Origin of the sequence: Sandarakinorhabdus limnophila DSM 17366 (genome assembly GCF_000420765.1) — a bacterium.
Lineage (GTDB): Bacteria > Pseudomonadota > Alphaproteobacteria > Sphingomonadales > Sphingomonadaceae > Sandarakinorhabdus > Sandarakinorhabdus limnophila.
This window is the reverse complement of sequence record NZ_ATVO01000005.1, coordinates 164143-387130: the sequence shown is the minus strand read 5'-3', so window position 1 is coordinate 387130 and position 222988 is coordinate 164143. Positions and strand designations below refer to the sequence as shown.

242 protein-coding genes, 2 tRNA genes and 1 pseudogene (2 of these 245 running past the window's edge) are annotated in these 222988 nt (G+C 65.2%); 144 read left to right on the top strand and 101 right to left on the bottom strand.

Going from position 1 to position 222988, the window contains the following annotated elements:
- Both fsa and G566_RS0107435 read left to right on the top strand, forming a co-directional pair.
- On the top strand, nt 1-85 hold the final stretch of the coding sequence (fsa, locus tag G566_RS0107440) for a fructose-6-phosphate aldolase (protein WP_022680047.1). It extends 569 nt beyond the left edge of the window; the window shows 85 of its 654 coding nt (coding positions 570-654); the start codon falls outside the window, past its left edge; its stop codon occupies nt 83-85.
- Between the two features lie 17 nt (nt 86-102).
- Nucleotides 103-1005, top strand: coding sequence for a tyrosine recombinase XerC (locus G566_RS0107435; protein WP_051135991.1), 903 nt, complete (start codon nt 103-105; stop codon nt 1003-1005).
- Between the two features lie 35 nt (nt 1006-1040).
- Here G566_RS0107435 and G566_RS0107430 read toward each other — a convergent pair whose 3' ends face one another.
- Entirely contained in the window at nt 1041-1271 is a 231-nt protein-coding gene (locus tag G566_RS0107430; protein WP_022680045.1) for a hypothetical protein, read from the bottom strand.
- Nucleotides 1272-1334: 63 nt separating this feature from the next.
- Nucleotides 1335-2711: a M20/M25/M40 family metallo-hydrolase gene (locus G566_RS0107425; RefSeq protein ID WP_022680044.1), complete on the bottom strand. Its 1377-nt coding sequence runs from the start codon at nt 2709-2711 to the stop codon at nt 1335-1337.
- 94 nt (nt 2712-2805) lie between these two features.
- Here G566_RS0107425 and G566_RS0107420 point away from each other — a divergent pair, with 94 nt between their 5' ends.
- On the top strand, nt 2806-4056 hold the full coding sequence (locus G566_RS0107420) for a dicarboxylate/amino acid:cation symporter (RefSeq protein ID WP_022680043.1): 1251 nt from the start codon (nt 2806-2808) through the stop codon (nt 4054-4056).
- Between the two features lie 30 nt (nt 4057-4086).
- On the opposite strand, the gene G566_RS0107415 is transcribed toward G566_RS0107420, so the two are convergent.
- Nucleotides 4087-5571 (bottom strand): YifB family Mg chelatase-like AAA ATPase, encoded by a 1485-nt coding sequence (locus G566_RS0107415; RefSeq protein WP_029131386.1) that lies wholly within the window; start codon nt 5569-5571, stop codon nt 4087-4089.
- 120 nt (nt 5572-5691) lie between these two features.
- On the opposite strand from G566_RS0107415, the gene G566_RS13845 reads away from it, so the two are divergent.
- Together G566_RS13845 and secA are read left to right on the top strand one after the other, a co-directional pair.
- On the top strand, nt 5692-6039 hold the full coding sequence (locus tag G566_RS13845; RefSeq protein ID WP_156874451.1) for a hypothetical protein: 348 nt from the start codon (nt 5692-5694) through the stop codon (nt 6037-6039).
- 53 nt (nt 6040-6092) lie between these two features.
- The gene (gene secA / locus G566_RS0107405; protein WP_022680041.1) at nt 6093-8843 is read left to right on the top strand and encodes a preprotein translocase subunit SecA; all 2751 of its coding nucleotides are present in this window, start codon (nt 6093-6095) and stop codon (nt 8841-8843) included.
- Between the two features lie 31 nt (nt 8844-8874).
- Here the strand turns inward: secA and G566_RS0107400 are convergent, their stop codons facing one another.
- Entirely contained in the window at nt 8875-9708 is an 834-nt protein-coding gene (locus G566_RS0107400) for an enoyl-CoA hydratase/isomerase family protein (protein ID WP_022680040.1), read from the bottom strand.
- 195 nt (nt 9709-9903) lie between these two features.
- Between G566_RS0107400 and G566_RS0107395 the strand changes: the two genes are divergently transcribed.
- From G566_RS0107395 to G566_RS0107215, 37 genes are all read left to right on the top strand, one after another.
- Entirely contained in the window at nt 9904-11403 is a 1500-nt protein-coding gene (locus tag G566_RS0107395) for an N-acyl-D-amino-acid deacylase family protein (protein ID WP_207789910.1), read from the top strand.
- Nucleotides 11403-12686 carry an alanine racemase gene (gene alr, locus G566_RS0107390; RefSeq protein ID WP_022680038.1) on the top strand — a complete coding sequence of 428 codons (1284 nt, stop codon included), beginning with the start codon at nt 11403-11405 and terminating at the stop codon, nt 12684-12686. Before G566_RS0107395 ends, alr begins: the two co-directional genes overlap by 1 nt.
- Nucleotides 12687-12921: 235 nt before the next feature.
- A complete protein-coding gene (rpsL, locus tag G566_RS0107385) occupies nt 12922-13293 on the top strand; it encodes a 30S ribosomal protein S12 (RefSeq protein ID WP_017666954.1) in 372 nt (123 codons plus the stop codon).
- A gap of 14 nt (nt 13294-13307) precedes the next feature.
- Nucleotides 13308-13778: a 30S ribosomal protein S7 gene (gene rpsG / locus G566_RS0107380; protein ID WP_022680037.1), complete on the top strand. Its 471-nt coding sequence runs from the start codon at nt 13308-13310 to the stop codon at nt 13776-13778.
- A gap of 71 nt (nt 13779-13849) precedes the next feature.
- The gene (fusA, locus tag G566_RS0107375) at nt 13850-15943 is read left to right on the top strand and encodes an elongation factor G (protein WP_022680036.1); all 2094 of its coding nucleotides are present in this window, start codon (nt 13850-13852) and stop codon (nt 15941-15943) included.
- A 149-nt stretch (nt 15944-16092) separates the two neighbouring features.
- Nucleotides 16093-17283, top strand: coding sequence for an elongation factor Tu (gene tuf / locus G566_RS0107370; protein WP_022680035.1), 1191 nt, complete (start codon nt 16093-16095; stop codon nt 17281-17283).
- Between the two features lie 213 nt (nt 17284-17496).
- On the top strand, nt 17497-17811 hold the full coding sequence (rpsJ, locus tag G566_RS0107365; RefSeq protein WP_017666958.1) for a 30S ribosomal protein S10: 315 nt from the start codon (nt 17497-17499) through the stop codon (nt 17809-17811).
- 91 nt (nt 17812-17902) lie between these two features.
- Nucleotides 17903-18652 carry a 50S ribosomal protein L3 gene (rplC, locus tag G566_RS0107360; protein ID WP_022680034.1) on the top strand — a complete coding sequence of 250 codons (750 nt, stop codon included), beginning with the start codon at nt 17903-17905 and terminating at the stop codon, nt 18650-18652.
- A gap of 2 nt (nt 18653-18654) precedes the next feature.
- Entirely contained in the window at nt 18655-19278 is a 624-nt protein-coding gene (rplD, locus tag G566_RS0107355; protein WP_017666960.1) for a 50S ribosomal protein L4, read from the top strand.
- Nucleotides 19271-19570, top strand: coding sequence for a 50S ribosomal protein L23 (locus G566_RS0107350; protein ID WP_022680033.1), 300 nt, complete (start codon nt 19271-19273; stop codon nt 19568-19570). The genes rplD and G566_RS0107350 overlap by 8 nt, the downstream gene beginning before the upstream one ends.
- Before the next feature lie 11 nt (nt 19571-19581).
- Nucleotides 19582-20424, top strand: coding sequence for a 50S ribosomal protein L2 (rplB, locus tag G566_RS0107345; protein WP_022680032.1), 843 nt, complete (start codon nt 19582-19584; stop codon nt 20422-20424).
- 6 nt (nt 20425-20430) lie between these two features.
- Nucleotides 20431-20706, top strand: coding sequence for a 30S ribosomal protein S19 (gene rpsS / locus G566_RS0107340; RefSeq protein WP_022680031.1), 276 nt, complete (start codon nt 20431-20433; stop codon nt 20704-20706).
- Entirely contained in the window at nt 20706-21092 is a 387-nt protein-coding gene (gene rplV, locus G566_RS0107335; protein WP_022680030.1) for a 50S ribosomal protein L22, read from the top strand. Before rpsS ends, rplV begins: the two co-directional genes overlap by 1 nt.
- Nucleotides 21092-21787, top strand: a complete 696-nt coding sequence (gene rpsC, locus G566_RS0107330) for a 30S ribosomal protein S3 (protein ID WP_022680029.1) — start codon at nt 21092-21094, stop codon at nt 21785-21787. Before rplV ends, rpsC begins: the two co-directional genes overlap by 1 nt.
- Nucleotides 21788-21800: 13 nt before the next feature.
- Nucleotides 21801-22229 (top strand): 50S ribosomal protein L16, encoded by a 429-nt coding sequence (gene rplP / locus G566_RS0107325; RefSeq protein ID WP_022680028.1) that lies wholly within the window; start codon nt 21801-21803, stop codon nt 22227-22229.
- Nucleotides 22230-22234: 5 nt separating this feature from the next.
- Nucleotides 22235-22450, top strand: coding sequence for a 50S ribosomal protein L29 (gene rpmC / locus G566_RS0107320; protein ID WP_022680027.1), 216 nt, complete (start codon nt 22235-22237; stop codon nt 22448-22450).
- Between the two features lie 3 nt (nt 22451-22453).
- Nucleotides 22454-22690 carry a 30S ribosomal protein S17 gene (rpsQ, locus tag G566_RS0107315; protein ID WP_017666968.1) on the top strand — a complete coding sequence of 79 codons (237 nt, stop codon included), beginning with the start codon at nt 22454-22456 and terminating at the stop codon, nt 22688-22690.
- Between the two features lie 72 nt (nt 22691-22762).
- Entirely contained in the window at nt 22763-23131 is a 369-nt protein-coding gene (gene rplN / locus G566_RS0107310; RefSeq protein WP_017666969.1) for a 50S ribosomal protein L14, read from the top strand.
- The gene (rplX, locus tag G566_RS0107305) at nt 23131-23451 is read left to right on the top strand and encodes a 50S ribosomal protein L24 (RefSeq protein ID WP_022680026.1); all 321 of its coding nucleotides are present in this window, start codon (nt 23131-23133) and stop codon (nt 23449-23451) included. Before rplN ends, rplX begins: the two co-directional genes overlap by 1 nt.
- Nucleotides 23444-24022, top strand: coding sequence for a 50S ribosomal protein L5 (gene rplE, locus G566_RS0107300; RefSeq protein ID WP_022680025.1), 579 nt, complete (start codon nt 23444-23446; stop codon nt 24020-24022). Before rplX ends, rplE begins: the two co-directional genes overlap by 8 nt.
- A 3-nt stretch (nt 24023-24025) precedes the next feature.
- A complete protein-coding gene (gene rpsN, locus G566_RS0107295; RefSeq protein ID WP_022680024.1) occupies nt 24026-24331 on the top strand; it encodes a 30S ribosomal protein S14 in 306 nt (101 codons plus the stop codon).
- A gap of 10 nt (nt 24332-24341) precedes the next feature.
- Nucleotides 24342-24737 carry a 30S ribosomal protein S8 gene (rpsH, locus tag G566_RS0107290; protein WP_029131384.1) on the top strand — a complete coding sequence of 132 codons (396 nt, stop codon included), beginning with the start codon at nt 24342-24344 and terminating at the stop codon, nt 24735-24737.
- Nucleotides 24738-24739: 2 nt separating this feature from the next.
- Nucleotides 24740-25273, top strand: coding sequence for a 50S ribosomal protein L6 (gene rplF / locus G566_RS0107285; RefSeq protein WP_022680022.1), 534 nt, complete (start codon nt 24740-24742; stop codon nt 25271-25273).
- The gene (gene rplR / locus G566_RS0107280; RefSeq protein WP_029131383.1) at nt 25270-25623 is read left to right on the top strand and encodes a 50S ribosomal protein L18; all 354 of its coding nucleotides are present in this window, start codon (nt 25270-25272) and stop codon (nt 25621-25623) included. Before rplF ends, rplR begins: the two co-directional genes overlap by 4 nt.
- A gap of 1 nt (nt 25624) precedes the next feature.
- Entirely contained in the window at nt 25625-26338 is a 714-nt protein-coding gene (gene rpsE, locus G566_RS0107275; protein ID WP_022680020.1) for a 30S ribosomal protein S5, read from the top strand.
- 11 nt (nt 26339-26349) lie between these two features.
- The gene (gene rpmD / locus G566_RS0107270) at nt 26350-26532 is read left to right on the top strand and encodes a 50S ribosomal protein L30 (RefSeq protein ID WP_026090625.1); all 183 of its coding nucleotides are present in this window, start codon (nt 26350-26352) and stop codon (nt 26530-26532) included.
- Between the two features lie 119 nt (nt 26533-26651).
- On the top strand, nt 26652-27203 hold the full coding sequence (gene rplO / locus G566_RS0107265) for a 50S ribosomal protein L15 (RefSeq protein WP_029131382.1): 552 nt from the start codon (nt 26652-26654) through the stop codon (nt 27201-27203).
- A 110-nt stretch (nt 27204-27313) separates the two neighbouring features.
- Nucleotides 27314-28666, top strand: a complete 1353-nt coding sequence (secY, locus tag G566_RS0107260; protein WP_022680018.1) for a preprotein translocase subunit SecY — start codon at nt 27314-27316, stop codon at nt 28664-28666.
- Nucleotides 28663-29310, top strand: a complete 648-nt coding sequence (locus G566_RS0107255; protein WP_022680017.1) for an adenylate kinase — start codon at nt 28663-28665, stop codon at nt 29308-29310. The genes secY and G566_RS0107255 overlap by 4 nt, the downstream gene beginning before the upstream one ends.
- Before the next feature lie 165 nt (nt 29311-29475).
- A complete protein-coding gene (gene rpsM, locus G566_RS0107250; RefSeq protein ID WP_029131381.1) occupies nt 29476-29844 on the top strand; it encodes a 30S ribosomal protein S13 in 369 nt (122 codons plus the stop codon).
- A 51-nt stretch (nt 29845-29895) separates the two neighbouring features.
- Nucleotides 29896-30285: a 30S ribosomal protein S11 gene (gene rpsK, locus G566_RS0107245; RefSeq protein ID WP_022680015.1), complete on the top strand. Its 390-nt coding sequence runs from the start codon at nt 29896-29898 to the stop codon at nt 30283-30285.
- A 122-nt stretch (nt 30286-30407) separates the two neighbouring features.
- A complete protein-coding gene (locus tag G566_RS0107240) occupies nt 30408-31457 on the top strand; it encodes a DNA-directed RNA polymerase subunit alpha (protein ID WP_022680014.1) in 1050 nt (349 codons plus the stop codon).
- A gap of 125 nt (nt 31458-31582) precedes the next feature.
- Nucleotides 31583-31996, top strand: coding sequence for a 50S ribosomal protein L17 (rplQ, locus tag G566_RS0107235; RefSeq protein ID WP_022680013.1), 414 nt, complete (start codon nt 31583-31585; stop codon nt 31994-31996).
- A gap of 24 nt (nt 31997-32020) precedes the next feature.
- Nucleotides 32021-32500 (top strand): protein-export chaperone SecB, encoded by a 480-nt coding sequence (gene secB / locus G566_RS0107230; RefSeq protein ID WP_022680012.1) that lies wholly within the window; start codon nt 32021-32023, stop codon nt 32498-32500.
- Between the two features lie 106 nt (nt 32501-32606).
- The gene (murJ, locus tag G566_RS0107225; protein ID WP_022680011.1) at nt 32607-34172 is read left to right on the top strand and encodes a murein biosynthesis integral membrane protein MurJ; all 1566 of its coding nucleotides are present in this window, start codon (nt 32607-32609) and stop codon (nt 34170-34172) included.
- Nucleotides 34169-35164, top strand: coding sequence for a tryptophan--tRNA ligase (gene trpS, locus G566_RS0107220; protein ID WP_022680010.1), 996 nt, complete (start codon nt 34169-34171; stop codon nt 35162-35164). Before murJ ends, trpS begins: the two co-directional genes overlap by 4 nt.
- Nucleotides 35165-35273: 109 nt before the next feature.
- Nucleotides 35274-35963 (top strand): DUF4136 domain-containing protein, encoded by a 690-nt coding sequence (locus G566_RS0107215; protein ID WP_022680009.1) that lies wholly within the window; start codon nt 35274-35276, stop codon nt 35961-35963.
- A gap of 257 nt (nt 35964-36220) precedes the next feature.
- On the opposite strand, the gene G566_RS14765 is transcribed toward G566_RS0107215, so the two are convergent.
- The 7 genes and pseudogenes from G566_RS14765 to G566_RS0107175 form a co-directional block, all read right to left on the bottom strand.
- Nucleotides 36221-36691 (bottom strand): hypothetical protein, encoded by a 471-nt coding sequence (locus G566_RS14765; protein ID WP_022680007.1) that lies wholly within the window; start codon nt 36689-36691, stop codon nt 36221-36223.
- A 285-nt stretch (nt 36692-36976) separates the two neighbouring features.
- A pseudogene (locus G566_RS0107200) lies at nt 36977-37243 on the bottom strand (ATP synthase F1 subunit epsilon); the annotation flags it as partial.
- A 41-nt stretch (nt 37244-37284) separates the two neighbouring features.
- Nucleotides 37285-38733: a F0F1 ATP synthase subunit beta gene (atpD, locus tag G566_RS0107195; RefSeq protein ID WP_022680005.1), complete on the bottom strand. Its 1449-nt coding sequence runs from the start codon at nt 38731-38733 to the stop codon at nt 37285-37287.
- A 12-nt stretch (nt 38734-38745) separates the two neighbouring features.
- Complete coding sequence (locus tag G566_RS0107190) at nt 38746-39621, bottom strand: F0F1 ATP synthase subunit gamma (RefSeq protein ID WP_022680004.1); 876 nt, start codon at nt 39619-39621, stop codon at nt 38746-38748.
- 51 nt (nt 39622-39672) lie between these two features.
- Nucleotides 39673-41202 (bottom strand): F0F1 ATP synthase subunit alpha, encoded by a 1530-nt coding sequence (atpA, locus tag G566_RS0107185; protein WP_022680003.1) that lies wholly within the window; start codon nt 41200-41202, stop codon nt 39673-39675.
- Nucleotides 41203-41217: 15 nt separating this feature from the next.
- Nucleotides 41218-41778 carry a F0F1 ATP synthase subunit delta gene (locus G566_RS0107180; RefSeq protein ID WP_243442425.1) on the bottom strand — a complete coding sequence of 187 codons (561 nt, stop codon included), beginning with the start codon at nt 41776-41778 and terminating at the stop codon, nt 41218-41220.
- A gap of 105 nt (nt 41779-41883) precedes the next feature.
- Nucleotides 41884-42273 carry a hypothetical protein gene (locus G566_RS0107175; RefSeq protein ID WP_169522792.1) on the bottom strand — a complete coding sequence of 130 codons (390 nt, stop codon included), beginning with the start codon at nt 42271-42273 and terminating at the stop codon, nt 41884-41886.
- An 81-nt stretch (nt 42274-42354) separates the two neighbouring features.
- Here G566_RS0107175 and G566_RS0107170 point away from each other — a divergent pair, with 81 nt between their 5' ends.
- Nucleotides 42355-43095 carry a hypothetical protein gene (locus tag G566_RS0107170; RefSeq protein ID WP_022680000.1) on the top strand — a complete coding sequence of 247 codons (741 nt, stop codon included), beginning with the start codon at nt 42355-42357 and terminating at the stop codon, nt 43093-43095.
- Here G566_RS0107170 and G566_RS0107165 read toward each other — a convergent pair whose 3' ends face one another.
- Nucleotides 43096-45366 (bottom strand): patatin-like protein, encoded by a 2271-nt coding sequence (locus G566_RS0107165; RefSeq protein WP_022679999.1) that lies wholly within the window; start codon nt 45364-45366, stop codon nt 43096-43098. It abuts the gene before it with no gap.
- A gap of 87 nt (nt 45367-45453) precedes the next feature.
- On the bottom strand, nt 45454-46692 hold the full coding sequence (locus G566_RS0107160) for a M20/M25/M40 family metallo-hydrolase (RefSeq protein WP_040605510.1): 1239 nt from the start codon (nt 46690-46692) through the stop codon (nt 45454-45456).
- A gap of 84 nt (nt 46693-46776) precedes the next feature.
- Here G566_RS0107160 and radA point away from each other — a divergent pair, with 84 nt between their 5' ends.
- Genes radA through G566_RS0107135 form a run of 5 tightly spaced genes read left to right on the top strand, consistent with a single transcriptional unit; the run spans nt 46777 to nt 52499 of the window.
- On the top strand, nt 46777-48156 hold the full coding sequence (gene radA, locus G566_RS0107155; protein ID WP_022679997.1) for a DNA repair protein RadA: 1380 nt from the start codon (nt 46777-46779) through the stop codon (nt 48154-48156).
- A 50-nt stretch (nt 48157-48206) separates the two neighbouring features.
- Nucleotides 48207-48860: a CvpA family protein gene (locus G566_RS13835; protein ID WP_169522789.1), complete on the top strand. Its 654-nt coding sequence runs from the start codon at nt 48207-48209 to the stop codon at nt 48858-48860.
- Nucleotides 48860-50209, top strand: coding sequence for a cysteine--tRNA ligase (cysS, locus tag G566_RS0107145; protein WP_022679995.1), 1350 nt, complete (start codon nt 48860-48862; stop codon nt 50207-50209). The genes G566_RS13835 and cysS overlap by 1 nt, the downstream gene beginning before the upstream one ends.
- Nucleotides 50210-50265: 56 nt before the next feature.
- Nucleotides 50266-50697: an iron-sulfur cluster scaffold-like protein gene (locus G566_RS0107140; protein ID WP_029131378.1), complete on the top strand. Its 432-nt coding sequence runs from the start codon at nt 50266-50268 to the stop codon at nt 50695-50697.
- Nucleotides 50697-52499, top strand: a complete 1803-nt coding sequence (locus tag G566_RS0107135) for a monovalent cation:proton antiporter-2 (CPA2) family protein (protein WP_022679993.1) — start codon at nt 50697-50699, stop codon at nt 52497-52499. The genes G566_RS0107140 and G566_RS0107135 overlap by 1 nt, the downstream gene beginning before the upstream one ends.
- A gap of 13 nt (nt 52500-52512) precedes the next feature.
- Here G566_RS0107135 and G566_RS0107130 read toward each other — a convergent pair whose 3' ends face one another.
- From G566_RS0107130 to G566_RS0107120, 3 genes are all read right to left on the bottom strand, one after another.
- Entirely contained in the window at nt 52513-53112 is a 600-nt protein-coding gene (locus G566_RS0107130; RefSeq protein WP_022679992.1) for a chemotaxis protein CheB, read from the bottom strand.
- A gap of 277 nt (nt 53113-53389) precedes the next feature.
- Entirely contained in the window at nt 53390-54163 is a 774-nt protein-coding gene (locus tag G566_RS0107125) for a molybdopterin-dependent oxidoreductase (RefSeq protein WP_029131377.1), read from the bottom strand.
- Nucleotides 54163-55005, bottom strand: coding sequence for a cytochrome b/b6 domain-containing protein (locus G566_RS0107120; protein WP_022679990.1), 843 nt, complete (start codon nt 55003-55005; stop codon nt 54163-54165). Before G566_RS0107120 ends, G566_RS0107125 begins: the two co-directional genes overlap by 1 nt.
- A 97-nt stretch (nt 55006-55102) precedes the next feature.
- Here G566_RS0107120 and G566_RS0107115 point away from each other — a divergent pair, with 97 nt between their 5' ends.
- Nucleotides 55103-56080, top strand: coding sequence for a magnesium transporter CorA family protein (locus G566_RS0107115; RefSeq protein WP_022679989.1), 978 nt, complete (start codon nt 55103-55105; stop codon nt 56078-56080).
- Here the strand turns inward: G566_RS0107115 and G566_RS0107110 are convergent.
- A complete protein-coding gene (locus G566_RS0107110) occupies nt 56077-56442 on the bottom strand; it encodes a hypothetical protein (RefSeq protein WP_051135973.1) in 366 nt (121 codons plus the stop codon). The genes G566_RS0107115 and G566_RS0107110 overlap by 4 nt on opposite strands.
- Before the next feature lie 87 nt (nt 56443-56529).
- On the opposite strand from G566_RS0107110, the gene G566_RS13830 reads away from it, so the two are divergent.
- The 6 genes from G566_RS13830 (at nt 56530) to G566_RS0107080 (ending at nt 61248) form a co-directional block, all read left to right on the top strand.
- Nucleotides 56530-57567, top strand: a complete 1038-nt coding sequence (locus tag G566_RS13830) for a serine hydrolase domain-containing protein (RefSeq protein WP_243442424.1) — start codon at nt 56530-56532, stop codon at nt 57565-57567.
- Nucleotides 57564-58055: a UPF0262 family protein gene (locus G566_RS0107100; protein WP_022679987.1), complete on the top strand. Its 492-nt coding sequence runs from the start codon at nt 57564-57566 to the stop codon at nt 58053-58055. The genes G566_RS13830 and G566_RS0107100 overlap by 4 nt, the downstream gene beginning before the upstream one ends.
- Nucleotides 58055-58609, top strand: a complete 555-nt coding sequence (dcd, locus tag G566_RS0107095) for a dCTP deaminase (protein WP_022679986.1) — start codon at nt 58055-58057, stop codon at nt 58607-58609. The genes G566_RS0107100 and dcd overlap by 1 nt, the downstream gene beginning before the upstream one ends.
- Before the next feature lie 61 nt (nt 58610-58670).
- Nucleotides 58671-59564, top strand: coding sequence for an EamA family transporter RarD (gene rarD, locus G566_RS0107090; protein ID WP_022679985.1), 894 nt, complete (start codon nt 58671-58673; stop codon nt 59562-59564).
- Nucleotides 59565-59573: 9 nt separating this feature from the next.
- Nucleotides 59574-60857: a UDP-N-acetylglucosamine 1-carboxyvinyltransferase gene (gene murA, locus G566_RS0107085; RefSeq protein ID WP_022679984.1), complete on the top strand. Its 1284-nt coding sequence runs from the start codon at nt 59574-59576 to the stop codon at nt 60855-60857.
- On the top strand, nt 60850-61248 hold the full coding sequence (locus G566_RS0107080) for a DUF2948 family protein (RefSeq protein ID WP_022679983.1): 399 nt from the start codon (nt 60850-60852) through the stop codon (nt 61246-61248). The genes murA and G566_RS0107080 overlap by 8 nt, the downstream gene beginning before the upstream one ends.
- Here the strand turns inward: G566_RS0107080 and G566_RS13825 are convergent.
- From G566_RS13825 to G566_RS0107040, 8 genes are all read right to left on the bottom strand, one after another.
- Nucleotides 61245-61739, bottom strand: a complete 495-nt coding sequence (locus G566_RS13825; protein ID WP_022679982.1) for a biotin transporter BioY — start codon at nt 61737-61739, stop codon at nt 61245-61247. The genes G566_RS0107080 and G566_RS13825 overlap by 4 nt on opposite strands.
- Nucleotides 61739-62173: a cytochrome c maturation protein CcmE gene (gene ccmE / locus G566_RS0107070; RefSeq protein ID WP_022679981.1), complete on the bottom strand. Its 435-nt coding sequence runs from the start codon at nt 62171-62173 to the stop codon at nt 61739-61741. The genes G566_RS13825 and ccmE overlap by 1 nt, the downstream gene beginning before the upstream one ends.
- Entirely contained in the window at nt 62170-62322 is a 153-nt protein-coding gene (ccmD, locus tag G566_RS15045; protein ID WP_022679980.1) for a heme exporter protein CcmD, read from the bottom strand. Before ccmD ends, ccmE begins: the two co-directional genes overlap by 4 nt.
- Nucleotides 62322-63050, bottom strand: a complete 729-nt coding sequence (ccmC, locus tag G566_RS0107060) for a heme ABC transporter permease CcmC (RefSeq protein WP_022679979.1) — start codon at nt 63048-63050, stop codon at nt 62322-62324. The genes ccmD and ccmC overlap by 1 nt, the downstream gene beginning before the upstream one ends.
- A gap of 43 nt (nt 63051-63093) precedes the next feature.
- Nucleotides 63094-64539, bottom strand: coding sequence for a serine hydrolase domain-containing protein (locus G566_RS0107055; protein ID WP_022679978.1), 1446 nt, complete (start codon nt 64537-64539; stop codon nt 63094-63096).
- Nucleotides 64540-64604: 65 nt separating this feature from the next.
- Nucleotides 64605-67244: a valine--tRNA ligase gene (locus G566_RS0107050; protein ID WP_022679977.1), complete on the bottom strand. Its 2640-nt coding sequence runs from the start codon at nt 67242-67244 to the stop codon at nt 64605-64607.
- Between the two features lie 40 nt (nt 67245-67284).
- Entirely contained in the window at nt 67285-67584 is a 300-nt protein-coding gene (locus G566_RS0107045) for a DUF2497 domain-containing protein (RefSeq protein WP_022679976.1), read from the bottom strand.
- 70 nt (nt 67585-67654) lie between these two features.
- Entirely contained in the window at nt 67655-68296 is a 642-nt protein-coding gene (locus tag G566_RS0107040; RefSeq protein ID WP_022679975.1) for a protein-L-isoaspartate O-methyltransferase family protein, read from the bottom strand.
- A 142-nt stretch (nt 68297-68438) separates the two neighbouring features.
- On the opposite strand from G566_RS0107040, the gene G566_RS0107035 reads away from it, so the two are divergent.
- The 4 genes from G566_RS0107035 (at nt 68439) to madM (ending at nt 71276) form a co-directional block, all read left to right on the top strand.
- Nucleotides 68439-68512: transfer RNA gene (locus G566_RS0107035), tRNA-Cys, on the top strand.
- Between the two features lie 107 nt (nt 68513-68619).
- Nucleotides 68620-70146 carry an amidase gene (locus G566_RS0107030; protein WP_022679974.1) on the top strand — a complete coding sequence of 509 codons (1527 nt, stop codon included), beginning with the start codon at nt 68620-68622 and terminating at the stop codon, nt 70144-70146.
- 12 nt (nt 70147-70158) lie between these two features.
- Nucleotides 70159-70518 carry a malonate transporter subunit MadL gene (madL, locus tag G566_RS0107025; protein WP_022679973.1) on the top strand — a complete coding sequence of 120 codons (360 nt, stop codon included), beginning with the start codon at nt 70159-70161 and terminating at the stop codon, nt 70516-70518.
- Nucleotides 70518-71276: a malonate transporter subunit MadM gene (gene madM, locus G566_RS0107020; RefSeq protein ID WP_029131370.1), complete on the top strand. Its 759-nt coding sequence runs from the start codon at nt 70518-70520 to the stop codon at nt 71274-71276. The genes madL and madM overlap by 1 nt, the downstream gene beginning before the upstream one ends.
- Here the strand turns inward: madM and G566_RS0107015 are convergent.
- From G566_RS0107015 to G566_RS0107000, 4 genes are all read right to left on the bottom strand, one after another.
- Nucleotides 71273-72259 (bottom strand): HupE/UreJ family protein, encoded by a 987-nt coding sequence (locus G566_RS0107015; RefSeq protein ID WP_022679971.1) that lies wholly within the window; start codon nt 72257-72259, stop codon nt 71273-71275. The genes madM and G566_RS0107015 overlap by 4 nt on opposite strands.
- On the bottom strand, nt 72256-73092 hold the full coding sequence (locus G566_RS0107010; protein WP_022679970.1) for a peptidyl-prolyl cis-trans isomerase: 837 nt from the start codon (nt 73090-73092) through the stop codon (nt 72256-72258). The genes G566_RS0107015 and G566_RS0107010 overlap by 4 nt, the downstream gene beginning before the upstream one ends.
- 9 nt (nt 73093-73101) lie before the next feature.
- On the bottom strand, nt 73102-75000 hold the full coding sequence (locus tag G566_RS0107005; protein WP_022679969.1) for a DUF3604 domain-containing protein: 1899 nt from the start codon (nt 74998-75000) through the stop codon (nt 73102-73104).
- Nucleotides 75001-75118: 118 nt separating this feature from the next.
- Complete coding sequence (locus G566_RS0107000) at nt 75119-75424, bottom strand: hypothetical protein (RefSeq protein ID WP_022679968.1); 306 nt, start codon at nt 75422-75424, stop codon at nt 75119-75121.
- Nucleotides 75425-75500: 76 nt separating this feature from the next.
- Here G566_RS0107000 and dgcA point away from each other — a divergent pair, with 76 nt between their 5' ends.
- The gene (gene dgcA, locus G566_RS0106995) at nt 75501-76493 is read left to right on the top strand and encodes an N-acetyl-D-Glu racemase DgcA (RefSeq protein WP_022679967.1); all 993 of its coding nucleotides are present in this window, start codon (nt 75501-75503) and stop codon (nt 76491-76493) included.
- Between the two features lie 42 nt (nt 76494-76535).
- Nucleotides 76536-79298: a [protein-PII] uridylyltransferase gene (locus tag G566_RS0106990; protein ID WP_022679966.1), complete on the top strand. Its 2763-nt coding sequence runs from the start codon at nt 76536-76538 to the stop codon at nt 79296-79298.
- 1 nt (nt 79299) lies between these two features.
- Here G566_RS0106990 and G566_RS0106985 read toward each other — a convergent pair whose 3' ends face one another.
- Nucleotides 79300-79500: a hypothetical protein gene (locus G566_RS0106985; RefSeq protein ID WP_156874450.1), complete on the bottom strand. Its 201-nt coding sequence runs from the start codon at nt 79498-79500 to the stop codon at nt 79300-79302.
- 123 nt (nt 79501-79623) lie between these two features.
- Here G566_RS0106985 and scpA point away from each other — a divergent pair, with 123 nt between their 5' ends.
- A complete protein-coding gene (scpA, locus tag G566_RS0106980) occupies nt 79624-81762 on the top strand; it encodes a methylmalonyl-CoA mutase (RefSeq protein WP_022679964.1) in 2139 nt (712 codons plus the stop codon).
- Between the two features lie 183 nt (nt 81763-81945).
- Here scpA and G566_RS0106975 read toward each other — a convergent pair.
- Nucleotides 81946-82019 (bottom strand) — tRNA-Gly (locus G566_RS0106975).
- A 173-nt stretch (nt 82020-82192) separates the two neighbouring features.
- On the opposite strand from G566_RS0106975, the gene G566_RS0106970 reads away from it, so the two are divergent.
- Together G566_RS0106970 and G566_RS14760 are read left to right on the top strand one after the other, a co-directional pair.
- Nucleotides 82193-82558 (top strand): BlaI/MecI/CopY family transcriptional regulator, encoded by a 366-nt coding sequence (locus G566_RS0106970; RefSeq protein ID WP_022679963.1) that lies wholly within the window; start codon nt 82193-82195, stop codon nt 82556-82558.
- Between the two features lie 91 nt (nt 82559-82649).
- On the top strand, nt 82650-84185 hold the full coding sequence (locus tag G566_RS14760) for a M56 family metallopeptidase (protein WP_022679962.1): 1536 nt from the start codon (nt 82650-82652) through the stop codon (nt 84183-84185).
- A 51-nt stretch (nt 84186-84236) separates the two neighbouring features.
- On the opposite strand, the gene G566_RS0106960 is transcribed toward G566_RS14760, so the two are convergent.
- From G566_RS0106960 to G566_RS0106945, 4 genes are all read right to left on the bottom strand, one after another.
- Nucleotides 84237-84728 (bottom strand): GAF domain-containing protein, encoded by a 492-nt coding sequence (locus tag G566_RS0106960; protein WP_022679961.1) that lies wholly within the window; start codon nt 84726-84728, stop codon nt 84237-84239.
- Nucleotides 84729-84813: 85 nt separating this feature from the next.
- A complete protein-coding gene (infC, locus tag G566_RS0106955) occupies nt 84814-85338 on the bottom strand; it encodes a translation initiation factor IF-3 (RefSeq protein WP_022679960.1) in 525 nt (174 codons plus the stop codon).
- A gap of 123 nt (nt 85339-85461) precedes the next feature.
- Entirely contained in the window at nt 85462-85953 is a 492-nt protein-coding gene (locus G566_RS0106950) for a GlcG/HbpS family heme-binding protein (protein WP_022679959.1), read from the bottom strand.
- Nucleotides 85953-86336, bottom strand: a complete 384-nt coding sequence (locus tag G566_RS0106945; RefSeq protein WP_022679958.1) for a VOC family protein — start codon at nt 86334-86336, stop codon at nt 85953-85955. The genes G566_RS0106950 and G566_RS0106945 overlap by 1 nt, the downstream gene beginning before the upstream one ends.
- A gap of 186 nt (nt 86337-86522) precedes the next feature.
- Here G566_RS0106945 and G566_RS0106940 point away from each other — a divergent pair, with 186 nt between their 5' ends.
- The 6 genes from G566_RS0106940 to trxA all read left to right on the top strand — a co-directional run bounded on the left by G566_RS0106940 (nt 86523) and on the right by trxA (nt 95409).
- Nucleotides 86523-87032 carry a hypothetical protein gene (locus G566_RS0106940; RefSeq protein WP_169522781.1) on the top strand — a complete coding sequence of 170 codons (510 nt, stop codon included), beginning with the start codon at nt 86523-86525 and terminating at the stop codon, nt 87030-87032.
- Between the two features lie 30 nt (nt 87033-87062).
- Entirely contained in the window at nt 87063-87641 is a 579-nt protein-coding gene (locus G566_RS0106935; protein ID WP_156874449.1) for a hypothetical protein, read from the top strand.
- Nucleotides 87642-87672: 31 nt separating this feature from the next.
- The gene (locus G566_RS13815) at nt 87673-88452 is read left to right on the top strand and encodes a MarR family winged helix-turn-helix transcriptional regulator (RefSeq protein ID WP_022679955.1); all 780 of its coding nucleotides are present in this window, start codon (nt 87673-87675) and stop codon (nt 88450-88452) included.
- A 177-nt stretch (nt 88453-88629) separates the two neighbouring features.
- Nucleotides 88630-91632 carry a double-strand break repair protein AddB gene (gene addB / locus G566_RS0106925; protein WP_029131366.1) on the top strand — a complete coding sequence of 1001 codons (3003 nt, stop codon included), beginning with the start codon at nt 88630-88632 and terminating at the stop codon, nt 91630-91632.
- Nucleotides 91633-91640: 8 nt separating this feature from the next.
- Nucleotides 91641-95069 carry a double-strand break repair helicase AddA gene (gene addA / locus G566_RS13810; RefSeq protein WP_051135967.1) on the top strand — a complete coding sequence of 1143 codons (3429 nt, stop codon included), beginning with the start codon at nt 91641-91643 and terminating at the stop codon, nt 95067-95069.
- A gap of 22 nt (nt 95070-95091) precedes the next feature.
- Nucleotides 95092-95409, top strand: coding sequence for a thioredoxin (gene trxA / locus G566_RS0106915; RefSeq protein ID WP_022679952.1), 318 nt, complete (start codon nt 95092-95094; stop codon nt 95407-95409).
- Between the two features lie 31 nt (nt 95410-95440).
- Here trxA and G566_RS13805 read toward each other — a convergent pair whose 3' ends face one another.
- On the bottom strand, nt 95441-96349 hold the full coding sequence (locus G566_RS13805; protein WP_022679951.1) for a glutathione S-transferase family protein: 909 nt from the start codon (nt 96347-96349) through the stop codon (nt 95441-95443).
- A gap of 85 nt (nt 96350-96434) precedes the next feature.
- Nucleotides 96435-97658 carry a bifunctional glutamate N-acetyltransferase/amino-acid acetyltransferase ArgJ gene (gene argJ, locus G566_RS0106905; RefSeq protein WP_022679950.1) on the bottom strand — a complete coding sequence of 408 codons (1224 nt, stop codon included), beginning with the start codon at nt 97656-97658 and terminating at the stop codon, nt 96435-96437.
- 140 nt (nt 97659-97798) lie between these two features.
- On the opposite strand from argJ, the gene rpmH reads away from it, so the two are divergent.
- From rpmH to thiS, 6 genes are read left to right on the top strand one after another with little or no spacing between them, the layout of a single operon-like run.
- On the top strand, nt 97799-97933 hold the full coding sequence (rpmH, locus tag G566_RS0106900) for a 50S ribosomal protein L34 (RefSeq protein WP_022679949.1): 135 nt from the start codon (nt 97799-97801) through the stop codon (nt 97931-97933).
- A 5-nt stretch (nt 97934-97938) separates the two neighbouring features.
- Nucleotides 97939-98316, top strand: coding sequence for a ribonuclease P protein component (gene rnpA, locus G566_RS13800; protein ID WP_022679948.1), 378 nt, complete (start codon nt 97939-97941; stop codon nt 98314-98316).
- Nucleotides 98313-98522: a membrane protein insertion efficiency factor YidD gene (yidD, locus tag G566_RS0106890; protein ID WP_022679947.1), complete on the top strand. Its 210-nt coding sequence runs from the start codon at nt 98313-98315 to the stop codon at nt 98520-98522. The genes rnpA and yidD overlap by 4 nt, the downstream gene beginning before the upstream one ends.
- A 58-nt stretch (nt 98523-98580) precedes the next feature.
- Nucleotides 98581-100443 carry a membrane protein insertase YidC gene (yidC, locus tag G566_RS0106885; protein ID WP_022679946.1) on the top strand — a complete coding sequence of 621 codons (1863 nt, stop codon included), beginning with the start codon at nt 98581-98583 and terminating at the stop codon, nt 100441-100443.
- Entirely contained in the window at nt 100440-101090 is a 651-nt protein-coding gene (gene yihA, locus G566_RS0106880; RefSeq protein ID WP_022679945.1) for a ribosome biogenesis GTP-binding protein YihA/YsxC, read from the top strand. Before yidC ends, yihA begins: the two co-directional genes overlap by 4 nt.
- Nucleotides 101090-102085 carry a sulfur carrier protein ThiS gene (gene thiS / locus G566_RS0106875; RefSeq protein WP_084706806.1) on the top strand — a complete coding sequence of 332 codons (996 nt, stop codon included), beginning with the start codon at nt 101090-101092 and terminating at the stop codon, nt 102083-102085. Before yihA ends, thiS begins: the two co-directional genes overlap by 1 nt.
- Here thiS and G566_RS0106870 read toward each other — a convergent pair.
- From G566_RS0106870 to G566_RS0106840, 7 genes are all read right to left on the bottom strand, one after another.
- Nucleotides 102082-102489, bottom strand: a complete 408-nt coding sequence (locus tag G566_RS0106870; RefSeq protein ID WP_029131363.1) for a GFA family protein — start codon at nt 102487-102489, stop codon at nt 102082-102084. The genes thiS and G566_RS0106870 overlap by 4 nt on opposite strands.
- 75 nt (nt 102490-102564) lie before the next feature.
- Nucleotides 102565-103065, bottom strand: a complete 501-nt coding sequence (locus G566_RS0106865) for an RNA pyrophosphohydrolase (protein ID WP_022679942.1) — start codon at nt 103063-103065, stop codon at nt 102565-102567.
- Nucleotides 103062-104000: an alpha/beta hydrolase gene (locus G566_RS0106860; RefSeq protein WP_022679941.1), complete on the bottom strand. Its 939-nt coding sequence runs from the start codon at nt 103998-104000 to the stop codon at nt 103062-103064. Before G566_RS0106860 ends, G566_RS0106865 begins: the two co-directional genes overlap by 4 nt.
- Nucleotides 104001-104076: 76 nt before the next feature.
- Nucleotides 104077-104676 (bottom strand): ABC-type transport auxiliary lipoprotein family protein, encoded by a 600-nt coding sequence (locus tag G566_RS0106855; protein WP_022679940.1) that lies wholly within the window; start codon nt 104674-104676, stop codon nt 104077-104079.
- Nucleotides 104673-105632: an MlaD family protein gene (locus G566_RS0106850; RefSeq protein ID WP_022679939.1), complete on the bottom strand. Its 960-nt coding sequence runs from the start codon at nt 105630-105632 to the stop codon at nt 104673-104675. Before G566_RS0106850 ends, G566_RS0106855 begins: the two co-directional genes overlap by 4 nt.
- Nucleotides 105632-106429 carry an ABC transporter ATP-binding protein gene (locus G566_RS0106845; protein WP_022679938.1) on the bottom strand — a complete coding sequence of 266 codons (798 nt, stop codon included), beginning with the start codon at nt 106427-106429 and terminating at the stop codon, nt 105632-105634. The genes G566_RS0106850 and G566_RS0106845 overlap by 1 nt, the downstream gene beginning before the upstream one ends.
- Complete coding sequence (locus G566_RS0106840; RefSeq protein ID WP_022679937.1) at nt 106429-107556, bottom strand: ABC transporter permease; 1128 nt, start codon at nt 107554-107556, stop codon at nt 106429-106431. Before G566_RS0106840 ends, G566_RS0106845 begins: the two co-directional genes overlap by 1 nt.
- 44 nt (nt 107557-107600) lie before the next feature.
- Here G566_RS0106840 and G566_RS0106835 point away from each other — a divergent pair, with 44 nt between their 5' ends.
- Nucleotides 107601-108317, top strand: a complete 717-nt coding sequence (locus G566_RS0106835; RefSeq protein ID WP_022679936.1) for an HAD family hydrolase — start codon at nt 107601-107603, stop codon at nt 108315-108317.
- Here G566_RS0106835 and G566_RS0106830 read toward each other — a convergent pair.
- Both G566_RS0106830 and acnA read right to left on the bottom strand, forming a co-directional pair.
- Nucleotides 108314-108559, bottom strand: a complete 246-nt coding sequence (locus tag G566_RS0106830; RefSeq protein WP_022679935.1) for a CBU_0592 family membrane protein — start codon at nt 108557-108559, stop codon at nt 108314-108316. The two genes, G566_RS0106835 and G566_RS0106830, sit on opposite strands and share 4 nt — an antisense overlap.
- Nucleotides 108556-111240 carry an aconitate hydratase AcnA gene (acnA, locus tag G566_RS0106825; protein WP_022679934.1) on the bottom strand — a complete coding sequence of 895 codons (2685 nt, stop codon included), beginning with the start codon at nt 111238-111240 and terminating at the stop codon, nt 108556-108558. The genes G566_RS0106830 and acnA overlap by 4 nt, the downstream gene beginning before the upstream one ends.
- Nucleotides 111241-111382: 142 nt before the next feature.
- Here acnA and recR point away from each other — a divergent pair, with 142 nt between their 5' ends.
- On the top strand, nt 111383-111979 hold the full coding sequence (gene recR, locus G566_RS0106820; protein ID WP_022679933.1) for a recombination mediator RecR: 597 nt from the start codon (nt 111383-111385) through the stop codon (nt 111977-111979).
- Here recR and G566_RS0106815 read toward each other — a convergent pair.
- A complete protein-coding gene (locus G566_RS0106815) occupies nt 111976-112977 on the bottom strand; it encodes an NADP-dependent oxidoreductase (protein ID WP_022679932.1) in 1002 nt (333 codons plus the stop codon). The genes recR and G566_RS0106815 overlap by 4 nt on opposite strands.
- Nucleotides 112978-113049: 72 nt before the next feature.
- Nucleotides 113050-114963, bottom strand: a complete 1914-nt coding sequence (locus G566_RS0106810; protein ID WP_022679931.1) for a potassium transporter Kup — start codon at nt 114961-114963, stop codon at nt 113050-113052.
- Nucleotides 114964-115118: 155 nt separating this feature from the next.
- Between G566_RS0106810 and G566_RS0106805 the strand changes: the two genes are divergently transcribed.
- On the top strand, nt 115119-115802 hold the full coding sequence (locus tag G566_RS0106805; protein WP_022679930.1) for a DJ-1/PfpI family protein: 684 nt from the start codon (nt 115119-115121) through the stop codon (nt 115800-115802).
- Nucleotides 115799-116488 carry a hypothetical protein gene (locus tag G566_RS0106800; protein ID WP_022679929.1) on the top strand — a complete coding sequence of 230 codons (690 nt, stop codon included), beginning with the start codon at nt 115799-115801 and terminating at the stop codon, nt 116486-116488. The genes G566_RS0106805 and G566_RS0106800 overlap by 4 nt, the downstream gene beginning before the upstream one ends.
- Here G566_RS0106800 and G566_RS0106795 read toward each other — a convergent pair.
- Complete coding sequence (locus G566_RS0106795; protein ID WP_156874448.1) at nt 116466-116930, bottom strand: hypothetical protein; 465 nt, start codon at nt 116928-116930, stop codon at nt 116466-116468. The genes G566_RS0106800 and G566_RS0106795 overlap by 23 nt on opposite strands.
- A 36-nt stretch (nt 116931-116966) precedes the next feature.
- Here G566_RS0106795 and G566_RS13795 point away from each other — a divergent pair, with 36 nt between their 5' ends.
- Together G566_RS13795 and G566_RS0106785 are read left to right on the top strand one after the other, a co-directional pair.
- Nucleotides 116967-117224 carry a hypothetical protein gene (locus G566_RS13795; RefSeq protein ID WP_022679927.1) on the top strand — a complete coding sequence of 86 codons (258 nt, stop codon included), beginning with the start codon at nt 116967-116969 and terminating at the stop codon, nt 117222-117224.
- A gap of 47 nt (nt 117225-117271) precedes the next feature.
- Complete coding sequence (locus G566_RS0106785) at nt 117272-118765, top strand: S10 family peptidase (protein WP_022679926.1); 1494 nt, start codon at nt 117272-117274, stop codon at nt 118763-118765.
- 201 nt (nt 118766-118966) lie between these two features.
- Here G566_RS0106785 and G566_RS13790 read toward each other — a convergent pair whose 3' ends face one another.
- Nucleotides 118967-119548 carry a chemotaxis protein CheB gene (locus G566_RS13790; protein WP_022679925.1) on the bottom strand — a complete coding sequence of 194 codons (582 nt, stop codon included), beginning with the start codon at nt 119546-119548 and terminating at the stop codon, nt 118967-118969.
- 209 nt (nt 119549-119757) lie between these two features.
- The gene (locus G566_RS0106775; RefSeq protein ID WP_022679924.1) at nt 119758-120180 is read right to left on the bottom strand and encodes a DUF1801 domain-containing protein; all 423 of its coding nucleotides are present in this window, start codon (nt 120178-120180) and stop codon (nt 119758-119760) included.
- Nucleotides 120181-120249: 69 nt separating this feature from the next.
- Here G566_RS0106775 and G566_RS0106770 point away from each other — a divergent pair, with 69 nt between their 5' ends.
- Together G566_RS0106770 and G566_RS14755 are read left to right on the top strand one after the other, a co-directional pair.
- Nucleotides 120250-121470, top strand: a complete 1221-nt coding sequence (locus G566_RS0106770; protein WP_029131359.1) for an argininosuccinate synthase — start codon at nt 120250-120252, stop codon at nt 121468-121470.
- Between the two features lie 600 nt (nt 121471-122070).
- Entirely contained in the window at nt 122071-122754 is a 684-nt protein-coding gene (locus tag G566_RS14755) for a PEPxxWA-CTERM sorting domain-containing protein (protein ID WP_022679922.1), read from the top strand.
- A gap of 84 nt (nt 122755-122838) precedes the next feature.
- Here G566_RS14755 and G566_RS0106755 read toward each other — a convergent pair whose 3' ends face one another.
- The 4 genes from G566_RS0106755 to G566_RS0106740 form a co-directional block, all read right to left on the bottom strand.
- Nucleotides 122839-123504: an SDR family NAD(P)-dependent oxidoreductase gene (locus G566_RS0106755; RefSeq protein WP_022679921.1), complete on the bottom strand. Its 666-nt coding sequence runs from the start codon at nt 123502-123504 to the stop codon at nt 122839-122841.
- Between the two features lie 70 nt (nt 123505-123574).
- Nucleotides 123575-124222, bottom strand: coding sequence for a MarC family protein (locus G566_RS0106750; protein ID WP_029131358.1), 648 nt, complete (start codon nt 124220-124222; stop codon nt 123575-123577).
- Between the two features lie 23 nt (nt 124223-124245).
- Nucleotides 124246-125130, bottom strand: a complete 885-nt coding sequence (gene folD, locus G566_RS0106745) for a bifunctional methylenetetrahydrofolate dehydrogenase/methenyltetrahydrofolate cyclohydrolase FolD (protein ID WP_022679919.1) — start codon at nt 125128-125130, stop codon at nt 124246-124248.
- Complete coding sequence (locus G566_RS0106740) at nt 125127-125438, bottom strand: YggT family protein (RefSeq protein ID WP_022679918.1); 312 nt, start codon at nt 125436-125438, stop codon at nt 125127-125129. Before G566_RS0106740 ends, folD begins: the two co-directional genes overlap by 4 nt.
- Before the next feature lie 92 nt (nt 125439-125530).
- Between G566_RS0106740 and G566_RS0106735 the strand changes: the two genes are divergently transcribed.
- Nucleotides 125531-127096, top strand: a complete 1566-nt coding sequence (locus tag G566_RS0106735) for a long-chain-fatty-acid--CoA ligase (protein ID WP_022679917.1) — start codon at nt 125531-125533, stop codon at nt 127094-127096.
- A 61-nt stretch (nt 127097-127157) separates the two neighbouring features.
- Here G566_RS0106735 and G566_RS13780 read toward each other — a convergent pair whose 3' ends face one another.
- Together G566_RS13780 and G566_RS0106725 are read right to left on the bottom strand one after the other, a co-directional pair.
- A complete protein-coding gene (locus G566_RS13780; protein ID WP_022679916.1) occupies nt 127158-127475 on the bottom strand; it encodes a hypothetical protein in 318 nt (105 codons plus the stop codon).
- A 124-nt stretch (nt 127476-127599) separates the two neighbouring features.
- On the bottom strand, nt 127600-128379 hold the full coding sequence (locus G566_RS0106725) for an SDR family oxidoreductase (protein WP_022679915.1): 780 nt from the start codon (nt 128377-128379) through the stop codon (nt 127600-127602).
- 51 nt (nt 128380-128430) lie between these two features.
- Between G566_RS0106725 and G566_RS0106720 the strand changes: the two genes are divergently transcribed.
- The 6 genes from G566_RS0106720 to G566_RS0106695 all read left to right on the top strand — a co-directional run bounded on the left by G566_RS0106720 (nt 128431) and on the right by G566_RS0106695 (nt 133213).
- A complete protein-coding gene (locus tag G566_RS0106720; RefSeq protein ID WP_029131356.1) occupies nt 128431-129300 on the top strand; it encodes a 3-hydroxybutyryl-CoA dehydrogenase in 870 nt (289 codons plus the stop codon).
- An 8-nt stretch (nt 129301-129308) separates the two neighbouring features.
- A complete protein-coding gene (locus G566_RS0106715; protein WP_022679913.1) occupies nt 129309-129773 on the top strand; it encodes a hypothetical protein in 465 nt (154 codons plus the stop codon).
- Nucleotides 129774-129784: 11 nt separating this feature from the next.
- Nucleotides 129785-130687 carry an acetylglutamate kinase gene (argB, locus tag G566_RS0106710; protein ID WP_022679912.1) on the top strand — a complete coding sequence of 301 codons (903 nt, stop codon included), beginning with the start codon at nt 129785-129787 and terminating at the stop codon, nt 130685-130687.
- A gap of 36 nt (nt 130688-130723) precedes the next feature.
- A complete protein-coding gene (locus G566_RS0106705; RefSeq protein WP_022679911.1) occupies nt 130724-131101 on the top strand; it encodes a cupin domain-containing protein in 378 nt (125 codons plus the stop codon).
- A gap of 99 nt (nt 131102-131200) precedes the next feature.
- Entirely contained in the window at nt 131201-131914 is a 714-nt protein-coding gene (locus tag G566_RS0106700) for a TolB family protein (RefSeq protein WP_022679910.1), read from the top strand.
- A 48-nt stretch (nt 131915-131962) separates the two neighbouring features.
- The gene (locus G566_RS0106695) at nt 131963-133213 is read left to right on the top strand and encodes a S9 family peptidase (protein ID WP_169522776.1); all 1251 of its coding nucleotides are present in this window, start codon (nt 131963-131965) and stop codon (nt 133211-133213) included.
- 51 nt (nt 133214-133264) lie between these two features.
- Here the strand turns inward: G566_RS0106695 and G566_RS0106690 are convergent, their stop codons facing one another.
- The 4 genes from G566_RS0106690 to thrS form a co-directional block, all read right to left on the bottom strand.
- Entirely contained in the window at nt 133265-134782 is a 1518-nt protein-coding gene (locus G566_RS0106690; protein ID WP_022679908.1) for a TolC family outer membrane protein, read from the bottom strand.
- Nucleotides 134783-134913: 131 nt separating this feature from the next.
- The gene (locus G566_RS0106685; RefSeq protein ID WP_022679907.1) at nt 134914-135810 is read right to left on the bottom strand and encodes a cytochrome c; all 897 of its coding nucleotides are present in this window, start codon (nt 135808-135810) and stop codon (nt 134914-134916) included.
- Nucleotide 135811: 1 nt separating this feature from the next.
- Entirely contained in the window at nt 135812-136255 is a 444-nt protein-coding gene (locus G566_RS0106680; RefSeq protein ID WP_022679906.1) for a c-type cytochrome, read from the bottom strand.
- Nucleotides 136256-136345: 90 nt separating this feature from the next.
- Nucleotides 136346-138349, bottom strand: coding sequence for a threonine--tRNA ligase (gene thrS, locus G566_RS0106675; RefSeq protein ID WP_022679905.1), 2004 nt, complete (start codon nt 138347-138349; stop codon nt 136346-136348).
- 170 nt (nt 138350-138519) lie between these two features.
- Here thrS and G566_RS0106670 point away from each other — a divergent pair, with 170 nt between their 5' ends.
- The 9 genes from G566_RS0106670 to G566_RS0106630 all read left to right on the top strand — a co-directional run bounded on the left by G566_RS0106670 (nt 138520) and on the right by G566_RS0106630 (nt 145747).
- The gene (locus G566_RS0106670) at nt 138520-138957 is read left to right on the top strand and encodes a hypothetical protein (RefSeq protein ID WP_022679904.1); all 438 of its coding nucleotides are present in this window, start codon (nt 138520-138522) and stop codon (nt 138955-138957) included.
- A 134-nt stretch (nt 138958-139091) separates the two neighbouring features.
- Nucleotides 139092-140381, top strand: coding sequence for a M24 family metallopeptidase (locus G566_RS0106665; RefSeq protein ID WP_243442423.1), 1290 nt, complete (start codon nt 139092-139094; stop codon nt 140379-140381).
- A 6-nt stretch (nt 140382-140387) separates the two neighbouring features.
- Nucleotides 140388-142178 (top strand): gamma-glutamyltransferase family protein, encoded by a 1791-nt coding sequence (locus tag G566_RS13775; RefSeq protein ID WP_022679902.1) that lies wholly within the window; start codon nt 140388-140390, stop codon nt 142176-142178.
- Between the two features lie 30 nt (nt 142179-142208).
- A complete protein-coding gene (locus G566_RS0106655; RefSeq protein ID WP_022679901.1) occupies nt 142209-142934 on the top strand; it encodes an alpha/beta hydrolase in 726 nt (241 codons plus the stop codon).
- On the top strand, nt 142931-143731 hold the full coding sequence (locus G566_RS13770; protein WP_022679900.1) for a tetratricopeptide repeat protein: 801 nt from the start codon (nt 142931-142933) through the stop codon (nt 143729-143731). Before G566_RS0106655 ends, G566_RS13770 begins: the two co-directional genes overlap by 4 nt.
- The gene (locus tag G566_RS0106645) at nt 143731-144177 is read left to right on the top strand and encodes an acyl-CoA thioesterase (RefSeq protein WP_022679899.1); all 447 of its coding nucleotides are present in this window, start codon (nt 143731-143733) and stop codon (nt 144175-144177) included. Before G566_RS13770 ends, G566_RS0106645 begins: the two co-directional genes overlap by 1 nt.
- Nucleotides 144174-144590 carry a VOC family protein gene (locus G566_RS0106640; protein WP_022679898.1) on the top strand — a complete coding sequence of 139 codons (417 nt, stop codon included), beginning with the start codon at nt 144174-144176 and terminating at the stop codon, nt 144588-144590. The genes G566_RS0106645 and G566_RS0106640 overlap by 4 nt, the downstream gene beginning before the upstream one ends.
- Before the next feature lies 1 nt (nt 144591).
- Nucleotides 144592-145314: a hydroxyacylglutathione hydrolase gene (gloB, locus tag G566_RS0106635; RefSeq protein WP_022679897.1), complete on the top strand. Its 723-nt coding sequence runs from the start codon at nt 144592-144594 to the stop codon at nt 145312-145314.
- A 43-nt stretch (nt 145315-145357) separates the two neighbouring features.
- Complete coding sequence (locus tag G566_RS0106630) at nt 145358-145747, top strand: hypothetical protein (protein ID WP_022679896.1); 390 nt, start codon at nt 145358-145360, stop codon at nt 145745-145747.
- On the opposite strand, the gene G566_RS0106625 is transcribed toward G566_RS0106630, so the two are convergent.
- The 6 genes from G566_RS0106625 to rsmI are packed head-to-tail and all read right to left on the bottom strand — an operon-like array spanning nt 145744 to nt 149550.
- Nucleotides 145744-146187 carry an ArsI/CadI family heavy metal resistance metalloenzyme gene (locus G566_RS0106625; RefSeq protein WP_022679895.1) on the bottom strand — a complete coding sequence of 148 codons (444 nt, stop codon included), beginning with the start codon at nt 146185-146187 and terminating at the stop codon, nt 145744-145746. The two genes, G566_RS0106630 and G566_RS0106625, sit on opposite strands and share 4 nt — an antisense overlap.
- Nucleotides 146184-146507 (bottom strand): ArsR/SmtB family transcription factor, encoded by a 324-nt coding sequence (locus tag G566_RS0106620; RefSeq protein WP_022679894.1) that lies wholly within the window; start codon nt 146505-146507, stop codon nt 146184-146186. Before G566_RS0106620 ends, G566_RS0106625 begins: the two co-directional genes overlap by 4 nt.
- A 48-nt stretch (nt 146508-146555) precedes the next feature.
- On the bottom strand, nt 146556-147512 hold the full coding sequence (gene gshB / locus G566_RS0106615) for a glutathione synthase (RefSeq protein ID WP_022679893.1): 957 nt from the start codon (nt 147510-147512) through the stop codon (nt 146556-146558).
- A 13-nt stretch (nt 147513-147525) separates the two neighbouring features.
- Entirely contained in the window at nt 147526-148320 is a 795-nt protein-coding gene (locus G566_RS13765) for a transglutaminase family protein (RefSeq protein ID WP_022679892.1), read from the bottom strand.
- Nucleotides 148320-148685: a YraN family protein gene (locus tag G566_RS0106605; protein WP_040605454.1), complete on the bottom strand. Its 366-nt coding sequence runs from the start codon at nt 148683-148685 to the stop codon at nt 148320-148322. Before G566_RS0106605 ends, G566_RS13765 begins: the two co-directional genes overlap by 1 nt.
- The gene (gene rsmI / locus G566_RS0106600) at nt 148678-149550 is read right to left on the bottom strand and encodes a 16S rRNA (cytidine(1402)-2'-O)-methyltransferase (protein ID WP_022679890.1); all 873 of its coding nucleotides are present in this window, start codon (nt 149548-149550) and stop codon (nt 148678-148680) included. Before rsmI ends, G566_RS0106605 begins: the two co-directional genes overlap by 8 nt.
- Between rsmI and G566_RS0106595 the strand changes: the two genes are divergently transcribed.
- Complete coding sequence (locus G566_RS0106595; protein ID WP_022679889.1) at nt 149551-150801, top strand: penicillin-binding protein activator; 1251 nt, start codon at nt 149551-149553, stop codon at nt 150799-150801.
- Here G566_RS0106595 and hemW read toward each other — a convergent pair.
- The 3 genes from hemW to rph are packed head-to-tail and all read right to left on the bottom strand — an operon-like array spanning nt 150798 to nt 153261.
- On the bottom strand, nt 150798-151943 hold the full coding sequence (gene hemW, locus G566_RS0106590; RefSeq protein WP_022679888.1) for a radical SAM family heme chaperone HemW: 1146 nt from the start codon (nt 151941-151943) through the stop codon (nt 150798-150800). The genes G566_RS0106595 and hemW overlap by 4 nt on opposite strands.
- On the bottom strand, nt 151940-152548 hold the full coding sequence (gene rdgB / locus G566_RS0106585) for an RdgB/HAM1 family non-canonical purine NTP pyrophosphatase (protein ID WP_022679887.1): 609 nt from the start codon (nt 152546-152548) through the stop codon (nt 151940-151942). Before rdgB ends, hemW begins: the two co-directional genes overlap by 4 nt.
- Nucleotides 152545-153261, bottom strand: coding sequence for a ribonuclease PH (gene rph / locus G566_RS0106580; RefSeq protein WP_022679886.1), 717 nt, complete (start codon nt 153259-153261; stop codon nt 152545-152547). Before rph ends, rdgB begins: the two co-directional genes overlap by 4 nt.
- Before the next feature lie 103 nt (nt 153262-153364).
- On the opposite strand from rph, the gene hrcA reads away from it, so the two are divergent.
- Genes hrcA through G566_RS13760 form a run of 4 tightly spaced genes read left to right on the top strand, consistent with a single transcriptional unit; the run spans nt 153365 to nt 156227 of the window.
- Entirely contained in the window at nt 153365-154414 is a 1050-nt protein-coding gene (hrcA, locus tag G566_RS0106575; protein WP_022679885.1) for a heat-inducible transcriptional repressor HrcA, read from the top strand.
- Nucleotides 154411-154953, top strand: a complete 543-nt coding sequence (locus G566_RS0106570) for a nucleotide exchange factor GrpE (RefSeq protein ID WP_022679884.1) — start codon at nt 154411-154413, stop codon at nt 154951-154953. Before hrcA ends, G566_RS0106570 begins: the two co-directional genes overlap by 4 nt.
- A 55-nt stretch (nt 154954-155008) precedes the next feature.
- Entirely contained in the window at nt 155009-155383 is a 375-nt protein-coding gene (locus tag G566_RS15800; RefSeq protein ID WP_243442422.1) for a hypothetical protein, read from the top strand.
- Nucleotides 155298-156227 (top strand): SAM-dependent methyltransferase, encoded by a 930-nt coding sequence (locus G566_RS13760; RefSeq protein ID WP_243442421.1) that lies wholly within the window; start codon nt 155298-155300, stop codon nt 156225-156227. Before G566_RS15800 ends, G566_RS13760 begins: the two co-directional genes overlap by 86 nt.
- Here G566_RS13760 and rlmN read toward each other — a convergent pair.
- On the bottom strand, nt 156224-157519 hold the full coding sequence (gene rlmN, locus G566_RS0106560; RefSeq protein WP_040605494.1) for a 23S rRNA (adenine(2503)-C(2))-methyltransferase RlmN: 1296 nt from the start codon (nt 157517-157519) through the stop codon (nt 156224-156226). The two genes, G566_RS13760 and rlmN, sit on opposite strands and share 4 nt — an antisense overlap.
- Nucleotides 157520-157675: 156 nt before the next feature.
- Here rlmN and G566_RS13755 point away from each other — a divergent pair, with 156 nt between their 5' ends.
- Complete coding sequence (locus G566_RS13755; protein WP_156874447.1) at nt 157676-158173, top strand: DUF2306 domain-containing protein; 498 nt, start codon at nt 157676-157678, stop codon at nt 158171-158173.
- Between the two features lies 1 nt (nt 158174).
- On the opposite strand, the gene G566_RS14750 is transcribed toward G566_RS13755, so the two are convergent.
- Together G566_RS14750 and G566_RS0106545 are read right to left on the bottom strand one after the other, a co-directional pair.
- On the bottom strand, nt 158175-159035 hold the full coding sequence (locus tag G566_RS14750; protein WP_169522773.1) for an AraC family transcriptional regulator: 861 nt from the start codon (nt 159033-159035) through the stop codon (nt 158175-158177).
- A 138-nt stretch (nt 159036-159173) separates the two neighbouring features.
- Nucleotides 159174-159947, bottom strand: coding sequence for a glucose 1-dehydrogenase (locus tag G566_RS0106545; protein ID WP_022679880.1), 774 nt, complete (start codon nt 159945-159947; stop codon nt 159174-159176).
- A gap of 136 nt (nt 159948-160083) precedes the next feature.
- Between G566_RS0106545 and def the strand changes: the two genes are divergently transcribed.
- The gene (gene def, locus G566_RS0106540) at nt 160084-160641 is read left to right on the top strand and encodes a peptide deformylase (RefSeq protein WP_022679878.1); all 558 of its coding nucleotides are present in this window, start codon (nt 160084-160086) and stop codon (nt 160639-160641) included.
- 12 nt (nt 160642-160653) lie between these two features.
- On the opposite strand, the gene G566_RS0106535 is transcribed toward def, so the two are convergent.
- A complete protein-coding gene (locus G566_RS0106535; protein WP_022679877.1) occupies nt 160654-161325 on the bottom strand; it encodes an SDR family NAD(P)-dependent oxidoreductase in 672 nt (223 codons plus the stop codon).
- A gap of 40 nt (nt 161326-161365) precedes the next feature.
- The gene (purF, locus tag G566_RS0106530; RefSeq protein ID WP_029131349.1) at nt 161366-162823 is read right to left on the bottom strand and encodes an amidophosphoribosyltransferase; all 1458 of its coding nucleotides are present in this window, start codon (nt 162821-162823) and stop codon (nt 161366-161368) included.
- A 99-nt stretch (nt 162824-162922) separates the two neighbouring features.
- On the opposite strand from purF, the gene hisI reads away from it, so the two are divergent.
- The 9 genes from hisI (at nt 162923) to G566_RS13745 (ending at nt 173108) form a co-directional block, all read left to right on the top strand.
- The gene (gene hisI / locus G566_RS0106525; RefSeq protein WP_022679875.1) at nt 162923-163294 is read left to right on the top strand and encodes a phosphoribosyl-AMP cyclohydrolase; all 372 of its coding nucleotides are present in this window, start codon (nt 162923-162925) and stop codon (nt 163292-163294) included.
- Nucleotides 163291-164496: a cytochrome P450 gene (locus tag G566_RS0106520; protein ID WP_022679874.1), complete on the top strand. Its 1206-nt coding sequence runs from the start codon at nt 163291-163293 to the stop codon at nt 164494-164496. The genes hisI and G566_RS0106520 overlap by 4 nt, the downstream gene beginning before the upstream one ends.
- Nucleotides 164493-165098, top strand: a complete 606-nt coding sequence (locus G566_RS0106515) for a Rossmann-fold NAD(P)-binding domain-containing protein (RefSeq protein ID WP_022679873.1) — start codon at nt 164493-164495, stop codon at nt 165096-165098. Before G566_RS0106520 ends, G566_RS0106515 begins: the two co-directional genes overlap by 4 nt.
- Before the next feature lie 22 nt (nt 165099-165120).
- Nucleotides 165121-165585, top strand: a complete 465-nt coding sequence (locus G566_RS0106510; RefSeq protein ID WP_022679872.1) for a MerR family transcriptional regulator — start codon at nt 165121-165123, stop codon at nt 165583-165585.
- 4 nt (nt 165586-165589) lie between these two features.
- Nucleotides 165590-167380 carry an acyl-CoA dehydrogenase C-terminal domain-containing protein gene (locus G566_RS0106505; protein WP_022679871.1) on the top strand — a complete coding sequence of 597 codons (1791 nt, stop codon included), beginning with the start codon at nt 165590-165592 and terminating at the stop codon, nt 167378-167380.
- Nucleotides 167381-167403: 23 nt separating this feature from the next.
- Entirely contained in the window at nt 167404-168615 is a 1212-nt protein-coding gene (locus G566_RS0106500) for an acetyl-CoA C-acetyltransferase (protein ID WP_022679870.1), read from the top strand.
- A gap of 123 nt (nt 168616-168738) precedes the next feature.
- Complete coding sequence (locus G566_RS0106495; protein ID WP_029131347.1) at nt 168739-170922, top strand: 3-hydroxyacyl-CoA dehydrogenase NAD-binding domain-containing protein; 2184 nt, start codon at nt 168739-168741, stop codon at nt 170920-170922.
- A gap of 96 nt (nt 170923-171018) precedes the next feature.
- Nucleotides 171019-172284 (top strand): NADH:flavin oxidoreductase/NADH oxidase family protein, encoded by a 1266-nt coding sequence (locus tag G566_RS0106490; protein WP_022679868.1) that lies wholly within the window; start codon nt 171019-171021, stop codon nt 172282-172284.
- A gap of 29 nt (nt 172285-172313) precedes the next feature.
- Nucleotides 172314-173108, top strand: coding sequence for a metallophosphoesterase (locus G566_RS13745; protein WP_156874446.1), 795 nt, complete (start codon nt 172314-172316; stop codon nt 173106-173108).
- Here the strand turns inward: G566_RS13745 and cysK are convergent.
- Nucleotides 173072-173989 (bottom strand): cysteine synthase A, encoded by a 918-nt coding sequence (gene cysK, locus G566_RS0106480; protein WP_029131346.1) that lies wholly within the window; start codon nt 173987-173989, stop codon nt 173072-173074. The genes G566_RS13745 and cysK overlap by 37 nt on opposite strands.
- Nucleotides 173990-174069: 80 nt before the next feature.
- Nucleotides 174070-175314: an MFS transporter gene (locus tag G566_RS0106475; protein ID WP_029131345.1), complete on the bottom strand. Its 1245-nt coding sequence runs from the start codon at nt 175312-175314 to the stop codon at nt 174070-174072.
- Between the two features lie 121 nt (nt 175315-175435).
- Here G566_RS0106475 and G566_RS0106470 point away from each other — a divergent pair, with 121 nt between their 5' ends.
- Complete coding sequence (locus tag G566_RS0106470; protein ID WP_022679864.1) at nt 175436-175753, top strand: hypothetical protein; 318 nt, start codon at nt 175436-175438, stop codon at nt 175751-175753.
- Here the strand turns inward: G566_RS0106470 and G566_RS0106465 are convergent, their stop codons facing one another.
- Nucleotides 175754-178054 (bottom strand): ATP-dependent helicase, encoded by a 2301-nt coding sequence (locus G566_RS0106465; protein WP_022679863.1) that lies wholly within the window; start codon nt 178052-178054, stop codon nt 175754-175756. It lies immediately after the preceding gene.
- 116 nt (nt 178055-178170) lie between these two features.
- On the opposite strand from G566_RS0106465, the gene G566_RS13740 reads away from it, so the two are divergent.
- Nucleotides 178171-180534 (top strand): putative bifunctional diguanylate cyclase/phosphodiesterase, encoded by a 2364-nt coding sequence (locus G566_RS13740; RefSeq protein WP_022679862.1) that lies wholly within the window; start codon nt 178171-178173, stop codon nt 180532-180534.
- A 3-nt stretch (nt 180535-180537) separates the two neighbouring features.
- Here the strand turns inward: G566_RS13740 and nudC are convergent, their stop codons facing one another.
- Together nudC and G566_RS0106450 are read right to left on the bottom strand one after the other, a co-directional pair.
- A complete protein-coding gene (gene nudC, locus G566_RS0106455) occupies nt 180538-181434 on the bottom strand; it encodes an NAD(+) diphosphatase (RefSeq protein WP_022679861.1) in 897 nt (298 codons plus the stop codon).
- Complete coding sequence (locus tag G566_RS0106450) at nt 181431-182486, bottom strand: A/G-specific adenine glycosylase (RefSeq protein WP_022679860.1); 1056 nt, start codon at nt 182484-182486, stop codon at nt 181431-181433. The genes nudC and G566_RS0106450 overlap by 4 nt, the downstream gene beginning before the upstream one ends.
- A 26-nt stretch (nt 182487-182512) precedes the next feature.
- Between G566_RS0106450 and G566_RS0106445 the strand changes: the two genes are divergently transcribed.
- The 9 genes from G566_RS0106445 (at nt 182513) to G566_RS0106405 (ending at nt 190572) form a co-directional block, all read left to right on the top strand.
- A complete protein-coding gene (locus G566_RS0106445; protein ID WP_084706803.1) occupies nt 182513-183040 on the top strand; it encodes a DUF721 domain-containing protein in 528 nt (175 codons plus the stop codon).
- Nucleotides 183041-183087: 47 nt separating this feature from the next.
- Entirely contained in the window at nt 183088-183819 is a 732-nt protein-coding gene (locus G566_RS0106440; RefSeq protein WP_022679858.1) for a thioredoxin domain-containing protein, read from the top strand.
- Nucleotides 183816-184562 (top strand): thioredoxin domain-containing protein, encoded by a 747-nt coding sequence (locus G566_RS0106435; RefSeq protein WP_051135966.1) that lies wholly within the window; start codon nt 183816-183818, stop codon nt 184560-184562. Before G566_RS0106440 ends, G566_RS0106435 begins: the two co-directional genes overlap by 4 nt.
- Before the next feature lie 6 nt (nt 184563-184568).
- A complete protein-coding gene (locus tag G566_RS0106430) occupies nt 184569-187991 on the top strand; it encodes a chromosome segregation SMC family protein (RefSeq protein ID WP_022679856.1) in 3423 nt (1140 codons plus the stop codon).
- 153 nt (nt 187992-188144) lie between these two features.
- Entirely contained in the window at nt 188145-188447 is a 303-nt protein-coding gene (locus tag G566_RS15670; protein WP_022679855.1) for an AtpZ/AtpI family protein, read from the top strand.
- Between the two features lie 18 nt (nt 188448-188465).
- Complete coding sequence (locus G566_RS0106420) at nt 188466-189194, top strand: F0F1 ATP synthase subunit A (protein WP_040605451.1); 729 nt, start codon at nt 188466-188468, stop codon at nt 189192-189194.
- 36 nt (nt 189195-189230) lie between these two features.
- On the top strand, nt 189231-189458 hold the full coding sequence (locus tag G566_RS0106415) for an ATP synthase subunit c family protein (RefSeq protein WP_022679853.1): 228 nt from the start codon (nt 189231-189233) through the stop codon (nt 189456-189458).
- Nucleotides 189459-189528: 70 nt separating this feature from the next.
- Entirely contained in the window at nt 189529-190005 is a 477-nt protein-coding gene (locus G566_RS13730; RefSeq protein ID WP_022679852.1) for a F0F1 ATP synthase subunit B family protein, read from the top strand.
- Nucleotides 190006-190014: 9 nt separating this feature from the next.
- The gene (locus tag G566_RS0106405; protein ID WP_022679851.1) at nt 190015-190572 is read left to right on the top strand and encodes a F0F1 ATP synthase subunit B family protein; all 558 of its coding nucleotides are present in this window, start codon (nt 190015-190017) and stop codon (nt 190570-190572) included.
- Between the two features lie 4 nt (nt 190573-190576).
- On the opposite strand, the gene G566_RS14740 is transcribed toward G566_RS0106405, so the two are convergent.
- Complete coding sequence (locus G566_RS14740) at nt 190577-191809, bottom strand: hypothetical protein (RefSeq protein ID WP_156874445.1); 1233 nt, start codon at nt 191807-191809, stop codon at nt 190577-190579.
- Between the two features lie 216 nt (nt 191810-192025).
- Between G566_RS14740 and G566_RS13720 the strand changes: the two genes are divergently transcribed.
- Genes G566_RS13720 through G566_RS0106380 form a run of 4 tightly spaced genes read left to right on the top strand, consistent with a single transcriptional unit; the run spans nt 192026 to nt 194922 of the window.
- A complete protein-coding gene (locus tag G566_RS13720; protein ID WP_022679849.1) occupies nt 192026-192553 on the top strand; it encodes a GNAT family N-acetyltransferase in 528 nt (175 codons plus the stop codon).
- Nucleotides 192554-192579: 26 nt separating this feature from the next.
- Nucleotides 192580-193149, top strand: a complete 570-nt coding sequence (locus G566_RS0106390) for a DUF1285 domain-containing protein (RefSeq protein ID WP_022679848.1) — start codon at nt 192580-192582, stop codon at nt 193147-193149.
- Nucleotides 193139-193732, top strand: coding sequence for a CoA pyrophosphatase (locus G566_RS0106385; RefSeq protein ID WP_022679847.1), 594 nt, complete (start codon nt 193139-193141; stop codon nt 193730-193732). The genes G566_RS0106390 and G566_RS0106385 overlap by 11 nt, the downstream gene beginning before the upstream one ends.
- Entirely contained in the window at nt 193729-194922 is a 1194-nt protein-coding gene (locus G566_RS0106380; RefSeq protein WP_022679846.1) for a CCA tRNA nucleotidyltransferase, read from the top strand. Before G566_RS0106385 ends, G566_RS0106380 begins: the two co-directional genes overlap by 4 nt.
- On the opposite strand, the gene G566_RS0106375 is transcribed toward G566_RS0106380, so the two are convergent.
- From G566_RS0106375 to recO, 7 genes are all read right to left on the bottom strand, one after another.
- Complete coding sequence (locus G566_RS0106375; protein ID WP_022679845.1) at nt 194913-195119, bottom strand: type II toxin-antitoxin system antitoxin; 207 nt, start codon at nt 195117-195119, stop codon at nt 194913-194915. The genes G566_RS0106380 and G566_RS0106375 overlap by 10 nt on opposite strands.
- A gap of 7 nt (nt 195120-195126) precedes the next feature.
- Entirely contained in the window at nt 195127-196020 is an 894-nt protein-coding gene (locus G566_RS0106370; protein WP_022679844.1) for an SPFH domain-containing protein, read from the bottom strand.
- A gap of 66 nt (nt 196021-196086) precedes the next feature.
- Nucleotides 196087-196407 carry a hypothetical protein gene (locus tag G566_RS0106365; RefSeq protein WP_022679843.1) on the bottom strand — a complete coding sequence of 107 codons (321 nt, stop codon included), beginning with the start codon at nt 196405-196407 and terminating at the stop codon, nt 196087-196089.
- Nucleotides 196408-196445: 38 nt separating this feature from the next.
- Nucleotides 196446-196619, bottom strand: coding sequence for a hypothetical protein (locus G566_RS15365; RefSeq protein ID WP_022679842.1), 174 nt, complete (start codon nt 196617-196619; stop codon nt 196446-196448).
- 6 nt (nt 196620-196625) lie between these two features.
- Nucleotides 196626-196796, bottom strand: coding sequence for a hypothetical protein (locus tag G566_RS15360; protein ID WP_022679841.1), 171 nt, complete (start codon nt 196794-196796; stop codon nt 196626-196628).
- A gap of 40 nt (nt 196797-196836) precedes the next feature.
- Entirely contained in the window at nt 196837-199083 is a 2247-nt protein-coding gene (gene parC, locus G566_RS0106350) for a DNA topoisomerase IV subunit A (RefSeq protein ID WP_022679840.1), read from the bottom strand.
- A gap of 41 nt (nt 199084-199124) precedes the next feature.
- Nucleotides 199125-199853, bottom strand: a complete 729-nt coding sequence (gene recO / locus G566_RS0106345; protein ID WP_169522771.1) for a DNA repair protein RecO — start codon at nt 199851-199853, stop codon at nt 199125-199127.
- 115 nt (nt 199854-199968) lie between these two features.
- Here recO and G566_RS0106340 point away from each other — a divergent pair, with 115 nt between their 5' ends.
- Nucleotides 199969-200679, top strand: coding sequence for a cistern family PEP-CTERM protein (locus tag G566_RS0106340; RefSeq protein ID WP_022679838.1), 711 nt, complete (start codon nt 199969-199971; stop codon nt 200677-200679).
- Here the strand turns inward: G566_RS0106340 and era are convergent.
- Both era and rnc read right to left on the bottom strand, forming a co-directional pair.
- Nucleotides 200676-201590 carry a GTPase Era gene (era, locus tag G566_RS0106335; protein WP_022679837.1) on the bottom strand — a complete coding sequence of 305 codons (915 nt, stop codon included), beginning with the start codon at nt 201588-201590 and terminating at the stop codon, nt 200676-200678. The two genes, G566_RS0106340 and era, sit on opposite strands and share 4 nt — an antisense overlap.
- A complete protein-coding gene (gene rnc / locus G566_RS0106330) occupies nt 201587-202324 on the bottom strand; it encodes a ribonuclease III (protein WP_243442420.1) in 738 nt (245 codons plus the stop codon). Before rnc ends, era begins: the two co-directional genes overlap by 4 nt.
- Before the next feature lie 92 nt (nt 202325-202416).
- Between rnc and pgi the strand changes: the two genes are divergently transcribed.
- A complete protein-coding gene (gene pgi, locus G566_RS0106325; RefSeq protein WP_022679835.1) occupies nt 202417-203919 on the top strand; it encodes a glucose-6-phosphate isomerase in 1503 nt (500 codons plus the stop codon).
- A 77-nt stretch (nt 203920-203996) separates the two neighbouring features.
- Here pgi and G566_RS0106320 read toward each other — a convergent pair whose 3' ends face one another.
- Nucleotides 203997-204293 (bottom strand): hypothetical protein, encoded by a 297-nt coding sequence (locus tag G566_RS0106320; protein WP_022679834.1) that lies wholly within the window; start codon nt 204291-204293, stop codon nt 203997-203999.
- 100 nt (nt 204294-204393) lie between these two features.
- On the opposite strand from G566_RS0106320, the gene G566_RS13715 reads away from it, so the two are divergent.
- Entirely contained in the window at nt 204394-205338 is a 945-nt protein-coding gene (locus G566_RS13715) for a LysR family transcriptional regulator (RefSeq protein WP_022679833.1), read from the top strand.
- A 93-nt stretch (nt 205339-205431) separates the two neighbouring features.
- Nucleotides 205432-206229, top strand: coding sequence for a PEPxxWA-CTERM sorting domain-containing protein (locus G566_RS15795; protein WP_156874444.1), 798 nt, complete (start codon nt 205432-205434; stop codon nt 206227-206229).
- Between the two features lie 103 nt (nt 206230-206332).
- Here G566_RS15795 and G566_RS0106305 read toward each other — a convergent pair whose 3' ends face one another.
- Complete coding sequence (locus G566_RS0106305) at nt 206333-207067, bottom strand: arginyltransferase (RefSeq protein WP_022679831.1); 735 nt, start codon at nt 207065-207067, stop codon at nt 206333-206335.
- 87 nt (nt 207068-207154) lie between these two features.
- Nucleotides 207155-208399, bottom strand: coding sequence for a threonine ammonia-lyase (locus G566_RS0106300; RefSeq protein WP_022679830.1), 1245 nt, complete (start codon nt 208397-208399; stop codon nt 207155-207157).
- 131 nt (nt 208400-208530) lie between these two features.
- On the opposite strand from G566_RS0106300, the gene G566_RS0106295 reads away from it, so the two are divergent.
- From G566_RS0106295 to G566_RS15350, 9 genes are all read left to right on the top strand, one after another.
- Complete coding sequence (locus G566_RS0106295; RefSeq protein ID WP_022679829.1) at nt 208531-208914, top strand: acyl-CoA thioesterase; 384 nt, start codon at nt 208531-208533, stop codon at nt 208912-208914.
- A gap of 46 nt (nt 208915-208960) precedes the next feature.
- Nucleotides 208961-209830 (top strand): NAD(P)-dependent oxidoreductase, encoded by an 870-nt coding sequence (locus G566_RS0106290; protein ID WP_022679828.1) that lies wholly within the window; start codon nt 208961-208963, stop codon nt 209828-209830.
- Entirely contained in the window at nt 209827-210354 is a 528-nt protein-coding gene (locus tag G566_RS14735) for a GNAT family N-acetyltransferase (protein WP_022679827.1), read from the top strand. Before G566_RS0106290 ends, G566_RS14735 begins: the two co-directional genes overlap by 4 nt.
- Nucleotides 210355-210373: 19 nt before the next feature.
- Nucleotides 210374-212017, top strand: coding sequence for an amidohydrolase (locus G566_RS0106280; protein WP_022679826.1), 1644 nt, complete (start codon nt 210374-210376; stop codon nt 212015-212017).
- A gap of 108 nt (nt 212018-212125) precedes the next feature.
- Nucleotides 212126-213598 carry an amidase family protein gene (locus G566_RS0106275; RefSeq protein ID WP_022679825.1) on the top strand — a complete coding sequence of 491 codons (1473 nt, stop codon included), beginning with the start codon at nt 212126-212128 and terminating at the stop codon, nt 213596-213598.
- A 191-nt stretch (nt 213599-213789) separates the two neighbouring features.
- A complete protein-coding gene (locus tag G566_RS15355; protein ID WP_022679824.1) occupies nt 213790-213963 on the top strand; it encodes a hypothetical protein in 174 nt (57 codons plus the stop codon).
- A 209-nt stretch (nt 213964-214172) separates the two neighbouring features.
- Nucleotides 214173-214838 (top strand): SOS response-associated peptidase, encoded by a 666-nt coding sequence (locus tag G566_RS0106265; RefSeq protein ID WP_029131336.1) that lies wholly within the window; start codon nt 214173-214175, stop codon nt 214836-214838.
- 49 nt (nt 214839-214887) lie between these two features.
- Nucleotides 214888-215931, top strand: coding sequence for a hypothetical protein (locus tag G566_RS14730; protein WP_051135965.1), 1044 nt, complete (start codon nt 214888-214890; stop codon nt 215929-215931).
- A gap of 6 nt (nt 215932-215937) precedes the next feature.
- On the top strand, nt 215938-216084 hold the full coding sequence (locus G566_RS15350; RefSeq protein ID WP_156874443.1) for a hypothetical protein: 147 nt from the start codon (nt 215938-215940) through the stop codon (nt 216082-216084).
- A 151-nt stretch (nt 216085-216235) separates the two neighbouring features.
- Here the strand turns inward: G566_RS15350 and G566_RS0106255 are convergent, their stop codons facing one another.
- The 8 genes from G566_RS0106255 to G566_RS0106220 all read right to left on the bottom strand — a co-directional run.
- Nucleotides 216236-218326 carry a protein-disulfide reductase DsbD family protein gene (locus G566_RS0106255; RefSeq protein WP_029131335.1) on the bottom strand — a complete coding sequence of 697 codons (2091 nt, stop codon included), beginning with the start codon at nt 218324-218326 and terminating at the stop codon, nt 216236-216238.
- 76 nt (nt 218327-218402) lie between these two features.
- Complete coding sequence (locus G566_RS13700) at nt 218403-219149, bottom strand: alpha/beta hydrolase (RefSeq protein WP_022679821.1); 747 nt, start codon at nt 219147-219149, stop codon at nt 218403-218405.
- Between the two features lie 84 nt (nt 219150-219233).
- The gene (rpsI, locus tag G566_RS0106245) at nt 219234-219743 is read right to left on the bottom strand and encodes a 30S ribosomal protein S9 (RefSeq protein WP_022679820.1); all 510 of its coding nucleotides are present in this window, start codon (nt 219741-219743) and stop codon (nt 219234-219236) included.
- Between the two features lie 10 nt (nt 219744-219753).
- On the bottom strand, nt 219754-220230 hold the full coding sequence (gene rplM / locus G566_RS0106240) for a 50S ribosomal protein L13 (RefSeq protein WP_022679819.1): 477 nt from the start codon (nt 220228-220230) through the stop codon (nt 219754-219756).
- A 120-nt stretch (nt 220231-220350) separates the two neighbouring features.
- Entirely contained in the window at nt 220351-220812 is a 462-nt protein-coding gene (locus G566_RS0106235; RefSeq protein WP_022679818.1) for an NUDIX domain-containing protein, read from the bottom strand.
- Complete coding sequence (locus tag G566_RS0106230; RefSeq protein ID WP_022679817.1) at nt 220809-221168, bottom strand: DUF2237 family protein; 360 nt, start codon at nt 221166-221168, stop codon at nt 220809-220811. Before G566_RS0106230 ends, G566_RS0106235 begins: the two co-directional genes overlap by 4 nt.
- Nucleotides 221165-222190 carry a COX15/CtaA family protein gene (locus tag G566_RS0106225; RefSeq protein ID WP_022679816.1) on the bottom strand — a complete coding sequence of 342 codons (1026 nt, stop codon included), beginning with the start codon at nt 222188-222190 and terminating at the stop codon, nt 221165-221167. The genes G566_RS0106230 and G566_RS0106225 overlap by 4 nt, the downstream gene beginning before the upstream one ends.
- 53 nt (nt 222191-222243) lie before the next feature.
- Nucleotides 222244-222988: the 3' portion of a M20/M25/M40 family metallo-hydrolase gene (locus tag G566_RS0106220; protein WP_022679815.1), read on the bottom strand. It continues 866 nt past the right edge of the window; only the last 745 of its 1611 coding nucleotides appear in the window; the start codon falls outside the window, past its right edge — the gene reads right to left on this strand; it ends in the stop codon at nt 222244-222246.

Here is a 222988-nt window from a genome sequence, read left to right as displayed (position 1 = left end):
CCAGCTGGCGGGCCACGCGCTCACCGACAAGGGCTTGGCCGCGTTCGAGGCCGATTGGGCCAAGACGGGTCAGAGCATCCTCTGAGCGCGGCGGCAGAGCCTCTGGCCGGTCTGATCGGCCGCTTCCTCGCCTATTCGGGCGACCAGCGGCGATTGTCTGTCCACACGCTCAGGGCCTATGGCCTGACGCTGGAACGGTTCGACGATTTCCTGAGCACCCATCTGGGCGGCGCCGTGACCGGTGGGCGGCTGGCCACGTTGGCTGCCGCCGAACTGCGGGCCTTTCTTGCGCTGCGGCGCGGTGAGGGGCTGGCGGCGCCATCACTGGCGCGCGATGTATCGGCGTTGAAAGGCTTTTTCGCGTGGGCGCGGCGCAACGAGGGGCTGGCCTGCGATGCCATTGCCGCGCTGAAGGTCCCGAAACAGCCGCGCCGCCTGCCACGTGCCGTTTCGCCGGGCGATGTGCGGCAACTGGTGGCGGTGGTGGGCGATGCAGCGGCACAGCCCTGGCTGGCGGCGCGCGACATGGCGGTTTTGCTGCTGCTTTATGGTGCCGGCCTGCGCATTGGCGAGGCGCTGTGGCTCACCGGAGCCGCTCTGCCCTTGGGCGACGTGATCGCGGTGACCGGTAAGCGCGCCAAGACCCGCCAGGTGCCACTGCTGTCCCAGGTGCAGGCCGCGATCATGGATTATGTCGAAAAATGCCCGTTCGACTTGGCCCACGATTCCCCACTGTTCCGCGGAGTGAAAGGCGGCGCGCTCGATCCCGGCACGGTGCGCCGCGCTGTGCAGGCTGCACGGACAGCGATGGGCCTGCCTGCCAGCGCCACGCCGCACGCGCTGCGCCACAGTTTCGCGACCCACTTGCTGGCAAGGGGCGCTGATTTGCGGCAGCTGCAGGAACTGCTCGGCCATGCCAGCCTGTCGTCAACGCAGATATATACCAAGGTCGATGCGGCGCAATTGCTCGATGCGTGGGCGGCGGCGCATCCCCGCGCGGAGTAGCCGCGCAAAACGGGCAATGCGCGGAGGTGCAGCGATCAGGCGGGGCGATAAACCCGGCGGGTTTCGGACAGCGTGATCGGTTCCACTTCGATGAAGAACAGATCGAACTGCGGGTCCACCGTGACCGTGATGTCCACGAAATCCTGGTCATTGGCGGCACCTGGGGTGATGGTTGGCGCTGTCATCACGCTGCCCAGGCCAAAGCTGTTGGCGCGGATCGCTGTGCTGATCTGTGTGTTTTTGCGGCGCGGGAAGAGCGTAGCCACCCGGGCGCCTTCGCTGAAACCCTAGCCGTGTGGCCGGGTGGGCAGTCGTGATGTGGGCAGGGTCTAACCGGCGAGGCGGCGCAGGATGATCTCCCAATGGCGCAGGGCCGGCGCGATGGCGGTTTCCGGCACACGTTCGTTCAGGCCGTGGGCGAAACTGTCTTCCTGGCGCATGAACAGGCCAGAGACGCCGTAGGACGGGATGCCCAGCGCGCGCCAGAACACGCTGTCGGTGGCGCCGGCGTCCATGCCGGGGGTAGCGGCAAGGCCGGGTGACCTTGCCGAAACCGCCGCCTGCACGGCCGCTGTCACGTCAGGCCGCAGCGGCGATGCCGGGGTGACCGGCCAATCGATGCCGGTGGCAAAACTCACCCCGGGGTCCTCGGCCACCCGCGCCAATTCCTGCTGCACGGCAGCAATGCTGGTGCCGGGGAAGATGCGGCAGTTGACGGTGAGGGTGACGCGCTGCGGCAAGGCATTGGGCGCATGGCCGCCATTTATCATGCTGGGCACGCAAGTGGTGCCAATCTGGCCGATGGTGCCGGGATTGGCGCGCATGGCCGCGATGGCCCCGGCATCATCCGCATTGGCGGCAAAGCGGCGCATGGCGTCGCCCAGCGCGTCGCTCCGCGCGCGGCCGGCTTCGGCCAGCGATGCCCGGGTGATGTCGTTAACCTGTGCCGGCCAGCGGTGTCCGGCGATGCGTGCGGCCACCAGGCCCATGCGGGCAATGGCGTTGCTGGCGGTGGGGGTGGAGCTGTGGCCGCCCGGATCGGTGATGGTCAGCTGGAAATCGGCATAGGATTTCTCGGCCGCCTGTAGCTTGTAGAAAAAGGGTTTGCCCTGCGCGTCCAGCCCACCGCCGCCGCCATCGCTGTTCAGCATGAATTCGATGCCGAAGGCCGTGGCCTGTTTGGCCTGTGCGGCGCTGGCGATACCGTCGGTTTCCTCGTCGCCCGACAGGAAGAAGTGGATGTCGCGTTTCGGCGTCCAGCCACTGGCCTTCAGCTGGGCCAGCGTGGCGATCATCATGGCGACATCGAACTTGTTGTCCTGCACGCCGCGGCCGAAGATGTAGCCGTTTTCGGCGACTGCAGTGAACGGCGGCCGTTCCCAATCGGCCGGATTGGCTTCCACCACGTCCAGATGGCCAGTCAGTGCCATGGGTTTGGCCTTGGCCGAGGCTGCGCGCCAGACGAAATGGAAATTGGCGGTGCCGGCCAGTTCGTCGATCTGGATGTCGGCGGCGTTGAAGCCGGCCTGCACCAGTGCAGCGCGATAAAAACGCGCCAGCGCCGGGGTCTGGCCGCGGCCTTGGACGCTGGCGATGCCAACACTGTCTATCAACAGCCGCTTGGCCTCCGCAGCGTCGCCGGGGGCGGCATGCGCGGGCAGGGCAGTGCAGGACAGGGCGAGGATGGCGGCGAGGGTGCGGATCATGAACCGAGACTGCGCCGCGCGCGCGCCGGCTGCAAGCCTTCGCGCGCGGTTTCCGGCTTGACGGCGCCAAGGCGCTGCCCGAAGTCAGGCGGCCATGAAGCCCACAAACTCGCTTACCCGCTGGATCCTGATCGGCCTTGTGGCCGGGCTTGGCGTCGGCTGGGCGATCAATGCCAGCGTGGCGGCAGAGCAGGCCAAGGAGATCGCCGGTTATCTGTCGATCATCACCGATGTGTTTCTGCGGCTGATCAAGATGATCATCGCACCTTTGGTGCTGGCGACGCTCACCGTGGGCATTGCCCATATGGGTTCGGGCGGGGCGGTGGGCCGCACCTTCGTGCGCACGCTGGCCTGGTTCATCGCGGCATCGATCTTCAGCCTGGGGTTGGGCATCCTGATGGTCAATCTGCTGGCGCCCGGTGTTGGCGTCGGTTTGCCGCTGCCGGCAATTGATGCGGCATCGGGTGTTGCCAGCAAGGCCTTCAACCTGAAGGAATTCATTGGGCATATCTTCCCGAAGTCCATCATCGAAGCGATGGCCACCAACGAAGTGCTGCAGATCGTCATCTTCAGCCTGTTTGCCGGCGTGGCGCTGATCCAGATGGGCGATAAGGCCGAACCGATCAATAAGGGCCTCGATGCCATCATGCACATGATGCTGGTGATCACCGGCTATGTGATGAAGGTGGCGCCGTTCGCGGTGTTTGCCGCCATTGCCAGTTCCATCGCGGTGGAAGGGCTGGGCATCCTCGTTACCTTCGGCAAGTTCGTTGGCGGATTTTACCTGGCGCTGGCGGTGTTGTGGGCCTTCCTGCTCGGCGCCGGTGCGTTCGTGCTGGGCTTTGGCGACTTGCGCCGCCTGATCCCTGAAATCCGGGAGCCGTTCCTGATCACCTTCGCCACCGCGTCGTCGGAAGCCGCCTATCCCAAGCTGCTGGCCTCGCTGGAGCGTTATGGCGTGCCCGGCCGCATCGCCTCGTTCGTGCTGCCGCTGGGCTACAGCTTCAATCTCGATGGCTCGATGATGTACTGCGCCTTTGCCAGCATCTTCATCGCGCAGGCCTATGGCATTGATCTGTCATTGGGCCAGGAAATCGCCATGCTGGGCCTGCTGATGATCACGTCGAAAGGCATCGCCGGCGTGCCGCGCGCGTCGCTGGTGGTGATCGCGGCCACGCTGCCCTATTTCAATATTCCCGAAGCCGGCCTGCTGCTGATCCTGGCGGTGGATCATTTCCTCGACATGGGCCGCAGCGCCACCAACGTGATCGGCAACGCGGTTGCCACAGCGGTGATCGCGAAATGGGATGCGGGCGAAGTGACGGCGGCGAAACCTGCCGAATAGGCGCGTTCAATTCACTGGCGGGCGGCGCCGTTAAGACAGTGCTTCTGCAACGTGCAAACGCGCCACGCCGTCGCTGCCGGCCAGATCCGCAATCGTTCGCGATACCCGTAGCACCCGGGCATAGCCGCGCGCCGACAGCCGCAGCGTGTCGGCGGCCTGAGTGAGCAGGCGCTGGCCTTCGGCATCCGGCGTGGAATGGGCGGTGAGATTTTCGCCGTCAGCTTCGGCATTCATGCGAGTGGCAGTGCCGGCATAGCGGGCTGTCTGCCGGGCCCGCGCCGCGGCCACCCGCGCCGCCACCTGCGCGCTGCTTTCGGCCGGTGGTGGCAAGGTGAGATCGGCGGCCGAAAGAGCCGGTACCTCGATATGCAGATCGATGCGATCAAGCAGCGGCCCGGACAGTTTCGACTGGTAATCGGCCGCACAGCGCGGGGCGCGGGCGCAGGCGAGGCCGGGATCGGCCAGATGCCCGCAGCGGCACGGGTTCATGGCTGCGATCAACTGCACGCGCGCCGGATAGGTGACGTGGGCGGCGGCGCGCGCCACCTGCACCTGGCCGGTTTCCAGCGGCTGGCGCAGCGAATCGAGCACGCTGCGCTGGAATTCCGGCAGTTCGTCGAGGAACAGCACGCCGAGATGTGCCAGCGACACTTCGCCAGGCCGTGCCTTGGCGCCGCCGCCGACCAGCGCCGCCATCGAGGCGCTGTGGTGCGGCGATCGGAACGGCCGGGTGCGCTTCAGCTTGCCGCCCTCCAACTCGCCGGCGATGGAAGCCACCATCGAGACTTCCAGCGCTTCGGCCGGCGTGAGATCGGGCAATATGCCGGCCAGCGCGGCGGCGATCAGCGATTTGCCTGAACCGGGCGGGCCTGACATCAGGAGATTATGGCCGCCAGCTGCTGCGATTTCGGCAACGCGCTTGGGGGTTTCCTGGCCCTTTATGCTGGCGAAATCCGGGCCGCGCCGGGTTGGTTCGGCTTCGGCGCGCTGCGGCGGGGCCAGGATGATCTGGCCTTTCAAATGGTTGATCAGCGCCAGCAGATCGGGCGCGGCCAGCACATTCACCTCGCCAGCCCAAGCCGCTTCCGGGCCCTGGGCGGCCGGGCAGATCAGCCCCTGCTCGCAGGATGCGGCATGCAGGGCCGCGAGCAGCACGCCCGGCACCGTCTGGATGGCGCCATCAAGGCCGAGTTCGCCGACCGCGACAAATTCATCGAGCGCATCCTGCGGGATCACCCCCATCGCGCTGAGCAGCCCCAGCGCAATCGGCAGATCATAATGCGATCCTTCCTTGGGCAGATCGGCTGGCGACAGGTTCACCACCACCCGGCGCGGCGGCAGCGAAAGTCCGATGGCGTGCAGCGCGGCGGCGACGCGCTCGCGGCTTTCCTTCACCGCCTTGTCGGGCAGGCCTACGGTAACGAAGGTTACGGGCCCGGCCGAGATCTGCACCTGCACGTCAACACTGCGGGCTTCCAGCCCCAGAAACGCCACCGTGCCGACATGGGCCACCATCAACCTTTTCCCCAAAAGAAAGGAAGCATTTGACCCTGATCACAATTCGTAGAGTTTTTGGCCTTGCGGTGCAATTGCCGCCTTAAGATTGCCACAGCTGGGCCGTATCGGGATCCAATCGTGAGTCGTCCCGACTTTCTTGACCTGCTGGTTCGGTCCGAACCGTTCCGGGTGTTCCAGATCTTGCTGGGGCTCCTGCTGATGGCGGCTGCCGGAATCGTCGGGCTGCTGTCGCCGGCGCCGATCGGCATCGTCATCTTTGGGGCCGGGGTGGCGCTGGTGTTCCGCAACTCGCGCTGGGCGCGCCGGCATTATCTGTTCTACACCCGCCAATATCCGCGAGTGCGCCGCGCCGTGGACTTCGGCTTGCGGCGCGACAAGCGGCGCGCCAAGCGCGGGCAGGAGGCTGCGGCTTCATTGACGAAAAGGGTGACTGACCCTACATCGCCCACCATGCCGCCGGTGTAACGGGCCACCCTGTTGCGCGCGGCACGCCAAGGTTTCGCCAAGTCAGGATTTTCATGCTCGGGTTGAACAAGGTCGCGAAGGCGATTTTCGGGTCGTCGAATGATCGCTATCTGAAGTCGCTGCGGCCGATCGTCATGCGCATCGCTGGTCTGGAAGACCAGATCAGTGCGCTTACCGATGACCAACTGCAGGCGCAGACGCCCAAGCTGAAGGCTGAGCTCGAAGCCGGCAAGTCGTTGGACGACATCCTGCCCGAAGCCTTTGCCACCGTGCGCGAAGCCTCCAAGCGCGTGCTGGGCATGCGGCATTTCGATGTGCAGATGATCGGCGGCATCGTGCTGCATCGCGGCGAAATCGCCGAAATGCGCACCGGCGAAGGCAAGACGCTGGTGGCGACGCTGGCGGTCTATCTGAATGCCTTGTCCGGCAAGGGCGTGCACGTGGTGACGGTGAATGATTATCTCGCCAGCCGCGATGCGCAGTGGATGGGCCAGATCTATCGCTTCCTGGGCCTCAGTGTCGGCGTGATTGTGCCCAACCTGGATGATCAGACGCGCCGCGCCGCCTATGCGTGTGACATCACCTACGGCACCAACAATGAATTCGGCTTCGATTATCTGCGCGACAACATGAAATACACGCGCGAGCAGATGGTGCAGCGGCCGTTCAATTTCGCCGTGGTCGATGAAGTCGATAGCGTGCTGGTCGATGAAGCCCGCACCCCGCTGATCATCTCCGGCCCCACCGACGACAAGTCGCAGCTCTACACCCAGGTCAACGCCGTGGTGAAGGAACTGGTGCGCGAGGATGTCGAGGTCGATGAGAAGCAGAAGTCCGTTATTCTCACCGAAGCCGGCACCGAGAAGGTGGAGCGCATGCTCTCCGCCGCCGGGCTGCTGGAAGGCGAGAATCTCTATGATTTCGAGAATACGCAGGTGGTGCACCACCTGAACCAGGCGCTGCGCGCCATCGTCATCTTCCGCCGCGATACGGATTATATCGTGCGCGATGGCAAGGTGACCATCATCGATGAATTCACCGGCCGCATGATGGATGGCCGCCGCTGGTCCGAAGGTCTGCACCAGGCGGTGGAGGCCAAGGAAGGCGTGCAGATCATGCCGGAAAACCAGACGCTGGCCAGCATCACCTTCCAGAATTATTTCCGCATGTATCCCAAGCTGGGCGGCATGACCGGTACGGCGGCCACCGAAGCCGCGGAATTCTTCGACATCTACAAGCTGAACGTGGTGGAAATTCCCACCAACGTGCCGGTGCTCCGCAAGGATGTGGACGACGAATTCTACAAGAACGCCGAAGACAAGTTCAAGGCGATCGTGAAGGCCGTCCGCGGCGCCCAGGAACGCGGCCAGCCGGTGCTGGTTGGCACCGTCTCGATCGAAAAGAGCGAGATGCTGTCGGACTATCTGAAGGAGCAGGACGTCAAGCACGTGGTGCTCAACGCCCGTTATCACGAGCAGGAAGCCGTGATCGTGGAAGACGCCGGCCGCATCGGCGCCGTCACCATTGCCACCAACATGGCCGGCCGTGGGACTGACATCAAGCTGGGCGGCAATGAGGAAGCCCGCGTCGCCCGCGAACTGGCCGGCATGCCGGAAGGGCCGGAGCGCGAGGCCGCCGAAGCCCGGATCAAGGCCGAAGTGCTGGCCGAACGCGAGCAGGTGAAGGCCAATGGCGGCCTGTTCGTGCTCGGCACCGAGCGTCACGAAAGCCGCCGCATCGACAACCAGCTGCGTGGCCGTTCCGGCCGCCAGGGCGATCCCGGCCTGTCACGCTTCTACCTGTCGCTCGACGATGATCTGCTGCGCATCTTCGGCCAGCAGAACATGCTGACCCGCCTTATGAACTCCGGCCTGGAAGAGGGCGAGGCGATCATCCACCCGTGGATTTCGAAAGCCATCGAAACCGCCCAGAAAAAGGTGGAAGCCCGCAACTACGACGTGCGCAAGCAGCTGCTGCAGTACGACGACGTGATGAACGACCAGCGCAAGGTGGTCTATGAACAGCGCGCCGACGTGATGGATTCGGAAACCGTCGGCGATGTCGTGATCGACATGCGCCATGAAAGCGTGAACGCCATCGTTGCCGCCCGCTGCCCGGTTGGCAGCTATCCCGAACAATGGGATGTGGCCGGCCTGCAGGAAGATGTGACCGGCACGCTGGGCCTGTCGGTCGATGTTTCTGTCTGGGCCAGGGAAGAGGGCATAGATCCCGAAATCGTGGTCGATCGCCTGATCGAACAATCCGATGCGCTGGTGGCCGCCAAGGCCGCCGAACTGCCGGCCGAAACCTGGATCAGCATCGAAAAAAGCTTCCTGCTGCAGGCGCTCGATCATCACTGGAAGGAGCATCTGGCCACGCTGGATTCGCTGCGTTCGGTCATCCACCTGCGCGCCTATGCCCAGAAGACGCCGATCAACGAATATAAGCGCGAAGCCTTCGCCCTGTTCGAACGCATGCTGCAGAATGTGCGCGAAGACGTGACGCGCATGCTGGCCAATGCACAGTTCGCGCTGCAGGCTGACGAACCGCCGCAGGAATTGCCGTCGTTCATCACCACCCACATCGATCCGGCCACCGGCCAGAACGAAGCCGGCCCGACGCTGAACTTCGATGCCTTCGGCTCGGCCCTGCCCGCCGGCATGCTCTCCGCCGCGCAGAGCGCCGCCGAAATGATCGACATCGATCCGGCCGAGCTGGAGGAATGGCGCCAGACCATCAGCCGCAACGCCGAATGCCCATGCGGTTCCGGCCAAAAGTTCAAGCACTGCCACGGGGCGCTGTAAGGCAGCGCAGCGGCGTCGGTTGCTGCTGCCGTTAGGGCCCGGCGACCGCTCCACTGATCTCGGCCACCCGCAGTTCGCCGTCCCGCGTCTGGCCGCCCAGTTCCAGGAAGCGGCGCATGGCGTGCCGGGCCGGATTGCTGAACAGCAGCGTCTGGAACAAGTCGGCTTCCTGCTGGCACCCCTCCGCCATCGGCAGCGTCGCGCTGTCCACCGACTGCTTGGCCAGGCGCACCGCGTCCGCCGGGAAGCTGGCGATGCGGCGGGCCAGTGCGTCCACATGCGCGTCGATCGCGTTGGCGGGCAGGGCGCGGTTCAGCCAGCCCCAGCGTTCGGCGGTTTCGGCATCCACGTCGATCCCGCCCAGGATGATCTCCATGGCGCGTGCGCGGCCCACGAGACGCGGCAGATTCTGAGTGCCGGTGCCGCCGGGCAAGATGCCGATGGGCACCTCCATCTGGTTGATGACGGTCTTGCCAATGACGCCGAAGCGCATGTCGAAATTCATCGACAGTTCGGCGCCGCCGCCGCCGACGCGGCCTTCGATCTGCGCTATCGTCACCTTGTTCATAGTGCGGAACCGGTGGCACATGGCGTGATAAGCGTTGGCATCGTCTGTTGGCGGCGCCGGTGCATCAGCCATGGCGATCAGCGCGGCGACATCGAAATGGGCCAGGAAGAAATCCGGGTCTGCGCTTTTCAGCACGAACACCAGTGCCGCCGGATCGGCTTCCAGTTCTTCCGCCAGCCGCGCCAGTTCCCCGAACAGCGCCATGGTGATCAGGTTGATCGGCGGATTGTTGACTGTCGCCGTGACCAGCGGGCCATCGCGCTGCACATCGATGAGGGTGTAGCCGTCGTACGCCATGATCTGTCTCCCGAAGTGCCGGTGACCGGGATGCTAATCCGTTCGCACGCGCCGCGATATGCCCGGCTCTGATAGGGCGCGAGCCGGTCCCGAAACCGCTTGCGAGGCCGGTGTGGGCTTTGTAGCACTTGGGAGAGAGCGGCCATCTTGGCGCTGAACAGGTGCAGCATGGGCAACAGGCGTTTGGCGCAAACAATGATGCTGTTGCTGGGGGTCTGCCTGCACAGTCTTGCTGCGGCTTCCACCTTGATCACCGGGGCCAGCGTCCATGACGGGACGGGCGCGCCGGCCCAGCAGGTCGCCGTGCGCATCGACAAGGATCGCATTGTCGCGGTCGGCGCCTTGCAGCCGCTGGCCGGCGAGCAGGTGATCGACGCCAAGGGGCTGGTGCTGGCCCCCGGCTTCATCGACAGTCACAGCCACCATGATCGCACCGATTATGCAGAACGTGCAATGGAGCCGCTGCTGGCCCAGGGTGTCACCACCATCGTGGTGGGCCAGGATGGCGATGGCGATGCGCCGCTGGCCGAAGTCGCCGCCAAATTCGCCGCACGGCCCGCCGCCATCAATATCGCGTCTTACACCGGCCACGGTTTCCTGCGCGATCGGGTGATGGGCGCAAACTACAAGCGCGTTGCCACTCCGGCCGAAGTGCAGGCCATGCAGGCGTTGCTTACGGCTGACCTGAAGGCCGGCTCGCTGGGGTTCTCGACCGGGCTTGAATACGATCCCGGCATCTATTCTGCCCGTGATGAAGTGCTGGCGTTGGCCGGCACCGCAAAGGCCGGCGGCGGCACCTACATGAGCCATATCCGCTCCGAAGATGTCGCCTTCGACGACGCGATCGACGAGATCCTCGAGATCGGCGCCAAAACCGGCATCCCGGTGCAGATCTCCCACCTCAAGCTTGGCATTGTCGATCGCTGGGGCCAGTCCAAGCAGGTGCTGGCCAAGCTTGACGCCGCCCGCGCCCGCGGCATCAAGGTGACGGCCGACGTGTACCCATATGAATATTGGCAATCGACGCTGAGCGTGCTGTTTCCCAAGCGCGATTTCACCGATCTTGCTGCCAGCCGCTTTGCGCTCACCCACCTCACCACGCCGGCCGGCATGCTGATCGGCTATTATGCGCCCGAACCATCGTATGTGGGCAAGACGATCGCCGATATTGCCGCGCTGCGCGGGGAGGAACCGGCAGTCACCTATCTCTGGCTGATCAACAATGCCCAGGCCTGGAAGGCCGCCCATCCGGAAGCGACGCGGGTCGAATCGGTAATCGGCACCGCGATGGCGCCAGCCGATATCGCCGATTTTCTGGCCTGGAAGCACAGCAACCTCTGTTCCGATGGCGGCATCGGCGGGCTGCATCCGCGCGGTTATGGTGCCTTTGGCCGCATGGTGCGTGTCTATGTGCGTGAGACCGGTCGGCTCAGCCTGGCCGAAGCCATCCACAAGATGACCGGGCTTTCCGCCGAGCATCTCGGCCTGAAAACCCGTGGGCTTATTCGCCCCGGCATGAAAGCCGATTTGGTGCTGTTCGATCCGGATCGCTTTGCCGACAAGGCCACGGTGCAGTCGCCCAACGCACTGGCGGTCGGCATGAACAGCGTAATCGTCGGCGGCGCAGTCGTCTATCGCGATGGCAAGCCCACCGGCGCCTATCCGGGTCAGTTCCTGAAGCGCGGGCAGGATTGATGCAGCGCCGGGCGTTCCTTGCCGGCTTTGCCGCGCTGGCCGCCACGCGTGCGGCCGCCGCGCCGGTGCTGGTGGCCGACAATTACGGCCTGACGCCGGCCAGGGCGGCGCGGCGCAACGGCTGGATCGAGGTGGATGCCGTCGCCTTTGAAACCAATATCGATACGGTGCGCAGCCTCATCGGCAGCGCCAGCCTGTGCGCGGTGATGAAGGCGGATGCTTACGGAAATGGCATCGCCCTCTTGATCCCGTCGATCATTGCCAAGCGGATCACCGATGTCGCCTTCACCGCCAATGACGAGGCGAGGGTGGCCCGCAAACTGGGCTATCGCGGCCGCCTGATCCGCATCCGGGCGGCCACACCAGAAGAGATGGAGGACGCGTTCCCGCTTGGCGTCGAGGAACTGATCGGCAATCCGGAAGCCGCCAACCGTTTGCAGATGCTGTGGCGCAAGAGCCATCGCCGCCAGCGGCTGCCCGTCCACCTCGCGCTCAATGCCGGTGGCATGTCGCGCAATGGCGTCGAGCTTTCGACCGACTATGGCAAGGCCGACGCGCGCGCGCTGCTGGCGCTGGACGCGCTGAAGATCCGGGGCGTCATGACCCATTATCCCAGCGAGGAGGCGGGTGACATTCTGGGCCAGCTCGCCCGCTTCGAGTCAGACATGGGCTGGCTCGCTGCCGCCGGGCTGGCAACGCCAGGTCTGGTTCGCCACAGCGCCAACAGCTTCACCACGCTGCAGCATCCCGAAACCCGGCTCGACATGGTGCGGGTTGGCGGGCTGCTCTATGGCGATCCCGGTTCGGTGAAGACTGATCGGTTCGTGCCGACCATGGCGATCAAGTCGCGGGTGGCGGCGGTCAATCACTATCCGGCCGGGCAGACGGTGAATTACGACCGCACCTGGCGGCTGGAGCGCGAATCCTGGCTGGCCAATATCCCGCTCGGCTATTCCGATGGCGTGCGGCGCAGCCTCAGCCGCAGCAACCGACCGGAATTCCCCGCCGAAACCCGCAACCGCACCGAGGTGCTGATCGGCGGCCGAAGGTTCCCGGTGGTTGGCCGGGTGACGATGAACACGCTGATGGTTGATGTGACCGACGCCCGCGACACGGTGCGGCTGGGCGACGAGGTGGTGCTGTTCGGTGCGCAGGGCGGTGAGCGCATTACCCAGGCCGAACTGGAAGCCAATTCCCAGGCCTATGGCCCCGAATTGTTGGGCGTGCTGGGTGCCGGCCTGCCGCGTGTTCTCAAGCCCAGCGCCGGGCAGGGAGCAGGTTGAGGCCACACCCCCACCCGTTGACCCGGGGGCCCATTGCGGGTAAGGGCGCGCATCCCTGATCGGTGGCAACGCTGGCGGGGGATACGACAGACGGCACCGTGCGTGGGCGGCCTTCCAGGAACCGGGGGGCCTTTCGCGCTTATGTGATGACCGCCTTCACGGGCGTCATCAACGGGGCAGGTCTGGAGTAGGCGTTTGGCCATGGTGGCCATTTGCCGAAGCGAGAAGAGAGACGATGCCAACGATCAACCAGTTGATCCGCAAGGGTCGCACGCCCCAGAAGGCGCGCAACAAGGTGCCGGCCATGGAGGCCAACCCGCAGAAGCGTGGTGTTTGCACCCGCGTTTATACCACCACCCCCAAGAAGCCGAACTCGGCGCTCCGCAAGGTGGCCAAGATCCGTCTGACCAATGGCTTTGAAGTCATCGGTTATATCCCGGGTGAAGGCCACAACCTGCAGGAACACTCGGTCGTGCTGATTCGCGGCGGCCGCGTGAAGGATCTTCCCGGCGTGCGCTATCACATCGTTCGCGGTGTGCTCGACACGCAGGGTGTGAAGAACCGGAAGCAGAGCCGTTCGAAGTACGGCGCGAAGCGTCCGAAGTAAGGGGGATATAGATCGTGTCACGTCGTCGTCGCCCCGAAAAGCGCGTCATCCTGCCGGATCCCAAATTCGGCGATCAGGTGCTTTCCAAATTCATGAACCTCGTCATGCTGCAGGGCAAGAAGTCGGTCGCCGAATCAATCGTCTATTCCGCCCTGGAAGTGATCGAGACCAAGAGCCGCCGCGAACCGCTGGGCGTGTTCCACGATGCGCTCGCCAACGTGCGCCCAGGTATCGAAGTGCGCAGCCGCCGCGTCGGTGGTGCCACCTACCAGGTGCCCGTTGAAGTGCGTCCAGAACGTGGCCAGGCCCTGGCCATCCGCTGGATCATCTCGGCCGCCCGCAAGCGCGCTGAGCACACCATGGCGGCCCGCCTGTCAGCTGAGCTGATGGACGCCGCTGCCAACCGTGGTTCGGCCGTGAAGAAGCGTGAAGACACGCACCGGATGGCGGAAGCCAACCGCGCCTTCTCGCACTATCGCTGGTAAATCGTTTTGGCCGGCGCTGCGTGCAGTGCCGGCCACTAATCCTATTCTTCTAAGCCCGAGGCCCTTTTCCCATGCCCCGCACTCACCCACTTGAGCGTTATCGCAACATCGGCATCATGGCCCACATTGATGCCGGCAAGACGACCACGACCGAGCGCATCCTGTATTACACCGGCAAGTCCTACAAGATTGGCGAAGTGCACGAAGGCACCGCCACCATGGACTGGATGGAGCAGGAGCAAGAGCGCGGCATCACCATCACCAGTGCGGCGACCACCTGCTTGTGGTCGGCTGATGAAGGCAATGGCCCCGAGCACCGCATCAACATCATCGACACCCCCGGGCACGTCGATTTCACCATCGAAGTGGAGCGCAGCTTGCGCGTGCTCGATGGTGCCGTGGCCTGTTTTGACGGCGTGGCCGGCGTTGAGCCGCAGTCCGAAACCGTGTGGCGCCAGGCCGACAAGTACAAAGTGCCGCGCATGTGCTTCGTCAACAAGCTCGATCGCACCGGTGCCAACTTCGATCGCTGCGTGCAGATGATCAAGGATCGCCTCGGCGCGCGTCCGGCGGTGCTGTATCTGCCGATTGGCCTCGAGAGCGATTTCATCGGTCTGGTCGATCTCGTGCAGAACCGCGCCATCGTCTGGCTCGAAGAAAGCCTGGGCGCCAAGTTCGAATACAAGGACATTCCGGCTGACATGGCGGAAGCCGCCGCTGTCGCCCGTTCCGAACTGATCGAAATGGCCGTCGAGCAGGACGACGCGCTGATGGAGGCCTATCTCGAAGGCACCGAACCGACGACTGCCCAGCTCAAGGCGCTGATCCGCAAGGGTACGCTGAACTTCGATTTCGTGCCGGTGCTGTGCGGTTCGGCGTTCAAGAACAAGGGCGTGCAGCCGCTGCTTGATGCCGTGGTCGATTATCTGCCGAGCCCGCTCGACATTCCGCCGATGCACGGCATCAACCTGAAGGATGAGGACGAAATCCGCGAAGCGTCGGATGATGCGCCGTTCTCGGCGCTGGCCTTCAAGATCATGACCGATCCGTTCGTTGGCACGCTGACCTTTGCCCGCATTTATTCGGGCAAGATGGAAGCCGCCTCGACCGTGCTTAACTCCGTCAAGGACAAGCGCGAAAAGATCGGCCGCATGCTGCTGATGCACGCCAACAACCGTGAAGACATCAAGGAAGCCTTTGCCGGCGACATCATCGCGCTGGTTGGCCTGAAGGATGTGACCACGGGTGACACGCTGTGTGCGCCGCTGAAGCCGATCATCTTGGAGCGCATGGAATTCCCCGAGCCCGTGATCGAAGTGGCCGTGGAACCCAAGACCAAGGCCGACCAGGAAAAGATGGGCATCGCCCTTAACCGCCTAGCGCAGGAAGATCCGTCTTTCCGCGTGTCGTCGGACAATGAAAGCGGCCAGACCATCATCAAGGGCATGGGCGAACTTCACCTGGAAATCCTGGTGGATCGCATGCGCCGCGAATTCAAGGTCGAAGCCAACGTCGGTGCGCCGCAAGTGGCCTATCGCGAGTCGCTGGCCCGCAAGGTGGACGTGGATTACACCCACAAGAAACAGTCCGGCGGCTCCGGCCAGTTCGGGCGGATCAAGTTCACTGTCGAACCCGGCGAGCGCGGTTCGGGCGTCATCTTCAAGGATGAGGTCAAGGGCGGCAACGTGCCCAAGGAATATATCCCGGCCGTCGAAAAGGGTATCCGCGAAGTTGCTTCGTCGGGCCACCTGATCGGCTTCCCGCTGATCGACTTCACGGCCACGCTGTATGACGGCGCTTATCACGACGTCGATTCCTCGGCCCTGGCGTTTGAAATCACCGGGCGTGGCGGCATGCGCGAAGCGGCCGACAAGGCCGGCATCAAGATCCTCGAGCCGATCATGAAGGTCGAGGTGGTGACGCCGGAAGATTATCTGGGTGACGTGATCGGCGACTTGAACAGCCGTCGTGGCCAGATCCAGGGCACCGATACCCGCGGCAATGCGCAGGTGATCGATGCCATGGTGCCGCTGGCCAACATGTTCGGGTACGTGAACAATCTGCGCTCGATGTCGCAGGGTCGTGCCCAGTACTCCATGCAGTTCAGCCACTACGACGAAGTGCCGTCGAACGTGGCTGAGGAAATCAAGCTCAAGCTGGCTTGATTTTTCGCGAAAGCCGGCTAGTCAGCGCGCCTCTGGGCACGATGATTCGGCCGGTTCTCCGCTGACACCACCGCCAGGGCGGTTCCGTTGTGGACCCGCCATAATCGTTGAACGCCTCACACGTTGAGCAAGGAAGAAGGTTCAAGGCCATGGCCAAAGCAAAATTCGAGCGGAACAAGCCGCACTGCAACATCGGGACCATCGGTCACGTCGACCATGGCAAGACCTCGCTGACCGCCGCGATCACCAAGATCCTGGCCGAAACCGGTGGCGCCACCTTCACGTCGTACGACAACATCGACAAGGCCCCGGAAGAGCGTGAGCGCGGCATCACCATCTCGACCGCCCACGTCGAGTATGAAACCGCCAACCGTCACTATGCCCACGTCGATTGCCCCGGCCACGCCGATTATGTGAAGAACATGATCACCGGTGCCGCGCAGATGGACGGCGCGATCCTGGTCGTGTCCGCCACCGATGGCCCGATGCCGCAGACCAAGGAGCACATCCTGCTCGCCAAGCAGGTCGGCGTGCCGTCGATGGTCGTGTTCATGAACAAGTGCGATCTGGTCGACGACGAGGAAATCCTCGAGCTGGTCGAAATGGAAATCCGCGAAGAACTGTCCAAGCGCGATTTCGATGGCGACAACATTCCGATCGTCCGTGGTTCGGCCGTCTGCGCGCTGAACGGCACCAACGACAAGCTGGGCCGTGAAGCCATCCTGGCGCTGATGGCCGCTGTCGACAGCTACATCCCGCAGCCGGAGCGTCCGCTGGACAAGCCGTTCCTGATGCCGATCGAAGACGTGTTCTCGATTTCGGGTCGCGGCACCGTGGTGACCGGCCGCGTTGAAACCGGCATCGTCAAGGTTGGCGAAGAAATCGAAATCGTCGGCATCCACGACACCCGCAAGTCTGTGTGCACAGGCGTCGAAATGTTCCGCAAGCTGCTCGATCAGGGCCAGGCTGGCGACAACATCGGCGCCCTGCTGCGCGGCGTTGGCCGTGAAGACGTGGAACGTGGCCAAGTGCTCTGCAAGCCCGGCTCGATCAAGCCGCACACCGAGTTCACCGCCGAAGTCTACGTGCTGTCGAAGGACGAAGGCGGCCGTCACACGCCGTTCTTTGCCAACTACCGCCCGCAGTTCTACTTCCGCACCACCGACGTCACCGGCACCGTTGAACTGCCGGCTGGCACCGAAATGGTGATGCCGGGCGACAACGTGCAGCTGACCGTCAAGCTGATCGCTCCGATCGCCATGGATCCGGGTCTGCGCTTCGCCATTCGCGAAGGCGGCCGTACCGTTGGCGCCGGCGTGGTTGCAACCGTCATCAAGTGAGTGTAAAGGGCCTTTTCCCTAGGGAAGCGGCCCTGATTCGTCAGCGCGTGGAAACACAGCGCGGATGAAAAAAGCCGGGCCCCGCGGCTTGAAACCCAGGGGCAGTTATTCTGAAGCGGCCGGTGCAACCCCGACCTCACATCCAGTGATGAGCTGGCGGGGATGTGTCGGTCCGCTTTTTTTGAATGAACGCTGTTTGACAAGATTGGTGCCATGGACGCTCAGAACATCCGCATTCGCCTGAAGGCTTTTGACCATCGTGTGCTCGATCTGGCCACCGGTGAGATCGCCGACACCGCCAAGCGGACTGGTGCGGCCATCCGTGGTCCGATTCCGCTGCCGACGCGCTTCGAGAAGTTCACCGTGAACCGCTCCCCGCACGTCGACAAGAAGAGCCGTGAACAGTTCGAGGTGCGCACCTACAAGCGCCTCCTCGACATTGTTGACCCGACCCCGCAGACGGTGGACGCGCTGATGAAGCTCGATCTGGCCGCCGGCGTGGACGTGGAAATCAAGCTCGGCAAGTAACCGTCTCGACCAAATACGCGGAGCGAATTTGGAAGGGTCACGCCCCTCCCCCGGGAACACCGGATGGGGCCTCTGATGAAAGGAGCAGATCATGCGCACAGGCGTGATCGCGAAGAAAATGGGGATGACGCGGATTTTCCGCGACGACGGCCGGCATGTTCCGGTCACCGTTCTTGCCCTCGAGAACAACCAGGTTATCGCGGTGAAGACCGACGAGACCGATGGCTACACCGCTGTCCAGCTTGGCGCTGGCGCGAAGAAAGCCAAGAACACCACGAAGCCGGAGCGCGGCCATTTCGGCAAGGCCGAAGTGGAGCCCAAGGCCAAGGTGGCGGAATTCCGCGTGGCAGCAGATGCCGTGCTGGAACCCGGCGCCACCATTTCTGCAGATCATTTCATCCCGGGCCAGATGGTTGATGTCACCGGCATCACCCAGGGCAAGGGCTTTGCCGGCGTCATGAAGCGCTGGAACTTCGGCGGTCTGCGCGCCACCCACGGCGTCTCGGTCTCGCACCGTTCGCACGGTTCGACTGGCCAGCGCCAGGATCCGGGCAAGGTGTTCAAGGGCAAGAAGATGGCCGGGCATATGGGCGCCAAGCAGCGCACCCAGCAGAACCTGGAAATCGTGTCGACCGATGTCGAGCGCGGTCTGATCTTCGTGATGGGCTCAGTGCCCGGCTCGAAGGGCGGCTGGCTGCTCATCAAGGACGCCGTCAAGGTTGCCCGTAACGCTGACGCCCCGTACCCGGCCGCTCTCAAGGTGGCTGCCAACACCAACGTCGTGACTGCGGATGTGGTTGATCCCGCACCGGCCGTTGCTGACGAAACCACGGAGGCCTGATCATGAAGATTCAGGTGAAGACCCTGACCGCGGCTGATGCCGGCGAGCTGGAACTGTCGGACGCCGTGTTCGGCAAGGAACCGCGCCTCGACATCCTGCACCGCGTTGTGACCTGGCAGCTGGAAAAGCGTCGCGGCACCGCCCGCAAGGCGCGTGAACGCAGCGAAGTCGCCCGCACCGGCAAGAAGCTGGGCAACCAGAAGGGTGGCGGCCGTGCCCGTCACGGCAACCGCGCTGCGCCGCAGTTCATCGGCGGCGGTAAGGCCCACGGTCCGCGCGTGCGTGATTTCGATCCGTCGCTGAACAAGAAGATCCGCCGTCTCGGCCTGGCCACCGCGCTCAGCGTGAAGGCCCAGGAAGGCAAGCTGATCGTGGTGGAAGACCTGAACCTTGGCGAAGCCAAGACCAAGGCGTTCCTGGCTTCGATGGGCGCGCTTGGCATCACGTCCGGCCTGTTCATTGATGGCGCTGCGGTTGATGTGGGCTTTGCCCGCGCTTCGGCCAACGTGCCCCACATCGACGTGCTGCCGGCCATCGGCGCCAACGTCTATGACATTCTCAAGCACGACACGCTGGTCCTGACCCGCGCTGCCGTTTCGGCTCTGGAGGCCCGGGTCAATGGCTAACATCGACATCAAGCATTACGACGTGGTCGTGAAGCCGGTGATCACCGAAAAGTCGACCCTGGTGTCTGAATACAACCAGGTCGTCTTTCAGGTCGCCAAGCACAGCACCAAGCCGCAGATCAAGGCTGCCATCGAAGCGCTGTACGGCGTGAAGGTGCTGGCCGTGAACACCATGGTGGCCAAGGGCAAGACCAAGCGCTGGCGTGGCCAGGAATATCGCCGGTCTGATGTGAAGAAGGCCGTGGTGACGGTTGCCGATGGCGATCGCATCGACGTGACCACCAGCATCTGAGGGCAGGGACAATGGCACTCAAGAAATTCAATCCGACCAGCCCCGGCCAGCGCGGCCTGGTGCTGATCGATCGTTCGTCCCTGCACAAGGGTCGCCCGGTCAAGATGCTCACCGAAGGTCTGAAGAAGACCGGCGGCCGCAACAACAAGGGCCACGCCACCGCGCGCGGCATTGGTGGCGGTCACAAGCGCCTGTATCGCATCGTCGATTTCAAGCGCCGCATGTGGGACGTCGCTGCGACCGTCGAACGCATCGAGTATGACCCCAATCGTTCGGCTTTCATCGCGCTGGTGAAATATGCCGACAAGGACGGCACCGTTGCCTACATCATCGCGCCGCAGCGCCTGAACGTTGGTGACAGCGTGATCGCCGGCAAGAAGGTCGACGTGAAGCCGGGCAATGCGATGGAAATCGGCCAGATGCCGGTTGGCACCATTGTCCACAACGTCGAGCTGAAGCCCGGCAAGGGCGGCCAGATGGCCCGCGCCGCCGGCACCTTCGTGCAGGTTGTCGGCCGCGACAAGGGCATGGTGATGGTTCGCCTGAACTCGGGCGAGCAGCGTTATGTCCGTGCCGAGTGCATGGCCACCGTTGGTGCCGTGTCCAACCCGGACAACAGCAACCAGAACCTGGGCAAGGCCGGCCGCAACCGCTGGCTCGGCTATCGTCCGCTCACCCGCGGCGTCGCCAAGAACCCGGTCGATCACCCGCACGGCGGTGGTGAAGGCCGCACCTCGGGCGGTCGTCACCCGGTGACCCCATGGGGCAAGCCGACCAAGGGTGCCAAGACCCGTTCGAACAAGGCGACGGATCACATGATCATCCGTTCGCGCCACGCCAAGAAGAAGAGGTAAGCGCGCATGAGCCGCTCCGTCTGGAAGGGTCCCTTTGTGGATCTCTCGCTGCTGAAGAAGGCCGAAGCCGCACAGGGCTCCGGTGCGCGTGCGCCGATCAAGACCTGGTCGCGCCGTTCCACCATCCTGCCGCAGTTCGTTGGTCTCACCTTCAGCGTTTACAATGGCAAGAAGCACATCCCGGTCATGGTCAATGAAGACATGGTCGGCATGAAGCTGGGTGAATTCGCGCCGACGCGCTTCTTCCCCGGCCACGCCGCCGACAAGAAGGGCAAGCGCTGATGTCCAAGCCCAAATCCCCCCGCAAGGTTGGCGACCGTGAGGCGCTGGCCGTTGCCACCACCATCCGCGGTTCGGCGTACAAGCTGAACCTGGTTGCTGGCCTGATCCGTGGCCGCAAGGCGTCGGACGCGCTCAACATCCTGCTGTTCAGCCGCAAGGCGATGGCCGTGGACGTCCGCAAGGTTCTCGCCTCTGCCGTGGCCAACGCCGAAAACAACCATAACCTGGATGTTGACGCGCTGGTCGTGAAGGAAGCCAGTGTTGGCAAGGCGATCACCATGAAGCGTTTCACGCCGCGTGCGCGTGGTCGTGCTTCCGCCATCACCAAGCCGTTCAGCCGCCTGCGCGTTGTCGTGCGCGAAGCCGATGAAGAGGGAGCAAACTAATGGGTCACAAGACGTCCCCCATCGGTCTGCGCCTGCAGATCAACCGCACCTGGGACAGCCGCTGGTTCGCCAAGGGCGACGAGTATGGCAACCTGCTGCTGGAAGATCTGCGCATCCGCGAGTTCATCATCAAGCATCACGGCCAGGCCGCCATCTCCAAGGTGGTGATCGAGCGTCCGGCCAAGCTGTGCCGCGTGTCCATCTTTGCTGCGCGCCCCGGCGTGATCATCGGCAAGAAGGGTGCGGACATCGAGAAGCTGCGCAAGCAGATCGCCCAGATGACCCGCAGCGACGTGAGCCTGAACATCGTTGAAATCCGCAAGCCGGAAATCGACGCCAAGCTGGTGGCCGCCGGTGTGTGCGATCAGCTGGAACGCCGCATCGCGTTCCGCCGCGCCATGAAGCGTGCCGTGCAATCGGCGCTGCGTCTGGGTGCCGAAGGCATCAAGATCACCTGTTCCGGCCGTCTGGGTGGCGCTGAAATCGCCCGCACCGAATGGTATCGTGAAGGCCGTGTGCCGTTGCACACCCTGCGCGGCAACGTCGATTACGCCGAACATCAGGCCCACACTGCCTATGGCGTGTGCGGCGTGAAGGTCTGGATCTTCAAGGGTGAAATTCTTGGCCACGACCCGATGGCCCAGGATCGCCTGATGATGGAAGCCCAGACCTCTGGCGTCCGTCCGGCGCGCTGAGGAGTAGAAAGAAATGCTGTCACCTAAGCGCACCAAGTTCCGCAAGGCGTTCAAGGGCCGTATCCATGGCGATGCCAAGGGTGGTTCGGCGCTGAACTTCGGCGCCTTCGGCCTCAAGGCCTTGGAACCGGAGCGGATCACCGCCCGCCAGATCGAAGCGGCCCGCCGCGCGATCTCGCGTCACATGAAGCGTCAGGGCCGTTTGTGGATCCGGATTTTCCCCGATCTGCCGGTGTCGTCCAAGCCTGCCGAAGTCCGCATGGGCTCGGGCAAGGGTTCGCCGGAATATTGGGTGGCCCGCGTCAAGCCCGGCCGCATCATGTTCGAACTTGATGGCGTGCCCTACGACGTGGCCGCCGGCGCTTTCGAACGTGCCGCTGCCAAGCTGCCGATCAAGACCAAGATGGTGGTCCGCCTCGGCGAACCGACCACACAGGACTGAGACCCATGGCCGACAAGATTTTCGCTGATCTGAAGGTTGCGACCGACGATCAACTCGCCAACCAGCTTTCCGAGCTGAAGCGCGAGCAGTTCAACCTGCGGTTCCAGGCGGCCACCGGCCAGCTGGAAAAGCCGGGCCGGGTGCGCGTCGTGCGCCGCACCATTGCTCGCATCAAGACGCTGCAATCGGCCCGCAAGGCCGTCCAGCAGCTGGGAGCATAAGACATGCCGAAGCGCGTATTGCAGGGCACCGTGGTGTCCGACAAGGGCGACAAGACGGTGGTCGTGCTGGTGGAGCGCAAGGTCGCTCACCCGGTCTACGGCAAGATCATCCGTCGCTCGAAGAAGTATCACGCCCACGACGAGGGCAATGTGATCAAGGCTGGCGACACGGTGCGCATCGAAGAGTGCGCCCCGTTGTCCAAGCTGAAAACGTGGAAAGTGCTCGAAAAGGTCGGCTGAGCCGGCGTTTCGAGTGGTTATTGAAGCCGTCTGCCGGTCGGAATCGGCAGACATAATGGAAGGATCGAACGCATGATCCAGATGCAGACGAACCTCGACGTGGCGGACAACAGTGGCGCCAAGAGGGTGATGTGCATCAAGGTCCTGGGCGGCTCCAAGCGTCGGTTTGCCGGCGTCGGCGACATCATCGTGGTGTCGGTGAAGGAAGCGCAGCCCAAGGGCAAGGTGAAGAAGGGTGATGTGCACCGCGCTGTTGTGGTGCGCACCGCCAAGGATATCCGTCGTCCCGACGGCTCGGTGATCCGTTTCGACAGCAATGCTGCCGTGCTGATCAACAAGAATGAAGAGCCGATCGGTACCCGTATCTTCGGGCCAGTGGTGCGTGAACTGCGCGCCACGGGTCACATGAAGATCATCAGCCTTGCCCCCGAGGTGCTGTAATGAGCGCTGCGAAGATCAAGAAGGGTGACACCGTGATCGTCCTGTCCGGCAAGGACAAGGGCAAGGAAGGCACCGTGACCCGCAACCTGCCGCGTGACGGCAAGGTGGTGGTGGCCGGTGTGAATCTGATCACCCGTCACAACAAGCCGAACCAGTCCAAACCAGAAGGCGGCATCGAGCGCGTTGAAGCGCCGATGGCGGTTTCGAAGGTGGCGCTGAAAGATCCGACCACTGGCCAACCGACCCGCGTCGGTTTTGCCGTGGTGGATGGCAAAAAGGTGCGCGTCGCCAAGAAGTCGGGAGCCGTGATCAATGGCTGAGAAGCTCAACCCCCGCATGCAGGTTCTGTATGCTGAAACGATCCGCCCGAAGATGGTGGAAATGTTCGGCTACAAGAACATGATGGAAGTGCCGAAGATCGACAAGATCGTGCTCAACATGGGCGTCGGCGATGCAACCCAGGACAAGAAGAAGGTCGATCAGGCTGCCGGTGAAATGGCCTTGATCGCTGGCCAGAAGCCGGTGATCTGCAAGGCCAAGAAGTCGGTCGCGCAGTTCAAGCTGCGTGAAGGCATGCCGATCGGCTGCAAGGTCACGCTGCGCCGCGAGCGCATGTATGAATTCCTTGACCGCTTCGTCACGATCGCGCTGCCGCGCGTTCGCGATTTCCGTGGTCTCTCGGCCAAGTCCTTTGATGGTCGCGGCAATTATGCCTGCGGTATCAAGGAACAACTGATCTTCCCGGAAATCAACTATGACCGGGTCGATCAGATCCGCGGCATGGACATCATCGTGGCCACCACGGCCAAGACCGACGAAGAAGCCCGCGCGCTCCTGGCGCTGTTCGGCTTCCCGTTCGTTGGCTACACCCTCGAACAGAAGGCGGCCTGAACCATGGCGAAGCTTTCGATGATCAACAAGAACGAGCGCCGCAAGGCGCTGGTGGTGAAGTACGCCGGCAAATATGCCGTGCTCAAGGCGATCGCCAATGATGAAAGCCGTTCCGATGAGGAGCGTCTGATGGCCCGCCTGAAGATGGCCGAACTGCCGCGCAATGCGAACCCGACCCGGGTGCGCAACCGCTGCGAACTGACCGGCCGTCCGCGTGCCTATTACCGCAAGTTCAAACTTTCGCGCATCATGCTGCGGGAACTGGCCAACAAGGGCCTGATCCCCGGTGTGACCAAGTCGAGCTGGTAAGGATAGCCCGATGTCAATGTCTGACCCCTTGGGCGATATGCTCACCCGGATCCGGAACGGCCAACAGGCCCGCAAGGATTCGATCGTCACCCCCGCTTCCAGGCTGCGCGCCCGCGTGCTGGATGTTCTGCAGCGCGAAGGCTATATCCGTGGCTATGTCCCGGTGCTTGATGGCCCCCACCAGAACCTGCGGATCGACCTGAAGTATTTCGAAGGTCGTCCCGCCATCCAGCACCTTGCCCGCGTGTCCAAGCCCGGCCGCCGCGTTTACAGCGGCTCCACCGATCTGCCGCGCGTTCGCAACGGCCTGGGTATCACCATTGTTTCGACGCCTCAGGGTGTTCTTTCCGACGCGGAAGCGCGCGAAAAGAATGTCGGCGGCGAAATCCTCTGCCAGGTGTTCTGACCATGTCGCGCATCGGTAAAAAAGCAGTTGCCATTCCGGCCGGCGTCACCGCCACCATCAATGACCGCATTCTTGTGGTCAAAGGGCCCAAGGGTGAACTGTCCATGCCGCTGGTGGATGACATCAGCTACACCATCGAAGCTGCCGAGATCGCGGTTCTCCCCGCGTCTGACACCAAGCGGGCCCGCTCCTTCTGGGGCATGCAGCGCACGTTGGTCAGCAATCTCGTCACCGGCGTGTCCGATGGCTTCACCAAAGTGCTTCTGATCACCGGCGTGGGCTATCGTGCCTCGGTGCAGGGCGCCAACCTGAAGCTGCAGCTCGGCTACAGCCACGACGTGGATTTTGCCATCCCCGACGGTATAACCATTAAGACGCCTGATCCGACGACGGTGGAAATCACTGGTTCCGACAAGCAGCGAGTTGGCCAGGTGGCCGCCGAGATCCGCCGCTGGCGCAAGCCCGAGCCTTACAAGGGCAAGGGCATCAAGTACCGCGGCGAAGTCATCTTCCGGAAGGAAGGGAAGAAGAAATGAGCAGGCTTACCCATTTCGACCAGCGTCGTCGCCGCGTGCGTACGGCCATCGCCCGCAACAGCGGCGGTCGCCCGCGCCTGTCGGTGCATCGTTCGTCGCAACATATCTATGCGCAGATCATCGACGACACCAATGGTGTCACGCTGGCGGCCGCCTCCACCTTGGAGAAGGACGTGCGTGGGACCACTGGTGCCACCACCGGTGCCGCTGCTGCCGTTGGCAAGCGCCTTGCCGAGCGGGCCAAGGCGGCCGGTGTTTCGGCTGTTGTGTTCGACCGTGGCGGTTTTCTCTTCCATGGCCGCGTGAAGGCGCTGGCCGAGGGGGCCCGCGAAGGCGGGTTGGAGTTCTGAGATGAGCGATGAAATCGAAGTGACCGGCGCCGCTGCGCCGGAAGCCGAAGGCCGCGCTCGCGGTCCTCGTGGCGGCCGCGGTGGTCCCGGTGGCGGCGATCGCCGTGGTGGCCCCGGCGGCAACCGTCGTGACGGTGACCGCAACAAGCGTGGCCGTGACAACAGCGGCGAACCGGCTGGCGAAGAGCTGATCGAAAAGCTCGTCCACATCAACCGCGTCTCCAAGACGGTGAAGGGCGGCAAGCGCTTCGGCTTTGCAGCGCTGGTTGTGGTGGGTGACGGCAAGGGCCGCGTCGGCTTCGGCCATGGCAAGGCCCGCGAAGTGCCGGAAGCCATTGCCAAGGCCACGGCCGCCGCCAAGAAGGCGATGGTGCGTGTGCCGCTGCGCGATGGCCGCACCCTGCACCATGATGGCTTCGGCCATTTCGGCGCCGGCAAGGTCTATGTGCGGTCCGCCACGCAGGGTACCGGCATCATCGCCGGTGGTCCGATGCGCGCCGTTTTCGAATCGCTGGGCGTTGCCGACGTGGTCACCAAATCGGTGGGCACCAACAACCCCTACAACATGATCCGTGCCACCTTCGCAGCCCTGGTTGGCCAGGTCAGCCCGAAGAGCGTCGCCCAGCGTCGCGGCAAGAAGGTTGTGGATCTGCTGTCGCGCCGCGGTGACACTTCTGCCAAGCTGGCTGAAGCCGACGCCGAAGCGGTGGCCTGAGGAGAGGCATGATGGCCAAAGTCAAAGTCACCCAGATCGGTTCGCCGATCCGCCGCACGCCGATCCAGGAAAAGAACCTGATTGGCCTCGGCCTCAACAAGATGAACCGCAGCCGCGAGCATGTCGATACGCCGGAAATCCGGGGCATGATCAAGAAGGTGGCGCATCTTCTCAAGGTTGAAGAGGTCGCCTGACCCCTTTTCTCGGCTCCGGCCGGGAGCCAAAACAAGCGCCGGGCACCGCAGGTTCAACCTGGGGTGCCCAGCCGTTTCAAGACCAACATCCAGCGCGTAAGCGAAAGCGAGTGCAACTCATGACCACCAAGCTCAACGACCTTCACGACAATCCCGGTGCCCGCAAGAAGCGCGTGCGCGTCGGTCGCGGCATCGGCTCCGGTGTCGGCAAGACCGGCGGTCGCGGCCAGAAGGGCCAGACCAGCCGTTCGGGCGTGTCGATCAACGGCTTCGAAGGCGGCCAGATGCCGCTGCACATGCGCATCCCGAAGCGCGGCTTCAACAACATCTTCCGCAAGGATTATGCCGTGCTGAACCTCGGCACGCTGCAGGCTGCCATCGATGCCGGCAAGCTGGACGCCAAGACGCTGATCGACGCCGATGTGCTGGTTGCCGCCAAGGTGCTGACCACGGCGCGCGATGGCGTGCGCCTGCTCGGCGTGGGTGCGCTCACCGCCAAGGTGTCGCTCAAGCTCGCGGGTGCCTCGGCCTCGGCCAAGGCGGCGGTGGAAGCCGCTGGCGGCTCGATCGAACTGCCGGCCCCGGCCCCGGCGCCGCTGACCAAGGACGAGCAGAAGGCCGCCCGCGCTGTTGCGCGCGCTGCTAAGGCTGCCGCGCTGGCCGCCAAGTAAAGAAGCAACCGGGTCAAACGACCCCATGGCAATTGCGCCGCGTGTCGCCTACATGGGACGGACATGCGGCGCTTTGCCGTTTCAGACACGCTTGATCGGGTAGGATATCCATGGCGTCTGCCGCCGAACAAATGGCTTCGAACCTGTCGTTCGCCAACTTCTCCAAGGCCACCGAGCTGAAGAGCCGCATCTGGTTCACGCTCGGCGCGCTGGTGGTGTTCCGTCTCATCTCGTTCGTGCCGCTGCCCGGCATCGATCCGCTGGCGCTGTCCAGCCTGTTCGAACAGACTCGCGGCGGCGTGCTGGATTTCTTCAACATGTTCTCCGGCGGCGCGCTGGAACGCATGAGCCTGATCGCGCTGGGCGTCACCCCTTACATCACCGCTTCGATCGTGGTGCAGCTGCTCACCAGCCTCGTTCCCAGCTTCATGGCGCTGAAGAAGGAAGGCGAGGCCGGCCGCAAGACGCTGAACCAGTACACGCGCTATGGCACCGTGTTCCTCACCATCGTTCAGGGCTATGGCATCGCCGTCGGCCTCGAAGGCTGGGGCGCCGGCCAGGGCGTGTCTGCCGTGATCGATCCGGGTTGGTTCTTCCGCATTTCCACGGTGATCTCGCTGCTGGGCGGCACCATGTTCCTGATGTGGCTGGGTGAACAGATCACCAGCCGTGGCATCGGCAACGGCATTTCGCTGATCATCATGGCCGGCATCGTGGCGCAGCTGCCCTCGGCGCTGGGCACCCTGTTCGAACAGGGCCGCACTGGCGCGCTGTCGGCGGGCTTCGTGCTGCTGGTGGCCGTGGTGGCGCTGGGCACCATCGCCTTCATCTGCCTGATGGAACGCGCGCAGCGCAAGATCCTGATCCAGTATCCCAAGCGCCAGATGGGCAGTCGCATGTTCCAGGGCGATTCCAGCTTCCTGCCGCTGAAGATCAATACCGCGGGCGTGATCCCGCCGATCTTTGCCAGCTCGCTGCTGCTGATGCCGCTCACTGTGGCGCAGTTCTTCAGCCAGCAGGGCACCATGCCGGAATGGATGACGACGGTGACGACCGCGCTGCAGCACGGCGCGCCGCTCTACATGTTCCTCTATGCCGCCGGCATCATCTTCTTCAGCTTCTTCTACACCGCCGTGGTGTTCAACCCGGACGAGACGGCCGAGAACCTGAAGAAGTACGGCGGTTTCGTGCCCGGCATCCGCCCCGGCACGCGGACCTCGGAATATCTCGATTTCGTGCTTACCCGCCTGACGGTGATTGGTGCGGCGTACCTCACGCTGATCTGCCTGTTGCCGGAATTCCTGATCAGCGAGCTGAAGGTACCCTTCTACTTTGGGGGGACTAGCCTTCTGATCGTCGTCAATGTCACAATGGACACGGTTGCGCAGATCCAGAGCCATCTGTTGGCGCATCAGTACGAGGGACTCATCAAGAAGTCCAAACTTCGGGGGAATCGTCGTTGAATCTCATCCTGCTGGGCCCGCCGGGAGCGGGCAAGGGCACCCAGGCCAGCCGCCTCGTGAAGGAACGCGGCATGGTCCAACTTTCCACAGGCGACATGCTGCGCGCCGCTGTCGCGGCCAGCACGCCGGTGGGCCTTGCGGCCAAGGCGGTGATGGAATCCGGCGGTCTTGTTTCTGACGAGATCGTGTCGGGCATCCTGTCCGAAAGGCTGGACCAGCCCGATGCCCGCGCCGGCTTCATCCTGGATGGCTATCCGCGCACCGATGTGCAGGCGGATTCGCTCGATGCAATGCTGGCCGAAAAGGGCCTGGCGCTGGATCATGTGATCGAACTGGTGGTGGATGAAGACGCGCTGGTCGATCGCATCACCGGCCGGTTCACCTGCGGCAGCTGCGGCGAAGGCTATCATGACCGCTACAAGCAGCCAAAGGTTGCCGATACGTGTGATGTGTGTGGCGCCAGCAACTTCAAGCGCCGCGCCGATGACAATGCCGATACTGTGCGCCAGCGCATGATGGAATATCGCGCCAAGACCGCGCCGATCATTCCGCATTATGAAGGTCGCGGTATTGTTGCGCGTGTGGACGGGATGGCCGATATGGATGCAGTCGCCGCCTCCATCGACAAGATTGTCGATGCCTGAGGGCGCTGCCCTGTCAGCAGCTTGACTTTTCGGCGACTCGCGTCTAACCGCCTCTCTTCCGTTTGATCGGATTTAGAAACCGGCGGCCCGTTGGGCGGTCGGCATATTGCTTTGAGATGGCGACATCTGCCCAGGGTCGCCGTGGAGCATGAAAGGAAATCGACTGTGGCACGTATTGCGGGTGTGAACATCCCGACCAACAAGCGCGTTGAGATTGCGCTCACCTACATCCACGGCATCGGTCGCACCACTGCGACCCGTCTGGCGAATGAACTCGGCTTCCCGCGGGAACGCCGCGTGCAGGAACTGACCGACGCCGAGATCCTGTTGATCCGTGAAAAGATCGATCGTGAACTCACCGTGGAAGGTGATCTTCGTCGCCAGAACGCGATGAACATCAAGCGCCTGATGGACCTGGCCTGCTATCGCGGCCTGCGTCACCGCAAGGGCCTGCCGGTCCGCGGCCAGCGCACCCACACCAACGCCCGCACCCGCAAGGGCAAGGCCAAGCCGATCGCCGGCAAGAAGAAGTAAGCGCGTTCGCGCCGCTCATCATCTTCTTCTCATCAGGCAAGGATTAATCAAATGGCTCGCGAAGTTGCTCGCATCAAGCGCAGGGAGCGCAAGAACATCACCAGCGGTGTTGCCCATGTCAACGCCAGCTTCAACAACACCATGATCACCATCACCGACGCGCAGGGCAATGCGATTGCCTGGTCGTCGGCTGGCACCTGTGGTTTCAAGGGTAGCCGCAAATCAACGCCGTTCGCGGCGCAGATGGCTGCCGAAGACGCCGGCAAGAAGGCCGCCGAACATGGTGTGCGCACGCTCGAAGTCGAAGTGCGTGGCCCGGGTTCGGGCCGTGAATCGGCGCTGCGTGCCCTGCAGGCCGTGGGTTTCGTCATCACCGCAATCCGCGATGTGACGCCGATCCCGCACAACGGCGTGCGCTCCCCCAAGCGCCGCCGCGTCTGACCGTTTGCCTGGCGCCGGGCTCCGTTGCGGCGCCCAGCGTTTCCTATCCAGGGTCCAACGGGACCGGCGGGTGACGATCCGCTTCTCCCGAGACCCCCACACTCCAGACCAAGGGAAACCCCGTGGCAGTCATCGCCAAGAACTGGACCGAACTCAAGAAGCCCAACCGCCTGGAGCAGCGCCCCGGCGGTGACGCCAAGCAGAAGGCGGCCTTTGTCGCTGAACCCCTGGAGCGTGGCTTTGGCCTGACGCTGGGCAATGCCCTGCGCCGGGTGCTGCTGTCGTCGCTGCAGGGTGCGGCTGTCACTGCCATCAAGATCGATGGCGTGCTGCACGAATTCTCCAGCCTGGCTGGCGTGCGTGAAGACGTGACCGACATCGTGCTGAACATCAAGCAGGTGGCGATCCGCATGGCTGGTGATACCGCCAAGCGCGTCTATCTGAACGCCACCGGCCCCGGGCCGGTCACCGCTGGCCAGATCGCCGTTTCCGGCGACATGGAAGTGATGAACAAGGATCTGGTGATCTGCACGCTGGACGAGGGCGCGACGCTGAACATGGAACTGACGGTGGAAACCGGCAAGGGCTATGTGCCGGCCAGCGCCAACCGCCCGGCCGATGCGCCGATCGGCCTGGTGCCGGTTGATGCGCTCTACTCGCCGGTGCGCCAGGTCAGCTACAAGGTCGATCCGACCCGCGTTGGCCAGGAACTGGACTATGACAAGCTGACGATCTCGGTGGAAACCGATGGCAGCCTGTCGCCGGAAGACGCGCTCGCCTATGGCGCCAAGATCCTGCAGGACCAGCTCCAGCTGTTTGTGAACTTCGAAGACGCCACTGCGTCGGCTCCGGTTGCCAGCACCACCGCCACCGGCGTTGTGGAAGTGGACGACAGCGCCAGCATCAACCGTTACCTCCTCAAGAAGGTGGACGAGTTGGAACTGTCGGTGCGTTCGGCCAACTGCCTGAAGAACGACAACATCATCTACATCGGTGATCTGGTGCAGAAGACGGAGAGCGAAATGCTTCGCACCCCGAACTTCGGCCGCAAGTCGCTGAATGAGATCAAGGAAGTGCTGTCCCAGATGGGTCTGCGCCTTGGTATGGAAATCGCTGGTTGGCCGCCCGAGAATATCGAGGAAATGGCCAAGAAGCTCGAACAAGAATTCTAAGTCCTGTTTGGCGGGCGTGGCCAATTGGCTGCGCCCGCTGGCACAGGCAGGGGATACTGGCTGACCCCATCATCAGCCTGGTCCGGGGTACCTCACACGGCCCCTGAACGAACGGAGTAAGACCCATGCGCCACGGCGTTGCCCATCGCAAACTCAGCCGCACCAGCAGCCATCGCATTGCGATGCTGCGCAACATGGCTGCTGCCCTGATCAAGCACGAGCAGATCAAGACCACCTTGCCCAAGGCCAAGGAACTGCGTCCCTACGTCGAAAAGCTCGTGACGCTGGCCAAGACCGGCGGCCTGTCCAACCGCCGCCTCGCCGACGCCCGCCTGGGTGACGACACCCAGCTCATCAAGCTGTTCGACACTCTGGCCGCCCGCTATGCCGACCGCCAGGGTGGTTACACCCGCGTCGTCAAGGCCGGCTTCCGTCGCTCCGATGCCACCGCGATGGCGATCATCGAGTTCGTTGATCGCGACGTGGATGCCAAGGGCCAGGATTCGGGCCCGGTCGAAACCTTCGGCGACGACGAATAAGCCTTAACCGGAAGGATCGCCATCATGGCCGATGAAATCGATCTGGGCGCCAATCCCGAAAATGGCTTTGGCGATGAGCCGATGCCACAGGTGGCGATCATTACCCAGTATGTGAAGGATCTCTCGTTCGAGAATCCGAACGCGCCGGGCAGCCTCCAGGTGCAGAGCCAGCCGCGCATCGACGTCAATGTGGGTGTGAACGCCCGCAAGGCCGCCGATGACGTGTACGAAGTCGAACTGAAGATCAGCGCCAAGGCTGAAGTCGATGCCGGCGCTGCCTTCATGGTCGAGCTGCTCTATGCCGGCCTGTTTGGCCTGAAGAATGTGCCGGAAGAAGCCATCGAGCCCTTCTGCATCATCGAAGGCCCGCGGATCCTGTTCCCGTTCGCCCGCCGCATCATCGCGGACGCCGTGCGCGACGGCGGCTTCCCGCCGCTGATGCTCGATCCGATCGATTTCGGCGCGCTGTACATGTCCCAGCAGGGCCAGGTCGGCAACGCGTAAGCGAACATCACAATCACAACGAAACGGGCGGCCCTCGGGTCGCCCGTTTTCGTTTGGGGCACTGTCGCCTTGCACTTTCCGGGGCATTGCCTAATCCGGTGGCGCAATGAATCTCGTCCGTGCCACCGCCACCATCGGCAGCCTCACGCTCCTGTCCCGCATCGGTGGCTTTGCCCGCGATGTGCTGCAGGCGTCGTTGATGGGTGCCGGCATGGCTGCCGATGCCTTTCTGATCGCCCAGCGCCTGCCCAATCTGTTCCGCGCGCTGTTTGCCGAGGGCGCTTTTGCTTCGGCCTTCGTGCCGATGTTCAATCGCCAGGTTGGCGCTGATGGTGGCCGGATCGATGGTGCGCAGCGCTTTGCCGAGGATGTGCTGGCAGTGTTGCTGCCGTTCCTGCTGCTGTTCACGGTTGTGATGGTGGCGGGCGCGGTGCCAGTGGTGTGGGCGCTCACCGGCGGTTTCCCGGATGCGGCGCCCGAGAAATTCGCGCTCACCGTTGATTTCACCCGGCTCACCTTCCCCTATCTGATGCTGATCAGCCTCACCTCGCTGCTCGGCGGCCTGCTCAATTCGGTCGGGCGGTTCGCGGTCAATGCCGCCGCACCCATCCTGCTCAACATCGTGCTGATTTCGGGCCTGTTGTGGTCGGGCAGCGGCGATGATGTGGCCGCCGCACGCGTGCAGGCGCTGTGCGTCACGCTGGGCGGCATTGCGCAATTGGTCTGGCTGTTGTGGTGGTGCGCCCGCGCCGGGATCAACCTCAAGCTGCGCACGCCCCGCCTCACGCCGCAGGTGAAGACACTGTTGAAGCTGATCGTCCCGGCTGCCTTTGGTGCCGGCGCTGTGCAGATCAATCTGCTCATCTCCACGGCGTTGGCCGCGCGCTTCCTGGGCGATGGCGCGGTCAGCTGGCTCTATTTCGCCGATCGCCTCAACCAGTTGCCGCTGGGCATCATCGGCATCGGCGTTGGTACTGCACTGTTGCCCACCATGTCGCGGCTGATCGGCGCCGATGATGTGCCTGGTGCCATTTCGCAGCAGAACCGCGCCATGGAACTGGTGCTGATCCTCACCCTGCCGGCCGCCGCTGGCCTGGTGGTGGCGGCCCAGCCCATCGTGGCGCTGCTGTTCCAGCACGGCGAGTTCACTGCGGCCGACAGTCTGGCCACGGCTGCCGCGCTGTCGGGCTTTGCCTTGGGGCTTCCCGCTTACGTGCTGATCAAGGTGCTCACCCCCGGCTTTCACGCCCGCAGCGATACCACCACGCCGGTGCGCGTGGCGATTGCGGCGATGCTGGTCAATCTGGTGGCCAATCTGGCGCTGGTGTGGCCGCTCGGCCATGTCGGCATCGCGCTGGGCACGGCGATTTCGGCCTGGGTGAACGCGCTGGCGCTGTGGTGGGTGCTGCGCAAGCGAGGGCATTTCAGCCTTGATGATCGTGCGCGCCGGCTGCTGCCGCGCCTCGTGCTGGCCACGCTGGGTATGGTGGCGGTGCTGTTCGGCGCCATGCCGCTGCTGGCACCACTGGCGGCGCGCGGCTTTGCCATGGAAGCTGTGGCGCTTGCCCTGTTGATTGGCGGCGGTGGCTTGGCCTATCTGGCGGGGGCGCGGTTGCTGGGCCTGTTCACGGTGAAGGGCCTTGTTGCGCAAGTGAAACGGAAAAAAGCATGAAGCGGGTTTTCTCGGGCATTCAGCCCACCGGCAATTTGCACCTGGGCAATTATCTGGGCGCCATCCGCAACTGGGTGCGCATGCAGGATGAATCGGAGTGCGTGTTCAGCGTCGTTGATCTGCACGCCATCACCGTGGCGCAGGATCCCGCCACCCTGCGCCGCGGCATCCACGAGATGGTCGCGGCCCTGATCGCCGCCGGCCTCGATCCCGAACGCTGCATATTGTTCCCGCAAAGCCGGGTGCGCGTGCATGCCGAATTGGCCTGGGTGCTGATGTGCACGGCGCGCGTTGGCTGGCTCAACCGCATGACCCAGTTCAAGGAAAAGAGCGGCAAGGACCGCGAAGGCGCGTCGGTGGGCCTTTACACCTACCCGGTGCTGCAGGCCGCCGACATCCTGGCGTACAAGGCCACGCATGTCCCGGTGGGCGAGGACCAGAAACAGCATCTGGAACTGGCCCGCGACATTGCCGCCAAGTTCAACACCGATATGGGCGTCGATTTGTTCCCGCTGCCCGAACCGGTGATCGAAGGCCCGGCGACCCGCGTGATGAGCCTGCGCGACGGCAGCGCCAAGATGTCGAAGAGCGACCCCAGCGACCAGAGCCGCATCAACCTGACCGACGATGCCGACACCATCGCCGCCAAGGTGAAGCGCGCCAAGTCCGACGCCGATCTGCTGCCCTCTGAAGCGGCCGGTCTGGCGGGCCGTCCCGAAGCGGCGAACCTGGTCAACCTGATGGCGGCATTGAGCGACCGCAGCGTATCGCAAGTGCTGGCCGAATTTGGCGGCAAGGGCTTCGGCGCCTTCAAGCCGGCCCTGGCCGACGTGATGGTGGCCAAGCTCGCACCGATCACCGAGCGGTTCAACGCGCTGAAGGATGATGACGTGGCGATCGAGGCGATCTGTGCCCGCGGGGCGGAGCGGGCGCGCGCCATTGCCGAGCCGGTGTTGGCCGAGGTGCATCGCGCGGTGGGGTTCGTATCGTAACTGCGGTGGTTGCCATGAGGCCCGGAAGGGTGCCATTCATGCGCCAGTCAGTTGCCTTGGCGCATACTCGCGTCTATTATTACAGATAATTCATGTGGAGTGCCGACGAATGACCATCCATCCCAAGGCTCGACTGCTGCTGCCGCTGGTTGCGGCTCTGGCCTTGTCGGCCTGCATGGCCCCGTTCGAAGCGCGTGTGGCGCGGTTTCAGCAGCTGCCACCGCCGTCGGGCACTAGCTTTGTCGTCGAACCGCGGGACAAGACCAATGAAGGCGGGCTGGAATTTGCCACCTATGCCAATCTGGTCCGGCAAAAACTGGTCGCCGCTGGATTTCAGGAAGCCGCCAATGCGGAAAGCGCCGCGCTGACCGTGCAGCTGGATTATCATGTCTCTGCACCGCGTGAGAAGGTGCAGAGCCGGCTCGGCCTGGGCTGGGGCGGCATGGGCGGCGGCTTTGGCGGTTTCGGTTGGGGCCCCTATTGGGGCGGCGGCTGGGGCGGCGGCTTTGGCGGTCTTGGCGGGTTCGGCGGCTGGGGCGGCGGCTGGAACAATGAAGTCTACAGCGTCACCAACTACAACACCGTGGTCGCCATGCGCATCAACCGCAACACCGACAAGAAGAGCGTGTTCGAAGGCCGCGCGGAAACCGTGAGCAACAGCAACAATCTCACCCGGCTGGTGCCAAACCTGGTGACCGCCATGTTCACCAATTTCCCCGGCAGCAGCGGTGAAACCGTGCGGGTGCGCTTCGATCCGGCCAAGCCCGACGTGGCGCCGACGGTCAAGCCGGTCCGCTGACCGTCACATACCGATGACAGGGGGGCGTTCCGGGCAGCCGGAGCGCCCCTCTTGCATTTGTGTGAATGTGGATTAACCTTCTCGCCGACTGATGCGAAGGGGGGCTTTCCATGACGGTCTATATTGCGCTGCTGGCAGTGGTCATTGGGCTGATGCCGGTGCTGTTGGACAAGTGGCGTGCGTCTCACAAACACGGCATGACGCCGCAGCGGACGCCACGGCGCCGCTGATCTTTCTGTAACCGGCTGATTTCCGGCTTAGTTGCGGGGAGTCGGCTCGTTATAGCCCATGCGGTTGGTGCGATCCTGCGCCCACGCATCCACCATCTTGCGATCGCAGCCGGTAAAGCCGGCCGGGCCGATCGCGCTGCAACTGCCGATACTGTTGCCGGCGCCGCCGGTGCCATCACCCAGCAGCAACGCGCGGTTCTGGGTCAGCACGCTTTGCCGTGTTTCGGCCTTGCGCAGCCGCTCCGGGATGCGGAACACTTCCGATCCCGGCAGGCGCGCGCACACCACCACTTCATCAACGGAACTGGGCTTGGGGCAGGCCTCGTTGTCGAACACCGTCACGAAACGCTGGCGCGGCTGGCTGCCGTCGCCGGTGGGCAGATCAGCGGGCTTCAGCATGGTTGGCCGCGGCGGCGCGGTCGTCGGATTGGCGGGCGGCTGCTGCGCCAGGGCAGGGAGCGCCACCGCCACGGAAAGAAGGAAGAAGGGCAGGCGCATGGAAATTGGCTCCGCAAGCGGGATTACCCCATCAGATTAGGCGCTTTCGCCGGCACAGGGAACCGGCAAATCGCACCACCGCTGTGCGCTGTCTCTGCTTGCTGCCTGCTGAATGACAACGCCCCGCGCTGGGCAAACCGGCGCGGGGCGTGTGTGATGGCGATGATCGCCCGATCAGTTGGTAACGGCGGCCTGCATGGCTTCCAGGCGGGCAATGGCGGCATCGTCGCCCGCTTGCCGCGCGGCAGCAAGCTGGGTAGCCACGGCCGCCACGTCGATCTCTGCCACCGGGGTGGCCTTTTCGGCGAGGATGGTGAGGCCGGTTTCCGTCACTTCGGCAAAGCCGCCGTCGATGAAGAAACGCTGCGTGGCCGGGCCACCATCGGCTTCATGGATGGCAATCGCGCCGGGGCGGATGGTGGACATCATCGGCGCGTGGCCGGGCAGCACACCAAAATCGCCTTCCACGCCGGGCACGACAACCATCGCCACCTTGGCCTTGGCCAGGCGGCGTTCCGGAGAGACGAGTTCGAAATCGAGCAATTCAGCCATGTTCGGTTCCCTTCCCCTCCCACTGGGGGAGGGGTGTTGGATCAGGCCGCGTCAGCCGCCAACTTGGCGGCCTTGGCAACGGCGTCTTCGATGGTGCCGACCATGTAGAAGGCGTTTTCCGGCAGATGATCATACTCGCCGGCGACGATGGCCTTGAAGCCCTTGATCGTGTCTTCCACCTGCACGAACACGCCCGGCGAACCCGTGAAGATTTCGGCGACGTGGAACGGCTGGCTGAGGAAGCGCTGGATCTTGCGGGCGCGGGACACGACGAGCTTATCTTCTTCGCTCAGTTCATCCATGCCCAGAATGGCGATGATGTCCTGCAGGCTCTTGTACTTCTGCAGCACTTCCTGAACCGAACGGGCGACAGCGTAATGCTCTTCACCCACCACGCGCGGGGCCAGCACGCGGCTGGTCGAATCGAGCGGATCGACGGCCGGGTAGATGCCCATTTCCGAGATCGCGCGGCTCAGCACGGTGGTGGCGTCCAAGTGGGCGAACGACGCGGCCGGGGCCGGATCGGTCAAATCGTCGGCGGGCACGTAAATGGCCTGCACCGAGGTGATCGAACCCTTGTTGGTCGACGTGATGCGCTCCTGCAGGGCGCCCATGTCGGTGGCGAGCGTCGGCTGATAGCCCACGGCCGACGGGATACGGCCCAGCAGAGCGGACACTTCGGAACCGGCCTGGGTGAAGCGGAAGATGTTGTCCACGAAGAACAGCACGTCCTGGCCTTCGACGTCGCGGAAATATTCGGCGATGGTCAGACCCGAAAGGGCGACGCGGGCGCGGGCGCCGGGCGGCTCGTTCATCTGGCCATAGACCAGCGCCACCTTGGAACCTTCGGAGATGGCGTTGCCATCCGCGTCCGACGCGATAACGCCGGCTTCGAGGAATTCGTGATAAAGATCGTTGCCTTCGCGGGTGCGTTCACCCACGCCAGCGAACACCGAGGTGCCGCCGTGGCCCTTGGCGATGTTGTTGATCAGTTCCTGAATCAGCACGGTCTTGCCGACGCCGGCGCCGCCGAACAGGCCGATCTTGCCGCCCTTGGCGTAAGGCGCCAGCAGATCGATGACCTTGATGCCGGTGACCAGGATGCTCGATTCGGTCGACTGGTCGACGAATTCCGGGGCCTTGGCATGAATCGGGGCGGTGTTGGTCTGATCGATCGGGCCGCGCTCGTCGATCGGCTCACCGATGACGTTCATGATGCGGCCCAGCGTGGCCGGGCCGACCGGAACGCGGATCTGGCTGCCGGTGTCGGTCACTTCCTGGCCGCGCACCATGCCGTCGGTGGCGTCCATGGCGATGCAGCGCACGGCGCTTTCACCCAGGTGCTGGGCAACTTCCAGCACGAGGCGGTTGCCGTTCACGCTGGTTTCGAGGGCCGAGAGAATCGCCGGCAGCTCGCCTTCGAAGGTCACGTCGACAACGGCGCCGATGACCTGGCTGATGCGGCCGACATTGTTGGTGGTATTGGCCATGAGGCGTGCTCCTTAAAGGGCTTCGGCGCCCGAGATGATCTCGATCAATTCCTTGGTGATCGCGGCCTGTCTCGTGCGGTTGTAGGTGATGGAAAGCTTGTTGATCATGTCGCCGGCGTTGCGCGTGGCGCTGTCCATGGCGGTCATGCGGCTGCCCTGTTCGGACGCGGCATTTTCCAGCAAGGCGCGGAACACCTGCACGGCCAGATTCTTGGGCAGCAGATCAGCCAGGATCGATTCCTCGTCCGGCTCATATTCCACCGAGGCATCGGCACCGGCAGCGCCACCAGCCGGCAGCGCAGCGGGGATGATCTGCAACCGGGTCGGCTCCTGAGTCAGCGCCGACTTGAAGGTGGAAAAGAACAGGTGGGCGACGTCGAACTCACCGGCTTCGAAGCGGGCGACCACCTCGTCGGCCACGCTCTTGGCATCGGCAAAACCAACATTCTTGATGTGGGTCATGTCGACGGTGCCGACGATCAGATCCTTGTGTGTGCGGGCGAACGGCGCGCGCGCCTTCTTGCCGACGAACAGCAGCTTGACCGTCTTGCCCTGCGCCAGCAGCTCATCCATCGTGCGGCGCGCCAGCTTGGCGATGTTGCTGTTGAAACCACCGGCCAAACCACGCTCCGACGAGCACACCACCAGCAGGTGGACCTGATCCTTGCCAGTGCCAGCCAGCAGGCGCGGGCTTTCCGGGCCAACCGTCACGCGGCTGGCGAGCGACGCCATCACGGCGGCCATCCGCACCGAATAGGGGCGGGCGGCTTCGGCGGCTTCCTGCGCCCGGCGCAGTTTCGCCGCCGCAACCATCTTCATGGCCTTGGTGATCTTCTGCGTCGACTTCACCGAAGTGATGCGCATTTTCAGAGACTTGAGACTGGGCATCTGCTTCTCTCATCGTCTCCGGGGCGCGAACGCCCCGGCGACAGATTGCTGTTACGCGAAGGTCTTCACGAAGGCGCCGATGACGTCCTTCAGCTTGGCGGTGGTGTCAGCCGAAAGATCCTTCTTGTCGCGGATATCGGCCAGCACATCGGCATGGGCCGATTTCACGTGGCTGAGCAGCGCGGCTTCGAAGCGGGTGACAGCGGTCGCATCGATGCTGTCGAGGAAGCCATTCACGCCGGCAAAGATCGAGACGACCTGGTCTTCGAACGGCATCGGCTGATACTGGCCCTGCTTCAGCAGCTCGGTCAGGCGCTTGCCGCGGTTCAGCAGCTTTTGCGTCGAGGCATCAAGATCCGAACCGAACTGCGCGAACGCGGCCATTTCGCGATACTGCGCCAGCTCCAGCTTGATCGAGCCGGCGACCTTCTTCATCGCCTTGGTCTGCGCGGCGGAACCGACGCGCGACACCGAAAGGCCGACGTTGATGGCCGGACGGATGCCCTGGTAGAACAATTCGGTTTCCAGGAAGATCTGGCCATCGGTGATCGAAATCACGTTGGTCGGGATGTAGGCCGAAACGTCACCGGCCTGGGTTTCGATGATCGGCAGCGCGGTCAGCGAGCCATTGCCGTTGGCATCGTTCATCTTGGCGGCGCGTTCCAGCAGGCGGCTGTGCAGATAGAACACGTCGCCCGGATAGGCTTCGCGGCCCGGCGGGCGGCGCAGCAGCAGCGACATCTGGCGATAGGCCACGGCCTGCTTGGAAAGATCGTCATAAACGATCACGGCGTGCATGCCGTTGTCGCGGAAGAATTCGCCCATGGTGCAGCCGGTGTAGGGCGCCAGGAACTGCAGCGGGGCCGGTTCCGACGCGGTGGCGGCGACGACGATCGAATATTCCATCGCGCCATTTTCTTCCAGCGCGCGCACGATCTGCGCCACGGTCGAACGCTTCTGGCCGACGGCGACATAGATGCAATAGAGCTTCTTGCTCTCGTCGGTGCCGGCGTTCACGCCCTTCTGGTTGATGAAGGTATCGATGGCGACAGCGGTCTTGCCGGTCTGACGGTCACCGATGATCAGTTCGCGCTGGCCGCGGCCAACCGGCACCAGCGCGTCGAGCGCCTTCAGGCCGGTCTGCATCGGTTCGTGGACGGACTTGCGCGGGATGATGCCCGGCGCCTTCACTTCCACGCGCATGCGGGTCACGTCCACCAGCGGGCCCTTGCCGTCAATCGGATTGCCCAGACCGTCAACAACGCGGCCCAGCAGGCCCTTGCCCACCGGCACGTCGACGATGGTGCCGGTGCGCTTGACGGTGTCGCCTTCCTTGATGGCGCTGTCCGAACCGAAGATCACGATACCAACGTTATCGGCTTCCAGGTTCAGGGCCATGCCCTTGATGCCACCGGGGAATTCAACCATTTCGCCGGCCTGCACATTGTCCAGACCATGCACCCGGGCGATACCGTCGCCCACGCTGAGCACCTGGCCGACTTCCGAAACCTGCGCTTCGGTGCCGAAATTGGCGATCTGATCCTTGATGATCCGCGAGATTTCAGCGGCATTGATGTCCATCTGGGTGGTCCTCTTTTAAGCTTTGAGTGCCTGGCCGAGCATGTCGAGCCGGGTCTTCAATGACGAATCAATCAGGCGGCTGCCAACGCGCACCATCAGGCCGCCCAGGATGGACGGATCAACGTTCACGGTCAGCGCCACATCGCGGCCGATGCCGGCCTTCAGCTTGGCGGCCACCGCCTTCTGTTGCGCCGCGGTCAGCTTGTGGGCTGCCGTTACGGTGGCGGTCACTTCACCCTTGCGGGCAGCGTTCAGCGCGGCAAAATCGCGGATCACCGCCGGCAGCAGCGCCAGCCGGCGATTGGCGGCCAGCACGCCGAGGAAATTCTTGGTCAGGCCATCAAGGCCCAGCCCATCGGCCACACCCGCAACAGCAGCACCCGCCGCGCCGCGACCAACCAGCGGCGACGACGTCAGCGCCGTCAGATCAGCCGATTCGGCCAGCGCCTCGGTCAGCGTCGCCAGGCTGGCCTCAACGGCAGCAAGCGCCTTGCCCTCGATCGCCAGCGCGAACAAGGCACGAGCATAGCGCCCGGAAAGGCCGGTGGCCACGCTGGATGAAATTTGTGCGTCCAAGGCTTCAGCCCCGTTTTGAATCGGATATGACAAAAGGCGCGATGAACAAGGTCCACCGTGTGCGGGGCGCGGCTAGCATGGGGCTGCCGATGTTGCAAGGCAGCATTAGAGGCGGGCGGGCTTTATGAAGAGGGGCAAGGCCGCAAACACCAGCTGCCCGGCCAGCCCCAGCAGGCCTTCTGGTGTGAAGAACGACGCCAGATACGCCCCCGGCGCCCGCCCGAACGCAAATGCCAGCCCGAACTCGGCCAGCATCAGCCACACAAAGGCCGTGCCGCCCATCACCGCTCGCCCCGCCAGGCTGAGCGGCTGCCGCGCCAGCAAACGCCGGCCCCACCACCAACTCAACGCCAGAATCAGCGGCACCTCTATCGCCACGGCGGCGATGGCACCAATCGCCGGCGCCAACCACAACGTGCGAATCGTGCCCAGCGCAAAGGCGATGGCGAACACGCCGGCGGAGTAGCGCAGGCCAAGGCTAAGGGCGGTCATCACCCAGCCATGATAACTTGTCCCTTGCCCTCGCGAAATCCTGTGGCCAAACAGTGCCAATCGCAGGAGTGATGCCGTCCCACCATGCCCTGGCTGTTCACCATCTTTCTGGCCATTCACGTCGGCGCAGGCGTTGTGGCGCTTACCAGTTTCTGGGGGGCGGTGCTGACGCGCAAGGGTTGTCCGGCGCATCGGCGCTGGGGGTTCGTGTTTTCGGCCGCCATCTATACGGCGGCGGCGCAGGCGTTGGGGATGGGGGCGCTGTCGCTGGTGTGGCCGCTGGCGATGCATCCGCAGTTGACCGACGAAGTGCTCTATCGCGGCATGTTCGGCACCATGATGGTCTATCTGGGGCTGCTGGCGATTTCGATGACGCGCTATGGCCTGGTGATGGTGAGCAACCGGCGTGACCATCCCGGCAACCGCCACTGGTCCATGCTGGCGGTGCAGGGCGGCACCATGCTGGCGGCGGGCATCTGCCTGGCGCATGGCCTGTATCTGCTTGATCGCAATGGCCCGGTGATGGAGCCGATCCTGATGGTGATGGTGGCGCTGCTCGGCTTTGGCACCAGCACCACCTATTTCCGCTACATCTTCAGCACGCCGGCAAGCCCGCGCGCCTATATCCCCGAGCATTTCAAGGCGATGGTGGCGACCGGGATTGCGGCCTACACCGCGTTCCTGTCCGTCGGGCTGATCGAGATGTTCCCCACCCATGCCTTCAACCCGGCGATCTGGGCGATCCCGACGCTGTTCGGCATGGCGATCATCATTCATTATCTGCGGCAGTATCGGCCGGCAGGGAAAACCCAGCCGGCGGAGTGATCATTCGGCCAGCGCGGTATCGAGCGCGGCGATTGTGTCTGGAATGTCAACAAGATGCGCCCGCTCTGCCGCCACGATGGCGCGGAAGGCGGCGCGGCGGATTTCGCCGAGGGTGGCCGCATCGGGCCGGGCCTTGGGAGCAAGGGAGGAGACGACCAGATCGATGAGCCGCTCTGCCCCGTGCAGGCGGCCCCACAGATAATCATGTTCGCGGTAGGCGCGGCTGAAGAAGGCACCGAAGGCATTGAACAGCGCGCCTTTCAGTCGCTGGCCGCCGGCGCTGGTCAAAGCCGAACAATCTTCCGGGCTGATGCGATCGACCTTGATCTCGTCCAGCTCGTCGATGTTGCCATCGGCGATCAGTGGCAGGATGGCGATGTCGAAGAAGGGGAAGCCGAGATAGGCCGCCACCAGATCGCGGCGCAGACGGCGCGGCAGCCCGCTGGCGAGAAGGTCTACCAGCGCTTGGTCGCTGCGGGCATCAAGGCCCTTCAGGTCGAGTGCGTTGGCCACGGCGGCCAGTGCGCTGGCGGGATCGGCGATGGCGTTGCCGGCGGCTGCCAGGCTGCCGGCGGCCGGCCAGCACATCAGGTGCGGCGCGAGAATGGCGTAGAGCCCGGCCTTGATCTTGCCGAGCGCTGTTGCCGTTGCCTCGTCCGCTCCCGCCAGTTCCATGTTCACCCGCCGGATCAGGAAACGCAGGCGGCGGATGCGGAAATCGACGTCGAAATTGCGCAGGAACAGCACATAGGGCGACGCTGCACCGGTCTTGCCGATGGCGCTTTCCGGCTTGTTGACACCGCCGGCGTTGAGGTGGCGCCACAGGCTGGCCCGCACCGCGCCCACGTCCTGCCCGCCCAGATCGGCGATCCGTTCGGCCAGCCGCTCGGTCACCATGGCGAATTTCAGCCGGCCATAGGCGCCATAGGCAAAGCCCGTCGCTTTCGCCGCCTCGCTGTTCATGCGGCTGCGCCAGGCTGCCAGTCGTTCCAGGCTGGGCGAGAACAGCAGCAGGCGCATGCCGATGGCGGCGTCGATGGCGATATCCACCTGCGGCATCATGCCGATCACGATATGGCGCAGCCGGCGCGACCGGGTCGAAATCGCCTCGATCGTGCCCAGGCTGTCGCGGATCGGCTGCTGCCGGGGGATATCGGCGAGGGAGCGCAAGATGGTGCCGAAAAAGCCCGGTGGCTGGCCGGTCACCGCGCCATCGTCGTGCATCCCGGGCTTGGGATCGAGATAGACAAAGCGCCGGTCCACCTCGCGATGCGCCGGCCGCTTGCCCAGGGCTGCCAGCGCCGGGCCAAAGGGCCGATTGTCGAGCACGGCGCCATCGATCAGGTCGACGCTCTCCGGGTGAGCACGGCCGGGCAGCACCCGATCGATGAAGGCCTGCCGCCCCGGCCAATCCTCGCCGCGGCTGGCCAGCAGCGTGTCGATTTCGGCGATGCGTGCCGGCGGAAAGGTACCGGGAAAACTCGCTGTGGCCCGCGCCGCAAACACCAGATCCGGCGTTGGGCCCAGATGCCGCTCGGCGCCATCGCCGGGGCAGGCAAAGCCGATCACCAGGCGATGCTCGGGCTCGGTCACTTCTTCCGGCGTGTTCAGCCGCAGGCGCTGGGGGGCGCCGTGATAATCGGTCACCGTCACGAACAGATCGAATGGGTGCAACCGCGGCACCAGCGGCGGCGTGCGTTCGCCCTTCTCCATCGCGGCAAAGGCATCGGCCAGCAGGCCCGAGAAGGCCGCGCCAGAAAACGGCGGCTTGAACCAGCGGCTGCGCATGAAACGGGACAGCTTGCGCTTCACCTCGCCGTGCGCTGCCACTTCGGCCTTGTCTTCATCCTCCAGGCCGCGTCGGCGCACCCACCACACCAGCGGGATCGCCCAGAGTTTCGACAGCGGCCGCGATGCTGCTGCCTTGTCGAGCAGCACGTCCGAATCCGCCCCATCCAGCCACAGGCCGCGGATGGCATCGAGATCATGGCCCTCGACCAACGCCCTGGCCAGCAACACCCCGTTGATGCCGCCGGCCGACGCACCGGCGACGATGTCGCACATCACCCTGAGATCAAGGCCGGGCAAGCTGTCGAGCAGCGCCTGATAGACAATCTCGCTGTCCCGCGCCGGCGGCAACCCGGCTGGGCTGTGCCGCCGCATCGAGGCGCGCGCCAGTTTCCACACCTCTTTGGTGAGGCCGTGCATATACACCGCCAGGCTCACCCCGCCATAACAGACCAATGCGAGGCGCAGCTCCTTTGTCTGCAAAGGGGCCTCCTTTCAAAGATCAGTCTGGCTGACCCTTCAAGCCCCCGCAAGTGCTGGGGAATTTCAAGGCAAGAAGAGGCAAGTGCCTCAGCGCTTGATGTTGGCCACTTCTACCACGATGTCGAACGCCGTGGTCAGCCCCTTCACGAAGGTGCCGCGTTCCACGGTCACATATTCATCAAGCGCGTGGGCGCGGAAGCCGCCGCCGCCAGCACCCAGCGTGATGGCCGGGATGCCGAGGCTGATCGGGATATTGCTGTCGGTGGAGCTGGGCATCAGCTGGGCATCGTAGCCACCGGCTTTCAGAATCCGTTCGGCGGTTTGCACCAGGGGGTCTGTGGCCGGTGTGGTGCCGGCTGGGCGGTCGCCGATCAGTTCGGGCACGGCGCTGATCTTGCCATAGCGCGTGTCGCGGGCGGCGTTTTCGGTGGCGACGCTGTCTTCGATGATCTTCAGGAACTGGCTTTCGAGCGCCTTCAGATTGGTGGTGGAGGCCGAGCGCATGTCGAATTCGGCGAGGATGAGATTGGGGATGGAGTTGACCGAAGTGCCGCCGGCAATGGTGGAAGCAGCGAAGGTGGTCTTCACGTCGGTGGGCGGCACGATCTTGTAAAGGCCCTGCACGGTCCCGGCCATGGCCGCCATCGGGTTGACGATGCCGAACGCGCCATAGCTGTGGCCGCCCGGACCCTTGAAGGCGACGCGGTAGCGGCGGGAGCCGACACCGCCGTTGACGATGCGGGCGACATTGCTGCCATCAAAGCTGATGAAGTCCCCGATGCGGGGCTTGAGCGGGCTGGCCGAGAAGATGTGGCGCACGCCGCGCAGATCGCCCTGGCCTTCTTCACCCACGTTGGCGACGAAGATGATGTCCCGCGTGGTCTGGATCTTGCCGGCATCCATGGCGCGGACGAAGGCGAGCAATGCCGCCAGGGTGACCGTGGTATCACCGATGCCGGGCGCGTGCAGCGTGTCGCCTTCGCGGCGGACCTTGATGGCGACATCGGGCGGGAACACGGTATCGAGGTGGGCGGCGACCATCAGCGCCTTGGCGGCGCGATCCTTGCCGGGGCGGGTGCCGATGACATTGCCGACAGAGTCCAGGTGCACGTCGCTCAAGCCCAGCGCCTTGAATTTCTCGGCCATCCGCGCTGCGCGCGCCGCTTCCTTGAACGGCGGGGCGGGGATTTCGGTCAGCTCGATCACCTCGGCGATGGTCTGATCGTAATCGGCGGCGATCCTGGCGTGGGCGGCTTTGATCGGCGCCGACTGGGCGAGCGCCGGAGCAGCGGTGGCGAGGAGGAGGGTGAGGATCATGGTGCGCATGGCGGCATCTGGCACGGCAGGCATGCCGCTTGCAAGACCCGGCGCGCCCGCCTAATGTTTCCTATCTGTTCTGAATGGGATGTTATGGCAAAGGGCAAAACGCGCTTCGTGTGCCAGGCCTGCGGGGCGGTGGCGCCGCGCTGGGCGGGGCAGTGCGGTGACTGCAAGGAATGGAACACGCTGGTGGAGGAAGCCGCCCCGGTGTTCACGCCTTTTGCCGCCAAGCAATCGCTGCAAACCGGTGGGCGTCGCATCGCGCTGGAGAGCCTGGCTGATGATGTGGCGCTGCCGCCGCGCTTAAGCACCGGCATTGCCGAACTTGATCGCGCGCTGGGCGGCGGGCTGGTGCCGGGCAGTGTCACACTCATCGGCGGCGATCCCGGTATTGGCAAATCGACGTTGTTGTTACAGGCGGCGGGCAAGATGGCGCGGACCGGCGCCAGCGTCGCTTATGTGTCGGGCGAGGAAGCCGCCGATCAGGTGCGGCTACGGGCGCGGCGGCTGGGGTTGGCCAAAGCCGATGTGGCGCTGGCGGCCGAAACCAATGTGCGGGACATTTTGACAACGCTGACCAGCCTGAAGGCCCCACCGGGGCTGCTGGTGATCGATTCGATCCAGACGATGCACAGCGACACGCTGGAAGGCGCGCCGGGTACGGTTTCTCAGGTGCGGGCATCGGCGCAGGAACTGATCCGCTATGCCAAATTGTCGGGCTGCGCGCTGATATTGGTCGGGCATGTCACCAAGGACGGGCAACTCGCCGGGCCACGCGTGCTCGAGCATATGGTCGATACCGTGCTCTATTTTGAAGGGGAGCGCAGCCACCAGTATCGCATCTTGCGCGCTGTGAAGAACCGCTTTGGCGGAACGGACGAGATCGGCGTTTTTGCGATGGGCGCTGATGGCTTGGAGGAAGTCGCCAACCCATCCAGCCTGTTCCTGACCAGCCGGGCCGAAGGCGCCAGCGTGACAGGCGCCGTGGTGTTTCCGGCGCTGGAAGGCACACGGCCGGTGCTGTGCGAGATCCAGGCGCTGGTGGTGCGGGTGCCATCGGGCGCGACGCCACGCCGGGCCGTGGTGGGCTGGGATTCCGGCCGGCTGGCGATGCTGCTGGCGGTGCTGGAAGCGCGCTGCGGTTTGGCGTTCGGCGGGCATGAAGTCTATTTGAACGTGGCCGGCGGCCTCAGGATTGCCGATCCGGCGGCCGATCTGGCGGTGGCTTGTGCGCTGGTTTCGGCGCTCACCGATCGGCCGTTGCCGGCGGATGCGGTGGCCTTTGGTGAAGTTGCCTTGTCGGGCGAATTGCGGGCGGCCGGATTGGCGAGCCTGCGCCTGAAAGAGGCGGCGAAGCTGGGTTTCGGCCGGGCTTTCGTGCCGGATGGCACCACTGGCGGCGGGCCCATGCTGGTCAGTGGATTTCGGACGATGAATGGCTTGGTGGATCATCTTGGCCGGCCGGAATAGGCTTTTGCGGCGCTGCCAAATCGGATAGGCGCTGCTGTATGGACACTGTAATGCAGCTTGCCTGCTTTGACTGGATCGTGGTGCTGATTGTCGGCATCACGGCCGCCTTTGGACTGATGCGCGGCTTCATTGCCGAGGTCGCCAGCCTGGCGGCTTGGGTGGCCGGCTTCATCGCTGTGCGCCTCTTCTACACGCCGGCCCGCGCCATTTTCGAAACCGCCAGCGGCAGCGAACTGATCGCCGCGGTCGCCGCCGTGATGGGGCCGTTCCTGATCGCCGTTCTGCTGGTCAAGCTCATCGGCAGTTTCCTGTCGAACAGTGCCAAGGGTAGCGTGATTGGCTCGGTGGACCGCTTGCTCGGCCTTGGCTTCGGCCTGTTGAAGGGCTTTTTGGCCGCCAGTCTGATCTTCCTGCTGATCACGCTGGGCATGAAGATCGTGCCGGGTGACAACAGCCGGCCCGATTGGTTGGCCAGGGCGAAGACGACGCCAACGCTGGCGCTGGTGGCGAGCGCCATGGTCTCGTACGTTGGCGATGCGTGGAACCAGCAGCAGAAGCTGATAAACCCGGAGCGTGACCCTCATGCCGGCCTGCCAGGCTTTGGCGATGACGAGGAGGCTGACGGTTACGGCAAGCAGGAGCGCAACTCACTCGACAAGCTGCTCGATCAGCAAGAAAAATCCAGCCCCGGAACCACCATCTGATGATCCGTCTGTATAACACCGCTGCCCGCGCCAAGCAGGAACTGGTGCCGATCAATCCGGATCGGGTGACGATGTATGTCTGCGGCCCCACCGTCTATGGCCGGGCGCACATCGGCAATTTCCGCCCTGCCGTGGTGTTCGATGTGCTGCAGCGACTGCTGCGCCACAGCTATGGCCCGGATAAGGTGATCTATGCCCGCAACATCACCGATATCGACGACAAGATCATGGACAAGGCGCGCGCCGAGGGCGTGAGAATCGACGTGATCACCGATCGGTACGAGACGTTCTATCTGGAAGACGCGGCAACGCTGGGCGTGGAGCGGCCGGATTTGCACCCGCACGCCACCACCAGCATCCCGGCGATGGTGGCGATGATCGAGCTGCTGATCGCCAAGGGTCATGCCTACGCAGCGGAAGGCCATGTGCTGTTCGATGTGGCCAGCCACGGCCATTATGGCAGGCTGTCGCGCCGGCCGCTGGACGAGATGATCGCCGGCGCCCGCGTGGAAGTGGCGCCGTACAAGAAGAACGCCGCCGATTTCGTGCTGTGGAAGCCGTCGAGCAAGGACCAGGCCGGCTGGCCCAGCCCATGGGGCCGCGGCCGGCCAGGTTGGCACATCGAATGCTCGGCGATGATTGCCGAAAGCCTGGGGCATACCATCGATATCCACGGCGGTGGCATCGATCTCACCTTCCCGCACCACGAGAATGAGTGCGCGCAGAGCGCCTGCGCTCACGATGGCGCGCCACTGGCCAACATCTGGATGCACAACGGTTTCCTGAATTTCGGCGGCGGCGAAAAAATGTCCAAGTCGCTGGGCAACGTGCTCAGCGTTGGCGAACTGGTGGCGGCCGGCTGGACGGGTGACGAACTGCGCCTTGGCCTGCTTTCCGCCCAGTATCGCCAGCCACTGACGTGGGACGAGGCCCTGCTCACGCAGATGCGCGGCCGGCTGGACAAATGGTTGCGCAAGCTGGGCGACGTGCCCAAGGGCGTGCGGCCGCCGCCGCCGACTGCGGTGGTGGAAGCGCTGTCCGACGATCTCAACACGCCTGCCGCCTTGGCGGCGATCGCTGGCATCGAGCAGGACCGCGAGGCGCTTTTGGGCGCGCTTGCGTTCCTGGGCCTGCCTTCGCTGCGGCCGGAGCGAAGCCGCAATTCTGCCAATACCCGCGGCGGCGGTGCAGACCCTGACGCGGCGCGCATTGATGCGCTGGTGGCGGAACGGGTGGCGGCTCGCAAGGCAAAGAACTGGGCCGAGTCCGATCGAATCCGCGATGTTCTGGCGGTTGAAGGCGTATTGCTTGAAGACGGGCCGAGCGGCACAAGTTGGCGCCGCGCCTGAAGGGCGGCATTTTCCCGCCTATCCATAACGGGAGCGGGGCGGCTAAGGTGTCGCCGATGTCCGAAGCCCTGTACAATGCCGCGATTCTCCGCCTGAAACTGGCGGGAGAAACCGCGCACCGGTTGCCGGCGGCTGATGGCAGCGCCATCCGGGTCTCGCCGGTATGTGGCAGCAAGATCATCGCCGATGTAGCGTTGGGGCCGGATGCACGCATCGCAACCGTGGGACTGGACGCGACCAAGGCCTGCACGCTGGGCCAGGCCAGCGCCGCCGTGTTGTTGGAGCGAGCGCCCGGCCTGGACGCCGCCGCGATGGCCGCCACCCGCACGATATTGGCGGATTTCCTTGCCAGTCGCGCTGAAACGGCGCCCGAAGGCTGGGCCATGTTCGCCCCTGCCCGCGCCCACCGTGCCCGCCATCCCTCGATCCTGTTGGCGCTTGATGCCGTGCTGGCGGCGCTGGCTGAAGCCGGGCAGGTTGCCGCCTGATGGAGCATGGCTCCACCCTGCTGCGCGATATCGTCGTCTATCTGGCGGCAGCGGTCGTGCTGGTGCCGCTGTTCGTCCGCTTCAAGTTGGGGGCGGTGCTGGGCTATCTTGCCGCCGGCATATTGATCGGGCCGTCCGTGCTCGGCCTTGTGGGCAATGCCGAACAGACGCTGCAGTTCGCCGAATTCGGGATCGTGCTGCTACTGTTCGTGATCGGCCTGGAATTGCAGCCGTCGCGGCTGTGGGCCCTGCGGCGGGACATCTTTGGGCTTGGCCTGGCGCAGGTGCTGCTGTGCGGCCTCGCGCTCACTGGGCTCCTGCTGCTGCTCACCAGCCTTACCTGGGAGGCTGCGCTGGTCGTTGGCCTGCCGCTCGGCCTGTCGTCCACCGCACTGGTGATGCAGTTGCTCAATGAACGGCAGCTGGCGGCCACCCCGTTTGGCGAACGCAGCTTTGCGATGCTGCTGTTCCAGGATCTTTCCATCGTGCCGATGGTCACCGTGGTCGCCGCGCTCAGCCGGGCGCCGGTGGCCAATCCGGAACCGGGCTGGATGATGGCGGCCAAAACCGTGGGCGCGCTGGCGCTGCTGGTGCTCATCGGCCGCTATGCCCTGCCGCGCCTGTTCCGCATCATCGGCTCGCTCGGTGCCCGCGAAGCCTTCGTTGCCGCGGCCCTGCTCTGCGTCATGGGCAGCGCGCTGCTCATGGCCAGTCTGGGGCTGTCGATGGCGCTGGGCGCGTTCGTCGCCGGTGTCATGCTGGCCGAATCGCCTTATCGCCACGCGCTGGAGACCGACATCGAACCGTTCCGCGGCCTCATGCTCGGCCTGTTCTTCATTGCCATCGGGATGAGCCTCGATCTTGCTGTGGTTGCGGCCAACGGGGGCCTCGTGATCGCCCTGGTGGTGGGGGTGCTGGCGGTGAAGGCAACGGTGATCGCCACACTCGCCCGCAGCTTCGGCACCGATTGGCGGCGCGCCATCAAGATGGGGCTCTTGTTGGCCCAGGGCGGCGAATTCGGCTTTGTGCTGTTTGCCGAAGCCGAACGCGGGCTGCTGATCACCCATCAGGCGGCGCAATTGTTCGGCGCCGTCGTCACCCTCTCCATGGCGCTCACGCCCTTGCTGTTCCGCCTCGCCGGCCGGCTGCTGGCCGTGCCGGATGATGGCAGTGGCAGCCGCGACGGCCCGGAAAGTGCTGGCACCGCTGGCCATGGCGGCCATGTCGTGCTGGTCGGCAGCGGCCGGGTGGGGCAGGTGATCGCACAGATGTTGCGGGCCCGCGGGCAGGCCATCACCGCCATCGATCTGGATGCCGAACTCATCGACATCACCGCCCGCTTTGGCAACACCGTGTTCTGGGGTGATGGCACCCGCCTGGATATCCTGCGCACCGCCGGCATCGAAACCGCCAGCGCCCTGGTGTTCGCCATCGATGGCCGCTGGGACCCAAAGGCGGTGCTGGAGCCGATCCAGACCGAATGGCCCGATCTGCCGATCATCGCCCGCGCCTTTGATCGCACCCACAATATCGCCCTGCGTCAGGCCGGCGTCGAACAGGTGGTGCGCGAAACACTGGATGGCGCCGTTGCCATGGGCCGCGAAGTGCTCACCGCGCTGGGCACGCCCGATACGATGATCGACGCCATCGAAGCCGAATATCGCCGCCGCGATCTTGAGCGGCTCGATCTGCAATTATGCAGCGGCGACATCATGTCCGGCGCCGACACGATCATCCGCGGCGCCCTCGATCTGGACGAAGCACCCGATCCGGCGTCCCTGGGCGAAATCCCGCCGGCGTGAGTGCGCCGCTCCGCTAGGCCAGATACGCCAGCAACGCAGCAGGCATGTCCTCCACGGGCAACACAAGATCGACGAAGCCGCTGTCTGCCGCGCTCTGCGGCATACCCAGCTTGGCGTGATGATCAAACGCAGCCTCGCACATCGTCAGCCCCCCGCGTTCCTTGATGGCCGCAATGCCGGCCGTGCCATCGCTGCCAAAGCCGGAAAGGATGATCCCCACCGCATTCGGGCCCTGATCGTCAGCAAGAGAAACAAGAAACAGATTCACAACCATGCGCCGCGCCTTTACCGAAGGGGCCCTTATCAGGCGCAGGCGGCCGTCGTGGATGGTGAGAATGGTGCCAGGCGGGATGATCGTGACGGTATTGGCCACCGGGATCATCCCATCACGGGCGAAATCGACGGGCATGGCTGTGTAGCGGGCGAGGATTTCGGCCAACGCACTTTCATGGTCCGGATCAAGATGCTGCACGAGCACAAAGACCATGCCGCTATCGGCCGGCATCGCGGCGAAAAACGCCTCATACGCAATCAGGCCACCGGCAGAGGCACCAATCCCGACAACCAACGGCCCGCTCCAGGCAATCACTGATGCGCCGCGATCCGCTGCCACCTCCAGTACTCCCCACTCTGCCGGAATGCGCCGGCCACGCCATCACAGGCCAATCCTTACGAATCACACCCTGCTTCCACCGCGTCCACCTTTGACAGTTTTTCCGATTCTTGCGGGTTTCCGGATGTTTTCGCCACACACCGCCAGGCCCCGCCCAAACGCCGGGCAGCGCCATGATGACAGGCTTTCCCCGTGCAGGACAGACGGGTGGCTTTTCGCGATACCAAGAGGGAAAAATCCGCCAGCAGCTCTGCTTCTTCTTGTATTTGTGAGCGAGCTACGTCCCCGCGTACCACTCGTAGCCGCGGTCCGGCCAGTAACCGCCCTTGCCGCCGCCGAACGGGGCCAGGCTGTCGGCGACGACGATTTGCATCAGATATTTGGCCTGTTTGTAACCCAATTGGCGTTCGACGCGCAGGCGCAGAGGGGCGCCGTGGCCGGTGGAGAGCGGCTGACTGTTGAGGCTGTGGGCCAATATCGTCTGGGGGTGGAAGGCGTCGACGACGTCCACGCTTTCGTAATAGCGGCTGGCGGATTGCAGGCCGCCTTTGCTGGCTTCCCCGCCATAATCGTCGGCGCACAGGAACACGATGTAACGGGCGCCGCCCTGCAGGCCGGCGGCTTTCAGGATGGGGGCAAGTTGCGGCCCGGTCCATTGGCCGATGGCGCTCCAGCCTTCCACGCAGTCGTGGCGGGTGATCTGGGTGCGTTGGGGGAGGGCGCGCAGCTGCGGGAGGGTGAGATAGAGTTCGCGGTGGACGAGGCCGGTCACCTTCAGGCGCCAATCGGCGAAATTGCCCGCCGAGAGCTGCTGCCATTTGGGGTTGGTGGGTTCGTGGGTGCCGTTGACCTTGAAGGTGGGGGAGATGTCGGCGGCGCTGAATTCGCGGGCGAGGCCGTCGCGGCCGACAAGGCGCTGCCAGCGGTAGGTGGCCTGTTCGCCGGATTCGACAATGGCCTTGGCGGTGGGATTGCGGGTCAGCGCGTCGCAGCCGGTGAGCAGCAGGCTGGCGGGGGCGGCGGTGAGCAGGTGGCGGCGGTGAAGCTGGATCATTTGTCGCCTCCGATGGTCATGCGGCCGGTGATCATGGCGCCGATCTGGCGGATCGGGCCGGAGAGGACGACGAGCACGAGGTGGAGGAGGAGGAAGCCGGCGATGCCGCTCATGGCGATGAAATGCACCGAACGCGCCGATTGGCGGCCGCCCCACAGCGCGTCGAGCCATGGCCAGGCGGCGTCCATGCCCGGCGACATGGCGAGGCCGGTGAGGATGACAGTGGGGATGAGGACAAGGGTGACGCCGGCATAGGCGAAGCGTTGTAGCACTTCATAGGAGAGCGCGGCTTCGCCCTTGGGGAAGTTCAACTTCGCGTGTTCCACGATGTCGTTCCACAGATGGGCGCGGGTAAGTTGGCGGCGCTTGGGCAGGATTTCGCGCCACAGCCGGCCGGAGAGCAGGCCGTAGAGCAGCCAGGCCAGGCCGTTGAGGATGATCACCCAGGCGAAGAAGAAGTGCCACGTGCGGGCAGTGGCAAGATCGCGGCCCGACGGCAGCGTAGCCCAGTGCGGGAAGGCAACGAAGCTGGTGGTGCCTTTCGGCGATTGCGACACGCCGATGAGGCCGGTGGTATCGAAGCGTGTGCCCGCGATCTCGAGCCAGCCTTTCGGCGCCGACCAAGGCGGCGACGCACCCGTTTCCAGCCACAGTCGTTCCCGCTCGTCCACTGATCCGGCATCGCCCCAATAGAGCCGCGGATGGGCGCCGAAGATGTTGAGGCCCGTCATCAGCAGCACGATGATGGCGGCCGCGTTCAGCCAATGGGTGAGGCGCACCAGCCAGTGGTGGCGCAGCACGCGGCGCGGGTGGGGAACGGAAGGGGCGTCGGTGGCCATGGCTGTTATTGGCCTGTTCGCAGCCAAAGGCCAATTGGTTACAGGCGCCGCAGGCAAGGGGTGCAAACCGTTCGATGTTGCGCCATGGTGTGCGGCAATGCTGCGGATCTTCTCTGCCACGGGCCACCAATTGATCGGCAACGGCGATGTGTTGCCGGCCGATGCCGTGTGGATCGACCTGTTCAACCCCTCGCCGGGGGAGGAAAAGCAAGTCGAGACCGCGCTGGGCTTTGGCGTGCCGACCGCCGACGAGATGGCGGAGATCGAGACGTCCAGCCGGCTCTATGTCGACAATGGCGCCATCGTTATGACGGCGACCCTGGCCACAGGGCTGATCACCGAAACGCCGGAAACCGTGCCGGTGAGCTTCGTTCTGGGCAAAAGCCACCTCGTTACGGTGCGCTATGCCGAGATTCGCAGTTTTGATCGTTTTGTGGCGCAACTGGAGCGCGCGCCGGCCCAGTGCGGCAGCGCGCCGATGGCGCTGATGGGGCTGATCGATGCCATCGTCGATCGGCTGGCAGACGGGCTGGAGCATGTGGGCCGCGAAGTGGACCAGATCAGCCGCGCCGCCTTCCGCCGCGCCGAAGCCGGTGCCCGTGGCCGCCAACAGCAGCGCCGGTCAAATCTCGCCCTGCAGGCGCTTCTGACCAGGTTGGGCGCGGCGCAGGACGGGCTGAGCAAGGCGCGCGAATCGGTGGTGTCGCTCACCCGGGCGCTGTCGTTCCTGCAGTTCGCCGCGCCGAAAGACGCTGGTCTTTCCGCCCAGATCAAGACCCAAGTGCGCGATCTGGCCAGTCTGGCGGATCAGGCCAGTTTCATCGGCGGCAATCTCACCTTCCTGCTCGATGCAACGCTGGGCCTGATCTCAATCGAGCAGACTGCGGTGCAGAAGATCTTCTCTGTGGCCAGCATCGTGTTTCTGCCACCCACGCTGGTGGCCGGGGTTTATGGCATGAACTTCGCGCACATGCCGGAACTGCAATGGGTGGCGGGCTATCCGATGGCGCTGGGCATCATGCTGGCCGCCGCCGTGCTGCCTTATGCGATCTTCCGTTGGCGGGGGTGGCTTTAAGGCGTGTCCAGCGTGCAGCCATATTCCGGATCGAAGCGCGAGATGCGTGTGGAGAGCAGCGGCACTTTGGCCGTGATCGTGCGGTTGGCGCTGTCTTCCTCAACTTGCACGATTTCGGTGCCCGGTTCACGATCGGTGTCGCAGCTCGCCATGTCCCGCCCGCTGACAAAGCGGCAGCTGCAGGTGACCTGGGCGATATAGCCGGTGGCCAGCGCTGCCTGCCGGCCGGTGCTGGAATATTTGAGGCCCAGCCAGCCGCCCGCCGCGAGGCAGAGCAGCAATAGCGGCGCCCAGATCAGCCAGCGACGGCGCGATGGTGCCGCCGGTGGCGGGGTGGCGGCAGATGTGTCACTTGCCAGCATGGGGGCAGGGCCTTTAGCGTGAAATTCATGACAAGGTGGAGAAACATCGGGGCGGCCGCAAGCCTGTTGCTGACCGCAGGGGCCGCCATGGCACAGCCCGTGCGCTCGCCAGTGGCGATTCCGTCCACCGTGCCGGCCTCGGCCCTGCCCGCCGCCGATGCACTGTTCACCGATCCGGCGCTGAAGGAAACGCGCGCGGTGATCGTCCTGAAGGACGGCAAGCCGATCTATGAACGCTATGCTCCCGGCTATGGCCCCGGCACGCGGCTGATCAGCTGGTCGATGGCGAAATCCATCACGTCGACGTTGATTGGCTTTCTGGTGGCCGACGGCAAGCTGGAGCTGGATACGCCCGCCCCGGTGCCGGAGTGGCGGAACGACGCGCGCGCCAAGATCACGCTGCGCCAATTGCTGCACATGGCATCGGGCGTGAAGCATATCGAGGCCGGGCCTGAGCCGGAGCGGGCCGACACCAACCGCGCGCTGTTCGCCGATACCTCGGCCGATATCGTCAAGGCTGCTGTCGCCGAGCCGGCGGAAGTCCCGCCCGGCACACGTTTTGAATACAACACGCTGACCACGCACATATTGGCGCGAATCGTTTCCGATGTGGTGGCGCCGGGCGCGACGCCGGCCGAACGCAAGCGCAAGGTGCGCACCTTCATCAACGATCGGCTGGCCGGGCCGGCGGGCATGGCCAGCCTGCTGTGCGAGTTTGATCCACAGGGCAATCTTTATGGCGGCTCGCTGTGCTTTGCGACGGCGCGGGATTGGGCGGCGTTCGGGCAGCTGTATCTGGATGGTGGCGTGGTGGCCGGGGTGCAGGTGGTGCGGCCGGATTGGGTGCGTTTCGTGACGACGCCGTCGCCGACCAATCCCGGCTATGGCGGGCAATTCTGGCTGAACCGCAAGCCGTCCAATGGCAAGGATGAAGCGCTGTTCTGGCGTACCGGACCGCCCGACGCCTTTGCCGCGATCGGGCACTTGGGCCAATATGTGATCGTGGTGCCATCGAAGCGGATCGTGGTGGTGCGGCTGGGCAAGACGCAGGACGACGTGCTGCAACCGGTGCGCGACGGTCTGGCCAAGCTGGTGAACAGCGTGCCGGCCAAGGGGGCGAAATGAGCAACCCCGATTATCGCCTGATCGACATCAAGCTGGACGAACGCACCATCCTGTGGCGCAACGCCGATATCGAGCAAGAGCGCCGCGTCGCCATCTTCGATCTGCTTGAGGGCAATGAATTCAAGCCCATCGCCGCCGCCGATGCCGGCCATCACGGGCCGTATAAGTTGCTGCTGGGTGTAGAGGATGGCCGGCTCGACGTGACGGTGAGCAATGGCGACGACATCCAGATCGATGCGTTTCAGGTCGCGCTGAGCCCGTTCCGGCGCACGATCCGCGAATATTTCGCCATCTGCGACAGCTATTACCAGGCCATACGCCAGGCCAGCCCCGGCCAGATCGAAACCATCGACATGGCGCGGCGCGGCATCCACAACGACGCAGCCGAGCTGCTGAAGGAACGCTTGGAAACCCGCGCCCTTGTCGATTTCGATACGGCGCGTCGCCTGTTCACCCTGATCTGCGTCCTCCACATCAAAGGCCACTGATGTCCGTATTGTCCGACCGCTGGATTCGCGAAACCGCCCTGAACGAGGGCATGATCGAACCGTTCGTGGAGCGCCAGACGCGCGGCGGCTGCATTAGCTATGGCCTGTCGAGCTATGGCTATGATGCGCGCGTGGCCGACGAGTTCAAGATCTTCACCAATGTCGACTCTGCAGTGGTGGACCCCAAGAACTTCAATCCGAACAGCTTCGTCGATCGCAAGACCGACGTGTGCGTGATCCCGCCCAACAGCTTCGCGCTGGCCCGCACGGTCGAGTATTTCCGCATTCCCCGCGATGTGCTGGTGATCTGCCTGGGCAAATCCACCTATGCCCGCTGCGGCATCATCGTGAACGTGACGCCGCTGGAACCTGGCTGGGAAGGCCATGTCACGCTGGAATTCTCCAACACTACGCCGCTGCCGGCGCGCATCTATGCCAACGAAGGTGCCTGCCAGTTCCTGTTCCTCAAGGGCAATGAACCCTGCGAAGTGAGCTATGCTGACAGAGCTGGAAAATACATGGGCCAGCGCGGGGTGACGCTGCCCAAGCTTTAGGGCCGAAATTGTGGCGCCGCCGGGGGTGGCGCGCACACTCAATGCCGGCTAACGCCGCCGGGTGAGCTCGACCTCTCCTTCCGAAGCCCGCCTTGGCTTTTTCGCCGGCATGGGCGCCTATCTGATCTGGGGCGTGCTGCCCTTTTACCTGCGGCTGTTGCAAGGCGTGCCGGCGGCCGATGTGCTGGCGCACCGTATCTTGTGGACCGTGCTGGTGGTGGTGGTGCTGATTTCTGGCCTGAAGGGCTGGGAACGCGTGCGCGCCGCCCTGCGTCAGCCGCGTTTGCTGTTGATGCTGCTGGCATCGGCCGTGTGCATCACCATCAATTGGGGTGTCTACACCTGGGCGATCCTGGCCGGCCACGCCATCGATACGTCGCTGGGTTACTTCATCAACCCGCTGGTTTCGGTACTGTTTGGCGTGGCGCTGCTGGGGGAGCGGCTGGGTCGGCTGCAATGGGTTGCGGTCGGGCTGGCGGCGCTGGGCGTGGCGGTGCTCACCATCGAGCGCGGCTCACTGCCGCTGGTTTCCCTCGCGCTGGCGCTGTCGTTCGGCGTCTATGGCCTGATCCGCAAGCAGGCGGCGGTGGATACCGCGACTGGCCTATTTGTCGAAACGCTGCTGTTGGCGCCGATGGCGGCGCTGTGGGTGGCCCAGACGCCGCAAGGCTTTGCCGGTTGGCCGCCGGTCACGACGATGACTCTGGCACTGGGCGGGCTGGCCACGGCGATCCCGCTACTTCTGTTCGGCCTGGCAGCGCGGCGGCTGCCGCTCTCCACCCTTGGCCTGATGCAATATGTGGCGCCCACCATGGTGCTGCTGGAGGCGGTGCTGCTGTTCGGCGAAGTGCTGGATCCGGCGCGGCTGGCGGCGTTCTGCTGCATCTGGGCGGGGTTGGCGGTCTATACGTTTTCCCTGCGCCGGCCAGTGGCGCGCGAGGCTGCAACGCGCTAAGGCGCGAATATGGACAAGATCGTCATTCGCGGGGGCCGCCGCCTCAAGGGCCGCATCCAGATTTCCGGCGCCAAGAACGCCGCGCTCACGCTGATGCCGTGCGCACTGCTTACCGACGAGCCGTTGACGCTGCGGAACCTGCCGCGGCTGGCCGATATCGATACGTTCGGCCACCTGCTCAACAATCACGGACTTTCGACCACCATTGAAGGCACCAGCCCGGATGAATTCGGCCGCGTGATGACAGTGCGCGCCAACCGCATCACCTCGACGCTCGCCCCCTATGACATCGTGCGCAAGATGCGCGCGTCCATCCTCGTCCTCGGCCCGCTGCTGGCCCGCGCCGGCGAAGCCACGGTTTCGCTGCCCGGCGGCTGCGCCATCGGCAACCGACCGATCGATCTGCACCTGAAAGCGCTGGAGCATCTGGGCGCCAACATCGAACTGGCGGCCGGCTATGTGAAGGCGACGGCCCCGATGGGCGGCCTGCCGGGCGGACGTTACGTGTTTCCCATCGTTTCTGTGGGCGCCACGGAAAATGCCGTGATGACCGCAGTGCTGTGCAAGGGCACGTCCGTTCTGGAAAATGTCGCGCGTGAGCCGGAGATTGTCGATCTGTGCAACTGCCTGGTTGCCATGGGTGCCGAGATCCAGGGCATCGGCACTGAGAAGCTGACCATCACGGGCGTGAAGGAACTGCACGGCGCCACTTATGCGGTGATGCCGGATCGTATCGAGGCGGGTTCCTATGCCTGCGCCGCGGCTATTGCCGGGGGCGAGGTCGAACTGGTCGGAGCGTCCGCCGAGGATCTGGGTGTGACGCTGGACATGCTGCACGAAGCTGGCGTTGAAACCGAAGAAACCACCGATGGCATCATCGTGCGCCGCCACGGCGCGATGAAGGGCATCAATGTTTCAACATCGCCCTATCCGGGCTTTGCCACCGACATGCAGGCGCAATTCATGGCGATGCTCACCGTAGCCGACGGCGCGTCGCTGTTGACCGAGACCATCTTTGAAAACCGCTTCATGCACGTGCCGGAACTGGCGCGCATGGGGGCTGATATCACCGTGCGCGGCCGCAGCGCCATCGTGCGCGGCGTGCCGAAACTGAACGGTGCCGAAGTGATGGCCACCGATTTGCGCGCTTCCATGAGCCTGGTGTTGGCCGGGCTGGCGGCAGAAGGCGAAACCACGGTCAGCCGCGTCTATCACCTCGATCGCGGTTACGAGCGGTTGGAAGAGAAGCTCCAAGCCGTGGGCGCCGATATCGAGCGGGTTGGGGATGGCTGAACGCCTCGCCCTGCTGGGTCAGGAGCCCGGCGATATCGAGACTTTCTCGGCGCTCTTGCAGGACGCGACGTTGCGGCTGGCCGATGTCGGCTTTGATCGCAAGGCGCGGCGGCTGGCGCTGCTGATCAACCGCTACCGCCGTGAGGCCGATGCGCCGAGCCGCATCCGCAGCGCCCTGCGGGTGGAGACGGTTGACGCTGTGCAGCGCGCCGGCTGGCCCGATGATCCGGAAGCGGTGACAGTTATCCTCTCGTTGGCCCAGGATGGCGACTGGCTGGTCATCACTTGCGCCGCCGGCATTGCTATCCGTGCGCGCATCGAAGTGATTGACTTGGTGCTGGAAGACATGGGCGACGCCTGGGGCACAATGCGGGTGCCGCAGCACGACTAGGCAGTACGCCGCCCCACCATCACCAGCACGATCGTCGCCACTGCCGCCTTTAGCCCTACGCCCGGCAGCAGCACGGCCAGCGCGGCAACGTCACCGCCGCGCAGGGCAATCACCGCTCCGCCCAGTGCCAGCAGCAGCGCATGGGCGGCAAGCATCAGCAATAGTGTTTGCCGCCAGCTCCAGCCCGGCTGCCAGCGCATCGCCAGCCGCGCCGCAAGTGGCAGCGCCACGATGAAGCCGGCGCTGAAACCGCCCATCGCCAGCAGGCCGCCCTTCATGTCCGCCAGCACCGGAAGGCCCAGTGCCGCCAACAGCAACCAGCCCAGTACGCCCAGCACGCCAGCCCCGCCCGCCAGTGCGCCGGCCAGACAGACGATCAGCGATTGTACGGTGATTGGCACCGGCCCCAGATCAAGTGACAGCGGCGCACAAAGACACAGGGCAGCGGTGGTGAACAGGCCGCCCCACAGCGGCGAAACGGGACGTGCCATCAACCGCCGGTTGAAACCGCGCCGGTCTTCTTCATGGCACCAGCCACTTCGGGCGGCATATATTTCTCATCGTGCTTGGCCAGAATGGTCTCGGCGGTGAACTTGCCGGTGACCGGATCGATCTTGCCTTCAGCAATCACGCCCTGGCCCTCGCGGAACAGATCGGGGAGGATGCCGGTGTAAGTTACGGGCACGGTTTTCGCCATGTCGGTCACCACAAAGCGGATGGTTTCGCCATCGCGCTGGATCGAGCCCTTTTCGACCATGCCGCCCAGCCGGATCGCGTCAGTGGGGGCTGGCCCCTTGGCGAGATCGGACGGGGCGTAGAAATAGGTCGCCTTCTCACCCAGCGTGGAGAAGGCCAGCACGCCAGCGCCGCCGAGCGCCGTGAGCGCGCCGACGACCAGCCATAGGCGTTGATGTTTGGCTTTCATCGGCGCTTCACCTCATCGGCCTTTTTCTCAGCCGACCGCATGGAAACAAAGGCCCAAATCAGCAGTCCGAGCAGGCCGACCAGCGTGATCGCATAGGCCGGCCAGATGAAATTGGCCCACAGATCAGGGCGGGTGACGATGCCATCCATTACGCCAAAGCCTCCGCCATGCGCCGGCTGCGCGCGTCAACGCGCTGCTGCGCCAGCATCGCCCGCATCCGCATCAAGACGATGGCGGCGAACAGGAAGCTGAAGCCGGCGACCGAAAGCAGCAGCGGCGTCAGCAATGCCGGCGCGATCTTGGACGACGCGTTGACCACCGAAATGCTGCTGCCCTGGTGCAGCGTGTTCCACCATTCCACCGAATATTTGATGATCGGCAAGTTGATCACGCCAACCAGCGCCAGAATGGACGAGGCGCGGGCTTCGCCGCCCTTTTCCGCTTCGCTAGCCGACAGCGCCAGATAGCCGAGATACAGGAAGAGCAGAATCAGCATGGAGGTGAGCCGTGCGTCCCACACCCAGTATGTGCCCCAGGTCGGCTTGCCCCACAGCGATCCGGAGATCAGGCAGATGGCCGTGAACGCCGCGCCCGCCGGCGCAATGGCGCGCGCTGCGATGGTGGCGAGCGGGTGGCGCCAGATCAGCGCGGTGGCCGATGCGATGGCCAGGCTCATGTAACCGCCCGCACCCAGCCAGGCGGCGGGCACATGCACATACATGATGCGCACGCTTTCTCCCTGCTGGTAATCCGGCGGACTGGCGAACAGTCCGATCCACAGGCCGGCCGCAGTCAGCGCCATGCCAAGAAGTGCCACGATTGGCGTGGCGACACGGGCGATCTTCAGGAATCGCGTGGGATTTGCGTAACGGTGCACGCCGGCCTTCTAGCAGATGGCGGGCGCGGGGAAAGGGGGCGCGTCAGTAGTTGTTGACGCGCTCGCTCCAGCCATCGCCTGCATACATGCGGGTCACCTTTCCGTCCTTTTCCTCGAAATACACGATCTCGCCGATGGGGCCGCCGCCGGTGGGTGCCATCAGCCGGAAGCGGCCTTCGCCCAGCGGTTCCAGCGTTTCGCGCACTTCGGTGGAACGGGCGTTGCCCGAAATCACAACCAATTGCTTATTGAGCAGCACGATTTGGGTGATGCCATCACTATAATTGCCGCGATAGAGGCCGGCAAAGCGCGCCCAGGCCGGATCCCAGGACGTGGCCTTTGGTTTGGCGGCCTTTGCCACGGCATCGCCAACCGTTGCCATCAACTGGTTAGCGATGTCGCCGGGGTTGGAATCGGTGGTGTTGGTCAGCACGATCACACCCACCTTGTCGTCGATCTGGGCCATCGTCATCGTGGTGTTGCCGGGATAACCGCCGCCGTGGCCGGCATAGGTCTTGCCCTTGAGGCGCTCGATATCAAAGCCCAGGCCCGAACCCGATTCCCAATCCTCGTCCACGCTGCGCACGCGCAGCGCTTCGCGCCACGAACCGGCCGAAAGCACATTGTTGCCACCGGCCTTGGACGCGCGGCGGAACCAGGCGGAGATGAACTTGGCCAGATCATTGACATTGCTGGTCATGCCTGTGGCCGCCGCCATGCCGTGCGCATCGACGAACGGCAGCACCCGGCGGTTGCCTTGCGGCGTGCGGTTGGCATAGGGCGTGGCGAGGCCGGGATCGGGCTTGTCGACGCTGCTGGCAGTCATGTCCAGCGGCTTGAGGATATTGGCGGTAACATAATCGGCCCAGCGTTGGCCGCTTACCTGCTCCACCACCAGCCCGGCGATGCCAAAGGCGAGGTTGGAATATTTCCAGCGAGTCTGCGGCGGGAAGGCGGACTGGCGCCCGGCCATCAGCGCCTTCAGCTCGGCCTCGCTGGGGAAATCGAAGCTCGACCAATGATCGCCGGCCTCGCGCTGCAGGCCCGATGAGTGGGAGAGCAATTGCTCGATGGTGATCGGGCCATCGTCTGGACCGGCCGGCTTCATCGTGAACCAGGGCAGATGTTTGCTCACCGGATCGTCCAGCCGCAACTTTCCGGCTTCACGCAGTTGCAGGATGGCGATGGCGGCAAAGATCTTGGAGTTGGATGCGATGCGGAAGCGGGTGTCGGCGGTCATCGGCCTTTTCGACGCGATGTCGGCAAAGCCGAACCCCCTTGACCACACGAGTTGCTGATCCTGCACAACGCCGACGGCCACGCCGGGCAGGCCGCGATAGGCGATCTGCCCTTCCAGCCAGGCGCCGAACAATCGCTCGGCGGCTTGCACGTCCGGGTTTTCGGCGACACTGGCGGCGGGCGTTGCTGCGGGCTGGGCGAGTGCGGGTGTCGCGAGCAGCAGGGCCAGCGCGATGGTGCGGTGAGGCATGTGGAATTCCCCCTTTGGAATGGCGACAGCCTATCAGGCTGGCGGCCTGCGCCAAGGGGAATGTCTTAACCCAATCGCGACAGCGCCGCCTGCAACCGCTCGGCCTCTGCCGAACGGGCGGCGTGGTCCTCGCGGGCCTTTTCGACCGCTTCCGGTTTGGCCTTTTCGGTGAAGCCGGGGTTGCCAAGCCGTCCAGCCAAAGCGTCGCGTTCCTTGATCGCCGCGGTCAGCGCCTTGTCGAGTCGGGCCTTTTCGGCAGCGAGATCAACCACGTCGCCGATCGGGATCAGGATGGTCGCTTCGCTGTGCACCACCTGCAGGCGGCCACCTTCGGCCACCTCGCCAGGCAGGATGCGCGCGAGGCGTTCGATCACGGCGGCGTTGGCGGCCAGTCGCGCCTGCGTTTCGGGCGACGCGCCTTCCACGGCATAGGCGAGCTTGGCCGACGGCGGCACGTTCACTTCGGTTCGCGCCGAGCGGACTTCGGAAATCAGACCGATCAGCCAGTCGATATCCGCACTGGCGGCAGCATCTTCGGGAATGGCGTCGGTGGCCACCCATTGCGCCAGAATCAGGTCATCGCGCTCCGCCAGCCGGTGCCACAATTCCTCGGTGAGGAACGGCATCACCGGGTGGAGCATGACGAGGATCTGATCGAGCGCCCAGCCGGCAACGGCGCGGGTTTCGGCGGCGATGGCTTCATCGGCGCCTTCGCTGAGCAGCGGCTTGATGAGTTCCAGATACCAGTCGCAGAAACGGCTCCACACCAGTTTGTAGATGGCGTCGGCATAGGCATCGAAGCGGAAATCGGCGATTGCCTGTTCCAGCGCGCGCGCCGTGGCGCGCACTTCGCCGATGATCCAGCGGTTGACCGGCTGACTGGCAGCGGGCGGCAACGGCGAGGCACTGCCGCCAATGCCGTTGGATTGGGCAAAGCGCGCCGCGTTCCACAGCTTGGTGGCGAAGTTGCGATAGCCTTCGATGCGGCTTTCGCTGAGCTTGATGTCACGCCCCTGCGTTTCCATCGCGGTGAGCGTTAAGCGCAGCGCGTCCGCGCCATATTGATCGATCAGCACCAGGGGATCGACAGTGTTCCCCTTGGATTTGCTCATCTTCTGGCCCTTGGCGTCGCGCACAAGGCCGTGGCAATAGACGGTGCGGAATGGCACATCATCCATGAAATGCAGGCCCTGCATCATCATGCGGGCCACCCAGAAGAAGATGATGTCGAAACCGGTCACCAGCACGTCGCCGGGGTAATGGCGGGCGAGGTCGGTCGTCTGCTCCGGCCAGCCGAGCGTGCCGAACGGCCACAGCGCCGACGAGAACCACGTGTCGAGCACGTCTTCGTCGCGGGTCAGTACCGCGTCGCCGGCCTGAGCCTGTGCTTCCGCTTCGGTTTCGGCAACGAACACGCTGCCCTCGGGCGTATACCACGCCGGAATCCGGTGCCCCCACCACAACTGGCGCGACACGCACCATGGCTGGATATTCTCCATCCAGTTGAAATAGGTCTTTTCCCAGGTCTTCGGCACGAACTGGGTGCGGCCGTCATGCACCGCGGCGAGCGCATCCTTGGCCAGCTCGGCGGCGTTCACATACCATTGGTCGGTCAGCCACGGCTCGATCACCACGCCGGAGCGGTCGCCATAGGGCATCTGGATGGTCTTCTGTTCGATGCGCTCGATCTGTTCGAGGGCTTCGAGATCGGCGACAACCTTCTTGCGCGCTTCTTCGCGGGTGAGGCCCACGTAATCGGCGGGCACGCCGTCGGCGGCGCAGATGCGGGCTTCGGCGTCGAGGATGTTGATCCAGCCGATAGCCTTGTTGCGTTCATACACCTGCCAGTCGTTGAAATCATGGGCTGGCGTGATCTTCACCGCACCCGAACCCAGTTCAGGATCGGCATGTTCATCGGCGATGATCGGAATGCGGCGGCCGGTGATCGGCAGCAGCACATGTTTGCCGATGACGGAGGCATAGCGCGGATCATCGGCACCCACGGCGACGGCGGTATCGCCCAGCATGGTTTCGGGGCGCGTGGTGGCAACGATGATGTGATCGGCGCCATTGGGAAGGCGCGCGCCATCGGCCAGCGGATAACGGATGTGTGTGAAGCTGCCGGCGACTTCGCGGGTTTCCACTTCCAGATCGGAAATCGCGGTCTTCAGCTTCGGATCCCAGTTCACCAGCCGCTTGTCGCGATAGAGCAATTTCTGGTTGTAGAGCTCAACGAACACCTTGAGCACGGCCTTGTTGAAGCCGTCGTCCATGGTGAAACGCTCGTTCTCCCAATCGCACGACGCGCCCAGCCGGCGCAGCTGGCCAGTGATGGTGCCGCCGGATTCGGCCTTCCATTCCCATACCTTGGCTTCGAACGCCTCGCGGCCCATGGCGGTGCGGCCGGGCTGCTGCGCTTCGGCTAAGCGGCGTTCCACCACCATCTGGGTGGCGATGCCGGCGTGATCGGTGCCGACGATCCAGCGCGCATCGCGGCCGTTCAGTCGGTGCCAGCGGATCAGCAGATCCTGCAGCGTGTTGTCGAGCGCGTGGCCGATGTGCAGGCTGCCCGTGACGTTCGGCGGCGGGATGACGATGGTGAACGGCTTGGCATCCGGGCGGGACGGCCGGAAGCGGGCGTTGTGTTCCCAATGGGCATACCAACGCTGTTCAAAGCTGGCGGGGTCGAAAATCTTGTCGATCATGGCCACGGCGCATAGCCGCTGGGTGCGATGCGGGAAAGCCCTACAGCTTGCCGGTAAGGCGCTTGATTTCTTCGCGCGCCAGTTTCTCGACGATTTCGGGCATGTTGGCGTCCAGCCAGGCCTTGATCTGCGGCGCCAGCATCGAACGCATCAGTTCGTCCAGCGTCATCCCGGTGCTGCTCGCTGGCAGGGTCACATTGGCCAGCGAGACCGAAGCCCGCGCCGGGGCCAGGGCGGGCACGGGCGGCGGCGAATCTTCATTGTCATCGTTACCGGGTTCCATCACCCGGGCGCGGATGGAGGCAAGAATGACGTCAAGGGCTGGCGGCGGCTCGCTCATGCCAAACAGTTACGACATCGTGAAGAAAAGCGCCACACCCGCCGAGCGGGCAGAACGAGAAAATCTCGGGTCAAAAGGCGAATTCGCGCGGCTGGGCAAAGCCGGGCAGATCGGGCGCCGCCATCTCAATGAACGGCAGGCCCGCGGGTTGGCCGGTGGCAGTCAATGGCCCGGCATAGCCGCGGCCAACGCCCGCCTGGCGCAGCACGGCGGCGATGCGACCGCCGGGCGCCAGTTGGGCGGCAATGGCCGGCGTCACGGCGGCGATGGCGCCTTCGAACAGGATCAGATCATAGGGGGCAGCGGCCGCCCAGCCTTCGGTCAGTGGTCCGGATACGCTGGGCACGCCGGCGGCTTCGGCCATGGCGATCAGTGCCGCATCGCTTTCCAGTGCCGTCACCGTCGCGCCCAGTTGCGCCAGCACGGCCGCCGAATAGCCCGAAGCGCTGCCTACCACCAGTACACGCTCCCCGGCGCGCACGCCGGCGTGCTGCAGCAACAGCGCCAGCGCCAGCGGGGCGAGCAGATAACGGCCAGGCGCCACTTCGTGAGCGGCATCGGCCTGGGCCAGCGCCGCGAGGGCCGGCGGCAGAAAGGCTTCGCGCGGAATTTCCGCAAAGGCCGCCAGCACGCCAGCATCAGTGACCCCAACGGTTTTCAGCTGGGAATCCACCATGGTCTGGCGCTGGGCGGCAAATGGGCTCGTCGTCATGGCGATGGCTTTTGCCCTGCGGCGGCGTGTCGCGCAATGGCCGAATCGCAGGGTCTGATTGTGGTGCAGCATAGGTCGCCCGGTGCAACATAGGCCATTGCCCCCACGCCCCTGCCTTGCTAAGGCAACGCCCCACTTGCGAGGCCCGATGGCGGAGTGGTGACGTAACGGACTGCAAATCCGTGCACCCGGGTTCGATTCCCGGTCGGGCCTCCACAGTTTGCGCCTTTTGTGTCGGCAGTGCCGCATGGTGATGGCGAAATCCGCATTGACGAAGCCAGCAGCGCCCAACAAACCTGTCTCTGTCGATCGGGGAGCAGGGGATGGGGCAGGATTCGGCGACTCGCCGGGATTTCTTCGTGGGTGCTGCTGCATTAGGAGCGATGGCGTCGGCTCCGGCATTGGCCGCCGCACCCGTTGATCCGCTTTTGGCGCTGCCCGGTCGCCGCATCGCCGGCTTGATCGCGGCGCGCAAGGCAAGCGCTGAAGACGTGATGCGCGCCGTGCTGGCGCAGATCGCCGCCCACAATCCGGCCCACAATGCCATCGTGGCGCCGCAGGATGGTGACCGGCTGCTGGCGCAGGCACGGGCGATGGATGCGCGGCTGGCCGCAGGCGAAACGCCGGGGCCGCTGTTTGGTCTGCCGTGGGCGGTGAAAGATCTTGCCGATGTGATCGGCATCCGGACCACCAACGGTTCGCTGGTCAACAAGAACAAGATTCCCACCAGCGAAGGCATCATGGTGCAGCGGCTGCGCGCAGCAGGCACAATCTTCATCGGCAAGACCAACGCGCCCGAATTCGGCTTTGGCTCCCACACGATCAACCGCGTCTATGGCCCTACGCGGAACAGCTTCGACCCCAGCCGCTCGGCCGGGGGCAGCAGCGGCGGCGCAGGCGTGGGGCTGGCCCTCAGGATGCTGCCCCTGGCCGATGGTTCGGATTTCGGCGGCAGCCTGCGCAACCCGGCGGCGTGGAACAATGTCTTCGGCTTTCGCACCGGCACCGGTGTCATCCCGCCGGAAGGCAATGACCAATGGATTGGCCGCATGGGCGTATCGGGCCCGATGGCGCGGCATGCGGCCGATTTGGGCCTGGTGCTGTCGGTGATGGCCGGCAAGCATCCTGGGTCGCTGCAATCGATCGATGTCGATGCCCGCGCCTTTGCCGGGCCGCTCGACGCTGATCACAAGGGAACGCGCATCGGCTGGCTGGGCGATTGGGGCGGGCGGGTTCCGCATGATCCGGCGGTGCTGAAGATCTGCGAAGGTGCGCTGCCGGCGTTTCGCGCCATGGGCTGCACGATAGATGCCGCGCAGGTGGATTTCGAGATCGAGCCGGTGTGGCAGGCGCTGCTGGCGCTGCGCAGCTGGATGTCGGGCACCGGCCTGCAGCGGCTGGCCGATGATCCGGCGACCCGCGACCTGATCGGCCCGCAGGCACATTGGGAGATCGCCAACAGCCGCAACATCACCGGTGCCCAAGTGCTGAACGCGTCGGCGGTGCGCACCACATGGACACGGGCAGTGGACAAATTGTTCAAACACCATGATTTTCTGGTTGCGCCGGCAGTGCAGCTGCTGCCCTTCCCCGTGGAGCAAATGTGGCCGACCGAGGTCGCTGGCAAGACGATGCGCACCTATCATGAATGGATGCTCGGCACGTTCCTGGTGACGATGACCGGTCTGCCGGCGCTGGCAGCCCCGGCGGGCTTCTCGCCCGGTGGCCTGCCGGCCGGTTTCCAGATCATCGGCCGGCGCGGTGCCGAACTGGCCTGCCTGAAACTCGCCCACGCCTATGAACAGGCGGCACGGCCCGTTATCGACCGGCTGCCGCCGGCGCTGGCCTGAGGGGAAAGCGACATGCCGATTTTGGGTGTGGCCCTGCTGGCCGCCTGCACGCTTGCCGGGTTGTTTGTCGGTGATCTGCTCGGCGCGGCGCTGGGCCTGGAGGCGAATGTTGGCGGCGTGGGTGTCGCCATGTTGCTGCTGATTGCGCTCACCAATCTGCCGGGGCGACGGTTGGGGCCGGAAACTCCAACGGGCAACGGCGTGCAGTTCTGGAGCCTGATGTATATCCCGATCATTGTTGCCATGGCAGCCAAACAGAATGTGTTTGCGGCCGTTTCGGGCGGGGTGATGGCGGCAGTGGCAGGCGTGTTGGCGGTGCTGGCTGCGTTCGCGCTGGTGCCGGTGCTCAGCCGTTGGGCGCAGCGGCCGTGATGGAGCGCATATTCAAATTCGCCGGCGACAACGGCCTGCTGGTGGCATTCGTCTTCGTTGGCGTCATCATGGTGCTGGCCTATTTCCTGTCCCGTCATGTCGCGCGCGGAAAGGTGCATGGATCGGCCATCGCCATTGCGCTGGGGCTGCTGCTCGCCTTCTGGGCGGGGGCCGATACCGGTGGTAAGAATGGCGTGGCGGATTATCCGCTGCTGGCCGGGATCGGCGTGCTGGGCGGCAACATGTTCCGCGATTTCGCCATCGTCGCCACCGCGTTCGGCGTACGGATGGAAGATCTGCGCAAGGCCGGCCTGGTTGGCGCGCTCTCCGTGCCCATAGGCGTGATCTTGTCGTTTGCTGTGGGGGCGGTGGTGGCGCTGGCGTTCGGCCTCACCGATCCGGCCGAGATCACCACCATCGGCGCGGGCGCGGCGACCTATATCGTTGGGCCGGTGACGGGCGCGTCGCTGGGCGTGTCGTCGCGGATCATCTCGCTCAGCATCGCGGCTGGGCTGGTGAAGGCGGTGCTGGTGATGGTGGCAACGCCGCTGGTGGCGCGGCGCATCGGCCTTGATAATCCCGCCAGCGCAATGGTCTATGGCGGGCTGATGGGCACCACCAGCGGTGTGACCGGCGGGCTGGCTGCCACTGATCCCAAGCTGGTGCCGTACGGCGCGATGACATCCACCTTCTACACCGGGCTGGGCTGCCTGCTGGGGCCGTCGCTGATCTATCTGGTGATCAGGGCCGTCCTTTAGGCCCAGATGCGTTCGATGAACCAGAAGCTCGCGATGCTGCCGATGGCATAGGCGCTGGCGAGCACTCCAGGGTGCAGCGCGGCTGGTGTGAGGCGACGCAGCCCGGCGATGACGGCCAGTGTGGCGGAAATGATCAGCATCTGGCCAGCCTCCACCCCCAGGTTGAAGGTAAACAGTGCCATCGGCAGATCGGTCTCGGGCAGGCCAATCTCGCGCAAGGCGCCAGCAAAGCCGAAGCCGTGCAGCAGGCCGAACAGGAAGGCAACCAGCCAGGGCAACCGTTCCGACAGGCGGGGGCGTCCCGGCTGCGCCTTCACGATTTCGACGGCCAGGAAGATGATGGAAAGCGCGATCACCGCCTCCACTGGCGCCTGCGGCAAACCGAACAGGCTCAGCGTGGTGCCGGCCAAGGTGATCGAATGGGCGATGGTGAAGGCGGTGGCGGCCGCCACCACCGGCCAGCCGCGTTGCAACAGCAGCACCAAGGCGACCACGAACAGTAGATGATCGAAACCGCCGACGATATGACCGACACCGATCACGAAATAGGTGCGCGCCACCTGCAGGGCGTCGGGCACGGCAGCAACCGTCGCGGTGGCGCGGCCGGGCAGCAGCCGCTCGGTCTGCACCGGCCGACCCAATGGTGCAATGCGCAGCAGCGTGTCGGTAAAGCCCGGTTCCAGCCCGGCGAGGCCAACACTTGCCCCATCGAGCGGGCGGGCACAATCGGCGCGCCCGGTTGCCACGAGGGCGCCAACCGAAAGCCGCGCTTCGCCCATTTTTACTCGGCAGAACGGCGGCAATTGCGGCGTGGCGCTGGCGGCCAGCCCGCCAAGCACCGGGGCCTTCCACACGATCTTCCAATCGCCGGCGCTGCGCTGCGTCAGTTCCAGATAGCCAGGCCGCAGTTCATCGGCCCGGGCTGGCAGGGCACCGGCCAGCAGCGCCAGCAGCGCCAATGCGCGAAGCAACAGGCCGATCATGACGTGCGCCTGATCTCCACGTCGTAACTGTCCAGCAATTGCTGCAGGTGCGCGTCCTGCGCCTTGCGGATGGCACTGCTGCGCCAATCATTTTCCAGCCGCTGGCGCACATCGGCCAGGCGCGGCGGCGGCGGCTGCACCCGCTGATCGATGCGCACCAGGTGCAGGCCAAAGCCGGAAACCACTGGCCCCATCCAAGTGCCTACCGGCAGCCGGGCGAGGGCGGTGGCGAAATCATCGCCCAGTTGTTCGGCCAGATCGGTCTGGCTGGCATCGTCAAAGCGGCCGGGCAGGGGCAGCGGCTGCGTCATGATGCCGGGTCGCGCGCCCTTGGGTATGCGCCCTATTTCGGCGGCAGCTGCGGCCCGCAGCGCTGGGGCATCAGGGCCGAGATAGATCTGCTCCAGCCTATAACGTGGCGGCGCGGCATAACGGGCTGGATCGGCATCGAGCAGCGCCTGCAGTTCGGCATCGCTGGGCTGCGAGGCTTCGGCTTCGGCGCCGGCAATGGCCAGCATCTTGTTGCGCAGCCGCTTTTTCACCACCTCGTCGTCGGTATCGAGGCCCAGGCGCAGCGCCTCGCGGTAATAGACCTCGCCGCGGACATGATCGCGGATCAGCCCGTCCAGTTCTTCAGCTGTGGGCGGGCGCCGGAAAGCGCGGACATGATGGTTGACGAGGCCAGCCACCACCGGCTCATCAACGATGATGCGACGCTCGCCCAGATCGGGCGCCCGCCCTGCCATGGCGACGAACACCAGGGCGCCCAGCACCAGGAAATGCACCAGAGGCTCGCGCAGCAGTGCCGCTGCGCGGGTTCGCCATGCCGTCATGCTTGCGCCTCAGTTCTTGCCCAAATTCTGATTGGGCGTGTACCAGATTGGCGAGGTATAGGCACGTTCCTGGCTCTTCATGCGGACTTCCGGCGGCAGCTTCAGCTTGTACCGCACCGCATCAAATGCGGGCCAGCTGGGTGTCGGGATTTCCAGCACACGCAGATAATAGAAGCTGCTGATCGCGGGATCGAAGGCGGGATCGGTCCAGACTGTCGTGAGCGCGGCGGCGCCGATATTGTTCTTGTAGGTGGCGGTGGCGACATCGACCGTATCTCCCACCGAAGGCAGCTTGCCGGCAACCGGCTTGCGGTCACCGCTCCACGCCACGTCGAACACTTGCTCGTGCGTCTTGCCGGCCTTGTCGATCCAGCCCTTCACCACCTGCACGCGATCGAGGTTGGCGCCTTCCGGGTCTTTCAGGGCCGAGATCAACAGGCGCGGCGCGCCACCTTTGCTCGGCTTCAGCTCTCCGCCCATTGGCACGCCACGGACATAGCCGGCACGCACCCAATCGCCCTTCAGATCATCGGCGGTGAAATCCCAGCCGCCAAAAACCCGCACCGTCATGCGCGGGCCGGTGCTGGCATAGACTTCGCGCCGCGTCATCGCATCGAAGATGGCAGCGCGGGTGTTGGCCTTGGCCCACACAGCGGCATAGCCACTGGCGAGATAATGCCAACCGAAACGACCCTTGCGGGTGCCCAGGTTCTGCGGCGCCATTGTCCGGGCCGCGCTCGGTTCGGTGCCGCTGTGCTTGCCGAAGAATTGGTCTTCATCGGCGGTGGCAAGGGCGGTGTGGCTGTCGGTCGATCCGATCAGGCCGAACTTGTAGGGGTTCACCCCCGTCTGCGCTTCCAGGGCCAGGCCGCGCTTCAGTGCCTCGCGCACATATTCGCCGGCATACATGGACGGCACCTTGGGCTGGTTAGAGAGGAGATTGTTCATCTCCCAACCGGCCACGCCATAACCGGAAAATTCATCGTTGGGCGACAGGAAGGGGTGGGCTTCGCTGTCGCCCTTGATCTGGGTGATTTCCACCACCGGCTCCAGGCGGGCGCGGCGCTTGGCATAGGCTGCCGTCATCGGGCCGCCGCCGGGCTGGGTCAGCTCGAACATCAGGCCGTTGGAAAGATTGCTGTTGTGTGGAATCGCCAGCACCCGGCCGCCAGTCGATTTCTCATAGGCGTCCATGTAGTTCCAGATCTCGTCCGGCGTCGCCTTGTAGGTGGGATCGATCGGTACCACCGTACGCACCTTGTCTTCGCCGTCGCGGAAGATGATGTTGCGGTGCAGATTATTGCCACCCTGCATCAACGTATATTCAAAGCCATGGAAGGCGGTGAATTTGCCGGGTTCGTTGTAGCGCTCCACCGCATCCACATTGCCGTTCCACACTTCTTTTGTGCGTTTGGCGGCGCCATCGGCGTTGAGCATGGCTTCGGGAATGGCATTGCGGCCGCGCGCATCCAATATTTCGGCCATGGCGCGCTGCGATCCAGCCGGGCCTTCGTTCATCATGTCGTGCCAACGCCGCATGGTGGCATCGCGGATCAGCAGGCGCGGCGCATCGGCAATTGCCTTGGTACCGCCCAACGCCTCAGCATGATCGGTCACCACCAGAAAATCCAGTGGGCGTGACAGCTTGGCCTTCATGCCGGTCGTGGCCGTCACTTCCTCACCGCGGGCAAAGCGCAACGCCTCTTCTGGGCCCAACCGCACGCCAAAGCCGAAGGCATCGACCGAGTTGGCGGTGTGAAGGTGGGTGTCACCCCACAACGGCCGATCCGGAAATTCGCTTTCCTTCACCGCGGCGTCGCTCTTGGCGGTAGGCTTGGGCCCATCGCAGCTTGTCAGCATCGCGCTGCTGCCCAGCAGCAAGGCCGCCTCCATTATCGTGCGCCGCATCAGTTTCTCCCCTTTTGGCCGCGTCCGGCCTTCGCATTCACGATGCCACGCCTGCTGGGACCGTCAATGCTTATGACACGGGTCCTGTCGTTTCACGCAGCGGCCCAAGCTCTTGGCTTCAGGCCGGATTGTCCTTCACGTGGCGTTCGATATCGTCGAAGAAGCGCTCCAGATTGTGCAACACCATCATCTTGAATTCATAGTTCACGTCTGGGCTGGCGCTTTGGATGATCGGGCTTTCATCGACCTTTTCGGCATAGGCCTTGTGGATGGTCTGCATATAATCGGGATCAAGTTTGATCTCGCCCATCTTGTCGAGGATGCGAAGCTGCACGATCATGATCTGGCGCACCAGCATTTCCAGGGCGGTGATGCGCGACACGGTGGCAACCGCGTCTAGTTCGACTGATTCCTCATCGCTCATTGCGGAAGCATGCCCTGCTTTGCTCTTGACGCAAAGCCTGTTGCAGGCGGGGGCAGCTTGGGGCAGTGCGGTGCAAATGGCCCGCTCGCTCGCCGCCCGCATCGAACGCTTTCCTGTGCAAGGCAGCTTTACCATTTCGCGCGGAGCCAAAACCCATGTCGATGTCGTCGTGGCAGAGGTCAGCGATGGCCCGCACACTGGCCGCGGCGAGGGCACCGCCATCTATTACAAGGGCGATTCGGCGGAACTGGCACTGGCCGCGCTGACGGGCTGTGCCGGCGCGGTGGCGGCGGGTGCCGGCCGTGCCAATTTGCTGGCGCTGCTGCCCGCCGGTGCGGCGCGCAACGCGCTTGATTGTGCGCTGTGGGATCTGGAAGCCAAACAGTCCGGCCGCCGCGTCTGGCAAACGCTCGGCCTGCCGGTGCCGCAGCCGATGCTCACCGCCTACACCATCAGTTTGGGCGATCCGGCGGCGATGGCGGCAGCAGCAAGCGCGGTGCGGGGCCGCGAATTGTTGAAGGTCAAGCTGGGCGGCGACGGCGGCCCGCAGGCGGACGTGGAGCGTATGGCCGCCGTGCGCCGCGCCGCGCCTGATGCCCGGTTGATCGTCGATGCCAATGAAGCCTGGGGCGGCACCGATATCGAACGCACGCTGCGCCAGTTGGCACCGCTTGGCGTGGAGCTGGTCGAACAGCCGGTGCCTGCCGGCCGTGACGCCGAACTGGAGGGGCTGAACTGCGCCGTGCCGCTGGCCGCCGATGAAAGCTGCCATGACCGCGACAGTCTTGATGCCATCATCGGCCGCTATCGCTTCATCAATATCAAGCTCGATAAAGCCGGCGGCCTCACCGAGGCTCTGGCCCTGCGCCATGCTGCCGCCACGCGCGGGCTGGGCGTGATGACGGGGTGCATGCTGTGCACAAGCCTTGCCATTGCGCCAGCGTTCATGGTCGCCATGCAGGGCAGCTACGCCGATTTGGATGGACCATTGTTGATTGAGGACCGCCCGCACGGCCTGCGCTTCGAGGGCAGCGACGTCTATCCGCCGGACGCAGCGTTGTGGGGATGAGGCCATGGCCTTTGCACCGCGCAGGGCCTATGCTGCACTGCAATGTTGAGGGTTGATGCCATCCACAATCGCCGCGCGATCATCGATCGCCGCGCCTTGGCCGATGGCTTGGCCAGCGGGCTGGCCCGCTGCGAGAGTTTTGCCGATCGCCGCCGTCTGCTCGCAGATACGCTGCGCGGGGCGCTGCTCGCTGGCCGTACCGAGATTGCCGAACGGCTGGAAGCGCACCCCGGCCGCGGCCTGGAAATGGCCACCGCCCAAAGCTTCCTGACCGATCAGCTGCTGCGCCTTGCCTGCGATACGGTGGTGGCCAGCCTATATCCGCTGGCCAATCCCACCCAATCCGAACGGCTGGCGCTGGCGGCGGTGGGTGGTTACGGCCGCGGCCAGATGGCGCCGTTTTCCGATGTGGACATCGTGTTCATCACGCCGTGGAAGCAGACGCCGTGGGGCGAACAGGTCATCGAAACTCTGCTCTATCTGCTGTGGGATCTGGGCTTGAAGGTGGGCAACGCCACCCGCAGCCTGGACGACGTGATCCGCATCGCTCGTTCCGACATGACGGTGCGCACCGCCTTTCTGGAAGCCCGCTTCGTCTGGGGTGATCAGCCGCTGTTCGACGAAGCCAATGCCCGGTTCCGCAAGGAAGTGGTGGCCGGCACCGCCCGCGCCTTCGTGGCCGAAAAGCTGGCCGAGCGCGAAGCCCGTCACCAGCGCATGGGCGACAGCCGCTATGTCGTCGAACCCAATCTGAAGGAAGGCAAGGGCGGCCTGCGCGATCTGCACGCCCTGTTCTGGATCGGCAAATATCTGCACCAGGTGCACAGCGTTGCCGAACTGGTAGACAAGGGCCTGCTCACCGCGGACGAATTGCGCCAGTTCCGCCGCGCCGAAAGCTTCCTGTGGTCGGTGCGCATCATGCTGCACCACATCACCGGCCGCGCCGAGGAACGCCTCACCTTCGACGTGCAGCGCGAGCTTGCCGCCCGCCTGGCCTATGCCAATCGTGACAGCATGAGCGCGGTGGAGCGGTTCATGCGCCATTATTTCCTGATGGTGAAATCGGTGGGCGACCTGACGGGCCTGTTCCTCGCCCACCTCGATGAATCGACCGCCCGCCTCGCCTGGTTGCCCACGCTCACCCGCCGGCCGGCCCGGCTGAAGGGCTTCACCCTGCGGCGCGGCCAGATCGGCGTGCCCAATGATGAATTCTTCAAGGCTGATCCGGTGCACCTGCTGGAGATCTTCGCGCTGGCCGACAGTCAGGGGCTGGCCATCCATCCGCTCGCCATGCGCGCCGCCGCGCGCGATGCGCAGCTGATCGACGAACGCGTGCGGCGCGACAAGACCGCCAATGCGCTGTTCCTTGAGGTGCTCATTTCGCCGCGTGATCCGGAAACCGTGCTCAGGTGGATGAACGAGGCCGGTGTCTTCGGGCGCTTTGTTCCGGATTTCGGCCGTGTCGTCGCGCAGATGCAGTACGACATGTACCACCATTACACGGTGGACGAACACACGATCCGCGCCATCGGCCTGCTTGCCCGGATCGAGCGCGGTGAGCTGAAATCCGATCACAGCCTGTCGAGCGCCATCATCCACCAGCTGATCAACCGGCGCGTTCTGCATGTTGCGGTGCTGCTGCACGATATCGCTAAGGGGCGCGGCGGCGATCACAGCCTGTTGGGCGCCGATATCGCGCGGCGCCTGTGCCCGCGGCTGGGGCTGAGCAAAGAAGAGACCGAAACCGTGGCCTGGCTGGTGGAACATCACCTGCTGATGAGCCGCACCGCCTTCAAGCGTGACCTTTCCGATTTCAAGACCATCCTGGATTTTGCTGAAGCCGTTGCCAGCCCGGAACGGCTGCGCCTGCTGCTGATCCTGACCGTGGTCGATATCCGCGCCGTCGGCCCCGGCGTGTGGAACGGCTGGAAAGCGCAATTGCTGCGCGAACTGTATGATTCGGCCGAAGAAGTGCTGCGGTTGGGCCACAAGCAGACAGGGCGCGCGACACGCATCGCCGCCAAACAGGCCGGCCTGCGCGATGCGCTGGGCTGGCCCGAACAGCGCTTTGCCACCTATGCCCGCCGCTTTGCCGACAGCTATTGGGTGGCCGAAGCGTCAGACGTGCTCACCGCCAACGCCGCGCTGGTTGAAGGTGCCGGCGATGCCCCCCTGGCGATTGCCTGCACGCCCGATCCGGCGCGTGGCACCACGTTGGTCGCCATCTATGCCACCGATCACCCCGGCCTGTTCTACCGCATCGCCGGCGCCATTTCCCTGGCCGGCGGCAACATTTTCGATGCCCGCATCCACACCACCCGCGATGGCATGGCGATCGACAATTTCGTCGTGCTCGATCCGCTGGGCCGGCCGTTCGTTGAACCGGCGCAACTGGCGCGGCTGCGGCGCAGCATCGAGGATGTGTTGTCAGGCCGCATCCGTCTCGCCGACAAGCTCGCCGCCCGGCCACTGGCCCGCCGCAAGGCCGAACTGTTCCGGGTGGAACCGCGCGTGCTGATCGATAACAAGGCCAGCAATCGTTACACGGTGATCGAGGTCAACGCCTCTGACCGCCCGGCTTTGCTTTATGCGCTGACCAATGGGCTGTTCCAGCAGAAGCTGACTATCCACAGCGCCCACATCGCCACCTACGGCGAAAAGGCCACTGACACCTTCTACGTGACCGATCTCACCGGCGCCAAGATCGACAATCCAGTGCGCCTGAAAGCCATCGAAAAGCGCCTGTTGGCCATTGCCGCGACCGCCAGCTCCAAGGTGGAAATGCTGGCCGAAGCGGCGGAGTGAGTCAGTTCTTCCCTGGTGCGCTGGTGGCTCCGTCCATCAGGCCGCCGGGCACACCGAGATGGACAGCCACCATGCCGGCAACCACCAGCAACAGCGAAATCGCCAACACATAACGCACCTTGTTGCCGGTCACGCCACCGCGCGCCTTCACGGTGGAGATGATTTCGGGCGGGTCTGCTTGTGTCGTGGGTTCAATGGCCATGAAGAAATCAACGCCGCAGCAGCGGATTGGTTCCCGATCGGCCCCCTGCGACCACATCGCAGTTCCTCCAGCTTGCCAGCCGCGCTGCGCCTTGCTTAAGCGGATGGCAAGACGGAGAGTGACATGACCAAGCCAACCGTGAACGATTGGGCCGCGATGGCCGCCAAGGAAGTGAAGGGGCAGTCGCTGGACTGGCACACCCCTGAAGGCTTCACCGTCAAGCCGCTCTATACCGCCGAAGATACCCAAGGTTGGGAGCCCGGCCTGCCGGGCTTTGCGCCGTACACGCGCGGCGTGCGCGCCTCCATGTATGCGGGTCGGCCGTGGACCGTCAGGCAGTACGCTGGCTTCTCGACGGCGGAAGAATCCAACGCCTTCTATCGCCGCAACCTGGCGGCCGGGCAGAAGGGGCTTTCGGTCGCGTTCGATCTGGCCACCCACCGGGGCTATGATTCGGATCACCCGCGCGTGTCAGGCGACGTCGGCAAGGCCGGCGTGGCCATCGACAGCGTGGAGGACATGAAGATCCTGTTCGACGGCATCCCGCTCGATCAGATGTCGGTTTCGATGACGATGAACGGCGCGGTGATCCCGTGCCTCGCCTTCTTCATTGTGGCGGCCGAGGAAGCCGGCGTCCCTCAGGCCAAACTGGATGGCACCATCCAGAACGACATCCTGAAGGAGTTCATGGTCCGCAACACCTATATCTATCCGCCCGAACCTTCGATGCGGATCGTGGCCGACATCATCAGCCACACCGCGCGCAACATGCCGAAATTCAACAGCATTTCAATCTCCGGCTATCACATGCACGAAGCCGGGGCGACGGCGCTGCAGGAACTGTCCTACACGCTGGCCGATGGCATGGAATATGTCCGCGCCGCCCAGGCCCAGGGCCTGGATGTCGATGAATTTGCCGGGCGGCTGAGCTTCTTCTTCGCCATCGGCATGAACTTTTTCATGGAAGTGGCCAAGCTGCGCGCTGCCCGCACCTTGTGGGCGCGCATCATGACCAACTTTGGCGCCAAGGACCCGCGCAGCCTGATGCTGCGCACCCATTGCCAAACGTCGGGCGTGTCGCTGCAGGAGCAGGACCCGTACAACAACGTCATCCGCACCACGGTGGAGGCGCTGGCCGCTGCGCTGGGCGGCACGCAATCGCTGCACACCAACGCGCTGGATGAAGCCATTGCGCTGCCCACCGATTTTTCCGCCCGCATCGCCCGCAACACCCAGATCGTGCTGCAGGAAGAAACCGGCATCACCAAGGTCGTCGATCCGCTGGGCGGCAGCTACTATGTGGAGGCGCTTACCAAGCAGCTGGTGGATGGTGCGCAGGCCATCATCGATGAAGTGGAATCGCTCGGCGGCATGACCAAGGCGGTCGCCAGCGGCCTGCCCAAGCTCAACATCGAAGCCGCAGCCGCTGCCAAGCAGGCCGGCATCGACATGGGCGAGACCGTGATCGTGGGCGTCAACAAGTACAAGCCCGGCAGCGTGGACGAGGTGCCGGTGCTGGACGTGGACAATGTGGCGGTGCGCGCCAGCCAGATCACGCGGATCGAAGCCGTGAAGGCGGCGCGCGATTCCGATCGGGCGCAGGCCGCGCTGGATGCGCTGCGCGAAGGTGCACGCGGCAGCGAAAATCTGCTGGCGCTGGCCATCGAATGCGCCCGCGCCCGCTGCACGCTGGGCGAAATCAGCGCCGCGATGGAAGATGTGTTCGGCCGCCATGCCGCCGTCGTGAAGATGGTGAAGGGCGTTTATGCCGATGCCTACAAGGCCGATCCCGCCTATGTGCGCGTGGCCGAAGGCGTGGAGGCGTTCGAGCGCCGGACGGGGCGCAAACCGCGGGTGCTGATCGTGAAGATGGGCCAGGACGGGCATGACCGCGGCGCCAAAGTGGTCGGCACGGCGCTGGCCGATCTGGGCTTTGATGCCACCGTCGGCCCCTTGTTCCAGACGCCGGAAGAGGCCCGCGACCTGGCGTTGCAGCTCGACGTGGATCTGGTGGCGTCGTCGTCGCTGGCAGCGGGGCACAAGACTCTGGTGCCGGCGTTGATCGATGAACTGAAGCAGGCTGGCCGATCGGACATCAAGGTGATCGCCGGCGGGGTGATCCCGGCGCAGGATTATGACTTCCTGAAATCGGTGGGCACGGTGGCGATCTTTGGGCCGGGGACGAATATTGTCGAGGCGGCGGCTGAGTTGCTCCGGCTGCTGGGGCATAATCTGCCGCCATTGGGGGAAGCGGCGGAGTAAGGGGCAGCCGGCGGCGGAGCCGCCGAGTCTGCCTTGAAGGCAGGAAGCAAGAAGGAAGAGCGTGGCGGAGCCACGCCGTCGGACGACACACGAAAAAGGCGGCCTGAGGGCCGCCTTTTTTGGTCGCCGGCCGATCTTGTCGGAGTCGGTGAGTGGCTGCGCTATTCACGCGCCCGGCAGCGATGGAGCGGGTAGCGGGAATCGAACCCGCGCGTTCAGCTTGGGAAGCTGGCAGGCTACCATTACATCATACCCGCAGAAGCCGGCGTCCGCTTGCCACCGTCATGCCCGGTTCGTCAAGCAATCAGGCCATTCATCGACCAGCAAGCCGGCGAGGCGCAGGAGTGTCCCACCCCCGCGCAACAGCGCTTGACGACTACATACGTAGTCGATACATCGATTACAGATGTAAACGACTCGGGTGCCGATCATGTCAGAGCGTATCAGCGAAGCCGAATGGCAGGTGATGGAGGTGTTGTGGACACAGCATCCGCTCACTGCGCAGGATGTGGCGGCCCGGCTGCAACCCACTGGCTGGGGCCTGACGACGGTGAAGACGTTGCTTTCCCGCCTCGCCGCCAAGGGCGCGCTGACCACCACGGAAGATGGCCGCCGCTATCTGTACGCACCCGCCGTTGATCGCGCCGCCATTGCCGCCGGCGAATCCCGCCGGCTGGTTGATCGCCTGTTCGGTGGCCGCCCGGCGCCGCTGGTCGCCCATTTGGCCGAACGCGGCGAGCTTTCTCCTGCCGATATTGCCGAACTGGAAGCCCTGATCCGGGAGTTGAAGCAATGATGCCTGATCCTGCCTGGCTGGTGGAGGCGCTTATTGGCGCCACGCTGCTGATGTTGTTGGTGCTGATCGTGCGCAAACCGGTGGCCCGACTGTGGGGCGCCCATATGGCCTATGGCTGTGGGCACTGCCGGCGCTGCGCATGGTGCTGCCGGCGATTCCGGGCTGGCAGCCGCTTTATGTGCCAGTGGCGCAGGCCAAACCCGATGGCGACATGGCGCTTGCCCTGATGCCGCCGGCCGACGCCAAACTTTACACCCAGCCGCTGCCGCCGGTCACGCTGCAAATGGGACCAGACGTGAGCCTGCTGCCGGATTGGCCTGTGCTGCTGCTTGGGGTCTGGGCGCTGGGCGCGATTGCCTTTCTCGCCATCCAATGGGCGCGGCATGTGCGCTTTGTGGGCCAGGCGGTGCGCGACGGCGACCTGCTCACCCGTCAGGGCGGCGTGGACGTGATCGTCTCTGCCCATGTGCCCGGCCCGATGGCGGCCGGCATCATCCAGCGCCGCATCCTGCTGCCGGCCGATTTCCTCACCCGCTACTCGCCAGCCGAGCGCCGCATGGCGCTGCTGCACGAAGGAGCCCACCATGATCGGTTGGATCTTGCCGCCAATCTGGCCGGGCTGGTGGTGCTGGCGGCGCATTGGTGGAACCCGATTGCCCATGCCGCCTGGCGCGCCTTCCGCGCCGATCAGGAACTCGCCTGCGATGCCAGCGTGCTGGCCGGCAGCGATGGTGACACCCGCGCCACCTATGGCCGGGCCGTGTTGAAATCTGCGTGCGTCGCCACCCCAGTCGCCGCTTGTGCCATGAACCACAAGAGCCAGTTGAAGGAACGGTTTTCCATGATGAAGGATCGCAAGCTGGGCCGCTTTGGCCGCCTGTTTGGCCTGCTCGCCGTCACCGGCCTCGCTGCCGGCGGCCTGATCGCCACCGCGTCGGGTGCCCAGCCCGCACTAGCGGCCCCACCAGCACCGCCCGCACCCGTCTCGCCGCCCGCGCCGGTGTCACCGCCGGCCGCTGTGTCGCCGCCCGCCCCGGTGTCGCCGCCGGCTGCGCCCAGTGCTCCGGCTGCGCCCAGTGCTCCGGCTGCCCCCAAGGTGATGGTGTTCACCCACAAGATCGACGGCGCGCAAGGCAAGCCAGGCGAGAAGATCGTCCGCAAGATCATCATGAAGGATGGCAAGGTGGTGTCGGACGAGACCAGCGGCGACGGCCCGCACGTGATGATGATGCACGGCGGCGGCCCGGGCGAGATGGTCAAGGTGATGGAAACCGCCGAAGGCAAGAAGATGGTGATGATCCGCCACCAGGAAATCGCCGAAATGGCCGGCAAGCACGCCGCGCTGGCTGGCAAGGACGTCGAATCCCGCATGGCCGAGGTGAAGACCCGCATGCGCGCCCGTTGCGAAAGCGAGGGTGTGAAGCTGCCCGCCGATGCCGACATGGCGCAGCTTGCCACCTGCGGCATGGAAATGCAGAAGAAGGTGCGCGAGGCCATGGCCTCGGCCCGTGCCGCCATCGAGAAATCCCGCGATCTGTCTGCCGAACAGCGCGCCGCTGCGCTGAAGGGCATCGATGCGGCGATGGCCAACCAACGCACCGAAGTGATCGTGAAGGTCGAGAAATGATCTGATCCGTGCTGCCCAGTTCTGGCCCCTTTCAGGCCGGGCGGCACAGGTTCAGAGCATCAGGCTGGCCCCCAGCAAGAGCCCCGCTGCGGATTCCAGCCCGGCCCGGTCGTCTTCATCGAAGCGGCCGGGTTTCGGGCTGTCGAGATCGAGCACGCCGATGATCATGCCATCACGGATCAGCGGCACGACGATTTCGGAGCGGCTGTCGGCATCGCAGGCGATATGGCCGGGGAAGGCGTGCACATCGGGCACCAGTTGGGTTTCGCGGGTCGCCGCTGCCGTGCCGCACACGCCGCGGCCGAGCGGGATGCGGATGCAGGCCGGCTTGCCCTGAAACGGGCCGAGCACCAGTTCGCCTTCGCGCATCAGGTAGAAACCGGCCCAATTGAGATCGGGCAGCTGGTGGAAGAGCAGCGCCGCCATATTGGCCATGTTGGCGACGAAATCACGCTCGTCGCCGATCAACGCGGCCAACTCCTGGTTCAGCTGCACATAGCGTTCGGGCTTTGTGCCTTCGAGGGCGGGGGCAAAGAATGACATGGCCGGGCGTTAGCGCCGCAGCCCCGGAAACGCAAACGCCGCCGGGGTGAGCCGGCGGCGTTCATTGTCGTGGATGAAGCCCGAATTACTTCGGTGCGATCACCATCAGCATCTGGCGGCCTTCCAGGCGGGGCAACTGCTCCACCTTGGCCAGTTCTGCGGTTTCGTCGCGTACGCGCTCCAGCAACTTCAGGCCAAGCTCGCCATGCGAAAGCTCACGGCCGCGGAAGCGCAGGGTGAGCTTCACCTTGTCGCCGTCTTCCAGGAAGCGATTGATGGCTTTCATCTTGGTCTGATAATCATGCTCGTCGATATTGGGACGCATCTTGATCTCCTTGATCTCCTGCGTCTTCTGGTTCTTGCGAGCTGCGGCAGCCTTTTTCTGGCTTTCATATTTGAACTTGCCGATATCGAGAATCTTGCACACCGGCGGATCGGCGCCAGGGGAGACTTCCACCAGATTCAGCCCGGCTTCCTGTGCGATCGCAATGGCTTCACGGGTGTAAAGAACACCCAGATTTTCCCCGTCCTGATCGATGACACGGACCTTGGGAACAGTGATGAATTCATCATAACGCGGGCCGGTCATCGGCGCGGGCGTGTTCATCATGCGGCGTGGGGGGGATGGTATGGCAGTCTCTCCTGTGCAGTGTTACGCGCCTCAATAGCGCGGCCGGCCCACCAGCGGCAAGAGGGCGCAGGTGAACCGGCCGGATTCAGCCAAAAAGACGAGTTATTTCTTCGGGGCGAGCGCGGCCTCCAGCGCCGCGATGCCGGCCGCCGCGATCAGGCCGTCTTCCTGGCTGGTGGCGCCTGAAACGCCGACCGCGCCCACGGTCTTGCCGTCCCGCTTGATGGGCACACCGCCTTCGGACGCGACCACACCCACCGGGAAGGTGAGGTAGCGCAGTTGGCCTTCCTTCTGCAGCCGCTGTTCGAACAGCGCGGTGGGGTTGCCAAAACGCGCCGCCGTCTGCGCCTTGCCGGTGGCGATGTCCGGCCCGGCGATCGACGCATCATCCATCCGGCGCAGCGCAATCAGAATTCCGGCCGGATCGACAACCACGATGGTCACTTTCAGCCCGCGCTTGTCGGCCTCGGCCTGGGCGGCATCGGTGACGATGCGGGCGCCGTCGAGCGTCAGCACCGGCTTGTCCTTCACCAGCTGCGCCGCGGCCGGGGCGGCCAGCAGCAGCGCCGCGCCCAGAAGGGAAAGGCCGCGCATCAGGCGGGCATCCGATACAGGGCGCACAATTTGTTGCCGGCCGGATCACGCAGATAGGCGAGGTAAAGCGCGCCCATGCCGCCCTGGCGCACGCCGGGCGGATCTTCGCAGGTGGTGCCGCCATTGGCGACGCCGGCGGCATGCCAGGCATCGGCCATTTCCGGGCCGGCCATGGCAAAGCCGATGGTGCTGCCGTTGCCATTGCAGGCCGGGTTGCCGTCGATCGGCGGGGTGATGGCAAAGATGCCGGTGGGCGTCATCCAGAACACCCGGCCCTTGTCGTCGGCGTGGCCGGGGCCGATGCCCATGGCGGCGAAGGTGGCGTCGTAAAAGGCCTTGGATGCGGCTGTGTCGTTGGCGCCGACCATGATGTGGCTGAACATGGGCATTTCCCCCCGTGGTGTGTGTGTGGACAGACAGGGAAGCAAATTGCCGGCACTCTGTCGAGATGGCGTGTGCCTCTCCACGGTTAACCGGCGATCAGAACCAGAATGGACCGAGTTGCATCTTGCCGTCCGTTACCAAGCGGTTAACCACATCGGTGCGAGGGTCTGAGTTGGGGAACAATTGTGGAGATATTATCGCCGGCGTCGTCGGAGAGGGCCGACGCATGCTCAAATCGTTCCATCCGCTTGATGGGGGTGCAGTCGGACGAGGCTGAGAAAATCGGATTGCTGGCGGCGATCCTGGGGTGGGCGGTTGAGCCTCCTGACGGAACCGGCCGGATGCGCAGCTGGGTTGGCGGCTTTCCGGATGCCTTTGGTGCACGCGATACGGTGCCTTGGACGACAGCGGACGGGGGCGAAGTGGTGTTGGTGAAAGGCGGATCGGCCAAAGGTAGTTCGAACAATAGCATGTTTTTGCAAGGCGGTTGGGCACAGTGCGATCCGGGCCGGGACCCCGGTGCCGATCGGCCCGCGGGCTCGCCCAGGCTGGTGCTGCGCCAGACTGACAATGTGATCCGGGTCGACGCCGATGACATCGCCCTGGCAGATCAATTGGCGCGCTTGGGGCTGGATCGCCTGGTGCTGCCAGTTTCGCTACCGCCGCTGGAGGAATTGCTGGCCTTTGCCGGATGACAGTGGCGCGCTGCCTGGCCCCTAACGCCAGTGGCGCCGGGTTTGGCAGTGGTAACCATTTTTCGCGCACTTTGCCGCTGCAAGTGCAAGCTGATCATTCACCCGCCGTTATCGCCGCTGTGGCGCTTCAGCGCCGGGCGGAAGGAGTGGTGGCCAGTGACTGTTGCGCAGCGGATCTTCAGTTTCGATCAGGTGGGAAGCGCCGAATGGCCGGGCTGGGCTCAGCCGGACGGCTTTGGCGCCGTGCCGTCTGTGGGGGAGTGGGCGGTGCCGGACCAGCACCCAGCCCGACACCGAGACCCGCAGCCACCGCGCCGGCTGGTGCTGTTCGGATTGCCGCCGGGGCTGGCCGAACCGGTGACGATGCTGGCCGAAATCCTTGGCTGGCAGGTGGAGAGCTTCCCATCCGGTCTGGCCGTGTGTCCGCCGGCGCGCCTGTGCCTGGCCATGTTGCCCGCCAGTCCCGGCGAACGCGGGCCAATTGCGGCGTGGTCGCCAGAATTAAACCTTAATGAACTCATTTCCCAAGCCGGTTTGTCCATAATGGACCAGCCCCTGTGCGTCACCAGAGTGGAGCAAATGTTAGAGACCTTGGTCTGCGAACCATAGTTTGTTCGCAGGCTATGGGGGCGTAGTTTCGATGATAGACGTCGGATACGACACGGGTTTTTCGCGCGACTTCGGCGATTCCGGCTTGTTTGGTGCCGGTCGCCCGACCGCCGGAACCTTATCTTCACGAGGTGCCGCGACGGAGCTGGAAAAGGCCCAAGCCGTGCCGGACGGGGCTGAACAGAAATCGCCCGAACCGGCATTGCCGAACGGGCGTGTGGTTGACCGGGATTCGCCCGGCTCTGCATCGTCGGGCATGGAACGGCCGCATGCCGATTTCCCCAATCTGGATCTGGCAGCCCTGCAGGCGCTGGCCGGCAGCGGTGAACCGTCCGCCGCCATTGCCCGCCAGGTCGCCGATATGGCCCAGGGCCTGGCGGCGCTGGCCGACAAACTGGTGGGCCAGCCGCCAGCCAGCAGCGCTGATGTCGCCGAAGCCGATTGCATCGCCTTTCTGGAAGGCCAGTTCCGCATCCGTCGCTTGCGCGTCCGGCATCTGCCCGGCCTGTCGCTGGGTAAACCGGCGTGGGACATCTTGCTCGATCTGGCGGTGGCGCATTATTGGCGCCGCGAAACCTCGGTCACCAGCCTGTGCATCGCCGCCGATGTGCCGAGCACCACGGCGCTGCGCTGGATCAATGGCATGACCAAGGAAGGCCTGATCGTGCGGCGGCCGTGCCAGCGCGATGGCCGCCGCAGTTTTCTGGGCATTTCGCCCGAATCCTATCAGAGGATGCTGGCGCTGGCGGCCGATGCGCTGCGCACCGGGGATCGAGTCCGCGCCCGCTATCAGCGCAGCGCGGCCGCCTGATCTGAAGCTCTCCCCCATTTTTCCCAACTGGGCGGGGCGGCGGCGGGTGGCCCACGCACCCGCCGTCTTCTCCCCAGCCACAAGGCGTCGGGAACATCGCTGCACCAGAGCCGCGCTGATGGCGATATCCCCAATCAGGGGCTGGCAGGCGCTGCAACTGGCCCTATGCTGGACGACGTGACCAGCCTGCCTCTGCGCCCACCGATATTCAACATCGCGTTGCACGTCGCCTTTGCCGATGCGCTGGCGGCCGGGTTGCTGGCGCGCACGGCTGGTGATCCGCTGGCGCTGGCGCGGGCCCTGGTGCTGCTGCCCAACCGCCGTGCGGTGACGGCGCTCACTGAAGCCTTTGTGCGGCAATTACCCAATGCCAAATCCGGTGCCGAATCCGGTGGCGGCCTGCTGCTGCCGCGCATGGTGCCGGTGGGGGATCTGGATGACGGCGGTTTCGATCGGCTGGCGGCGGGCGCGGATGTGCTGCTGCCCGCCGTGGCGCCGCTGCTGCGCCGGCTGGAGCTGGCGCGGCTGGCGGGCGGCCTTCCGGGCAGCGACCGTTCGGCGGTGGAGCGGCTGCGACTGGGCGATGCGCTGGGTGAAGTGCTGGATGCGCTGCTGGCCGAGGAAATCGAACCCGAAGCCCTGCGCGCTGCCGCCGACGGCCAGGATCTGGCGGACCATTGGCAGAAGACGCTGGCCTTGCTTGAACTGATCATCGCCGTCTGGCCTGAAGCGCGCACCGGCCATGGCGGCACTGAAGGCGCAACGCGTCTCGCGGCGCTGATCGATGCCACCATCGCACGCTGGCGGGTGGCGCCGCCCACTGGCTTGGTGGTGGCGGCTGGCCTGGCCAATCCCACCCCGGCGCTGGTGCGGCTGCTGGGTGCGGTGCTGCACCTGCCGCAGGGCCTGGTGGTGCTGCCCGGCCTTGATGACGACCTGTCCGATGCCGGCATTGCGCGGTGGGAGGCGATCCCGATCAGCAGCGCCGAGGGCGGCCGCGATGATCCGGGCCACCCGCAATGGGCGCTGAAGAAACTGTTGGCCGCGCTTGGGTTGGAGCGTGCGGACGTTCAACCTTGGCCCGCACACGGCGGCAAACTGGATGGCCCGCCCGAACGCGCGGCGGCATTGCTGGCGGCGCTGGCCCCGGCGGCTGCCGCGACGGCCCCGCCGCCACCGCCGCCCGCCGCCATCGAAGGCCTGGCGCTGGCCGAATGCGCCACCGCGGCCGAGGAAGCCCAGGTGGTGGCGCTGGCGCTGCGTGAGGCGCTGGAGCAGCCGGGGGAGCGCGCCGCGCTGATCACGCCCGATCCGCTGCTCGCCCGGCGCGTTGCCGCCCATTGCCGGCGCTGGGGCATTGCCATCGATTCCTCCGCCGGCCAGCCGTTGCTGCTCACGCCGCCGGGCGCGCTGGCGCTGGCGCTGGTGGAGGCGATGGCCGAGGAATTTGCCCCGGCGCGGCTGCTCGCCGTGCTGAAACATGGGCTGGTGCGGCCCGATGACGTGGTGTTCAGCGCCGGTGTGCGGCTGGCCGATATTGCCCTGCGCGGTGTGCGGCCAGCGCCCGGTCTCGATGGTGCCGGCGCCGGCCTTGATCGCTGGCTGCACGAACGGGATGGGCGCACAGATCGCCTTGCCGCCCGGTTGATGGACTGGTGGCACGATCTGGCCCCGGCGCTGGAGCCGCTGGATGGCCTGCGCCAACGCACTGCCATCACCCTGCCCGATCTGATGCAGGCGTTGCGCGATGCGCTGGGTGCACTGGCCGGTGATGGCGCCTGGGCCGGGCCTGACGGGCGGCAACTCGCAGCATTGGTGGCCGAAATCGAACTGCATGGCGCGCTGTTCGGCAGCTTGCGCCCCGATGAAGCCCCGGCGCTGCTGGCCACGCTGATGGCCGGCTGCAGTGTGCGGGTGCCGGGGCAGGGGCATCCGCGCCTCGCCATATTGGGCCCAGTCGAAGCGCAGTTGACCCGCGCCGACACGCTGGTGCTGGCCGGCCTCAATGAAGCCACCTGGCCCGGCCGCCCCTCGCCCGATCCGTGGCTGGCGCCGGCCATCCGCCGCGCGCTTGGCCTGCCCGGCACGGCGCGGGCGCAGGGCCTTGCCGCGCAGGATTTCCTGCGCGCCGCCAGCGCCAAGCGCGTGCTGATCACCCGGGCGCGCCGCGATGCCGGCGGGCCACAAGTGGCATCACGCCTGTGGCTGAGACTGGTGGCGCAGTTTGAACGCGCTGGTGCCGATGTGCTGCCGCGCCGGGACGATCTGATCCTGATTGCCCGCGCATTGGATGGTGCCAGCGGCGGGCCACGGCCGGCACCGCAGCCGCGGCCCAACCCGGCGCTGTCCCTTCGCCCCCGCCGCATCAGCATCACCGAGATCGACACGCTGATCGCAGATCCCTTCGCCTTCCACGCCAAGCATATCTTGAAACTGCGCAAGCTTGATCCGCTCGATCAGGATCCCACCGCGATGATGCGCGGCAATCTTGCCCACGAGGTGCTCGACAAGTGGGTCGCCGCCCGTCACGGCAGCCTGCCGCAGCTGCAGCAGATCACCGCCGAAGTGCTGAGCAGCGCCACTTCGCATTTCCCGCTGCTGGCCGCCGCTTGGGTGCCGCGCATCCAGCGGGCGCTGGGTTGGGCGGGCCAAGAGATATTGAACGAGGAAGACGCCGGCTGGGCGCAGATGCTGGCCGAAGTGAAGGGCGAGTTGGAGTTGACCGGCGGGGTGATGCTGAGCGGGCGCATCGACCGATTGGACCGCCATGCCGACGGCAATCTGCGCGTGATTGATTACAAGACCGGCACACCGCCATCGGGCACGCGGGTCAAGGCGCTGGCGGCCAACCAATTGGCGCTGGGGCTGGGGATCGCGGTAGCTGGCGGCTTGCGCCATGGTGACAAGCCGGTGCCGGGCGGCAATGCTGGTGCCATCGAGTATTGGCAGCTGAACGGCAGTCGGCGGGAAAAAGGCAAGCGCAGCAATCCGTTGGGCAAGGGCGCCGATGTGCCCGATCATGTGACCCGGGCGCTGATCCGGGCCGAGCAATTGGTGGCGCAATATCTGCTGGCGCAAACGCCGTTCCCGGCCAAGCTGCAGCCGCAATGGGCCTGGGGTGATTTTGATCATCTTGCTCGCGTCGCCGAATGGATCAACCGGCGGGAGCGCCAATCGTGAGTGGTGCCATGAGCCGGGGACGCACGAAGCCGCTGGAACCGCTGAAGCCGGCGCAGGCCGCCGCTGCCGATCCTGAGGTCCATGCTTGGGTCGCGGCATCGGCTGGCACCGGCAAGACGCAGGTGCTCTCTGCGCGTGTGCTGCGCCTGTTGCTGGCCGGGGCGCGGCCGCATGCGATCTTGTGCCTGACCTTCACCAAGCTGGCTGCCGCTGAAATGCAGGACCGGGTGATGGCGCGGCTGGCGCGTTGGGCCGGCTGTGATGAGGCCGGGCTGGCCAGCGATCTTGCCGCCATCGGTGCGCCCACCGATGCGGAAACATTTGCCACCGCGCGCGGGCTGTTTGCCGCCGTGCAGGAGGCGCCAGCCGGTCTGGCCATCCAGACCATTCACAGTTTCGCGCAAGGGCTGATCGCCAGCTTCCCGGTGGAAGCCGGCATCACGCCAGGGTTTCAGACGCTGGATGACCGTGCCGCTGCGCTGCTGCGCCGCCGCGTGCTGACCGACGCACTCACCGACACGCGCAATCCCGGCTTTCTGGCCGATGTGGCGGAAATCGCCATCGATGGTGGCGAAGCCCGGTTACACGCGATCATGACGGCGCTCTCCCGCCACGGCGAGGCGCTGGCCAAACTTCGCATTGAAGGCGTGGAGCCGCTGCTGCGCCGGGCGTTGGGGCTGGCCGATGATGACAGCCAGGCGGCAACGCTGGCGACGGGGATCGTGGCGCTGCCGCTGCTGAAATTGCAGCAGTTCGCGCAGGCGCTGGGCCGGCAAAAAGGGGTCAACGCCCAGAAGCTTGCCGGAGCACTCGCCGGTTTTCAGGCCGCCAGCGACAAGGCGAAGCTGTGGCCTGATCTGTGGCGGATGTTCCATTCCACCAAGAATGAGCCGCTCGCGCTGACGACGCTGGTGCCCAAGGCTCTCGATGACGAAAATCCTGAATGGCGGCCTTTCTGTGCCGATCTGCAGACGCAGTTGCTAGGCATCCGCGCTGATCTGGAACGCTGGCAGATATTGGATTTTGCCGGCCGCCACCTGCGCGTCGCAGTGCGGCTGGCGCAGGATTGGCGGGCGGCCAAGCACCGGGCCGGGGTGATCGATTATGACGACATGATCGCCGCCGCCGCGCGCCTGCTCGGCGAACCCGGCGCGGCGGACTGGGTGCGCTTCAAGCTCGACAGCCGCATCGATCATGTGCTGGTTGATGAGGCGCAGGATACCAACCTGTTGCAATGGCAGGTGATCCGCGCGCTGGTGGAGGAATATTTCGCCGGGCGCGGCCAGCGAGACCAGTTTCGCAGCCTGTTCGTGGTCGGCGATTTCAAACAGTCGATCTTCGGCTTCCAAGGCGCCGATCCGCAGATCTATGCCGACATGAAGGATGATTTCGTCGGGTTGTGCGAGGCGGAACCGGAACGCTGGAAGGAACTGCCGCTCACGGTGAATTTCCGATCGGTGCCGGCGATATTGGATGTGGTGGACCGGGTGATCGACCATGTCGGCCCGCAGCTCTTCGACCCGCAGGGGGTGGAGCCGCATGTCGCCCACAAGTCCGGTGCCGGGCTGGTGATGCTGTGGCCGCCATTGCTGCCCGACGCCGGCAGCGAGGATGAGGACGAGGTGGAGGACGATGACGCCCCGCCGCTGGCGCAGGACATCGATATGGCGCGCCGGATCGCCGCCACCATCGCCGGCTGGCTGGCGCCGGATACCGCGCTCATCCTGCCCGCCAGTGGCCGGCGGGCGGCGGCGCAGGATATATTGGTGCTGGTGCGCAAGCGCAGCGGGCTGATGAACGCGCTGGTGACGGCGCTGCACGAAGCCGGCGTGCCGGTGGCCGGTGCCGACCGCCTCAATCTGGCCGAACCGCTGGCCGTGGCCGATCTGCTGGCGCTGGTGCAATTCGCCTGCCAGCCCGATGATGATCTCACGTTGGCGGCGCTGCTGGTCTCGCCCTTCTGCGGCCTTGATCATGATCAGCTCACCGGGCTGGCCGCCGTGCGTCCGGGCAGCTTGTGGGCGGCCGTGCTGGCCAGCGAGGATCCCGCCATGGCCGCCCCGCGCGCCGTGCTGGCCGAGGTGCTGCGGCTGGCAGCCGATGTTTCGCCCTATCGCTTCCTCGAAACCATCCTGTCTGGCCCGCTGGCCGGCCGCCGCAAGCTGCTGGCGCGGCTGGGCGAGGAAGCCCGCGATGCCATCGACACCGTGCTTGATCAGGCGTTGGCCTGTGAAGCCGCGGGCGCGGCCAGCTTGCAGGCATTCATCGCCTGGATGGCCGCCGAGGATCTGGAGGTGAAGCGCGATCCCGAAGCCGCCATCGACGCCGTGCGGCTGATGACGGTGCACGGCGCCAAGGGCTTGCAGGCGCCGATCGTGATCATGGCTGATGCCTGCCATGTGCCGCCGACGGAAAAGGGTGCGCTGGTGCTGGCGCTGAACAATGACGCGGAACTGCCGCTGTGGCTGCCGCCCGGACTGGTGGCGCCGCCGGCTTTCCTCACCGACGCGCAGAATGAACGGGTCGCCAGAGCCGCGCGCGAACATCGGCGGCTGCTCTACGTGGCGCTCACCCGTGCCGAGGAAGTGTTGTGCATTTGCGGCGCCACCAAGCCCGGTAAGTTATGGGATGTGCACCCGGAAAGTTGGTACAGCCTTGTCGATGAGGCGCTCACCGATCTGGAGGCGGTGGACGATCCGCATTGGCCGCAACCGGTGCGGCAGTTCCGCTCTGGCCCGGCGACGGTACTGCGCGATGTTGAGATGAAACCCGATGCGACGCTGCTGACCACGGATCGCTGGTGGCAGCGGCAGGCCCCCACCGAAGCCCGCCCGCCGCGCCCGCTGGTGCCATCGAGTCTGGGGCCAGACACGGTGGCCGATCCGCCGCCGGATGCCGGCCGCAAGGCCGCCGCTCGGCGCGGCACGGCGCTGCACCGGTTGTTCGAAACGCTGCCGGGGCTGGCGGCCGACGTGCGGCGCAACGTGGCGCTGCAATGGTGCTTGCTGAACGTGCCTGATCTGGAGGCTGAGGAACTTGTGGCGACGGTGCTGGCCGTGCTCGACGATCCGGCCTTTGCAGCGGTGTTCGCGGCTGGTGCGCTCACCGAAGCGCCGGTGGCGGCCGTGGTGGGCGAGGCGGTGATCGCCGGCAGCATCGATCGGCTGCTGGTGAGCGAGACCGAAGTGCTGGCCGTCGATTTCAAGACCGGCAGCCGCGTGCCGGCTGGGCTTGACATGGTGCCGCCATCGCACCTGGCGCAAATGGGCGCCTATGCCGCTGCACTGGCCCGTGTGTTTCCGGGCCGCACGGTGCGCGCCGGGCTGCTCTACACCGCCGGGCCGCGCCTGATCGAGGTGTCCGCCGATGTGCTCAGCGCATGGCAGCCATCAGCCGCATTGCAGCCGGCGGGGCCAGCGCCTATCTATCCGTCGTGAATCTTATTTGCGGAGCCTTCCTATGACCAAAGCCGTGACCGATGCCAGCTTCCATGCCGATGTGATCAGTGCCGACAAGCCGGTGCTGGTCGATTTCTGGGCTGAATGGTGCGGCCCGTGTCGTATGATCGCCCCGGCGCTGGAAGAACTGAACAACGAGCTGGACGGGGTGGAGATCGTCAAGGTCAACATCGACGAGAACCCGGATGCGCCGGGCCGTTATGGTGTGATGTCGATCCCGACCATGATCCTGTTCAAGGACGGCAAGGCGGCGGCCACTATGGTCGGCGCGCGGCCCAAGGGCGAACTGAAGGCGTGGTTGACGGGCGCGCTGGCTTGAGGCCAGCGCTGGGGTTGACGGGCGCGCTGGCTTAAGCCGGCGCCACGACCTGCCCCAGGCGCGGGAAGTGGACATGGGCGGTGAGCCCGTCCTCCACTTCACGGGCAATGCTGATCCCGGTTGAACAGCAGCGCAGCAGTCGGCCAACGCTGGGCGCGTCCTTCATGCCTTCTTGGGCAACGCCCACCATCATGCCGGCCACGTAGGGCTCATCCACTCCGCCGCTGATCGTGGCGGGGGTGGCGGCGCGGGCGGCAGCCAACGCATCATCGGCTGTCATTTCGCGCCGCTCGCCGTGGCCGAATCCGGCCATGCGCGCAAACCAGTCTTCCACGCCCGGCAGCGCCAGCATGGCGGCCGCATTGGCTGCCGCTGTCGGCACGGCCTTCACGAACCAGATGTTGCTGTAGAGCGCCAGATCACCCGCCCCAGGTTCGTCGCCGCCGATGAAGGCGCGGCCATCGGACAGTGTGTCCGAAAGCCATTGGCTCGCCACCAGCGCCTGGCCGGCCAGATGCGGCGCGGCGCGGCCCAGCGCGGCCAGGTCCATGCCGAAACGCGCCTGGCGGTCCTTGATGAAATCCTCGCCCATCATCTCAGGCGTCATGCCGCCCATCGCCGCGCCGACATGGGCAAAGAATTGCGGCCCGTTGGCCCAGCTTGCCACCAGTCTGTGCAGCGGGCCCAATGGCGCGGGATAGAGACTGGGGCCGGGCAGGGATTCGAGAGCCGGCAGGATGGCGCCGGTGTCGCAATAGATGTCCGCCCCGATCTGCACGACAGGCGTCCGGCCGTAGGCACCGGTCAGCTGGGTCTGGTCCGGCTTGGGCATGATGCGGGGGACGAGCAGGCTGCCCCATGTGAGGCCTTTCACGCCAAAGGCGGCCCGCACCAGTTCGGCAAAGGGCGAGGCTTCATAATGGTAGAGGATCGGGATCATGGCCGAGATGATGCCCCTCAAACCGGCCTGCCCCCAGTGCCATTATGGGGAGGGGGCCAGCTGCGGTAGTCGGCCCCAGCAGCGTTCAGCTGCGATAATCAGCATTGATGCGGATGTAGCCGTGGGTGAGATCGCAGGTCCACACGCGGGCCCGGCCTTGCCCAAGGCCGAGATCGACGGTGATGCGCACCTCTTGCCCGTCAAGATGCGCCGCCACCGGTGCCTCGTCATAACCGGGCACGACCATGCCCTGTTCGGCCACCAGCGTGTCGCCGAAACGGATCGAAAGCAGGTCGCGCTCGGCGGGTTCGCCGGCCTTGCCGACGGCCATCACCACCCGGCCCCAATTGGCGTCGCCGCCGGCAATCGCGGTTTTCAGCAGGGGCGAATTGGCGATGCTCATGGCGACGCGCTTGGCCGAGCTATCGTCCACCGCGCCGGTCACATTCACCTCGATCAGTTTCTGCGCGCCCTCACCGTCGCGCACCACCAGGATGGCGAGTTGGCGGCACACGTCTGCCAATGCGGCGGCCAGCGCGTCGGCGCCCGCGTCATCCATGCTTGTGAGCACGGGATGGTCGGCGGCGCCGGTGGCGAAGGCCAGCACCGTGTCCGATGTGCTGGTGTCACTGTCCACCGTGATGCTGTTGAACGTGGGGGCGACGGCGGCCTGCAGCATCTGCTGCCACAGGCCTGCGGTGACGGCGGCATCGCTGAAGATGAAGCCGAGCATCGTTGCCATGTCGGGCATGATCATGCCGCTGCCCTTCACGATCCCCACGATGGTCACGCGCGTGCCGGCGACGATGGCGCTGGCCGTGGCGGCCTTGGGGAAGGTGTCGGTGGTGCCGATGGCGTTGGTGGCGGCCAGCCAATCGGCCTGGCCCAGTGCCGCATGGGCCTGTGTTACGCCGGATAGCGCCAGATCGACTGGCAGCGGAACGCCGATCACGCCGGTGGAGGCACTGAACACGTGGTCCGGGTTGCAACCCAGCACTTCGGCCACCCGCGCGGCCTGCGCTCTGGCCGCCTCACGGCCTGACATGCCAGTAAAGGCATTGCTGTTGCCGGCGTTGACGATCAGCCCGCGCGCTTGGCCCTGCGGCAGCTTGGCCCGGCACAACTCCACTTCGGGCGACGGGCATTTCGATTGCGTTGTCACACCGGCCACCACGGTGCCGGGGGCAAGTTCCACCAGCGTCACGCAGTCCCGCGTCCATTTCTTGTAGGCGACGCTGGCCGTGCCGATGCGCACCCCGGCGATGGAGGCAAGGGCGGGGAAGGGCAGGGCGAGCGGGGAGCGTTCCATGGATTTCGCCTTTGCTGCCAATATGCAGCTTGTCCAGTGACAAGTGCGTTGACTCTGTGGGGCCGGCACATTATCGGCACCATTCTTTCCGGACGCAGGCGACTGCGGCCTGACCGAATCTATTTTCAGGACTGTTTCCCATGAAGCGCACTTATCAGCCGTCCAAGCTCGTCCGCGCCCGCCGTCACGGCTACCGCGCGCGTATGGCCACTGTCGGCGGCCGTAATGTCATCCGCGCCCGTCGCGCCCGCGGCCGCAAGAAGCTTTCGGCCTGACGCTGATGCGCGCGCCGGAGACCATCCGGCAGCGACGGGATTTCCTGGCTGCAAATCAGGGCCGGCGGGTACCATCCGCCGGCTTTGTGCTGCTCGTGCGGCAGCGGAGTGATGGCGCGCCCCTGATGCGCGCCGGTTATACCGTCACCAAGAAGATCGGCAACAGCGTGATCCGCAACCGGCTGAAGCGCCGCCTGCGTGAGATCGTGCTCCTCACCCTGCCCACCCACGGCCATCCCGGCGCCGATCATGTGCTGATCGGGCGCGAGGCCGGCCTCACCCGTGATTTCGCCGTGTTGAAGGCCGATCTGGAAAAGGCGCTGGCCAAGGCCCATCTCCCGCCCAAGGACACAGAAAAACCTTGGGAGGGAACCCGGCGATGAAAACACTGCTGATCTGGCCGATCCGCCTGTGGCAGGTGACATTTTCGGCCGTCCTGCCCCCCTCCTGCCGTTTTTCGCCGAGTTGTTCGGCCTATGCCATTACCGCCATCGAACGCCACGGACCGGTGCGGGGTTTTGGCCTTGCCGTGCGCCGCATTGCCCGCTGCCACCCCTGGGGGGGTTCGGGCTATGACCCGGTGCCCTGAGCGGCTATAGCAGCCGCGATCCCATCCGAATCCTGCCCTTCCAGCCAGAGAGACAATCTTGCCTCCTCAGGACAATCAATCGCCCGACGTGAAGAACATCGTGCTCGCCGTGGTGCTTTCCACCATGGTGCTGCTCGGCTGGACTGTTGTTGCCGATCGCTTCTTCCCCACCGAAGCGCCCACCCCGGTTGTCAGTACGGCAGCGCCGGCTGGCGATCCGGCTGTGGCCGCCCTGCCGGGTGCCGCCCCGGCCATTGCCGGGCCGGGCGTCATCCTTGGCCGTGATGCCGCGCTGGCCGCAAGCCCGCGCGTTGCCATCGATACGCCGCGCCTGAAGGGCTCGATCAACCTCATCGGCGCGCGCTTCGATGATCTGGTGTTGCCCAATTATCGCCAGACCAAGGACAAGACGTCGCCGCCCGTCCGCCTTTTCTCGCCAAGCCGCACCGCCGACGCGCAATTCGCCCAATTCGGTTGGGTGGGCACGGTCGCACCGCCGGCCACGGCCGTGTGGACGTCAGATCGCACCACGCTGACACCCGCCACGCCGGTGTCGCTGCGCTGGACCTCGCCGCAGGGCCTCATCTTCCAGCAGAAGATCAGCGTTGACGCCGATTTCATGTTCACCGTCGAACAGAGCATCGCCAATCCCGGCGCGGTGCCGGTGGCGTTGCAGCCGTTCGGCCTCGTGTCGCGGCGCGGTGAACCGGCGGCGGCGGAAGCCAATGTTCATGTCGGGCCGATTGCCATGCTGGATGGCACGCTGAAGGACACCTGCTTTTTCCTTGCTTTCAATTGTACCGACTTGACTTACAAGAAGCTGATCGATGACGGCCCGCAGGAGTATAATTTCAAGAACGGCTGGGTGGGCCTGACAGAAAAATACTGGTTGGCCGCCAGTGTGCCGGATCAGAAGTCCAGCATTGCGGCCACGTTCACGCAGGCTGCCGGCCAATATCAGGCCGATTGGCTGGCCGGGGCGGTCACCGTGCCGGCGGGTGGTCGCAATGCCAGCACCGCCAAATTGTTTGCCGGTGCCAAGGAAGTCGACCTGATCGACCGCTACACCGAAGCCGGTATTCCGCGCCTCGACAAATCGGTGAGCTGGGGCTGGTTCGAGATCATCGCCAAGCCGATTTTCTACCTGCTCGATTTCCTGTTCAAGTTCACCGGCAATTTCGGTGTCGCCATCATCGGGCTGACGCTGATCGTGCGCGCCATCATGTTCCCGATTGCCAACAAGCAATATGAATCGATGGCCAAGATGCGCCTGATCGGCCCGCGCATGAAGGCGATCCAGGAGAAGTACGGCGACGACAAGCTGCGCGCGCAGCAGGAAATCATGGCCATCTACAAGACCGAGAAGGTCAATCCGCTGGCCGGGTGCCTGCCGATCCTGCTGCAGATTCCGATCTTTTACGCGCTCTACAAGACGCTGCTGATCTCCATTGAAATGCGTCACCAGCCGTTCGTGCTGTGGCTCACCGATCTGTCCGCGCCTGATCCGCTGACGCCCTTGAACCTGTTCGGCCTGATTGCCTGGCAGCCGCCGGCGATGATCGCGTTGGGCGTGCTGCCGATCCTGCTGGGTGTCACCATGTGGCTGCAGCAGAAGCTTTCCCCGGCGCAGATGGATCCTGTGCAGCAGCAAGTGTTTGCGCTGATGCCATGGCTGTTCATGTTCTTCATGGCGCCGTTCGCGGCCGGCCTGCAGCTGTACTGGACGATCAACAACCTGGTTTCGATCGGGCAGCAGCTGTACATGAACCGCAAATATCCGGCGCCAGCGACCCCGCCATCGGCCGCCGTGATCGATGTGAAGCCCAATCCGCCCAAGGCAGCGCCGAAGCCTGCTGGCCCGAAGCCTGCTGGCCCGAAGCCGGGTGCGCCAAAGCCGACTGCAGGACGCCGCCGCAAGTGACCGAGGAACAGGCAAATGCCGATCTGATTGAGGCCGCGCGCAAGCGTTTTGCTGGGCCGGTCAGCTTCCTGCTGTCGGCGCCGGAACTGCGGTTCCTGCCGGCGCCGGATGTGCCGGAAATCGCAGTGGCCGGCCGGTCGAACGTGGGCAAATCATCGCTGTTGAATGCCATCACCGGCCGCAATGGCCTGGCGCGCGCATCGGTCACGCCGGGGCGCACGCAGGAACTGAACGTGTTCGAAGTGGGCGAGCCGACGCTGTTTCGCATCATCGACATGCCCGGCTATGGCTTTGCCGAAGCACCCAAGGACGTGGTGCGGCAGTGGAAGCATCTGGTGTTCGACTATCTGCGCGGGCGCACGGTGCTGCGCCGGGTGCTGGTGCTGATCGATTGCCGTCACGGCATCAAGCCGGTGGACCGCGAGATCATGAGCATGCTGGACAAGGCCGCCGTGAGTTTCCAGGTGGTGCTGACCAAGGGCGACAAGATCAAGCCGACCGAGCTGGCCAAAGTGCACGAGGCCGTTTCTGCGGCGGCCCGCATCCACCCCGCCGCCTATCCGGAAGTGATCGCCACCTCTGCCGAAAAGGGCGAGGGCATCCCCGAATTGCGCGCCGCCGTGCTGGCCGCTGCCACGGGCCAATGATGACGACCGTAATGAGCGAGCTGACCATAACCCTGAATGGCGATCCGCGCCGTGTTGCCGCCGGCAGCAGCGTGGCCGATTTGCTGGCGAGCCTCGATCTGCCGGCCGAAAAGGTGGCAGTGGAGCGAAACCTGGCCATCGTGCCGCGTTCGACCTTTGCCGATGTGCAACTGGCCGAAGGGGACGCCTTGGAGATCGTGCATTTCGTTGGCGGCGGACAAGATGATGGCGACACGTGGGAAGTGGCCGGCCGCCGCTTTACCTCGCGGCTGATCGTTGGCACCGGCAAGTACAAGGATTATGCCCAGAACGCTGCCGCCGCTGAAGCCAGCGGCGCGGAAATCGTGACGGTGGCGGTGCGGCGCGTGAATGTGACCGATCGCAGCCAGCCGATGCTGACCGATTTCCTTGATCCCAAGCGCTTCACCTATCTGCCCAACACCGCCGGCTGTTTCACCGGCGATGATGCCGTGCGCACGCTGCGGCTGGCGCGCGAAGCGGGTGGATGGAACTTGGTGAAGCTGGAAGTGCTCGGCGAAGCCCGCACCCTCTATCCCAACATGGCCGAAACGCTGCGGGCGACCGACATTCTCGTGAAGGATGGCTTCGACGTCATGGTCTATTGCGCCGATGATCCCATCGCGGCGAAGAAACTGGAAGAACTGGGCGCCGCCGCCATCATGCCGCTGGGCAGCCTGATCGGATCGGGCCTGGGCATCCAGAACCCGGTGACCCTGCGGCTGATCATCGAGAATGCCAAGGTGCCGGTGCTGGTCGATGCCGGGGTGGGCACGGCATCCGATGCAGCGGTCGCCATGGAACTGGGCTGCGACGGCGTGCTGATGAACACCGCCATCGCGGAAGCCAAGGACCCCATCCTGATGGCCCGCGCCATGAAGCTCGCGGTCGAATCTGGCCGCCTCGCCTACCGCGCAGGCCGCATGGGCAAGCGCCGCTATGCCGATCCGTCGAGCCCGCTGGCGGGGCTGATCTAGCCCCCGGGCAGTCGGGGAAAGCCGGGCACACCGGCGATATCGACCCAATGTTGTTTGCTGTCGGTCCAGAGCTGCATCTGCGGCGTGAATTGGCTGGTATCGTCCAACGTACCGGCCTTGATGAACACCAGATCAGGCGCCGCCGAAACCTGGCTGAACAGCGGCGATCCGCAGTTGGGGCAGAACTGGCGCAGCACGTCGCCGCCGGATTCGCCATGGTCCTGATAGCTCTTCACCTCGCCGGTGATGGCCAGAGCCGCCGCCGGCACACCCATGATCATCGACCAGCCGCTGCCGGCTTGGCGCTGGCAATTCCTGCAATGGCACACAGCCTGCATCGCTGGTTCGGCCGACACGCTGTAGCGCACCGCCCCGCACAAGCATCCACCTTTCAGATTTGCCACGGCAGCCCCCTTTGCGAAATGATGGCAATCATAACGCGCCAGCCGGGCCGGCACAATTTCTCGCCAATTTCGAGTTCAGAGATAGGGCGAAAGCACTCCGATCACATCGGCATAGAGCTCGCGCTTGAACGGCGCCGCCATCTCGACCAGCGTGTCGACCGGGCTCCAGCGCCAGTGGCGGAATTCGGGATGCTCCGTCGCGATGTTCACGTCTGCGTCCGTCCCGTGGAAGCGCAGGGCATACCATTTCTGGCGTTGGCCAGCGTATTTGCCCTTCCAGATGCGGCCGATCAGATCATCGGGCAGATCATAATAATGCCATTCCGGCGTCGTGCCGAGCAGGCTCGTCAACGCCGGATCGACGCCGGTTTCCTCCCACAATTCGCGCAGCGCGGTTTCATACGGGTCTTCGCCGGGATCGATCCCGCCTTGTGGCATCTGCCAGGCTTCCACCATCTGATCGAGGCGCTGTCCGGTGAACACCAGGCCAACCGGATTGACCAGCATCACCCCCACACAGGGGCGATAGGGCAGGCCGGAAGGATGTTCGCGCGGAATGGCAGAAGGGGGTATCATGCCAGTAGCAGCTTCAGATCCGCGATGCAGCCGGCCAGATCATCCTGCGCGGAGGGGATGCCCTGCCGCATCGTGAAGCAGCCGTGGATCTGCCCGGCGGCCTCGCGGAAAATCGTGCGCACGCCATGTTCGATCAGCCGGCCAGCATAGGCGCGGCCCTGATCGCGCAGTGGATCGAGCCCGCACGTGAGCAGCATCGCTGGCGGCAGGCCGTCCAGCGTTTCGGCGAGCAGCGGGCTGGCCCAGGGGTGGAGCAACTTGTCGGTTGCGCTGCCCATATAGGCGTCGATGAACCAGTCCATGGTGCCCTTGGTCAGCACATAGCCTTCGCCCAGTTCCACCATCGAACCTTCGGTGGCCGTCATGTCGGTCACGGGATAAATCAGCCATTGGGCCACGAACGGCACTGGCAACTGGCCATGCAGTTCGCGGGTGACGAGCGCCGCCATGTGCCCGCCGGCGCTGTCGCCCGCCGGGATGATGCCGGTGACGGCACTGCCCATTTCGGCGGGCGAGCCGGCCAGCCAGCGGGTGGCGGCAAGGCAATCTTCGGCTGCTGCCGGGAACCGGGCTTCGGGGGCAAGGCGATAATCCACCGACAACACGCGGCGGCCCAGGGCGCGGGCAATTTCGGCACACAGCGGATCATGCGTGTCCAGATCGCCGATCACCCAGCCGCCGCCATGATAATAGGCCACCACACTGCCGTCTTCCAGCGCCGCTGGAGTATAGAGCCGGGCCTTGATGCCGCCGGGCAGCGTCAAGTCCGTGCTGTTGATCTCGCCGCGTGGCAATTCCAGCATCTGGCCCATGGCGTTATACATGGCGCGGCCTTCGGCGGGGCTCATGTCGGTGAACGAAGGGCCCGGATTGGCAGCCATCATGGCGAGCAGGTTGGCAACATCGGGGCGAACATACGGCGTTTTGGCGGGCATGGCGGAAACTCCCAAGGTGGTTTTGTGCTGTTCTAGGCCGGTGCAACCGTTGAGCAACCGGTGAATTTGGTTGGGCTTAGCCCTTCACCCATGCCGCCACTTCGCCGGCCAGCCGGTTGGCGGCGCGGTTGAGGGCCGCGGCGACCACCGCAGGTTGCTGGCTCGTCACTTTTTCCTCGGCCACAAAGCTGCGCAGCGCCACGGTGCCGGCCCCACGTGGCCCGGCCAGTTGCGCGTCATAACGCACGCGCACCACCGGGGCGCCGCGCACATCCAGGCCGAATTCGCGCAAATGGCCGGTGAGCGCCCGCGCCGGGGCGACACCGCCTTGCCGTGTGTCCAGCACCGCCACACCAGCGCCGGCCAGCGTATCGGCGAGCAAGCGTTGGAACTGGCGATTGGGTTGCTCTGCCCAACTGGCGCCGGCCAGATATTGCACGGTGGCCGAAGTCAGCTGCACCGGCAGGCGCAGCGTTTGCAGTTCGGCCGGCACATCGGGGATGGCAACCGCCAGCGTGTCCCCCACGGCGGTCGGTCCAGCCCACTGCGGCGGCGGCGCATCGGCGCGCAGCACCAGCAGTGCATCAGGGGCGGGCGCGTTGCCGCCCAGCTGCACCAGCGGGCCGCAGCCGGCCAGCGTCAGGGCCGCGATGATCGGCGCAAATTGCTGCATCATTTCGCGTCTCCCTTGGGCGGTTGATATTCGGGCAGGCGGCGGCCGCCGATCAGGGCACCGGCCGGGTCTTCATCCAGTTTCGCGGCGATGGCCCCCAGCCGCGACGTGGTCTCGCGCAGCTCGCGGATCAACTGGGTGGTTTCCGGAATGGTCTGATTGGCCAGCATCTCCACCCCCGGCTGGGCGCTGCCGGCCAGGGCATCCACCTTGGCCAGCGTCGCATTGGCGCTGGTGACGGTGCGCCGCAAATCTGCCGCGAGCGGGCGCAGGTCTGAATCCATCAGCGCTTGCCCCGAACCGGCCAGCGCCTCGATGCGCTGCAGGGTGGCGGTGGCGGCGGTCATTGTGGTGCGCGCTTCGGCCAGCGCCGTAGCCAGATCGGGGGCGCCCTTGGCGAGCGCAGCGGTGGCGACATCAGTGTTCTTCAAGATGCCGGCCAATGCTTCGCGATTTTCGTCCTTCAACACATCGTTCAGCCGCTTGGTGAGCAGCGACACGTTCGACAGCACTTCCGGCGCGGTGGCGAGCAGATCGTTCAGGCCGCCGGTGCGCGGCGGGATGACCGGGGCACCGTCGGGGCCGGGCTCGGTGATCGGCTTGGCGCCCTGAACTGCACCATCCAGCTGAATCTGCGACACGCCGGTGAAGCCCACGCCTTCCACCCCGGCCGTGGTGCCTTCCAGCACCGGCACTTCGCCATCGATGTTGATGCGCACCCGCACAAATTCCGGGCGCTGCGGCAGCAGGCGGATCTGGGTGATCTTGCCCACGGTCACACCGTTGAACTGCACCGGCGATCCCAGCGCCAGGCCGGTGATCGATTGCTTGAAATAGATGTCGTACACCTTGCTGTCGCTTCCGGAAAAGCGCGCCAGCCACAGCACCATCAGGAAGATGCCCACCACCATGGCCAGCGCAATGCTGCCCACGATCACATAGTTGCTGCGGTTCTCCATCAGGTTGAATCCCCGGTTGCGGCTCGCCCGCGCGGTCCGCCGAAATATTCCTGCACCCACGGATGATCAAACGCGCGCAGTTGATCAACCGTGCCACAGGCCAGCACCTTGCCGTCGCCCAATACTGCCACCCGGTCACAGATCGCGATCAACGTATCAAGATCGTGGGTGATCAGGAACAATGTGAGCCCCAACGTGTCTTTCAGCAGCTTGATGAGATTGTCAAAAGCCGCCGCCGAAATCGGATCGAGCCCCGCGGTTGGTTCATCCAGAAACAAAAGCGGCGGATCGAGCGCTAATGCGCGGGCAAGCCCGGCGCGTTTCTTCATGCCGCCCGACAGTTCCGACGGGAACTTGGTGCAGCTCTCCGCCGGCAGGCCGACCTGGCGCAGGCGGGCGGCCGCCAGACCGTCCATCACCGCATCGGGCAGTGCCAGGAACTCGCGCATCGGCACTTCGATATTCTCGGCCACCGTAAGGCCGGAAAACAGCGCACCTTCCTGGAACAGCACGCCCCATTGCCGGCGCAAGGCCCGCTGCGCTTCCGGATCGGCGGCGAGCGCATCCTGGCCGAAGATGGAAACGCTGCCCGCCCGCGCCGGATTCAGCCCGATGATGGTGCGCATCAGCACCGATTTGCCGCTGCCCGAACCGCCAACAAGGCCAAGGATTTCGCCGCGCGCCACGTCGAGATCGAGATGATCGTGCAGGACATGATCACCAAAGCCGGTGACCAACCCGCGCACCCGCACCGCCACATCGGCATCATCAGGCAAGGTCGCAGAGAGCGCAGCCATCAATTGTAGCCCATCGCGCTGAAGAAAAAGGCGAAAAAAGCATCGAACACGATGACGACGAAAATGGCTTCCACCACGGCCTGGGTGGTGCGGCTGCCGACCGATTCGGCGTTACCGGTCACCTGAAAGCCGTGGAAACAGCCCATGATGGCGATGATGAAACCGAACACCGGCGCCTTGATCATGCCGATGGCAAAATCGGAAACCAGGATCACTTCCTGCAGGCGGGTGATGTAGGCGGCCGGTGGCATCGCCAACTCGCTCCACGCAAACAGGCCGCCGGCGATCAGCGCACACATCCCGCCATAGAAGGCGAGGCCGAGCAGCATCAGCGAACAGGCGATCACGCGCGGTACCACCAGCACCTCGATCGGATCGAGGCCGATGGTGCGCAGCGCATCGATTTCCTGGTTGAGCTTCATCGAACCGATCTGGGCCGCAAACGCTGATCCCGACCGGCCCGCCACCATGATCGCGGTGAGCAGGATACCCAGTTCGCGCGTGGTGGCGCGGCCGATCAGGTTGACGGTGAACACCTCGGCCCCGAACTGGCGCAATTGCACGGCGCCCTGTTGTGCCACCACTAGGCCGACCAGAAACAGCAGCAGCCCGATAATGCCCAGCGCGTTGACGCCAATGGCTTCGCCCTGATGCGCCACGGCATGCCAGCGCAAGCGGCGGCGGCCGATCAGCGTCAAGGCCAGCACCACCAAAGTCTGTCCCAGAAAGGCGAGGAACCCGCCGGCATTGTCGGCCTGGTGCACCACGGCCCGGCCGATCTGCTCCAGCCTGGCAAACACCGGATTGCCCCTATCGGCCCGGCGCTTCACGGGCGGCGGCGGTACGGTGAGGGCGCGGATCAGCCGAACGATATCCGGAGCAGCGCCTTGCACCTCGGCCGTGTGGCCCGCGTCGTTCCAACGGTTGATCAGGCTGTTGATGGCCCAGGCACCCGCGGTATCGATCGCGGTTGCGGCCGAAAGATCGACAGAAAGCCCCGGCGCGCGCGGCGCAACCGTGGCTAGCGCGTCGGCCAGCGTGGCAACATCATCGATGGTCAGCCGGCCCGACAGCACCACGCGGGCGCCGCCGTCGCCTGTCTCCTGCCAGCTGATGCTGCTGCCCATAGCGAGCAAACTGGGCTATGCGGGAGCAAAAGCCAAGGGGAACAATGACCTCCATACCCACCGAAATCGCGGTTTATGATCTGGACCGCACGCTGACCGATACCGGCAGTTGGGCGCCCTTCATCCGTTTCTGGCTGGCGCGCGAGGCGCCGTGGCGGGTGCTGCTGTTGCCGATGGTGGTGCTGGGCGGCGTTGCCTATGGGCTGGGCCTGCTGTCGCGCGGGCAGATCAAGAGCTGGTCACACCGCTGGCTGATCGGCCCCCGCGTGGCGGAAGGCCGGCTGCTGGCCGTGGCTGACGCCTTTGCGCTGGGCTTTGTTGCTGATCATGCGCTGGCCCCGGCGCGGGCTGCGATCGCAGCCGATGCCGTGGCCGGACGGCGGGTGGTGATCGCGTCGGCCAGCCATGCCTTCTACGTGCGCGCCATTGCGGCGCGCTTTGGCGTGGCCGATGTGGTGGCCACCGAAGCGCAACGTGATGGCGGCGATGTCACGCCCGCGCTGGACGGCGCCAATTGCTATGGCTCGGCCAAGCGGGCAGCACTTGAGCAGTGGCTGGCACATGAAGGCCTGGCCGGCGCGGTCGTGCATTTCACCAGTGATCATCACAGCGATGCGCCCTGTTTCGAACTGGCGCTGGAAACGGGCGGCAGCGTATTGTGTGCCAATCCGTCGGCGAAACTGGCGGCACTGGCGGCGGATCGGGGCTGGCCGGTGGCGCTGTGGGGCCGGATCCGGGGCAGTCTGCTGGAACGGGCCTAGGCTCGCCGCCGCCACAACGTGAACACGGCAATCCCGCACCAGATGATGTTGAGCACCATCGATGGGATGGCGCCGTGATAGGCCGTGTTGACCACGAAGCCGGCCGCGCCAACGAGGTTCAGCCACTGGAACAGCGGCGATTTGCCATCAAGGCGGCCAGCGCTGGCCAGCGCGTAGGCCGCCAGCACCAGCACCGCTCCGATCCAGCCTGCCGCCTCGATGGCGAGCGTTTGCCAATTCATGCTGCGGCGAGGTTGCGCAACACGTAGGGCAGGATGCCGCCGGCGTAATAATATTCCAGCTCCTGCTCGGTATCGATCCGGCACAGCGCCTGGAAGCTGCCGGTGCTGCCATCGGCGCGGGTGAAACGCACTTCCAGCATCTGGCGCGGCTTCAGATTGGCAAGGCCGGTGATCTCGAACACTTCCTCACCGGTGAGGCCGATGCTCTTGCGGTCTGTGCCAGCGGCGAATTCCAGCGCCAGCACGCCCATGCCCACCAGGTTGGAACGGTGGATACGCTCGAAGCTTTCGGCGATGACGGCGCGCACGCCGAGCAGTGTCGTGCCCTTGGCCGCCCAATCGCGGCTGGAGCCGGTGCCATATTCCTTGCCGGCGACGACCACCAGCGGCGTGCCATCGGCCTTGTAGGCCATGGCAGCATCATAGATGGCGAGCTGCTCGCCCGACGGGAGGTGGCGCGTCACGCCCCCTTCGACGCCCGGCACCATTTCGTTGCGGATGCGGATGTTGGCGAAGGTGCCGCGCATCATCACTTCATGGTTGCCGCGGCGCGCGCCATAGGAGTTGAACTCCGCCTTTGTCACCTGGCGTTCGGTCAGGTAGCGGCCAGCCGGGCTCGATTCCTTGATGCTGCCGGCCGGGCTGATGTGATCGGTGGTGATGCTGTCCCCGAACACGGCCAGGGCGCGGGCGGCGATGATGTCGGCCACCGGGGCGGGCGTCATCGTCATGCCGTCGAAGTAGGGCGGGTTCTGGACGTAGGTGGAGCTGGTGTTCCAGCGATAGGTGGCGCCGCCTTCAACCTTGATCGCCTGCCAGCGCTCATCGCCGTCGAACACGTTGGCATAGCGCGCGGCAAACATCTCGGGCGTCACGTTGGCCATTACCATGCCGGCGACTTCGGCGTTGGTCGGCCAGATGTCCTTGAGGTAAACTGGGCCATTGGTGCCTTGGCCGATCGGTTCCTTGGACAGATCCTTGCGCATCGTGCCGGCCAGCGCATAGGCAACGACCAACGGCGGCGAGGCGAGATAATTCGCCTTCACGTCCGGCGACACGCGGCCTTCGAAGTTGCGGTTGCCCGACAAGACCGAGCAGGCAACGATGTCGTTGGCGTTGATCGCTTCGGAAATCGGTTCGGGCAGCGGGCCGCTATTGCCGATGCAGGTGGTGCAGCCATAGCCGACCAGGTTGAAGCCGAGCGCGTCCATGTCCGCCGTCAGGCCCGACTTGTCGAAATAATCGGTGACGACCTTGGAGCCGGGGGCAAAACTGGTCTTCACCCACGGCTTGTTCTTCAGGCCGAGCGCGCGCGCCTTGCGGGCCACGAGACCGGCGGCAACCAGCACGGCGGGGTTTGACGTGTTGGTGCAGCTGGTGATGGCGGCGATCACCACGTCACCGTGGCCGATGTCGTAATTTGCGCCGGCAACGGGCACGCGCTGGGCCATCTTGTCGGCCTTGCCGTAACCGCCGGCCAGTTCCTTTTCATACGCCGGCTTGGCATCCGACAGCAGCACCTTATCCTGCGGACGGCGCGGACCGGCGAGGCTGGGCATGACGGTGCCGAGATCGAGTTCCAGCGTGTCGGTGAAGACGGGATCGGGCGCATCGGCTTCGCGCCACAGGCCCTGCGCCTTCGCATAAGCCTCGACCAGCGCCACGGTGTCGGCATCGCGGCCGGACAGCACCAGATAATCGATGGTCTTGGTATCGACCGGGAAGAAGCCGCAGGTGGCGCCATATTCCGGCGCCATGTTGGCCAGCGTTGCGCGATCGGCGAGGGTGAGCGCATCGAGGCCTGGGCCATAATATTCGACGAAGCGGCCCACCACGCCCTTCTTGCGCAGCATCTGGGTGGCGGTGAGCACCAGATCGGTGGCGGTCACGCCTTCCACCAGATTGCCGGTCAGCTTGAAGCCGACGACTTCGGGGATGAGCATGGACACCGGCTGGCCCAGCATCGCGGCTTCGGCTTCGATGCCGCCGACGCCCCAGCCCAGCACGCCAAGACCGTTAATCATCGTGGTGTGGCTGTCGGTGCCCACGCAGGTATCGGGATAGGCGATCATCGTGCCCGAGGAATCTTCGCTGCTCCAGACCGTCTTGGCGAGATATTCTAGGTTCACCTGGTGGCAGATGCCAGTGCCGGGCGGCACCGCGCGGAAATTCTTCAGCGCGCCGCTGCCCCAGCGCAGGAACTCATAGCGTTCCAGATTGCGGGCATATTCCAGCGCCATATTGTCTTCAAACGCCTTGGGGTTGCCGAATTCATCGACCATCACGCTGTGATCGATGACCAGATCGACCGGCACCAGCGGGTTGATCTTCATCGGATCACCGCCCAGCTTGGTGATGGCATCGCGCATGGCGGCCAGATCGACAACGCAGGGCACGCCGGTGAAATCCTGCATCAACACGCGCGCCGGGCGATAGTTGATTTCGTGGTTCGACGTGCGGGTGGCCTGCCAATCGACCACGGCCTGCACATCGGCGGTGGTCACGGTGTTGCCGTCTTCAAAGCGCAGCAGATTTTCCAGCAGCACCTTCATCGAATAGGGCAGGCGCGAGACGTCACCCAATTGGGCGGCGGCAGCCTCCAGGCTGTAATAGGCGTAGCTTTTGCCGGCCGCCTGCAGCGTGCGGCGGGTGTTCAGACTGTCCTGGCCGATGGCGGTCATGGCGCCTCTCCCTTTGTATGTGCTTTGACAAGTTGTCGCACGGTCTAGCCCAGATGGTGCAGCGCGAAAAGCCTGCCCATGGGGAATTCGTGTCAAAATCCAGACCGGTTGCGCCGGTAAAAATCTGTCACCATAAGGGGCCATGGCTTCGCCCGAAATTGATGCCCTCACCAATGCGCTGGCGCGATTGCCGGGTCTGGGCCCGCGCTCGGCGCGGCGCGCGGTGCTGCATCTGATCAAGCGGCGCGAAGTGGCGCTGTTTCCGCTGCTCGAAGCGCTGCAGGCCGTGGCGGCCAATCTGGTGGTGTGCGGGGTTTGCGGCAATGTCGAAACCAGCGACCCCTGCGCCATCTGCCGCGATCCGCGCCGCGATCCATCCTTGCTGTGCGTGGTCGCCGATGTGGCGGATCTGTGGGCGCTGGATGGACGCCACCTCTTCCCCGGCCGTTATCACGTGCTGGGCGGGCGGCTTTCGGCGCTCGATGGGGTTGGGCCGGAGGATCTGGCGATTCCGGCGCTCGTCGCCCGTGCCGGTGACGGCATGGTGAAGGAAGTGGTGCTCGCCTTGTCCGCCACGGTGGAGGGGCAGGCGACCATGCATTATGTCGCCGAGGCACTGGCCTCCACCGGCGTCAAGGTCAGCCAACTGGCGCAGGGCCTGCCGATGGGCGGCGAACTTGACTGGCTGGACGAGGGCACATTGGCCCTCGCCCTGAACGCCCGCCGGCCTGTCGGTTAGAGTTTTACCAGCATCTTGCCGGTGTTCTTGCCTTCGAACAGGCCGATGAACGCTTCCGGCGCATTCTCGATGCCTTCCAGCACAGTTTCCTGCCACTTCAGCTTGCCGGCGCGGATCCACGGGCCCATCTCGGCCAGGAAATTGTCGCGCAGGCCGGCAAATTCCATCACAATGAAGCCGCGCATGGTCAACGATTTGCCCACCACCTGGATGATGTTGCGCGGGCCGGGCGTCGGCTCGGTGTCGTTGTAGGCGGAAATCATGCCGCATTCGATCAGCCGCGCAAACGGGCGCGCGACTTCGATGGCGACTTCCAGATGCTCGCCGCCAACATTGTCGAAATAGATGTCGATGCCCTTGGGGGCAGCGGCCTGCACGGCGGCCAGCAGATTGCCGCAGGTGCGATAGTTGATGACATGATCGATGCCGAGGCTGTTCAGCCATGCGCACTTGTCGTCACTGCCGGCGCTGGCGACCACGGTGCAGCCCTTCAGCTTGGCAACCTGCGCGACGATGCTGCCCACGGCACCGGCCGCGCCGGAAACGAACACCACGTCGCCCGGCTTGGGCTTGCCGATCTGCGTCAGGCCGGCCCAGGCGGTGAGGCCGGGCATGCCGAGCACGCCCAGGAAGCTTTCCATCGGAATGCCACCCGGCACGTCGAGCTTTTCCAGTGCTGCAGCCGGGGCAACGAACGCCTCGCGCCAGCCGATCATGGAGGAGACGATGTCGCCCTTCCTCAGCCCTTCCGCGTTGCTTTCCACCACCACGCCGATGGCACCGCCCTGCAGCGCCTCGCCGATCTGGAACGGCGGCACATAACTCGGCCGGTCATACATGCGGCCCCGCATGTAGGGGTCGACAGACATGAACTTGTTCTGCACCAGCACTTCGCCGGCACCAGGAGCAGCCAATTCGCGGTTTGCGAGTGCAAAATTCTCGGCGGCGGGCATGCCGACCGGGCGGCTGGCAAGGAAGATTTCGCGGGAAGTGGTCATGATGGGTTTCTCCTTTGGTTGGAGCCACCCTAGCCGCATTGCCGGCCCACCGCACCTCTTGGCTGCGGGAGGCTAGATTTCGACCTGGCTGCCCAGTTCCACCACGCGATTGGTGGGCAGCTTGAAGAAGTCCATCGCGCTTTCGGCGTTGCGCATCATCCAGCTGAACAGATGCTCGCGCCAAATCGCCATGCCGGGCTTGTCGCTTGCCAGCAGGGTCTGGCGGGAGAGGAAGAAGCTGGTTTCAATCATCTTCAGCTTCGGCCCACAGTTTTCGACCTTTTTCAGCACGGCAGGAATATCGATTTCCTGCATGAAGCCATAGCGAACGAGGATGCGGTAGAAGCCGCCGCCCAGATCCTTCACGCCCATGCGATCCTCGTCCGATACATAGGGCACCTCATCGATCACCACGGTCAGGATCATGATGCGTTCGTGCAGGATCTTGTTGTGTTTCAGATTGTGCAGCAGCGCCTGCGGCACGCCCACCGTTGATGTGGTCATGAAGACGGCGGTGCCCGGCACGCGGGTGGCAGCCGCCGCGGCGGACTTGATGAACACCTCCATCGGCATCGAACTGTCACGCAGCCGTTCCTGCATCAGCGCCCGGCCGCGTGACCAGGTGGTGAGGCCGGTGAAACCGATGATGCCGATCACCAACGGGAACCAGCCGCCATCAGGCACCTTGGTCAGGTTGGACGCGAAATAGGCGAAATCGACGATGAGGAAGATCGCCAGCAGCGGCGCCGCCCACCACGCCGGCCAGCGCCAGATGGTCAGCACCAGCACGCCCACCAACAGCGTGTCGATCAGCATCGTGCCGGTGACGGCGATACCATAGGCGGCGGCGAGGTTGGAGGAGGACTGGAACGCCAGCACCAGGAACATCACCAGCACCAGCAGCGTCCAGTTCACCGCCGGAATGTAGATCTGTCCGAATGCTGAGGCTGAGGTGTGGACGATCTTCATGCGCGGCAGAAAGCCGAGCTGGATGGCCTGCTGGGTGACCGAGAAAGCACCCGAAATGACAGCCTGCGATGCGATGATAGTGGCCAGCGTCGCCAGCACCACCAGCGGCAGCCGTGCCCATTCCGGCGCCATCAGGAAGAAGGGGTTGGAGACGGCTTCGGGATGGGCGGTGAGCAGCGCACCCTGGCCAAGATAGTTGATCATCAGCGCCGGCAGCACCAGCGCGAACCAGGCAAGGCGAATGGGGTTGCGGCCGAAATGGCCCATGTCGGCATAAAGCGCTTCGGCGCCGGTCACCGCCAGCACGACACTGCCCAGCGCCAGGAACGCCGCGCCCGGCATGGCAGCAATGAACTGGAAGGCATACCAGGGGTTCAGCGCCCACAAGATGTCCGGGTTGGCCATGATGTTGCTGATCCCCAGCACTGCCAGCGTGGCGAAATAGATCAGCACGATTGGGCCGAAGATGGCGCCGACCTTGGCCGTGCCGCGGCTCTGGAACAGGAACAGGCCGAGCAGGATGGCGATGGCGATAGGCACCACCAGCGGCTGCATTCGGGCTTCGACCACGGTGATGCCCTCCACCGCCGACAGCACCGACATGGCCGGCGTGATGATGGCGTCGCCGAAGAACAGCGCGGTGGCCATCACGCCAAGCAGCACCAGTTGCGCCGAACGCGTATCGCCGGGTGACAGGCGCGAGATCAGCGCGATCAGGGCGAGGCTGCCGCCTTCGCCGCGATTGTCGGCCCGCATGATGACAGAGACATATTTCAGCGTCACCACCAGCATCATCGTCCAGAAGATCAGCGAGATGACGCCATAGATGCTGACCGTGGACAACCCCAGCGGATGGTGGCCCGCAAAGGTTTCCTTGAAGGCATAGAGCGGGCTCGTGCCGATATCACCGAACACCACACCAACGGCGCCAATCGCCAGCTTCAGCAGCGATTGTTGATGCCCGTGATGATCAGCATGGGTGGCAGTGCCAGACGCCGCAGCGCCATTTTCCGACATGTGAATGCCTATCCGAAAAGGTTGCGCCGGTTAGCACAGCGCCCACGTTGCTGCAATGCGGCATCGGCAGGCGGCGCATGCGTCAGACTGGCGGCTGCCCCCCGCCCGCGCTATGGCTGGCCACAGACGGAGTCTGAACCAGGGGAGCCTGAACCATGCGCATCGCCTTCCTGCTCTATGACCAACTCACCCAGCTCGACATGACCGGCCCGGCCCAGGTGCTGAGCCGCATGCCCGGTGCCAGCGTGGACTATGTCGCCAAGACCATGGACCCGGTGATGAGCGATTGCCGACTGGCGCTGATGCCAACGCTCACCCTGGCCGAGTCGGGCCAGTTTGATCTGCTCTGCGTGCCCGGTGGCTATGGCTGTTCGGCGGTGATGAATGACGAGGAGACTCTGGGCTGGCTGCGGCGCCAAGCGCCGGGGCTCAAATGGCTCACCAGCGTGTGCACCGGCTCCCTCATTCTTGCCGCCGCCGGCCTGCTGAAGGGTCGCCGCGCGGCCTGCCATTGGGCGTGGGGCGATTATCTGCCGCTGTTCGACGCCGAATGGGTGGCGCAACGCACCGTTTTCGATGGCAACGTCATCACCGCCGGCGGCGTCACTTGCGGCATCGATTTCGCCTTCCGGGTGCTGGATCATCTGCACGGGCCGGATGTGGCCGCCACCATCCGGCTGGCGCTGGAATATGATCCGGAAAGCCATGAGGGCGGCACGCCTGCTTCGGCGCGACCCGATATCGTCGCCAATGTGCGGGCCATCACCGCCCAGCGTCTGGGCCACCGCGATGCCGAAATGCGGGCTGCTGCCGCCCGCCTGACGGGAGAAAACCCATGAACCGCCTGATCCTGATTGCTTCTCTGCTTGCTGCTACTCCGTCGTTGGCCGTGCCGACGCCGGTGACGGTGCGGGTGTTGAGCCAGGGCGCCAAGTTCATTGGCACCGGCATGGGCGGCGTGGATGTCGTGCTGGCCGATGCCGCCAGCGGCGCCAAGCTGGCCGAGGGGCATATTGACGGCGGCACCGGCGATACCGCGAAGATCATGCCCGGCAGCCCGCGCGGCACCCCGATGGCGGATGACAAGTCGGCGCACTTCACCACCAGCATCGACATCAGCGAGCCCAGGGAAATCCGGGTGGTGATCACGGGTCCGATGAAGCCGGCCGGCGTGGTGGTGTCCAAGGCCGAAACCCGCTGGCTGATCCCTGGCCAGCCGGTGGTGGGCGATGGCTGGGTGGTGGAATTGCCCGGCCTGGCGCTCACGGCGCGGCGCGAGGGCGGCCAAGTGGTGGCCGATGTATCGATGCTGTGCGGCTGCCCGATCGCACCGCGCACGCTGTGGGATGAAAAGCGCTTCGAGGTGAAGGCCTGGGTGGGCGGCAACGCCGTGCCGATGAAGTGGGCCGGGCAGACCGGGCGTTTTGCCGGCGCCGTTCCGGCAGGCGCCGTTTGGGTGACGGCGGTCGACACATTTTCAGGCGCCACCAGCGCCGCGAAAATCACCCCAGCCGCAAAGCCCTGATCGCAACAGGGACGCCGGCCAGTGCAATGGCGGCATCGGCGAAGCGCAGCCGCAACACCTCACCGGCGAGCGCGGCACCATCTTCGAATGCACTGTTCCAGGCGATGAACGACCATAGCGTCAGCCCGCCAAACGCCAGGGCCAGTGCTGCCAGCGGCCGATCGCGCGTCGCCCACAAGCGCTGCGCCACCACCACGGCGGCCGGCGCGACAACGAACAATATCATGAATTCGCTGATCTCCACCGCCGGCAGCGGCTGCGGCGCCGGCAGATCGGCCGGCCAGTCGCGCATGCGCCAGCCCAGCCAGCCATAGAGGCCGGCGATGGCGATTGCCGCCAGCATCCACAGCCGCAGCAGCGCATCGGCGGGTGAAAGATTGGCAGGCGACATGGCGAGCCCATAGCGCGACGGCCTGCACGGCGCGAGGCTTGTGCGCTTCACCTGTGCTATGATGATGTGAACAAAGGGAGCCGGCTCATGGCCAATCCGCTTGCCCGCCTTGCTGTTCGTGCCGTTGCTGCTGCCGCCAGCCGCCAGATCGCCTCGCGCGTTTCGGGATCGCAGCTGGGGCCGATCGGCAATGTCGCCGCCGTTGCCCTGCCGTTCGTGCTGCGCCGTGTGTCGCCGCTCGGTCTTGCGGCAGCGGCGATCGGTGCCTGGGGCGTTGGCAAATTGGTGAAATCAGCACCGGCTGACGCGCCCATCGACCCGGCGTCGCCAAAGGCTTCTGATTGAACTCCCCGAGACTGCCGGCTATCCGGAGGGTCAAAGGGGAGATTATCATGGCTCGTTTCGTTTCGCTGATCGCGCTGGCCGCTGCGCTGGCGGTTCCCGCTTTCGCCCAAACCGCTGACAAACCAGTCGAAAAGGCCGCCGAAGCCGCCCCCGCTCCCAACCGCGTCGTCGCCAAGCGCAGCGGCATCTTTGGCGGGGTGAAGATGAATTATACCGCCGTGGTTGGCGAAACCTTCTTGAAGGACAAGGAGGGCAAGCCCACTGCCGCCATCTTCTCCACCACCTATCTGAAGGACAATCCGGAGCCGAACCGCCCGGTGTTCTTCCTGTTCAACGGCGGGCCTGGGTCTGGCAGCCTGTGGCTGCACATGGGTGCCTTTGGCCCGAAGCGGGTGAACATCCCCGATGCCAAGGACGACGGCGCGCCGCCCTATGACATCAGCGACAACCCCGAATCGCTGCTCGATGTCGCCGATCTGGTGTTTATCGATCCGGTCGGCACCGGCTGGAGCCATGCCCTGGGCAAGACCGATCCCAAAGACTTCTGGGGCGTTAACAGCGATGCCAAGTCCGTCGCGGAGTTCATCCGCCTGTGGCTGAACGAGCACAACCGCTGGAACGCACCCAAGTTCCTCGGCGGCGAATCCTATGGCACCACCCGCTCGGCCGCCGTGGCCTATGAGTTGAACCGGCAATATAATGATGTCGCGTTCAACGGCGTCATCCTCATCTCCGCCATCCTCGATTTCGGGCTGGAAGCCGAGGATGAGGGCAACGAGATGCAATATATGGGTCTGCTGCCCAGCTATGCGGCCGCCGCCTGGTATCACGACAAGATCCCGAACAAGCCCGCCAGTGTCGAAGCCTGGGCCGCCGAAGCCCGCGCCTTTGCCAGCGGCGCCTACATCACGGCGCTGATCAAGGGGAACAGTCTGCCCGCCGCCGAACGCTCCGCCATCCGCAAGGAACTGGCCCGCTTCACCGGCCTGTCGGAAACATATCTGGAACAAGCCAATCTGCGCGTCACGCCCGGCCGATTCTACAAGGAACTGCTGCGCGACCGTGGCCTCACCATCGGCCGCCTCGATGCCCGCTACACCGGCAAGGATTACGACAACGCCGGCGAAGGGCCCGATAACGACCCCAGCTTCTACGGGATCGATGCCTCCTATCCGGCGGCGGTGAACGCCTACCTGCGCGGCGATCTCGGCTACAAGACGGATCGCAGCTATGTTTCCATCGGCGGCGTCGGCCCGTGGGACTGGCGCGTAGGCAATGGCCGCGATGCCTATGTCAACGTCGCCCCTGGCCTCGCCCGCACCTTGCGCGAAAACAGCAAGACGAAGGTGTGGGTCGGCCAGGGCTGGTATGATTTCGCCACGCCGTTCCACTTCGCCGAATATTCGATGAACCGCCCCGGCTGGCCCGAAGGCCGCACCGAGTTCCACTATTACGACGCCGGCCACATGATGTACGTGCGCGGCCAAGATCGGCTGAAACTGTCCAATGATCTGAGGGACTTCATCCGACGCCAGAAGTGAGGCTAAGGCGGCCGTGGCCGCGCTGCCGGCCGCGAGGTCAAAGGCTGAAAGCAAGGAGGAGGCCTCCGGCGGGCAGGGGCTGAGCCCCTGCACCCACGTTCGTTTTCAGGCGCGCTGTTTGACGAGCGTGCGCCCCGTTTGAGGGGCGCGGATTGATCGTGATCGTCCATCGATATGGACGGCTGAAGCAAGGGCGAACCATCAATTCGATTGTGTCGGCCCAATGATCTTCATGATCTGATCGGCGATTTGCTCGGGCGTCAGGATGAAATCCACGCACCCGCTGGCAATGGCGCTGTCTGGCATGTCGGGCTGTCCCGCTGAGGCCGGCAATTGTGCGATCGTCGTGCCCCCGCACTTTCGGATTGCGCACAAGGCGTCCGCACCGTCGCCGTCGAAACCGGACACGATCACTGCAACCAGCTTGCCATGCCAGTGCTCGGTCAAAGACTGGAGGAAGACGGTGATGACATCGGGCCATCCTCTTGGCTTGGAAATGGGCATCAGGCGAAATTCGCCGTTCAGCACATGCAAATCCCGCTTGGATGGAATGATGAACACGTGGTTCGGCTTGATATCGAGGCCTTCGGTAGTCAATTCGACAGGCATATCGGTATAGTTCGGTAGAATTTCGTGCAGACGGGTCGATACCGTCCGCAGGTGGTTCACGATGACAATCGCCGTCCCGAGATCGGGCGGCAGATTCGCGAGCAAGCGTTCATAGGCGTCGAGCCCGCCCGCCGACCCGCCCACGCAGATAATTGGCACGTTCTGCGGAATCATTATGTGTGAGCCCTCCTCTGCATTGCCTTGATCTCGGATCAACCAGACTAGCGGCGGGCGCGTTGCCACCGCAGCCGTGGAGTCTACTCACGTCGAAGGGTCCATCGCATCGCAGCCGGATCATGTCCGGGCTGACGTGTGGAAGGTGAGGGGTGCTCGAGAGTAAACGGGTGCAGGGACGGGTCCCTGCCCGCCGGAGGCCCTCTTTCTTAGCCCGGATATCGCGTCGCCATCATCGCCCATGATCGCCGCGCCATTTCGGCGAGCACGTCCATATCGATATCGGCCAATTTCTTGATGTAGAGGCACGACACCCCGGTTGTCGCCTTGCCCAGCCCGGCCAGCAGGTCGGCTTGGCCGTCGAAGCCGTCCATCAGATAGACGACGTGCTGGGCCTTGCGCGGGGAGAAGCCGAGGCGGGGCCAGATGCCGGTGCGGCCGGAGGCATAGGTGTAATCATAGTGACCATAGCCGATGATGCTGCTGCCCCACAGCACGGGTGGGCAGCCGGCGAACGTTTCGAGCAGGGCGGCGATGGCCTGGGCTTCGTCGCGGCGGCGGGCGGGTTCAAGGGCGGCCAGGAAAGCCGAGACGCTGGTATCGGTGGGTAATGTCTTTGGTGTGTCGGCCACGGTAACGCCTCCGCTTGCGTTGCGGGAGCTTAGCAAATAGGCGCGCAACCACAACGTGAGGGAATGACGATGGCTGATTCGATCAACAAGGTGGTGCTGGCCTATTCGGGCGGGCTGGATACCAGCGTGATCCTGAAGTGGCTGCAGACGGAATATCAGTGCGAGGTCGTCACCTTCACCGCCGATCTGGGCCAAGGTGAAGAGCTGGAGCCGGCGCGGGCCAAGGCGCTGCTGCTCGGCATCAAGCCGGAGAATATCTTCATCGACGATCTGCGCGAAGAGTTCGTGAAGGATTATGTGTTCCCGATGATGCGCGCCAACGCGCTGTATGAAGGGCTGTATCTGCTCGGCACGTCGATCGCGCGGCCGCTGATTGCCAAGCGCCAAATCGAGATTGCCAAGATGACGGGTGCCGATGCCGTGTCCCACGGCGCGACGGGCAAGGGCAATGACCAGGTGCGGTTTGAGCTGGGCTATTATGCGCTGGCGCCCGATATCCGCATCATCGCGCCGTGGAGGGAATGGGATCTGACCAGCCGTGAAGCGCTGATCGCCTTTGCCGAACAGCACCAGATCCCGGTGGCGAAGGACAAGCGCGGCGAAAGCCCGTTTTCCACCGATGCGAACCTGTTGCACACAAGCAGCGAAGGCAAGGTGCTGGAAGATCCGTGGGAAGAGGTGCCGGACTATGTCTACAGCCGCACCGATCACCCGGAAGAGGCGCCGGACACGCCGGAATATATCACCATCGATTTCCAGTCCGGCGATGCGGTCGCGATCAATGGCGAGGGGCTGAGCCCGGCGACGCTGCTGGCCAAGCTCAATGAGCTGGGCAAGCGGCATGGCATTGGCCGGCTTGATCTACTGGAAAACCGCTTTGTCGGCATGAAATCGCGCGGGATGTATGAAACGCCAGGCGGCACCATCCTGCACATCGCGCATCGCGGCATCGAACAGATCACGCTCGATCGCGGCGCGGCGCATCTGAAGGATGAGTTGATGCCGAAATATGCCGAGCTGCTTTACAACGGCTTCTGGTTCAGCCCGGAGCGCGAGATGCTGCAGGCCGCCGTCGATCACAGCCAGGACAAGGTGACCGGCACGGTGCGGCTGAAGCTGTACAAGGGCAATGTGGGCGTGGTGGGGCGCAAATCGCCCTACAGCCTCTATTCGGCCGGCATCGTCACCTTCGAGGATGACCGCGGCGCCTATGACCAGCGCGATGCGGCCGGCTTCATCAAGCTGAATGCGCTGCGCCTGCGCCTGCTGGGACGGCGCGACGGGCGCTGAGCCCTGCGGTTTTGCTGTGGTGTGATTGACGCGTGCGCCCGCTGTGGCGATGCTTGTTATGCGCCTCAACGTCCGGTCGTGATCAACAGCCAATGCTGAACTGCCCAACCGGGCCAGGCTCATTGCCGGCTTCGGTCTCATCGGCGCGGCCGGCCACCGCCGTCGTTCCGAAATCGCCTGACGGCCGGGGTGCCGCCGCTCTCATCGCTTTCGTTCGGCTCGCTGGCGGGCATGCGCATGTGTCGGGAATCTTTACACACACGGGGACTGAGATGGGCAACGGCTTCTGGCAGGGTCAGAACCGAATATTGTTAACCAATTTCTAATTTTCACTTCAGAAGTTTTAAGGCATGATGAATCCGGCTCGTCAGACAGGGCCGATTCGAGGCGCGGGGCGGTCAGTATGGCTGTTTGTCAGGGGAAAACCTGACCGGACCGGGTGCTTGCCAGCGGCACGCGCCTTGTCGGCCTGCTTTACATCCGTTTTGGATGGACCATTCGTGCAATGGTCTCAACGCCCAGCAAAATAAACAGAAATTTCGAAATATCCATTTTGGCATGTTGTTTGCAGGGCAGGCGACGTATCACAGGGAGATTTCGATGCGTATCCTGACTGCTCTTGCTGCTGCCGCCGTGATGGCCATGCCGGCGTCTGCCGTGACCATCTTCAGCCAAAATTTTGATTCGGCGTCGCGGGCCAACAACACCACCAACGTGCCGGGCTTCACCGTCACTGGTGGTGTTGACATCATCAGCAACGGCACGGCGGGCGTGCTGTGTGCCGGTGCGGCCGGTCGCTGCCTCGATCTCGTCGGTTCGCCGAACGTCGGTTCGATCACGTCCACACCAATCAACTTCAACGCCGGTCGCCTGATCACCGTGTCGTTCCACCTCAGCGGCAACCCGCGCGCCGGCACCCCGGCCGATATCTTCAACTTCGCGCTGGGCTTCACCGATCCCGAAAACATCGCCAGCGTCTCCTCGTCGGGCTTCCAGACTGGCTATGGCACCACCGGCGTGGTAAGTGGTTTCGGTACCTACAGCGAGAGCATCAACCGCACCCGTCCGTTCCTGAGCTATGTGCTGTCGTTCGTGCCCACCAGCTCGGGCACGCTGAGCTTGGTGTTCAGCGCCACGGGTAACAACGATGCCCGCGGTCCGATCCTCGATAACATCCTGGTCGACAGCGCGGTTCCGGAACCGGCCAGCTGGCTGATGCTGATTGCCGGCTTCGGCATGGTCGGCATCGCTGCCCGCCGTCGTCGCAGCAGCGTTGCTGCCTGATCTGGCAAGGGTCGGTTCTTCCGGCCCTGGTCGAGAAGAACGGGCGCCGCTCCACCGGAGCGGCGCCCTTTGTCTGTCTGCTGCCTACCAGGGGATGCTGCTGCCCTTGTAGTCCACATAGACCTGACCGGGCGGGTGCGCCGCTGCGATCACATCGGCCAGGCCCCTCACGCTGGTGGCGACATCGATATCGGCATCGGCACCGCCCATGTCGGTCTTCACCCAGCCCGGGTGCAGGTTGAGCACGGCCACGGCGCGGTTGCCGACATCCTGCACGGCAAAGCCCCGGCTCAGGCTGTTGAGCGCCGCTTTCGAGGCGCTGTAGAGTTCGGCATAGCCGTGCGTGCGGCCGCCCACCGAACCCAGGATCGAGGTCATGAAGCCGATCGAGCCGTCTTCCTTGACCAGTGGCAGCAGGATGCGGCCGGCGCTGATCGGGGCGATGGCGTTGGTCCAGAACAACTGCGTCATGGCATCACGGCTCACGGTGCTGGCGGTATCGGCGCGGCCACCGGTGATGCCAGCGTTGATCAGCACATGATCGAAGGTCTTGCCGGCAAGGCTATCGGCCAGCGCCGTCACCGTCTCGCTGTCGTCGATATCTACAGTTGCCACATCCGCGCCGGTCGCGGCCAGGGCGGGCGATGAACTGCGCTGGGTGGCCACCACGTCCCAGCCGCGGCCGATCAGTTCGGCCGTGAGGCCAAGGCCGATGCCGCGCGAGGCACCGATGATGAGAGCTGAGGGCATGGTCGAGACTCCTGTGGTTGCAGGAGGCAGTCTGGCCCGCGCCGTTTAACCTGTCGAGCAATCCCGGCTGTTACAGCCCAAAGCTCTGCTTGATACCGTCGATCACGAACTGCGCCGCCAGCGCCGCCAGCACCACGCCCAGCAGACGGGTGAGCGCGCCTTCGAACTTGGCGCCCATCAGCTTCATCATCGGCCCTGCTGCAAGCAGGCAGAGCAGGGTGAGCAGCAGAACGGTGACCAGCGCGCCCAGCACCACGGCTTCCTTGGTGACATCGCCATCGGTGCGCGCCGACAGCAGCATCACCGAAGCGATCGATCCCGGCCCGGCCAGCATCGGAATGGCCATCGGGAAGACCGAGATATCTTCTTCCTCCAGCGGCTTGCCAGCGGCATCGGCGGCGGATTTCACACCTTCGGCGCGGGTTTCGCGGCGCTGAGTGCGCTTTTCAAACACCATGTCGATGGCAATCACGAACACCATCAGGCCGCCAGCGATCTTGAAGGCGGGCAGGGTGATGCCCAGCGCCGACAGAAACGCCTCGCCGCCCAACGCAAACGCGATCAGGACGCCTGCCGCAATCAGGCTGGACCGCACCGCCATGTCGCGGCGGTGCTTGGGGGTTGTGCCGGCGGTGAGGCTGGAGAAAATCGGCACGCAGCCCGGCGGATCAATCACCACGAACAGGGTGACAAACGCCGAGATGAACAGCTGAACCAGCGGGCCGTTGAGCGAAAGATCGGTCACGCGCCAGCCCGGGCGCGCGCGGCCTTCAATGTGTTGGCCAGCAGGCAGGCGATGGTCATCGGGCCAACGCCGCCGGGCACCGGGGTGATCCAGCCGGCGCGATCCATGGCGCCTTCGAAATCGACATCGCCCACCAGGCGCGTCTTGCCATCGGGCAAGGCGATGCGATTGATGCCGACATCGATCACGCAGGCGCCGGGCTTGATCCATTCACCTTTCACCATGCCGGGGATGCCGACAGCGGCCACGACGATATCGGCGCGCCCCACGTGGCCGGCCAGATCGCGGGTGCGGCTGTGGGCAACGGTAACGGTGGCGCTGGCGTTGGTGAGCAGCGCGGCCATCGGCTTGCCGACCAGGATCGAACGGCCGATCACCACGGCTTCCGCGCCGGCGATGTTGCCCCCCGAACTGCCTCCAAATGCTTCCTTGATCAGCAGCATGCAGCCCGATGGTGTGCACGGCACCAACCCGTCGCGGCCACTGACCAGCAGGCCGGTGCTGATCGGGTGCAGGCCATCGACATCCTTGGCCGGATCGATGGCGGCAATCACGCGATCACTGTCGATCTGTTTCGGCAACGGCATCTGGACAAGGATGCCATCCACTGCAGGATCGGCGTTCAAGGTGGCCACCAGGGCGAGCAGATCGGCCTCGCTTGTATCGGCCGGCAGGCGATACTCGCCCGAGATCATCCCGGCTTTGCGCGTGGCCTTGCCCTTGGAGCCGACATAGACCGCGCTGGCCGGATCATCGCCAACCAGCACGACGGTGAGCCCCGGTGCGCGGCCATGGGCGGCCACGAATGCGGCCACACCAGTCGCCACTTCGGCGCGCAGGGCGGCGGCGCGGGCCTTGCCGTCAATCAGCACAGCACTCACTGCAGCAGCCTTGTCGTATCCAGCACCAGCGCCGGCACCAGCATCTGCAGGCCGCGCAGCAGCAGCCACAGCACCAGCGGCGACAGATCGATGCCGCCGAAATCCGGCAGGATGCGGCGGATGGGGCGCACCATCGGGCCATAGATCTTGTCGAGCGCGTCCAGCACGCCGCTGACAAAACGGTTGCGGGTGTTGACCACGTTGAAGGCGACTAGCCAGCTGGAGATCGCCCAAACGATCAAGCCCCAGATCACCACTTCGGTGATCATGGTGAAGATATTCACGAAGGCGACAATCGTATTATCCATGGCGGTGGCCCTTACAGACCGTGGCTGCTTCCCGCAATGGAGAGTGGCAAAATCGCGCCCCCTCGGGCAGAAAATCCCTGGGGAGGACCGGCATGGACAGCAATTTCACGACCTTGGCGGCGTTGACCGGGCATCATGCTGCCAGCGCGCCGAACAAGCCGGCCATCCGCGTGGACGGCGCGGTGTGGAGCTATGGCGATTTGCATGAACGCGTGCTGCAAACGGTGGCGGCGCTGCGCAGCGCCGGGGTGGGCAGGGGTGATCGGGTTGGCTGGCTGGCGCTCAATCATCCCGATTATGTCACGCTGATGTGCGCCTGTTTCCGGCTGGGTGCGGTGCTGGTGGCGATCAATGCCCGGCTGGTGGCGCGCGAAATCGCCTATATCCTGTCGGATGCGGGCATCGGCATCATCGTTTCGGAAACTGGATTCCTGCCGCTGGTGGACGAAGCGCGAGCCACGACCGGTCTGAAGACCGTGATCCTGCTCGATGCGCCGTTCGAGCGCCGCCCGGCCTTTGCCGAGTGGATTGCGGGCCATGCCGCTGACGATGCCATGCCCGCCATCACCCGGGATGATGTCGCGCTGCAGCTTTACACCAGCGGCACCACCGGCTTTCCCAAGGGCGCGCTGCTCAGCCACCGTCAGCTGCTCGGCACCATCGAAAAGGGCCGGCTGACCGGGGAGGATTGGGGCCGCTGGGACGAACATGACGTGGCGCTGGTCGCCATGCCGCTGTTCCACATCGGTGGCAGCGGTTGGGCTCTGCACGCGCTGGAGGCCGGCGCCACGATGGTGATTCTGCCGCGCCCCGATGTGCCGGGCATGGTGAACGCCATCGCCAGGAAACGCATCACCCGCATGTTTGCCGTGCCGGCCGTGCTGCTGGCCATCTGCCAGTATCTGGAAGCCGTGCCGGCCGATCTCACCGCCATGACCGCGCTTTACTATGGCGCCTCGCCGATTCCGCTCGATGTGCTGCGCCGGTCGATGGCGGCGTTTCCCAATGCCGGCTTCATCCAGTGCTATGGCGCCACCGAAACCTGCGGCACGGTCGTCTATCTGCCGCCATATGATCATGATCCCGCCGGCAACGCCCGCATGCGCGGTTGCGGCAAGCCGTTTCCTGGCAACCAGGTGAAGATCATCGACGGCGATGGCCATGAACTGGCGTCGGGGCAGGTAGGCGAGATCTGCATCAAGTCGGTGAGCGTGATGAGCGGTTATCATGGCAAACCCGAAGCCACCGCCAAGGCCGTGGTGAACGGCTGGTATCTGACGGGAGACGCTGGCTACCTGGATGAAGATGGCTATCTTTATATCCACGACCGCGTGAAGGACATGATCGTTTCGGGCGCGGAGAATATCTATCCGGCCGAAGTGGAAAACGCCCTACACGAGCACCCGGCGGTGGCCGATTGTGCCGTGATCGGCGTGCCGGATGACAAGTGGGGCGAGGCAGTGAAGGCGATCGTGGTGAAGAAGCACGATGTGACGCCGGAGGAGCTGATCGCCTTCGCCCGGGAACGCATAGCCGGGTTCAAGGTCCCCAAATCGGTGGACTTCATTGCTGAACTGCCGCGCAATCCCAGCGGCAAGATCCTGAAGAAGGACCTGCGTGAGCCGTTCTGGGCCGGGCGGGAGCGAAAGGTGAACTGACGCAAAAAGGGGCAGCCTGACCGCGTGGCCGGGCTGCCCCCAATTTGTTCAGCAGTTGCCGTTATTTCGGCTGCTGCATGTCCTTGCCAACTTCTTCGATGGCCTCGCCAGTGTTCTGCTTGGCCTCGGCTGCAGAAGCAGCGGCCTTGTCGCCGGCCTTCTCCACGGCATCGCTGGCGTTTTCGCCGGCCTTGTCGATGGCAGCGCTGGCATTGTCACCGGCCTTTTCGATCGCGTCGCCGGCCTTTTCGGCATTGGCAGCGGTATCATCGGCGGCCGAATTGGCGGCTTCGTTGGTTTCTTCCTTGGTCGTCTGCGAACAGGCAGCCAAAGCAAGTGATGCAGCACCAAGAATCAAGATGCGGGTGAATGTTTTCATGAGCTTTTACTCCTTAGACCAAAGATTGGTCACGTCGGGTGTTGCCCAGTCAAAGCGTAACAACATGGTCGTTGTACCATGATTTTGATCTTATACCCCATCAATTCTCTAGGACTGGTCGCGTTCACTCAGGTGATGCGGCCGATCCAGCCAGGATTCCGCCATCAATGTGGAATTCGCTGCCGGTCACATAGGCGCTTTCATCGGCGGCAAGATAGGCGGTCATGGCGGCGACTTCATCGGCCGTGCCGAAGCGTTTCAGCGGCGTGTCGGCAACGAAGGCCTTGATCGCGGCTTCACGTTCCGCCGGCGTTGAACCCAGCATCGGTTCCCACATCGGCGTCATGATCGCGGCCGGGTGGATGGAATTGCAGCGGATAGCGAGGCCAGCCTGCGCGCGCCACAGGGCCACAGATTTGCTGTGGTTCCTGACCGCCGCCTTGGAACTGGCATAGGCTGCCGCCGCCGGGATGCCGACGATCCCGGAGCGTGACGAGATGTTGATGATGCTGCCCTTGCCCGCCGGCCGCATGGCCCTGATCGCCGCGCGGCAGCCAAGGAAGGTGCCATCAAGATTCACGGCGTGGACATGTCGCCAATCGGCCAGGCTGGCATGTTCGGGATCATGCGCGGCCGGCGCGCCTTCGAACCCGGTGATGCCGGCGTTGTTGACGAGGATATCGAGCGCGCCGACGTCAGCCATCACCAAATCCCACGTCGCTTCGTCGGTTACATCGAGCAAGGCAAAGTGCCCGCCGATGCTGTCCGCCACGGCCTTGGCAGCGGGATCGATATCGGTCACCCACACCAACGCCCCTTCCGCGGCAAAGCGGCAGGCGATGGCTTCGCCGATGCCGCGCGCGGCGCCGGTGACAAGAGCGGTCTTGCCTTCCAGTCTTCTCATTGCCCTGCTATCGCCCCCGAACAGAAAAACGACAAGATGGAAGAGGGCGACATGCAGACCGTTGGTGTGATTGGCGCAGGCCTGATGGGCAATGGCATCGCCCATGTGGCCGCGCAGGCCGGGTATGATGTCATCCTGTCGGACGTGGCGATGGAGCGCTGCGAGGCGGCCAAGGCGACGATTGCGAAGAACATGGCGCGGCAGGTGGGCAAGGGCGTGCTGACGCAGGAACACGCCGATGCGGCGTTGGCCCGCATCCGCCTCACCACCAGCAACGCGGACTTCGCTGCCGCCGATCTGGTGATCGAGGCGGCGACTGAGAATGAAGCCATCAAGGGTCAGATCTTCGCCGGGCTGAAGGATGTGCTGAAATCCGATGCGCTGCTGGCCAGCAACACCAGTTCCATCTCCATCACCCGGCTGGCCGCCGCCACCGGCCGCGCCGATCGGTTCTGCGGGCTGCACTTTTTCAACCCCGTGCCGCTTATGGCGCTGGTGGAGATCATCCCCGGCCTCGCCACCTCCTCCGAAACCACCGCAGCGATGCAGGGCTTTGCCGCCAGGCTGGGCAAGACCGCGATCCTGGCCGGTGATGCGCCGGCCTTCATCGTCAACCGCGTGCTGTGCCCGATGCTGAATGAAGCCATTTTTGCGCTGGGTGATGGCGTTGGCAGCGTGGTCGATATCGATACTGGCCTGAAGCTGGGCGCCAACCACCCGATGGGGCCGCTGACCCTGGCTGATTTCGTTGGGCTCGATACACTGCTCAGCATCATGAAGGTGATGCAGGACGGCACCGGTGATCCGAAATACCGCCCGGCACCGCTGCTGGTGAAATATGTCGAGGCCGGCTGGTATGGCCGCAAATCCGGCCGCGGCTTTTATGATTACACGGGCGCAGAGCCCGTGCCGACACGTTAGGATTGCCCGTGAAACTGACCTTCACCAAGGGCGCCGGCAAATATGACCGGCTCGACATCGTGGCCGCCGATGGCCCGCGCCCGCCGATCGACTGCCCGAAACAGGGCATCATCCCGCACGACATGGTGCATTGGGCGGTGGAATCGATCGCGGAAGCCGCCGGCTTCCTGCATCTGATTGCCGATGGCGGTGACGGCGGTTTCCGCACCGGCATCGAAGATCGGACGGCGCAAAGCGTGGAGCGGCTGGTCGAGATGTTCCAGGGCGAAGGCTGGAGCCAGACGGTGCTGCCCGATGACGAGTTCATCGCGCTCTATGCCACCACCTGCGATGAACGCGGCGACACACCGCTGCCGATCACCGGCGCACTGCTGACCGCCATCCGGGCCCGCATGGCCGAGGTGAGCGCGCAGTGGGCGGCCGTGCCGGTGGGCGGCAAGATGGTGCTGGAACTCCCCGGCCATCCCCAATAAGGCGAATTCCCATGAGCGCACACGCCCCCCACCCCGACATGCTGGCCAAGACGGAAACGCTGATCGAGGCGCTGCCCTATCTGCAGCGCTATGCCGGCAAGACCTTCGTGGTGAAATATGGCGGCCACGCGATGGGCGATGCCGAACGCGCGCAGGATTTTGCCGAGGATATCGTGCTGCTCAAAGCCGTTGGCATCAACCCGGTGGTGGTGCACGGCGGCGGGCCGCAGATCGGCAATCTGCTGAAGCGGCTGGGGATTGAGAGCCGCTTTGTCGATGGCCTGCGCGTGACGGATGCGGCCACGGCTGAAGTGGCGGAAATGGTGCTGGCCGGCAGCATCAACAAGGAAATCGTTGCGCACATCGCCCAGGCCGGTGGCCGCGCCGTGGGCATCAGCGGCAAGGACGCCGGTTTGGTGACCGCCATCAAAGTGGAGCGCACCACCAAGGATCCGGGCAGCGCCATCGAACAGGTGGTGGACTTGGGTTTCGTGGGAGAACCCGCCAGTGTTGACCGCAGCATCATCGACACGCTGACCAGCGCCGGCATCGTGCCGGTGATCGCGCCGGTGGCAGTGGGCAAGGATGGCCACACCTATAATATCAACGCCGATACCATGGCCGGCGCCATTGCCGGCGCACTGAATGCCGCCCGCCTGTTCCTGCTGACCGATGTGGCCGGCGTGCTCGACAAGCAGGGTGCGCTGATGACCGATCTGACACCGTCCGGCATCGCCGGCCTGATCGCCGATGGCACCATCACCGGCGGCATGATCCCCAAGCTGGAAACCTGTGTGGCGGCCGTTGATGCCGGCGTGGATGCCGCCGTGATCCTTGATGGCCGGGTGCCGCACGCGCTGCTGCTGGAGATTTTCACCCGCAAGGGCGCCGGCACACTTGTCAGGGCCGGCTGAACCGGCCGGTCCACGTCTCAACCACAGGAGGGTAGAATGAAGCCGATGCGTTTCCTGCTGGCCGTGCTGGCCCTCCCCACGGCGGCTCTGGCCCAACCGGCTCCACTGTTTGAAAAAGCGCTGCCCGATCTGCCGGGCAAGGAAGTGACCCTGGTGGAAGTGGTGCTGCCGCCCGGCGGTGCCAGCCCGGCGCACCGCCACAATGCCCATGTCGTCGTCTATGTCCTGGAAGGCCGCATCACCATGCAGGTGAAGGACAAACCGCCGCAGACACTGGGCGTGGGCCAGACCTTCTATGAACAGCCCGACGATATCCACACAGTTGGCCGCAATGCCAGCGCCACCGCGCCGGCACGTTTCCTCGCCTTCTTCATCAAGTCCAAGGGCGCGCCGCGCACCGTGCCGGTGCCATGAGGCGTGGCCGGACTCCGCTGCACGCGGGATTGTGGGCCCTTTGATCGGGTGCTAGCCTTCATGTGATCGGGCCGCATTCAGGCCCGGCTGGGGGCGGATATGCAGATGATTTCAGGCAAATCGGCTGGTGCCGTGCGGGCCGTGGGTTTGGCATTCGCGTTGTTGCTGTCGACAACCTCGCTGGCGCAGGAACGGCGTTTTTCGGCCGATGATCTGCCCAAGATCGTGCGCATCGGCGATCCGCAGCTGTCGCCGGATGGCCAGGCGGTGCTCAGCGTGCTTGCCCGCGCCAATCTGAAGGACAATCGCTGGGAAGGCGAACTCACCCTGATCGATGTGGCGACCAAGGCGCAGCATGTGCTCAGCCGCCGCATGGGCGTGGGCAGTGCGCGCTGGTCGCCCGATGGCCGCAGCATCGCGTTCCTGGCGCAGGACGCGGGCGGCCGCGCGCAGGTGCATGTGCTGTCGATGGATGGCGGCGATGCCCGCCAGCTGACCAATGGCAAGACGCCGGTGACGCAGTTTGCGTGGGCACCGAATGGGGCTACGCTGGCTTTTGCCGCCGCCGATGAAGAGCCGGAAAAGACCGGCGACGCCCGCTTTGAAGACGGGTTCGAAGTGGGAAATCACAGCTTCCTCGATCGCGCTGCGCGCAAGCCGATCCACATCTGGACGGTCGATGTGGTGACCAGCGCCACCAAGCGGCTCACCAGCGGTTCCCGTTCGTTGCCGCTGGGACTCCCGCCCACCGGTGCGCCCAGCCAGTTGAACTGGACCCCCGATGGCACCAGCCTGATCTTCGTGCAGGCATAAACGCCGGCCACCGGCGATGCCGATACCAGCCGGTTGATGCGGGTGGATGTGGCCACGGGCAGCGTGCAGCCGCTGCTGCCCACGCCCACCAGCGTGCGCGTGCCGGCGCTGTCCCCCGATGGCCGCAGCCTGGCTTTTGGCATGGCGCGCGATGGCGTGCCGGCGCATCAGGCCCGGGTGATGATCGCCCCGGCAGCAGGCGGCACACCGCGCGATGCCGCGCCCGATCTGGATGTGGCCGTGGAATTGGTGGGCTGGTTGCCCGACAGCCAGACCGTGGTGCTGAGCGGCACCGATGGCACCCGCAATGGCCTGTGGCTGGCGAAGGAAGGCAAGGCGACAAAGCTTGATCTGGGTGGGCTCAATCCGGCCAGTGCCGATATCGGCAGCACTGGCACCATCGCCTTCACGGCCTCCACCGCCACCCGCCCGGCCGAACTGTTCGTGCTGCCGGCGCCCGGACAGGCGCCGGCGCAACTGACCAGCCTGCAGACGGTGACCGACGGCGTGACGCTGGGCCGGCAGGAAACGCTGACCTGGAAAAGCGACGGCTACATCGCCGATGGCGTCATCACCTACCCGCCCGACTACAAGCCCGGTGAGAAGCGCCCGCTGGTGCTCTATATCCACGGCGGGCCGGTTTCGGCGTCGCTGCAGACCTTCACCACCTCGTCGCAGATATTGGCCGCGCAGGGCTGGATCGTTCTGGAGCCCAATTATCGCGGCAGCAACAACCGCGGCTACAAGTTTCAGCAATCGATCATCCGCGATGCCACCGCCGGGCCGGGCCGCGATATCATGGCCGGCGTGGCCGAATTGAAGCGGCGCGGGCTGATTGACGACAAGCGTATGGCGGTTTCCGGCTGGTCTTACGGCGGGATGATGACGAGCTGGCTGATCGGCGCCTACCCGCAAGCGTGGAAGGCGGCGGTGGCCGGCGCGCCGGTTACCGATGTTCTGGATCAATACACCACTGCCGACAGCAATCGCGGGCGGGCGGCGCAATATGGCCCGTCACCCTTCGTGGGCGACAATATGGCCAGCTATTCGCGCCAGTCGCCGATCTTCCAGGCGTGGAAGGCGCGCGCGCCGACGCTGATCATGTCCGATGTCGGCGATTGGCGGGTGACGATTCCGCAGGCCTACAAGCTCTATCGCGCGCTGTCCGATAACAAGGTCGAGGTGAAGTTCGTCGCCTATCCAGTGCCTGGCCACAGTCCCGCCGATCCGATCCGCGCCCGCGATGTGTGGCGGCGCTGGGTGGATTGGTTGAAGCCGCGATTGGACTCGGCGCCGTAATGGGCCGACCAGAAACGAAAGCGGGTGCAGGGGCTCAGCCCCTGCCCAGCCTTACTTCGGCGCGACCACGCTGGCGTCTTCACCGGCGATAACGGCTGCATCCTGCGCTGGCGTCGTCACCGTGCGGGTGGAGCGGATCATCGGCGCGTCGTGGCCGGTCCAATCGAGGAACTCGCCCTTTGAACGGCGATAATGATCCTTGGCGTTGTAGAGGGTGATGCCCTGCAGATCGAGATCGCGGGCTTCGGCATTGCCCATGGCGGCGAGCAGGGTGAAGCCGGCGACATAGGCGTTGCGGCGGGCCGTGGCCAACTGCACGCGGGTGTTGATCAGTTCCTGTTCGGCGTTCAGCACTTCGATTATGGTGCGGTTGCCCACGCCATTTTCAGCGCGCACGCCTTCGAGGCTGAGACTGTTCGCAGCGATCGCGGCTTCGGCAGACTTGATCACGTCAAGGCTGGCCTTCCAGCTGGCAAAGGCCGAGCGTACCTGTTGGACGACGCCGCGTTCGGTGCCGATCTGGTTTTCCATCGCGGCTGTCTTGCGGGCCTGGGACTGGCGGATCTGCGCCGAAGGCCGGCCGCCCTGATAGATCGGCAGTGCCATGCGGGCGCCGATCACGGCCGAAGTTTGGGACGAAGGCTGTGCAGGGAAGCCAGGCGGCACGATGGCGCCGCCGAAATTGTCATTGCGGCTGACCGTGCCGAAGCCGGACAGGGTGGGCAGCCGGCCGGCGCGGGCGGCCTTCACGTCAAAACCTGCGGCTTCGCTGTTTTTCGTTGCGGCGGCGATATCGGGATTTTCCTTGATGGCGATTTCCACGGCTTCACCAACATCGGCCGGCAGGCCGGGCAGGGGCGGCGGCTGCGACAGATCGGCCGGCACTTCGCCCACCTGCTGGATGTAGCGTTCCTTGGAGCCGATCAGATTGGCTTCAGCATTCCGCAGATCGGCGCGGGCCTGGGAGAGGCGTGCTTCGGATTGGGCGACATCGGTGCGGGTCAGATCGCCAACTTCGAACCGGTCCTGCGTGGCGCGCAGATTGACCTCGAGGTTCTTCACATTGTTGCGGTTGAGCTCAACGATCTGGGTGTCGCGCAGCACGTCGTTATAAGCGGCGACAACCTGGCTGAACACGCTGGCTTCGGTGGCGCGCAGCGTTTCCTCGCCGGCAGCGACACGCGCATCGGCGGCCTTGATGCCATTCTTCACCAGCCCGCCCTGATAGATGGGCACAGTCAACTGGCCTTGCGTCTGCATGGAGCGCGGGATGATGATGAACTGGCCGCCGGGGATCAGCACATTCTCGTTGAAGGTGGAATTGATGGTGGCTGCAGGCAGGCCGGCGGCGCGCTGGATCGGCACCGTCTCGTCCGTCGCCATCTGGTTGGCGCGGGCGGCGTTCAGTGTCGGGTTGGTCTGATAGGCCTTTGCCAGCGCGCCCTGCAGTGTTTCAGCGGCAGCCGGCGAACCCAAAGCAAGAACGGGGCCGAACAGCGACACGCCGAGCAGAGCGGCAGCAACAACGGAACGGGCGGGACGGCTTGCCCCCAGACCAAGCGTCTGCATTCACGGTTTTCCTTACATTCTGGCCTGTCGTGAAAAGGCCGGCCATCGCCCCTCTCAACGGTGCCATATAGAGACAAGACAGCCGCTGGCCAAGTGGCCCACCGCGCGAATTTGAGCAACGACCAAATTTGTCACGGTTTCACTGTTGGCACGGCCTTCAGATAGGCGGCAATGGCGGCTCTGTCGGAATCGGACAATTCAGCCATGTTGGCCTGAACCTCTACCATGGTGCCGCCCACGCTGTCATAATCGGGCGTGAAACCAGTTTTCAGATAGTCGGCGATTTCGGCGGCGCTCCACGCCAGCTTGCCCGGCGTGATGTTCGGGATGCGGCCTTTCCCCTCTGGATCAGCTGCGCCGGCCAACCAGCGGGCGCGATCGACGCCGCCAAGACCATCGCGCGGACTGTGGCACTCGCCGCAATGGCCCGGCCCTTCCACCAGATACTGGCCGGCCTTCACATCCGCCGGGGCATTTTCAGGCAAGGCCACGATGGGCGCTGGATTGAGGTAGAGCCGCTTCCACAAGCCGATCCCGCGCCTGATATTGAACGGGAAGGGGATATCGCCGGCGGCGGGCTTGCCGGCAACGGCAGGCAGGCGGGTGAGATAGGCAAACAGATCGGCGATGTCGCCGGGCGTCATCCGGGCATAGCTGGTGTAGGGAAAGGCCGGATAATAATGGCGGCCATCCGGGCTGATGCCGCGGCGCATGGCGTTGTCGAACTCGGCCAGGCTCCAGTTGCCGATGCCATCGGGGCCGGGCGAAATGTTGGGCGGCTGGAAGCTGCCGAACGGCGTCACCAGCGGCGCGCCGCCGCCCAGCCGCAGCCGGGCCTCGCCCTTGGCGCCCTTTGCGGCATGGCAGGACGCGCAGCCGCCAGCATGAAACAGACGCGCGCCTCGGGCGGGATCGCCCGGACGCTGCGCCCGCTCGGCCTGGTCAAGCGGCTGCGGCGCGGTGACGAACCAGCCGGCCAGCGCGCCCAGCAGCGTCAGCCCGGCCAGTCCTGCCAGCAGCCGTTTCATCTCAGCTCTTCTTGATGCGGAAGCCTTCGTGGCAGCTCTTGCAGTTGGCGGTGACCATGCCGAACGCCTTGCCGAAGCCAGCGGCGTCGGTGGGCTTCAGGGCCGCAGCGGCGACCGTGTCCTTCTCGAACTTTTCGGTGGCGATCTTCCAGTCCGCCGGCATCGACCAGATCGCAGACGAGGCTTCGGTTTCGCCGCCGGTCTTGGAAGTGGCCGGGAAATGCGCCGGGAAGGCCTTGGCGGCGGCGGCATAGTTGGCGAGGATCTTGTTGGCGGTGGCGGCATCAAACGGCGCGACGCCCTTCAGCATGTCGCCGCCCATCTTGGTGTCGCGGCCATTGCCCTTCATGATCGCCTTGCGATCTTCGATTGGCCCGGCGGAGGCGACGGTGGCCGGCAGGATCACAGCGGTTGCCAGTACGGCAGCAAGAACAGCACGCATCATATTGGACTCCCCATTTTCAGGCCACTACGGCTGACGTTCTTCATATCCCTTGCCGGCCGCCAACGCCAATGGCGCAATTGGCGCAGTGTATCAGGCTTTCAGATCGGGCGGCGTGGCGTCCGCCATGATCAGCGCCACGGCGTCGGCCAGCGGCATCACCTTCTGCTCGCCGCCCTTCAGGCTGCGCAGCGCCACCGTGCCTTCTTCGGCCTCGCGGCGGCCGACGACCAGCATGTAGGGCGCCTTCTGCAGGCTGTGTTCGCGCACCTTCAGGTTGATCTTTTCGTTGCGCAGATCGGTTTCCACCCGGATGCCGGCCTTGCGCAGCGTGTCGGCCACGGTGCCGGCATAATCATCCGCATCCGAAACGATGGTCGCCACCACGGCCTGGCAGGGCGCCAGCCAGGTCGGGAACCAGCCGGCGAAATGTTCGATCAGGATGCCGATGAAGCGTTCATAGCTGCCCAGGATCGCCCGGTGCAGCATCACCGGCCGGTGGCGATTGCCGTCTTCGCCCACGTAGGAGGCGTCGAGCCGTTCCGGCAGCACCGTATCGGTCTGGATGGTGCCAACCTGCCAGGTACGGCCGATGGCGTCGGTCAGGTGGAATTCCAGCTTGGGCGCATAGAAGGCGCCTTCGCCGGGCAGTTCTTCCCAGCCCCAATCGGCGTTGTCGCGCCCCGTGGCCTTCACGGCATCGCGCATCGACTGTTCGGACCAGTCCCACATCGCATCGCTGCCGAAGCGCTTTTCGGGGCGCAGCGCCAGCTTGATGGCATAGCTGAAGCCGCCGAGATCCTTGTAGACCACGTCGAGCAGATCGCAGAACGCCGCGATTTCGGCGACGATCTGATCCTGACGGCAGAAGATATGGCCGTCGTCCTGGGTGAACTGGCGCACGCGCATCAGGCCGTGCAGGGCGCCGTGCGGTTCGTTGCGGTGGCAGCAGCCCATTTCGGCCATGCGCAGCGGCAGATCGCGGTAGGATTTGATGCCCTGGCGGAAGATCAGCACGTGCGCCGGGCAGTTCATCGGCTTCAGGGCCATCCACTGCGCGTCGTTGCTCACCACCGGGCCTTCATCCTCGGTGTTGGGCACTTCGTCGGGGATGACGAACATGTTCTCGCGATACTTGCCCCAGTGGCCGGATTGTTCCCACTGGCGCGCGTCCATGATCTGCGGGGTCTTCACCTCCTGGTATCCGGCCGGGTCCAGCCGGCGGCGCATATAGGCTTCCAGCTCGCGGTAGATGATGAAGCCGCGCGGGTGCCAGAACACGCTGCCATGGGCTTCTTCCTGCAGGTGGAACAGGTCCATCTCGCGGCCCAGCTTGCGGTGGTCGCGCTTGGCGGCTTCCTCCAGTCGCAGCAGATGCGCATCGAGCTGCTTCTTGTTCAGCCAGGCGGTGCCATAGACGCGGCTGAGCATGGCGTTCTTCTGATCGCCGCGCCAATAGGCGCCGGAAACCCGCGTCAGCTTGAAGGCCTGGGGGTCGAGCTTGCCGGTCGAGGGCAGGTGCGGCCCGCGGCACATGTCGAGCCAGTCATCGCCGGACCAATAGACCGTCAGATCTTCGTCACCCGGCAGTTCGGCGGCCCATTCGGCCTTGAAATTCTCGCCCTGCTGCTTCCAGCGGCTGATCAGTTGCGCGCGGCTCCACACTTCGCGGCGCAGCGGCTTGTCGGCCTTGACGATGGTGCGCATCGCCTCCTCGATGGCCGGCAGGTCATCTTCGGTGAACGGGCCGCGGCCGGGAGCGGGGGCGAAATCATAATAGAAGCCATCGTCTGTCGATGGGCCAAAGGTGATCTGCGTGCCGGGGAACAAGCCCTGAACCGCTTCGGCCAGCACGTGCGCGAAATCGTGGCGCGCCAGTTCCAGCGCGTCGGCTTCGTCCTTCGCCGTCACCAGCGCCAGCGCGGCATCGCTCTCGATCGGGCGCGACAGATCGACCAGTTCGCCATTCAGCTTGGCTGCGAGCGCCGCCTTGGCCAGGCCCGGTCCGATGCTCGCCGCCACGTCCGCACCGGTAGTCCCGCGCGCGACTTCGCGCTGCGAACCATCAGGAAGCGTGAGGGTGATGAGGTCGGACATTGGTGGCCTTTGATTGCGAACAGCGCCGCCCAAGCAGCGGCCCGCCGCGCTTAGCCAAAAAAGCCGGCCCCCGCCACCCCCGCCCTCCGCTGCCCGCGCGTGCCAGACTTGCAGGGAGCGGTTGCTTGGCGACTTGCAGTCATGGCCGTGTCTTGGCAGGGTTGGTGCCAATGTCAGCCCCGCCCGCCCGCCGCAGTGCCAAGAGCCGGCCCCTTTCGGGCCTGTTGCTGTGCGATGGCCGTCGTGACGAGGTGGTGGTGACGGCGCATGAAACGCGGCTGGTGATCAATGTGGAGGCGAACATCAGCGCCATCCCCATCGCCCGCGTGCGCCGCGATGAGGGGCTGAACCTGCGCCGCACCGACAACAAGGATTGGCGCATTCGTTTCGATACGCTGCCGCCGGCCGAAAGCTGGGTGCATGATTTGCCGTTGTTGCCGCCGCCCAATCCCTTGCGCCGGCTGGTGGTGATCCTGCTGGCACTGCTGGCCCTGATTGGCACTGCGCTGTGGGCGGTGGGCGGCGACGGTGTCTCGCTGGCCCCACAGTCGCTGCCCGATCTTGCCAAGGTGCTGCCCCGGCCGGTGCCGCAATCCTGGTTGGTCTGAGGGGCGAACGGGCACGGTATCCGCGCGGCGGTTCCGGCGGCTGGACGATGTCCCCTGCATCTGCCACGTTCGGCCCAGGGTTGGTCTGGGGAATAGCAATGGAACGCAGGCAATTTCTGGCGGGCGCCGCCGCCATGTCCCTCTTGCCCGCGGCCAATGCCGCAGCGCAGATCCTGCCCGGACCAGGCTTTGGCACGCCGCTGGGCACAAGGCCGTTTGCGCCCGAGGTCTATCGCGCCCGCCGCGCGCGGTTGATGGCTGAGCTGAAGACCGGGCTGGCGGTGATCCATGGCGCCACCGCATTTGGCGCCCCCGACAACACCATCGCCGCGCCCTTTACCCAGAACGGCGACTTCGCCTGGCTCACCGGCATCAGCGACGAGCCGGGGGCGGTTCTGGTGCTGGCGCCCGGCGAGGCGTTCGTGAAGGAGTTTCTGTTCCTGCCATCGCGTGATGTCGAGACCGAGCGTTGGGAGGTGGAGCGGCTGCCGCTGGGCTCGCTGATCGAGCAGCGCACCGGGGTGCAGCGTGTGCAGCGCACGGCGCGGCTGGGCGGGGTTGTTACACAGCTCGCCACACGCGCCAAGGAACTGCATTTCCTGGGACCAGTGGTATCGGCCGATGCGCCAGTGCCGGCAACGCTGGAGCTGTATGGCAAGGTGATGGCCCGCGTGCCCGGCACTAGCATCCGCGACCAATCCGGCCTGCTCACCCAGATGCGCAGCGTCAAGGAACCGCGCGAACTGGAGTGGTTGAACAAGGCCATGTCCGCCACGCGCGCCGGCCATCTGGCGGCGATGAAGGCCGTGAAACCGGGCATGACGGAACGCCAGCTTCGCCGCGTGCTGGAGGAAGGCTTTGCCAATGCCGGCGGCACCGGCCTTGCCTACAACAGCATCGTGGCGGCCGGGCGCAACGCCGCATCGCTGCATTATGTGGTGGAAACCGGCCCGATCCGGGATGGCGATCTGGTGCTGATTGATGCCGCGGCGGCGGTGGATGGTTATGCCTGTGATGTCACCCGTACCTTCCCGGCCAATGGCCGCTTCACGGCCAGCCAGCGCGCCGATTACGAACTGGTGCTGGCCGCCCAGACTGCTGCCGCGGCAACGCTGAAAGCCGGGGTAAGTTATGACGCGTTCGAAGACGCCGCCAAGCAGGTGTTCCGCCGCGCCGGTCGCATCGATGATTTCATCCACGGGCTTGGCCATTATGTCGGGCTGGATGTCCACGATCCGTTCGACCGTTCAAAGCCCATCCCGGCCGGCGCGGTGATCACCATCGAGCCGGGGCTGTACACTCAGTCCGCCAATCAAGGCATCCGGATTGAGGATCAATATCTGGTGACGGGAACGGGATCGGAGCGGATGTCGGCCGGCATCCCGCGCAGCATCGCCGAAATCGAGGCTGCTATGCGGGGGTGAAGTGAAATGATGCAGCGGATAATCGGATTGGGCCTGCTTGCCAGCCTGGCGTGGCCAGCGGCAGCGCAAGAGGCACGTTGCCCGGAACCGGCGTGCGCCGCTGTTGCCGGTGGCCGCACTGAAGGCTGGGCGGCGCAAAGCCGGGCCGAGGTGATTGCGCGCAACGGCATGGTCACCTCCAGCCAACCGCTGGCCACGCAGGCCGGGCTCGCCATCCTGCGCCGCGGCGGCAATGCCGTGGATGCGGCGGTGGCGACGGCGGCGGTTCTGGGCGTGGTCGAACCGTTCAGCACCGGCATCGCCAGCGATCTGTTCATGATCGTCTGGGATGCCAAGTCGAAGAAACTGCACGCGCTGGCTGCTGCTGGCCCGGCCCCCACCGGGGCGACACCGCAGCGCTTTGCCGAACTGGGCTATGGCAAGGATCCCAAGAACTGGACGCTGGGTTCGGGCATGCCATCGGGCGGCATTCTCACTGTTACCGTGCCGGGCGCAGTGTGGGGCTGGGATGCGGCGCTGAAACGCTTTGGCAGCATGGGCTTTGCCGATGTGCTGGCCGATGCCGAATTTTATGCCCGCGACGGCTTTCCGGTCAGCCCGCGGATCGCCGAAGATTGGACACCGCTGCCCAGGTCCTCCCCGCTGAAAGCCTGCTGCACAGAGCATGATCCCGACACGCTGGCGGTGTGGACACCGGGCGGCAAGGGCCCGGCCGTGGGCGAGATGTTCCGCAATCCCGGCCTTGCCCGCGCCTTCGCACTGCTGCGCAAGGACGGTCCCAGCGCCTTTTACACGGGTGACATCGGGCGGGCGATCATTGCCAAATCGCAAGCGCTGGGCGGCACCATGACCGCGGCCGACCTGGCCGGCTACAAGGGCGAGTGGGTCGATCTGGTCCACACACGCTATCGCGGCCATGATGTCTATGAACTGCCGCCGCCCGCGCAAAGCTGGGGCGCGCTCGAAATGCTCAACATCCTCGAAGCCTGCGTGCCGGTCTGGTCGCCGGGGCAGGATCTTGCCGCTTTGGGGCCAGCCAATCCGCGCTTCTGGCATTATCTCGTCGAGGCCAAGAAACTGGCCTATGCCGATCTCGCGGCGTGGAACGGCGATCCCAAGTTCGTCACGGTGCCGGTGGAACGGCTGACTTCGAAAGCCTATGCCGCCAGCCTGTGCGCGCGGGTTGATCCGGCGCGCGCCGCCATCACCAAGCCCGGCCCGGCTGATCGCACAGGTGATACCGTCGTGCTGGCCACCGCCGATGCCCAAGGCAATGTGGTGGCGATGGTCAACTCCATCTCTTCCGTGTGGGGATCGGGCCTCACGGTGAAGGATTATGGCATGATACTGCACAACCGCGGCGTGCAGTTCAGCCTTGATCCGGCCAGCCCCAACATCATCGCGCCGGGCAAGCGCCCCTATCACACGCTGGCCGCCGGTTTCGTGCTGAAGGATGGCGCGCCGTTGCTGTCGTTGCTGCTGATGGGCGGCGACATGCAGGCACAGGGGCACGGCCAGGTGCTGGTCAACATGCTCGATCTGGGTGCCAATGTGCAGATGGCGACCGACATGGCGCGCTTCCGTCACGGCCAGGTGTCGGACCAGCTCACGCTGGAGCCGGCGCTGGATGCATTGGTCGGGGCCGATCTGAAGGCGATGGGCCACCGGCTGGGCACGCCCAGCAGCGGAGCGATGGGCGGCTATCAGGCGATCCGCATCGAGACGGACAAGGACGGCAAGCCGGTCTATCGCGCCGGTTCCGATCACCGCAAGGATGGCCAGGCCGCCGGCTGGTAACGGGGTGATGCTTGGCTTATGCGACGTGGCATGAGCAGCCTTTCCCATAACGGTGCCAGCCTTGCCTATCGCTTCACGCCGGGGGCGGGGCCGCTCGTCGTCTTCCTGCCCGGTTACATGAGCGACATGACCGGATCGAAGGCCGAAGCGTTGAGCGGTTGGGCCCGCGCGCAAGGCCGCGCGTTCCTGCGGCTGGATTATTCCGGCTGCGGGGCGAGCAGCGGCGATTTCCTGGATGGCAGCATTGGCCGCTGGACCGATGATGCGCTGGCGCTGGTCAATCATGTCTGGCCGGCGGGCAAGGTGGTGCTGGTCGGAAGCTCGATGGGCGGCTGGATTGCGCTGCTGGCGGGTCGGGCGCTGAAGGATCGGCTGGCCGGGCTGGTGGGCGTGGCAGCGGCGCCGGATTTCACCGTGTGGGGGCTGAAGCTGGGCGAGGCCGAGCGACGGCAGCTGCAGGCGCAGGGCTATTTCACCCGCCCATCCGATTATGGCGAACCCTATCGTTATTCCCGTACGCTGATCGATGATGCGCGCGATCAGCTGTTGCTCGATGGCCAGATCGGCATCACGGCGCCGGTGCGGCTGCTGCATGGCCAGCGCGATGAGGCGGTGCCGTGGCGCCTGTCGCTTGACATCGCGGCGCGCCTGCAGAGCACGCAAGTTCAGGTGTGGCTCATCAAGGATGGTGATCATCGCCTTTCCCGCGAGGCGGATATCGCCACGTTGATTGCCACTGTTGAGGAACTGCTTTGAAGCATCTGGCTCTCCTGGCCCTGCTGGCCGCTGCACCGGCTTGGTCGGCACCGTCGGACCCGACGCGCTATGCCGCCTGCATCGAACTGGCGGTCAAGGATCCGGCGCGCGCCATGCAGATGGCCTATGCCTGGCGCATCGAAGGCGGTGGCGTGGCGCCGCGCCATTGCCTGGCCGTGGCCCAGATGCATGCGCGCCATCACGAGGCGGCGCTGAAGAATTATGAGGCGGCCGGCGAGGCTAGCGAGGCGGCCCGCGACGGCCAGGCCATCGCGCTGTGGCGGCAGGCGGCAGACGCGGCGATGATCGCCGAGCAGCCCGCCGACGCGGCGCGCTTCCTCACCCGTGCACTGGCGCGACCGGGCGGCGCCGAACTCAGCCCGCGCGCCGAAGCTGATCTGCTCACCACTCGCGCTGAAGCGCATGTCGCAGCCGGCAAGCCCGATCTGGCGATGGCTGATCTCACCCGCGCCACCACGCTTTCGCCGGAATATTTCACGCCGTGGCTGCTGAAGGCAACGCTGGCGCGGCGCGGCGGCGATCTGGTCATGGCCGAAGCCGCGCTGCTGAAGGCTGCAGCGCTGGCACCGGACTCGGCCGATGTCGAACTGGAAGCCGGCAATATCGCTTCGGCCAAGGGCGACACGGCGCTGGCCCGTCAGGCCTGGGAGGCGGCGGCCACCGACGCGCCCGATACGCCGGCGGGGCAAGCAGCCGCTGCCGCGCTTGGTCGCATGAAAGCCGCCCTGCCTGAAAAACCACTGACGGATGGGGCGCTGCCTGCTACACCGCGCTGATGGCTCGCTCCGATTATCGTTTCGCCTGGTCCGCCCGCGCCCGCTACGCCGAAGTCGACGCGCAGGCAGTGGTGTTCAACAGCCGCTACCTCGAATATTTCGATATCGGCATCACCGAATATTTCCGCGCCGCCGGCCTCTATCCGGAACCCAATTTGCAGGGCGCGCCTGAACTGCACGTGGTGAAGGCGGAGGTGGTTTATCACGCCCCCATCCTGCTCGACGAGGAAATGGCGATCTGCGTGCGCTGCGAGAAGGTCGGTCGCACGTCGCTGTCATTCGCGTTTGAAGTGCATGGGCTGGCCAACGGGCCGGGCGGCGAGGATCTGCGCGCCAGCGGCACCGAAGTGCAGGTGCATGTCGATGAACCGCGCGGCCGGCCGACGCCGGTGCCGGATGCCGTGGTGGCCCTGTTCGAAGCCCTTGAAGGACGCGCTCTGAAATGAAATATCTCCACACCATGATCCGCGTGTCGGACGTGGCGGAAACGCTGCGCTTCTTCGAATTGCTGGGCCTGAAGGAACTGCGCCGCATCGACAACGAGCCGGGGCGCTTCAGCCTGATCTTCCTGGCGGCACCCGGCGATGAAGACGCCCAGGTCGAACTGACCCACAATTGGGATGAGAGCGGCTATACCGGCGGGCGCAATTTCGGCCATCTCGCTTATGCGGTGGATGATATCTATGCGGCCTGCCAGCGCCTGATGGACGGCGGCGTGACCATCAACCGGCCGCCGCGCGATGGTCGCATGGCGTTCGTGAAATCGCCGGATGGGATTTCGGTGGAACTTCTGCAGGCCGGCCCGGCGCTGCCAGCGGCGGAACCCTGGGTGTCGGCGCCCAACATCGGGAACTGGTAAGATGCTTGAGATCGTTGGCGTGTCGGTGCTGCATGACAATTATGTCTGGCTGGCCCATGATGCCGCCAGCGGTGAGACGGCGGTGATCGACCCCGCAGTCGCTGGCCCGGTGCTGGAGGCCGCGACCAGCCGGGGCTGGAAAATCACCCAGATCTTGAACACCCACTGGCATCCCGATCATGTGGGCGGCAATGCCGATATCGTGGCCGCCACGGGTGCAAAGGTAACTGGCCCGCAGGCCGAGGCCGCCAAGATACCGCACATCAGCCGTGCCGTGGTGGAAGGCGATACGGTGCAAATCGGCAGCAACATCGGCCGCGTCATCGATTGCCCGGCGCACACGGCGGGCCACAATGCCTATGCCTTCGAAGGCGCGCTGTTCTGCGGCGACACGCTGTTTGCCATGGGCTGCGGCCGCCTGTTCGAAGGCACGGCGGAGCAGATGCACGCTGCCTTGGCCAAGTTCATGGCGCTGCCGCCGCGCACGCTGGTCTATTGTGCGCATGAATATACCCAATCCAACGCGCGCTTTGCCCTGACGGTGGAGCCGGAGAATGATGCGCTGCTGCGGCGCGCCGAAGCCGTGGACCGGCTGCGGGAACGTGGCGATCCCACCGTGCCCTTCAGCCTGGCCATGGAAGCGGCGACCAACCCGTTCGTGCGGGCCGGCAGCGTGGCCGAACTGGCGCGTCGGCGGGCCGCGAAGGACGCATTCAGGGGGTGAGGCATTCAGCATGGATACAGCGAGCCACCGGCATCAGGGACGCATGATCAGAAACGCGCTCCTCCTCGCCGCGCTGGTCGCGGCAGCCCCGGCACTGGCCGGCGACGATCCGGCCACCAAGGCCGCCGATTTCAAGGCCGAAACCCGGGATTGCCTGCAAACGCGCAGCATCCTGCAGGCGCAGGCCGCGCCTGATGGCAAATGGTATGCCCGGCTGCGCGATGGCCGCTGGTGGCGCAACACCATGGAATGCCCCACCCTGCAACCGCGCCGGGCGCTGGTGCACAGCAGCCCGATCGGCAGCCAATGCCGCGGCGACATCGTGCAGGTGATCGATTTCAACCTGGGCGGCGTCAATTTCGGCGGCTGCGGCTTTGGCAGCTGGGAACGCGTCGCCGGCCCGCCCAGCAAGCCGGCGAAGTCCAAGGATTAACAGCAACCGCCGCCGCTGGCCCCTGTTGCTGGGGCCATCGCTGCCAGCGTGTCCAGCATCGGGCTGCTGCCATAGGTGCGGGCTTCGGCCATGGTGTGGAAGGCTTCCCACACGACGCCCTGCGGATCGGCGGTCCAGCTTTTTTCAGACCTTGCATAGCAGCAGGTCGCTTCGCCTTCGGCCAGCACCGGCGCAGACGCGCTGTTCAGCCGGGCGGTGACTTCGGCCAGTTCTTCAGTGGTTTCGGCCTGGATGCCCAGATGTTCGATCCCCGGCGCGGCGTGGCCGTGGCTGATGGCAAAGTTCACGCGCGGATCGTCCAGCATCCACTTGGCATAATCATCGCGCACCAGTGTTGGCTCGGAACCGAACAGGTTGGTGTAGAAGGCGATGGAGTGGGCGAGATCGGTCACGCCCACGTGCACGTGCAAACGCTTCATACGCAGTCTCCGGTTGTGCAGGCGGTTTCAGGGGCAAGGCCCTGGCAGCAATCTTCGGTCAGGAAACCGATGAGTGCCCGCATCGCGGCGAAATCCGCCGCATAGATGAGGCTGCGGCCGGCGCGGCGGACGGTCGTCAGCCCCGCCTGTTCCAGCAGCCCCAGGTGGTGCGAAAGGCTGGAGGGCGGCACATCCAGCGCCCGCGCGATGGCCCCGGCTGACAGGCCATCAGGCCCGGCCACCACCAAAGCCCGGAACAGTGCCAGGCGCCGTTCATGGGCAAGGGCGGCAAGTGCCGGCACGGCTGACGATGAGTCCATCCCAAATCCTTTCGACAATCATCGAATTATTCGACAACTATCGAAATGTCAACCGCGCGCGTCGAGCCTGGCCTTGATCGCGTCCCAGATGCGCGCTGGCGTGTCGGTGCCGTTGAACCGGTCGATGGCGCGGATGCCGGTGGGGGAGGTGACGTTGATCTCGGTGAGGAAGCCGCCGATCACGTCGATGCCGACAAAGATCAGCCCGCGCTTTTTCAGTTCAGGGCCGAGCCGCGCGCAGATTTCCTGCTCGCGCGCCGTCAGTTCGGTCGGCTGGGCGCTGCCACCGGCGGCGAGGTTGGAACGGATTTCGCCCTTTTTCGGCAGTCGGTTGATGGCGCCGGCCGGTTCACCATCCACCAGCACGATGCGCTTGTCGCCCTCCGCCACGGAAGGAAGGAACGCCTGCACCATGAATGGCTCGCGCCACACGCTGCTGAACAGTTCAACCAGCGCCGGCAGATTACCGTCTTGTCTGTCGATCAGGAACACCGCGGTGCCGGCATTGCCATAGAGCGGCTTCACCACGATGGCGCCGTGGCGGGCGCGGAAGTCCATGGCTTCTTCCAGGCTTTTCGTGACCAATGTCGGCGGCATCAGATCGGGAAAGCGCAGCACAAACAATTTTTCCGGCGCGTTGCGCACCTCGGCGGGATCATTGACCACCAGCACCCGGTCCTGGATCTGCTCCAGCAAGTGGGTGGCGGTGATATAGCCCATGTCGAATGGCGGATCCTGCCGCATCAGCACCACGTCAGCCTCATCCGCCAGATCGACCGTGCGCGGATCGCCCAGCCATTCATAATGGGCGCCGGCTTGGTTGATCACCTTTAGCGGCCGAGCCTTGGCCCGCACCCGGCCGTTTTCGGCGGAAAGATCATCAGCCAGATAATGGATCAACGTGGCGCCGCGCGCCTGGGCTTCCAGCATCAGCGCGAAACTGGAATCGCCGCCGATGTTGATTGTTTCGATCGGGTCCATCTGAACCGCGACGCGCATTGTCATTGGGCAGGCCTTTTCAGTTTTCGGATCTTGCCAGCGTGGCAAGTGTGGCGCGGATGCGTTCGCCCACCTGGGCGTCGTGGGTGGTTTCCAGCATGGCGGTCAGGCTGGCGCGGGCGGCGGCAAGGCGACCGATGCGCTGTTCCAGCCGGGCGCGTTCCCACCACAAGCCGCCCTGATCCGGCGCGATGGTGGTGAGCCGTTCGTACAACATCAGCGCCCGCCCGATATCACCATTCAGGCGCGCGCGGCTGGCCTGATTGGACACCATCCGCACCAGCATCTGGCGGGTGCTCATTGCCGGAAAGCCGCCGGCAACCGGCGCGCCGCCGGCTTGGCGGGCAATGTCGGCGGCGCGGGCTGCCGTCAAACTGATGCCGTGATCGAATGGATCGAGCAGGGCCGATTCGCCGCCGCCATGCACTTCCACCAGCACGTGGCCGGGCAGGGCCAATGCATCGGCCCGCCAGCCAATGCGCCGGGCCAGCGCGACATAGAGGATCGACAGGCTGATCGGCAGGCCGCGGCTGCGTGTCGCCACCGCCACCAGATCGGCATTCAAGGGATTGTCATAATCCTGGGTGTCGCCGGTCAAACCGGCTTCGCCAGCGATCAGGCTGGACAGCCGCAAGGCGCGGCCCTTGGCGGTGGAGGGAGCCAGATCACGTTGCAGGATGACGGCCCAGCCGGTCATCAGCCGGCGCAGCCTGTCGGCATCCGCGCGCGGATTGTCAGCCAGGCTCAGCGCAATGCCGGCTTCGATCACGTCGATATCGGCATCATCCATCAGGCCGATTGTTGCCAGTAACATCACGCCTCTTCCCGCCAGATGGCGACCAGGTGCCGGGGCGGCGCCCACGGTGTGACCACCACCGCGTCGTGCCGGATCACCGCGCCCGGCCAGCCATAGCGCGTTGCCAGCCAGCGGGCGGCTGCCTGGCAACGCCGCTGTTGCGCAAGATGCAGTGCTGCCACGCCGGAGTCGAGAGTGGGCCGCGCTTTCACCTCCACAAACACCAGCGCATCGCGGCGGCGCAGCAGCAGATCAATCTCGCCGCCGGGCGTGCGCAGCCGGCGGCCGATCAGGCGATAGCCCTTTGCGATCAACCAGATGGCGGCAATATGTTCGGCCAGCCGCCCGCGGCGCTCGTTGGCTTGCCGACGTGGGTCAGCCATTTTTGAGCGCCAGTGCGCGGGCATAAACCTCGGATTTCGACAGGCCCAGCCGATCCGCAACGGCCTTGGCCGCATCCTTCACCCGCATTGTCGCCAAGGCGGCATGCAGGGCCGAATCAAGATCATCGGCGCTGGCGGCGGGCGGCGGCAGCGGCGGCCCGACGAGCACGACAATCTCGCCCTTGGGCGGCGCATCCGCCCAGCGCGCGGCGAGCTCCGAAAGCGTGCCGGTCACCATCTCCTCGAATTTCTTGGTGAGTTCGCGGCCCACGGCTGCCGGGCGATCGCCCAGCCCAGCGTGCAACGCCGCCAGCGTGACGGCGAGGCGCGGGCCGGATTCGTAGAAGGCCAGCGTGGCCGGCACGTTTGCCAGCTCGGCGATCACATCGGCCTTGGCCTTTTCCTTGGCAGGCAGGAAGCCGGCGAACAGGAAACGATCGGTGGGCAGCCCGGCGATGGATAGCGCGGCAATCACCGCCGACGCGCCGGGCACCGTCACCACGTTCACACCTGCCGCGCGGGCTTCGGCGACCAATTTGTAACCCGGATCGGAAATCAGCGGCGTGCCGGCATCGGAGACCAGCGCCACCGGCTCTGCGATCGCCCGCATGATCAGGCCCGGCCGGGCGCGGGCGGCGTTGTGATCATGATAAGGCAGCATCTTCGTCTTGATGCCGAAATGTCCAAGCAACTTGCCGGTCACCCGTGTATCCTCACACGCGATCAGACTGGCGCGGGCCAGCACCAGCAGGGCGCGGGCGGTGATATCCATGAGATTGCCGATCGGCGTCGCAACGATGTAAAGCCCCGGCGCAAGCGCTGCTTCAGGCAGGGCGTCGGGATCGAAGGAAGGGTGCAAGCTCACATGGCTATCAAGAGCCGGGTTGGAAGCGGCTGGCAAGTGGTTCGCGCCGGCGTGATCGGGCTTGGGCTGCTGGTGGCGGCCTGTTCGACGCCGAAAAAGGCGCCAACCGTGGTGGCCGCGCCGCCGCCGCCCGTGGTGGCCGCGCCCAAACCGGCGCCGTTGCCGGAAGCCCGGCTTAACAAGGTGGCGCTGCTGGTGCCGCTCACCGGTCCCAATGCGGCGCTGGGCGAATCCATCGCCAATGCCGCCGCGCTGGCCATGGCTGATCTTGGGAAACCGCAGGTGCAATTGCTCAGTTTCGATACGGCGCCCGGCGCTGGCGAAGCCGCAGCCAAGGCGATGGCGGCGGGTGCCGGCCTGATCCTGGGGCCGTTGCTCGCCAGCGATGTGCCGGCGGTGACGGCGGCGGTGGCCGGCCGACCGGTGCCGATCCTGTCTTTCTCCAACGATGCCGGGGTGGCCGGCGGTGATGTGTTCGTGCTGGGCTTTCAGCCCGGCCAGGCGATTGCGCGGGTGATCACCTATGCGCGTAGCCGCGGTGTTGATCGTTTCGCGGCGCTGGTGCCGCAGGGCGCCTATGGCCAGCGCGCGCAACTGGCGTTCGTGAAGGCGGTGAATGATTCGGGCGGCCGCTCGACGGCGGTGGTTTCCTATGCCCGCGATCCGGCCAAGCTGGCGGCAGCGGCGGCGCAGGTGACCAATTATGATGCCCGGGTGCGCGCCAGCGGCAAGCCGCAGATCCGCGCCGATGGCACGGTGGCGCGGGTGGCCGGGGCCTTGGCGCCGGTGCCGTTCCAGGCGCTGATGATCGCCGATTCCGGCGCCGCCGCCGCGCGTTTTCTGCAACCGCTGGCCCGCTTTGGCGCAGCGCCGGGCCAGGTGGTGATTTTGGGCACGGAGCTGTGGAACAATGAACCCGGCCTGGCCCGCGTGCCGGCGCTGAAGGGCGCGCTTTATGCCACCGTGTCGGATGCGCGCTTCAACAGCTTGGCCGTGCGCTACCGTGCCAAGCATGGCACCAACCCGTCGCGGCTGGCGTCGCTGGGTTATGACGCGGTGCTGCTCGCCTCCAGCCTGGCCGCGCGTTGGCCGCTGGGCCAGCCGTTCCCGCGCGCGGCGCTGCTGGCGCGCGATGGCTTTGCCGGTATCGACGGCGCCTTCCGCTTCACCCCGTCGGGCGTGGCAGAGCGGGCGCTGGAAGTGGATCAGCTGGGCACGGGCACCGTTTCGCCGGCGCCGAACAGCTTCTAACGCGCGATTTCGGCCAGCACGGCGTTGGCCAACGGCCAGCCAGCAGCGGTGAGTCGCAGGCCGCGCGAGTCGCTGATCAGCAATCCCTGTTCGACCAGTCGGGCGACGGCATCGGGCTTCACCGCATCGGCCAGCGCCGTGCCGCTGCGCGCAACAAAGCGCGCCGCGTCCAGCCCTTCGGCCAGCCGCAGCCCCATCACCAGTGCTTCAGTGGTGCGTTCGGCCACGCTGAGCGACGTTTCGCTTTCCATGCCGTGGCCGCTTTCATTCACGCCAGCCAGCCAGTGCTCCGGTTTCTTGCGTCTGAGCGTGGCAACGCCCTCGCGCCGGCCATGCGCACCCGGCCCGATGCCGGCATAATCGCCATAGCGCCAGTAAGTGAGATTGTGGCGGCTCTCCATGCCGGGTGCGGCGTGGTTGGAGATTTCATAGGCCGGCACCCCCGCCGCCGCCGTGATCGCCTGCGTCATGGCGAACAGATCGGCGCTGGTATCTTCATCGGGCATCACCAATTGGCCCCGCGCGTGCAGGGCGGCAAAGCGCGTGCCGGGTTCGATGGTGAGCTGGTAAAGCGACAGGTGGGTAGTCCCGAAACCCAGCGCACGGGTCAGCTCCGCCTGCCAGCTCTCGCGCGTCATCCCCGGCCGGTCGTAGATGAGATCGAAGCTGACCCGATTGAACGTCGCCTGCGCGACATCGAGCGCGGCCAGCGCGGCGGCAACATCATGCGGGCGGCCGAGCAGTTTGAGCGCCGCATCGTCGAGGGCCTGAACGCCAAGGCTCAGCCGGTTCACCCCGGCGCTGGCAAAACCGGCGAAGCGGCCGGCCTCGACACTCGACGGATTGGCTTCCAGCGTGATTTCGAGATCGGGTGCGGGCGTCCAATGCTGGCACGCCGCCTCGATGATGGCCGCAACCGTAGCAGGCGGCATCAGGCTGGGTGTGCCGCCGCCGAAGAAGATGCTGGCCAGCCGGCGGCCGGGCAGGCGGGCGGCTTCAAACGCCAGATCGGCGAGGAGGGCGGCCTGCCATGCGCCCTGGTCCACCGTCTCGCGGACATGGCTGTTGAAATCACAATAGGGGCATTTGGTGACGCAGAACGGCCAGTGGACGTAAAGCGCGACAGGCGGTGCGTCTGTCATGCCACCGGCGGCAACAGCGCGTCCAGCTGCCGGAAGGCCCGGGCGCGATGGTTGTCTTCTTCCTTCTCGGCGCGAGGCATTTCGCCATAGGTCTGCGCCTTGCCGTCCATCAGGAACATCGGATCATAGCCAAAGCCGTTGCCACCGCGTGGCGGCCACACCAGCGTGCCGTCAACCCGACCTTCGACCACCTCGGTGTGGCCATCGGGCCAAGCCACGCACAGCGCGCAAATGAAATGGGCAGTTCGGGCCTTCTCGCCCAGTTCGTCGTTCACGCGCGCCATGGCGACGGCGAAATCCTTGCCCGGCCCAGCCCAGCGCGCCGAATAGATGCCGGGCGCGCCGCCCAGGCCATCCACACACAGCCCGCTGTCATCGGCAATCGCCGGCAGGCCGCTCAACGTGGCCGCCGACAGCGCCTTCAGCCGGGCATTGCCGATGAAGCTCGTTTCCGTCTCATCCGGCTCCGGCAAACCCAATTCGCCGGCCGACACCACGTCCAGCCCGTGCGGGTTCAGCAGTTCGGCCAGTTCCACCACCTTGCCGGGATTGTGCGTGGCCAGCACCAGCCGGCCCCGATCAAGCTGGCGCAGCAGCTGCCTCACCGGCCGACCGCCTTCAGCTGGGCGGCGAAGACTTCGTTGCAGCCGATACGCGCCAGGCGCAGCAGGCGCAGCAGCGCTTCCTCGTCGAACGGTTCGCCTTCGGCGGTGCCTTGCACTTCCACGATGCCGGCCTGGTTGGTCAGCACGAAATTGGCGTCGGTGCCGGCAGCGCTGTCTTCGATATAATCAAGATCGAGCACCGGATTGCCATTGTAGATCCCGCACGAAATCGCCGCGACCTGAAGGCTCAGCGGATCGCCGGCCAGCGGCGTCTTGGCGTGGATCGCGTCGATGGCGAGGCGCAGGGCCACCCAGGCGCCGGAAATCGCCGCCGTGCGGGTGCCACCATCGGCCTGGATCACGTCGCAATCCAGCGTGATCTGGCGTTCGCCCAGCAGCGTCAGATCGGTGACAGCGCGCAAACTGCGCCCGATCAGGCGCTGGATTTCCTGGGTACGGCCCGATTGCTTGCCCTTTGCGGCTTCACGCTGGCCGCGGGTGTGGGTGGCGCGCGGCAGCATGCCATATTCGGCCGTCACCCAGCCCTTGCCGCCACCGCGCAGCCACGGCGGCACCCGGTCCTCCACGCTGGCGGTCACCAGCACATGGGTATTGCCGAACTTGACCAAGCACGATCCTTCGGCGTGGGTTGAAAAGCCGGGGATCATCTCGATGGCGCGCATCTGATCGGGGGCGCGGCCTGACGGGCGCATGGGGCGTGTCTTTCCTGATTGCTGTTGGGTGGGCCTTATTGCGTGGGGGCTCCGAAGGGAAGCGCCCATTGCGCCGCGTGCCCACGCACCTTAGATTGCGCCTATGCAGCCAACGAACCAGCAGACCTTGGCGCTGGCCGAGCTCAACACGCGAGCGCGCGAGATTTTCCGGCAGATTGTCGATGCCTATCTGGTGTCGGGTGCGCCGGTGGGCAGCCGCACGTTGTCAAAAGGCGGGTTGGGCCTGTCGCCGGCCTCGATCCGCAATGTCATGCAGGATCTGGAGGAACTCGGCCTCCTGGCCGCGCCGCACACGTCTGCCGGGCGGCTGCCGACCGAACTGGGTCTCAGGATGTTCGTTGATGGCATGATGCAGGCCGCCGAACCGTCGCAGGATGAACGCGCCGCGCTGGAAGCCGGGCTGGCACCGGGCGTGGCGATGGAAGAAGCGTTGACACGCACCACCGCCGCGCTGTCGGGCCTGTCGCAGTGCGCCGGGCTGGTGCTGGTGCCGGCGCGCGAACTCGTCATCCGCCAGATCAGTTTCGTGCCGCTGTCCCCCACCCGCGCGCTGGTGGTGCTGGTCGGCGCCGATGGCAGTGTCGAAAACCGTCTGCTCGATCTGCCGGTGGGCGTGCTGCCGGCCTCGCTGGAAGCCGCGGCCAACTATATCACCACGCGGCTGGCCGGGCTGACGCTGGCCGAAGCCACGGCGCGCATGAGCCAAGAGATCGCTCGTGATCGCGCCATGCTCGATACGCTGACGCAGACGGCGGTGGCGGCCGGGCTGGCGGCCTGGTCTTCGGATGCGGCGGCCCGCCCCGTGCTGATCGTGCGCGGCCAGGCCAATCTGGTCGAAGACGCGGTGGATCTTGAACGGGTGCGCCAGTTGCTGGATGATCTGGAAGACAAGGCCGAACTCATCCGCCTGCTCGACCACGCCCGCGAGGCAGAGGCAGCGCGCATCTTCATCGGGGCGGAATCGCGCTTGTTCTCGTTGTCGGGGTCCAGCGTCATTGCCGCACCCTATCGCGGGAACGATGGCAAGGTGATCGGCGTTGTTGGGGTTATCGGGCCGACGCGGTTGAACTATGCACGCGTCATCCCCATGGTGGATTACACCGCCCGAACCCTGAGCAGACTGGTATCATGACAGACACAACCGAAAACTCTGGCACGACCGAAAACACCGAAACCCCGGAAAACGAAGCGCCCGAAGCGGCCGCACCGGAGATCGATCTGGCCGAAGCGCTGCTGGCCAAGGATCAGGAAATTGCCGATCTGAAGGATCGCGTGCTGCGCTCCCTGGCGGATCTGGAGAATACCCGGCGCCGGCTGGAGCGCGACAAGGCGGAAGCGACGCAATATGCCGTCACCGGCTTTGCCCGCGACATGCTGGCCGTGGCCGAGAATCTGCGCCGCGCCGTCGCGTCGCTGCCGGCCGATGGCTTCGACAATGTGCGCGCCGGCATCGAGGCGACCGAGCGCGAGCTGCTGGCGATCTTTGGCCGCCAAGGCATATCCAAGATCGAGATCACGCCTGGCGAACCGCTTGATCCCAATCGCCATCAGGCGATGCTGGAGGTGGAAAGCGACATGGACGTCGGTAGCGTGGTGGCCGAACTGGCCAGTGGCTGGACGATCCGCGATCGCCTGCTGCGCCCGGCGATGGTGAGTGTTGCGCGCGCCTGACCATCACGTCAAACCCCTGACTTGACCTTGCCGGCAGCTTTGGCAGTCTGCCGGCATGTGGCTGTTTGATCGCCTCTTCAAGCGCTTCATGCAGGATGGCGAGTTGGTCGTGATCGACCCGGCCGGCGGCGAGCGGCGCTATGGCAGGCCCAGCGCCACCCGTGCGCCGGTCCGCATCCGTTTGGCCGACAATGCCACGGCACGGGCCATCGCGCTCAATCCGGCGCTCGGCGCGGGCGAGGCCTTCATGGATGGCCGGCTGGTCATGGAGGAGAGCGATATTTTTGCCCTGCTCGATCTCGTCACCCACAATCTGCGCTGGGAACGCGACAATCCGGTGCGCTTTGCGCTGTGGCGGCAGGCAAGGTTGGCGGCGTGGTGGGACCAATTTCGAGCGCCGATCCAAGCGAAACGTCGCCCATCATTATGACCTTGATGATCGGCTCTACGACCTGTTCCTTGATCCGCATCGGCAATATAGCTGCGCCTATTGGGCGCCGGGCATCACCTCGCTGGAAGCGGCGCAGGAGGCCAAGCTGGCGCATATTGCCGCCAAGCTTGATCTGAAACCGGGGAGCCAAGTGCTCGATATCGGCTGCGGTTGGGGCGGGCTGGCGCGCTACCTGCACAAGGTTTCGGGTGCCCATGTGACAGGCATCACCCTTTCGGAAGAACAGTTGAAATATGCCCGCGCCGAAGCCGTGCGGCAGGGGCTGACCGGCGTTGATTACCAATTGATCGACTATCGCCAGATGACCGGGCAGTTTGATCGCATCGTTTCGGTCGGCATGTTCGAACATGTCGGCCTGCCGCATTATCAGCCGTTCTTCGATACCGTAGAGCGCCTGCTGGCCACCGACGGCGTGGCGTTGCTCCAAAGCATCGCCCGTGCCGACGGGCCGGGCGCCACGGATCCGTGGACGGCGAAATACATCTTCCCCGGCGGCTATTCTCCGGCGCTGTCGCAGATCGTGCCGGCGGTGGAGCGGGCCTGGCTGTGGATCACCGATATCGAGGTGCTGCGCCTGCATTATGCTTACACGCTGAAGGCTTGGTATGACCGCTGCGCCGTACAGGAGGATGCGATCACGGCCCTGTACGACGCCCGCTTTTACCGGATGTGGATGTTCTATCTGGCGGCGGCGTGGTGCGCCTTTGCTAATGATGGCCACATGAACGTGCAGATACAGATGACCAAGCGGCGGGATGCGCTGCCACCGAGCCGGGATTATATGCGCGATGTGGAGAAGGGGTTGCCGGGCGGGGCGCCTTAATCGACCCAGCCCAGTTCCTTTTCCGCCGCGCGCTTGTCCAGTTCCGCCCGGCTGATTTTTTCCGACGCCGATTTCAGCTGGCCACATGCTGCCATGATGTCCCGCCCGCGCGGCGTGCGCACCGGGGCGCTGATGCCGGCCTTGAAGATGATGTCCGAAAAGGCGCGAATGCGTTCCTGCGGCGAACATTCATAGATGCTGCCCGGCCACGGGTTGAACGGGATCAGGTTCACCTTTGCCGGCAGGCGATATTTGCGGATCAGCCGCACCAGTTCATGCGCATCCTCGTCGCTGTCGTTCTTGCCGGCCAGCATCACATATTCAAAGGTGATGCGCCGTGCGTTGTTGACGCCGGGATAATCGGCGCAGGCCTGCAGCAACTGCTCGATGCCGTATTTCTTGTTGATCGGCACGATCTCGTCGCGGATTTCCTTGGTGACGGCGTGCAGCGACACGGCGAGATTGACGCCGATCTCCTTGCCGGCCCGCACCATCATCGGCACCACGCCGCTGGTGGACAGCGTGATGCGGCGCTTCGAAAGCCCCAGGCCGTCACCATCCATGACGATCTGCAACGCATCGCGGACATTGTCGAAATTATACAGCGGCTCGCCCATGCCCATCATCACGATGTTGGTGAGCATGCGGCCTTCCGACGTGTAGTTGCTGCCCGCATTGTGCGCGCCGGGCACCCACGGCACGTCATCCTCATCCATATCATCGGCGGCATCGCTGGTGGTCGGCCTTGTGATCGGCACAGGCGTCGCGCCCGGCCATTCGCCCAGCGCATCGCGCGCCAGCATGACCTGGCCCACGATTTCGGCCGCCGTCAGGTTACGCACCAGCTTCATCGTGCCGGTGTGGCAGAAACGGCAATTCAATGTGCAGCCGACCTGTGAAGACACGCACAGCGTGCCGCGCCAGGCATCGGGGATAAACACGCATTCGGCTTCCTCGCCGTCGCCGAAGCGCAGCAGCCATTTGCGGGTGCCGTCGCTCGACACTTGTGCCGTCACCACTTCCGGGCGGCCGACGACGAAATGGTCATCCAGCAGCGCGCGCGTGTCCTTTGCAATATTGGCCATCGCCGAAACTTCGGTGACACCGCGATGATAAAGCCAGTGCCAAACCTGGGACGCGCGCATGTTCACTTGCTTGGCCGGCAGGCCGATCTCGGCCAGCGCGGCGCGCAATTGATCTTTCGACAGGCCGATCAGTGCCCGCTTGCCATCGGCACGCGCCACGGGCTTGCGCGGCAGCACCATCGGATCAGACAGGCCGGGGATGGGCATCACGTCCGCAGGCAGCGCCCCGTTGTCGCTGCTGTCGTCATTGATCGGGGAGGCATCGTTGTTCATCGCGCGGGCCATATCGCAAATTGGCCGCAGCGTAAAACAGCTTGCGCCGCCACGGTTGCGAAGCGACACCGGGGCTTCTGATCGGGGGGTGTGATGGCGTCTGTCTTGTCCAACCGCAATCTGGCCATTGCCACCGCGGCGCTGCTGGCGGTGGTGCTGGTGGCCGTGGTGCGCGGTGCCAGCCAGCTTCCGGGCCTGCCGCTGCTGGTGCAGATCCACCTGGCCAGCATGATCATCATCATGGGCGTAACTGTGCCGATGCTGTTGGGGCCAAAGGGCACAGCCCGCCATCGCCTGTTGGGTCGCATCTGGGCGGCGCTGATGCTGGGCAACGCGCTGCTCACCTTGTGTTTCAATGCCGGCTCCCGGCAGCTGGGCGGGGTGTTCGTGGGCGATTTTTCGCCGATCCATGCCATCAGCCTGTTTGTGGCCATTTCGGTTCCGCAGGCGGTGCTGAAGGCGCGCCGGCATGACCGGGCCGGGCGTGAAGGTAATATCCGCGGCCTGGTGATCGGTAGCCTGTTGATCGCCGGCCTGTTCACCTTGCCGTTCGGGCGCACGCTGGGCGAATGGCTGATGGCCCGCTGAATCAGCCCTGCTGGTGCAGGCCTTGTACGCGGGCGCCAGCGGTGCGCAGCCGTTCTGCGCCGGCCCGCCGCACCATCTGGCGCGGGCTGTTGAAATAGGCCAGCGGCGTCATGCCCATATAGGCCCTGAATTCCCGGATGAAGTGCGACTGGTCATAGTAACCGCCGTCGAGCAACGTGGCCAACGGCTGGTCGAGCCTGTCGCCGATCTGGGCCAGCGTGCGCAGGAAGCGCTGGCGGCGCAGCAACTGCTTGGGCGAAAAGCCGAAAGCGCGTTGGCACAGGCGCGCCAGGGTGCGCTCGGTCAGGGCCAGTTCGTCTGCGAAATCCTGCACCGTATCGATGTTGCCGCTCACCAGCGCCTGTTGCACCCGTTCGATAAACGGTTCAGGTGGCGGTGCGGCAACAGCGAGTTTGCCGAAGAACCGATCGAACAGCGCGCAGCAGCCTTCCCAATCACTGGCGCACAGATCGGCCCACAAGCGCTCGGCACTGGGCCCGTAGATATCGGCCAGATCGTGGATGCGATTGGCATGTTCATGCTCTGACTGCTGTACCAGCGTCGCCCAGCCCATCGCCGTGAGTCCAACACCCACTGTCCGGCCCGGACCAGCCGAACGGACAATGGCGGTGCGATCTGTGGGCCCGAACAGGGCGCCGCGCGTTCCGGTGGGATCGGTGGAGCCGGGCCGTTCCACCGTCCATTCGCCGGTGATGGTGAAACGGATATTGCCCCATTCGGGATGGAGATGATCTTCCAGCGCGACCGGCGTTGAAACACCATAATAAGTGGTGATCAGTGGCCGCAGCTGTTGAGCTGGAAGCGCAAAATGCACGTCTGGCAACACGTTGCGTGTCTGCATGTCATTGGCACTGAACACGCCACCCCCAATCCCTGATCCCCTTTCTGCATTAACGGCCAGCCCTGCAACCGCAAGCCATTCACATCATTTTACCAATAGTTCATCTAACGCGAGACCTGCCGGTTCCCGGCGGTTGCCTCACATCGCGCTGATGCCGCCATCCACGTACAGGCCATGGCCAGTCACCATCTTGGCTTCGTCGCTGGCCAGATAGACGGCGGCCCAAGCGATATCATCCGGTTCTCCCACCGCGCCCAGCGGGATCTGCCGGCCCAGCTTTTCCAGCCCGGCTTCGCGGCCCATGGTGTCGGTGATGCCCTTCAGGATCGGCGTGTCGATGAACACCGGGTGGATGCTGTTGCAGGTGATGCGATACTTCTGCTTGGCGCAATGCAGGGCGACGCTCTTGGTCAGGTGGCGCACGGCGGCCTTGGCGCTGTTGTAGGCGGCGCTGTTGTGGGCGGCGATCACGCCGGCGATGCTGGAAAGATTGATGATGCTGCCGCGCACATCGGTTTCGCGTACGGTGCGCGCCATGGTCGGCAGGCTCAGCTTGCAGCCCAGGAACACGCTGTCGAGATCGATCGAATGCACGCGCTTCCAGGTGTCGAAATCGGTGGCCTCTACCGTTGAACCTGCCGCGATGCCGGCATTGTTGACCAGCACGTGGAAGCCGCCGAACTTTTCTTCGGCAAAGGCAACAGCAGCGGCCCAGTCTTCGGGGCTGGTCACATCATGGCGGCAGGCCACCGCGGCATCACCGATGCTGGCCGCCACGGCCTTCACGCCGGCTTCGTTGATGTCGGTCAGCACCACGCGGGCGCCTTCTTCCACCATGCGGCGGGCCATCGCCTCGCCCAGGCCCTGCGCTGCGCCAGTGATCAGTGCCACCTTGCCTGCCAGTCGGTTCATGTCATCTTCCCCTTGGTTTTCGTGGTCAGCACCACCTTGCCCGCACCGCGCCCGGCTGAAAAGCTGTGACTCATGGGTGTGCCCGTGAATTGCCGCAGCCCTTGACGCCCCGCCGCCTGCACCATACGTGCCGCCCATGGCCATCCTCCCCATCATCGAAACGCCCGACGCCCGGCTGAAGCAGATCAGCACGCCCGTGGAAGCCGTCACCGACGCGCACCGCACGCTGATCGCCGACATGTTCGAGACCATGTATGACGCGCCGGGCATCGGCCTGGCCGCCATCCAGGTGGGCGTGGCGGAACGCATCCTGGTGATCGATCTGCAGCGCGAAGCCGATGACACGCCGGAAGACGCCGATCCCGACAAGATCGTGCGCGTGAAAGAACCGCGCGTGTTCATCAACCCGGAGGTCACTTGGGAATCCGACGAACTGTCGGTCTATCAGGAAGGCTGCCTGTCGGTCCCGGAAATGTATGCCGATGTGCAGCGCCCGGCCGAAATCCAGGTTAAATGGCTCGACGAGCAGGGCAAGGCCCACGACGAGAAGCTGGACGGCCTGCTCGCCACCTGCTTGCAGCACGAGATGGACCATCTGAACGGCGTGCTGTTCATCGATCACCTCAGCAAGCTGAAGCGCGACATGCTGCTGAAGAAGCTGGAAAAGCTGCGCAAGACCAGCCGCGCCGCCTGAGCGGCGCCGGTTTCAGCCCAGCCGGTCGAGAATCAGGCGCGCCGCATCTTCCGGCGGCTTCAGCCTTGCCGGATCTTCGCCCGGATAGGCGCGGGCGCGCATCACGGTGCGGGTGGCGCCGGGATCAATGATATGCGTGCGGATGGCGGAGACGTTCTTCACCTCTTCCCCATAGGTTGCCACCAGATTTTCCAGCGCCGCCTTGGTCGCGGCATAGCCGCCCCAATAGGCGCGTGGGCTGGCGGCCACCGACGAGGTGACGGCCACGACATGGCCAGCCGCCGATTGGCGCAGCCAGGGATCAAGCGCCCGGATCAGCCGCATGTTGGCGGTGAGATTGAGCGCAATCAGCTTGTCCCATTCCTTCAGATCAAGATGCGGCACCGGCGCCAGTGTGCCCAGCTGCGCCGCATTGAGGATCAGCGCATCCAGCCGGCCCCAGCGCGCACCGATGGCATTGCCCAGCCGGTCGATGGCGTCATAATCGGCCAGATCGAACGGCGCGATGGTGGCGCTGCCGCCGGCCTTGTGGATGCGGTCGTCCAGCTCGGCCAGCCCGGCTTCGGTGCGGGCTATGATGATCACGTGCCAGTCTTCGCGGGCCAGCATTTCGGCCGTTGCCGCGCCAATGCCGCGGCTGGCGCCGGTAACGAGGGCGAGTTTCTTGGTCGTGATGTCGGTCATGCGGCGGCCTTAGGCGGCAGGGACGGGCAGGGCAAGCGCCTCAGATGACGCGCTCGGCCAGCAGGCTCAGCTGGTCCGGCACTTCCACTTCTTCCTGGTCGGTCAGCCGCGTCGGGTAATCGCCGGTGAAGCAGGCGTCGCAATATTGCGGCGCGTGCTCGTCGCGGGTGGGTTCACCCACGGCGCGATAGAGGCCGTCGATCGACAGGAACGACAGGCTGTCCACCTTGATGTAATCGCGCATCCGCTCGATATCCATCTGGGCGGCCAGGAGCTTCGATCGTTCCGGCGTGTCGACGCCATAGAAGCAGCTGTGCCGCGTCGGCGGGCTGGCGATGCGCATATGCACTTCTTCGGCGCCGGCTTCGCGCAGCATCTGCACGATCTTGACCGATGTGGTGCCGCGCACGATCGAATCGTCGATCAGCACGATGCGCTTGCCGGCGATCAGCGCGCGGTTGGCATTATGCTTCAGCTTGACGCCAAGATTGCGGATCTGATCGCCGGGCTGGATAAACGTCCGGCCGATATAGTGGCTGCGGATGATGCCCAGTTCGAACGGGATGCCGCTTTCCTGGGCATAGCCGATGGCGCCGGGCACGCCGCTGTCGGGCACCGGCACCACCATGTCGGCTTCCACCGGATTCTCGCGGGCCAGTTCGGCGCCGATGCGCTTGCGCACTTCATACACGCTGCTGCCGTCCATCATCGAATCGGGGCGGCTGAAATAAACATGTTCGAAGATGCACGGCCGCGCCCGCACCGGCGCGAACGGGCGGATCGAGCGCAGGCCGCGCCCGGAAATGATGATCAACTCGCCCGGTTCGACCGAGCGCAGGAAGGTCGCCCCCACGATGTCGAGCGCAACGGTTTCGGAGGCGAGGATATATGAATCGCCCAGCCGGCCCAGCACCAGTGGCCGGATACCGAGTGGATCGCGGCAGGCGAGCATACCTTCGGCGGTGAGGCAGATCAGACTGTAGGCGCCTTCCACCCGCTTCAGCGCATCGATGAAGCGATCGAGCAGGGTGCGATAGGACGAGGTGGCAACAAGGTGGATGATCACCTCGGTATCGCTGGTCGATTGGAAGATCGATCCGCGCCGCACCAGTTCGCGGCGCAAGGTGGTGGCGTTGGAGATATTGCCGTTATGCGCAACGGCAAAGCCGCCGCTGGCCAGCTCGGCAAACAGCGGCTGCACGTTCCTGAGCGCGGTTTCGCCCGTGGTGGAATAGCGATTGTGGCCGATGGCGATCTCGCCCTTGAGCTTGTTGATCACTGAATCATTGTCGAAATTGCCCGCCACATGCCCCATGGCGCGGTGGGTGTGAAATTCCTTGCCATCGAACGTGGTGATGCCAGCGGCTTCCTGGCCGCGGTGCTGCAGGGCATGCAGGCCAAGTGCCACCAGCGCGGCAGCGCCCTCGGCACCATAAACCGCAAACACGCCGCATTCCTCGTGGAGATGATCGTCTTCCCACGGATCGGTGGTGAGCATCTTGTCCATGTGGTGGCCTTTGTCATTCGGCAGATGCCGGGCCATATAGGGTGGGCAGTCCGCTTTGTCTGCACCTGTCTTGTGATGAAAGTGTCACATATGAGCCAAGCCGTGGATGAAACGCTGGAGTTCCGGCCCAGGTGGGGCGCCGATGATCTGCTCACCGCTGTAGCGGTGGATGCGGCCAGCGGCGCGGTGCTGATGGTGGCGCACATGAACGCCGATGCGCTGGCGGCAACGCTTGCCACCGGCGAGGCGCATTACTGGAGCCGCAGCCGCCGCGAACTCTGGCACAAGGGCGCCACGTCGGGCGCCATCCAGCGCCTGGTGGAGATCCGGGTGGATTGCGATCAGGATTGCCTTTTGTTGCGGGTTGAGCCGGCCGGCCCGGCCTGCCACACCGGCCGGAAGGATTGCTTTTACCGCCGGCTCGATGGTGGCCGGCTGGTGATGATCGGAGACGGTGAATGACGCTGCCAACCGGACTTGAGATAACCGTTTTCGACGAGGTGTTCCGCAACCGCCCGCACGAACGCTTCGACGCGCTGCGCGCCGCCGATCCCGTGCATGACGACAAGGTGCTCGGCCGCGTGCTGCTCACCCGCGCCGCCGATGTGGCCGCCACGCTGAAGGACCGCAGCCTGTCGGTCGATCAGCGCAATGCTGCGCCCGATACGATCGTGCAAAAACTGGCCACCATGCAGGACCGCGAGGCCCCGCGATCGATGCTGGTCCTCGACGATCCCGATCACGCCCGCCTGCGCCGTCTGGTCACCCACGCCTTCAACGCCCGCGCCATCGAAGCGGTGAAGCCGAAGGTGGTGGAGGTGGCCGACGCCCTGCTCGACGCGGTGGCCGGCAAGGACAGGTTCGACATCATCGAGGAATTTTCCTCGCCGCTGCCCATCATCGTCATCGCCACCATGTTGGGCGTGGACGCGGCGGACGTGGGCGATTTCCAGCGCTGGTCAAAGGCGCTGGCAAATGTGTTCTCGCCCATTCGTTCTCCGGAGTTCCTCGCGGCGCTGAAGGCCAATGCCGATGAACTGTCCGCCTATTTTGAACGCGCCATCGCCGAACGGAGCGCTGCCCCGCGCGATGACCTGATCAGCGCGCTGGTGGCGGTGGACGATGGCGGCGATCGGCTCACCACCGAAGAAATCGTCACCATGTGCAACCTGCTGCTGCTGGCCGGGAACCTCACCACCACCGACCTCATTGGCAATTGCGTGCTCGCCCTGCTGCGCCATCCCGAACAATTGGCCAAGGTACAGGCCAGCCCGGCCCGCATCGCCGACGCCATTGAGGAAACACTGCGGCTCGACCCGCCAGTGGTGCAATCGCTGCGGATCCCGCTCGAACCGCGCCAGATCGGCGGCTGCCCGGTGCGGGCTGGCGAAGCGGTGACGACGTTCCTGATGGCGGCTGGGCAGGACCCGGCGCTGCACGCAGACCCGCTGAAGTTCGACATCGACCGGGCTGACAAGACGCATTTCGCTTTTGGCGGCGGCGTGCATTTCTGCCTCGGCGCACCGCTGGCCCGCGCGGAGGCCGAAATCGCGCTGACCCGCCTGTTCGCCCGCTTCCCCGGCCTGGCGCTCACCGGCGATCCCATCGAGCGCAACATCTCGGCCGCGTTCAACGGTGTGCAGCAGCTCTGGGTTCGCCCGTGAGGATGTTGCTGGCCGGCGCGTCAGGCCTCGTCGGCGGATTGGTGCTGGGCCTATGCCGAGACGCCATCCCCATCACCCGCCGCCCCATCGGCCGGCCCGGCGTGGTCGCCGATTTCGACGATCTGCCACCGCTGCCGGAAGCGCAGGTCGCCGTCTGCGCGCTGGGCACCACGCGGGCCAAGGCTGGCAGCGATTCCGCCTTCCGCGCCGTCGATCATGACGCCGTGCTTGCCTTCGCCCGCGCCGCGAAAGCCGCCGGAGTCGCCCACTTCATTCTGGTCAGCAGCATCGGCGCCAACCCCAAGGCCAACCTGCTCTACCCGCGCACCAAGGGCGAAGTGGAGGCAGCGCTGGCCGGGATGGGTTTCACCCGCCTCGACATCCTCCAGCCCGGCCTCCTCATCGGTCCGCGCGCCGAACGTCGGCCGGTGGAGCGCTTCCTGCAATGGGCCGCTCCGGTGATGGACCTCGTCCTGCCGCGCGACCTTGGCAGTCTGCCGGCAGGGGCGGTTGCGGGCGCCATCCTGGCCCTCACGATATGCAACGAACCCGGCGTGTTCCGCCACACCAACCGCGCCATCGCCAGCTTGACCTTAACGTAAACGTAAACTACCCCCTTGGCCCATGAGCAATCCGGCTGAGGCTCCCCAAAACGACGAGTCGCCCGCGGCGCTGCTGCATGCCTTTGCCACCGCGCCCGCCCCGCCCGCCGCTGGTGATGCCAGCCATTTTTCGATCACCGAACTGGCGCTGGCCTTCAACATCACGCCGCGCGCTATCCGATTTTACGAAGATCAGGGCTTGATCGCGCCGGAGCGTCAGGGGCAGAATCGTATTTATTCGCGCCGCGATCGCGCCCGGCTGGCGTGGATTTTGCGGGCCAAGAATGTCGGGTTCAGCCTCGCCGAAATCCGCGAGATGATCGATCTGTATGATGTTGGCGATCACCGGCTGACGCAGAAGCGCGTCACGCTGGAAAAATGCCGCGCGCGGGTTGCCCTGCTGGAAGAACAGCGCGCCGATATCGACGCCACCATCTCCGAGCTGCAACAATTTTGCGACATCGTCGAACAATCGATGAAAGCCTGATTCCATGCCGACCTATCGCGCCCCGGTAAAAGACACGCTGTTCGTGCTGGAGGCCGTGGCCGGCCTCTACAACCAGTCCCATGTGCCGGGCTTCGAGGCGGTCTCGCCCGATCTGGTCGAGGCCGTGCTGAACGAGGGCGGCAAATTCTGCGGCGAAGTGTTGGCGCCGCTGAACCTGCCGGGTGACCGCCAGGGCTGCATCCGCCACGCTGATGGCAGCGTGACCGCACCCGATGGCTTTCGCGATGCCTACAAGAAATTCTGCGGCGGCGGCTGGGGCGGGCTGATTGCGGACGAACATCATGGCGGCCAGGGCCTGCCCTACACGATCGGCGCGGTGATGCAGGAGTTTATCGCCGCGTCCAACATGGCGTTCGGCATGTATCCCGGCTTGTCGGAAGGCGCGCAGGCGGCGATCGAGGTGGTGGGCTCGCCGGAGCAGAAGGCCAAGTGGCTGCCCAACATGGTGCAGGGCCGCTGGACCGGCACCATGAACCTGACCGAGCCGCAGTGTGGCACCGATCTCGGCCTGATCCGCACCCGCGCCGAGCCGAACGCCGATGGCAGCTGGTCGATCACCGGCACCAAGATCTTCATCTCGGCCGGCGAGCATGACCTGTCGGACAACATCATCCACCTCGTGCTGGCCAAGACGCCGGGCGCGCCGGACAGCGTGAAGGGCATCAGCCTGTTCATCGTGCCGAAGTTCATCGTGAACGACGATGGTTCGCTGGGTGCGCGCAATGCCGTCACTTGCGGTTCCATCGAACACAAGATGGGCATCCACGCCAACGCCACCTGTGTGATGAACTATGATGGCGCCACCGGGTACATGCTTGGCGAGGAGATGAAGGGCCTCGCTGCCATGTTCATCATGATGAACGCGGCGCGGCTTGGCGTGGGCATCCAGGGCCTAGCGCAGGCCGATGCGGCGTATCAGAATGCGGTTGAGTACGCCAAGGGCCGCCTGCAGGGCCGCAGCCTGACCGGTGCGAAGAACCCCGAAGGCAAGGCCGATCCGATCATCGTTCACCCCGATGTGCGCCGCATGCTGATGGATGCGCGCAGCTATACCGAGGGCATGCGCGCGCTGATGCTGTGGGGCGCGATCCGGGTCGACCTGTCGCGCAAGGCGACCGACCCGGCCGAACGCGAGATGGCTGATGACCTGATCAGCCTGCTCACGCCCGTCATCAAGGGCTATGGCACCGATCGCGGTTACGAGGTCGCCACCAATTGCCAGCAGGTGCTGGGCGGCCACGGTTATATCGCCGAATGGGGCATGGATCAGTTCGTGCGCGATGCCCGCATTGCCATGATCTATGAAGGCACCAACGGCATTCAGGCGCTTGATCTGGTTGGCCGCAAGCTGGGTTCGAAGGGCGGGCGCGGCACGCAGGCGTGGCTGGGTCTCGTGGCCGGTGACATTGCCGCGGCGACCGACGAGCGGTTGGCCTTCATCGCGCAGCCCTTGGGTAAGGCACTGGGCGACGTGCAAGCCGGCGTGATGTGGCTGTTGCAGAACGGCATGGCCAATCCCGATAATGCCGGGGCCGGCGCCACCGCCTTCATGCGGATGATGGGCCATGTCGCGCTGGGCCATATGTGGCTGAAGATGGCCGGCGCGTCACTGGCGGCGCTTGATGGCGGTACGGCTGATCCGGATTTCTTCAACGCCAAACTCACCACCGCCCGTTTCTTCGCGGCGCGCGTGCTGCCAGAAACCGCGAGCCTGAAATCCCAATTGGAAGCCGGTGCCGATACCGTGATGGCCATGCCGGCTGAGATGTTCTGAGACTTTCCTCCGGAGGAACGACCATGACCGAAGCCTATATCTACGACGCCGTCCGCACCCCGCGCGGCAAGGGCCGCAAGGACGGCAAGCTGCACGAGATCACGCCGATCCAGCTGGCGACGCAGGTACTGCAGGCCGTGCGCGATCGCACCGGCATCAACACCGCCGATGTGGACGATGTGGTGCTGGGCTGCGTTTCCCCGGTTGGTGAACAGGGCAGCGATATCGCGCGCGTTGCCGTGCTCAACGCCGATTATGCCGAGACCACGGCCGGCGTGCAGATCAACCGGTTCTGCGCGTCGGGCCTGGAAGCCACCAACATGGCCGCCGCCAAGGTGATGTCGGGCGAAGCCATGTTCGCAATCGGTGGCGGCGTGGAAAGCATGAGCCGCGTGCCGATGGGCAGCGACGGCGCCGCCTGGGCGATGGACCCGGCCGTGGCCTACAAGACCTATTTCGCCCCGCAGGGCATTGGCGCCGATCTGATCGCCACCAAATACGGCTTCTCGCGCTCCGACGTGGATGCCTATGCGATGGAATCGCAGCGCCGCGCCGCCCAAGCCTGGAGCGAAGGCCGCTTCAAGAACAGCATCGTGCCGGTGCGGGACGTGATCGGCGAGATCGTGCTGGCCCATGATGAGCATATGCGCCCGCAGACCGACATGCAGTCGCTGGGCAGCCTCGCACCCGCCTTCCAGGCGATGGGCGAGCAGATGCCCGGCTTTGATGCCATCGCCCTGATGCGCTACCCGGAAATCGAGAAGATCGACCACGTCCACCACGGCGGCAACTCGTCCGGCATCGTTGACGGCGCCTCGGCCATTCTGGTTGGCAACAAGGCGATGGGTGAGAAATATGGCCTGAAGCCGCGCGCTCGCATCCGTGCAATGGCCTCGATCGGCAGCGAGCCGATGATCATGCTCACCGGGCCCGAGTTTGTGGCCAACAAGGTGCTGCAACGCGCCGGCATGACCAAAGACGATATTGATCTGTTCGAGCTGAACGAGGCGTTTGCCAGCGTCGTGCTGCGTTACATGCAGGCGCTGAACATCCCGCACGACAAGATCAATGTGAACGGCGGCGCCATTGCCATGGGCCACCCGCTCGGCGCCACCGGCGCGATGATCCTGGGCACCGTGCTGGATGAACTGGAGCGCACCGGCAAGGGCACCGCGCTGGTCAACCTGTGCGTCGGCGCCGGCATGGGCACGGGCACGATCATCGAGCGTTTGTAACCGTTTGGCCGTCACCCCGGCGAACGCCGGGGCCCATCACCCGAACGCTGCATCTGGCGCGACTTGGGGGAGATGGATCCCGGCTTTCGCCGGGATGACGAAGAAAAAAAGGAATGGAATGACATGACCACCGCCATCCACACCGAACTCGATGCCGACGGCATCCTCCTGCTCACCATCGACGTGCTGGGCCAGTCGATGAACGTCATCACGCCGGAAGTGCAGGCCGATCTGGCCGCCGCGATTGAGCGGTTGAAGACCGACGAAGCCATCAAGGGCGCCGTGCTCACCTCCGGCAAGGCCAGCGGCTTCATGGCCGGGGCTGATCTGAAGGGCATGGGCGCGCTGTTCGGCGGCGGCGGTGTTCCCGAAGGCAAATCGAAGATGGCCGCGCTGTTTGATGGCGTGTTCGGCCTCAACAAGTTGCTGCGTGACCTCGAAACCTGCGGCAAGCCGGTGGCGGCGGCCGTGAATGGCCTGGCGCTGGGCGGCGGGCTCGAATTCATCCTCGCCTGCCATTACCGGGTGATTGCCGACAATCCCAAGATCACGCTGGGCCTGCCGGAAATCATGGTCGGCCTGTTCCCGGGCGCGGGCGGCACCCAGCGCCTGCCGCGCCTGATGGGCATCCAGCCGGCCCTGATGTATCTGCTGCAAGGCAAGAACATGAGCCCGCAGGAAGCTCTGGGCTTTGGCGTCGCGCAAGCCGTGGTGCCCGCCGATCAGATCATCGCCACAGCCAAGGCGTGGGTAAAGGCCAACCCCAATGGCGGCGTGCAGCCGTGGGATACCAAGAATTTCAAGATGCCCGGCGGCCCGGCCACGGCGCTCAACCCCAATTTCGCGCAAGTGTTTGTGGGCGGCACGGCGATGACGCACGTGAATGCCGGCGACAACATGAACGCGCCACGCGCGATCCTGAGCGCCGTCTATGAAGGCACGCAGGTGCCGATGGACACCGCCATCCGCATTGAGAGCAAGTATTTCGCCAAGGTCGTTGCCGATCCCCAGGCCGGCAACATGATCCGCAGCCTGTTCGTTTCCAAGCAGGCCGCCGAAAAGGGCGCGCGTCGTCCCAAGGGCGTTCCGGCCATGCCGACGAAGAAAATCGGCATGCTCGGCGCTGGCCTGATGGGCGCGGGCGTTGCCATGGTGACGGCGCAGGCCGGCATCGAGGTCGTGCTGCTCGACCGCGATCTGGCTGCCGCCGAAAAGGGCAAGCAGTACACGGCCGATCGTCTGGCCAAGAAGCGCATGGATCCGGCCAAGGCGCAGGTCATCCTCGACCGCATCAAGCCGACTTCGGACTATGCCGATCTGGCCGGCTGCGACCTGATCATCGAAGCGGTGTTCGAAACCCGTGAGATCAAGGCCGATGTCACCAAGGCCACCGAAGCCGTTGTTGGCCCCGATGTGATCTTCGGTTCCAACACCTCCACCCTGCCGATCACCGGCCTCGCCAAGGCGTGGAGCAAGCCGGCCAATTTCATCGGCATCCACTTCTTCTCGCCAGTCGAACGCATGCCGCTGGTGGAAATCATCGTTGGCAAGGAAACCGGCTCGGAAGCCATTGCCAAGGCACTGGATTATGTCGCCGCGATCCGCAAGACGCCGATCGTGGTGAACGACAGCCGCGGTTTCTACACCTCGCGCTGCTTTGGCACCTATGTGCAGGAAGGCCTGTCGCTGCTGGGCGAAGGCACGGTGCCGGCGCTGATCGAAAATGTCGGCAAGCAGATGGGCATGCCGGTGGGCCCGCTGGCCGTGAACGACGAAGTCGGCCTTGATCTCAGCTACAAGGTTGGCCAGCAGACCAAGGCCGATCTGGGCGATGCCTACAAGCCGGGTCCGGCCGATGGCGTCATCACCAAGATGCACGAACTTGGCCGTCAGGGCCGCAAGAACGCCAAGGGTTTCTACGTCTATCCCGAAGGCAGCAAAAAGCATCTGTGGCCGGAACTGGCGGCAACGGTGGCCGGTGGCCTCGCCGCGGATCAGCCCTCCGCCGCCGAGGTGAAGGAACGGCTGCTCTATCGCCAGCTTGTCGAATGCGCGCGCTGCTTTGCCGAAGGCGTGCTGGAAACCCCGCAGGACGGCGACCTGGGCGCCATCTTCGGCTGGGGCTTTGCGCCGTTCACTGGCGGTCCGTTCAGCCACATGGATACCGTCGGCATTGCCAACGTCGTCGCCACGCTGGACCGGCTGGCGCAAGCCCATGGTGAACGCTTCGCGCCGCCGCAGCTGCTGCGCGACATGGCGGCCCGGGGCGACAGCTTTTACGCCATGGCGGCGAAGAAGGCGGCCTGAACCAGGCGCTCCCCTCCCTCTCCACAGGAGGGGAGCCGCCGGGCTTGCGCGGGGCCCGCTGGCGCGGCAGGCTGAACCGAAATCAGGGGTCCCTAAATGCCAGACGTCAACGAAGCCTTCAGCCTGCCCAATGGCCAGCACTTCCGCAATCGCATTGCCAAGGCGGCGATGACGGAAGGGCTGGCGTTTCGCGATGGCCTGCCCAATGCCGCCCATGAAACCCTGTATCGGCGCTGGGCCGATGGCGGTTGCGGGCTGCTGATCACGGGCAATGTGCAGGTTGATCGCGGCCATCTGGAACGGCCGGGCAATGTGATTGTCGATGGGCCACTCAGCGACGAGGGCAAGGCTGCGTGGGCGCGCTGGGCTGCTGCTGCTACTGCTGGCAACACCCAGGCCTGGGTGCAGATCAGTCACGCCGGACGCCAGACGCAGAAGAACGTCAATCCGCATCCGCGGGCGCCGTCGGCAGTGCCGCTGGCGCTGCCGGGCGGGCAGTTCGGCATGCCGCATCCGCTCACCGGCATTGAAATCCAGGATCTGATCGCGCGTTTTGCCAACGCCGCCGCCGTTTCGCGGGAGGCCGGCTTCACCGGCGTGCAGATCCATGCGGCGCACGGTTACCTGATCAGCCAGTTCCTCTCTCCGCTTGCCAATCTGCGCCGCGACGAATGGGGCGGCAGCCTGGAAAACCGCGCGCGCTTCCTGATTGAAACGGTGAAGGCAGTGCGGGCCGCCGTGGGGGCTGATTTCACCGTGTCGGTGAAGCTGAACAGCGCCGATTTCCAGAAGGGCGGCTTTGCCTTCGATGAATGCCTCACCGTTGCGGGCTGGCTGGCCGATCTGGGCGTCGATTGCCTGGAATTGTCGGGCGGTACCTATGAACAGCCGGCGATGATGGACATGGATGGCCTCGCCCCGCGCGAGGAACCGAAGCAGCAATCCACCCGCCAGCGCGAAGCCTATTTCGTGCAGCTGGCGCGCGCGCTGATGGCCGCGAAAACGCCGCCGCTGATGGTGACGGGTGGCTTCCGCAGCCTGAATGCCATGCAGGATGCGCTGGCCAGCGGCATCGCCTTTGTTGGCGTCGGCAGGCCGCTGTGCGCCGATCCCACCTGCGTTGCCGAACTGCTCGAAGGCCATATCGAGGAACTGCCGCGCGACGAGGAACGGCTGGCGATCGGGCCCTGGTGGCTCAGCCCGACTTCGCCGTTCAAGCTGGTGCGGACCATGAATGGCTTTGCTGCGCAGGCCTGGTATTATCAGCAACTGCGCCGGGTTGCGGCCGGCGGCGTCGCCGAAAAGCTCAACCCGTTCAAGGCCTTTCTTGCCGAAGACAAGGAAAACAAGGCCCGGCTTTGAAACGCTTCGCGTTCCTTGTTGCCGGCCTGGTGCTTGCCCTTGGATGGGCGGGCTGGCTCGGCGCGATCCGCGATCCGGCGGTGGTGCATTATCGCGTCGAACTGGCCGGGCTGCAACGGCCGTTGCGGCTGGTGCATCTTTCCGATCTGCATGGCAGCAATTGGGATATGCCGCAGGTGCGGTTGAACCGCATCATGGATCAGGTCAACGCGCTCCATCCCGATCTGGTGGTGGTCACCGGCGATTTCCACGCCAGCAAGATCTGGGACCCGCCGATGCGGATGGACGATGCGGTGCAGCCGCTCACCTGGCTGAAAGCCCCGCTCGGCGTGTGGAGCGTGCCGGGCAATCACGATGATCCCTACTGGATACGCTGGGTGATGCGGCGGTTCGGTCTGAAACTGCTGGCCGGCGATCTGGTTGATCTTGGCCCGATCCAGATCGTTGGCAGCGATGATCTGATCATGGGCCAGCGGCCGGTGCAGGGCCTGCGGGCCGCCGCCGCTCGCGCGCAGCCCGGCAAGCCGCTGGTTGCGCTGGTGCATGAACCGCGCTTGTGGACGATGCTGCCGGCCAACGTGGACTTGGTGCTGGCCGGGCACACGCATGGCGGCCAGATCCAGATCTTTGGCTGGCCGCAGTTCAAGAAACTTGCTTCCCAATATCTGCGCGGCCGGTTTCGAAATCCCGGTGGCCAGCAGATGCTGGTGTCCGCTGGCATCGGTACTTCGATCGTGCCTGTTCGGCTCGGCACGCAGGGTGAGATCGTGGTGGTGGAGTTGGTCCCTCAGCCGCCGGGAAGAAATTCAGGCACCGACAAATAACGCTCCCCGGTGTCGTAATTGAAGCCGACGATGCGCGCGCCCGGCATTTCCTTCAGCTTCAGCGCAATGGCGGCCAGCGTCGCGCCCGACGAGATGCCGACCAGCATGCCCTCCTCGGCTGCCGAGCGCAGCGCCCAGGCCTTGGCGTCGGCGGCATCGACCTGGATCACGCCATCGAGCAGCGACACATCCAGGTTCTTCGGGATGAAGCCGGCACCGATGCCCTGGATCGGGTGCGGGCTGGGCGAGCCGCCGGAAATCACCGGGGAAGCCGCCGGTTCCACCGCAAACACCTTCAGCTTCGGCCAGCGGGCCTTCAACACCTGCGCAACGCCAGTGATGTGCCCGCCGGTGCCAACGCCGGTGATGATCGCATCAGGCGGACTGTCGGCGAAATCGGCATTGATTTCTTCGGAGGTCGTCCGCACATGCACATCGATGTTCGCCGGGTTCTCGAACTGTTGCGGCATCCAGCTGTTCGGCGTGTTCGCCACAATTTCCAGTGCGCGGGCGATGGCGCCGTTCATGCCCTTTTCGCGCGGAGTCAGATCAAAACTGGCACCATAGGCCAGCATCAGCCGCCGCCGCTCGATCGACATGCTTTCCGGCATGACCAGGATCAGCTTGTAGCCCTTCACGGCCGCCACCATGGCCAGACCAATGCCGGTGTTGCCACTGGTCGGCTCGACGATGATGCCGCCGGGTTTCAGCGTGCCATCGGCTTCGGCGGCCTCGATCATGGCGAGTGCGATGCGATCCTTGATCGATCCGCCGGGGTTGGTGCGTTCGGACTTGATCCACACTTCGGCGTTCGGGAACAATTTGCCCATCCGCACGTGCGGCGTGCGGCCGATGGTTTCGAGGATGTTGTTGGCCTTCATGGGCTGCACCTTCCGGTTGTTTGCGTGTGTTTTAGACCTGCAAACGCTGCGCGCCAACGGCGGAAAATCTTGGGGTGTGTTCAGGTAGGCTTTTGCTGATCGAACCGATCGGCGTTTCGCAATTGCGGGAAGCGCCAGGCCCACAACACGGTGACGATGATGGCCCCCACGCCGCCGATCACCACGCCCGGTACCGCGCCGATATAGCGGGCGGCGAGGCCCGATTCCAATTCGCCCAGTTCGTTGCTGGCCGAAATGAACAGGCCCGACACGCTGGATACACGCCCGCGCATGTCATCCGGCGTGTGCAGCTGGATCAGGCTGCCGCGCACGAACACGCTGATCGCATCGGCTGCGCCCAGCACCGCCAGGGCCGCCAGGCTGAGCGGGTAGGAGGTGGACATGCCAAAGACGATGGTGGCCAGCCCGAAAAGCGCCACCGAACCGAACATCACCGGGCCAACATGGCGCCTGAGCGGCCGGCTGGCGAGCAGCACCGCCATCACCACCGCGCCTGCCGACGGCGCGGCCCGCAGCGGCCCCAGCCCTTCCACGCCAACATGCAGCACATCGCGGGCATAGACCGGCAGCATCGCGGTCGCCCCGCCCAGCAACACGGCAAACAGATCAAGGCTGATCGCGCCCAGCAGCACCTTGTTGTGGCGGACATAGGCAATGCCCTCCACCAGCGAGCGCCACGGCGTGAGCACCGATGGCGCCGGGCGCGGCACCGGCCGGATGATCATCAGGCAGATGAAGGTGAGGGCGAACAAGATGGCAGCCACCACATAGGGCGTGGCTGGCGACACCGCATAAAGAAAGGCACCCAGCGGCGGGCCCAGCACCGCGCCGGTTTGCCAGCTGATGCTGTTCAGCGCGATGGCCTGCGGCAGCAGTTCGCGCGGCACCAGGTTGGGGGCGAGTGCGGCCATCGACGGCCCCTGGAAGGCGCGGCCCACACCAAGCAGGGCGGCGACCACGAACAACGCCAGCATCGGCATGTCACCGGCAAGCGCCAGCCAGCCGAGGACCCCGGCGCAGCCGATTTCCAGTGCGACGGCGGCGCGGGCGATATAACGCCGGTCCACCCGATCGGCGATTACGCCGACCACAAGCGCCAGGCAGAATAAGGGCAGGAACTGCGCCAGCCCGATCATGCCGAGCAGGAAGGCCGCATCGTCCCGGCTCATGCTCTCGCGGGCGATATCGTACACCTGCCAGCCGATGACGACGACCATCATCATGCCTGCGACGGTGGCGAGAAAGCGCGCGACCCAGAAGGCACGATAATCGCGGATTTTCAGCGGGGCGGGAATGGACGGCACGGCCAATCCATAGAAAGCCGTGGCGCGGGCGGCAATGCTGTATTCAGAAAGTCATGGTATCAGCAGTCGCTGGGGGCAGCGGATTCGCCGATTGTGCCCGCATATGGTAGCCTTACAACCGATGAGCTTTCGTCAATTTCCCGGCCTGGTGATGGCGACCGTCCTGTGCGGCGTCGGCATGATCCAGATGGTATTGGCCTGGTCCGGCTGGACCTTGGGCCTTGGCTGGCAATGGGGGCTGGTGGCGATCATCCTGTCGCTGGTGGCGCGCTTTAACGGCTATATCCTGGTTGGCACCTTCTTCTTTGCGCAGGAATATCTGCACTGGCCGTTGCCGCAGTGCCTGGCGCTGACGGCGGTGGGGCTGATTTTCCTGACGCCGCGGGTGTTCACCGAAATCATGGGCGCCCTGACAGGCAAGAATATCAAGCCGCTGTGATCAGGCCTCTTTCAGGCTGACGAAACTGTCGAGCACGCGCTTGCGCCCGGCTGCCGGGAAATCAATTTCCAGCTTGTTGCCATCAACATGGAACACGGTGCCTTCGCCAAACTTGGCGTGAAACACCCGCGTGCCCTTGCGAAAGGCCGGGCTGGGGCTGAGCGAGACGGCGCTGACCCGTGCCTCTCGCGGTGCAGCACTACGCGGGCCAAAATCGCGATTTTGCCCAGCTTGCGCCGCCCGGTCCCAGCCCGGCCCGCGACCGGTGCCGCGCTGCACATGCGCGAACGGATCGCCGCCTTCCAGCGCCGCGCGCCACAGGCTGGGCCCGCCGCTCATGGTGGATCGCGCCAGCACATGTTCGGCCGGCAATTCGTCGATGAAGCGGCTGGGCAGGGCGGCCGTCCACTGGCCATACACCTGGCGGTTGGCCGCATTGATGATGTGCGCGCGTTTGCGGGCACGGGTGATGCCCACATAGGCCAGCCGCCGTTCTTCCTCCAGCGCGCTGGTGCCGCCTTCGTCCATTGATCGCTGGCTGGGGAACACGCCTTCCTCCCAGCCGGGCAGAAAGACATGATCGAATTCCAGCCCCTTGGCGGCGTGCAGCGTCATGATGGTGATCTTCTCATCATCATTGGCCGCCTCATTGTCCATCACCAGCGCGACATGTTCCAGGAACGCGGTCAGGCTGGGATAATCGCCCATTGCCCGCACCAGCTCCTTCAGATTCTCGATGCGGCCATCAGCGTCGGTGGATTTGTCGGCCTGCCACATGGCGACATAGCCCGATTCCTCCAGCACCACTTCGGCCAGCTCGGAATGGCCCATGGTGCCGGCCATGTCGCGCCAACGGGCGAGATCGGTGCAGAAGGCCTTCACCGCGCGCCGGGCTGCGGGGGTGAGATCATCACTGTCCACCAGCGCGGCCGCCGCAAGCGACAGCGGCAGGTTAAGGCTGCGAGCGGCGGCGTGCATCGTCGCCATCGCCTTGTCGCCCAGGCCGCGTTTCGGCACGTTGATGATGCGTTCAAACGCCAGCGCATCGGCAGGCGAATGCACCAGCCGCAGATAGGCCAGCGCATCACGCACTTCGGCGCGCTCATAGAAACGGAACCCGCCGACGATGCGATAGGGCAGGCCGATGGCAATGAAGCGGTCTTCGAACAGGCGCGTCTGGAACTGGGCGCGCACCAATATGGCCATGTCGTTCAGGGAAACACCTTCACGCGCCAGCCGTTCGGCCTCGTCACCCACCAGTCGGGCTTCCTCCGGCCCATCCCAAACGCTGGTCACTTCCACGCGCTCACCGCTGGTGTGGGCGGTGAACAGCGCCTTGCCCAGCCGGCCGCGGTTGTGCGCGATCAGCGTGTTGGCAGCAGCGAGGATGTGGGGCGTGGAGCGGTAATTCTGTTCCAGCCGGATCATCTTGGCGCCGGGAAAATCCGCTTCGAAACGCAGGATGTTGGCGACTTCGGCGCCGCGCCAGCTGTAGATCGACTGATCATCATCGCCCACGCAGGCCAGGTTGCGCGCCGGCCCCACCAGCGCCTTCAGCCACTGATACTGGGCGCTGTTGGTGTCCTGATATTCATCCACCATCACATATTTGAAACGGCGCTGATAATCGGCCTGCACATCGGGGTGCTGGCGGAAGATGGTCAGCATGTGCAGTAGCAAATCGCCGAAATCGCAGGCGTTCAGCGCCTTCAGCCGTTCCTGGTAACGCGCATACATGGCAGCACCACCGCCGTGCGCACCATCGGCATAGGCGAAACTCTCGCCGCCCGGCACATCGGCGGGGAGCTGGCCCTTGTTCTTCCAGCGGTCGATCAGGCCGGCGAGTTGCTTTGGCGGCCACCGCTTGTCGTCGATGCCGGCTTCGGCCACCACCTGCTTCAGCAGCCGCAGCTGGTCATCGGTATCAAGGATGGTGAACTGCGGGTTCAGGCCCACCAGTTCGGCATGGCGGCGCAGCATCTTTGCTGAAAGCGCGTGAAATGTGCCCAGCCACGGCAGGCCTTCGGCCATCGGCCCCAGCAGCATTTCGGTGCGGTGGCGCATCTCGCGCGCCGCCTTGTTGGTGAAGGTGACGGCCAGCACTTCCGAGGGCCAGGCGAGACGGTTGAACAATATGTGCGCCAGGCGGGCGGTGAGGGCTTTCGTCTTGCCGGTCCCGGCGCCGGCCAGGATCAGCACCGGGCCTTCGGTGGTGGTCACCGCCTCGCGCTGCGGCGGATTCAGCCCGGCCAGCCACGGCGGCTCACGGGTCGCAGAATCATGGGCCACCGGCAGGGTCATATGTGAACAAGTAAGGAACAAGTTGGCCGCTGCCAAGCCGCAAACCGCCCCCCTGACTCAAAGCGCCGCGGCTGCCGCCGTTCCTCCCCTTGTGGCCTGATCGACAAGGATGAACGATGACCGCGATGCTGAAGCCGCCAGTGCAGATGGTGCGCGATCTGGGGTGGCGGCAGGTGTTGGGCCTGCATCAGGCCGATGATGGTTTCTGGGCCGAGGTGCGTGGCCAGCAGTTGGCGCAACTGGCACGCAATGTGCCGTTCAATCTCAGCCTGCTTACGGTCAACCTGGTGGCGGTGCTGGCGGTATTCGGTCGTTCGGTGCCATTCACCGGACTGGCTCCGTGGCTGTGCGGCATCGCCGTGTTGGCCGGCCTGTGGAGCCTGCGCATCGTGCGCCGCCGGCCACAACCTGGGCGGCGCCGGGCCGGCCGTTTGGAATTTTGGCGGGTGACGGCGGAAATCGGCGCGCTGGCGACCTTCTGGGCCGGGATGGTACATGCCCTGGCGCCGTCGCAATCGGCAGAAGGCCAATCGGTGCTGTTGCTGTTCTCGCTCGTCGGCCTCGGTGCGGTTACGAGCGCGGCGGCCACCATGCCGGTTGCCGTGCTGCTGGTGTGCTGTGCCATCACAATCAGCATGGTGCTGGCCTTTCCAGCCGGCACCGCGCTCGATCATCCGGTCGTGCTATTGGGCCTGGCCAGTTTTGTTGCCATCAAGCTGCGCTCCGCGCTGGTCACCACCTATCACACCATGGCCCGGCTGAAGAGCGAGGCCGATCTTTCGGAACAGGGCGAGGTCGTCCGCCTGCTGCTCAACGAATATGAATCGAACGGGTCGGATTGGCTGCTGGAATTGGATGGCCGCGGCTGCCTTACGCATGTCACCACCCGCTTTGCCGATGTCGCGCGCCGCCGCCGGGCGGACATGTTGGGCCAGCCGCTGCTGGCATTGCTCGATCCGGTGCAGGGCGGGGCGACCACGGCGGCGCTGGCCCATGCAGTGCGGACACGCGAGCCATTCCGCGATCTGGTGGTGCCGGTGCCGCTGGGCCGCGACCTTAGGTGGTGGGCGCTTTCAGGCACGCCGAAACAGGATGCGGCGGGCAATTTCACCGGATTTCGCGGTGTGGGACGTGATGTGACCGAGGTGCGGCGCAGCCAGGAACGCATCGCGCAACTGGCGCGCTTCGATCCGCTCACCGGGTTGGCCAACCGCAGCCTGTTCCGCGAATCGCTGGATGATCTGGTTGAAAATGCTGCCCTGTCGGGCCGGCCGGCGGCGCTGCTGTTTGTCGATCTTGATCGCTTCAAGGCGACGAATGACTGCTTCGGCCATGCCGCTGGCGATCTGCTGCTGCGCCAGGTCGCACAGCGCCTGGCGGCCCTGGTGAAAGCCCAGGTGAAAGGCGGCGCCACCATCGCGCGGCTGGGCGGCGATGAATTCGCCATTGTGCTGCCCGATAGCAGCGGTGATCGCGCCGTAAAACTGGCGCAGCGTATCGTGAAGGACATGGCCCGGCCGTTTCCGCTGGGGGAGGAAGGCCGTGCCGGTGCCGCAGTGGTAGGCGCATCGGTGGGCTGGGCGCTGGCGCCGTTCGATGCCGAAACGCCGGAAGATCTGCTGAAATGTGCCGATCTGGCGCTGTATCGGGTGAAGGAACAGGGCCGCGGCGCGGCCTGCCGCTTTGCCCCGGAAATGGCCCAGGCCGTGGCCGAGCGCCGCAAGCTGGAAGCCGATCTGGCAGCCGCGCTGGACCGTGGCCAGTTGCGGCTGCTGTTCCAGCCGGTGGTGGACAGCGAGGACGAACGCATCACCGGGTTCGAAGCATTGCTGCGTTGGCATCACCCGGAACTGGGTGTGGTCTCTCCGCTGGATTTCGTGCCGGTGGCCGAGGAAACCGGCCTGATCGTGCCGATCGGCACCTGGGTGATCGATGAGGCGCTGGCCTGGGCGACACGCTGGCCGGCGCATGTGAAGGTCTCGGTCAATCTATTGGCGGTGCAGGTGGAGGAGGCGAGCCTGCCCGATGTGATCGCCGCCGCGCTGGCCCGCCACCAGATCGGCCCGGAGCGGCTGGAACTGGAGATCACCGAAAGCCTGTTCCTCGCTGAAAAGCCGGCGGTGATTGAGGTGCTTGCGCGACTGACGGCGATGGGGGTGAGCTTCGCGCTGGATGATTTCGGCACCGGATATTCAGCGCTGGGCACGCTGCAGAAGGCCAGTTTCAGCCGCATCAAGATCGATCGCAGTTTCGTGGCGCGGGCTTCGGCGATGGGCGATGAAGCCAGCGCCATCATCCAGGCCATCGTGCGCCTCGCCGCCAGCCTGGATATGCAGACAACAGCGGAAGGCACCGAAACCCGTGCCGCCTTCGAATTGTGCCGGCAACTGGGCTGCACGCAGGTGCAGGGCTATCTGTTCGGCAAACCGATGCCGCCGGAGGAAGCGACGCGGCTGGTGTGCGAGGCCGCGCTGACCTGAGGCTTATTCGTCCACCCAGCTTTGCAGCAGCGTGTGGGCGATGGCCAAGGGCGGCGGGGCGAGGAAATCGCCATTGCCGGCAAGTGCCGCGCGCACTTCGTCCTTCGTCACCCAGCGCACTTCTTCCAGTTCGTCTTCGTCCAGTCGCACCTCGAACCCATCGGCTTCGGCAAAGGCGGCCATCATCAGACTCGATGGGAAGGGCCAGGGCTGGCTGGCCAGATAGCGCACCCGGCGCGTGGTGATGCCGGCTTCTTCCCACAATTCGCGGCGCACGGCTTCTTCCAGGCTTTCGCCCGGCTCCACGAAGCCGGCGAGCGCCGAAAGAAACCGCTTGGGAAAGCGCGGCTGGCGGCCGATCAGCGCATGGCCATCCTTGATCGCCAGCATGATCACCACCGGATCAACCCGCGGGAAATGCTCGGCCTTGCAGGCGACGCAGCTGCGGGCATAGCCGGCCTTTGAAAGCTCGGTCTTGCCGCCGCAAACGGCGCAAAAGCCGTGGCGTTGGTGCCAATCGAGGATGGAGCGGGCCTGCGCCACGATCGCTGCCTCCGGCGCCGCCAGCAGAGCGCCGGCTGCACGGGCATCGAGCAGCTTGCCGCCAAAATCGGCCACCAGTTCATCCGACGGCGCGGCCGCCGCAAAACGCGGGCCATCGGGGCCGATCCCGACGAAAATCGACAGCGCATCGTGTGGCACATCGGACCGATAGGCCCACAGGATCGACGTGGGTTCACCGGACCTGACCACCGGATTGAGGCCATCCATCACCAGCCAGCGCGCGTCGGGCCGGGCGCGCATGGCGATCAGCGCTGCCGGATCGCGCCTGATCTCGTCGGCACGGTCCAGCATGTTGCCGCAAAAGCCGGTGACCGGCACGTCATGGAAGATCGTCATGCCGCCTTGTTCTCCCTGAAATCGTCGGCGGCAAGCCCCAGCCGCGCGGCCTTGGCAAAAAGCGTGGGCATGCCGGCGGATTCGACCGCGCCCAGCGCCAGCCACTCGCCCGTCATCGCGGGCTTGGCCGGCAGGATCAGCGCCTGCACGTGGAGTTCCAGATCGAAATGGGTGAAGCCGTGGCGCACCACGCCCAGCGTCTGCCAATCGCCGGCCAGTGGCGGCGCGCTCTCTCCACGCCAGTCACAACTGGGCAACGCCCGCATGCCGCCGAGCAGGCCCTTGGCCGGACGCAGTACCGTCAACACCGCGCCGCCCGCCTCGATCCACCAAGCCGTGCCCTGCCTTGTGGGCCGCGCCTTTTTCGCGGCCTTCACCGGGAAGGCACCGGGCGTGCCGGCCTTGTGGGCGGCGCAGGAATCGATCAGCGGGCAGGCGAGGCAGCGCGGGGTCCGCGCCGTGCAGACGCGGCGGGCCAGATCCATCATCGCCTGCGCGAAATCGCCGGCCTGCCCCTGCGGCACCAACGGCGTGAGCGCGGCGCGGATGGCAACACGGGCCGCGGGCAGGGGGGTGGCAATCGCAAACATCCGGCTCACCACCCGCTCGACATTGCCGTCGATCACCACGGCATTGCGGCCGAAACCGAACGCCGCCACCGCCGCTGCCGTGTAATCGCCAATGCCCGGCAGATCGCGCAATTCGGTTTCGCTGGCCGGGAATCGCCCGCCGTGTCGTTCCACCACGGCCCGCGCGCAGGCGAGCAGGTTGCGGGCGCGGGCGTAATAGCCAAGCCCGGCCCAGGCCTGCATCACGTCGGCATCATCCGCCGCCGCCAGCGCCGAAACCGTCGGCCAACGCGACGTAAAGGCGTGGAAATAGGGTGTTGCCGCCTCCACCGTCGTCTGCTGCAGCATCACTTCGGACAGCCAAACACGATAGGGCCAATCCGGGTCGTCCGGCAGCTGCCTGCCGGGCGGATTGCGCCACGGCAGGTCGCGCGCATGGGCGCAGTACCAGTGGAGAAGTTCGTGGGGCCAGCTATCGGTCACGCCGCGTCTATGGCATGGATCCGGCGATGCCAAAAACGCCTTCAAAAGCTGCGCCGCCAAAGCCGCAGGACAAACCGCGTGGTGGCCGCGCCAAGCCGATTGCCGAGCTGGTCAGCGATGTCGGCGGTCAGGCCTTCAAGCGGTTCGGCTTCACACATTCGGCGCTCAATGATCGCTGGGCCGAAATCGTCGGGCCCCAATTTGCCCGCCACAGCCGGCCGCTGCGGCTGCGCTTCCCGCGCGGCCAGAAGGATGGCGGCACGCTGGCCGTGGCCGCCACTGGCGCGCTCGCGCCCATGTTGCGCCATGTCGAAGCGCAGATCATCGAACGCGCCAATCGCATCCTGGGTTTTGCCGCGGTCGCCCGCATTGCCATCGAACAGGGCGCCGCCACCATGGCGCCGCCGCCCGAACCGCCGCCGCCGCCGCCCGGCCCGCTGCCGGAAGCCACGCGCACCACGCTGCGGGACATTGCAGACCCGGAATTGCGCGCCACGCTGCAATCGCTGGCCGAAGCGCTGGCCACTTCCAACGGCCTGCCGAAAATTCGCTGACGGGAAGGGGCTTGGCGCTGCCGCCTGCGCCACGCTAGAGAAGACTCATGCGACTATCTTTTGCCTTCCTGATTGCCGGCCTCTCCGCTGCCCCGCTGATCGCAGCACCTGCCAAACCGGCCGCGCGCGCGGTGGCCGCGCCGGCTGATTGGTCCACCCGCCTCGCCACCACGGCGCAGGGCGGCATATTGATGGGCAACCCCACTGCGCCGGTGAAACTGATCGAGTTCGGCAGCCTCACCTGCCCGCACTGCCGCGCCTTTCATGAAGCCGGCCTGCCGGTGATCCGCAGCCGCTGGCTGGCGGCTGGTCAGGTGAGTTATGAATATCGGCCGTTCTCGTTGAACGGTATCGATCTGATGGCCGGGCTGCTGATGCAGTGCCAGGCCGCGCCGCAGGCCTGGGCCTTCGTCAACCGCATCTATGCCCGTCAGGATCAGCTGATCCAGCCCTTCATGACCATCCCGGAAGCCGAACGCACACGTATCCAGGCGCTGCCGCAGGACAGCCAAGGTAATGCCATGGCCATCGCCGGCAAGCTGCCGGAATTCGCCGCCGCCGCTGGCCTGCCGCGCGCCCGTTATGATGCCTGTGTTGCGGCAAAGCCGGGGATGGACCGGCTGCTCGCCATCCGCGCCGATGCCGTGCAGAATCACAAACTGCAGGGCACGCCCAGTTTCCTGATCAACGGCCGCATGCAAACCGACGTGTTTGATTGGGCCGCGCTTGAACCATTGCTTGATGCCGCCGTGAAGGCCGCCCCTGGAAGGACGAAATGATGCGCTTGCTTCTTGCTGTTTCCGCTCTCGCGCTGATGCTCGCCGCTTGCGGTGAAAAGACCGCCATGCCAGACGCCTCTGGGGCAGCCGATGCGCCCGCCGGCCCCGCCGTGGCCGCGCCGGCCGGGCAGAACTGGGTGGATGTCGTGGCTGCCACGCCGGAAGGCGGCTTCCGCATGGGCAACCCGGATGCCCGCGTGAAGCTGGTGGAATTTGCCTCGCTCACTTGCCCACACTGCCGCGAATTCCACGAAGCAGCGGCGGCCACGCTCAAATCCAAATATGTCGCCAGCGGCAATGTTTCCTATGAATATCGCAACTTCGTGCTGAACGGCCCGGATTATGCCGCCACCGTTTTGGCCCGCTGCCAGGGCGCTTCAGCCTTCTTCGGCCTGCTCGACAATTTCTACGCTGATCAGATGGGCTGGACCGAACCGTTCGGCCGCATCGGCAAGGCCGATCAGGAAGCGCTCAGCAAGCTGCCGGAAGATCAGGCCATTGCCCGCATGGCCGAACTGGGTGGCCTGGCTGATTATGTGAAGCTGCGCGGCATCCCGCGGGCCAAGTTCGATCAGTGCCTCGCCGATCCGGCGCAGCTGAAGGCCGTGAATGATCTCAGGAACCAGGCAGTGAACGAGCTGAAGCTCACCGGCACGCCCAGCTTCATCATCAACGGCACGGTGCAGGAAGGCGTGTTCAGCTGGGCCGATCTCGAAACCAAGCTGCAGGCGGCTCTTCGGTAAGCGCCCTTGGAATTTCGCCGTCTTCGCCTTGCGGGCTTCAAGTCCTTCGTTGAACCGGTCGATCTGCTGATCGAACCGGGGTTGACCGGTGTTGTCGGCCCCAATGGCTGCGGCAAATCCAATCTGCTCGAAGCGCTGCGCTGGGTGATGGGCGAAGGCAGCCCGAAATCCATGCGATCGGGCGGCATGGACGATGTGATCTTTGCCGGCACCAGTGCCCGCCCGGCGCGCGAGTTCGCGACTGTTACGCTGCACCTTGCCGGCAGCGCCGGGGAGGAGATCGAGGTGCAGCGCCGTATCCAGCGCGGCGCTGGTTCGGATTACCGCCTCAACGGCCGCGATGCCCGCGCCCAGGATGTGCGCCTGCTGTTCGCCGATTCAGCCACCGGCGCGCACAGCCCGGCGATCGTGGGCCAGGGCCGCATCAGCGCGATCATCGCCGCCAAGCCGGCCGAACGCCGCCAGTTGCTGGAAGAAGCCGCCGGCATCGCTGGGCTTGCCGTGCGCCGGCGCGAGGCCGAGATTCGCCTGCGCGCCGCTGAAGCCAATGTGACGCGGCTGGACGATGTCATCAGGGGCCTGGAGACGCAGGCCAATACGCTGCGCCGGCAAGCCAAGTCTGCCGAACGGTACCGCAGCCTGTCTGACCGGATCCGTCATGGCGAGGCCGCGCTGATCCATGCCCGCTGGCACACCGCCGTGGCGCTGAGCGAACGCGCCCGCAAGGCCGCCGTGGCCGCCGAAACGCTGGCCGCCGAACGCACACGGCTGGCAGCTGGGCTAACGGCCGAAGCCGCCGATGCCAATGCCGCGCTGCCGGCGCTGCGCCAGTCTGAAGCGGAAGCGGCAGCCGCCGCCCAGGCCCTGCGCCAGCGCCGCGCCTTGCTGGACGCCGAAGCGCAGGAACTGGCCCGCCGCGATGCCGCACTGGCCGCCAGCATCGCCAGTATCGACCGCGACGCGGCGCGCGAAACCGCCCTTGCCGATGATGCCGCCGCCGCAGGTGAGCGACTCGCTGCTGAATACGCCGCACTGGCCGAACGCCTGGCGGCGCTGGCGGCAGAGCGTCCGGCGCTGGCCGAACGGCTGACGCTGGCGCAAGCCGCAGCACTGGCCGGCGAAACCGCCCTGTCTGATGCGATGGCGGCTCACGCTGCTGCTGCAGCGGCTGCCCGCGCCGCCAGTGACGCCGCCGCGGCCGCCACCGCCCGCGCGGCCCGGGCCGAGGCCGAAGCAAAGAGCCTGGCCGAACGGCTGGCACGGCTGGCCCCGGCGCCGGATCTGGAACCGTTCCGCGCGGCCGTGGCCAAGGCGCAGACTGATGTTGCTGCCGGCGAAACCGGCGTTGCCGAAGCAGAAGCGGCCCGCCCCGCCTCAGAAGCCGCGCGCAGCGGAGCCGCCGCCGCGTTGGCCGCCGCCCGCGCCACGCTGGCCAGCCTGGAGGCCGAAGCCCAGGCGCTGGCGCGCCGGCTGGCGGCTGATCAGGGCGCCGGGAAAAATGGGGCCCCGCGTATTGCCGATCAACTGGTCGTTGCTGCCGGCTATGAAGCTGCGCTGGCCGCCGCGCTGGGCGAAGACATGGAGGCTGGTCCTGCCAGCTCCACCGCGCCGCGCCGCTTTGCCGGCAGTGTGGCGGCTGACGATCCGGCATTGCCGGCGGGCGTCGTGCCGTTGGCGGGCCAGGTGCAGGCGCCGCCCGAGCTGGCGCGCCGGCTGGCGCAGACCGGCGTTGTCGATACCGCGCCCGATGCCCAGTTGCTGACCACCTTGAAGCCCGGACAGCGGCTGGTGAGCCGCGACGGCAAATTGTGGCGTTGGGACGGGTTGGTGGATGCCGGTGGCCGCACCGATGCCGCCGCCGCACGCCTGCGCGCGCGTCGCCGCGCCGCCGAACTGGAGGCCGAGCGCCAGGCCGCTGCCGGCACCGTTGAAAAAGCGAGCGCAACATTGCGCGACGCTGAAGCCGCTGCCGCCGCCATTGCTGCGGCCGAGCGCGCCGCCCGTCAGGCCCGCGACGCGGCGGCGCGGCTGCTGACGGAAGCGCGCGGCCGGCTGGCGCAAGCCGAAACCGCGGCGGCCCGCGCCGCCGGCGAGGAATCCAGCCTGAAGACTTCCGCCGCCCAGGCCGAGGCCGACCGAGCGCGGCTGGTGGCCGAAGCCGAAACGGCGCGCGCGGCCGTGCCGGCGGCCGATGCACTCGCCGGCCTGTCAGCGGCGCTGGCCGCTGCCCGAACCGGCAATGACACCGCCCGCACCGCGCTGGCCACCGCGCGCGCCGCCGTGGACACGGCCGGCCGCGATGCCGACTCCGCCGCCCGCCGTCGCGCCGCGATTCAGGCGGAACAGGGTGATTGGCAGCGCCGTATCGCAGCCAGTGCCGGCCAGCGCAGTGAACTCGCCAACCGCCGCGAAGCCGCCGAGGACGAACGCGCCGGCCTTGCCGCTCGCACCCGCGCCATTGCCGCCGACCTGGCTGGCCTGGCGTCCACCACGCAAACGGCAGACGCCGCCCGCGCTGCTGCTGCCGATCGGCTGGCTGCGGCCGAATCTGCCCTGAACGCCGTCTCCGCCCGCGCTCGCGCTGCTGACGCGGATGTCGGCGAAGCCCGCGAGCTGCGCGCCACCGCCCGCGCCGAAGCCGAGCATCAGGATGCCGCCCGGCTCGATCTGGAACGCCTGTGCGGGGAGCGGTTCCAATGTCCGCCGCCCCTGTTGCCTGGCCGTTTCGGCTTCGGCATCGAACCCGGCGATCCGGCCGCGCTGGCCGAATCCCTCGATGCGCTCACCGCCGAACGCGATCGGCTGGGCCCGGTCAATCTGCGGGCCGATATCGAGCTGAAGGAATTGGAAGAACAGGCCCTGCTCACCGCATCGGAAAAGGCCGAGCTTGATACAGCGATCGCCCGCCTGCGCGGCTCCATCGGCAGCCTCAACCGCGAAGGCCGACAGCGGCTGCAGGCAGCGTTCACCGCTGTTGATGGCCATTTCCGCACGCTGTTTTCCGATCTGTTCGGCGGCGGCGAGGCGCAATTGGCGCTGATCGAATCCGATGATCCGCTCGAAGCCGGCCTCGAAATCATGGCGCAGCCGCCGGGCAAGAAGCTGCAGTCGCTCACGCTGCTTTCCGGCGGCGAGCAGGCGCTGACGGCGACGGCGCTGATCTTCGCCTTGTTCCTCTCCAATCCGGCGCCGATCTGCGTGCTCGACGAAGTCGATGCGCCCTTGGATGACGCCAACGTGGAACGTTTCTGCGACCTGCTCGACCGGATGGCGGCTGAGACAGCCACCCGTTTCCTGATCGTCACCCACAACGCCGTTTCGATGAGCCGCATGCATCGCCTGTTCGGCGTCACCATGGGCGAACCCGGCGTGAGTCAGCTGGTGAGCGTTGACCTGCAGACCGCCGAGAGACTGGTGGCCATGGCGTAACCGTCACAACGCTCGCAATTGCACCAAGGTTGCACTGCACAACGGTTGACATGCCCACCCCCCGCATCTAGGACGCGCGCCAAGTCTTGCCGGCATCGCTGGCGGGGCCGTCTGTCATATGCGGCAGGCAGTAGGATCACAGGGATTTGCGCCTTGGCCAAACCGCCCACCGACGAGGATAGCCTCGCGCGCCGCATTGCTGCGGCCCGGGCGGCGGAACCGAGCCGGAAGGATGGCGCCAAGCTGCAGGAAAATCAGGGCTGGCAGGCGGCGTCGGAATTCATCGGCGCCATGCTGGCCGGCGGTTTCATCGGCTGGTTCATCGACCGGCAGGCCGGAACCGGCCCCTGGGGTCTGATCACGATGTTGTTGCTGGGGTTTGTGACGGGTCTTACCCAGTCGCTGCGCCGGCAGAAGCGGATGGACCAAGAGTCCGCCAAACGGGACGAGGAATAAACGGCCGTGGCCAACCCGATGGAGCAGTTCAAGATCGAAACCATCGTCCCGCTGAACGCGGGCGGCTTCGATCTGTCGTTCACGAACAGCTCGCTGTGGATGCTGATCACGCTGCTGGCGGTTTCGGCCTTCCTGTTCATCGGCACCGCCCGCCCGCAGCTGGTGCCGGGCCGGATGCAGGCCGCCGTCGAACTGCTTTATGATTTCATTCGCGACATGCTGCGCGAAAATGTCGGCAAGGATGGCCTGCGCTACGCTCCCCTGATCTTTGCTGTCTTCATCTTCGTGCTGTCGTGCAATCTCATCGGCATGGTGCCATTCGTGCACAGCTTCACGCCCACCAGCCACATCGCCGTCACCTTCGGTCTGGCCATGATCGTCTTCATTCTGGTGGTGATCGTCGGCTTTGCCCGCCACGGCCTGCATTTCTTCTCGCTGTTCCTGCCGGAAGGCACGCCGCTGTTCGTGGCGCCGCTGGTAGCTGCGATCGAATTCCTGTCGTTCCTGTCGCGACCGTTCACGCTCGCCATCCGGTTGTTCGCCAACATGACCGCCGGCCACGTGCTGATGAAGGTGTTTGGCGGCTTCGTGGTGTCGCTGGGTGCGGTCAACATCGGGCTGGGCATCATCCCGCTGGGCGTCAACGTCGCGCTCACCGCGCTGGAACTGCTGATCGCCGTCGTGCAGGCCTATGTGTTCGCGCTGCTGGCCAGCATCTATCTCAACGACGCCGTCAATCTTCACTAATCAATTCAACCACTAGATCACCGTAGAGGACGAACAATGGAAACTGTTGCTGCTTACAAGCTGATCGGCGCCGGCCTGGCCGCCATGGGTGCTGGTTTCGCCGCCATCGGCGTCGGCCTGATCTTCGGGATGTTCCTGCAGGGCGCGCTGCGCAATCCGGCCGCTGCCGACAAGCTCGGCGCCCGCCTGATCTTCGGCTTCGCCGTGACCGAAGCTCTGGGCCTGATCGCCGCCGTTGTCGCGCTGGCGCTGGCGTTCGGTTGATTTCGGCTCTGGCGCTCGGTGGTAACCACCGGGCGCCAGCCTTTAACCGCTGAAAAGCCGGGGATGATCCGTGCCACAATTTGATCCTGCCAGTTTCGTATCACAGCTGTTCTGGTTCGGCGTGATCTTCACGCTGCTCTATTTCGCTGTGGTGCGGCCGACTTTGCCCAAGGTGGGCAAGGTGATCGATGCGCGTGAAGCGCAGGTCGGCGGCGATCTGGATCGGGCCGAAGCGGCCAAGGGCGCGGCTGATACGCTGCGCGCTGATCACGAAACCGCCATGAAGGCGGCCCGCGATGCCGCCCAGGCGGCGGTGGCCCAGGCCCGCGAAACCGCGGCCAAGGCCAGCGACGCCCAATTGAAGGCCCTCGGCGCCCGTCTGGATGCCGATGCCGAAGCCGCTGCGGCCTCGCTGGAACTGGCGCTGGGCAGTGCCCGCGCTGGCCTCGAAACCACTGTTGCCGAACTGACCAGCGAAGCCGTTGCCAAGCTGGTGGGCATCGAGATCACCCCTGCCGACGTGTCGGCAGCGATCGCGGCCCGCTGAGGATCGATCATGGCTGAAGAACAGGTCCACACCGCTGAAACCCAGGCTGAAGGCGGCCATCACGCCGAACCGACGCTGCTCGGCGTTGGCGCCGAAGGCTGGGTTTATACCGGCGTTGCCATCTTCATCGTGCTGGCCGTGGTGGTGTTCAAGGCACCGTCGCTGATCGCCAAGGCGCTGGACGACCGCATCGCCGGCGTGAAGAAGCAGCTCGACGAAGCCGCCACCCTGCGCGCTGAAGCCGAAAAGCTGCTGGCCGACGCGCAGGCCGCCAAGGCTGCCGCCGGATCGGAAGCTGCTGCCATCCGCCAGCGCGCGCAGACCGAAGCCGCCGATCTGGTGAAGGCCAGCGAAGCCGCCGCCAGCGACGCCATCGCGCGCCGCACCGCTGCCGCTGCCAGCCGCATCGCTGCTGCCGAACGCACCGCGACGGCAGAATTGAAGGCGGAAGTCGCCGCCCAGGTGACCAAGGCCGCCGCTGCGATCATCGCCGCCCGCGCCGACAAGGACCTGCAGACCCGGCTGACCGACGAGGCCATCGCCGGCCTCGACCGCCGCCTGCACTGATCCTTCAGAACGGATCGACGTAGCAGTTGTGCACACCGCCGCTGGCACAGGCCGGCGGCATTGACGGGCGAGGGCTCGCGCTGTCCCAGTATGCCGATACGTTGGGATTGGCGCCTTCATGGCAGCCGTTGGCACAGCCCGGCTGATTGACCGTGTTGGTCCAGCCGGCCTGGCTGCTGATCGGCACATAGCGAAACGTGCTGCCCGATCCGGCCGGGCTGGAGGCATCGGTAGAGCCTTTCACCCGCAGGGTGAAATTGCCATGATCGGTGCCAACCATGTTGCGGCGCAGCAGTTTGGCCCAGGTCGGATCATCGGGCATCACCAGATAGACATTGTTGCCCGTGTGACAGCCGGTGCAGTTTTCGCGCAAACTGTCTCCATCCTGCAGATCGCGTATACGCACGGTCATGTTGGCCCAACCGATGGCTGTCGCACCGGGGCCAGCGCTGCGCAATTTATTGTCCCAGAAACAGGCCGCGCCGGTGGTGGCGCTTTGGCAGATGATGCCCGTCAGGCTACCCGGTGCGCCACTGCCGCGCAGCAGCGCCACGCAGGCGCCGCGCTTTTGCGGATCGTGAAAAGTATAGACACCGGCATATTCGCCGGGGCTGACCAGGTTGGTTACCAGCGCGCCCTGATTCTTCCAGTCCGTGCCGCCGGTGGCAAAGTCTGGCGGGATCGGCACATCGGCGCTGCGACACCGCAGCATGTAATTGGTGCCGATCAACGGCACCTCCGCCAGGCCAAGCAATTCGCGAAGCCGAGCCAGACGGGCATCAGACAACAGCAGTCCGCGGAACCGGCCGTTGCGCTGCAACAGCAGATCGTTGATGAGAGCCAGGCGCTGCCCGTCTTTGTCGTCACGCTTGGCCAGATGGCTTCTGATGGCAGCGCCGCGCAGCCAATAGCGTTCGGCAGCGCTCAAACGCTGGCTGGCCAGCAGCTTGGCAATTCGCGGGTCAACTGCTGCGGCCGGCGTGTCGAGCCGTTGCATCAGATCATCCTGCATGGCGATCAGGGCGTTTTCGGTCAGCACGATGCGGCGCATATCGGCATCGAAGAATTCGCCGTGGCCGCCCAACGCGATCTGATCGGCACGGCCAATGGCGGCCACTTCGCCGCCGCTCAAGCGCGGCGGCGTCTCGGCCAGCGGGCTATCCTTTGGCGTGCACGCTGCCAACAACAGGCTTGCACCAAGGCTCGCAAACAGTGGAATTGTCACAGATCGGCGCATGGTTCATCCCCTAGGATGGCCGTCCCTGAGCCTTAGGACTGCCTGAAGGGCTCACCCGACACAAGCCCCAATGCTCATTGCGCATTCACCCGGCCACTGATAAGCAGATGCACATGATGCATCTGTTGAGCCTTGGCCGACGAAACTGACACTGCGCCGTCTGGTGCAGTGCCCGCTTGCGTTTGTCGCCCCGTTTTGCAGAAAGCCGTCGTTCCTGTGATCACCATTCTTCCGCTGGCGCCCGGGCACCAGCCTGTCATCGACTCCCTGCTCGACGATCGGTTCGGCCCGGCGCGCCGCAACCGCACCGCCTATCGCCTGCGGGATCGCGCCGAGGTGCCGGGTGATTTCTCATTCGTGGCCATGGACGGCGATTTGCTGGTGGGCAGCCTGCAATGCTGGCCGATCCGTTTGAAAAGCGTGGGCGGCGCGCGGCAGCCGATGATCCTGCTCGGGCCGGTCGCGGTGGCGGCAGCGCGTGAAGGGCAGGGCATCGCCTCCACCCTCATGCGCACCAGCCTGGCCGCGCTCGATGCGGCCGACAGTCCGCCGGTGCTGCTGATCGGCGATGCGCCCTTCTATGGCCGCTTCGGCTTTTCGGCGGCGGCGACGCGGCACTGGGAACTGCCCGGCCCGGTCGATCATGATCGGCTATTGCTGCGTGGGCCCACCACGGGATTGCCGCGCATCGCCTGGGTGGAAGCCGCCAGCGGCAACCCGCCCCGCACCGCCAAGGTTGCCTGAACGGCGTCTTGCCCTATCTAGGGCGCGTGAGCATCGAATCTCCTGCTGATCGTTTTGCCGAACTGCTCGCCCTGTCGCGGGCCGGCAAGCGGCTGCCCGTGGAACATTGGCACCCCAGCCATTGTGGCCACAGCGACATGCGCATTGCCGCTGATGGCACCTGGTTCCACGCGGGCTCTCCCATTGGCCGCAAGGAACTTGTGCAGCTGTTTTCCTCGATCCTTCGCCGCGAACCCGATGGCAGCCATGTGCTGGTGACGCCGGTGGAAAAGCTCGACATTGATGTGGAGGACGCGCCGTTCATCGCGGTGGATGCCGACTGGGAGGGCGAGGGGGAAGCCCGGCGCATCCTGTTTCGCCTGAACACGGAAGATGTGGTGGCGGCCGGTCCGAACAACATGCTGGATGTGCAGATTGGCGGCGACGGCACGCCGCGGCCCTATCTGCATGTGCGCGGCGGGCTGTTCGCGCTGGTCAACCGCGCCACCTTCTATCGCCTGGCCGATCTGGCATTGGCCGAAGGCGCAGAGCCACCCGGCCTGTGGAGCGACGGTGCCTTTTTTCCATTCATGCAGGGCATCGACGATGCCGCTTGATCGCGTGCGCTCCCTGCTTAGCGGGCCGTTCACGCCGCGCCCGCACGGCGATTGGGATCTGGATCGCGCTGGGCCGCCGCCCGTTGATGTGCTGACTCCGGCCTCCGTACTGATGGCAATCTCCGATGAAGCCGCGCCGCAACTGCTGTTCACCCGCCGCACCGCGAATCTCAAGCGCCACCCCGGCCAGGTCGCCTTTCCCGGCGGGCGCCAGGATGCCGAGGACGCCGATGCCGTGGCGGCCGCCCTGCGTGAGGCGGAGGAGGAGGTGGCCCTGCCGCGCAGCCAAGTACAGGTGCTGGGTACGCTTGATCCTTATCGCACCGGCACCGGCTATCTGGTGACGCCGGTGGTGGGCGTGGTGCCGCCCGGATTGACCCTGCGCGCCCATCCAGATGAGGTGGACGAATTGTTCCACGTGCCATTGGCCCATGTGCTCGATCCGGCCAATCATCTGCGCCAGAGCGGCCAATGGCAGGGCCAGACGCGGCATTACTGGTCGATCCGCCATGATCGCCATTATATCTGGGGCGCCACTGCCGGCATGATCGTCGCCCTGTCGCGCCGGCTGGAGACGCTGTGAGCCTGCCCCAAACTCTGCCAACGCAAGCCTGGGCCAACACACCGGCAGGCGTCGATCTGCTGGCCGCACTTGAGGCTGAGGCGGGAGAGACACGGCTGGTCGGCGGCGCCGTGCGCGACGGGCTGCTTGGGCTGGGCGGGGCCGACATCGATCTGGCAACGCGGTTTGCGCCGGACGAGGTGATGAGGCGCGTGAAGGCCGCCGGCCTGAAAGCCGTGCCCACCGGCATCGCGCATGGCACGGTCACGGTGGTGGGGCATGATCTGGTCGCCGAAGTCACCACCCTGCGCCGCGATGTGCAGAGCTTTGGCCGCCACGCGCAGGTCGCCTTCACCGATGACTGGCGCGAGGATGCGGCGCGGCGGGATTTCACCGTCAACGCGCTTTATGCCCATCTGCCGGACGGCGTGATCGATGATTATTGGGGCGGCCTTGACGATCTGTCGGCGCACCGTGTGCGCTTCATCGGCGATCCGCTGCTGCGCATTGCCGAAGATCATCTGCGGATCCTGCGCTTCTTCCGTTTCTCCGCGCGTTTTGCGGGGCAAGTGGATGCCGACGGGCTGGCGGCCTGCACCGCCCGCGCCAATGATCTGATGGCGCTGAGCCGCGAGCGGATCGCGATGGAATTGCGCCTGCTGCTGGCGCTGCCCGATCCGGTGGCGACGCTGGCGCTGATGCTGGAGGCGGGGATCTTCCGCCCGGTGCTGCCGGAACTGGATGTGGCACGTCTGCCGGTGCTGGTGCAAGTGATCGTGGCCGAAGCCGCTGCTGGCCTGTCGCCGGCCTGGGAGCGCCGGCTGGCAGCGCTGTTGCCGCCCGGTGAGACGCGCGTGGCGGCGGAGATTGGCGCGCGGCTGAAGCTCTCCAATGCGCGGCGCATCCGGTTGGTGGCGGCAGTGCAACCGGCCGGGCCGGCGCCATATTGGCCGATGGCCTACAAGGATGGCGGCGAAGCAGTGGTCGACCGGTTACTGATTGCCGGTGATGCGATGGCTGCTGTTCCATTGATCGGCTGGCACCGCCCCCGTCCACCGGCGTCAGGCAAGGACATCATCGCCCGCGGCGTCGCGCCCGGTCCGGAAGTGGCAAAGCGATTGGGTGCGTTCGAACGGGCCTGGGTGGCGGCGGGTTTCCCCAACGATACGGAAACAGTCGCCGCGCTGCTGGACGCTGCCGTTCAGTCCTGAGGCAATTCAGATGCGGGGGGCCGCCCGCGCTTCGGCGCCGGCGTCACCGCCACCTTCACGCCGCGCTTTGCCAGCGCCTCACGCAGCAGCACTTCGATCTGCGCGTTGAGACTGCGCAAATCTGCCGCTGCGGCCCGTTCCAGCGCCTCATGAAGGGCAGGATCGAGCCGCAGGGGAAAGGCCTTCTTCGCCGTCATCGCACCGTCAATAGAGGCTGCCTGCATTGACGATGGGCTGGGTCTCGCGCTCGCCGCACAGCACCACCATCAGGTTGGAGACCATGGCGGCCTTGCGCTCATCATCCAGCTCGACGACATTCTTCTCAGAGAGCTGCGCCAGCGCCATTTCGACCATGCCCACCGCGCCCGCCACCAGGGTTTCGCGCGCAGCGACCACGGCGGCGGCCTGCTGACGGCGCAGCATGGCGCCTGCGATTTCGGGGGCATAGGCGAGGTGGGTGAAGCCGCATTCATCCACCGTGATGCCGGCCACGCTCAGCCGGTTGATCAGTTCGGCGCGCAGTTCGCCCGACACACGATCGTGATCGCCGCGCAGCGTGACTTCCTTGTGCTCGAAATCGTCATAGGGGTAGCGCGCGCCGATGGTGCGCACCGCCACTTCCACCTGCGCCGTCACGAAGCCGCGATAATCGTCGACATCGAACAGCGCCTGCGCCGTATCGGTGACGCGCCACACCAGCTGGGCAGCGATCTCGATCGGGTTGCCGCGCAGATCATTCACCTTGATCTGCTGCGAAATCAGGTTGTTGGCGCGCAGGGAAATCTTCGTCTTGCCCATCCACGGCCAGGTCCAGCGCAGGCCGTTCACCCGATCGGTGCCGCGATAGTCGCCAAACAGGGTGATCGCCGCGCCCTCGTTGGGTTGCAGCATGTAGAAGCCTGTGGCGACGAAGGCGAAGGTGAGCGACAGCGCGATCACGCCCAGCACCGCCAGCGGCCCAGCACCGCCAACCAGCGCCAGCAAGGCGGCGCCCAGCGCCACCAGATTGATCAGCAACAGGAACAACATGGCAATGCCGTTGGCGCCAACGCCGGCGCGTTCAAGGCTGGGCTGGCGGGCCGGATCATGTGTGGTCACATTAATCTCCTCGATTTAAATATGATATCATAATTATATCGATTCGAGCCGAACGGGCAAGCGGAATCAGTCGTCGCTGCTGCCGCTTTCATCGCTGCTGTCATCGTCCCAGTCTCCGCTGGCGCCGCCGCCGCCAAAATCGCCACCACCGGCTGCGAACGGCGCATCGTCGATGATCAATTCGTCGGAGCGCAGCCGCACTGGCACATCATCCGCCCAAGGTTCGATCAATGGATCGAGGCCAGGATCGATGATTGGATCAAGCGGGATATCGCGGCGCGACAGAGGAGGGCGGGGCAAGGGCGAGTGCGCCGCAGCCCGGCTGGCGCTGGCACCAAACAGCATGAACAGGGCAATCACCACAACGATGATGATGATCGCCGTCATCGGCTCAGGCGCCGTTCACGGCCGGACGCCTGCCGGGGTCAATCGCCCCCGCCGCCATCACCGCCGGCATCGCCGTCACTGCTGCTGTCGACAACGGTGCCATCGCTGGCGCGTTGCTCCAGCCGCTTGAAGCTGTCATTCTTGCGCGCGTCGCTGACCATGATGAAGCCGGCGACGCCCAGCGACAGCAGGATGAGGATGACGACAACCATGGCGGTTCAGCCCTTTGACGGCTGATCGCCGCCCTGATCAGTGGATGGGCTATTCTGTTCCGCGCCCGTTGGCGGGCGGCGGCGCTTGAACACGTTGGATGGATCCTTGGCCGCCAGGTAGAAAAACCAGGCGAACATGGCGACGTTCAGCACAGCAATAAGGATGACACCGATCATGGCACCATCCTTACCCCGGCCTGGCGGTGCTGGCGAGTGCTCAGGCGGTGAACTTGTTGTCGCGTGGGAAGCCGTTGGGTGGCATCCGCCCGGCGCTGGCGCGCGCGCCCTTCCAGAAAGTCAGGTCGGCTTCCGTGCGGGTGCGGCCACTGTCGCCGCCCATTGGCCAGCTCAGCCCTTCCGCCATCACGAATGTGCGCACGTCGCTCATGCCGCCATCCTTGTATTTTTGCAGCGCCACGCCCTGGCCTTTCTGCATCTGCGGCAGTTCTTCCAGCGGGAACACCAGCAGTTTGCGGTTCTCGCCGATCACCGCCACCATGTCGTCGGCCGGGGAGATCCAGCGCACAATGGCCAGCCGCGCATCACCCTTGGGTGACATGATCACCTTGCCCTTGCGGGTTTCCGCCAGCAGCTCGGCACTGTCGATCTGGAAACCGCGACCATCGCTGGCCACGAGCAGCAGGCGGCGATCGGGCTGGTGTGTGAACAGGCTGACAATCTCCGTCCCTTCCGCCAGATCGATCATCAGCCGCAACGGTTCGCCCAGGCCGCGCCCGCCGGGCAGGCGATCGGGAGAGAGCGTGTAAAAACGGCCATCGCTGGCCGCCAGCACCAGGCGATCGGTGGTGAAGGCGTGGAAGGCGTAGGCCGGCCCGTCGCCTTCCTTGAACTTCAGCGCTTCGGTGCTGGCCAGATCGACATGGCCCTTCATCGCGCGAATCCAGCCCATGGCCGAACAGATGATGGTCAGCAGTTCCTTCTCGATCATCGCCTCGATCGGCACGAACTTCACCTGCGGCGCGTCCGCGATGCTGGTGCGGCGGCGGCCGAGCAGCGTCGTGGGGCCATAGGCAACACGCAGGGCGGCCAGATCGGTGGCCAGCCGCTCGGTTTGCTGCGCCTCGCTGTCGATCAGGCCACGCAGGCCTTTGGCTTCCCCGGTCAGGGCCTTGTTCTCGCGGGTTATCTCGATCTCTTCCAGCCGGCGCAAGCTGCGCAGCCGCATGTTCAAGATGGCTTCGGCCTGCACCGCAGTCAGATCAAAGGCCGCAATCAGCTCGGCCTTGGCATCATCGGCTTCGCGGATGATGCGGATCACCTCATCCAGGTTGAGATAGGCCTTGAGCAAGCCGCCAAGCACTTCCAGCCGCGCCTCAATCCGGCCGAGCCGATAGCGCGAGCGGGCAATCAGCACTTCACGCTGGTGGATCAGCCATTTGGCGATCACGGGTTTGAGCCCCAGCACGCCCGGCCGGCCTTCATCCAGCACGTTCATGTTGAGCGGAATGCGCACTTCCAGATCGGTCAGCTTGAACAGGCTTTCCATCAGCACGTCGGCATCGACATTGCGCGATTTCGGCGTGATAACGATGCGCAACTGCTCGTCGCTTTCATCCGCTACGTCGGCGAGGATCGGCAGCTTCTTCTCGGTGATCAGTTCGGCCAATTGCTCGATCAATTTGCCTTTCAGCACCTGATAGGGGATTTCGCTGATGATGATCGTCCAGGTGCCGCGGCCCTGGTCTTCCACGCTCCAGCGCGCGCGCAGGCGGAAACTTCCGCGCCCGGTGAGATAGGATTCGGCGATGCTGGCCCGCGGTTCGACCAGCACACCGCCGGTGGGAAAATCAGGCCCGGTGACGAACTGCAGCAGATCGGTTTCCGGTGCATCGGGTGCGCGCAGCAGGTGCAGCGCCGCATCGACGATTTCGACCGGGTTATGCGGCGGGATGGAGGTTGCCATGCCGACCGCGATGCCGGCCGCGCCGTTGACCAGCAGGTTGGGGAACAGGCCGGGGAACACCTCCGGCTCTTCCTCTTCGCCGTTATAGGTGGTGCGCATCGGCACCGATTCTTCGTCCAGCCCATCCATCAGGCGGATGGCGGCATCGGTCAGCCGCGCTTCGGTGTAGCGCATGGCCGCCGCGTTATCGCCGTCGATATTGCCGAAATTGCCCTGACCATCGACCAGCGGCACCCGCAGCGCAAAACTCTGCGCCAGTCGGACCATCGCATCGTAAACCGACTGGTCACCGTGCGGGTGATATTTGCCGATCACGTCACCCACCACGCGGGCGCATTTCTTGTAGCCCTGATCGGGGTTCAGCTTCAGCAGCCGCATCGCCCACAACAGGCGGCGGTGCACCGGCTTCAGGCCATCGCGCAGATCGGGCAGCGAGCGCGCGGTGATGGTGGAAAGGGCATAGACCAGGTAGCGGTCGCCCAGCGCAGCGCCGAACGGGGCTTCGATGATATTGTCGCTTGTCGTGGGGAGGCTGGCCATGGCGATGGGTTAGCGGTGGCGGGCATTGCCCGCAAGCGGTGTCAGCGGGTGAGCAGGCTGACCAACCGTTCGCGGGCTGTCCAGCAGCGCTTTGCCGCCACGCCATCACGCAATACTTCGCGGGCGAGGAAGTGCCCCGTGAGCGCCAGGCCGTCGGCAATGGCAGCGGCATTGGATTCGCCCTCACCCAGCAGGAAGACGGGCAAGCGCAGCAATTTGGCCGCCCAAGGCTCCCCGGCGCCACGGCTCACAGCCTGGCGAGACTTGGGCGAAACAAACGCCAGATCACTGGTCGCGCCAGTGGCTGCGCAACTGGTTAGATCGAGGCCCAGCCCAAGTTCGGCGAGCAGCGCCAATTCCAGCCGTACCAAAGCCGGGCCAACGTCTGTCGCCAGCGCGCCCGCGGCCGCCGCGCCAAACAGCGCATCAAACAACGGGAACAGCCGTGGCTGGGCTTCGCCCTCGTTCAAACAGGTGGCCGACAGGCTGGCGAGATAATCGACCAGCGCCAGCGCCGCCGGCCCGTGCATCATCGCCATGTTGGTGCCCAGCGGATGCACGGTCGCAAAGGCCAGTTGCCCGGCTGACCTTGTCACCAGATCGAGCGCGACGCGATTGCCGATCTGCAGCACCGGCCGCAGCTTGCGCCCGCGCCCGCCCTGCACATAGGCCGCGACAAGCCCCTGATCCGCCGACAGGAATCGCGCCACCACGGCATGTTCGCCGTGGGGGGCAAGGGCCACCACCAGTGCAGGTTCAACGCGGATCATGGCGGCCATCATAGTGGCAAGCGTGACCGGCGCAGCAAATATGCACGTTAACCAAAAAATTAGAATTGATTCAGGGAACCGAATCGACTATCTATGTATTAGTAACGGTTTGTTAATGACCATAAACAGATTTGCGTTCGCTTTTGCCTTGGCTCTGGTGGCGGCTCCGGCAGCCGCCGTGGTGCCGCTGGTGAATTCGCCGATCACGGTCACGTCGGCCGATGTCGGCAAGTCGTTCACCTACACCTACAATGGCATCATCGGCGAACAGAACCAGTCTGGTCTGGCCTCGGCGATCACGTTCACCCTGAACAGCGTGGCCGGGCAGATCTGGAACTTCTCTGCCGAGATCGACAACACGCTTTCCACCGCACCCGTTGGTGGCCGCATCTCCAGCTTTGGTTTCAACGGCAATCCGGAAATCATCGGGGCGACCCCGATTTCGGGTCCGTTCGGCACAGCCGTCATCAACGCCGGCTTCCCGCAGATTGGCGGCCAGACCACCATCGATTTCTGCCTGACGGCCAACAATAACTGCAGCGGCGGTGGCGGCGGCGGCGTGACCAACGGCAATGTGGCGACACAGGAATTCGCGCTGAGCTTCGCCAACAACATCACCTCGGTGATCTTCAACAACTTCATCGTGCGCTACCAATCCATCACCGGCAGCGGCCTGGGCACTTCCGGTGTCGGCATGGGCACCAACGATGGCGGCTTCAATCCGGGCGGCGATCCCATCCCGGAACCATCGAGCTGGGCGATGCTGATTGCCGGCTTTGGCTTGATCGGCGCGATGGCGCGCCGCCAGCGGATCGTCGCAGCTTAATCCACGAAATCGAGGCCGACCGCGCTGTAGAGGCTGCGGTCATCCCCCCAATCGGCGCGCACCTTGATGTGCAGGAACAGGTGGACCTTGCGGCCCAGCAGGTCGGCAATGTTGGCCCGCGACGTCGCGCCGATTTCCTTGATGCGGCTGCCGCCCTTGCCCAGCACGATGGCCTTCTGGCTGTCCCGCTCGATGATGATCTGCTGGTGGATGGCCACGCTGCCGTCGCGGCGCTCTTCCCACTTTTCGGTTTCAACGGTGGCGGCGTAGGGCAGTTCGGCATGCAATTGCAGATACAGCTGCTCGCGCGTCAGTTCGGTCGCCATCAGCCGGGTGGTGGCATCGCTCAACTGGTCTTCCGGATAATGCCACGGGCTCAGCGGCAGGCGTGCGGCCAACGCCGCCTTCAGTTCGGTAACGCCATCCCCGGTGCTGGCACTGATGAAGAAGATCTCTTCGAACGTCGCCAGTTCGTTGCAGCGGCTGGCCAGATCGAGCAGCCGCTCCTTCACGCAGATATCAACCTTGTTGAGCACCAGCAATTTCGGTTCACGGCGATCGGCCAAGGTGGCGATGATCTCGGGCACATCGCCTTTCAGACCAGCCTTGGCATCGATCACCAGCACGATCACCTCGGCATCGGTCGCGCCATCCCAGGCCGCCTTCACCATGGCGCGGTCCAGCCGGCGGCGAGGGGCAAAGATACCGGGCGTGTCCACCAGCAGCATCTGCGCACTCTCATGGATGGCGATGCCCACCAGCCGCTGCCGCGTCGTCTGCACCTTGGGCGAGACGATGGCGACCTTCTGGCCCACCAGCGCGTTGACCAAGGTGGATTTGCCTGCGTTGGGCGCGCCAACAACGGCGATGGTGCCGCAGCGGGTGGTGATGGGGGTCAGTTCACTGGTCATGCTTCAAGGCTTTTCAACAACAGGGTGGCGGCGGCCTTTTCGGCCTCTTGCCGGGATTTGCCGGTGGCGCTGGCCGGCGGGGCGCCGCGCACCGTCACTTCCACGGTGAACACGGGCGCGTGATCGGGGCCATCGCGGTTCACAACCAGATAATCCGGCATGCCCAGCCGGCGTTTCAGCGCCCATTGCTGCAGGGCGCTCTTGGGATCGTTCAGGAACGGGTGATCCGATTGCATCATCGGGCCCCAGTGGCGGGTGACAAACGCCGAAGCCGCCGTCCAGCCGCCATCGATGAACACCGCCGCCGTCACCGCTTCGGCCACATCGCCCAGCACATTGTCACTGTCGGCCAGGCCCTTGCCGCGGCTTACCGGTTCCATCGCGATCAGCAGGCCGGCATTCCAGGCGCGCGCCACGCGGGCGTTGGCCGGGCCTTCCACCATGGCGTGCAGCCGCGCCGTCAAGCGGCCTTCGGCTTCATCATGCTGGCCATAGAGCAGGCCAGCGACCACGCAGCCAAGCACGCGATCGCCTAAGAATTCCAGCCGCTGGTAACTGGCGCCGGGCTGGCGGGTGGCGCTGCCATGGGTGAGCGCGCGATCGAGCAGCGCCAGATCGGCAAATTCATGGCCCAGCACGTCGCGTGCGAACGCCGCCAGCCGCTCCATCCGGTCGGCACGGGCCAATTCGGGGCCGGGCCCCGGATCGGGCATCGCCTTGCGCTTTCGAGTCATCGGCTTCGCCGTGGGCCGATTGCACCAGCCGGTCAAGCCTTTGGCCGCAACAGGGCTGGACTTCGCACGCCCAAGGCTGGAAAACATGTCGCATGGATCATCTTGCTGCCATCCGCGCCGCTGGGGCTGAACCGGTCGATATCCGCGCCCTGTTTGCGGGCGAGCCTGATCGGCTGGCCCGCCTGTCGGCCAGTGCCTGCGGGCTGCACATGGATCTGTCGCGCCTCGCGCTGCCGCTGCCGGTGCTGGATCAATTGCTGGCCGCCTGCACCGCTGCCGATCTGCCGGGCTGGCGGGCGCGGCTGCTGGCGGGCGAGGTCGTGAACCTATCGGAAGGCCGCGCCGCCACCCATACCGCTGAACGCGGGGTCGGCAATGCCGTGGATGTGGCCGTTGCCCAGGCCGCCGCCAAAGACGTGGCGCGCATCGCCGAGCAGCTCCGCGCCCAGGGGGTGAGCGACGTGATCCTGATCGGCATCGGCGGTTCGGCGCTGGGGCCGGCGCTGCTGAACGATGCGCTGGGCCGTGACGGGGATGGGCCCACGATCCATGTCGTCTCCAACATCGATGGGGAGGCGCTGCACCGCGCACTGGCCGCCTGCCAATCGGCAACAACGCGGCTGGTCATCATCTCGAAAACCTTCACCACCGCCGAAACCATGACCAACGCCGAAACCGCCCTGGCGCGGCTGGCCGGTCGCCGCTCCGACTGCATCGCCATCACCGCCCGCCCGGATCGCGCCGCCACGTGGGGTGCCGGCCATGTGCTACCCTTCGCCGAAAGCGTGGGCGGGCGTTACTCGCTGTGGTCCGCCGTTGGCCTGCCGCTCGCTATCCGTTGCGGGCCGGACGCGCTCAGCCAGTTGCGCGCCGCCGCCGCCGCCATGGACGCGCATTTCCGTGACACCCCGTTGGCGCACAATCTGCCGGTGCTGGCCGCGCTTGCCGATGTGTGGGCCGCCCACGGCCAGGGCCATCAGACGCGCGGCGTGTTTGCCTATGATGAACGGCTGCGGCTGCTGCCTTCCTATCTGCAACAGCTGGAAATGGAATCGAACGGCAAAGGCGTCGCCCACGATGGCAGCCCGCTGGCCGGGCCAACCGCCGCCATCACCTGGGGCGGAACCGGCACGGATGCCCAGCACGCCGTGTTCCAGCTGATCCACCAGGGCACCTGCGTGGGCCCGGTGGAGTTTGTCGCCGTGCTGGAACCGGCGCACGATCTGCCCGCCACCCACCATCGCCAACTGCTGGCCAATTGCTTCGCGCAAGGCGCCGCGTTGCTGAAGGGGCGCAGTTTCGAAGCGGCGTTGGCGCTGTCCGACGGCGACGAAGCGCTGGCCCACGCCAAGACATTCAGCGGCAACCGGCCATCCTCCACCCTGCTGCTCGATCGCCTCGATCCGGCGACACTGGGTGCGCTCATCGCCTTTTACGAACACCGGACGTTCGTGGCGGCCGTGCTGCTCGGCATCAACCCGTTCGATCAATGGGGCGTGGAACTGGGCAAGGAACTGGCCAATGCCCTGCTGGCCGGGGAGGATCTGGGCTTCGATCCCTCCACCGCGCGGCTGGTGGCGCGGGCGGGACTCTGAACGAAAAAACGGCGGCCACCCCGGGTCTGGGTGGCCGCCGCAAGACCAGCCGGCGGGAGGGCGCCGGCTGACGGGTCTCAGCGCCGCTCGGCGAACTGCACGGTGCTGGCGAACTGGGTGCGGGCCTGGGCGAACTTCTTCGCGGCTTCGTGGGCATTGCCTTCAGCGCAGATCTTCTCGGCGATCTTTATCGAACGCAGCGCCTTGGCGGCATCCTGCGGGTTGGCGATGGCGGCTTCGGTGCGCAGCTGCTCTGCCTGCACGGTGCATTGGGTGGTGCCGGCGTGCGCCGGGGTGATCGCGGCAATGGGCAGGGTGGCGGTCAGCATCAGGGCGGCGATGGTCAGGCGGTCGATTGTGGAGCGTGCGATCATGGTCTGGGTCCTTATGTTGTTCGGCGGGCGGTGGCTTGCCGATGACTGGGTTTTAAGTCACACTCAGACCCAAGTTAATCCACGCAATGATTGTCGCCCCATGAAGAACAGCTACACAATCCCGCGCAATCTGCTTGATGGCCTCGAAGCCTTCCTGCGCGTGGCGGAGCGACGCTCCTTCCGCGAAGCCGCCGAGGATCTGGGTGTCTCGCCGTCGGCCATCAGCCAGACAGTGCGCCAGCTGGAAGAGCGCATCGGCGTGCCGCTGTTCATCCGCACCACGCGCTCGGTGGGCCTCACCGAAGCCGGCGCGCTGTTCCACGCCCAGGCCGCCCCCGCCTTCGCCAGCCTGGTGAGCGCGTGGGAAGGCGCGCGCACCTATGGGGGCCGCCCGGCCGGGCTGCTCCGGCTCAACATGCCGCGATCGGTGGTGCCGATCCTGATCGAACCGATCATCGCCGATTTCTGCGCCCGCTATCCTGATGTGGACGTGGAAGTGACCGGCGAAGATGCGCTGATCGATCTGGCCGCCAGCGGGCACGATGCCGGCATCAGGGTGGGCGAACTGCTGGAGGCAGACATGATCAGCGTGCGCCTGTCGCCTGCCTTCCGCTTCGTCACCGTGGCGTCACCTGCCTATCTCGCGGCACATGGTCGGCCCTATGCCCCGATCGATCTGAAACAGCACAATTGCATCCGCCAGCGCATCTCCAGCGGCGCCATGATGCCGTGGCGCCTTTTGGACGGCAACCGTAGCATCGAAGTGGCGGTGAAAGGCCGGGTCATCGTCAACGATATGGCGTCGGTGGTCTCGCTCGCACAGCGGGGCATGGGCCTGGCGCAAGTCAGCGAGCCGCTCGTCCTCGGACAGGTGCGCGATGGCGAACTGGAAGTCGTGCTGGGCGATATGGCTACCTCCAGCCCCGGCCTCTTCCTCCACTACCCCGGCCACGCCCAGGTGCTCCCCAAGCTGCGCGCCTTCATCGATCATGTGAAAGCCGCCGTGGCGTCGGGGATGCTGGACCGGCTGATTCCGCACGCGTGAGGAGAGATTTTCGGTCTTTTTCAATATCATGATTGACGAATGGCCCAGCCTGCGTGAAGATCACGGCAATAATAGGGGTCAGCAGGAGTATATATGCGTCGCGCGCAAATGATACTGGGGCTGTTCGCCCTGACGGTAGCCGTTCCAGCGGCAGCCAATATTGAAGTGGTCGGTCTGCAGTTTGCCCGGAACTTCCTCCCGCAAGGCGGGCCGCCGGGCACCGGTTCCCAGGTGTTCGCGCAACTGGCCCTCGGTTCCAATTTTTCCTCCGGCTTCACCAGCACCCCAGCGGGCTTTCGCTCCCTGTTTGCCTTCGGCGATCCTCTGCTGGCCACAGACTGCTGCTTTTCCGGTACGCGCTCGTTCGGGCGCTATTCCGTGTTTGCCGCCACAAACGGCGGCAGCGTGTTCGACTCCTTCCAATACACGCAGGATGCCTGGTCGCTGGCACCGACATTGTCAGGCGGATCACTGCCCACGCTCGATACGAAAATCGATGCGCTGGTGTCCCTGGGCGGTGGCTTCGTGCAGGCCAGCAATGCCAACTGGGCTGGCCAGCGCTTCACCATCTTCGATAATGATCGCGGCCGTTACGCTTTTGATAGCGGCTGGATCGCTGCCGACGCGCAAGAAGTGCTAATCCCCATGGGCGCCCTGCGTGGTGGCACCAATTATTTCTGGGCGCTCTATTTCGAAAACCGGATCGACCCGCCGGGTCTGGAAAACGCCACCCCAACCTCGATCCGTTTCAGCACGTCCGTCGGCGGCTTCGGTCAGGCCGCCGCCATCCCGGAGCCCGCCAGCTGGGCCCTGTTGATCGCCGGCTTCGGCCTGGTGGGTGCAGTCTCCCGGCGGCAACGGTGGGCAAGCGCAGCAACCAGCCGCGCCTGACACTCAGTTTACAATGACCGCGCAACGCCAACGGGATTTTCAGGAAGAAGGGCTTCCGGCGGGCAGGGCCTGAGGCCCTCGTTGTGCCTGCAAGAGGCCCGCGTCAGTCCACTTCCCGCCACTGGCCGCCGATCAGCGCTTCCACCGGGCGGAATTTCGTCTTGTAAGCCATGCGCGAACAGCCTTCGATCCAGTAGCCCAGATACACGAAGGCCAGCCCGGCGCGGGCGGCGCGGGTGATGTGGTCCATGATGATGAAATTGCCCATGCCGGGCCGCTCAACCAGATCGGGATCGTAGAAGCTGTAGATCATCGACAGGCCGTCGGTTTGCTTGTCGGTGAGGCAGCAGCCAATGAGGCGGCCGAGGCGGCCATCGGTGGTGCGCTCGCGATATTCCACCATCATTGTATCAACGGGCGATTGTTCCACCATGTCGGAGAAATCATGGGCGTCCATGGCGGCCATACCGCCATCGGGGTGGCGGGCGCCGAGGTAACGGCGCAGCAGGCTCCATTGTTCTTCGGTGGCCCAGGGTTCGCAGGCGTGCACATCCAGATCGGCGTGTTGGGCGAGCAGTTTCTTCTGGCTGCGGCCCGGTTTGAAGCGGCTGGCTGGCACGCGGACGGAGATGCAGGCGTTGCAGCCATCGCAGCTGGGCCGGTAAACGACATTCTGGCTGCGGCGAAAGCCGATGCGGCCCAGGGCTTCGGCCATGGCCGGCGCGTCATCGCCTTTCAGTTCGGCGAAGACTTTGCGTTCGGTCCGTCCCGGCAGATAGGGGCAGGCCGAAGGGGCCGTCACGAAAAAACGCGGAAATCGATAAGACTGATCCGTCACCCGTGAAGACCCTCGACTGCCACTGCTCCCCCGATAACGGCGACGTTAACGTGACTTTACGCGGCTGGCCAGTCCCCAGGCGTTAATTCAGTCCGCTTCAACCATCCTTGTTTCGTAACCGGCGGCGCGCAGGGCTTCCACCAGCCGATCGAGGTGATCGCGATCGCGGGTTTCGCATTCGATATCGGTGATCAGGCCCTTGGCCGGCAGGTTGGTGAACACGCGCTGGTGATAGACTTCCAGGATGTTGACCTGTTGTTGATCAAAGATGCGCGCCACTTCGAACAATTGACCGGGCCGGTCCTTCAGCCGGATGCGCAGGCGGGCGAGCCGCCCGGAGCGCGCCAGATCGCGCAGCAGCACGTTGGCGAGCAGGCGCGTATCGATATTGCCGCCGCACAGCACCAGGCCAACCTTGGCGCCCTTGAAACGGCGCGGGTGAGCGAGCAGGGCGGCCAGGCCGGCAGCGCCAGCGCCTTCCACCACGGTCTTTTCAATGCCGAGCAGCAGGGAGACGGCGCGTTCCAGATCGCGTTCGCCGACCAGCACGATATCGTCGACCAGCGCGCGCACGACTTGTTGGGTCAACACGCCGGGGTTCTTGACGGCGATGCCTTCGGCCAGCGTATCGCCATCGCAAGTGGCGCTCTGGCCCTTCATCGCGGCATACATGGAGGGGTAAAGCTCCGCCTGAACGCCGATCACGCTGATCTCACGGTTCTGCGCCTTGGCCACCGTGGCAATGCCGGAGATAAGCCCGCCGCCGCCGATGGGCACCACCAGCGTATCGAGTTCCGGCACGTCTTCCAGCATCTCCAGGCCCACAGTGCCCTGGCCGGCCATCACCTTGGCATCATCGAACGGGTGGACGTAAACCAGCCCCTTCTTCTCGGCCAGTTCCAGCGCGTGGGCGCTGGCATCATCATATTTCTCGCCAAACAGCACGACATTGGCATCGTGGCTTTCGGTCTGCTGCACCTTCACGATCGGCGTGAAGCGCGGCATCACGATGGTGGCCGGGATGCCCAGCCGGCGGGCGTGATAGGCCAACCCCTGCGCGTGGTTGCCGGCCGACGCCGCGATCACGCCGCGGGCGCGTTCTTCCGCGGTCAGCGTCAGCAGGCGATTGAGCGCGCCGCGTTCCTTGTAGGCTGCGGTGAACTGCAGGTTCTCAAACTTCAGCCACACCTGCGCGCCGGTCATCGCGCTCAACGTTTCCGATTTCAGGCACGGCGTGCGGATCACCTTGCCGGCAATGGCCAACGCAGCAGCCTCCACATCGGCAAGGGCGATCGGCAGTGGAGCCGGCGAAACAGGAGCAGTAGCGTTCATCCCTGTTCCATAACGCCGCAGTTGCAGCCGCGCTACCCATTGTCCGTATTGGGTATGCGCTGGTTGCCGACTTGACCGGTGAGCGGGCGGGTGAGCATGGTGGAAATATTGGTAAAGATGGGAATCGGGTGATGTATCGGCACGATGTTGCAGTCGCAGCGGCAGACATTGACCATATGGGCCATGTCAATAACGCCGTTTATCTGCGCTGGGTGCAGGATGCGGTGGTGGCCTATTGGCAGAACACCGCGCCGCCCGAAGCGGTGGCCAATCATCTGTGGGTCGCGCTCAATCACAATATAAGTTACCGCGCGCCGGCGTTCCTGGAAGACAATGTGGTGGCCAGCGTGGTCGCCGAAAATGTGCAGGGCGCGCGGGCGTTTTTCACCACCATGTTCAAGCGCGGCGAGCAGGTGATCGCCGAAGTGAAAAGCACCTGGTGCTGCATCGATGTTGCCACCATGCGCCCGGCGCGGCTGGCCCGCGACGTGGTGTCGTTGTTCCTGCCCAATTGATCCTGCTCTGATTGCTTAGGCGCGGCGCGGGCGTTAAGGCCGGCGCATGGGCAAGAACATCGCATATCTGGGGCTGGGCGTGATGGGTGGGCCAATGGCGCGCCACCTCGCGGCGGCCGGGCACACTCTCACCGTTTACAATCGCACTGCCGAAAAGGCCGTCGCCTGGGTGGCCGCCCATGGTGGCCGCGCCGCGCCGACACCTGCCGCCGCTGCGACGGGCGCTGATGTGGTGATCGCCTGCGTGGGCGCCGATGCCGATCTGGAAGCCGTCACGCTCGGCCCCGATGGTGCGTTCGCCGCCATGGCGCCCGGCGCGCTGTTCATCGATCACACCACGGTGTCCGCCGCGATTGCCCGCCGGCTCGCCACTGAAGGCGAAACGCGCGGCCTGCACGTGGTGGATGCGCCCGTCTCCGGCGGCCAGGCCGGGGCCGAAAATGGCAAGCTCACCATCATGGTGGGCGGTTCCGAAGCCGCGTTTGCCGCCGCCGAACCGGTGATGCAGGCTTACGCCCAACGCATCGGCCACATGGGGCCGGCCGGCAGCGGCCAGCTCACCAAGATGGTCAACCAACTGTGCATCGCCGGCATTTTGCAGGGCCTGTCCGAAGGTCTGGCGCTGGGCCTGAAGGCGGGTCTGGACATGGATGCGGTGGTGGACGTGATTTCCAAGGGCGCCGCCCAAAGCTGGCAGATGGACAATCGCGCCAAGACAATGACGCGCGGCCAGTTCGATTTCGGTTTCGCGGTGGATTGGATGCGCAAGGACCTCGGCCTGGCGCTGGACGAGGCCCGCCGGCTGGGCGTGCCGCTGCCGATGGGCGCGCTGGTCGATCAATTCTATGCCGATGTGCAGTCCATGGGCGGCGCGCGACAGGACACGTCCAGCCTGATCCGGCGGCTGGCGCGGTGAGCCTCACCTGGCGCTCTGCGCGCCTGCCGGATGACGAAGCGCTGCTGATCGATCTCAACGCCGAATATCTGCACTTCGTGTTCTCCGGCGTTGCTGCGCGTTTTGGCATCACATTGGCCGACATTTTCCCCGACGGCGACATTCGCGCCTATCTGCCTGCGGCCTTGCCGAAAACGCTCGGCCCCGGTCCGCCGGAAAGCTGTTTCTACATTCTGGAACAGGACGGCCAACCAATCGGTATGGGCGGCGTGCGCCGCGTGCGGGACGGCGTGTGCGAGATGAAGCGCGTCTATGTGCGCGATATTGCCAAGGGGCAGGGGCTGGGCCGCCGTCTCGTCGAGCGGCTGATCGCCGACGCGCGCGGCTTTGGCTATCGCACCATGTTCATCGATACGTCGCCCACGCTGGAAACCGCGATTGGCCTTTATGAGCGGCTGGGATTCAAGTGCATTTCGGCCTATCCGGAAGTGGAAGTGCCGGAAATCATGTTCCCGCACTGGGTGTTCATGGCCAAAGACCTTTGAAAACAGGGGAAAACCCGAAATGAAGAAACTGATCCTTGCCGCACTGCTCGCCACCGCCACGCCGGGGTTTGCCGACACGCTCTACACCAATGCCAATGGCTACACGCTCGACAGCAAGGGCGAATTGCAGCGCTTTGCGACGCTGGTGGTGGACGAAGCTGGCAAGGTGAAGGCCACGTTGAAAGCCGGCGCGGCGCTGCCCGCCGGCGCAAAGGTGGACATGGCCGGCGCCACGCTGTGGCCGGGCCTGATTGATGCCCATGGCCATGTGATGCGGTTGGGCGAGCTCAAACTGGTGGTCGATCTGCGTGATAGCGCCTCCATCCCCGAAGCCCTGGGCCGCATCAAGGCGGGCATTCCGGCAACAGGCTGGATCATGGGCCGCGGCTGGAACCAGGAACGCTGGTATGCCGATGGCAAATTGATCAACCGCTTCCCCACCGCTGCCGAACTGGATGAAGTCACCGGTGACCGCCCGGCCTGGTTCACGCGCGTTGATGGCCACGCCGGCTGGGCCAACACGGCCGCCCTGAAAGCCGCCGGCATCACCCTTGATTCCAAGGCGCCCGATGGCGGCGAGATCATTCGCGATGCTGCCGGCAACCCCACCGGCGTGTTTGTCGACAAGGCGATGGCGCTGATCACCCGCGTCATCCCCAATGATGATGAAAAGCGGCTGGATCTGGTGCTGGAAAAGAGCCTGGAAACCATGGCCGAAGTCGGCCTCACCGGCGCGCATGATGCCGGCATGGATAAGCCGACCTGGGATCGCTACGTGCGTTTCGCCAAGGCCGGCAAGCTGACGGCGCGCATCTATGCGATGGCCGGCGGCCCCGAAAACCGCAAGGCGATCGCGCCGAATGGCCCGATTCCGTGGAGCGAGGGCGATCTTGTCGCCATGCAGTCGATGAAGCTGGTCTCCGATGGCGCGCTCGGCAGCCGCGGTGCCTATTTGATCGCGCCCTACAGCGACATGCCGAACACGCGCGGGCTGGACATCACCCCGGCCGACAAGCTGAAAACCTATATCACGCAAGCCTCGCGCGATGGCTTCCAGGTCAACGTCCACGCCATCGGCGATCAGGCCAACCGCTCCACCATGGATGGCTTTGCCGCCGTGCCGCTCAGCGAGCGTCTCGCCCGCCGCCACCGCAACGAACATGCGCAGATTGTCGACATGGCCGATCTTGGCCGCTTTGCCAGCTTGAAGGTCATTGCCTCCATGCAGCCCACCCACGCCACGTCCGACAAGGGCATGGCCGAAGCGCGGCTGGGTGAAGGCCGGCTGGACGGCGCCTATGCCTGGCAGCAGATCAAGAAATCCGGCGCTGAACTGGCCTTCGGCAGCGATTTCCCGGTGGAGCCGCCCGATCCGATGTTCGGCCTGCACGCCGCTGTGACGCGCCAATCCCGCGACGGCCTGCCCGCCGGTGGATGGCGCCCGTGGGAAAAGGTGAACCTGGCCGATGCCTTCGCCGGCTTCACCACCTGGGCCGCCCGCTCTGGCCACAACGAAACCAAGGTGGGCACGCTGGAACCCGGCAAATATGCCGATTTCATCACCCTGGAACGCGATCCATTCGCTGCGCCGGAAGGCGATCTGTGGAAGATCAAGGTGACGGCCACCTGGCTGGCCGGGAAACAGGTGTTCAAGCGGAAGTAAGGGGAGGCCACCGCCCCGGACGAGATCCGGGGCGGTGGCCCCTTCTTTCTGCTTTCCCGATAACGCCGCTCATGTCACTTTCCCCGCAAGAACACGGGGAGCACATCCATGGCCGATTTCAGCATCAACCGCCGGCATCTGCTGGCTGGCGCCATGGCGGCGACTGCCATGCCAGCGCGCGCCGCAGCGGCTGCAGCCGATGATGCCATTGGCCTAGCTGCCCGCATCCGCAGTGGGGACGCGAGCGCGCGCGAAACGGTGCTGGCAGCTTTGGAGCGGGCCGAGGCCGCGCAGGCCAAGCTGAACTTTGCCATCCTGATCGATCGGCCGCGGGCCATCAACGCCTTGCCCACCGATGACCGCAAGCCGGTGATCCCGACCTTCATCAAGGATCTGAACGACTACAAGGGCTGGCCCACCCGCAACGGCAGCCGCGCGTTTGAGAAGGCACCCCCGGCCACCGCCAATGAACGGTTTGTCGATGCCTTTGCCCAGATGAACACTCTGCCGCTGGGCAAGACGGCGACGCCGGAATTCGGCCTGATGTGCGTGACCGAGCCCTTGTCGCACGGCGCCACCCGCAACCCGTGGAATCCGGATTTCTCCCCCGGCGGATCGTCGGGCGGCAGTGCGGCGGCAGTGGCGGCCGGCGTTGTGCCGATTGCCCATGCCAATGATGGCGGCGGCTCGATCCGCATTCCGGCCGCGCTCACCGGCCTGTTCGGTTTCAAGCCCAGCCGGGGCCGCATGGCGGGGCAGAAAACGGCCGATGATCCGGGCGAGATTGCGGTGGATCATGTGCTCACCCGGTCCGTGCGTGATGCGGCGCTCACCATGGCGGCGCTGCAGGGGCCCGCTGCCGACGGGCTGGGCGCCGCCGTGCCGCGTCTGGCCGGCCCGGTGGGCGAACGCCTGCGCATCGGGGTGATCACCGTCACCGCCGATGGCAGCCAGCCGGATCAGGAAGTGTTGGCCGGCATCGCCCGCACCCGCACGCTCCTCTCTGGCATGGGCCACAGTGTTTCCGATGCCCGCTGGCCATTCAACGCGGCGGATTTCGGCCGGGACTTCCTGAGCTTCTGGGCCTTCAGTGCAGCGCAGTCGGTGGGTTTCGTCAGCAAGATGATGGGCGCCGATGGCGTCGCCCAGCTGGAGCCGCTCACCCACCATCTGGCCGCGCAGGGTGCCGCCTTGTCGCCCGCCGATTTCCAGGCGCTGATCGGCCGGCTGCTGGGCTATCGCGCCGCCTATGATGCCAGTTTCCGCGATCACGATGTGCTGCTCACCCCGGTGCTCAGTCGCCATGCGGTGCCGATTGGGTATCTGTCGCACAGCCGCCCGCCGGCCGATGTGGTGGCCGACATGATGCGGCTGGTGGCCTACACGCCGGTGCAGAACATGGCCGGCGCCGCGGCCATGAGCGTGCCGATCATGACCGCCACCAACGGCCTGCCGCTGGGCATGCATTTTGCCGGCCGGCGCGGCGATGATGCGCGTCTGCTGGATCTGGCGTTCCAGCTGGAGGCGGCAGCGCCGTGGGCCCAGCGACTTCCTCCAATCTGGTTCGGAAACCGCGCCTGAACCATCCATGATGGACCGGCTCTGCCGCGCTGGCGGCGGATGCCTGTGGCACATTTCGCCCTGTCATCAAGGGTTGAGGTGTCGCCGTGCCAGTTCATCGTGGTTCATTGTCTCCGGCGCCGCGCCCCAGTACGCCGCCCCCAAATGCGCCGCTGCAACCCCCTGCAACACGGCCCGATCTGGTGCTTTCCGTGCGCCGGCGTTCGGCGTTTGATACGCCGGTCTCCAACAGCGGCGCCGCGCTTGGCCTGGGGCCGCCGCCGGCTCCGGGCGGGGATCGCATGGCCCGCCGCCTTGGCCTGGGGGTTGTTGGCACGCTGGCCACGATCTTGTGGATGTGGACTCTGGCGCCGCCCCCGCTCTGAGCCGTCCCATCCCACCATCGGTGCCTGCCCCGCACCCCTGCATGCGGCAGCCACCAAGGCCCTGAAGCGCGCGGACCGGAAGCCGCCCGCTTCAGGCGCTTGCACCCTGCGGCCCGGCGCGTGTTTCCGCCGGGCCGCAGCTCGGCGCCGCTACCCCCACTTGCCAATCCCCGGCCGCCGCGCTTGATGGGCGCAGAAAGGGGCCGGCCATTTGCAATCTCTATGCGCTCACCAAGGGCCAGCAGGCCCTGCGCGATCTTGCCCGCGTGCTGGAACTGGGCGCGGTGCAGGATAATCTCGGCAATCTGCCGGTGTTGGGCGGCCTCTATCCCGATGCCGAAGCACCGATCATCGGCGTGGCCCGCGGCGACACTCCTGTCCCCACCCTCAGCCTCGCCCGCTGGGGCATGCCAAGCCCAGCCTTTGCGCTGGAAGGCAAGACGGTCGATCGCGGCATCACCAACATCCGCAACACCGCCAGCCCCCACTGGCGGCGCTGGCTGGCCCCGCCCTATCGCTGCCTGGTACCGTTCACCGCGTTCGCTGAACATGTGAAGTCGGATGCGGGCTTCCAGCCACTATGGTTCGCGCCGGCCGCAGACGATCCGCTGGCCTGCTTCGCCGGCCTCGCCACCCGCTGGACCGGCACCCGCAAGAAGGCCGAAGGCGAGGTGACTCTCACCGTGTTCGGCTTCCTCACTTGCGAACCCAACGCGGAAGTGGCGCCCCATCACCCCAAGGCCATGCCGGTGATCCTCACCACGGCCGATGAACAGCGCCGCTGGCTCACCGCCGATTGGGCCGAAGCCGCCACCCTGCAACGCCCGTTGCCCGATGGCGCGCTGCGCGTTTTGGGCTTTGCGGGCGAGACCTGAGCACGCAACCACTCTTCCCAGCCGACCAGCGAACAGCGACACTCATCCCATGGGTCGCACGACCGGCAGCGCCAACAGGCCTGCCGCAACCGGGGATGATGCGACCATGGCGCAGTTCAAGATCACCAGCTGGAACATCAAGCACATGCACGACGCGATCGCGCCGGGCGGCAAGGATGCGGTGCGGTTGCCGTTCATCCGCGAACAGATCGCGCAAATGGATCCGGATATCCTGTGCATCACCGAAGCCACGCCTGATCTGCCGCTGCTGCAGCAATGGGCGGCCACGCTGCACGTTCCCTATGTCGTGCCCACCATCCCCGGCACCGCCGAGGCACTGGCCAAACTGCCGAACAACCCGCGCAAGGCGCTGTGTAAGCTCTATGGCTATCCCGATAATCCACTTTCCGGCAGTCAGTGGATCTGGTTCCTGGTCAAGGCCTCGCTGAAACTGGGTGCCGAGCTGCAGGATCCGAAAATCTGGCGCCGCTTTGCCGCCAGCCAATATGCCGATGCCGCCGATCAACAGCGCACGGATGGTAAATGGGGCCTCTATTACTGGGCGGAACGCAAGGCCGGCCTGTGGAACCATGTTCGCCAGCCGCAGGTGCTGGTCGCCACCATCGCCGGCCTGCGGGTGGAACTGATCGGCGCGCACCTGCGCTCCAAGCTCAACAGCACCCGAACCGGCATCTGGGAAGATGAAGCCCGCACCACATTCACCGAACCCTATCTGAAGGAAGTGATGAACGACCGCATCAAGCTGGCCACCGAAGCCGAGAACATCCGCAAATATATCGACGCCCGCTTCGCCCAGGATGCCAATCCGGCGGTGATGGTGATGGGCGATCTGAACGACGGGCCGGGCCGCGAAGTTTTTGAACGCAAGCACCTTTATTTCGATCTGATCGGCAACCTGCAGGGCAGCATCTTTGAAGCCGAACGCTTCCTCAATCACGCCCTGTTCGATTACGGCACCCCCGTCACCGGCAGCGGGGAGGGCCTGCGCTGGAGCTACAAACTCTCCGGCAAGGACCCGGTGGACCCCACCCGCGATCCCCACCTGCTGCTCGATCACATCATGTTCACCTAGGGCCTGGTGGCAAAAGACGCGCTCCCCCGCATCCGCAGCGGCGCCGGCCTGGTGGAACATGCCATCCACGAACGCGTGAACGCGATGCGGCCGAAGAAAGTGCCGGAGACGAGCGATCACCGGCCGGTGTCCGTTTCGTTGACGCTGGCGTAGAAAAGAGGGCCTCCGGCGGGCAGGGGCTGAGCCCCTGCACCCGCTTTCGTTTTCGGGCGGCCCATCCACAATAAGCGCCAGCATGACAGGTAAGGGGCCAAACAGGATCGAACGGGTGCAGGGTCTGCGACCCTGCCCGCCGGAGGCCTTTTTACACCTTTAACGTGGTCAGCGCATCCACCGTCAAAATCTGCGGCAGTTCCGTCTCGCCGCCGGTGGGATCATAATAGACATAGACCGGCACGCCGGCGCGCTTGTGTTCGGCGAGCCAGGTGGAGATGGCGGCGTCGTTGCGGGTCCAATCGCCTTCCATAACGGTGATGCCCTTGGCCTTGAAGCTTTCCGCGACCGCCGCATCGGCCATGGCGCCTTTCTCGTTGACCTTGCAGGTGAGGCACCAATCGGCGGTCATGTAGAGGAAGACCGGCTTGTTCTGGGCGCGAAGCTCGGCCAGCGCGGCCGGCGTATATTTCACAGCGTTCAGTTCGCTGGCGGCGGCGGTCGTGGCTTTCGCAGCGCCTTCCGGGGCGGCGGTCGGCACCAGCAGCACGGCGGCGACGATGGTGGCGAGGCTGGCAATGCCGGGGATGGCGAGGCTCTTGCCGCCATGTTGCCGGCTGCCCAGCCACCACAGGAGCAGGCCGAAGATCAGCGTGCCGGCCAGGCCCATGGCCATGCCGTTGACGCCCACCTGCTGGCCCAGCACCCAGGCCAAAGCGAGGGCAGTCAGGAACATCGGGACGGAGAGGATGGCGCGCAGGCGGACCATCCACGCGCCCGGCTTGGGCAGGCGGCGGCGCAGGGCGGGGCTGAAGCCGATCAGCAGGAAGGGCAGGGCGAGGCCGAGGCCGAGGCCGGCGAACACCGAAAGTGCCTGCACGGTGGGCAGCACCAGCGCCGCGCCCAGCGCGCCGGCCATGAACGGGCCGGTGCAGGGGGTGGCCACGAACGCCGCTAGTGCGCCGGTGAAAAAGGCGCCCGAGGCACCGCCGGAGCGCGCCTTGTCTTGCCCCAGATTGCCGGTGGTCAGCGTGACTTCGAACAGGCCGGCAAGGTTCAGCGCGATGCCGGTGACCAGCAGCAGCAGGAAGGCGATCACGCGCGGATCTTGCAACTGGAAGGCCCAGCCAACCTGGCTGCCGGCGGCGCGCAGGGCCAGCACCAAGCCGCCCAGCGCGGTGACAACGATGACGACGCCGGCGGTATAGGCCAGCGCTTCGGTGCGGGCTTCGGCCGGGCCGACATTGCCCTTGGCCAGCGCCAGCGCCTTAAGGCTGAGGATCGGGAACACGCAGGGCATGACGTTGAGGATCAGGCCGCCCAGCACCGCGCCCAAGAGGATCAGCGGCAGGCCGGGTCCGTCACCGCCGCCCGCTGAATCGTCGTTGCCGCCGGTTGCCGCCAGCGCTGCACCGGGGCCGGGGACGCTGCCTTCCTTGGCGGTGATGGCAAAGCCCATCGGCGCTTCGCCGGCCATCTCGACGCGCAGCACTCCGGTCACTTCGCCTTCGGGGCCAGGGGTGCCGGCGTCCGTCTCGATGCGCAGCGCGTCGCCCGCAATCGTGACCTTCTGCGGCGTCACATGGGTGATCACGGCGTCACCAGCGGGGAAGAACCAGGCGCTCTTCACCTTTTCGAGGCCGGCCATCGGCACGCTCAGCACGAAACGCGTGCCGGCTTTCGCCCACGTGGCGGTGGCGGCAAGCGCGCGCGGCAGGGTGGCGCGGCCTTCGGCGATCTGCGGCGCCATGGTGGCATCATCGGCGCCGTCGCCCACCACCAACGGCAGCGACAGGGTGGCCGATTCCGGCACGCATTGTTCGTGGCTGCACACCAGCCAATCGACCTGCACGTCGATCGGGAAGGCGCTGCCAGCTGCCAGGCCCGCCGGCACGTCAATCTGGGTCAGCAGGATATTCCGCTTTTCATAGACGTGGTTCATCAAGCCTGACACGACCAGCGTGCCCGGGACTGGATATTGCAGTTCCGGTGGGGCCGACACACCGGCCGGCAGCCGCCATTCCGCCCGCGTCGGCGCGCCGGCATCGCCGGGGTTCAGCCAATAGGTGTGCCAGCCGGCCTTGGGTGTGAGCACGATGCCCAGTTGCAACGGCTTGCCGGGGGCGGGCGCACTGCTCTGCGCGATCAGTTCCACCCGCGTGTGCGGCTGGTCACTGACCGGGACCGCCAGCGCCGGCAGGGCCAGCAGGGCAAGGACGAAGGAGAGAAGGCTGCGAATCATGGCCGGCCTTTTGACAGCCTGCGCGTCAAAGCGAAAGGCCAGTGCCGATTGGCCGCCCCCAAGCCCGGCTTTGCCCTCACAACCGGGCCAGCGCGGCACGCAAGGCGGAATAATGCGAACAGCTCGGCAACCGATTGAGCGTGACCGGGCCGGGCAATGCGGCGGCCAGCGCCTCGGCCATTGCCGGCGGCGTCCAGTTATCGGCGTCTCCCTGCCAGAGGGTGATTGGCACGGCGGGGCCGGCAAGATCGGCCGGGCCGCTGGCGGCATAGGCGGTCACTTCGGCGATAAAGCCGGCCGGGGTTCGGCCCAGCCCGGCGCGCAATACTTGGGCCATCGCCTGCCGGAAATCCGGATCGCGGCTGAGCGCCAGATCGGCGCCCGCCGCAGTGGCAAACAGCCGATCGCACAGGAAGCCGGGCGCGGTGCGGGCGATCAGGCTTTCCAACTGCGCCACCAGCCGGAACAGCGCCGGGCGGGCCCGTGCAAGGCGGAACAGGCCGCCCCCGGCCATGGCGGGCAGAAAATCCCCCAAGGCCAGCGGCGCCGCTGGCGAGATCAGGTGCAGGTGCGCCACCCGATCACCCAGTGCGCGCGCGACCGCCAGCGCCACCGGCGCGCCGAGCGAAAAGCCGATCAGCGTCACTGGCCCATCGGCACAGTGCATGACCACCAGCCTGGCAAGGGTGGCGGTATCGACCGGCATGGTGCGATCAGGGGCAAAGGCGCGAAGGCCGGGCGGCGCGCATGCCTGCCATTCACCAGGGCCGCCGGGCTGACCGTGGAAATAGGCGATGTGAGGCAGGTCGGCAGAGGAAGCCATCGTCTCGGCCTAGCACAACCGGACATACACAAGAAAAGGGGCCACGCTTGCGCGCAGCCCCCTTCTTTCGAACGGCGAACCGGATCAGCGCTTGCTGAACTGGAAGCTGCGGCGGGCCTTGGCCTTGCCGTACTTCTTGCGTTCGACAACGCGCGGATCGCGGGTCAGGAAGCCGGCCTGCTTCACCGGGGTGCGCAGGATCGGTTCATACTTGGTCAGCGCCTGGGCGATGCCGTGCTTCACGGCGCCGGCCTGGCCCGAAAGGCCACCACCAACCACGGTGCAGACCACGTCATACTGCTCACGGCGTTCGGCCACGTCGAACGGCTGGTTGATCACCAGGCGCAGCGAGGGGCGGGCGAAATAGACGGTCTGATCGCGGCCGTTGACCGTGATCTTGCCGGTGCCGGGCTTCAGCCACACGCGGGCGATGGCGTTCTTGCGCTTGCCGGTGGCATAGGCGCGGCCCTGCGCATCGATTTCCTGCTCACGCAGCGGGGCGGGCGGGCCGCCACCACCGGTGTGGGCGGTGTTGACGGGTGCATCGGCATCCATGTTGCCGAGATCAGACAGGGACTGGCGATTGTCAGACATTTCTTATCCCTCAACCAGCAAGCGTGGTGTTTTTGCGGTTCATCGACTTGACGTCGAGCACTTCCGGCGACTGGGCGACATGCGGATGCTCGGCACCGGCAAAGACGCGCAGGTTGCGCATCTGATCGCGACCCAGCGGGCCGCGCGGCACCATGCGTTCCACGGCCTTGATCAGCACGCGTTCCGGATAGCGACCTTCCAGGATCTTGGCCGGAGTGGTTTCCTTGATGCCGCCCGGGTGACCGGTGTGGCGATAGTAAACCTTGTCTGTGGTCTTCTTGCCTGTGAAGCGCACCTTGTCGGCGTTGATGACAATCACGTTGTCACCGCAATCGACGTGCGGAGTGTAGTTGGTCTTGTGCTTGCCGCGCAGGCGGTTGGCGATGATCGAAGCGAGACGGCCGACGACGAGGCCTTCGGCATCGATCAGCAGCCACTTCTTTTCAATCTCGGCCGGTTTGGCCGATGCGGTGATCCGGGTGAGCATGGCGTTGATTCCATTCTTCAAAATGCGAAACGGCCGAGGTTTTGGCCCCGGCGTCGAGCCGGCGTATCGTGCAAACCCCCGTGCAGGTCAAGGAAAAACCGGGGTTTTTGGCATGTGGTATTATAGCACCGCGCCGTTTCGCGGCGTCTCCAGCACCAGCCGCAGACGCTGCTGCAGGGGCGCAATCGCGTCGCTGGCGGCCAGAAACGCGTCCAGTCCAAGCAGTTGTGGGCTGTGGCCTTCGGTGTCGAAGCGGATGGCGTTCACTTCGCTTCTTGTGATCGTGGCGGCGAGGAACCAGCCGGTGCGGCCCAAGGAACCACTGCGCGCATCCATCGCCGGGAAGGGCCGCGCCCACCAGATGCGCTGTTCGGGCAGGTGCAGGCCGAACTCCTCGTGCAATTCCCTTAAGGCGCACAGGGCCGGGCTTTCATCGCCCTCGCGGCCGCCGCCGGGCAGATCGATCAGGCCGGGCCAGGGGATGCCGGGCTTGTTGTCGCGGCGATAGGTGAGGATGTGGCCGTCAACCAGCGCCGCCAGCTTGGCGCCGGCGAAGTCCGCGCCGTCCCACGGGGTGATCACACGGCGTGGGCCTGGAGGTGACCCAACATGGTAATCTCCAGTGTCTTGGCGTGGGTGGCTTCCAGAACCACTTCCGGCGCGAACCCGGCGATGCGGGCCTCTTCCCAGCGGCCAGCGCACAGGCACCAGCGGTCACCGGGGTTGAGGCCGGGGAAGCCATATTCGGGGCGCGGCGTCGACAGATCATTGCCAGCTGATTGGCTGAAGGCGAGGAACTCCTCGGTCATCACGGCGCAGACGGTGTGGAGGCCGGCATCGGCCGCATCGGTGTTGCAGCAGCCGTCGCGATACCAGCCGGTCAGCGGTTCCAGCGAGCAGGGCAGCAGTGGCCCGCCGAGCACATTCTTCGCGGTCATGCAGGACCCCTTCTCGACCAATGCGCCGCCCAGACCACGGCTGCCACCAGCAGCGCCGCGCCGGCCTGGTGGGCGACACCGAGCCAGACCGGCACGTGGTTCAGAATAACGGAAACGCCCAGAACGAACTGCGCCAGCACAACGCCACCCAGCGCCAGCGCCCGGACACCGCCGCCCGCGCGCCACAACCGCGCGGCCACCGCCAGCACGGCGCCGGCGGCAATCCAGGCCAGGCTGCGGTGGATGAACTGCACGCTCACCGGATCGCTGACCGCGTCGATGGCGCGGCCCAGGATCCCGTCGGGCACCAGCGCGCCGAACATCAGCGGCCAGGTGTCGCTGGCATGGCCGGCCCGCAAGCCGGCGGTGAAGGCGCCCCAGACGATCTGCACGGCCAGCAGCGCGGTGAGCGGCCACACCCAGACGCGAGGGCGGTCGTGACGAGGCTTATCGCCATCGATGAGATCAAGCGCGGTCCAGATGCAGCCGGCCATGATGATGAAAGCATTGGACAAATGCACCGCCAGCCGTTCCGGCGCCACCTCGGTACGATCGACGAGGCCGGAGGCGACCATCCACCAGCCGATGGCGCCCTGCAGGCCACCCAAGGCGAACAGCGCGAGCAGCCGCGGCTTGTAACCAGCTGGAATCTTGCGGCGAATCCAGAACCACGCCAACGGCAGCGCAAAAGCGAGGCCGATCAGGCGACCCAACAGGCGGTGGACATATTCCCAAAAGAAGATGCCCTTGAACTCGGCCAGGCTCATGCCGCGGTTCATCAACTGATACTGGCTGGACTGCTGATACAGCGTAAACTGCCGAAACCATTCACTTTCCGTGAGCGGCGGCAGTGTACCCGACACGACATCCCAGCGGGTGATCGACAAGCCGCTCTCCGTGAGCCGGGTGATGCCGCCGACGACGACCATGGCAAACACCAGGGCGGCGATGCCGAGCAGCCACACCGCCACGTCGCGCGGGCGGGCATCGGAACGGGGAAGCGAGGCGGCGAGGGAAGCCATGGACGCCTCCCTAGGCCCAAAGTTCATGCCGGCCAACCCCACCTGATGCCGCATCAATACTTCTTGTCGGGATCTTCATAACGGAAGGGATCGGTCATTTTCGGCTTGGTTGGCAGGGGCTTGGCGGGCAACGGCTTGTCGGCGTTGGCGGCTTCCCACAGCAGGCTGGCCAGGATCACCGAGGCCTGGCGCAGATCGGCAGGGCGCAGGTGATCGAAGGTATCGACGCTGCTGTGGTGTACGGTCGTGCCATAATCCAGCGGATCCTGGATGAACTGGAACGCGGGCAGCCCGATGGCCTGCATGAACTCGTGATCGGTGCCACCGGTCGGGCTGGCGACAACCGTGCTGGCACCCATGCTGGCAAATGGCGACAGCCACTCCTGCAGGATGGGCACGGCCGCGAAATTGCCTTCGGCATGGATGCCGCGGAATTTGCCGCCGCCGTTATCCATGTTGAAATAGGCCGCCAACAGATTGTAATCGGCCTTTTTTTCGATCGGATACTGGCCCAGCTTGAAATCATAGCTCAGCCTGGCCTTCACCGGATCCGGGTTGGCCGGCCGGCTGGCGAAGTGGCGTTCGATATAGTTGGCCGAACCATAGAGGCCCTGCTCTTCGCCTGACCACAGCGCAAAGCGGATCGTGCGTTTCGGTTTCACCTTCAGTGCCGCCAGGATGCGCGCCGCTTCCATCACCACCGCCGAACCGGCGCCATTGTCGGCGGCGCCATCGGCGGCCACCCAGCTATCAAGGTGGGCGCCGGCCATCACGTAACCGGCCTTGGCGTCGCTGCCC

Excerpts from the sequence above, each read along its gene's own strand:
- rpsC (WP_022680029.1), top strand. The coding sequence starts at position 21,092 with ATGGGTCACAAGACGTCCCCCATCGGTCTGCGCCTGCAGATCAACCGC.
- argB (WP_022679912.1), top strand. The coding sequence starts at position 129,785 with ATGAGCGCACACGCCCCCCACCCCGACATGCTGGCCAAGACGGAAACG.
- G566_RS0106570 (WP_022679884.1), top strand. The coding sequence starts at position 154,411 with ATGACAGACACAACCGAAAACTCTGGCACGACCGAAAACACCGAAACC.
- G566_RS0107110 (WP_051135973.1), bottom strand. The coding sequence starts at position 56,442 with ATGCTGGCAAGTGACACATCTGCCGCCACCCCGCCACCGGCGGCACCA.
- G566_RS0106835 (WP_022679936.1), top strand. The coding sequence starts at position 107,601 with ATGACCTCCATACCCACCGAAATCGCGGTTTATGATCTGGACCGCACG.
- thiS (WP_084706806.1), top strand. The coding sequence starts at position 101,090 with ATGACGACCGTAATGAGCGAGCTGACCATAACCCTGAATGGCGATCCG.
- radA (WP_022679997.1), top strand. The coding sequence starts at position 46,777 with ATGGCAAAGGGCAAAACGCGCTTCGTGTGCCAGGCCTGCGGGGCGGTG.
- hemW (WP_022679888.1), bottom strand. The coding sequence starts at position 151,943 with ATGACAGACGCACCGCCTGTCGCGCTTTACGTCCACTGGCCGTTCTGC.
- G566_RS13740 (WP_022679862.1), top strand. The coding sequence starts at position 178,171 with ATGACCGCGATGCTGAAGCCGCCAGTGCAGATGGTGCGCGATCTGGGG.
- acnA (WP_022679934.1), bottom strand. The coding sequence starts at position 111,240 with ATGACCGCCATCGGCCAGGACAGTCTGAACACCCGCCGCACGCTGCAG.
- rplD (WP_017666960.1), top strand. The coding sequence starts at position 18,655 with ATGAAGATTCAGGTGAAGACCCTGACCGCGGCTGATGCCGGCGAGCTG.
- G566_RS14740 (WP_156874445.1), bottom strand. The coding sequence starts at position 191,809 with ATGCGCCGATCTGTGACAATTCCACTGTTTGCGAGCCTTGGTGCAAGC.
- tuf (WP_022680035.1), top strand. The coding sequence starts at position 16,093 with ATGGCCAAAGCAAAATTCGAGCGGAACAAGCCGCACTGCAACATCGGG.
- G566_RS0106680 (WP_022679906.1), bottom strand. The coding sequence starts at position 136,255 with ATGATGCGTGCTGTTCTTGCTGCCGTACTGGCAACCGCTGTGATCCTG.
- G566_RS0106520 (WP_022679874.1), top strand. The coding sequence starts at position 163,291 with ATGACGCTGCCAACCGGACTTGAGATAACCGTTTTCGACGAGGTGTTC.
- dgcA (WP_022679967.1), top strand. The coding sequence starts at position 75,501 with ATGGCCCGCTCGCTCGCCGCCCGCATCGAACGCTTTCCTGTGCAAGGC.
- G566_RS13795 (WP_022679927.1), top strand. The coding sequence starts at position 116,967 with ATGGCCAATCCGCTTGCCCGCCTTGCTGTTCGTGCCGTTGCTGCTGCC.
- nudC (WP_022679861.1), bottom strand. The coding sequence starts at position 181,434 with ATGACGATCTTCCATGACGTGCCGGTCACCGGCTTTTGCGGCAACATG.
- cysK (WP_029131346.1), bottom strand. The coding sequence starts at position 173,989 with ATGAAGGCCAACAACATCCTCGAAACCATCGGCCGCACGCCGCACGTG.
- rpmD (WP_026090625.1), top strand. The coding sequence starts at position 26,350 with ATGGCCAAAGTCAAAGTCACCCAGATCGGTTCGCCGATCCGCCGCACG.
- G566_RS0107015 (WP_022679971.1), bottom strand. The coding sequence starts at position 72,259 with ATGATCGGCCTGTTGCTTCGCGCATTGGCGCTGCTGGCGCTGCTGGCC.
- G566_RS0106685 (WP_022679907.1), bottom strand. The coding sequence starts at position 135,810 with ATGAAACGGCTGCTGGCAGGACTGGCCGGGCTGACGCTGCTGGGCGCG.
- G566_RS0106435 (WP_051135966.1), top strand. The coding sequence starts at position 183,816 with ATGATGCGCTTGCTTCTTGCTGTTTCCGCTCTCGCGCTGATGCTCGCC.
- G566_RS0107055 (WP_022679978.1), bottom strand. The coding sequence starts at position 64,539 with ATGCCTCACCGCACCATCGCGCTGGCCCTGCTGCTCGCGACACCCGCA.
- G566_RS0106720 (WP_029131356.1), top strand. The coding sequence starts at position 128,431 with ATGCAGACCGTTGGTGTGATTGGCGCAGGCCTGATGGGCAATGGCATC.
- G566_RS0106950 (WP_022679959.1), bottom strand. The coding sequence starts at position 85,953 with ATGCGCGGCCTTTCCCTTCTGGGCGCGGCGCTGCTGCTGGCCGCCCCG.
- murA (WP_022679984.1), top strand. The coding sequence starts at position 59,574 with ATGGACAAGATCGTCATTCGCGGGGGCCGCCGCCTCAAGGGCCGCATC.
- G566_RS0107045 (WP_022679976.1), bottom strand. The coding sequence starts at position 67,584 with ATGAGCGAGCCGCCGCCAGCCCTTGACGTCATTCTTGCCTCCATCCGC.
- recR (WP_022679933.1), top strand. The coding sequence starts at position 111,383 with ATGGCTTCGCCCGAAATTGATGCCCTCACCAATGCGCTGGCGCGATTG.
- thrS (WP_022679905.1), bottom strand. The coding sequence starts at position 138,349 with ATGTCCGACCTCATCACCCTCACGCTTCCTGATGGTTCGCAGCGCGAA.
- G566_RS13765 (WP_022679892.1), bottom strand. The coding sequence starts at position 148,320 with ATGTTACTGGCAACAATCGGCCTGATGGATGATGCCGATATCGACGTG.
- G566_RS0106665 (WP_243442423.1), top strand. The coding sequence starts at position 139,092 with ATGTCCCTCTTGCCCGCGGCCAATGCCGCAGCGCAGATCCTGCCCGGA.
- madL (WP_022679973.1), top strand. The coding sequence starts at position 70,159 with ATGCCGATTTTGGGTGTGGCCCTGCTGGCCGCCTGCACGCTTGCCGGG.
- G566_RS14755 (WP_022679922.1), top strand. The coding sequence starts at position 122,071 with ATGCGTATCCTGACTGCTCTTGCTGCTGCCGCCGTGATGGCCATGCCG.
- G566_RS15795 (WP_156874444.1), top strand. The coding sequence starts at position 205,432 with ATGCGTCGCGCGCAAATGATACTGGGGCTGTTCGCCCTGACGGTAGCC.
- G566_RS0106535 (WP_022679877.1), bottom strand. The coding sequence starts at position 161,325 with ATGACCGACATCACGACCAAGAAACTCGCCCTCGTTACCGGCGCCAGC.
- G566_RS0107415 (WP_029131386.1), bottom strand. The coding sequence starts at position 5,571 with ATGGTGGCCCATGTCGGCACGGTGGCGTTTCTGGGGCTGGAAGCCCGC.
- rpmH (WP_022679949.1), top strand. The coding sequence starts at position 97,799 with ATGAAGCGCACTTATCAGCCGTCCAAGCTCGTCCGCGCCCGCCGTCAC.
- hrcA (WP_022679885.1), top strand. The coding sequence starts at position 153,365 with ATGCAGCCAACGAACCAGCAGACCTTGGCGCTGGCCGAGCTCAACACG.
- rplE (WP_022680025.1), top strand. The coding sequence starts at position 23,444 with ATGGCTGAGAAGCTCAACCCCCGCATGCAGGTTCTGTATGCTGAAACG.
- ccmE (WP_022679981.1), bottom strand. The coding sequence starts at position 62,173 with ATGAAAGCCAAACATCAACGCCTATGGCTGGTCGTCGGCGCGCTCACG.
- madM (WP_029131370.1), top strand. The coding sequence starts at position 70,518 with ATGGAGCGCATATTCAAATTCGCCGGCGACAACGGCCTGCTGGTGGCA.
- G566_RS0106705 (WP_022679911.1), top strand. The coding sequence starts at position 130,724 with ATGAAGCCGATGCGTTTCCTGCTGGCCGTGCTGGCCCTCCCCACGGCG.
- G566_RS0106945 (WP_022679958.1), bottom strand. The coding sequence starts at position 86,336 with ATGTTCAGCCACATCATGGTCGGCGCCAACGACACAGCCGCATCCAAG.
- alr (WP_022680038.1), top strand. The coding sequence starts at position 11,403 with ATGCAGCGCCGGGCGTTCCTTGCCGGCTTTGCCGCGCTGGCCGCCACG.
- G566_RS13715 (WP_022679833.1), top strand. The coding sequence starts at position 204,394 with ATGAAGAACAGCTACACAATCCCGCGCAATCTGCTTGATGGCCTCGAA.
- G566_RS0106445 (WP_084706803.1), top strand. The coding sequence starts at position 182,513 with ATGCCAAAAACGCCTTCAAAAGCTGCGCCGCCAAAGCCGCAGGACAAA.
- rnc (WP_243442420.1), bottom strand. The coding sequence starts at position 202,324 with ATGACTCGAAAGCGCAAGGCGATGCCCGATCCGGGGCCCGGCCCCGAA.
- infC (WP_022679960.1), bottom strand. The coding sequence starts at position 85,338 with ATGATGAACACGCCCGCGCCGATGACCGGCCCGCGTTATGATGAATTC.
- G566_RS15365 (WP_022679842.1), bottom strand. The coding sequence starts at position 196,619 with ATGGTTGTCGTCATCCTCATCCTGCTGTCGCTGGGCGTCGCCGGCTTC.
- G566_RS0106845 (WP_022679938.1), bottom strand. The coding sequence starts at position 106,429 with ATGGCTGCGCTCTCTGCGACCTTGCCTGATGATGCCGATGTGGCGGTG.
- G566_RS0106500 (WP_022679870.1), top strand. The coding sequence starts at position 167,404 with ATGACCGAAGCCTATATCTACGACGCCGTCCGCACCCCGCGCGGCAAG.
- rpsL (WP_017666954.1), top strand. The coding sequence starts at position 12,922 with ATGCCAACGATCAACCAGTTGATCCGCAAGGGTCGCACGCCCCAGAAG.
- G566_RS0106605 (WP_040605454.1), bottom strand. The coding sequence starts at position 148,685 with ATGGCTGACCCACGTCGGCAAGCCAACGAGCGCCGCGGGCGGCTGGCC.
- rplM (WP_022679819.1), bottom strand. The coding sequence starts at position 220,230 with ATGCTCACCCGGATCACCGCATCGGCCAAACCGGCCGAGATTGAAAAG.
- era (WP_022679837.1), bottom strand. The coding sequence starts at position 201,590 with ATGACCAGTGAACTGACCCCCATCACCACCCGCTGCGGCACCATCGCC.
- murJ (WP_022680011.1), top strand. The coding sequence starts at position 32,607 with ATGAATCTCGTCCGTGCCACCGCCACCATCGGCAGCCTCACGCTCCTG.
- G566_RS0106320 (WP_022679834.1), bottom strand. The coding sequence starts at position 204,293 with ATGATCGCACGCTCCACAATCGACCGCCTGACCATCGCCGCCCTGATG.
- G566_RS0107010 (WP_022679970.1), bottom strand. The coding sequence starts at position 73,092 with ATGACGGCATGGCGAACCCGCGCAGCGGCACTGCTGCGCGAGCCTCTG.
- rpsS (WP_022680031.1), top strand. The coding sequence starts at position 20,431 with ATGAGCCGCTCCGTCTGGAAGGGTCCCTTTGTGGATCTCTCGCTGCTG.
- rplC (WP_022680034.1), top strand. The coding sequence starts at position 17,903 with ATGCGCACAGGCGTGATCGCGAAGAAAATGGGGATGACGCGGATTTTC.
- G566_RS0106495 (WP_029131347.1), top strand. The coding sequence starts at position 168,739 with ATGACCACCGCCATCCACACCGAACTCGATGCCGACGGCATCCTCCTG.
- G566_RS0106405 (WP_022679851.1), top strand. The coding sequence starts at position 190,015 with ATGGCTGAAGAACAGGTCCACACCGCTGAAACCCAGGCTGAAGGCGGC.
- G566_RS0106785 (WP_022679926.1), top strand. The coding sequence starts at position 117,272 with ATGGCTCGTTTCGTTTCGCTGATCGCGCTGGCCGCTGCGCTGGCGGTT.
- G566_RS0106690 (WP_022679908.1), bottom strand. The coding sequence starts at position 134,782 with ATGCAGACGCTTGGTCTGGGGGCAAGCCGTCCCGCCCGTTCCGTTGTT.
- G566_RS0106655 (WP_022679901.1), top strand. The coding sequence starts at position 142,209 with ATGAGCAGCCTTTCCCATAACGGTGCCAGCCTTGCCTATCGCTTCACG.
- rplN (WP_017666969.1), top strand. The coding sequence starts at position 22,763 with ATGATCCAGATGCAGACGAACCTCGACGTGGCGGACAACAGTGGCGCC.
- trpS (WP_022680010.1), top strand. The coding sequence starts at position 34,169 with ATGAAGCGGGTTTTCTCGGGCATTCAGCCCACCGGCAATTTGCACCTG.
- G566_RS15800 (WP_243442422.1), top strand. The coding sequence starts at position 155,009 with ATGTGGCTGTTTGATCGCCTCTTCAAGCGCTTCATGCAGGATGGCGAG.
- rlmN (WP_040605494.1), bottom strand. The coding sequence starts at position 157,519 with ATGCCCATCCCCGGCCTGTCTGATCCGATGGTGCTGCCGCGCAAGCCC.
- G566_RS0107350 (WP_022680033.1), top strand. The coding sequence starts at position 19,271 with ATGGCTAACATCGACATCAAGCATTACGACGTGGTCGTGAAGCCGGTG.
- def (WP_022679878.1), top strand. The coding sequence starts at position 160,084 with ATGGCCATCCTCCCCATCATCGAAACGCCCGACGCCCGGCTGAAGCAG.
- rplO (WP_029131382.1), top strand. The coding sequence starts at position 26,652 with ATGACCACCAAGCTCAACGACCTTCACGACAATCCCGGTGCCCGCAAG.
- G566_RS0106510 (WP_022679872.1), top strand. The coding sequence starts at position 165,121 with ATGAGCAATCCGGCTGAGGCTCCCCAAAACGACGAGTCGCCCGCGGCG.
- rpsK (WP_022680015.1), top strand. The coding sequence starts at position 29,896 with ATGGCTCGCGAAGTTGCTCGCATCAAGCGCAGGGAGCGCAAGAACATC.
- G566_RS0106645 (WP_022679899.1), top strand. The coding sequence starts at position 143,731 with ATGGCTCGCTCCGATTATCGTTTCGCCTGGTCCGCCCGCGCCCGCTAC.
- rplV (WP_022680030.1), top strand. The coding sequence starts at position 20,706 with ATGTCCAAGCCCAAATCCCCCCGCAAGGTTGGCGACCGTGAGGCGCTG.
- addA (WP_051135967.1), top strand. The coding sequence starts at position 91,641 with ATGAGCCGGGGACGCACGAAGCCGCTGGAACCGCTGAAGCCGGCGCAG.
- purF (WP_029131349.1), bottom strand. The coding sequence starts at position 162,823 with ATGCTCACCACCGATCCGTGGGAAGACGATCATCTCCACGAGGAATGC.
- rpsE (WP_022680020.1), top strand. The coding sequence starts at position 25,625 with ATGAGCGATGAAATCGAAGTGACCGGCGCCGCTGCGCCGGAAGCCGAA.
- G566_RS0107030 (WP_022679974.1), top strand. The coding sequence starts at position 68,620 with ATGGGGCAGGATTCGGCGACTCGCCGGGATTTCTTCGTGGGTGCTGCT.
- G566_RS0106465 (WP_022679863.1), bottom strand. The coding sequence starts at position 178,054 with ATGACCCTGCCGGTGGCCCATGATTCTGCGACCCGTGAGCCGCCGTGG.
- rplF (WP_022680022.1), top strand. The coding sequence starts at position 24,740 with ATGTCGCGCATCGGTAAAAAAGCAGTTGCCATTCCGGCCGGCGTCACC.
- G566_RS0106860 (WP_022679941.1), bottom strand. The coding sequence starts at position 104,000 with ATGCCCGCCAAAACGCCGTATGTTCGCCCCGATGTTGCCAACCTGCTC.
- G566_RS13830 (WP_243442424.1), top strand. The coding sequence starts at position 56,530 with ATGGCACAGCCCGTGCGCTCGCCAGTGGCGATTCCGTCCACCGTGCCG.
- G566_RS0106420 (WP_040605451.1), top strand. The coding sequence starts at position 188,466 with ATGGAGCAGTTCAAGATCGAAACCATCGTCCCGCTGAACGCGGGCGGC.
- G566_RS0107160 (WP_040605510.1), bottom strand. The coding sequence starts at position 46,692 with ATGCGCACCATGATCCTCACCCTCCTCCTCGCCACCGCTGCTCCGGCG.
- trxA (WP_022679952.1), top strand. The coding sequence starts at position 95,092 with ATGACCAAAGCCGTGACCGATGCCAGCTTCCATGCCGATGTGATCAGT.
- G566_RS0107420 (WP_022680043.1), top strand. The coding sequence starts at position 2,806 with ATGAAGCCCACAAACTCGCTTACCCGCTGGATCCTGATCGGCCTTGTG.
- hisI (WP_022679875.1), top strand. The coding sequence starts at position 162,923 with ATGAGCCAAGCCGTGGATGAAACGCTGGAGTTCCGGCCCAGGTGGGGC.
- rplR (WP_029131383.1), top strand. The coding sequence starts at position 25,270 with ATGAGCAGGCTTACCCATTTCGACCAGCGTCGTCGCCGCGTGCGTACG.
- atpD (WP_022680005.1), bottom strand. The coding sequence starts at position 38,733 with ATGGCCAATACCACCAACAATGTCGGCCGCATCAGCCAGGTCATCGGC.
- G566_RS0106815 (WP_022679932.1), bottom strand. The coding sequence starts at position 112,977 with ATGACCACTTCCCGCGAAATCTTCCTTGCCAGCCGCCCGGTCGGCATG.
- rplP (WP_022680028.1), top strand. The coding sequence starts at position 21,801 with ATGCTGTCACCTAAGCGCACCAAGTTCCGCAAGGCGTTCAAGGGCCGT.
- G566_RS13815 (WP_022679955.1), top strand. The coding sequence starts at position 87,673 with ATGATAGACGTCGGATACGACACGGGTTTTTCGCGCGACTTCGGCGAT.
- G566_RS0107170 (WP_022680000.1), top strand. The coding sequence starts at position 42,355 with ATGCCCTGGCTGTTCACCATCTTTCTGGCCATTCACGTCGGCGCAGGC.
- G566_RS0106990 (WP_022679966.1), top strand. The coding sequence starts at position 76,536 with ATGTTGAGGGTTGATGCCATCCACAATCGCCGCGCGATCATCGATCGC.
- G566_RS0106415 (WP_022679853.1), top strand. The coding sequence starts at position 189,231 with ATGGAAACTGTTGCTGCTTACAAGCTGATCGGCGCCGGCCTGGCCGCC.
- G566_RS0106595 (WP_022679889.1), top strand. The coding sequence starts at position 149,551 with ATGGCTATCAAGAGCCGGGTTGGAAGCGGCTGGCAAGTGGTTCGCGCC.
- G566_RS13805 (WP_022679951.1), bottom strand. The coding sequence starts at position 96,349 with ATGATCCCGATCCTCTACCATTATGAAGCCTCGCCCTTTGCCGAACTG.
- G566_RS0107005 (WP_022679969.1), bottom strand. The coding sequence starts at position 75,000 with ATGCGGCGCACGATAATGGAGGCGGCCTTGCTGCTGGGCAGCAGCGCG.
- dcd (WP_022679986.1), top strand. The coding sequence starts at position 58,055 with ATGTCCGTATTGTCCGACCGCTGGATTCGCGAAACCGCCCTGAACGAG.
- rpsJ (WP_017666958.1), top strand. The coding sequence starts at position 17,497 with ATGGACGCTCAGAACATCCGCATTCGCCTGAAGGCTTTTGACCATCGT.
- fusA (WP_022680036.1), top strand. The coding sequence starts at position 13,850 with ATGCCCCGCACTCACCCACTTGAGCGTTATCGCAACATCGGCATCATG.
- G566_RS0107425 (WP_022680044.1), bottom strand. The coding sequence starts at position 2,711 with ATGATCCGCACCCTCGCCGCCATCCTCGCCCTGTCCTGCACTGCCCTG.
- yidD (WP_022679947.1), top strand. The coding sequence starts at position 98,313 with ATGAAAACACTGCTGATCTGGCCGATCCGCCTGTGGCAGGTGACATTT.
- G566_RS0106625 (WP_022679895.1), bottom strand. The coding sequence starts at position 146,187 with ATGAAGCGTTTGCACGTGCACGTGGGCGTGACCGATCTCGCCCACTCC.
- G566_RS0106840 (WP_022679937.1), bottom strand. The coding sequence starts at position 107,556 with ATGGGCAGCAGCATCAGCTGGCAGGAGACAGGCGACGGCGGCGCCCGC.
- G566_RS0106280 (WP_022679826.1), top strand. The coding sequence starts at position 210,374 with ATGAAGAAACTGATCCTTGCCGCACTGCTCGCCACCGCCACGCCGGGG.
- G566_RS0107050 (WP_022679977.1), bottom strand. The coding sequence starts at position 67,244 with ATGATCGACAAGATTTTCGACCCCGCCAGCTTTGAACAGCGTTGGTAT.
- G566_RS13835 (WP_169522789.1), top strand. The coding sequence starts at position 48,207 with ATGCAGCTTGCCTGCTTTGACTGGATCGTGGTGCTGATTGTCGGCATC.
- rpsN (WP_022680024.1), top strand. The coding sequence starts at position 24,026 with ATGGCGAAGCTTTCGATGATCAACAAGAACGAGCGCCGCAAGGCGCTG.
- G566_RS0107400 (WP_022680040.1), bottom strand. The coding sequence starts at position 9,708 with ATGGCGTACGACGGCTACACCCTCATCGATGTGCAGCGCGATGGCCCG.
- G566_RS0107115 (WP_022679989.1), top strand. The coding sequence starts at position 55,103 with ATGCTGCGGATCTTCTCTGCCACGGGCCACCAATTGATCGGCAACGGC.
- G566_RS0106640 (WP_022679898.1), top strand. The coding sequence starts at position 144,174 with ATGAAATATCTCCACACCATGATCCGCGTGTCGGACGTGGCGGAAACG.
- recO (WP_169522771.1), bottom strand. The coding sequence starts at position 199,853 with ATGATCCGCGTTGAACCTGCACTGGTGGTGGCCCTTGCCCCCCACGGC.
- G566_RS0106725 (WP_022679915.1), bottom strand. The coding sequence starts at position 128,379 with ATGAGAAGACTGGAAGGCAAGACCGCTCTTGTCACCGGCGCCGCGCGC.
- G566_RS0107040 (WP_022679975.1), bottom strand. The coding sequence starts at position 68,296 with ATGACGACGAGCCCATTTGCCGCCCAGCGCCAGACCATGGTGGATTCC.
- G566_RS14750 (WP_169522773.1), bottom strand. The coding sequence starts at position 159,035 with ATGCAGACACGCAACGTGTTGCCAGACGTGCATTTTGCGCTTCCAGCT.
- G566_RS0107080 (WP_022679983.1), top strand. The coding sequence starts at position 60,850 with ATGGCTGAACGCCTCGCCCTGCTGGGTCAGGAGCCCGGCGATATCGAG.
- G566_RS13775 (WP_022679902.1), top strand. The coding sequence starts at position 140,388 with ATGATGCAGCGGATAATCGGATTGGGCCTGCTTGCCAGCCTGGCGTGG.
- G566_RS0106545 (WP_022679880.1), bottom strand. The coding sequence starts at position 159,947 with ATGAACCGACTGGCAGGCAAGGTGGCACTGATCACTGGCGCAGCGCAG.
- G566_RS0106850 (WP_022679939.1), bottom strand. The coding sequence starts at position 105,632 with ATGGAGAACCGCAGCAACTATGTGATCGTGGGCAGCATTGCGCTGGCC.
- ccmD (WP_022679980.1), bottom strand. The coding sequence starts at position 62,322 with ATGGATGGCATCGTCACCCGCCCTGATCTGTGGGCCAATTTCATCTGG.
- secA (WP_022680041.1), top strand. The coding sequence starts at position 6,093 with ATGCTCGGGTTGAACAAGGTCGCGAAGGCGATTTTCGGGTCGTCGAAT.
- pgi (WP_022679835.1), top strand. The coding sequence starts at position 202,417 with ATGGATCATCTTGCTGCCATCCGCGCCGCTGGGGCTGAACCGGTCGAT.
- argJ (WP_022679950.1), bottom strand. The coding sequence starts at position 97,658 with ATGGAACGCTCCCCGCTCGCCCTGCCCTTCCCCGCCCTTGCCTCCATC.
- G566_RS0106275 (WP_022679825.1), top strand. The coding sequence starts at position 212,126 with ATGGCCGATTTCAGCATCAACCGCCGGCATCTGCTGGCTGGCGCCATG.
- G566_RS0107100 (WP_022679987.1), top strand. The coding sequence starts at position 57,564 with ATGAGCAACCCCGATTATCGCCTGATCGACATCAAGCTGGACGAACGC.
- G566_RS0106960 (WP_022679961.1), bottom strand. The coding sequence starts at position 84,728 with ATGTCATTCTTTGCCCCCGCCCTCGAAGGCACAAAGCCCGAACGCTAT.
- G566_RS0106800 (WP_022679929.1), top strand. The coding sequence starts at position 115,799 with ATGAACCGCCTGATCCTGATTGCTTCTCTGCTTGCTGCTACTCCGTCG.
- G566_RS0106295 (WP_022679829.1), top strand. The coding sequence starts at position 208,531 with ATGTATCGGCACGATGTTGCAGTCGCAGCGGCAGACATTGACCATATG.
- G566_RS0106290 (WP_022679828.1), top strand. The coding sequence starts at position 208,961 with ATGGGCAAGAACATCGCATATCTGGGGCTGGGCGTGATGGGTGGGCCA.
- G566_RS0106470 (WP_022679864.1), top strand. The coding sequence starts at position 175,436 with ATGAGCTTTCGTCAATTTCCCGGCCTGGTGATGGCGACCGTCCTGTGC.
- rnpA (WP_022679948.1), top strand. The coding sequence starts at position 97,939 with ATGCGCGCGCCGGAGACCATCCGGCAGCGACGGGATTTCCTGGCTGCA.
- G566_RS0106740 (WP_022679918.1), bottom strand. The coding sequence starts at position 125,438 with ATGGATAATACGATTGTCGCCTTCGTGAATATCTTCACCATGATCACC.
- rpsH (WP_029131384.1), top strand. The coding sequence starts at position 24,342 with ATGTCAATGTCTGACCCCTTGGGCGATATGCTCACCCGGATCCGGAAC.
- G566_RS0106670 (WP_022679904.1), top strand. The coding sequence starts at position 138,520 with ATGTCAGCCCCGCCCGCCCGCCGCAGTGCCAAGAGCCGGCCCCTTTCG.
- rpsQ (WP_017666968.1), top strand. The coding sequence starts at position 22,454 with ATGCCGAAGCGCGTATTGCAGGGCACCGTGGTGTCCGACAAGGGCGAC.
- G566_RS0106365 (WP_022679843.1), bottom strand. The coding sequence starts at position 196,407 with ATGACGGCGATCATCATCATCGTTGTGGTGATTGCCCTGTTCATGCTG.
- G566_RS0106440 (WP_022679858.1), top strand. The coding sequence starts at position 183,088 with ATGCGACTATCTTTTGCCTTCCTGATTGCCGGCCTCTCCGCTGCCCCG.
- G566_RS14730 (WP_051135965.1), top strand. The coding sequence starts at position 214,888 with ATGGGTCGCACGACCGGCAGCGCCAACAGGCCTGCCGCAACCGGGGAT.
- G566_RS0106770 (WP_029131359.1), top strand. The coding sequence starts at position 120,250 with ATGGCTGATTCGATCAACAAGGTGGTGCTGGCCTATTCGGGCGGGCTG.
- G566_RS0107120 (WP_022679990.1), bottom strand. The coding sequence starts at position 55,005 with ATGGCCACCGACGCCCCTTCCGTTCCCCACCCGCGCCGCGTGCTGCGC.
- cysS (WP_022679995.1), top strand. The coding sequence starts at position 48,860 with ATGATCCGTCTGTATAACACCGCTGCCCGCGCCAAGCAGGAACTGGTG.
- secB (WP_022680012.1), top strand. The coding sequence starts at position 32,021 with ATGGCCGATGAAATCGATCTGGGCGCCAATCCCGAAAATGGCTTTGGC.
- G566_RS0106490 (WP_022679868.1), top strand. The coding sequence starts at position 171,019 with ATGCCAGACGTCAACGAAGCCTTCAGCCTGCCCAATGGCCAGCACTTC.
- G566_RS13780 (WP_022679916.1), bottom strand. The coding sequence starts at position 127,475 with ATGAAAACATTCACCCGCATCTTGATTCTTGGTGCTGCATCACTTGCT.
- G566_RS0106805 (WP_022679930.1), top strand. The coding sequence starts at position 115,119 with ATGCGCATCGCCTTCCTGCTCTATGACCAACTCACCCAGCTCGACATG.
- atpA (WP_022680003.1), bottom strand. The coding sequence starts at position 41,202 with ATGGACATCAATGCCGCTGAAATCTCGCGGATCATCAAGGATCAGATC.
- G566_RS0106225 (WP_022679816.1), bottom strand. The coding sequence starts at position 222,190 with ATGGCTTCCCTCGCCGCCTCGCTTCCCCGTTCCGATGCCCGCCCGCGC.
- G566_RS0106340 (WP_022679838.1), top strand. The coding sequence starts at position 199,969 with ATGACCATAAACAGATTTGCGTTCGCTTTTGCCTTGGCTCTGGTGGCG.
- G566_RS0106810 (WP_022679931.1), bottom strand. The coding sequence starts at position 114,963 with ATGTCGGAAAATGGCGCTGCGGCGTCTGGCACTGCCACCCATGCTGAT.
- G566_RS13790 (WP_022679925.1), bottom strand. The coding sequence starts at position 119,548 with ATGATTCCGCAGAACGTGCCAATTATCTGCGTGGGCGGGTCGGCGGGC.
- G566_RS0106230 (WP_022679817.1), bottom strand. The coding sequence starts at position 221,168 with ATGACCGCGAAGAATGTGCTCGGCGGGCCACTGCTGCCCTGCTCGCTG.
- gloB (WP_022679897.1), top strand. The coding sequence starts at position 144,592 with ATGCTTGAGATCGTTGGCGTGTCGGTGCTGCATGACAATTATGTCTGG.
- parC (WP_022679840.1), bottom strand. The coding sequence starts at position 199,083 with ATGGCCAGCCTCCCCACGACAAGCGACAATATCATCGAAGCCCCGTTC.
- gshB (WP_022679893.1), bottom strand. The coding sequence starts at position 147,512 with ATGACAATGCGCGTCGCGGTTCAGATGGACCCGATCGAAACAATCAAC.
- G566_RS15360 (WP_022679841.1), bottom strand. The coding sequence starts at position 196,796 with ATGATCGGTGTCATCCTTATTGCTGTGCTGAACGTCGCCATGTTCGCC.
- G566_RS0106985 (WP_156874450.1), bottom strand. The coding sequence starts at position 79,500 with ATGGCCATTGAACCCACGACACAAGCAGACCCGCCCGAAATCATCTCC.
- G566_RS0107140 (WP_029131378.1), top strand. The coding sequence starts at position 50,266 with ATGTCCGAAGCCCTGTACAATGCCGCGATTCTCCGCCTGAAACTGGCG.
- G566_RS0107215 (WP_022680009.1), top strand. The coding sequence starts at position 35,274 with ATGACCATCCATCCCAAGGCTCGACTGCTGCTGCCGCTGGTTGCGGCT.
- G566_RS0106970 (WP_022679963.1), top strand. The coding sequence starts at position 82,193 with ATGTCAGAGCGTATCAGCGAAGCCGAATGGCAGGTGATGGAGGTGTTG.
- G566_RS0106755 (WP_022679921.1), bottom strand. The coding sequence starts at position 123,504 with ATGCCCTCAGCTCTCATCATCGGTGCCTCGCGCGGCATCGGCCTTGGC.
- G566_RS0106505 (WP_022679871.1), top strand. The coding sequence starts at position 165,590 with ATGCCGACCTATCGCGCCCCGGTAAAAGACACGCTGTTCGTGCTGGAG.
- rph (WP_022679886.1), bottom strand. The coding sequence starts at position 153,261 with ATGCGCCCGTCAGGCCGCGCCCCCGATCAGATGCGCGCCATCGAGATG.
- G566_RS13700 (WP_022679821.1), bottom strand. The coding sequence starts at position 219,149 with ATGGCTTCCTCTGCCGACCTGCCTCACATCGCCTATTTCCACGGTCAG.
- secY (WP_022680018.1), top strand. The coding sequence starts at position 27,314 with ATGGCGTCTGCCGCCGAACAAATGGCTTCGAACCTGTCGTTCGCCAAC.
- G566_RS13825 (WP_022679982.1), bottom strand. The coding sequence starts at position 61,739 with ATGGCACGTCCCGTTTCGCCGCTGTGGGGCGGCCTGTTCACCACCGCT.
- G566_RS0107000 (WP_022679968.1), bottom strand. The coding sequence starts at position 75,424 with ATGAGCGATGAGGAATCAGTCGAACTAGACGCGGTTGCCACCGTGTCG.
- G566_RS0106375 (WP_022679845.1), bottom strand. The coding sequence starts at position 195,119 with ATGACGGCGAAGAAGGCCTTTCCCCTGCGGCTCGATCCTGCCCTTCAT.
- G566_RS0106855 (WP_022679940.1), bottom strand. The coding sequence starts at position 104,676 with ATGATGCAGCAATTTGCGCCGATCATCGCGGCCCTGACGCTGGCCGGC.
- G566_RS0106830 (WP_022679935.1), bottom strand. The coding sequence starts at position 108,559 with ATGAATTGGCAAACGCTCGCCATCGAGGCGGCAGGCTGGATCGGAGCG.
- rpsI (WP_022679820.1), bottom strand. The coding sequence starts at position 219,743 with ATGTCTGACAATCGCCAGTCCCTGTCTGATCTCGGCAACATGGATGCC.
- G566_RS0107135 (WP_022679993.1), top strand. The coding sequence starts at position 50,697 with ATGGAGCATGGCTCCACCCTGCTGCGCGATATCGTCGTCTATCTGGCG.
- G566_RS0106300 (WP_022679830.1), bottom strand. The coding sequence starts at position 208,399 with ATGAACGCTACTGCTCCTGTTTCGCCGGCTCCACTGCCGATCGCCCTT.
- scpA (WP_022679964.1), top strand. The coding sequence starts at position 79,624 with ATGACCAAGCCAACCGTGAACGATTGGGCCGCGATGGCCGCCAAGGAA.
- rpmC (WP_022680027.1), top strand. The coding sequence starts at position 22,235 with ATGGCCGACAAGATTTTCGCTGATCTGAAGGTTGCGACCGACGATCAA.
- G566_RS0107395 (WP_207789910.1), top strand. The coding sequence starts at position 9,904 with ATGATGCTGTTGCTGGGGGTCTGCCTGCACAGTCTTGCTGCGGCTTCC.
- rplB (WP_022680032.1), top strand. The coding sequence starts at position 19,582 with ATGGCACTCAAGAAATTCAATCCGACCAGCCCCGGCCAGCGCGGCCTG.
- G566_RS0106620 (WP_022679894.1), bottom strand. The coding sequence starts at position 146,507 with ATGGACTCATCGTCAGCCGTGCCGGCACTTGCCGCCCTTGCCCATGAA.
- rplQ (WP_022680013.1), top strand. The coding sequence starts at position 31,583 with ATGCGCCACGGCGTTGCCCATCGCAAACTCAGCCGCACCAGCAGCCAT.
- G566_RS14765 (WP_022680007.1), bottom strand. The coding sequence starts at position 36,691 with ATGCGCCTGCCCTTCTTCCTTCTTTCCGTGGCGGTGGCGCTCCCTGCC.
- G566_RS0107190 (WP_022680004.1), bottom strand. The coding sequence starts at position 39,621 with ATGCCCAGTCTCAAGTCTCTGAAAATGCGCATCACTTCGGTGAAGTCG.
- G566_RS0106255 (WP_029131335.1), bottom strand. The coding sequence starts at position 218,326 with ATGATTCGCAGCCTTCTCTCCTTCGTCCTTGCCCTGCTGGCCCTGCCG.
- G566_RS0106700 (WP_022679910.1), top strand. The coding sequence starts at position 131,201 with ATGCAGATGATTTCAGGCAAATCGGCTGGTGCCGTGCGGGCCGTGGGT.
- G566_RS0106630 (WP_022679896.1), top strand. The coding sequence starts at position 145,358 with ATGATCAGAAACGCGCTCCTCCTCGCCGCGCTGGTCGCGGCAGCCCCG.
- rplX (WP_022680026.1), top strand. The coding sequence starts at position 23,131 with ATGAGCGCTGCGAAGATCAAGAAGGGTGACACCGTGATCGTCCTGTCC.
- G566_RS0106865 (WP_022679942.1), bottom strand. The coding sequence starts at position 103,065 with ATGATACCCCCTTCTGCCATTCCGCGCGAACATCCTTCCGGCCTGCCC.
- G566_RS0106385 (WP_022679847.1), top strand. The coding sequence starts at position 193,139 with ATGCCGCTTGATCGCGTGCGCTCCCTGCTTAGCGGGCCGTTCACGCCG.
- G566_RS0106735 (WP_022679917.1), top strand. The coding sequence starts at position 125,531 with ATGGACAGCAATTTCACGACCTTGGCGGCGTTGACCGGGCATCATGCT.